The sequence below is a fragment of the Actinomycetospora rhizophila genome (assembly GCF_042657905.1).
Lineage (GTDB): Bacteria > Actinomycetota > Actinomycetes > Mycobacteriales > Pseudonocardiaceae > Actinomycetospora > Actinomycetospora rhizophila.
Map to the genome: position 1 here is coordinate 168,079 of NZ_JBHSKG010000004.1, position 228,096 is coordinate 396,174.

Below are 228,096 nucleotides of genomic sequence, written 5' to 3' on the forward strand. Positions count from 1 at the left end.
GCGGCACCGACCTGCACGAGTTCCTCGACGGCCCGATCTTCACCCCGACACCCCAGGCGCCCCACCCGCTGACCGGCGGCGCCATCCCGATCACCCTCGGGCACGAGTTCTCCGGCGTCGTCGCGGAGGTCGGCCAGGGCGTGACGGGGGTGTCCGAGGGCGACCGCGTCGTCGTCGAGCCCTACGACGTGTGCGGCACGTGCGTCGCGTGCCGGTCCGGGCGCTACAACATCTGCCGGTCGCTGGGCTTCATCGGCCTCGACGGCGACCAGGGCGGGTTCGCCGAGAAGATGGTCGTCGACCAGCGCTGGGTGCACCCCATCGGCGGCCTGACCACCGAGCAGGGGGCGCTCATCGAGCCGCTGGCGGTCGGGTACCACGCGACGAAGCTGTCCGGCATCCAGCAGGGTCAGACGGCCGCGGTGTTCGGGTCGGGGCCGATCGGGCTGGTCACCGCCGCCGCCCTGCGCGCCACCGGTGCCGGGCAGGTGATCGTCATCGAGCCCGCCGAGGCCCGGAAGGCCAAGGCGCCCGGCGCCGGCGCCGACCACGTGCTCGACCCGACCGAGGTCGACGTGCCCGAGGCCATCCGCGAGCTCACCGACGGCGCCGGGGCGGACGTGACGTTCGAGTGCGCCGGCCTCGACCCCGTGCTCGCCCAGGCCGTCGCGTCGACCCGGCCCGGCGGGACCTGCATCAACGTCTCGATCTGGGGCCACCCGGCGACCTTCGACGTGAACTCGCTGGTGTTCTCCGAGATCCGGCTCATCGGCTCGCTCGCCTACGCGGGCCGGCACCCCGAGGTCATCGACCTCGTCCGCGACGGCGTCGTCGACGTCGAGCAGTTCATCACCGGCCGCATCGCCCTCGACGACATCGTCGACCAGGGCTTCCGCGAGCTCATCGACCACAAGGAGACCAACGTGAAGATCCTGGTGCACCCGTGACCGCCGCGGGGACGCGCGTCGCCGTCGTGACCGGCGCGGGGCGGGGGATCGGTGCCGCGATCGCCCGCCGGCTCGCGTCGGACGGCCTCGCGGTGATGGTGTCCGACATCGACGCGGCGACCGCGCAGGCCGTCGCGCAGGAGATCACCGACGCCGGCGGCCAGGCCGCCTCGACCGCCACCGACGTGGCCGACCGCGACGCCGTGGTCGCCCTGGTCGCCGCCACGCGGGAGCGGTTCGGGTCGATCGACGTCATGGTGGCGAACGCGGGCATCGCGCAGGTGAAGACGCTGCTCGAGGTCACGCCCGAGGACCTGCAGCGGATGCTGTCGATCAACGTCGGCGGCGTGATGTGGTGCCTGCAGGCCGCGGCCGAGGCGATGATCGAGCAGGGGCACGGCGGGAAGATCATCAACGCCGCCTCGATCGCCGGGCACCAGGGCTTCGACCACCTCGGGCACTACTCGGCGTCGAAGTTCGCGGTCCGCGCACTGACCCAGGCCGCGGCCAAGGAGCTCGCGAGCCACCAGATCACCGTCAACGCCTACTGCCCGGGCATCGTCGGAACGACCATGTGGGACGAGATCGACGAAGGGCTCGGCGGCTACCTGGGCACCGGCAAGGGCGAGGCGCTGAAGCAGTACTCGCAGCTCATCGCCCTGGGCCGGGTGCAGACGCCGGAGGACGTGGCCTCGTTCGTCTCGTACCTCGCGAGCCGCGACGCCGACTACATGACCGGGCAGGCGGTGATGATCGACGGCGGGATCGTGATGGTCTGACGACCACGTGAGGGATATGGGTCGCCGGGACGACCCATATCCCTCACGTGGGCGCAGCCCGTCGAGTTGACCGCCGGAGTGGCGGGGGTAACATGGTCGACATGCAGGCGAAGCGTCGCGAGGTAGTACTTCGGCGCGCCGGGTGAGCCAGGGCCCCGGCGCGCACTTCCGCTTGCCCCGCTAGGGGCTCGCAGCGGCACTGCCGAGACCTGGCTCGGATCCACTCCACCACCGGATCCCCAGGAGCCCGTCGTGACCACGCTCGAGCCGGCCCCCACCCGCCGCCTGTCCCGCCTGCCCCGCCCGTTCACCATCCTCACCACCGGCGGCATGACCGGGGTCATGGACCTCGCGTCGGCGCTGTGCTCGTTCGGCTACCGCGTCCCGGACTTCGCGGTCGACGTCCACGAGGGCGTCTCGTGCTCGTGCATCCAGTGCACCGTGGCGCTGACCAGCGCCGAGTGCACGGAGTTCGCCGACCGCGTCCGGTCGCTCCCGGGCGTCCTGTCGGTCGAGCCCAGCTGCTGACCCGCATAGTGGAGGCGTGAGCGACGACGCCCGGCGCGACCGGGGGCCCGACGGGCCCGGCGAGTGGTCCAACCCCCTCGAGCAGCTGATCGGCCGGCTCGTCGAGGGATTCGGCGACCTGGGCGGGCCGGGCCCGCAGGGTGACGACCCCGGACGTCCGCAGGGCAACAGCCGCACGCCCGTCCTCGACCGCTTCGGCCGCGACCTCACCGCCGCGGCCCGCGCGGGGCGCCTCGACCCCGTCGTCGGCCGCGACCGGGAGGTCGCCGCCGTCCTCGAGATCCTCGGGCGGCGCACCAAGAACAACCCCGTGCTCGTGGGCGACCCGGGCGTCGGCAAGACCGCGATCGTCGAGGGCATCGCGGCCAAGATCGCCGCCGGGACCGTGCCGGGCGCGGCCGGCCGGCGTGTGGTCTCGCTGGACCTGGCCGGGCTCGTGGCCGGCACCAAGTACCGCGGGGAGTTCGAGGAGCGGCTGCGGCGCCTGGTCGACGAGGTCACGGCCACCGAGCGCGCGGTGATCCTCTTCCTCGACGAGGTGCACACGGTCGTCGGGGCCGGCGCCGGGGTCGAGGGCACGATGGACGCCGCCGACATCCTCAAGCCGGCCCTCGCGCGCGGCGAGCTGCAGGTCGTCGGGGCGACGACGCTGGAGGAGTACCGGCGCCACGTCGAGTCCGACCCCGCGCTGGAACGGCGCTTCGCCCCGATCACCGTCGACGAGCCGTCCGTCGAGCAGACCGTCGCGATCCTCGACGGGCTGAAGGGGCGCTACGAGGAGCACCACGGCGTCCGGATCCCCGAGGACGCCCGGCGCGCGGCCGTCGAGCTCACCGCGCGCCACGTCCGCGACCGCTTCCTGCCCGACAAGGCCATCGACGCCCTCGACACCGCGGCCGCCCGGGTGCGGCTGCGCCGCGGCGAGGACCCGGGGGCGTCCGCGACGGTGTCGGTCAGCGACGTCGCCCAGGTCGTCGCCGACCGCACGGGCCTGCCCGTCGCGCACCTCACCGACTCCGAGCGCACCCGCCTGCTCGGCCTCGCCGACCACCTGCGCCGCCGCGTCGTCGGCCAGGACCACGCGCTGGAGGCCGTCACCGACGCGGTGCTCGCCGGCCGGGCGGGCATGGGCCAGCCGGGCCGGCCGGTGGCGTCGTTCCTGTTCGCCGGCCCGACCGGGGTCGGCAAGACCGAGCTCGCCCGCGCGCTGGCCGAGGCGCTGCACGGGTCCGACGAGCGCCTCGTGCGCCTCGACCTCGGCGAGTTCCGCGAGGCCCACACCGTCAGCCGCCTCACCGGCGCGCCGCCCGGCTACGTCGGGCACGACCGTCCCGGCGAGCTCACCGAGGCGCTGCGGCGCACACCGTCGTGCGTGGTGCTGCTCGACGAGATCGAGAAGGCGCACCCCGACGTGCTGGCCCTGCTGCTCGGGGTCCTCGACGCCGGGCGGCTCACCGACGGGCGCGGGCGCACGGTGTCGTTCGCCGACGCCGTCGTGATCATGACGAGCAACCTCGGGGCCGGCGCCCTGACCGAGGGCCGCGACCCGGACGAGGCCCGTGCCACCGTGCTCGCCGCCCTCGCGCGTGCCCTGCGCCCGGAGTTCCTCGGGCGCGTCGACGAGGTCGTGCTGTTCACCCCGCTCGACCACGAGGCCCGGCGCGCCGTGGTCGAGCTGTTCCTCGACGGCACGCGCGAGCGCCTCGCCGCGCAGGAGGTCGGGCTCACCGTCACCCCGGCGGCTCTCGATGCCCTCGTCGCCCGCGGCCACGACCCGGCCCTGGGCGCGCGCCCGATGCGCCGCGTCGTCACCCGGGAGGTCGACCGGGCGCTGTCGCGGCGGATCGTCGCCGGCGCCCTGCGCCCGGGCGGGCACGCCACCGTCGACGCGCCCGACCCGGACGGCCCGCTGACCGTCGAGGTGGGCCTGCCCACGTGAGCACTTTCCGGGCCCATCGGCCCGGAAAGTGCTCACGAGGGGCGTCACTCCACCGTGACGCTCTTCGCCAGGTTGCGGGGCTTGTCGATGTCGCGGCCCAGCACCGCGGCGCAGTGGTAGGCCAGCAGCTGCAGGGGGACGCCGAGCAGGATCGGGTCGAGCTCGGGCTCGAGGCGCGGGACGCGCAGCACGGCGTCGGCGAGCCCGTCGGGGAGCTCGGCGTTGGTCACCGCGATCACGGGCCCGCCGCGGGCGCGGATCTGCTCGATGGTGCTGATGTTCTTGGCCAGCAGCTCGTCGTCGGGGACCACCACCACGCACGGCATGGCGGCGTCGACCAGCGCGAGCGGCCCGTGCTTGAGCTCCGCCGCCGCGTACGCCTCCGCGTGCACGTAGGAGATCTCCTTGAGCTTCTGGGCGCCCTCGCGGGCCACGGCCGCCCCGCGCACCCGGCCGAGGTAGAACATCGAGCGCGCGTCGGCGTAGCGCCGGGCCACGTCGGCGACGGCGTCACCCGACTGCAGCGCGGTCTCCACGGCGTCGGGCAGACGGCGCAGGCCCTCGACGAGCCGCGTGCCGTGGGCGGCGGAGAGGTCCCGGACGCGGCCGAGCAGCAGCGCGAGCAGCGTGAACGACGTCGCCATCGAGCTGAACGCCTTGGTCGAGGCCACCGACACCTCGGGGCCGGCGTGCAGGAACATCCCGGCGCCGCACTGCCGCGCGATCGCCGAGCCGATGACGTTGACGACGCCGACGACGCGCCCGCCCTTGCGCTGGAGCTCCTCGACCGCGGCGAGCGTGTCGATGGTCTCGCCGGACTGGCTCACGGCGACGTAGAGCGTCTCGGGGTCGACCAGCGGGTTGCGGTAGCGGAACTCGCTCGCCTGCTCGGCGTCGGCGGGGATGCGGGCGAGCTCCTCGACCAGGCCCGCGCCGATCTGCCCGGCGTAGAGCGCCGACCCGCAGCCCAGGAAGGTCACGCGGCGGATGCCGCGCAGCTCGCGCGGGTCGAGGCGCAGCCCGTCGAGGCGCGCGGTGGCGAAGCGGGTGTCGAGGCGCCCGGCCAGCACGCGGCGCAGGGCGGCGGGCTGCTCGTGGATCTCCTTGGACAGGAAGTCCTCGTGGCCGTCGAGCTCGTAGTCGGCGTCGTCGACGTCGACGGTGGTGGGCGGGCCGAGCCGCGAGCCCTCGTAGCCCGCGGCGGTGAGCGTCGCGAGCTCGCCGTCGGCGAGGAAGACGACCTGGCGGGTGTGCCGGACCAGCGCGGCGACGTCGGAGGCCACGAACATCTCGCCGTCGCCGAGGCCCAGCACGATCGGGCTGCCGTTGCGGGCGACGACGAGCTCGTCGGGGTTGCGGGCGTCGAGCACGACCAGGCCGTAGGTGCCCTCGACGACGCGCAGGGTCTCGCGGACGGCCTCCTCGAGCGAGCTCGACCCGCCGTCGAGGGCCCGCGCGACGAGGTGGGGCAGCACCTCGGTGTCGGTGTCGGACTTCAGCGTCACGCCGTCGGCGACGAGCTTGGCGCGCAGCTCGTCGGCGTTCTCGAGGATGCCGTTGTGGACGACGGCGATGCGTCCGGCCGCGTCGGTGTGGGGGTGGGCGTTGCGCTCGCTCGGCTCGCCGTGGGTGGCCCAGCGGGTGTGGGCGATGCCGGTGCGCCCGGGCTGCTCGTCCTCGCCGACGGCGGCGCGCAGGTCGTCGACGCGGCCGGCGGAGCGGGTGATGCGCAGGGCCTTGCGGTGGGCGACGGCCAGGCCGGCCGAGTCGTAGCCGCGGTACTCGAGGCGCGCGAGCCCGTCCACCAGGATCTTCGTCGCCGGTCTCGGGCCGACGTACCCCACGATGCCGCACATGGTCGATTCCCCCTCTATCCGTAGACGATCCGGCGCAGGCGCCGCTCGCTGACCTCGCCGGGAGCCACCGGGCGGTGCGCGAGCTCGTCGGCGATCACCGTCCAGATCTCGGCGTTGCGACGGTCGCGGGCCTGCAGCTCCCGGTGCCGCCGGCGCACGAACTCCTCGGTGGTCTCCGAGTAGTAGGCGACGACGTCGGCCACCACGCGCGCGGCGACCTCCCCGGGAAGACCCGTCGACGCGGCCACGTGCCGCACCAGCTCGGGGTCCATATCGATACAGACTGCCGCGTCGGGGCCGCGAGGGCCAGCTTCCTGCCCGATTGCGGGCAGAGAATGACGCTTCGTGCGGTCTGCGCCACGGCGCGCTGCAGCCTCCGAGGGTGCACCAGCGTCGCCGCGTGGTCACCGGGGGCCGTCGACGGGGCGCCGGGAGCGCGACACGCCCGGGTGCACGCCGGCGGATCGAGGATGTGGCGATCCGGGCATCAGATGCCGGCGACGCCGCACCGCTGGCACACCCCGTGCGCCGGGTGGGCTAGCTGGTGATGTCCTTGCGGCGGAACCACCAGACCGCCGTGGCCCCGAAGGCGATGCACCACACCAGCGCCGAGAGCACGCCGCGGGCGAGGTCGGTGCCGTCGACGTCGAGGGTGAGCAGGTCGGCGAAGGCGAACACCTCGTGGGTCGGCAGGAGGTTGCGCAGGCTGCCCAGCGCGTCGACCGTGTCCAGGATCTGGGACAGGATCGACACGAGCACCGCGCCGCCGACCGCGCCGAGCGGGGCGTCGGTCACCACCGAGAGCAGCGTCGCCACGCCCGCCACCCAGAGCAGGTGGATCGCCAGGTAGACGACGGTGAGCAGGATGCGCACGAGCGCCGTGCCGTAGGGCAGGGACTCGCCGGTGGGGGAGAGGTAGTCGCCGGCCCCGTAGACGACGGTGCCGAGCAGGACGGCCACCACGGGCAGCACGACGAGCGTGCTCAGCGACAGGACGGCGGCGACGATCGCCTTCTGACGCAGCAGGCGCACGCGTGGCACGGGGATCGCGAGCAGGTAGCGCAGCGACGACCACGACGCCTCGCTCGCCACCGTGTCGCCGAAGAACAGGGCCACGACCACCACGAACAGGAAGCTCGCCGAGGAGAACAGCGCGAAGACCGCGAAGTTCGGGCCCGACGCCTGGGCGAGGTCGGTGAGGCTGGTGGCGGCCGCGCCGGGCGTGGGGTCGTCACCGACCGAGAACGCGATCCAGAGGATCACCGGGAGCAGCGCGAACAGCGCCAGCGTCACCTGGGTGCGCCGGCGCCGCCACTGGCGCGCGAGCTCAACCCGGACCGGCAGCGTGCGGGCTTCCTCGACCGTCGTGCTCACGACGAGCCCTCCTCACCGATCAGCGCGAGGAACGCGTCCTCGAGGCGGCGGCGGGGACCGACCCCGCGCACGTCGAACCCGGCCTCCACCAGCGAGCGCACGACCTGGGCCCGGTCGACGTCGCCGAGGTCGACGAGGACGACGTCGGCGTCCGAAGCGTCGGCCTCGACGCCGCGCACCCCGTTGCGGCCGCGCAGCACGGACACGGCCTCGTCGCGGCGCCCGGAGACCGTCACCGCGACCTGCCCGCCCGCGACCAGCTCGGCGACCTCGCCGGTCGCGACGACCCGGCCGCGGTGCATGACAACGACGTGGTCGCAGGTCTGCTCCACCTCGGCGAGCAGGTGGCTCGACACGAGGACGGTCCGGTGCCCGTCGCGGGCGTACGACCGCAGCACCTCGCGCATCGCGTGGATCTGGGGCGGGTCGAGGCCGTTGGTGGGCTCGTCGAGCACGAGCAGGTCGGGGAGCCCGAGCATGGCCTGGGCGATGGCGAGGCGCTGGCGCATGCCCTGGCTGTAGGTGCGCACGGTCCGGTCGACCGCCCCGCCCAGCCCGGCGATCTCCAGGGCGTCCTCGAGGTGCGCGTCCTCGCGGGGGCGTCCGGTGGCGGCCCAGTAGAGCTCGAGGTTGTCGCGCCCGGTGAGGTGCGGCAGGAACCCCGCGCCCTCGACGAACGCGCCGACGCGCCCCAGCACCGGCGCGCCCGCCACGACCCGGCGCCCGAAGAGGCGCAGCTCGCCCGCGGTCGGGGCGATGAGCCCGAGCAGCATGCGCAGCGTCGTCGTCTTGCCGGCGCCGTTGGGCCCGAGCAGGCCGAGGACCTGGCCGCGCTCGACGGTGAACGAGACGTCGTCGACGGCCACGAGCCCACTGGGCCAGGACTTCGACAGGCCCCGGACCACCAGCGGGGTGTCGGCCAGCTCCTCGGCGAGGGCGAGCGCGCCGCCGGGCTCGAGGTCACGGCGCCGCCGCCGCACGGCGAGCACCCGGGCGACCAGCCAGGCGAGGAGCACGCCGAGCAGCAGCACGCCGGCGGCGACCAGCGGGGCGAGCGGCACCGAGGTCCCGCTGCGCACGTCGCCGGGGACGGTGGGCACCGAGAGCGTGCCGTCCCCGGCGAGGGAGATCCGGTGTACGGCGGGCGCCGACGCCGCGGCGAAGGCCTGGTCGGTGGTGGCGACCGCGACCTCGAGGCGGTGGCCCGCCGCCAGCGTCGCGACGACCGCGGGCAGGCTGACGTCCACCTCGGTCGGCGTGGGGCCCGGCGCGGGCAGCCGGAGGGGGGACACGGCGCTGCCCAGCAGGGTGCGTGTCGCCCCGTCCGCGGCGACGTCGTAGACCTTCGCGAAGAGCACCGGTTCGCCGGCGGGGCGTCCCGGCACCGCGGCGACGCCCAGGCGGACCCGCGGGGTGCCCGCGACGACCGTGCGCTCCGTGAGCGGGTCGCTGCTGAAGGTGGCCGACTGCGCCGGCAGGTCCGAGGCCAGCCGCCCCAGCAGCGCGGACGCGCCACCACCCCCGCCGCCCCCGGAGCCGCCGCCGGAGCCGCCACCCCCGGAGCCGCCGCCACCCCCGCCCTCGTCGTCGTCGGAGCCGGCCGAGCCCGACCCGCCCGCCGCACCGGTCAGGGCACCGAGCCCCGGGATGGACGAGATCGCGGCGGGGGCGCCGCCGGCGGGGGCGACGACGTCCTGCGGCTCGCCCCGCAGCGCCAGCGGGGTCCGGGCCGTGCCCGGGGCGCCGTCGAGACCGGGGTAGACGCTCGCGGTGATCGTGCGCTGGGTCGGGGCGCTGCGGGCGGTCACCCCGGACGGCACGACGTAGGTGAACTCGGTGCCGACCGCGGGCGCCGTGCCCGCGAGGTGGTGGTCGAACCAGGCCTGCATCCGGGCGGTCGTGCGGGTGTCCGGGCCGCCGCCGTCGTGGCCGCCGGCGAACCAGCTCACCGCGACCGTGCCGCCGCCCGCGGCGATCCCGCGGGCGTTGGCGTCGGCCTGGTCGAGGCCGAAGAGCGTGTCCCGCTCGCCCTGGACCAGCAGCGTCGGGGCCGTGATCCGCCCGGCGATGCTCGCGGGCGAGGCGCGGGAGAAGAACGCGGCGAGCTCGGCCGGCTCGCGCCCGGTCGTGGCGGCGGCGGTGTAGCCCGCGCAGACCTCGGGCAGGAAGCGCCCGCAGACCTGGGGCGCGTCGGCCTCCTGCCCCGGGCCGGGCCGCGAGCCGCTGGAGAAGAACAGCGCCGCCCACGTCTTCTTGAACACGCCGTCGGGCGCGGCGGCGCTCGCGGCGGGCGTGGCAGCGGGGTCCGGTCCGGCACGGTTCGGGAAGAGCGACTGGCCCAGGTCGTTCCAGGTGATCATCGGGATGGTGGCGTCGACCCGACGGTCGTAGCCCGCGAGCAGCAGCGAGAGCGCCCCGCCGTAGGACGCGCCGGTGACGCCGACGCGCGGGTCGCCCGGACCGTCCTGGCGCACCTCGGGGCGGGCGGCGAGCCAGTCGACGAGCTGCTGCGCGTCGGTGACCTCGTACTCGGGGGAGTTCAGCGCGATCTGCCCGGTGCTCGCCCCGAAGCCGCGGGCCGACCAGGCCAGCGCCACGTAGCCCCGCTCGGCCCAGGTGCGGGCCTCGTCGGCCACGGTCTGCTTGCTGCCGCCGAACCCGTGCGCGACCAGCACCGCGGGCGCCGGGGCCGACGTCGCCGGCAGCCACAGCGTGGCGTCGAGGCTCTGCGGCTGGTCGCGCGCCGGGCCGTCCCGGACGTCGATGCGGAGGTCCTCGCTGCGCACCGCAGCACTGCCCGGGCCCCCGGGCGCGGGAGCGGCGGCGACCGTCGACAGCCCGAGCAGTCCGACGGCGAGCACGACCCCGAGGACCCGGAGCGGGCGGCTGATCACCCGCGCACGTTATCCCTGACGGTCTGTGTCCGTCGTGAGCAACCGGATCGGGTGCGCAGCGCCACTCGGGGCCCCGTCGCGCTGAGTTCACGCGGGTGACACACTCGGTCGCGGAGGGGAGTATCCCCGCGCGTCGGCCTCGTCAGCACGGCCGCCGGTCCGGTCGCCAGACCGGGCTCGGTGCCCGGGGCCGTCGGTCACCTGTCACAGGTGGCGGGAGAGACCTCCGGTGTTCACGTCTGCCCTGACGTCGCCGGAGATGGAGACCTCTCACCATGTACGTGCCGTTCTGGGTGTGGGCCGCGACCATCGTGGGCCTGCTCGCCGTCCTCGCCCTCGATCTCGCGATCGTCGGCCGCCGACCCCACGAGGTCACCGTCCGGGAGGCCGCCCGCTGGGTCGGCGTCTACATCGGGCTCGCCGCGGTCTTCGCGCTCGGCCTGTTCCTGGTGGCCGGGCCGGACCCCGCCACCGCGTTCGTGGCCGGCTACATCACCGAGTACTCGCTCTCGGTCGACAACCTCTTCGTCTTCCTGCTGATCATGAGCGCGTTCGCGGTGCCGAAGGTCCACCAGCACCGGGTGCTGCTCTTCGGCATCCTCATCGCGCTCGTGCTGCGCGGTGGGTTCATCCTCGCCGGGGCCGCGGTCATCGAGCGGTTCAGCTGGGTGTTCTACCTGTTCGGCGCGTTCCTCGTGCTCACGGCCGTGAAGGTCGTGGCCGACGGCGACGAGGACGAGGAGTTCAAGGAGAACGCCGCGCTGCGCCTGGTGCGCCGCGTCCTGCCGGTCACCGACGACTACGTCGGCTCGCGCTCGCTGGTCCGCCGCCGCGACTCCCACGGCCGGCTGCGGTGGTTCGTCACGCCGATGCTCATGGTGATGATCGCGATCGGCATGACCGACCTGCTGTTCGCGCTGGACTCGATCCCCGCCATCTTCGGGCTGACCCGCGACCCCTACATCGTGTTCACCGCGAACATGTTCGCGCTGATGGGCCTGCGCCAGCTCTACTTCCTGCTCGGCGGGCTGCTCCGCAAGCTCGTCTACCTCTCGTACGGGCTCGGCGTGATCCTCGCGTTCATCGGCGTCAAGCTCCTGCTCGAGGCGCTGCACACCAACACCGTCCCGTTCGTCAACGGCGGCGAGCCCCTCGGCGTCCCGACCATCGGGATCGAGCTCTCCCTCGGCGTGATCGTCGGTGTGCTGCTGCTCACCACGGTGGCGAGCCTCGTCAAGGTGCGGTTCTTCCCGGGGACCGACGACGTCCCTGAGCAGGGCGAGGACACCGGCGCCGACCCGGAGACGGCCTCGTCCGGCGCCCCGCGGTCGTCCGGGTCCTGATCTCCGACCCGCCGTCCTCACCGGGGAGCCACCGCCGGTGCGGTTCGGTGGCAGTCTCGACAGGGAGCAGGTGAGGGGAGTCGGGACGTCGGTGGCGGGACTGTCGGGGCGCGCGTGGCGCTGGGCCGTGGTGGCCGTGGTGGCGGCGCTCCTCGTGGGCATCCCCGCGGCGGTGGCGTCCCGGCCCGGTGACGCCCGCGCCGACCCGCAGCAGCTGCGCGAGCTCGTCGCGGCGTCGGCCGACCGCCCGTGGACCGGCTACGCCGAGGCCCGCGCGGCGCTCGGGCTGCCGCGCATCGCGCAGCTCTCCGACGTGACCACGCTGCTCTCGGGCGTCACCCGCCTGCGCGGCTGGTACGCGGCGCCCGACCAGGCGCGCTACGACGTGCTCTCGGCGGTGGGGGAGCGCGACCGCTACGTCACCCCGGACGGGCAGGCGGTGTGGGACTACGGCGCCGAGCTGCTCACCGTCGTCGCCCGCGACCCGCAGGTCCGCCTGCCCCGCCCCGAGGACCTGCTGCCGCCCGAGCTGGCGCGCCGGCTGCTGTCCGGGACGGCGGCGAGCGACCCGGCGACCGAGCTGCCCGCGCGCCGGGTGGCCGGGGTCGACGCGGCCGGGGTCCGGGTCACCGTCGCCGACCCCGGGACCACCGTCGGCGCGCTCGACGTCTGGGCCGACCCCGAGACGGGACTGCCGGTGGCCGTGGAGGTGCGGGCCAAGGGCGTCGCGGAACCCCTGATCACGACCTCGTTCGGCGAGCTCGAGCAGGGCCCGCCCGACCCCGCCGCCCTCACGCCGCGGCAGGGGCCCGGCGCCGGCGTGACGCGCAGCCCGACCTCGGACCTGTTCGGGGTGCTCGGCCGGGGCGACGGGCGCTCGCTGCCCGCGAGCCTCGCGGGGCGCGACCGCGAGCCGGCGGAGCGCGGGTTCCCGGCCCTGGGCCGCTACGGCACGACGCTCGGGCAGCTCATCGCCGTGCCGATGCCCCCCGACCTGGCCGGGACGCTGCTCGCGGGCATCGGCCGCGCCGGGGCGGGGCGCACCCTGTCGGTCGACGGGCAGGCGGCGGCGCTCGAGACCCCGCTGCTGACCCTGGCCGTGGTGCGCAGCGACGACGGCGCGCGGGCGTGGGCGCTCTCGGGGCTCGTGCCGCCCGCCGCGATCGACAGCGGCGCCACCGACCTGCTGGCGGGAGGGCGGTCGTGAGCACCCCTCTGGTCATCGAGACCCGGGGCCTGACCAAGCGCTTCGGCGCCCACGTGGCCGTCGACGACGTCGACCTGCACGTCGCGGCGGGCGCGCGCTACGGCTTCCTGGGTCCCAACGGGTCGGGCAAGACGACGATGGTGCGGATGCTGCTCGGCCTGGTCTACGCGACGCGGGGCGAGATCACGGTGCTGGGCCGGCCGGTGCCGTCGCGGGTGGCCGAGGTGCTGCCGGCGATCGGCGCCATGGTCGAGGGCCCCGCGGCGTACCCGCACCTGTCCGGGCGGGCCAACCTCGCGCTGCTGGACGCGGCCGGTCCCCGGCGCCGCTCGACCGGACGGGGCCGGCGCCGGCGCGTCGAGGAGGTGCTGGAGCGCGTCGGGCTCGGGGCGATCGACCGGCGCCCGGTGAAGGCCTACTCGCTCGGGATGCGCCAGCGCCTCGGGCTGGCCGGGGCGCTGCTCGACCAGCCGCGGCTGCTCGTGCTCGACGAGCCCACCAACGGGCTCGACCCACACGGCATCCGCGAGGTCCGCGACCTGCTCGTCGAGCTGAACGAGGCCGGTACGACCGTGTTCCTCTCCAGCCACCTGCTCGCCGAGATCGAGGCGCTGTGCACGACGGTCGGGGTGGTCGACCGCGGCCGGCTGGTGCTCGAGGACGACCTGGACGCGGTCCGCGGCCCGACCGGGCGCCTCGTCGTCCGGACCCCCGACCCCGAGGCCGCGGCCCGGCTGCTCGGGCGCGCGGTGGCCGAGCGCCACGACCACACCCTCGTCGTCGACGCCGCGCCGGGCGGCCCGCCGGCGCTGGCGCGCCACCTCGTCGAGCACGGCGTGCCGCTCGACGGTCTCGTCGAGCAGCGCCGGAGCCTGGAGGACGTGGTGGTGTCGCTGACGGGCCCGGGTTCCGACACGTCGCGGGGCCGGAACGGGGTGCGCCCGTGATCGGTGTCGAGCTGCAGAAGCTCGTCCGCCGCCCGCGCACGTGGGTGGCGGTCGGCCTGCTGTGCCTGCTGCCGACGATCGTGGCGGTCTTCCTCGCGACGACGCGCATCTCGCCGCCGCCGGGGCAGGGCGCGGCGTTCCTGTCGGCGGTGCTGCAGTCCGGCTCGCTGTACCCGGCGGCGGCGCTGGCGCTCGTGCTGCCGATCTTCCTGCCGGTCGCGGTGGCGGTGATCGCGGGCGACTCGGTGGCCGGCGAGTCGGCCCAGGGCACCCTGCGCTACCTGCTCGTGCGCCCGGTGCGGCGCACGTCGTTGCTGGTCGCGAAGCTGGTCGCGGTCGTGGTGTTCGTCGTGGGGTCGGTGCTCGCGGTGGCGGGCAGCTCCTACGTCGTCGGGGTGTCGCTGTTCGGGGCCGGCGACCCGGTGGCCGTGGTGCGGGCGCTGCCCGAGGTCACCGGCGGCAGTGACGCGGTCGCGGGCACCGGGACGGAGGCGGCACCGGCGGGCGGGCAGGTCGGCGGCTCCGACGCCTCGTCCGGGGGGCAGGCCGGCGCGCAGCGCCCGGGCGCGGACACCGGCGACGCCACCGCCGTCGACCCCGACGCCGCCCGCGAGCGCGCGCAGTCGTCGGTGTCGTCCCTGTCGGGCGAGGCGCTCTCTCCCGCCGACCTCGCGGCCCGGCTGCTGGGCGCCATGGGCTACGTGACGGTGTCGATGCTCGGCGTGGCGGCGATCGCGCTGTTCCTCTCGACGGTCACCACGTCGTCCCTGGGGGCGACGCTCGGCGCGCTCGCGGCGCTGATCACGAGCCAGGTGCTGGTCAGCCTCGACGCGGCCGCCTCGGTCACCCCGTACCTGCCCACCCGCTACTGGCTGGCGTGGGTCGACTTCTTCCGCGACCCGATCTTCCTGCGCGACATCACGGCGGGCCTGTGGTTGCAGGCCGGCTACGTGGTCGTGCTCATGCTCGCGGCGTGGGCCAACTTCACGACCAAGGACGTCACGAGCTAGTCCTTCATAAGGCTAGGCTGATATAAGGTGCGGGCGTCCCTCCACCGCGCCGACCGGGAGCACCTCGCGATGAAGTACACCGTCTCGATCGAGCTCGCCCTGCCGCGGGAGCAGGTGGTGCACCTGCTCGCCGACCCCGCGCACCTGCCGATGTGGCTGCGCGGCCTGGTGGTGCACGAGCCGCTGGACGGGGTGCACGGGCAGGTCGGCACCCGCTCGCGCGTCGTGCTGCGCAGCGGTGGGCAGGAGATGGAGGGCACCGAGACCATCACGCGCCGCGAGCCGGCGGACCTGCACGGGATCCCGCGCGACACCGTCGTCCACTTCGAGAGGGAGATCGTCGCCGAGGGCATGTGGAGCGCCACCCGCGACCGGCTGACCGACGCCGGGCCGGAGAGGACGCTCTGGGCGAGCGAGAACGAGTACCGGTTCGGCAGCGTGCCGATGCGGCTGCTCGCGCCCGTCCTGCGCGGTGTCTTCCGCAAGCAGTCGCGACAGCACATGCAGGACTTCAGGGCGTTCGCCGAGCACGGCACGGACGTCCGCGACGCGACGGGCTGACACGGGCGGGGTCAGCCCACCCCGTCGACCACCCGGATCTCGCGGGTGGCGCCGTCGCCCAGCGCCTCCAGCGCCCGCTGGTAGGCCGGCGAGTGGTAGGCGGCGACGGCGGCGTCCACGTCGGGGAACTCGATGAGGCTGATCCGCGGGACCTCGCCGCCCTCGAGCACGGCGGCCGGGGCGCCACGCGCCAGGAACCGCCCGCCGCCCGCGAGCATCGCGGGGCCCGCGAGCTCGACGTAGGCGGCGAGCTTCCCCTCGTCGCGGACGGCCGTGAACGTGTTGATCCAGTACGCGGGCACGTCGGGCAACCTAGGCGCTCAGGACGCCCGGGGCGCCCCTTCCGAGCGCAGCGCGTCGCACTGGTCGGGGTCGGCGGTCGGCAGGGGACCGGTCCCGAGGCCCTGGAGGACCAGCCCGACGGCGAGCGGGTCGCTCGGCAGCCGGGAGTGGGCGACGCTCGCGTCCGAGCACACGTCCTGCAGCCGGACCGCGTCGGTGCCGGGCAGCTCGGCGGACTCGGGCGGCGTGACGGTCTCGTCGTCGGCGGTCCACAGCGAGAGCCACGGCAGGCCCGGGGGCGCCGTCGCGATGTCGGAGAGCAGCGCGCTGCCGGGGGCGAGCTGCTGGCAGGCGCGCGGGCAGGCCCCGGGGACGAGCGCGCCCCCGGCGGCCGCGAGCTCGGCGCCCTGCAGCGGCGACCCGAGCGTCACGACGCGCCGGACGGCGGGCGCGGTGCGGCCGCGGTCGAGGTACACGCGGGTCGCGACCCCACCGGCCGAGTAGCCGACGACGTCGACGGACGGGGCGCCGTCGTCGAGCAGCCCGCGCACGGTGTCGTCGATGGTCGCGCCCTGGGCCACGAGGTCGCCGGTGCCGCCCGACGGCAGCTCGACGATCACCGCCCGCCGGCCCTCGGCGCGCAGCCGCTCGGTGAGCCCGATGAACGCCGCGCGGTTGCCGCCGTAGCCCGGGACGAGGACGACCGCGCCGGGGACGTCGGGGTCGGCGGGCGGCGGCACGCGGTACTCGCGGGCCACGCCGAGGCCGACGAGCACGGCGACGACGGCCGCGAGCGCGAGCAGGGCGAGCACGAAGGCGCGCCGGCGCGGGGCCAGCCCGCCGAGCGGAGCCCGCTCGGGCCAGGACGCCATGACCCCCAGTGTGCCCCGGGTGCCGCGGTGATCCGCGTGAGACGGTGGTCCCCGTGATCGCCCTCAACCCGGACGAGTCGGCTGCCGCCACCCTCGCGAAGCGTCTCGAGCCCCTCCACTCGATGATCTACTTCGTCCCCGAGGTGGGCGAGGAGCTCAAGGAGATCGGCGTCCGCCCCCGCGACCAGTACTTCGCGCAGCGCGCCGCCCCGATGGGCGCCGTCGGGCCCGGGCTGGTCGCGGCGACGTTCTTCAACTTCAACCCGGCGCTGGTCGCCCGCACGGTGCCCGGGGTGTGGTCGTCGGCGTCGCCCGGCGACATCGTCAACGCCCGCCTGCGCGCCGCCGACCGCGCGCTGCGCCGCTTCCTCGGCGACGCGGTGTCGTCCGCGGCCGTGGACGAGGCGGCGACCCTGGTCCGCCGGGCCTGCGAGGGCGCGACCCCCGAGGACCGCCCGCTCTACGCCGGCCACGCCGACCTGCCCTGGCCCGAGGAGCCGTACCTCGTGCTGTGGCACGCGGTGACGCTGCTGCGAGAGCACCGCGGGGACGCCCACCTGCACGCGCTGACCTCGGCCGGGCTCTCCGGCATCGAGGCGCTGGTCACCCACGTCGCCACCGGCACGGGCTTCACGGTCGCCTTCGCCCAGCAGAGCCGCGGGTGGTCGCCCGAGCAGTGGGCCGACGCCAAGACGAGCCTCGCCGAGCGCGGCCTCATGGACGGCGACTCGCTCACCCCGCAGGGCCAGGCGCTGCGCGAGGAGATCGAGGACCACACCACGCGGATGTCCCTCGGGCCCTGGCGCAGGCTCGGCGCCGACGGGGTCGCCCGCCTCGCCGAGGTGTCGGCGCCGCTGTCCAAGGCGGTCCTGCCGGCCTTCGCGATCGACGGCGTCTTCGCGCCGAGGTCACCCCGCGCCCGGCAGGGCTGACGTCAGGACAGCTGCTGCGGCGCGCCGGGCGCGCCCTCGACCTTCTTCTCGGCGCGGCCGCGACGGGCCAGCCAGATCCCGCCGCCGACGACGAGCGCCACCGGCACGAGCCAGATCAGCGCCCCGACGAGCCACTGCACGAGCGGCCAGACGACGCCCCCGATGACGACGAGCGCACCGATGCCCACCAGAACCCACACGACGATCCTCATGACCTCGATGGTCGGCCTCGCGACGGCCGCCGGGCTCGGGGTGCGACCCTGAACTCCATGCGGGTCACGGTGGTCGGCGCGGGCATCGTCGGGCTGGCGACGGCGTACCGGCTGATCCGGGCGGGGGCGACGGTGCGCTGCCTCGACGTCGGTGAGCCGATGGGCGCGCGGTCGGCGGGCGACACGCGCATCTTCCGTGTCGCGCACGGCGACCCCGGGCTCGTCGCCGAGGCCCGGCGCGCCTCGGAGCTGTGGGACGACTGGTCGATGACCGCGGGCCGCACGCTCGTCGGCGGTGAGCGCGCGAAGGTCAGCGGGCCCCGGGTGCCCGCGTGGTCGGCGGCGATGACGGCGGCGGGGGCGATCCACCGGGTGGTCGACGGTGTCCTGCACGACCCGGCCGGCGGCGTGCTCGACCTCGTCGGCGCCGGGGCGTTCCTCACCGCCGCGGTGCACCCCGAGAGGGCCGGGGTCCGGGCCGTCGACGCGGACGGCGCCGTCCACACCGACGCCGGCACCGAGCACGCCGACGCCGTGGTCGTCGCCGCGGGCGCCGGGACCCCGGCGCTGGTGGCCCCGCTGGGCATCGACGTCCCCGCCGCGCTCGAGCACCACGCCCGCTTCACCTTCACCGGCCCCGCCGACCAGCCCTGCCACCTCGACGCCCGCGGTGACGGCGACCTCGCCAGCACCTACCAGCACCGCACGCGCGCCGGGCACTGGGCGGTCGGCGGGCACCTGCCCGACGCCGACACGGCCTGGGAGCTGGGCGCGGACGAGGTGGCCCGGCGCTCCCGCGCGGCCGTCGTCGACCACGTCCGCCGCCTCCTGCCCCACCTCGACCCGACCCCGGTCGCCGAGCTGCGGTGCACCCCGATGCGCGGCGCCGGGGACGGGGTGCACCGGGCCCGCGCGGGGGCCGTGCACGTCGTCTGGGGCGACAACCTGGCCAAGCTCGCGCCGCGCATCGGGGAGCTCGTCGCGGCCGACGTGGTGGGGGACACCCCGGTCGGCGGCGGTGGGCGGGATCACGCCCCGTAACCTGGAAGGGCTGCCCCCGATCCTTCCGGCTGGAGTTCCTGCGTGTCCGTCACCGCCCCCGAGCGTTCCGAGTCCGCCTCTGACGATCCAGGGGGACGCTCCGACCTGCGCAACGTCGCGATCGTCGCGCACGTCGACCACGGCAAGACGACGCTCGTCGACGCCATGCTGCGCCAGTCGGGCGCCTTCGCCGCGCGCGCCGAACTGGTCGACCGGGTCATGGACTCGGGCGACCTGGAGCGCGAGAAGGGCATCACGATCCTCGCCAAGAACACGGCGATCCACCGCGACGGCACGACGATCAACGTGATCGACACGCCCGGTCACGCCGACTTCGGCGGCGAGGTCGAGCGCGGCCTGTCGATGGTCGACGGCGTGGTGCTGCTCGTGGACGCCAGCGAGGGCCCGCTGCCCCAGACGCGCTTCGTGCTGCGCAAGGCGCTCGCGGCCCACCTGCCGGTGATCCTGGTGGTGAACAAGACCGACCGCGCCGACGCCCGGTGCGCCGAGGTCGTCGACGAGTCCCTCGAGCTGCTGCTCGAGCTGGCCACCGACCTCGACCTGGACGACGACGTCGTCGCCGGCCTGCTCGACCTGCCGGTGATCTACGCCAGCGCCCGCGCCGGCAAGGCCTCGACCGAGCGGCCCGCCGACGGCACCGTGCCGGACTCGCCGGACCTCCAGCCGCTGTTCGACACGCTGATGGCCCAGGTCCCGGCCCCGTCCGACGACCCGAACGGCGTCCTGCAGGCCCACGTCACCAACCTCGACGCGTCGTCGTACCTCGGCCGCATCGCGCTGTGCCGCGTGCGCTCCGGGCGCATCCGGCGCGGCCAGCAGGTCGGCTGGTGCCGCGCCGACGGGTCGGTGACCCGCGTCAAGGTCACCGAGCTGCTGCGCACCGAGGCCCTCGAGCGCGTGTCCACCGAGTACGCCGACGCCGGTGACATCGTCGCGGTGGCCGGCATCGCCGAGGTCACGATCGGCGACACCCTCGCCGACCCCGAGGACCCCCGCCCGCTGCCGCGGATCACGGTCGACGAGCCGGCGATCGCCATGACCATCGGCATCAACACCTCGCCGCTGGCCGGGCGCGACCCCAAGCCGGGCACCAAGCTCACCGCGCGCCTCGTGAAGAACCGGCTGGACGCGGAGCTGGTCGGCAACGTGTCGATGCGCGTGCTGCCCACCGAGCGCCCCGACGCCTGGGAGGTCCAGGGCCGCGGCGAGCTCGCGCTGGCGATCCTCGTCGAGCAGATGCGCCGGGAGGGCTTCGAGCTCACCGTCGGCAAGCCCGAGGTCGTCACCCGGGTCGTCGACGGCAGGGTCCACGAGCCGTTCGAGCGCCTCTCGGTCGACGTGCCCGACGAGCACCTCGGGGCGGTCACCCAGCTCCTCGCCGCCCGCAAGGGCGAGATGCTCGAGATGGCGCACTCGGCGTCCGGCCAGGTCCGCATGGAGTTCCGGGTGCCCTCGCGCGGGCTCATCGGCTTCCGCACCGAGTTCCTCACCGAGACCCGCGGCACCGGCATCGCCAACCAGCTCTTCGACGGCTACGGCCCCTGGGTCGGCGAGCTGCGCGCCCGCATCTCGGGCTCGCTGATCGCCGACCGCGCCGGCGCGGTCACCGGCCACGCCGTCGGCCTGCTCGCCGACCGCGGCGACCTCTTCGTCGGGCCGACCACCCCGGTGTACGCGGGCATGGTCGTCGGTGAGAACTCCCGCTCGGAGGACATGGAGGTCAACATCGTCCGCGAGAAGAAGCTGACCAACATGCGTCAGTCCTCGCAGGACGTCCTCGAGCGCCTCACGCCGCCGCGCATCCTGTCCCTCGAGCAGTCGCTGGAGTTCTGCTCCGAGGACGAGTGCGTCGAGGTCACGCCCGGCGCGGTGCGCATCCGCAAGGTCATCCTGGACGCGCAGGAGCGGCACAAGGCCCGGAACCGCTCGAAGCAGGGGCTGGCCTGAGCGCTCCCTCGAGCTCCGCGCGCGTGGGCTGCGGCACGGCCGCGGGGACGCGGGCGAGCGCCGCGCGGGTGGCGGCGACGATCTCCGGGTCGGTGTAGAGCTTCTCCGCGTCGCCGATCATGCCCATGATCCGCACGACCGCCCGGAACGCGAGCGGGTCGACCAGCGCGGCCCGGCGCAGCTCGGTGAAGCTCACGCGCTCGGCCCGGGGCGGCGGCGGGTCCGGCGCCGGCTCGCCGAGGACGGTGTGGCGCAGGGCCGCGAGCCGGGCCGCGTCGGACACGGCCTGGTCGGCGAACCACGGCCGGACGTGCTCGACGACCGCGCGGTCCATCGCGAGGGCCGCCGCCTCCGGGTCGTCGGGGTGCGCCGCGAGGACCTCGGCGAGGTCGGCGACCGTGCGCAGCGCGACGCCGATCCCGCGCCCGAAGGTCGGGTTCGTGGTGCACACGGCGTCGCCGACGGCGAGGAGCCCGAGGGCGACGGGGCGCCCGTCCACCACGAGACGCCGGAGGGTGTTGTGCAACCCGCCCATCACCGCGACCTCGGAGATCGGCTCGAGGGCGTCGAGCCAGGCGGCGTAGTAGGGGACCGTGCGCAGGGTCGCCTCGAAGACGCCCGGATCGCGGGCGGTGCGGAACCGCCGGTCGGCGGCGAGCGGGGCGAGCGCGATCTGGGCGGTGCGGTTGTCGCCGGCCCAGATGCCGAGGGTGAACTCGTCGAGGCCCATGACGACGCGGGCGGTCTCCGGCCCGGGCAGCGCGGCGCCGTCGCGCATCCGGTACTGGCGGCCGAGGTAGGCGAGCCCGCACGGCGCCGACTCGACGGCGCTGCGGCGGGCGCCGATGCCGTCGAGCCACCGGTCGATCGCGGACCGGCGGCCCGCGGCGTCGACGACGAGGTCGGCCGGCACGTCACCCGCACTGGTCCGCACGCCCCGCACGAGGGGCGGATCGGCGCCCTGCGCCAGGAGCCCCGTCACGGTGACGCCGGGCCGCACCGTGACCCCCGGCTCGACGGCCGCGGCGCGTCCGAGGACCCAGTCGAGGGCGGCGCGCCGGCACATGATCGGGCGGAGCTCGTCGTCGCCCGGGCGGGGGGAGCGGTCCTCCAGGGTGGCCGCCATCTGGGACTCGAGCGGTGCCTCCCGGGCCCCGGCCGCGCGCAGGGACGCGAGCACGTCGGGCAGCAGCCGCTCGAGCAGCAGCCGGGTGCCCGCGAGCAGGACGTGAGGCTGGACGATCTGCGGGGCGGTCGGGCGCAGGGCCCGGGCGGCGGCGGTCTCGAGGTCCGGCGCGGGCGTCAGGTCCTCGCGCTCGAGCACCGTGACGCGGTGCCCGCGGCGCGCCAGCACCAGCGCCGCGCAGAGCCCTCCCGCGCTGCCACCCACCACCGCGACGTCCATGCCGGCCCCACCGTCGCTCGATCCCCCGGCGACCGTAGCGGCTCGGCGGGGTCGGTCACCAGAACGTCGGGCGCTCGATGACCTGCGTCGGCGCCTCCATCTTCTTGACCTCGCGGTGGCGCCGGTAGCGGCGCACGAGCATGACCACCACCAGCGAGCCGAGCAGCACGATGACCACGGTCTGGAAGAACCCGGCGTACCGCTCGACGAGGTGCCAGCGCGACCCGAGCGCGTAGCCGCCGCCGACGAACACGCTGTTCCAGATCAGGCTGCCCAGCGCCGTGAGCCCGATGAACTCCCACCACGGCATGCGGCGCTGCCCGGCGGGGATCGACACGAACGAGCGCACACCGGGGATCATGCGGCCGACGAAGACCGCCGCGCGCCCGTTGCGGTCGAACCACTGCTCGGCCTTGACGACGTCGCGCTCGTGGACGAGCGGCATCTTCGCCAGCGTGCGGCGCAGCCAGGCGTCCGAGGCGAGCATGCCGATGAGGTAGAGCGCGACCGCCCCGACCACCGAGCCGGCGGTGGTCCAGATGATCGCCGACAGCACCGAGAACTCGCCGCGACCGGCCGCGAACCCCGCCAGCGGCAGGATGATCTCGCTGGGGATCGGCGGGAACAGGTTCTCCAGCGCGACGATGAGCCCGGCCCCGGGCGCACCCAGCGTGGACATGAGGTCCGCGGCCCAGCCGGCCAGGCCGGAGTCGGTGGGGGGAGCCGGTGGCGCGGCGGCGCTGATCACGGGGAGGAGCGTCGGCATGAGGAGGGAACGAACGGGACGGCGATCGTTCTCCCACCGGGGGTGTGATTCGTCCGGTTCCCGCTCCGGCCCGTTCATTCCCGGCGGGTGACCCGCGGTGCGGCGGTCGCGACCACCCTCGACGCATGCTGCTGCTGATCTACGTCCGCCACATCCGCCGCTACGCGCACGACATCCCCTGGGTCCACATGGGCGTCGCCCTGTTCGGGAACGCCGCCTTCGTGGTCGGCAGCCTGTTCTTCCTCAGCCCGACGCTGACCCGGGCCGGGACGTGGCTGTTCGTCGTCGCGTCCTGGGGGATGCTCATCGGTGTGATCGGCGAGATCCTGTCCCGCTACGAGGCGAAGCAGCGGGCCAGGATCACGACGGTGGCCTGAGCCTCAGCGCTCCTCCTGCGGGCGGCCCTCCTCGGCCCAGCGGGTGTGGAACGTCCCGGGCCGGTCGGTGCGACGGTAGGTGTGGGCGCCGAAGAAGTCGCGCTGGCCCTGGATCAGGGCCGCCGGCAGGCGCTCCGCGCGCAGCGCGTCGTAGTACGCCAGCGCCGTCGAGAAGCCGGGCGCCGGGATGCCGAGCTGCGCGGCCACGGACACCACGCGGCGCCACGCGTCCTGCGCGCCGGCGAGGGCCTCGCGGAACGACGCGTCGGTGAGCAGCGTGGGCAGCTGGGGGTCGCGGCGGTAGGCGGCGGTGATCTCGTCGAGGAAGCGGGCGCGGATGATGCAGCCGCCGCGCCAGATCGAGGCCACGGCGCCGAGGTCGATCGACCAGTCGTACTCGGCGGCGCCGGCCTGGATCTGGTTGAAGCCCTGGGCGTACGCGACGATCTTCGATGCGTAGAGCGCCTGCTCGATGTCGTCGGCGAAGCCCTCGGCGGCGGCGCCCTCGAGCACCGCGCCGGACGTGCCGGGCAGGTCGCGGGCCGCGTCGCGCAGGTCGCGGTGCCCCGACAGCGAGCGGGAGAACACCGCCTCGCCGATGCCGGTGACCGGGACGCCGAGCTCGAGCGCGCCCTGGACCGTCCAGCGGCCGGTGCCCTTCTGCTCGGCCTCGTCGGCGACGACGTCCACGAACGGCTTGCCGGTGTCGGCGTCGACGTGGGAGAGGACCTCGGAGGAGATCTCCATGAGGTAGGAGTCGAGGCGCCCGGCGTTCCACTGGCGGAAGGTGTCGGCGATGGCGGCCGGGTCGAGCCCGAGGCCCTTGCGCAGCAGGTCGTAGGCCTCGGCGATGAGCTGCATGTCGGCGTACTCGATGCCGTTGTGGACCATCTTCACGAAGTGGCCCGCGCCGTCGGCGCCGATGTGGGTGCAGCAGGGCTCGCCGTCGACCTTCGCCGCGATGTCCTCGAGCAGCGGACCGAGCGCGTCGTAGGCCTCCTTCGGTCCGCCGGGCATGATCGACGGCCCGTTGAGCGCGCCCTCCTCGCCGCCCGAGACGCCCATGCCGACGAAGTTCAGGCCCTTCTCGGACAGCGCCTTCTCGCGGCGGCGCGTGTCGAGGAAGTGGGCGTTGCCGGCGTCGATGATGACGTCGCCCTGCTCGAGCAGCGGGGTGAACTCGTCGATCACGGCGTCGGTCGCCGCCCCGGCCGGCACCATCAGCACGATCCGGCGCGGCCGCTCGAGGGCGTCGACGAACTCCTGCGCCGACTCGGACCCGACGAAGGTGCCCTCGTCGGAGAAGTTCTCCACCAGGTCCCGGGTGCGCTGCGCGGAGCGGTTGTGCACCGCCACCACGTGCCCGTGACGGGCGAGGTTGCGGGCGAGGTTGCGCCCCATCGTGGCCAGGCCGCTGACGCCGATCTCGGCTTTCGCACTCACGCGGTGCAGAGTGCCCACCCGACCACCGGTCACACCAGTACCGACCGGTGATCAGATCGGTGGCCTCTCGGTGGGTGACCGGCCGGTCACGGACCCGAGTGGGTGACACACCCGCGGCGCCCTCCGCGCGTTGATCCGCCGACGACTCTCGGGGGGATCGACGATGGGGACACGACGGAGGTGGCTCGCGAGCGCGCTGATCGGCGGGCTCGTCGCGACCGGCCTGCTGACGGGCTCGGGGAGCGGTGTCGCCGCACCCGCGCGCACCTGCGAGCAGTTCGGGTCGTTCCCGCTCGCCGGCGCGACCTACGTCGTGCAGAACAACCGCTGGGGCGCGAGCACCGAGCAGTGCGTCACCGCCGCGAGCACCGGCGTCGGCTTCACCGTCGACACGGCGCGGCACACCAACACCACCGGGCCCGCGGGCTACCCGTCGCTCTACCGCGGCTGCGTGTACGGCTACTGCACGGTGGACAGCCCGTTCCCGCGGCGGGTCTCCGACCTCGGCACCCTGCGCTCGAGCTGGGTGACGTCGCGGCCGACCGGCGCCGGGACGCAGCAGTACAACACCGCCTACGACGTCTGGTTCGACCCGATCGCCACCCAGGCCGGGCGGAACACCGGCGCCGAGATGATGGTGTGGCTCAACCGGACCTCGTGGGTCCAGCCGATCGGGCGGAAGTACTACGAGATCACGCTGGCCGGCACCCGCTGGGAGGTCTGGTTCGGGCGCATCGACCTCCCGGTGATCTCGTACGTGCGCAAGACGCCGGTGACGTCGGTGTCGAACCTGCCGCTGTCGGACTTCGTCCGCGACGCCGTGCGCGCCGGGGTGGTCAGGCCGACCTGGTTCCTCACCAGCGTCCAGGCGGGCTTCGAGCCCTGGACCGGCGGCACCGGGCTGCGGACCTCGTCGTTCTCGGTCACCCGCAACGGGCGCTAGGTGTTCACGCGACGGTCATCCCGTGGCCGTCGGATGCCCTGCGCGCAGGGGTCCCGGGTCGGTGGGATGGGGGCGTGGACCGGTCCCGCGCGCGCTTCCGCCGCGCCTGCGCCGCGGTCGTCGGCGTCCTGCCCGGGCCGCTGCGCCGCGTCGTCGCCCCGAGCCTGGTCGGCTTCGCGGTCGTCAACGGCTTCACCTTCGCGGTCGACCTGCTGCTGCTCTCGCTGCTGATCGACGGCGCGGGCCTGCCGCTGGGGGCCGGCGTGACGGTGGCCTACGGCACGGCGTTCGCGCTGAGCTTCGTGCTCAACCGGTGGCTGAACTTCGACGCCGAGCGCCCCGTCGGCGTCCAGGTGGGGCGCTACGTCGCGGTGATCGCCGTCAACTACGCCGTGATCGTGCTCGGCGTGACCCACGGGGCCACCGCCCTCGGCGCGCCGTACCAGCTCGCGCGCCTCGGCGCGGGGCTGTGCGAGGCGGTGTTCATGTACGGCGCGATGCGGTGGTGGGTGTTCGGACGGGCCAGCCATCGCCGCACCGCACGGACACCGGGGTCGTGACGCAGCGGGCTTTCCGGTCCCCTCCTGCTGTGCCGCTCGGGCTACGGGCCACCGACGTCCGGCGTCTCTTCGTCACGATTCGTAACGGATCGTCCGGAGGCGTCGCTGCCACCGTGACGGCGACCCGCAGGGGGTCGCGGGGAGACGGGGGGCACGATGGACCGGGGGACGACGACGGGGCGCGGGCGGGTGGTGGCCGTGGCGGCCACGATCGGTGCCGTCCTCGTGCTGCTGGCCTCGACGTTGCTGGTGGCGGGCTCGGCCGCGGCCGCACCGGCCCCGACACCGGTGCGGACCTGCGAGAAGTTCGGCTCGTTCCCGCTCGGCGGGGGCGTGTACGTGGCCGCCAACAACGTCTGGGGCGCCGACACCCTCCAGTGCATCAGCAACTCCGGGGCGCGCGGCGACTCGGGCTTCGTCGTCGATCCCGCCGAGCACGTCAACACCACCGGCCCGGCGGGCTACCCGTCGATTTACCGGGGGTGCGTCTACGGCTACTGCACGGGCGGGAGCCCGTTCCCGCGGCGCGTGGACCAGCTCGGCACCGTGACCTCGTCCTGGAGCACCAGCGGGCCCACCGACCCGGCGAGCACCTACAACACGGCCTACGACCTCTGGTTCGACCCGAACGCGAACCAGCCCGGCCGCAACACCGGGGCCGAGCTGATGGTGTGGCTGAACACGACCGGCGTGCAGCCCATCGGGACGAAGGGCCCCACCGTGACCATCGCCGGCGCCTCCTGGGACGTCTGGCAGGGCACGCTCGACGGCCTGCCGGTGATCTCCTACGTCCGGACCGTCGGGACGACCTCGGTGAGCAACCTGCCCCTGCACTCCTTCGTGGCCGACGCCACCGCGCGGGGCGTCGTGCAGCCGGCCTGGTACCTGACCAGCGTCCAGGCCGGCTTCGAGCCGTGGACCGGGGGCGCGGGGCTGCGGACGATCTCCTACTCGGTCACCCACAAAGGCCGCTGATCTGCCCGGACGCCTACCCTGGACGCGTGCTGTCCCGGATCGACCTGCGCGCCGCCGTCCCCGCCCCCGCCGAGCTGCGGGCGATCGTGCCCCGCGCCGCGGTCGACGTCGACGAGGTCGTCGAGCGGGTGCAGCCGGTGATCAACGCCGTCCGGGAGCGCGGCGCGGAGGCGGCCCTGGAGTTCGCCGAGCGGTTCGACCGCGTGCGCCCGGCGTCGGTGCGGGTGCCGACGGCCGCGCTGCGCGAGGCGCTCGACGGTGTCGACCCGGACGTCCGCGCCGCGCTGGAGACCTCGATCGAGCGGGCCCGCACCGTCCACGCCGACCAGCGCCGCACCGACACCACCACGCAGGTGGTGCCCGGCGGCACGGTCACCGAGCGCTGGGTGCCGGTGTCCCGCGTCGGGCTGTACGCGCCCGGCGGGCTCGCGGTCTACCCCTCCAGCGTCGTCATGAACGTGGTGCCCGCCCAGGAGGCCGGCGTGGAGGGGCTGGTCGTCTGCTCGCCGCCGCAGGCCGAGTTCGGCGGGCGCCCGCACCCGCTGATCCTCGCGGCGGCGGCGCTGCTCGGCGTCGACGAGGTGTGGGCGGTCGGGGGCGCCCAGGCGGTCGCGCTGCTCGCGTACGGGGGAGTGGACACCGACGGCGCCGTCCTCGAGCCCGTCGACATGGTCACCGGCCCCGGCAACGTCTACGTCACCGCGGCCAAGCGGGTGCTGCGCGGGCGCATCGGCATCGACTCCGAGGCCGGCACCACCGAGATCGCGATCCTCGCCGACGACACCGCCGACCCGGTGCACGTCGCGGCCGACCTCATCAGCCAGGCCGAGCACGACCCGGCGGCCGCCTCGGTGCTCGTGACGACCTCGCCGGAGCTCGCCGACGCCGTCGACGCCGAGCTCGCTGGCCAGGTGGCCACCACCAAGCACACCGAACGGATCACCACGGCCCTGTCGGGCCCGCAGTCGGGGACGATCCTCGTGTCGTCGGTGGCCGACGGTCTGGCGGTGGTCGACGCCTACGCCGCCGAGCACCTGGAGATCCAGACCGCGGACGCCCGCGGGGTGGCCGCGCGGGTGCGCAACGCCGGCGCGGTGTTCGTCGGTCCGTACAGCCCGGTCTCGCTCGGCGACTACTGCGCGGGCTCCAACCACGTGCTGCCGACGGCCGGGTGCGCGCGGCACTCCAGCGGGCTGTCGGTGCAGACGTTCCTGCGCGGCATCCACGTCGTCGACTACTGCGCCGACGCGCTCGCCGAGGTGGCCGACCGCGTGGTGGCCCTCGCCGACGCCGAGGACCTGCCCGCCCACGGGCAGGCCGTCACCGCCCGGTTCGACCGCCGGGAGCCCCGGTCGTGAGCGACGTCATCGGCGCCGGGGTCGCCCTCGGCGACCTGCCCCTGCGCGACGACCTGCGCGGCCGCAGCCCCTACGGCGCGCCGCAGCTCGAGGTGCCGGTCGCGCTCAACACCAACGAGAACCCGTTCCCCCCGCCGCCGGCGCTGGTGGCGAGCGTGGCCGCCGCGACGCGCGAGGCGGCCGCGACCCTGCACCGCTACCCCGACCGCGACCACGTCGCCCTGCGCACCGCACTCGCGGCGTACCTGACGCGGGCCACCGGCGTGCCGCTCGCGACCGAGAACCTGTGGGCCGCCAACGGCTCGAACGAGGTGCTCCAGCAGCTGCTGCAGGCGTTCGGCGGGCCCGGGCGCCTCGCGCTGGGCTTCGAGCCGAGCTACTCGATGCACCCGATCCTCGCCGCCGGCACGCGCACCGAGTGGCTGCCCGCCCCGCGCCGCGACGACTTCTCCCTCGACGCCGCCCAGGCCGTCGACGTCGTCACCGAGAAGCAGCCCGACGTGCTGTTCGTGACCACGCCGAACAACCCCACCGGCCAGTCGATCGAGCTCGACGAGCTGCGGACGATCGCCGAGGCGGCCACCGGGCTGGTCGTCGTCGACGAGGCCTACGTCGAGTTCTCCTCGGGCCCGAGCGCGGTCGAGCTGCTCGAGCCCCTCGGCCACAAGCTGGTGGTCAGCCGGACGATGTCCAAGGCGTTCGCGTTCGCCGGCGGGCGGCTCGGCTACCTCGCGGCGGCGCCGGCGGTGATCGAGGCGCTCATGCTCGTCCGCCTCCCGTACCACCTCTCGGCGCTCACCCAGGCCGCGGCGCTCGCCGCGCTCGAGCACGCCGACGACACCCTCGCCCTGGTCGCCACCCTGTCCCGCGAGCGCGACCGGATCGCGGCCGCGCTCGCCGACCTGGGCGCCCACGTCGTGCCGAGCACCGCGAACTTCCTGCTCTACGGCGGCTTCCCGGCGCGGCACGCGGACGCGCACGCCGCGTGGCAGGCCTACCTCGACGCCGGCGTGCTCGTCCGCGACGTCGGCATCCCCGGCATGCTGCGGGTCACCGTCGGCACGCCCGAGGAGAACGACCGGTTCCTCGAGGTGAGCGCTCAGGTGCTGGCGGCGGGCTGACGTGCGGCCTCGCGGGCCGCGCGCAGGCGCTCCAGCACGGGCTCGCGGGGGTGGCCCGGGGCGGGCGCGCCGAGGTGGGTCACCCGCAGCTCGGCCATGAAGTCCTCCCACATCGCGGGCCCGCCGTCCTCGAGCAGCCGGGCCCGGACGGCGAGCTCCTCGGTGGTGTCGCGGTGGCGCAGGCCCCAGGAGCCGAGCGCGACGAACACGGGGATCAGCGCGATCGAGGACTCGGTGAGGCTGTAGGTGGCGCGCCGGCCGCGGCCCGGGTCGTCGCGGGTGAGCATCCCGTCGTCGACGAGGCGGTGCAGCCGGTCGGCGAGGATGTTCGACGCGATGCCCTCCTCGGAGCCGGCCAGCAGCTCGCGGAAGTGGCGCCGGCCGCCGAAGGTGATGTCGCGCAGGACGAGCAGCGTCCAGTGGTCGCCGAGGGCCTCGACCGCCCGGTTGATCGGGCAGCCCGACCGTCCGTCCTGCCTCATCGGCACCTCCGCAGCGTCCCCCGACAGTGGTTGCACTTTACCACTGCATGACGCTAGCTTCGGCGGTACCGGTTGCGAAATGCTATCACTGAGGCCCGGAGGACACCATGGCCCGTCTGCGCGTGCACGCGTTCACCCTCACCCTCGACGGCTTCGGCACGGGCCTGCACCAGCGGGTGGACGCCCCGTTCGGCGACGGCGTCGAGGGCCTGCACGACTGGATGATGCCGAGCTTCTCGCGGAGACGAAGCATCGAGGAGAGCACGCCGATGGGGGAGCTCGACCATCGGGACAGCCGGGGGACCGGGGTCGACGACGCCGCCTTCCGCGCCGGGGAGGAGAACATCGGCGCGACGATCATGGGTCGCAACATGTTCGGACCCGTGCGCGGCGCGTGGCCCGACGAGAGCTGGCGCGGGTGGTGGGGCGAGGACCCGCCGTACCACCACGACGTGTTCGTCCTGACCCACCACGCCCGGCCCTCGCTCGCGATGGACGGCGGCATCCACTTCCTCGAGGCCACCCCGACGGAGGTCCTGGCCCGCGCGACCGAGGCCGCCGGCGGAAGGACGTCCGCCTCGGCGGGGGCGTCGCCACCGTCCGGGCCTTCCTGGCCGAGGGTCTCGTCGACGAGCTGGACCTCGTCGTCGCGCCGATCCTGGCGGGCGCGGGGGAGCGGCTCTTCGAGGGCCTGCACGACCTGCCGGCCGGCTACCGCGTCGACGCCCTGGTCCCGGGCGAGTCCGGCGTGGTCCACGCGCGGGTGGTGCGGCGGTAGGACACGCGTCCGATCCGTACCCTGGAACCCGTGAGCCGCACGGGACGCGTGGAGCGCGTGACCAAGGAGTCGAGCGTGCTCGTCGAGATCGACCTCGACGGCACGGGCCGCACCGAGGTCGCCACCGGGGTGCCGTTCTTCGACCACATGCTCGACGCGCTGGGCAAGCACGGTGCGCTCGACCTCGTGGTCCGGGCCACCGGCGACGTCGAGATCGACGCCCACCACACCGTCGAGGACGTGGCGATCGTGCTGGGCCAGGCGCTCAAGCAGGCCCTCGGCGACAAGTCGGGCATCCGCCGCTTCGGCGACGCCTGGATCCCGATGGACGAGGCGCTGGCGCAGGCCGTGGTCGACGTGTCCGGCCGTCCGTACTGCGTGCACACCGGCGAGCCCGAGTCGATGGCCGGGTTCGTGGTCGGCGGCAACTACCCGACGGTGCTCAACCGGCACGTCTTCGAGTCGATCGCGTTCCACGCCGGCATCGCGCTGCACGTGCGCGTCACCGGCGGGCGCGACCCCCACCACATCACCGAGGCCGAGTACAAGGCGATCGCCCGCGCCCTGCGCGCGGCCACCGAGCCCGACGCGCGCCTCGTGGGCCCGGCGTCGACCAAGGGTGTCCTGGAGTCGTGAGCGGTGACGACCTCCTGATCGTCGGGCTGCTGGCCCTCGGCGGGTTCCTCGTCGGCGGGGTCGTCAGCTTCTGGCCGCGGAACAAGATCGGCGCCACCATCTGCGCGGTCCTCGCCGTGCTCGCAATCGGCGGCGCCGTGCTGCGGCTCCTGCCCGCCTGACGAGGCGGATGTCCGGTCGGGTCCGTGAGCAGCGTCTCGCGGGTGGTCCGCGGGACGGCGCGGATCGGTAATCTCGATCGGGCACAACCGGACCGGGAGGCAGGGTGGACGGCGCCACGGGTGCGGCGGCTCGACTCGCCCTCCTCGACGCGGGCACCGACGTGTCCGTCACCCGCCGCGTCTACGACGAGTGGGCCCCGGACTACGACGGCGAGGACGTCGCGGCGCTGATGGGGCACCGGAGCCCCGTCGAGGTCGCCGAGCGGGTCGCCGGGCTGGTCCCGCCGGACACCGAGGTGCTCGACGCGGGCTGCGGCACGGGTCTCGTCGGCGCCGCGCTCGCGGCGCGGGGCTTCCGGTCGGTCGACGGGCTCGACCTCTCGCCGGGCATGCTCCGCCGCGCCCGGCGTCGCCGGGTCTACCACGATCTCGGGCCGGCCGACCTGCGCCTGGTCACGCCCGGCGCCGCCGCGAAGTTCGGCGTCGTCACCTGCGCCGGCGTGCTCGCGCCCGGCCACCTCGGCCCCGGCGCGCTCGTCGGTCTCGTCCGCGTGCTGCGGCCCGGGGGCCTGCTCGTCGCGACCGTCGCCGAGGAGTCCTGGATCGCGGAGGGCTACGACCGGACGCTCAAGCGCCTGGTCGCCGACGGCTACGCCGACGTCGTCGGGGACGCGGACGGGGCGGACCCGGCGGGCCCCGGGCGGCTCCTCGTGCTCGAGGCGCGCGAGGTCCCGGGTCCGGGACGCTCGGTAATCTGGATCCCGTGAGCTCTCCCGCCCCGTCCGTCCCGCGCCCGGCCACCCGCGCCCCACGGGTCGTCGTCCTCGACTACGGGTCGGGCAACCTCCGCTCGGCCGAGCGCGCCCTCGAGCGCGTGGGCGCCGACGTGGAGGTCACCGCCGACGGCCGCGCGGCCCTCGAGGCCGACGGGCTCGTCGTCCCGGGCGTCGGGGCGTTCGCCGCCTGCGCCGCGGGCCTGCGCTCGGTGCACGGCGAGCGGCTCATCGAGCAGCGCCTCGCCGGCGGGCGCCCGGTGCTCGGCATCTGCGTGGGCATGCAGGTGCTCTTCGAGCGCGGTGTCGAGTTCGGCGAGGAGGCGGCGGGCGCGGGCCAGTGGCCCGGCACGGTGGAGAAGCTGCAGGCCCCGGTGCTGCCCCACATGGGGTGGAACACGGTGGACGCGCCGGCCGACAGCGTCCTGTTCGCCGGCATGGCGCCCGACACCCGCTTCTACTTCGTGCACTCCTTCGCCGCGCGGCGCTGGGAGCAGGAGGCGCCGGAGCACTTCCGCCCGGCGCTGGTCACGTGGGCCCACCACGGCGAGGACTTCGTCGCCGCCGTGGAGAACGGCCCGCTCGCGGCCACCCAGTTCCACCCCGAGAAGTCGGGCGACGCGGGGGCCGAACTCCTCTCGAACTGGCTCGGCGCCCTGCGGTAGAAAATCTCCCCGGGTCGGTGTCGAAGACCGCCCGGTCCGTTCGACGCACGGGTGAGCGGCGGGGTGGACGACCCCGCCGACGACCCGCGAGGAGAGCCCGATGCGCTACATGCTGATCATGGAGGCCCCGGAGTCCATGGCGATGGGCGGCCCCGACGCCCCGCCGGCCGAGGAGGTCTTCGAGGCGATGGGCCGCTACAACACCGACCTCGTCGAGGCGGGCGTCCTGCTCGCCGCCGACGGCCTGACGCCGAGCGCCGACGGCTTCGTCGTCACCCACGACGGGGAGGCCCCGACGGTCACCGACGGTCCCTTCACCGAGGCCAAGGAGCTCATCGCCGGCTTCTGGATCCTCGAGGTCGCCTCCCGCGCGGAGGCCGAGCAGTGGGCGCGCCGCTGCCCGATCGGGCCGGGCGTGCGGCTGCAGGTCCGCCGGATCGCCGAGATGTCCGACCTCGAGGACGTCGCGCCCGCCGAGGTGCTCGACGCCGAGGCCACCCTGCGCCGGCGCCTCGCCGAGAACGAGGCCGAGCGCGAGCAGGTCTGACCCCCGACAACACCCTCACGAGGAGATTCACCGTGCGCTTCATGCTCCTGCTCAAGTACGACGAGGCCGCCCAGGCCGAGACGCCGCCGGACCCCGCGATGTTCGAGGAGATGGCGACGTTCAACACCGCCATGGTCGACGCCGGTGTCCTGCAGGCCGGCGAGGGCCTGCTGCCCAGCGCCAAGGGCGCGCTCGTCGCGTTCGACGGTGAGGAGCCCACCGTCACCGACGGACCGTTCGCCGAGGCCAAGGAGCTCGTCGGCGGGTTCTGGATCCTCAAGACCGACTCGTTGGAGGACGCCGTGTCCTGGGCGCGCCGCGCTCCGTTCCGGGCCGGCGAGCGTATCGAGGTGCGCAAGGTCGCCGAGGCCGAGGACTTCGAGGGCATCGCGCCGCCCGAGGTCCTGGAGGCCGAGGAGGAGCTGCGCGCCCGTCAGGCTCAGCAGCAGGGGTGACCGCCCCGGCGACCCCCGCCCACGGCGATCCCTACGCCGTCCTGGAGACGGTGTGGCGGATGGAGTCGGCCCGGATCGTGGCCGGCGTCGCGCGCCTGGTGCGCGACGTCGGCCGGGCCGAGGAGCTCGCCCACGACGCCCTGGTCGCGGCCATGGAGCAGTGGCCCGCGCAGGGCGTCCCGGACAACCCGGCGGCGTGGCTCTCGTCGACCGCGCGGCGGCGGGCGATCGACCTGATCCGCCGCGAGCAGACGCTCGCGCGCAAGACAGAGACCCTCGAGGCGGGGGAGTCGGGGCTCGCGCCGGGCGCGGACGCCGAGGTGGGCGACGGCGCGGCCGCGGTCGGCGACGACGTCCTCGCGCTGCTGTTCGCCACCTGCCACCCGGCGGTGGCCCGCGAGTCCCGCGTCGCGCTCACGCTGCGGCTGTTCGGCGGCCTGACCACCGACGAGATCGCCTACGCGTTCCTCGTCCCGTCGCCCACGATCGGGCAGCGGATCTCGCGGGCCAAGAAGCGACTCGCGGGGGTGGGCCCGGAGGCGCTCGCCGTGCCGGTCGGCGACGAGCTGACCGCCCGGCTCGGCGCGGTGCTCGAGGTGATCTACCTCGTGTTCAACGAGGGCTACACGGCGACCACCGGCGTCGACTGGACGCGCCCGACGCTGTGCGTGGAGGCCATGCGCCTCGGACGCGTCCTCGCCGCGCTGAGCCCGCGGGAGCCGGAGGTCCACGGACTCGTGGCGCTCATGGAGCTGCAGGCCTCGCGCCTGCGGGCGCGCGTCGGGCCGGACGGCGAGCCGGTGCTGCTCGGCGACCAGGACCGCTCCCGGTGGGACCGCGTGCTGCTGGGCCGCGGGCTCGCGGCGCTGGCGCGCGCCGAGGAGGCGGGCGCGCGCGGGCGCTACACGCTGCAGGCCGCGATCGCCGCCTGCCACGCGCGGGCCCGCTCGACCGACGACACCGACTGGGCCGCGATCGCCGCGCTGTACGCCGAGCTCGCGGGGCTCGCGCCCTCGCCGGTGGTCGAGCTGAACCGGGCGGTCGCGGTGGCGCGGGCCGACGGGCCGGAGGCCGGGCTCGCGGTGCTCGAGCCGCTGCGCGACGACCCGGCCCTCGCCGGCTACCACCTGCTGCCCGCGGTGCGCGCCGACATGCTGACGACGCTCGGGCGCCTGGACGAGGCCGTCGGCGAGCTCGACCGGGCGCTGGAGCTGGTCCGTACGGTCGCCGAGCGCGAGCTGCTGGAGCGGCGCCGGGCGGCTCTGCTCGGGGGCTGATCACCCCCTGGTTACGATCGCCCGCCGTGAGCATCGACCTGCTGCCCGCCGTGGACGTCGTCGACGGGCAGGCCGTCCGCCTCGTCCAGGGCGTCGCCGGCACCGAGACCGGCTACGGCGACCCCCTGGAGGCCGCGCAGGCGTGGGCGGCCGACGGCGCGGAGTGGCTGCACCTCGTGGACCTGGACGCCGCGTTCGGGCGCGGCTCGAACGCGCCGCTGCTGGCGTCCGTGGTCGAGGAGATCGACATCAAGGTGGAGCTCTCCGGCGGCATCCGCGACGACGCCTCGCTGCGGCGCGCGCTGGACACCGGCTGCCAGCGGGTCAACATCGGTACCGCCGCCCTCGAGGACCCGCAGTGGTGCGCGAAGGCGATCGCGGAGTTCGGCGACCGGGTGGCCGTCGGGCTCGACGTCAAGATCACCGAGGGGCGGCACCGCCTGGCCGCCCGCGGCTGGGTGTCCGACGGCGGCGACCTGTGGAGCGTGCTCGCCCGCCTCGACGCCGAGGGCTGCGCGCGCTACGTCGTCACCGACGTCGGGCGCGACGGCACCCTGACCGGCCCGAACACCGAGCTGCTCGAGGCCGTCTGCGCGCGCACCGACCGTCCGGTGGTGGCCTCGGGCGGGGTGTCGTCGCTCGACGACCTGCGCACGCTCGACGCGCTCGCGCCCCGGGGCGTCGAGGGCGCGATCGTCGGCAAGGCCCTCTACGCGGGGAACTTCACGCTGCGCGACGCCCTGGCGATCACGCGTCGCGGCCGCGGTTAGGCTGGTCGGCATGGGTGTCGCCGTCCGCGTGATCCCCTGCCTGGACGTGGACGCCGGCAGGGTGGTCAAGGGCGTCAACTTCGTCGACCTGCGCGACGCCGGCGACCCGGTGGAGATGGCGCGGCTCTACGACGCCGAGGGCGCCGACGAGCTCACCTTCCTCGACGTGAGCGCCTCCTCGGGCGAGCGCGAGACCACGTACGACGTGGTCCGGCGCACCGCCGAGCAGGTGTTCATCCCGCTCACGGTCGGCGGCGGGGTGCGGACCAACGACGACATCGACAAGCTGCTGCGCGCCGGGGCGGACAAGGTCGGCATCAACACCGCCGCGATCGCCCGCCCGGAGTTCCTGGGCGAGGCGAGCCGCCGGTACGGGTCGCAGTGCATCGTCCTGTCGGTCGACGCCCGGCGCGTCCCCGCCGACGGGCAGCCGACGCCGTCGGGCTTCGAGGTCACCACCCACGGCGGGCGGCGCGGGACGGGCATCGACGCGCTCGAGTGGGCCCAGCGCGGCCAGGAGCTCGGCGTCGGGGAGATCCTGCTCAATTCGATGGACGCCGACGGCACCAAGGCCGGCTTCGACCTCGACATGATCACCAGGGTGCGCGCGCTGGTCGACGTGCCGGTGATCGCGAGCGGCGGCGCGGGCGCGGTCGAGCACTTCCCGCCGGCCGTGGCGGCGGGGGCCGACGCGGTGCTCGCGGCGAGCGTGTTCCACTTCGGGATCATGCGGATCGGCGAGGTCAAGGACGCGCTGCGCGGCGACGGGGTGGAGATCCGGTGAGCTGGGATCTCGATCCGTCGATCGCGGCGCGCCTCAAGCGCGGTCCCGACGGCCTGGTGTGCGCCGTCGTGCAGCAGTACGACACCCACGAGGTCCTCATGGTCGCGTGGATGTCCGACGAGGCCCTGGCCCGCACGCTCGCCACCCGCGAGGGCACCTACTGGTCCCGCTCCCGCGACGAGCTGTGGATCAAGGGCGCGACGTCGGGCCACGTGCAGAAGGTCGTCGAGGTCCGCCTGGACTGCGACGGCGACGCCGTCCTCGTCCTCGTCGACCAGTCCGGTGCCGCCTGCCACACGGGCGATCACACCTGCTTCGACGCCGACCGGCTGCTCGCGCCGGAGGCCTGAGAGGCGTCGCGCTCGGCGGCGACGGCGGTGAACACCTCGACGGCCGCGCGCACGGCCGCGGTGTCGCGGTCGGTGCGCCACACCGCGTCGATGCTGCGGCGCAGCTGCGGGTCGGTGGCGACGGCGACCACGCCGGCGGGCAGCGGGGGACGCGCGAGACGGGGGACCAGCGCGGCGACCCCGACGCCCGCCGCCAGCTCCACGTGCATGCCGAACCCGCGGACCTGGCACGTCACCCGCGGCTCCAGCCCGTGGGCGCGCAGGGTGTGCAGCAGCCAGGCGCCCGCGCGGGTGTCGACGCCGTCGGCGACCCAGTCGAGGTCGTCGACGTCGCCCAGCGACACCGGCGCCCGCCCGGCCAGGCGGTGCTCGGCGGGCAGGAGCAGGTCGATGACGTCGTCGCAGAGCCGGGCGCGCGAGGTGCCGGGCGGGATCGGCGCGGGGGAGCCGTCCCAGTTCTCGACGACCGCGATGTCGAGGTCGCCGGCGAGCACCGCGGGCAGCGTCTCCTCGGCCTCCCCGTCGGCCAGCGCCACCCGCAGGTCGGGGTGGGCGAGCCGCAGGCGCGCCAGCGTCGGCGGGGCGAGCGCGTGCACCGAGGTCTGGATGGCGCCGATGCGCAGCTCGCCGACCACCTCGTCGCGCAGGCGGTCGAGGTCGAGCCGGGCGGCGGCGACGCGGGCGAGGATGTCGGCGGCGTGCTCGGCGAGCATCCGCCCGGCCGCCGTGAGCCGCAGCCCGCGCCCCGCCGGCTCGGTCAGCGGGGCGCCGGCCTCCCGCTCGAGCTTCGCGAGCTGCTGGCTGACCGCCGATGGCGTGAGGTGCAGGGCCGCCGCCGCGCCGGCGATCGAGCCGTGCCGCGTCAGGGCGTCGAGGGCCCGGAGGCGGTCGAGCGCGAACACGGAAGCAAACGTAACGGATGGCGGGCAGGAATCATCGCTGGTCGGAAACGATCGCCGGCCTCACGATCGACGGTGTGACGCGCTCCCTCGCCCGCCCGGCCGCTGCGGAAGCGGGCCCCCGCGTCCTCGTCGACCCGCGCCTGGTCGCCGTGGCCGGCAGCCTCTGCATCGCGTTCTCGCCGATCTTCATCGCGCTCGCCGACGTCAGCCCGGGGACGGCGACGTTCTTCCGGTGCGCGCTCGCCCTGCCGATCCTCGCCCCGCTGGCGCTGCTCGAGTGGCGCCGCCGGCGCCGGGTCGCGGTGAGCACCGGCAACCGTCCGGTCGTGCTGCTGGTCGGCGGCGCGCTGCTGGGGCTCGACATGACGCTGTGGGCGGAGTCGGTGCGCGCCGTCGGCGCGGGGGTGTCGACGGTCGTCGTGAACGCGCAGGTCGTGATCCTGCCGGTGCTCGCGTTCCTCGTCCTCGGGGAGCGGGTGCGTCGCACGTTCGTGCTCGCGGTGCCGGTGATGCTCGTCGGGGTCGCGCTGGCCGGCGGGCTGGTCGGCGGCAGCGACGCGGCCTCGGCCCCCGCGCCGGTGCGCGGCACGGTGACGGCGCTGATCGCGGCGGTGGCCTACGCCGGGTACCTGCTCTTCGTGCGCCTCGGCGCCGGCCCGGGGCAGCGGTTCACGCCGGTCGCGATCGCCACCCTCGGCGCCGCGGTCACCTCGTTCGTCGTCGGCACGTTCTGGCAGGGCGTCGACCTCGCCCCCGGCTGGCCCGCGCTGGGCTGGCTGATCACCCTCGCGATCGTCGGGCAGGTGATCGGCTGGGTGCTCATCGCCTCCGCGCTGCCGCGCCTCGCGTCGTCGACCGGTGCCTCGATCCTGCTGCTGCAGCCCGTCGGCGCGGTCCTGCTCGGCGCGCTGGTGCTCGCCGAGCGCCCGGGCCCGCTGCAGCTGCTGGGCTGCGCGGTCGTGCTCGGCGCGGTCGCCGTCGCCGCCCGCACCCGGGCCGCCCCGCCGCCCGAACCGGCCGGCGAGCCCGCGGTGCCGGACGACCCCACGGACGCGTCGCGCACCTGACCGTCCTACGGAGATCACGGGCGTCGTCATGCACCGACCCGGCGCCGTCGGGGTGGACGACGCGCTCCTGACCGCCGGGGTCCGCGCTCCCGTCCGTGATCAACGGGGACTTCCGGCGCGTAGAAGCAGCGAACAGCGCGTTCGCTGCAACCCCGGGCCGGTGACCGGACGCCAGGCGAGCCCCGGACCCGGTTGCCCGACCCTGTCGGGGGAGGGGGCCACAATGAGGCCGTGCCCCCGTCCGACGCCTCCAGCGCCCCGCTCGGCGCGGTCGTGCCCGATCGCGCGGGCTTCCACGCCCTGGCCGCCCACCACCGCGTCATCCCGGTGACGCGCCGGCTGCTGGCCGACGGGGAGACGCCGGTCGGGCTCTACCGCAAGCTCGCGGGGCAGCGGCCGGGCACGTTCCTGCTCGAGTCGGCGGCGCACGGCGAGTCCTGGTCGCGGTGGAGCTTCGTCGGGGCGCGCAGCGCCGCCACGCTCACCGAGTCCGGCGGCCGCCCGGTGTGGACCGGCCAGGTGCCGGTGCACCTGCCCGGCGGTCCCGACGACGAGCAGACGTGGGACGACCCGCTGGCGGTCCTGCGCGAGACGCTGCAGCGCCTGCGCACCGACCCGCTGCCCGGACTGCCGCCGCTCACCGGCGGGCTCGTCGGCTACGTCGGCTACGACGCCGTGCGCCGCCTCGAGCGGGTCGGCGACCACGCGGTCGACGACCTGCGGATCCCCGAGATGGTCATGCTGCTCGCCACCGACGTGGCCGCGCTCGACCACCACGAGGGCACGGTCACGCTCATCGCCAACGCGGTGAACTGGGACGACAGCCCGGAGCGCGCCGACGCCGCGTACGACGACGCGCTCGCGCGGCTCGACCGCATGGCCGCCGAGCTCGCCGCGCCCGCCCCGTCGACGGTGGCGACGGCGGTGCGCCCGGAGGGGGCCGGCACGGTCCGCCGCCGGCGCTCGCCCGAGGAGCACCACGCGGCCATCGAGGTCGCCAAGGAGCGTATCCGCGCGGGCGACGCGTTCCAGGTGGTGGTCTCGCAGCGCTTCGAGGCCGACACGTCGGCCGACGCGCTCGAGATCTACCGGGTGCTGCGGATGACCAACCCCAGCCCGTACATGTACCTGCTGCGGCTCGCCGACGCCGACGGCCGGTCCTTCGAGATCGTCGGCTCGAGCCCCGAGGCGCTGGTGACCGTGCGGGACGGGGTGGCCACCACCCACCCCATCGCCGGCACCCGCTGGCGCGGCGCCGACGCCGAGGAGGACACCCTCCTCGCGAAGGACCTGCTCGCCGACGAGAAGGAGCGCGCCGAGCACCTCATGCTCGTCGACCTCGGCCGCAACGACCTCGGCCGCGTCTGCGTCCCGGGCACGGTCACCGTGCGCCGGTTCTTCGAGATCGAGCGCTACAGCCACGTGATGCACCTGGTCAGCACGGTCAGCGGCCGCCTGGCCCCCGAGCGCACGGCGTTCGACGCGGTGGCCGCCTGCTTCCCCGCCGGCACGCTCTCGGGTGCGCCGAAGCCCATGGCGCTGCGCATCATCGAGGAGCTCGAGCCCACCCGGCGCGGGCTCTACGGCGGCATCGTCGGCTACCTCGACTTCGCCGGCGACGCCGACACCGCGATCGCGATCCGCACCGGGCTGCTGCGCGACGGCGTCGCCTACGTGCAGTCCGGCGGCGGCATCGTCGCCGACTCCGATCCCGAGGCCGAGGACACGGAGTGCGTCAACAAGGCGCGCGCCGTGCTCGCGGCCGTGGCCGCCGCCGACACGCTCGCCGCGCCGGCCACGGTGTCCGGCTCGCGCGCCGGCGAGAACGGATCCGCCGCGCCCCTGCCGGTCGTGTCGTGACGGTCCCGCGTCGTCCGTCCGCGCCGCCCGGGCGCCTGCTCGGGATCGTCGTCGTGCTGCTCGTGGTCGCGGCGCTGGTGCTGTGGGGAGCGTCGCGGCTCACCTGGGTCAGCCAGGTGGTCGACGGCGTCCCGGGCCCGCGCACGAGCACGGCGGACGGGGCCACCGCCGAGCCGATCCTCGTGCCCTGGGCGCTGCTGTGCCTCGCCGCGGTCGGCGGTCTCGTCGCGACGGCCGGCTGGGGGCGCCGGGTCGTCGGCACCCTCGTGGCCGTCGCCGGGCTCTGGGCGCTGCTGCGGGCGGCCAGCGGGCTGCTGGCGCCGGCGTCGGAGGCGCTGCCGATCGGGGTGCGGCCCGGCGACCGCCCGCTGCCCGCCGAGGCCGTCGTGGGCGGACCGCTGCTGGGACTGCTCGGCGCGCTGATCATGGTCGGCGCGGGCTTGCTGACGGTCCGGTGGGCCGCGGTGCTGCCGCGCATGGGCGCGCGGTACGACGCGCCCGGGAGGGTCGCCGAGCGCCGGCGGCCCGCCGACCCGGACACGGCGTTGTGGGAGGCCCTGGACGAGGGCCGTGACCCCACCCGGGACCCTGCGGGAGATCCCGCAGGAGATCCCTCGGGGGAGCCGGCCGCGGACGTCACCGGCGCCCCCACCCGGGAGCCGGACGCGGATCCTCCCGACGGACGTGCCCGACGACCATGGAGCGGACCCTCCGACGGGGTGGGCAGGACCGGAGGAGGGGCGGGTTAACATGGAGCGAACTCGGACGGGGGAAAGGGGCAGACCCGGCGTGAGCGTCCTGGAGCAGATCCTCGAAGGGGTCCGGGCCGACCTCACCGCCCGCGAAGCCGCCGTCCCCTTCGACGTCATCAAGGACAAGGCGGCCTCGGCGCCGCCGGCGCGTGACGCGCTCGCCGCCCTCCAGGGCCCCGGCATCGGGGTCATCGCGGAGGTCAAGCGCGCGAGCCCGTCCAAGGGCCACATGGTCGACATCCCGGACCCCGCGTGGCTCGCGGGCCGCTACGTCGACGGCGGCGCCCGCGTCATCAGCGTCCTCACCGAGCAGCGGTTCTTCGGCGGCTCGCTCGACGACCTCGACAAGGTGCGCGCGGCCGTCGACATCCCCGTGCTGCGCAAGGACTTCGTCGTCGGCACCTACCAGGTGCACGAGGCGCGGGCCCACGGCGCCGACCTGGTGCTGCTCATGTGCTCGGTGCTCGAGCAGAACGCCCTCGACGCGCTCGTCGACCGGGTGGAGTCCCTCGGGATGACCGCCCTGGTCGAGGTGCACAACGAGGAGGAGGCCGACATGGCGCTGCGGGCCGGCGCCAAGCTCGTCGGCATCAACGCGCGCGACCTGCACACCCTCGAGGTCGACCGCTCGGTGTTCAGCCGCATCGCCCCGGGCCTGCCCGGCGAGGTGCTGCGGGTGGCCGAGTCGGGCGTGCGCGGCCCGGGCGACCTCATGACCTACGCGGGCCACGGCGCCGACGCCGTGCTCGTCGGCGAGTCGATGGCCACGGCCGAGGACCCGCGCGCCGCGGTGCGCCAGCTCGTCACGGCCGGGTCGCACCCGGCGTGCCCCAAGCCGTCGCGCTGATCGACGCGAGAAGGCGCTCGCCGGGCCTCGTACGATCGCCGACACCAGCCCACCCGCGCAGGAAGAAGTACGTGAGATGACGTCGGCCAGCCAGGGTCTCGCCGGGACCGCGCACGAACCCGACGACCGGGGCCACTTCGGGCCCTACGGCGGGCGCTACATGCCCGAGGCGCTCATCGCCGCGGTCGACGAGGTCGCCGCCGAGTACGAGAAGGCGCGCCACGACCCGGAGTTCCTGGGCGAGCTCGACCGCCTGCAGCGCGACTACGCCGGCCGGCCCTCCCCGGTCACCGACGCGCGGCGGCTCGCCGAGCACGCGGGCGGCGCGCGCATCCTGCTCAAGCGCGAGGACCTCAACCACACCGGTTCACACAAGATCAACAATGTGCTGGGTCAGGCGCTGCTCACCCAGCGCATGGGCAAGACCCGGGTGATCGCCGAGACCGGCGCCGGGCAGCACGGCGTGGCCACCGCGACGGCCGCGGCGCTGCTGGGCCTCGAGTGCCAGGTCTACATGGGCGAGGTCGACACCGAGCGCCAGGCGCTCAACGTCGCGCGCATGCGCCTGCTGGGCGCCGAGGTCGTGCCGGTGACCACCGGGTCGCGCACGCTCAAGGACGCGCTGAACGAGGCCTACCGCGACTGGGTCTCCAGCGTCGGCCACACCCACTACATCCTCGGCACCGCCGCCGGCCCGCACCCGTTCCCGCGCATGGTGCGCGACTTCCACCGGGTCATCGGCCTGGAGGCCCGCGAGCAGGTCCTCGCCGCCTACGGGCGGCTGCCCGACGCCGTCGTCGCCTGCGTCGGCGGCGGGTCCAACGCCATCGGGATCTTCCACCCGTTCCTCGACGACGAGGGCGTCCGCCTCGTCGGCTACGAGGCGGCGGGCGAGGGCGTCGAGACCGGCCGGCACGCCGCGTCGATCACCGGGGGTACGCCCGGCGCCCTGCACGGCGCGATGTCGTACCTGCTGCAGGACGAGGACGGCCAGACCCTCGAGACGCACTCGATCTCCGCGGGCCTCGACTACCCCGGCGTCGGCCCGGAGCACGCCTTCCTCGCCGACGCGGGCCGGGCGACCTACGAGCCGGTCACCGACGCCGAGGCGATGGAGGCGTTCCGCCTGCTCTGCCGCACCGAGGGGATCATCCCGGCCATCGAGTCGGCCCACGCGATCGCGGGCGCCCTGCGCCTCGGGCGCGAGCTGGGTCCGGACGCCACGATCCTGGTGAACCTCTCGGGCCGCGGCGACAAGGACGTCGACACCGCCGCCCGGTGGTTCGGGGTGGTCGACCCGGAGTCGCTGCCCACGGAGGAGCCGCCGGCCGCGTCCGACGCGCAGACGGGGGAGCGGGAGCTGTGACCACGTCCGTCACGGGGATCGACCGCCTCGGCGAGGTCTTCACCACCGCGAAGGCCGAGGACCGCGCCGCGCTCATCGCCTACCTGCCCGCGGGCTACCCGACGGTCAAGGGCTCGCTGGGGCTGCTCACCCAGACCCTCGACGCGGGCGCCGACCTCGTCGAGGTCGGGCTGCCCTACTCCGACCCCGTGCTCGACGGCCCGGTCATCCAGCACGCCGTGGACGCCGCGCTCAAGGCCGGGGTGCGGGTGCGCGACACCCTGGCGGTGGTCGAGCAGCTCGCCGCCCGCGGCGGGCGCGCCGTGGTGATGACGTACTGGAACCCGGTGCTGCGCTACGGCGTCGACGCCTTCGCCCGCGACCTCGCGTCCGCCGGCGGCCTCGGTGTCATCACCCCGGACCTGGTGCCGGACGAGGGCGCGGGGTGGCTCGCCGCCGCCGGGCGCGAGGGGCTGGCGCCGATCTTCCTGGTCGCCCCGTCGTCCACCGACGAGCGGATCGCGGCCACCACGGCGGCCACGCGCGGGTTCCTCTACGCCGCCTCGACCATGGGCGTCACGGGCGCCCGGGACGCGGTCTCGGACACCGCCACCACGCTGGTCGACCGCGCGCGCGCCCACACCGACCTGCCCGTCGGCGTCGGCCTCGGGGTCCGCAACGGCGCCCAGGCCGGGGAGGTCGCGACCTTCGCCGACGGGGTCATCGTCGGGTCGGCGCTGGTGAGCGCGGCGGAGCAGGGCCGGGCCGCGGTCGCCCGGCTCACCACCGAGCTCGCCGCCGGCGTGCGGGGCCAGCACACCGGACGTTAGGTCGGTCCCGCCCACCTAGCCGAAGGTGAGGACGTAGGTCTCCGCGCCGGGTGCGAGGAAGGTGATCTCGAGGACGCGGTCCTCGACGGCGCCCGGTGCACGGATCAGGTGGTGGAGGCGCGGCTCGGCCAGCGTCCCGTGGCCCGCGGCGTCCACGTCGAGCCCGTGGGCGTCGCCGGGCGCCCGGCCGTCGAGGAGCACGCGGAAGGGGACGGGCGCGCCGCGCGGCGCCATCACGAGGTGCAGGTCGCGCGCGTGGAAGCGCACGATCAGGGTGCCGGTCGCGCCGGTCAGGACGCTCGCCCGCCGGGCCACGACCCACTCCCCGACGAACGCCCACTCGTGGAGCCGGAGGTGCTCCGGCTCGACGTAGGTCCGGCTCCGGTCGAGGGCGGCGCCGCCCGGGGAGGCGAACCTCTCGCCCCGCGCCCACCCGAGGTAGGTCTCCGGTGATCCGAGGTGCGCCCAGTCGGCCGGCGCCTCGATCCCGATCGGGGCGACCGGCACGCGCTCGTCGCCCGCGGGGTGGCGTCCGGCGTCGCGGAGCAGGTGGCGGATCGCGTCCTCGGTCTCGTCGAGGTGGTCCTCGCCGAACCGGTGGTGCCGGACCCGGCCGTCGACGTCGGCGAGGTAGAAGGCGGGCCAGTAGCGGTTGCCGAACGCCTCCCAGAGGGTGCGGCCGGGGTCGAGGGCGACGGGGTGGTCGACGCCCAGGCGCTCCACGGCCCGGCGGACGTTGTCGGCGTCGGCCTCGAACGGGAACTCGGGAGTGTGCACCCCGATCACCACCAGCCCCTGATCGCGGTACTCCCGGGCCCACGCGCGGACGTGCCCGAGCGTGCGGAGCCAGTTGATGCAGGTGTAGGTCCAGAACTCGACGAGCACGACCTCGCCGCGCAGGTCGGCGGCGTCGAGCGGCGGTGAGTTGAGCCAGCCGGCGGCGCGGCCCAGGTCGGGCAGGCGCGACTCGACCGGGAGGTCGACCGGGCGCCTCCCCTCGACGAGGCCCATGGCGTGTCCTCTCGTTCCCGGGGCGGCCGCCGTGAGCACGGCGACCGGAGGGGCGCTCCCGACCGGGCCCGACGGACACCGGGCCGGGCACGCCGCGCGGGCAGGACCCGCGGATCTACGACGACGGGCGGGCGGCGTGGCGCGTCGCTCTCCGCGCGCCCCGCTCCCGGACGCAGGCCGCCCCGACAGCGGGGTGCGCCGCCGAGGTCCTGGTCATCGGTCGTCCCTCGAGAGAAGGGGACATCGTCCCCGGGACGCAGCACGATACGCCCGCGCTGCCCGCCCGGGGAGCCGCCGAGGACGTCGGACTCGTCGGCGGTGCGGCCCGGACCCGCGCCGGGCCACCACACGGGCTCGCGACGGGCGGGCGATACCGTGGCGGTCGTGCTCCCAGTGGTCATGGCAGGGGTCGCCCTCCCCACCTACCTCCCGAGCCCGCCCCGGGGCGTCTGGGAGCTCGGGCCGATCCCGCTGCGGGCGTACGCGCTCTGCATCATCGCCGGGATCGTCGTCGCGATCCTGTGGACCGAGCGGCGTTTCGTCGCCCGCGGGGGCGAGCCCGGCACCGTCACCGACATCGCCGTGTTCGCGGTGCCGTTCGGGCTGATCGGCGGGCGGCTCTACCACGTCGCCACCGACTGGCCGACGTACTTCGGACCGGGCGGCAACCCGGTCGCGGCGCTCTACATCTGGCAGGGCGGGCTCGGCATCTGGGGCGCGATCGCGCTCGGCGGGGTCGGCGCCTGGATCGGCTGCCGGCGGCGCGGCATCCCGCTGACGGCGTTCGCCGACGCGGCCGCCCCCGGCATCGTCGCCGCGCAGGCGATCGGACGGCTGGGCAACTGGTTCAACCAGGAGCTCTACGGCGGCCCGACCACGCTGCCGTGGGGCCTCGAGATCTACCGCCGGGTGGACCCGGCGACCGGCGTCCCCGACAACCTCACCGGCGTCGTCGTCGACCCCACGCCGGTCGCGGTCGTGCACCCCACCTTCCTCTACGAGCTGCTGTGGAACCTCGCGGTGGCCGCGCTCGTGGTGTGGGCCGACCGGCGCTTCCGCCTCTCGCACGGGCGGGCGTTCGCGCTCTACGTCGCGGGCTACACCGCGGGCCGCTTCGTCATCGAGCTCATGCGCACCGACCCCGCGACCCGGGTCTTCGGCGACGTGCGGATCAACGTCGTCGTGTCGGCCGTCGTGTTCGTCGGGGCCGTCGTCTACATGATCGTGTTCCGCGGGCGTCCCCGCGAGGTCTTCGGCCGCGCCGCGCAGGAGGCGGAGGCGGGTTCGGGCGACGAGGCCCCGGGTACGCCCGCGTCCGTGGCCAACGACAGCACCGGGGACAGCACCGAGGACCAGCGCGCCCGCAACGAGACCGAGGCGCGGCGCCAGGAGAGGTCGCCGGCCGCCGAGGCGGGCGGCCAGGGCGGGTCGGCGAGCCCGAGCAGCGTCGACGCGGCGCCCGCCGACCCCGAGCAGGAACGCGAGGAGGACGCGCCGGCGGAGCCCCCGTCGGCCGCGAAGAGCTGAGGCCGCCGCAGGCCCGCTCGAGCGTCTAGGATCGGGACCGCACCGCGAGCGACGCCGCCGCCGTGCGTCCGTCCCGCGTCCGCGACGCGATCGACCACCCTGCTGCGCCGCTGTCGCGGGCGCGCGGGGGACCACCCAGCCACACCGTCCAGGGCCACCGTCGTCCCCGGGTCCGATCACCCGCGCACGACGACGAGGAGGCACCGGGATGCCCGCTGTCGCTCCGGGTCCCCAGGGGCTCTACGACCCCGCCTACGAGCACGACGCCTGTGGGGTCGGCGCGGTCGCGCACGCCCGCGGCGAGCCGAGCCACGGCATCGTGCGCGACGCCCTGACCGTGCTCCACCGCCTCGACCACCGCGGCGCCGCCGGCAGCGAGCCCACCAGCGGCGACGGCGCCGGCATCCTCGTGCAGGTCCCCGACGCGCTGCTGCGCGCGAGCGTCGACTTCGAGCTCCCGGCCCCGCTGCCCTCGCCCGACGGTGGCGCCGCGGTCCTCGCCTACGCCACGGGGCTGGCGTTCCTGCCCGCCGACCCCCGCCTGCGCGACGCGGCGGTCGCGCTGCTCGAGGGTCTCGCCGGCGAGGAGGGGCTCGAGGTCCTCGGGTGGCGGGACGTCCCCGTCGACCCCGAGGGCGCCGACGTCGGCTCGGTCGCCCGGGGTGCGATGCCGCACTTCGCCCAGCTGGTCGTGGCGGTGCCCGACCGCTCGGTGACGGGCATCGCGCTCGACCGCCTCGCCTGGATCCTGCGCAAGCGGGTCGAGCGGCGGTCGCGCGAGGAGGGCTGCGGGGTGTACCTCGCCTCGCTGTCGAGCCGCACGATGACCTACAAGGGCATGCTGACCACCGACCAGCTGCCCCTGTTCTTCCCCGACCTGCGCGACGAGCGGCTGGTCAGCGCCGTGGCGATCGTCCACAGCCGGTTCTCCACCAACACCTTCCCGAGCTGGCCGCTGGCCCACCCCTACCGGCGCATGGCGCACAACGGGGAGATCAACACGATCCGCGGCAACCGCAACCGGATGCGGGCCCGCGAGGCCCTGCTGGGCACCGACCTCTTCCCCGGCGACCTGCAGCGCGCGATGCCGGTGTGCCCCGAGGGCGTGTCGGACTCGGCCGGCTTCGACGAGGTGCTCGAGCTGCTCGAGCTCGGCGGCCGCCCGCTGCCGCACGCGGTGATGATGATGATGCCGGAGGCGTGGGAGAACCACGCCGAGATGCCCGCCGACCAGCGCGACTTCTACCGGTTCCACGCGACGCTGATGGAGCCGTGGGACGGGCCGGCCGCGGTCGTGTTCAGCGACGGCACCCTGCTCGGCGCCACCCTCGACCGCAACGGCCTGCGCCCCGCGCGCTGGTGGCAGCTCGACGACGACCGCGTGGTGCTGGCCAGCGAGTCCGGCGTCCTCGACGTCCCGCCCGACCGGGTGCTGGCCACGGGCCGGCTGCGCCCCGGGCGGATGTTCCTCGTCGACACGCGCGCCGGGTGCCTCGTCGACGACGACGCCTACAAGAGCGAGCTCGCGGCCGCCGAGCCCTACGGCGAGTGGCTGCACGCCGGGCTGGTCCGCCTCGACGAGCTGCCCGCCCGCGAGCACGTCGTGCACACCCACGAGTCGGTCATGCGCCGCCAGCAGACCTTCGGCTACACCGAGGAGGAGCAGCGCATCCTGCTCGCGCCGATGGCCACCACGGGCGCGGAGCCGCTGGGGTCGATGGGCACCGACACCCCCACCGCGGCGCTCTCGCGGCGCGCGCGCCTGCTCTACGACTACTTCGTGCAGCTGTTCGCGCAGGTCACCAACCCGCCGCTGGACGCGATCCGCGAGGAGCTCGTCACCTCGATGGCCCGCGCGATCGGGCCCGAGCAGAACCTGTTCCACCCCGGTCCCGCCTCGTGCCGCCAGGTCGTCCTGCCCGACCCGGTGATCGACAACGACGAGCTGGCCAAGCTCATCCACATCAACGACGACGGCGACATGCCCGGCTTCGCCGCGACGGTGATCTCCGGGCTCTACGACGTCCACGGCGGCGAGGCGGCCCTGCGCGAGGCCCTCGACCGGGTGTGCCGGGAGTCCTCGCAGGCGATCGCGCACGGCAGGCGGATCCTCGTGCTCTCCGACCGCGACTCCGACGAGACGCGGGCGCCGATCCCGTCGTTGCTGCTGGTCTCGGCGGTGCACCACCACCTCGTGGCGACCCGGGAGCGGACGCAGGTCGCGCTGGTCGCCGAGACCGGCGACGCCCGCGAGGTGCACCACGTCGCGCTGCTGCTGGGCTACGGCGCCGCCGCGGTCAACCCGTACCTGGCCTTCGAGTCGATCGAGGACATGATCGACAACGGGTGGTTGCAGGGCGTCGAGTGCCCCGACGCGATCCGGCGCTACGTCGGCGCGCTGGTCAAGGGCACGCGGAAGGTCATGTCGAAGATGGGCATCTCGACGGTGTCCGGCTACACCGCCGCGCAGGCGTTCGAGGCGCTCGGGCTCTCGCAGGAGTTCGTCGACGAGTTCTTCACCGGCACGTCGTCGAAGCTCGGCGGCGGGGGGCTCGACCTGGTGGCCCGCGAGACCGCCGAGCGCCACCGCCGGGCGTACCCGGACAACCCGGGGGAGCGCACGCACCGCAAGCTCTGGGTCGGCGGCGAGTACGCCTACCGCCGCGAGGGCGAGCTGCACCTGTTCAGCCCCGAGACGGTGTTCCTGCTGCAGCACTCCACGCGCACCAAGCAGTGGGACGTCTTTCAGCAGTACACCGCGGAGGCGAACCGGCTGATCGCCTCGGGTGGCGCGCTGCGCGGGATGTTCCGGCTGCGCACCGAGGACCGGGTCCCGGTCCCGCTCGAGGAGGTCGAGCCGGCCACCGCGATCGTGAAGCGCTTCGCCACCGGCGCGATGTCCTACGGCTCGATCTCCGCCGAGGCCCACACCGACCTCGCGATCGCCATGAACAACATCGGCGGCAAGTCCAACACCGGCGAGGGCGGCGAGGACCCGGTGCGGCTCCACGACCCGTCGAAGCGCTCGTCGATCAAGCAGGTCGCCTCCGGGCGCTTCGGCGTGACCAGCGAGTACCTGGTGAACGCCACCGACATCCAGATCAAGATGGCGCAGGGGGCCAAGCCCGGCGAGGGCGGCCAGCTGGCCGGCCAGAAGGTCTACCCGTGGATCGCGGAGGTCCGGCACTCGACCCCGGGCGTCGGGCTGATCTCACCGCCCCCGCACCACGACATCTACTCGATCGAGGACCTCAAACAGCTCATCCACGACCTCAAGAACGCCAACGAGCACGCGCGCATCCACGTCAAGCTCGTCTCGTCGGTGGGCGTGGGCACGGTGGCCGCCGGGGTGGCCAAGGCCCACAGCGACGTCGTGCTGATCTCGGGCTACGAGGGCGGCACCGGTGCCGCGCCGCTGACCTCGCTCAAGCACGCCGGCAGCCCGTGGGAGATCGGGCTGGCCGACACCCAGCAGACGCTGATGATCAACGGGCTGCGCGACCGCATCACCGTCCAGGTCGACGGCCAGATGAAGACCGGCCGCGACGTCATCATCGGCGCCCTGCTCGGCGCCGAGGAGTACGGCTTCTCCACCGCCCCGCTCGTGGTGAACGGCTGCATCATGATGCGCGTCTGCCACCTCGACACCTGTCCGGTCGGCGTCGCGACCCAGAACCCCGAGCTGCGCCGGCGCTACACCGGGCGCCCGGAGTTCGTGGAGAACTTCTTCTGGTTCATCGCCGAGGAGGTGCGCGAGCACCTCGCCGAGCTCGGCTTCCGCTCGCTCGACGAGGCGATCGGGCACGCCGAGCTGATCGACGGCCGCGAGGCGGTGGAGAACTGGAAGGCGCGCGGCGTCGACCTGACGCCGCTGTTCACCGTCCCCGACGTCCCCGAGGGCGCGCCGACCGCCCGCATCCGCACCCGGCCGCAGGACCACGGGCTCGACCGGGCCCTGGACCGCACGCTGCTCCAGCTCGCCGAGGGGGCGATCGCCGGCGGCGACCCGGTGCGCCTCGAGATGCCGGTGCGCAACGTCAACCGCACGGTCGGCACGCTGACCGGCGCGGAGATCACCCGCCGGCACGGCGACGCCGGGCTGCCCGACGACACCCTGCACGTCGAGCTGCACGGGTCGGCCGGCCAGTCGTTCGGCGCCTTCCTGCCCCCCGGCATGACGCTCGACCTGGTCGGCGACGCCAACGACTACCTGGCCAAGGGGCTCTCCGGCGGGCGAGTGATCGCGCGGCCGCACCCCGACGCGCCGTTCGCCGGAGGGCGCGACGAGCAGCACGTCGTCGCCGGCAACGTCATCGCCTACGGCGCGACCGGCGGCGAGGTGTTCCTGCGCGGGCAGGTCGGCGAGCGCTTCTGCGTGCGGAACTCGGGGGCCCTGGCGGTCGTCGAGGGCACCGGCGACCACGCCTGCGAGTACATGACCGGCGGGCGGGTCGTCGTGCTCGGCGCCACCGGCCGCAACCTCGGGGCCGGCATGTCCGGCGGCATCGCCTTCGTGCTCGACCTGCCCGAGGTCCGGGTGAACCCGGAGATGGTGTCGCTGCGCGCGGCCGACCCGGAGGATGCCGACTGGCTGCACGGCGTCGTCTCCCGGCACCGCGAGCTCACCGGCTCGCCGCGGGCGGCCGCGCTGCTCGCCGACTGGGACACCGCGGTCGGGCGGTTCACCAAGGTCGTGCCCGACGACTACCAGCGCGTCCTCGACGCGACCCAGCGCGCCCAGGCCGAGGGCCGCGACCCCAACGAGGTGATCATGGAGGTGGCGGCCGGTGGCTGATCCGCGCGGGTTCCTCAAGTACGAGCGGCAGGACAACCCCAAGCGCCCGGTCGAGCAGCGCCGCACCGACTGGCACGAGCTCTACGCCCCGCTGACCGACCCCGCGGTCCGCGAGGGGACGACCGTCCAGGCCGCCCGGTGCATGGACTGCGGCATCCCGTTCTGCCACTCCGGCGGGGCGGGCTGCCCGCTGGGCAACCTCATCCCGGAGTGGAACGACCACGTCCGCCGCGGCGAGTGGGGGCGCGCCAGCGAGCGGCTGCACGCGACCAACAACTTCCCGGAGTTCACCGGCGCGCTGTGCCCGGCGCCGTGCGAGGCGGCGTGCGTCCTGTCGATCACGAGCCAGCCGGGGCCCGTGGCGATCAAGCGCGTCGAGTGGTCGATCGCCGAGAACGGGTGGGCCGACGGCCTGGTCACCCCGCAGCCACCGAGCAACCGCACCGGGAAGCGCGTCGCCGTGGTCGGCTCCGGGCCCGCCGGGCTGGCCGCCGCCCAGCAGCTCACCCGCGCCGGCCACGACGTCACCGTGTTCGAGCGCGACGACCGGCTCGGCGGCCTGATGCGCTACGGCATCCCGGAGTTCAAGTTCGAGAAGTGGGAGATCGACCGGCGCCTCGAGCAGATGCGCGCCGAGGGGACCCGGTTCGTGGTCAACTGCGAGGTCGGTGGTGCGGGGCTGTCGGTCGAGCGGCTGCGCGGCGACCACGACGCCGTGGTGCTCGCGGTCGGCGCGCTCGCCGGGCGCGACGACCGCACCGTCGAGGGCCGTGACCTCGACGGCGTCCACCTCGCCATGGACTACCTGGTGCCGGCCAACCGCGAGTGCGAGGGCGACGGGCCGTCGCCGATCAACGCCCGCGGCAAGAGCGTGGTGATCATCGGCGGCGGCGACACCGGCGCCGACTGCTACGGAACCGCGACCCGGCAGGGCGCGATCGGCGTGCACCAGCTCGACCAGTACCCGCCGCCGCCCCGGACCCGCCAGGACTCGACGTCGCCCTGGCCGACCTGGCCGTACGTCTTCCGCACGCCGCCCGCGCTCGAGGAGGGCGGCGAGCGCCTGTTCGCCACCGCGGTGCGCCGCTTCGTCGGCGACGACCGGGGCCACGTGCGCGCCGTCGAGCTCTCGTCGGTCGAGGTCCGCCGCGACGCCGACGGGCGCCGCGAGGTCGTGCCGACCAGCGAGGAGGTCCACGAGATGCCCGCGGACCTCGTGCTGTTCTCGATCGGCTTCACCGGGCCCGACGACATGGCGCTGCTGCCGGCGCTGGGCCTGGAGCGCACCCCGAAGGGCGCGATCGGCTGCGGGTCGGACTGGCAGACCGACGCGCCGGGCGTGTTCGTGTGCGGCGACGCCCACCGCGGCGCGTCGCTCATCGTCTGGGCGATCGCCGAGGGCCGCTCGGCCGCCGCCGCCGTCGACCGCTACCTCGACCCGGACGGCACCACGGACCTCCCCGCGCCCCTGCACCCCGGCGCGCTGCCGTTGAGCGTCGCCTAGATGTCAGCGGCGTGGCGTCGCAGACGTTGAGTGTCCGCAATGCCACGCGCTCACCCGGCGCCGGCCGGGGTGATGTGGGTCAGCGTGCAGCGCCAGCGCCCGTCGACGGGGGAGCGGACGAAGACGTCCGTGGTCCACTCGTCGGCGGGGATGTCGGCGCCGCCGTACTGCGCCGTGCTCAGCACGCGCACGCTGATCCACGCGACGTCGCCGTGCACGCGCACCCGGCGCTCGCCGACCCCCTCCATGCGCGTGTGCCCGAGCGTGCCGGAGCGGACGTAGGCGAGGAAGTGGGCGCGGGACGTGATGCCCGTCCACGACACGATCGCCCAGTCGTCGTCCATGAACGCGGCGATGCGGTCGGCGTCGTCGGAGACGATCGCCCTGCCCCAGTCGTCGAGCAGGGCGACGAGCTCCTGCTCGATGGTGTCCGCCGTCATGCCCCGCACGCTATGACGGCGACGACCCGGATGACTTGGACGAATCGGAAGCGGCCGCGGCGACCGGCGTCGTGACCTCGCCGACGAACGCCGCCACGACGTCGTGCACGGCATCGCGGTCGTGCTCGTTGAGGACGTCGTGGAGGTCGCCGGGGAACGTCACGACGCGCGCGTCCGCCAGCCGGCCCGCCACGAGGTGCGCGTGCTCGACGGGCACCAGCGGGTCCGCCTCGCCGTGCACCAGCAGCACCGGGACACCGGGCCGCCCGTCGGCGAGCCCGTCGGCGACCTCGGGCCACGTGTCCGCGACCGCCTGCAGCGTCTCGCGCCGGAAGCCGCCGTGGTGGGTCAGCGGGTCGTGGAGCAGGGCGTCGACGTACTCCGCGTGGGTGCTCAGCAGCTCGCGCGGGTCCTCGACGGGCAGCTCCGGCTCGCCGGACGCGAGCCACTCGTGGATCCACTCCTGGGCGACCGCGGGCGGCGCGGACAGCACGAGGGCGTCGACGAGCTCGGGCGAGCGCAGCGCGAGCAGGAGCGCCGCGAGCGCCCCGCCGGAGTGACCGATCACCGTCAGCGGCACCCCGGGGTGCTGCTCGCGCGCGATGGTCGTGAGCGTCCGCGCGTCGTCGACCAGCAGGTCCCACGACGGGATGAGGGCGCGCTCGCCGTCGCTGCGGCCGTGGCCGACGACGTCGAGCGCGTGCACCGCCTGCCCGTCGGCGGCCAGGCGCCGGGCCAGGGCGTCGTAGAGCCCGAGGTGCTCGCCGTGGCCGTGCAACAGGACGACCGCGCCGCGCTCCGGGGTCGTGGGCAGCCACTGGTCGTGGAAGACGGTGCCGGCGGCGCCGGGGAAGGTGGGCATGAGAGCTCCTCTCGTCGGGTGCCGACCCGACGATGGCGCGCTCTCCTGTCAGACCGCTGCCGGTCCGCTGCCGGTCAGGGCGCCGGCGGCGCCGCGACGACCGCGCGCTGGATCTGCACCGGGGTCCGCGGGGCCCCGCCGCCGGCCTGGTTGGAGCCGTCGTCGCCGGCCTCGGCGATGCGGTCGAGCACGCCGAGGCCGCCGCCCCCGATCCGGCCGATCACCGAGTACTCCGGCGGGAGCCCCGAGTCGCCGTAGACGAGGAAGAACTGGCTGCCGGTGGAGCCGGGCTGCGAGCTCTTGGCCATCGCGATGAGGCCGCGGGCGTAGGTCGAGGCCTGGCCCTCGGCGCCCGGGAAGGGCGGCAGGCCCTGCGGCGGCTCCTCGGCGTACTGGTAGCCGGGGCCGCCCGAGCCCGACCCGGTCGGGTCGCCGCACTGGAGCACCTGCAGGCTGCCCGGGCTGGAGACGAGCCGGGGGCAGGGCGTGTCGTCGTAGAAGCCCTGCGACGCGAGGCTCACCACGGCGTTGACCGCGCAGGGGGCCGACGCGCGGTCCAGCGTCATCGGGATCGCGCCCTGCGTGGTCTCCAGGGTCACGTCGACCGTGCCCGTCGTCGGCGGGTTCCCGTCGGGCGGCGTGTTCGGCTTCGACGCCGGCTCCGACGGGTTGTAGGTGCACGTCCGGGGCGCCGCGGCCTGCGGCGCGGGCTCGTCGGAGCCCGTGACGAGGAAGTAGACGCCGGCGCCCACGGCGAGGACGGCGACGACCGCCACCACCGAGATCAGGGCCAGCCGCCGGCGCCGGCGCCGGGAGCGCTCGGCCCGCCGTTCGATCTGGCGTTCCAGCTTCCGCTTGGCGGCCTTCCGGCGCTGCTCGTTCGTCGGCACGGCGGACATCGTAGGAACCGCGCCGACCGGTCCTCGTGAGGGTCTCGACTAGGGTGGACGAGCGAGCCGGATGTGCGAGGAGGACGAGAACGTGCTGGTCGAGGCCTTCGCGGCCGGGGTGTTCCAGACCAACTGCTACGTGGTCGCTCCCGGCCCCGGGGAGTCCGCCGTGGTGGTCGACCCCGGCCAGGACGCCGAGGAGGGGCTGCGCGAGGTCCTGGCGCGGCACAAGCTGACCCCCGTGGCCGTCCTGCTGACCCACGGCCACCTCGACCACATGTGGTCGGTGACGCCGGTGTGCGACGGCGACGACATCCCCGCCTGGATCCACCCCGAGGACCGGCACATGCTCGCCGACCCGCTCGGCTCGGTCGGGCCGATGGGCCAGCAGCTCGCCGCGATGTACCCGGGCCTGGAGTTCCGCGAGCCCCGCTCGGTCGAGGTCCTCGCCGACGGTGCCGAGCTCGAGCTCGCCGGCCTGCGCCTCACCGTCGACCACACGCCCGGGCACACCCGCGGCTCGGTCGTGTTCCGCTCGGCCACCGAGGAGGGGCAGCCGTTCCTGCTGGCGGGCGACACGCTCTTCCAGGGCGGCATCGGGCGCACCGACCTGCCCGGCGGGTCCACCGAGGAGATGATGGCCTCGCTCCGCGACAAGATCCTGTCGCTGTCCGACGACACCGCCGTGCTGCCCGGCCACGGGCCGATGACGACCGTCGGCCAGGAGCGCAGCTCGAACCCGTTCGTGCAGGGCCTCACCAGCGCCCCCGGGCGTCACCTGTGAGCGCCGCGGTGCCGGCCGGCGGCTTCGCCGCGCCCAAGGGCATCCCCGAGTACGTCGGGCCGGAGTTCACGACCGTCCGCGACACCCTGATCCGCGAGGCCGACCGCGCGGGCTACGCGCACATCGAGCTGCCGGTCTTCGAGGACACCGCGCTCTACGCCCGCGGCGTGGGCGAGTCGACCGACGTCGTCTCCAAGGAGATGTACTCGTTCGACGACCGCGGCGGCCGGTCGGTCACGCTGCGCCCCGAGGGCACGGCGGGCGTCGTCCGCTCGGTCATCGAGCACGGCCTCGACCGCGGCGGCCTGCCGGTGAAGCTGCGCTACGACGGGCCGTTCTTCCGCTACGAGCGCCCGCAGGCCGGCCGGTTCCGCCAGCTGCAGCAGGTCGGCATCGAGGCCATCGGCGTCGACGACCCGGCGCTCGACGCCGAGGTCCTCGCCGTCGCCGACGCGGGCTTCCGCGCGCTCGGGCTGCGCGGCTACCGGCTGGAGCTCACCAGCCTGGGCGACGCGACGACCCGCCCGCAGTACCGTGCCGAGCTGACCCGGTTCCTCGAGAAGCTCGACCTCGACGAGGCCACCCGCGAGCGCGCCCGCATCAACCCGCTGCGGGTGCTCGACGACAAGCGCCCCGAGGTCCGCGCCCAGCTCGAGGGCGCGCCGCTGATGATCGACCACCTCTCCGAGGAGGCGGCCGCGCACCACGCGGCGGTCAAGCGCCACCTCGACGACCTGGGTGTGGCCTACGTCGAGAACCCGTGGATGGTGCGGGGGCTCGACTACTACACGAAGACGACTTTCGAGTTCGTCCACGACGGCCTCGGCTCCCAGTCCGGGATCGGCGGCGGCGGGCGCTACGACGGGCTGATGGCCGAGCTGGGCGGGCAGGCGCTGTCCGGGGTCGGGTTCGGCCTGGGCGTCGACCGGACCCTGCTCGCCTGCCGCGTCGAGGAGGCGGGCCACGACGGCGCCGGGCGGGTCGAGGTCTTCGGCGTGCCCCTGGGCGACGCCGCGAAGGACCGGCTCGTCGGGATCGTCGGGTCGCTGCGGCGCGCCGGGATCCGGGCGGACCTGGCCTACGGCAACCGCGGGCTCAAGGGTGCGATGAAGGCCGCCGACCGGTCGGGGGCGCGCTACGCGCTCGTGCTCGGCGACCGCGACCTCGAGGCCGGCGAGATCCAGCTCAAGGACCTCGCCGACGGTTCGCAGCAGGCCATCGCCCTCGACGACGCGGCCGCTGCCGTCGACCGCGCGCTGCACGACGGCTGATCAGACCGGAACCGCGACGCGCTCGCCGGCGGCGCCGGTGGCGACGAGGCGGCGCGACGCCGGCCGGGTGGTCCATGAGATCAGGGCGACGACGAGCAGCGTCGTCGTCACCACCGGGTGGAACAGCGGGCTGCCGGACACCAGGTGGGACACCGCGGCGCCGCTGAGGTCGAACACGATCCCGGCGTAGGCCCACTCCTTGAGCCGCGGGTGCCCGGGCACCGTGATCGCCACGGCACCGAGGATCTTCCAGACGCCGAGGATCGCCGCGAGGTACGCCGGGTAGCCCAGCGCCACGATGCCCGCCACCACCCGGTCGGCGCCGAGGAGGTCGGCCAGACCGCCGGAGAGCAGGACGAACGCGGTGACGGCGGTCGCGGTCCAGTAGGTCTTCATCACGGGCTCCTGTCGTCGTCGGTGGACGTCGACGGGGAGACCCTCGGGAGCCCGCGGATGTGACCGGACCGCTCAGAACGGCACCCCGGTGGCCAGGAGTCCCTCGCCCTCGGCCCGCCCGGACAGGGTCCGGCAGAACTCGACGGCGTCGAGGGTGATCTCGGGTCCGTCGGCACCGCTGGTGAACGAGCCGCCCGCGGGCCCGGTGAGGTGCAGGCGGACGGGGCGGTCGTGCCGGCGGGCCCACTCGGCGACGACGTGGGCGACGATCCGGCCGTCGTGCTCGGGTGTGAGCACCATCGTGCGGCCGGTGGCGCGGGCGGCGTCGACGCGGTGCATCCAGGTGTCCCGGGTGAGGACGACGTCGAGCAGGTAGCCGAGGCGCCAGGTCTCGCTCGCCCCGTTGACCTCCTCCGTCATCGGCATCGCGCGCAGGAGCCGGACGCGGCCGCGCCACCGGGCCTGCGCGGGCCCCGCGACCTCCAGCCGGCGCACGAGCTCCCGCGTCGTCAGGGCCGCGTTGCGCTCGACCTGGACCGCGGTCAGGCCGTCGATGAACGGACCGTCGCCGGCCCGGCGGCCGCCCGCGACCATCCCGCCGACCATGCGCGGCAGGCTCGTGAAGCCCTCCACCATCCCGAGCACGTGGCCCGCCAGGGCCCGGACGTCCCAGGCGGGGCAGTCGGTGGGGCGCCGCCACTCGTCGGGACGCAGCGCGTCCAGGAAGGCCGCCATCCGGGCGGTCTCGGTCGCGGCGAGCCCCACCGCCTCGGCCCGCGTGAACGCGGGGACGTCCTCGACCCGCACGGTGGCCCGGTCGGTCCGGCCGCCGCTCATCACGCCACCTCCCGCGCCAGGCGCGCGGCGTAGGCGTCGGCGAGCCCGGACAGCGCCGCGGCGCCGTCGCCGGCGTAGGCCGGGCCGTGCATGAGGGCGAGCGTGCGGGGCTCGAGCTCGGCGAGACCGCGGAGCGCCGGGGCCGTGCCGGTGGTGAGGGCCGTGGCACCGAACATCGCGTCGGCCGCGAGGGCGGGGGTGACGATGTCGGCGTCGTGGACGAGTGCCGGACCGTCGCCGGTGCGGGTGAAGAGGTCACCGCACAGCAGGGTGCCCGTGGTCTCGTCGTAGATCACCTGCGCCTCCCAGCCGTGGGGGACGTGCGGGGTGGCGATGGTGCGTACGACGTGGCCGCCGAGCTCCCGGCGCTCGCCGTCGCCGACGGGCTCGGGCGGCCGGTCGGCGAGGTCGGACAGCGAGACCATGCAGCCGAGCTGGTTGAACAGCACGCGGGCGTCGGGCGCGCGGGCGAGCCACTCGTTCATCGCGCCGCACTCGTCGGCCTCGACGTGGCCGAAGCTGATCCAGCGCAGCCGCGCGGGGTCCATGATCCGGCCCACCGCGTCCGCGACCAGCGGGAACATGCCCCGCAGCCCGGTGTGGAAGAGCAGGGGCTCCTCGGCGTCGATGAGGTACTGGTTCATGGTGAAGCCGTCGGGGGTGACGTCGGGCAGGCAGGTCGACAGCCGGTAGACGCCGTCGGCGATCTCGTGCACGGAGGTGTCCATGACGTCAGCGTCGCCCGCTGTGGCCGCGACCACATCGGGAGCGTTCCCCCAGTTAGCGCGCCCGGTCACCCACCTTGCACGCCGTGGCGGCGTGCCAGCTCGGCCAGCGCCCGGCGGTCGTGCAGCCCGGTACGGGCGAACAGGTTCCCGAGGTGGCGTTCCACCGTCCGTGGCGACAGCACGAGCCGCGCGCCGATCTCGGGTGTGGAGAGTCCCAGCGCCACGAGCCCCAGCACGTCCATCTCGCGGCTCGTCACCCCGAGCGCGCGCAGCGGCGCCGGCACCACGGAGCCGCCTCGACCTCGCCGCGGCACCGGGGCGCCGGTCCGGCCGAGCACGATGCGGCAGCGCCGGGCCGGGCGCGCGTGGCCGGCCTCGGCGAAGAAGGCCTCGCTCTCGCGCAGCCACGTCGCCGGATCGCCCCAGCCGTCGCGCACGGCGGCCTGTGCGGTCAGCAGCTGCACGCAGTGCAGCAGCCCGACCCCGCCCTCGAGGGCGCGGCCCTCCGGGCGGGCGGCGGTCAGCAGCGCCGTGGCCTCGGGGCCCGCGCCGGTCCGCCCCAGCGCGACGGCCTCGGCCGCGGTGTGCGCGTAGCGGAACAGGTCCAGCCCGATCCGCGCGGCGACCTCGCCGAACTCGGCCCGGGCCGCGACCCCGAGGTCGTCGTCCTCGATGGTGTGGAGCAGGGCCCACAGCGCGCGTCCCGGGAAGACCGAGCGCGCGGGATCGGCGGCCCGGACGTGGGTCATCATGGTGTCGAGGTGGCCGCGGAGGGCGCCGAGCTCGTCGGCGACGAGGCACCGGGTGGCCAGGACCCGGCCGTGGAGGTCGCCGAGGATCCGCGGGTCGGTCGGGTCGGGGGCGAGCGCCTGCGCGATCGCCGCCTCCATCGCGGCGTCGTCCCCGGCCAGGGCGTGGGCGCCGGCGAGCCACAGGTGGGCGACCGCGGCCGTCGCCAGCCCGTAGCGCCGGCTCGCGTCCGCGCACGCGCGCGACGCCGCCAGGGCGCCGTCGGTGTCGAAGTGGCCCAGCGCCAGGTCGGCCAGGCTGAGGTCCATCACGGCGACCGTCGTCAGGGCCCCGTGGCGGGCGGCGAGCGCGCGAGTGGCCCGGAGCGCATCGGTGTCCCACGTGATCAGGGCGAGCTCCTGCTGCGCGCGCAGGTGCCAGGTGGCCAGCCCGGCGCGCTCGGCCACCTCCGACGCCCGCGCCAGCCACCGCACGGCGGACCCGGCGCGGAACTCGCGCTCGACGCGGCCGAGCACCTCCAGCGCCTCGCACTCGACGGCGGGCTCGGTCGCGGCGTCGATGACCCGGTGCGCGAGCGCGGCGGCGTCGCCGTGCCGTCCCTGCTCGAGCGCGACGTGCGCGGCGACGGCGTCGAGGGCCGGGAGGTCCCGCCCGTCCGCTGCGGCGCGGGCCAGGTCGAGGAGCCGGGCGCCCTCGGCGACCTCGCCGGCCCCGACCGCGGCGCGGGTGAGCACGAGCAGGAGCCCGAGGCGGCGGTCCGGATCGGTCGTGCGCGCGACGAGGTCGTGGCCGAGCTCCAGGGCCTCCCGGGGCTTGCCGGCGGCGACGAGGACGTCGACGAGGACCTCGTCGACGTCGCCGACCACCCGGTCGTCGGCGCCCGCCAGGCGCTGCGCGCGGCGGGCGGTGACCTCGGCGCTGGCGACCGCGCCGGCCGCGAGGGCCCGCCGTGCGGCGGTGACCAGGCGTGCGGCCGCCTCGACCGGGGCGCCCGCGGCCTCGGCGAGCTCGGCGGCCAGCTCGCACAGGGCCCCGGGCAGCCCGGGGTACGCGCGCTCGACGGCCGGCCAGGCCCGCTGCGCCAGCTCGCGGCGCTCCGGGGGCAGCAGGTCGTCGAGGACCGCCTCCCGGGTCAGCGCGTGGCGGAACGCGAAGCCGCCCCCGTCCACCTCGACGAGGTGCTGGGCGACCGCGGCGCGCAGCCCGTCCACCGTGGCGCGCCCGTCGACCTCCGCGATCCCGGGCACGAGCTCCCAGTCGAAGCGCCGCCCGAGGACCGCGGCGGCGGCGAGCACGCGGCGGGCGACGGGGTCGAGGTGCTCCGCGCGGCGGGCCACCGACTCCCGCAGGCTCGCGGGTACGCGCGGGGTGAGCTCCCCGGCGCCGACCCAGTGGTCGTGCTCGAAGCGCAGCTCGTCCGCCGCGACGAGACCGGCGAGCAGCTCCTCGACCAGCAGCGGGACGCCCTCGGCGCGCCGGGCGAGGAACGCCCGCACCCCCGCCGGCGGGTCCGGGGTGGCCAGGCAGGCGGCGAGCATGCGGTCCACGCCGGCCCCGTCGAGGGGATCGACGGCGAGCACGTTCGCCGGGGCCCGGCGGGCGAGCCGGGCGCGCAGCTCGGCCACCGCGCCTTCGGGGCGCATCGTTCCCACCACCAGCACGGGTTCCTCGGCGAGGGCGTCGACGAGATGGTCGAGGACGGCGAGGGTCTCCGTGTCGGCCCAGTGCAGGTCCTCGAGCGCGAGCACCGCCGCGCCGCCGGAGCGCAGCAGGCGCAGCACGGCCTCGCCCATCACCACCGGCGAGTCGTCGACGGCGGCCGGGCCGGCGCCGCGCCACGGGGGGACGAGGCGTGCGAGGTGCCCGGCGAACCCGTCGAGCTCGGGGCCGGTGGGCGGGGGCGCGGACCGGTACGCGGCGAGGAACGCCTCGGTGAGCGGCCGGTGGGGCACCGGGCTCCCGCCGGGCACCGCACGCCCGGCGAGCACCCGCAGCCCCAGGCCGCGCGCGACGTCGGTGGCGTCGCGCAGGAGCCGGCTCTTGCCGACGCCGGGCTCGCCGACCAGCAGCACGACGCCGCCGCGTCCGCGCTCGGCGGCGGCCAGGTGCTCGCGCAGCGCGGCGGTCTCGTCCTCGCGGCCGACGAGCGCCGGGCACAGCAGCGACGGTCCCATGCGATCCCCCGACGGGATCGTAGGACGCTCAGCGCAGGCCGAGCACCCTCGCGGCGTTCCCCTTGAGGATCGCCGGTCGGACGTCGTCGGGGATGTCCAGCTCCGCGAAGTCCCGCAGCCAGCGGTCCGGTGTGATCACCGGGAAGTCCGAGCCGAACAGGACCTTGTCGCGCAGCTGGCGGCCCGCCGCGCGCACGAGCTGGGGCGGGAAGTACTTGGGCGACCAGCCGGACAGGTCGATGTGGACGTTCGCCTTGTGCCCAGCGATCGAGATGGCCGCGTCCTGCCAGGGCACCGAGGGGTGGGCGAAGATCATCGTGAGGTCGGGGAAGTCGGCGGCGACGTCGTCGAGCAGCATCGGGTCGGAGTAGCGCAGCTTCAGGCCCGCGCCTCCCGGCAGCCCGGCGCCGATGCCGGTCTGGCCGGTGTGGAACAGCGCCGGCACGCCCGCCTCGGTGATCGCCTCGTAGAGCGGGTAGAACGCGCGGTCGTTGGGCGCGAAGCCCTGCAGCGTCGGGTGGAACTTGAAGCCGCGGGCGCCCTGCGCGACCAGCCGGCGCACCCGCTCCACCGAGGCCCGCCCGCCGTGCGGGTCGACCGAGCCGAACGGGATGAGCACGTCGGGGAACGCGGCGGCGCGCTCGACGATCTCCTCGCTGGACAGCGGCGGGTGCCCGGTCGCGGCCGGGGCGTCGACGGTGAACACGACCGCCGCCATCGACCGCTCCCGGTAGTGGGCGGCGATCGCCTCGACGGTGGGCGTGCGGTCCTGGTCGCTGCGGAAGTACTGCGTCGAGGCGTCGAGCAGCTCGTCGGTCAGCGCGAAGCACCCGTGGGCGTCCTGCTCGACGTGGGTGTGGACGTCGATGGCGGTCAGGTCGTCGAGGTTCATCCAGACCTCCGGGCCTCGAGGGCGGCGCGGATCACCGCGTCGCGGCGGGCGAGCAGGGCGTCGGGGTCGGTGACGGCGCCGGTGACCTGCGTGACCAGCCGGTCCGCGAGCTCCGGGGTCATGGTGGGCGACCCGAGGTCGGCCCACAGCGCCTCGGTGCCCGGGTGCAGGTGCTCGAGGACGTGGGCGAGCCCGCCGGCACCGCCGGACAGGTGCTGGCCGGCGATCGGCCCGACGCCCGCCCAGCGCAGGCCGGGACCCTCGGTGATCGCGGTGTCGATGTCGGCGACGGTCGCGACCCCGCGCTCGACCAGCGAGTACGCCTCCCGCCAGAGCGCGGCCTGCAGGCGGTTGGCGAGGTGGCCGGGGAGCTCGGCGCGCAGGCGCAGGGGCGTGCGGCCGACGCCGGCGTAGAACGCCATGGCGGCCTCGACCGCGGCCTCCGACGTCGCCTCGCCGGGCACGACCTCGACGAGCGGGACCAGGTGCGGCGGGTTGAACGGGTGCCCGACCAGCACGCGCTCGGGGTGCCCCGGCGCGCCGCGGGCGAGGTCGGTGGGGCGCAGCGCCGAGGAGCTGCTGGCGATCACCACCCCGGGCGGGGCGGCGGCGTCCAGCTCGGCGAGCAGCGCGTGCTTGACCTCCAGGCGCTCGGGCCCGTTCTCCTGCACGAAGTCGGCGCCGGCGACGGCCTCGGCCGGGTCGTCGACGAACGTCACCCCGTCCGGGAGGCGGTCCCGCGCGCCCGCCGCGGGGTCGGAGGCGACGACCTCGTGCCCGTGCGCGAGGAACAGCCGCGCCCAGCTCTCGCCGATCACCCCGGTGCCGATCACCGCGACCCGCGTCACCGGGCGACGTCCGCGATCGCGTCGAGGGCCGACGGGTCGACCAGCGAGTCCCGCGACGCCACCGCGTCCGGGTCGGCGCCGAGCAGGATGCGCTTGGCCGGGACCTCGAGCTTCTTGCCGGTCCGGGTGCGCGGCACCGCCGGGAGCGCGTGGATCCGGTCGGGGAGGTGGCGGGGCGAGAGGGCGGAGCGCAGCTCGCCGCGGATCCGCTGCGTGAGCGCCTCGTCCACCTCGTGCCCCGCGGCGGGGACGACGAACAGCAGCAGCTCGCCGGGCCCGCCGGAGGCGTCCTCGAGGTGCACGACGAGGCTGTCGGCGATCTCGGGCATCTCCTCGACCACGGAGTAGAACTCGGCGGTCCCCAGCCGGACGCCGCCCCGGTTCAGGGTGGCGTCGGAGCGCCCGGTGACGACCACCGAGCCGGACGGGGAGAACCGCACCCAGTCGCCGTGGCGCCAGACACCGGGGTAGTGGTCGAAGTAGGCGGCGCGCAGCCGCGCGCCGTCCTCGTCACCCCAGAAGAACAGGGGCATCGACGGCATCGGCGCGCGGATGACCAGCTCGCCGAGCTCGCCGACGACCTCGTGGCCGTCCTCGTCGAACGCCGCGGTGTCCACCCCGAGCTCGCGCCCGGAGATCTCGCCCTCGACGACCTCCTGCCACGGCCCGCCCTGGACGATGCCGGTGCACACGTCCGTGCCGCCGCTGCCGACGAGCAGCAGGACCTCCGGGCCGAACTCCGCGGCCACCCAGCGGTAGCCCTCGGGGGGCAGCGGGCTGCCGGCCACGCAGATCTGGCGCAGGGACGTGAGGTCCAGGTCCCGTGCCGGGTGCAGGCCCTCGGTCCGGCAGGCCATGAGGAAGCCGGGGGAGGAGCCGAAGTGGGTGGCCCGGGCCCCGGCCGCGAGGCGCCACTGCCAGCCGAGGTCGGGGTGCAGCGGGTTGCCGTCGACGAGGATCAGCGCCGCGCCGTGCAGCAGCCCGGAGACCAGCGCGTTCCACATCATCCAGGCCGTCGTCGAGAACCACAGCATCCGGTCGCCGGGGCGCACGTCCCAGGCCAGGCCGTGGTTCTTGAGGTGCTCGACGGTGAGCCCGCCGTGGCCGTGCACGATCGCCTTGGGCTTGCCGGTGGTGCCCGAGGAGAACAGGACCACGAGCGGGTGGTCGAAGGGCACCGGGTCGTAGGCGGGCGCGGCGGGCGTGCCGACCAGCTCGGACCAGGGCAGCGCGCCGGGCACCTCGCCCGGGCCGTAGGGCACCTCGACCACGTGGCGCAGCGACGGGAGCGCGGCGCGCAGGGCGGCGACCTCGGCGGTGCGGTCGATGGGCTTGTCGCCGTAGACGTAGCCGCCGACCGCGAGCAGGACCGTCGGCTCGATCTGGGCGAAGCGGTCGATGACGCTGCGGGCGCCGAACTCCGGCGCGCACGACGCCCACACCGCGCCGAGGCTGGCGGCGGCGAGGTGGGCGATCACGGTCTCGGGGATGTTCGGGGCGTAGGCCACGACCCGGTCGCCGCGCCCCACGCCGAGCCGCTGCAGGCCGGCCCGGGCGCGGGCCACGGCGTCCCGGAGCTCGCCGCGGGTCCAGTGCTGCTCGTCGCGGGTCTGGGAGTGGGCCAGCAGCGCCGGCTCGTCGTCGCCGGTGCCCTCCGGTCCCTCGACCGCCCGCTCGGCGTAGTTCAGCGTCGCGCCCGGGAACCAGACCGTCCCCGGCATGCCGCGGTGCTCGAGCACCGCGCGGGGGGCGTCGTGGAAGGGCACGGCGAAGAACGCCGCGATCGCCGACCAGAACCCGTCGAGGTCGGTGACCGACCAGCGCTGCAGGGCGTCGTAGTCGTCGAACCGCAGGCCGCGCTCGGCGGCGAGCCACTCGACGAAGGCGGCGGTGACGGTGCCCGCGGGTGGCGCCCCCATCAGCGGACCTTGTTCGCGCGGCCGTCGAGGAACGCGCTCATCCGCTCCTGGGCCTCGGCGCTGCTCGAGGAGATCGCGGCCATGAGGGCCTCCATGAAGAACCCGTCCTCGTCGCGTGCCGCGGCGATGCGCGGCAGCGCCTGCAGGACGGCGTAGGTGCTCACCGGCGGGTTGCCGGCCATGCGGTGGGCCAGCTCCAGGGCCTTCGCGAACCCGCCGCCGGGCTCGGTGAGGTAGGTCGAGATGCCCAGCTGCTGGCCCTCGCCGGCGTCGAGGACCCGGCCGGTGAGCATCATGTCGGTCATCCGCGGCACGCCGATCAGGCGCGGGATCCGCACGGAGCCGCCCCCGCCGACGAACAGCCCGCGGGAGGGCTCGGGGAGGGCGTAGAACGCGCTGGGCTCGGCGACGCGGACGTGGGTCGCGGCGGCGAGCTCCAGGCCGCCGCCGATCACCGCGCCCTTGAGCACGCTGACGACGGGCAGCCGGCCCTGTTCCATGCGGGCGAAGGCCCGGTGCCAGAACCGGGAGTGCTCGACGCCCGCGACGGCGTCGGTGGCGCCCAGCTCGGCGAGGTCGAGGCCGGCGCTGAAGTGGTCGCCCTCGGCGTCGAGGACGACCGCGCGCACGTCGGCGGGCGGCGCCGAGAAGAACGCCTCGAGGCCGAGGACCGTGGCGTCGTCGAGCGCGTTGCGCTTGGCCGGACGCGCGAGGCGCAGCACGGCGACCGGGCCGTCGCGGTGCAGCGTCACCGAGCGCGGCAGCAGCGACGCCACGGCGTCGTCGGGTCGGGCTCCGGCCGGCTCCGTCTCCCGCGACTCGCTCATCGGGCTCCCTCCACGGGCTCCACACGGGGTGGCCGGACCCGGGACCATGGCGCAGCGGATGTCACGCCCACGGGGGTCTCCTTCGTTATCAGGAACCTTGATAATAGGGGTCGACGCGCGGCGGTGGAAGTGGACGAGGGGGCGGCGGTGGAGGGACAGGGGCCGGGACCCGACGGGGCCGGGGAGGTGCCGTCGCTGCTGTACGCGGTCAAGCAGGTGGAGCTGGCGGTCCGCGCGCGCCTCGACGACCTGCTGCGCACCACCGGCATCACGGTCCCGCAGTGGACGGCACTGACCGTGCTGGCGCGGCGCGAGGGCCAGACGGGCGCCGACCTCGCGCGCAACGCCTTCGTCAGCCCGCAGGCGATGGGTGACCTGCTCGCCGCCCTCGAGCGCGGGCGCTGGATCACCCGCACCCCCGACCCGGCCCACGGGCGCCGGGTCCTCATCGGGCTCTCCGACGCGGGGCGGGCGCTGCTGGACGACGTCGCCCCGGGCGCGGCGGAGGTCGAGGAGCGCATGGTCGCCGGCCTCGACCCCGACCAGCGCGGCGCCCTGCGCGCCCTGCTCAACCACTGCCGCACCAACCTGACCTCCACGTGAGCGAACTTCGGGGCTATAGCCCCGAAGTTCGCTCACGGACGCCGGTCGGCCGCGTCCTCGTCCGGGATGACGTCGAGGGCCGCCGCGCCGGAGCGGGCACCGCGGTCGTAGGTCGTGTAGAGCTCGCGGAAGAGCGCGTGGGCGGGCTCGGCGGGCCAGTCCGGGGGCAGGTGGCGCCGGGGCAGGCGGGGGTCGCGGCGGATGGCCTGCAGCCAGTCGGTCTGGAGCACGAGCTGCGCCGAGAGCGGGTCCGGCAGCGGCGGGCGCGTCGCCGGCTCGCCCCAGCGCGCGCGGAACGCGGCGTAGCGGGCGGCCACCGCCCGCAGGTCCCAGGCGTCGCGGACCAGGGCGTCGACGTCGGTGGGGGCCAGCGCCCGGGCGCTGAAGGCGCGCAGACGCCCGTCGAGGCCCAGCCCGTCGGCGAGCGCGACCACGTCCACCTCGCCCGGCGCGACCCACAGCCCGCCCTGCAGCGGCGCGAACCCCGCCCACGTCAGGCGCGCCCGCAGCAGGTGCCGCTCGCGGGCCCACGCGTCGGGCAGCGAGAACGACAGCAGCGTCCACGACCCGTCCCACTGCGTGTTGACGACGTCGGTGCGCCAGATACGCGCCTCGCCGTCACGCAGTACCTCGCGCGTCGTGGGCGTCGGCCCGACGTAGACCTGGCGGCCCCGGCGCACGCGGTGCAGCTGCTCGCGGCGCGCCATGCGGCTGACCGTGGAGCGGGTCGCGTGCTCGGAGACCCCGGCGCGTCCGAGGACGTCGACCAGGCTGCTCGTCGCCACGTGCACCCCGCGCCCGAGCAGGTAGCCGCCCAGGAAGGTCAGCAGGATCGCCTGCGGTCGGGGTGCCTCGGTGTCGACGTCCTCCTCGGGCACGGCGGGAGCGTAGCCCCGTATCGATGTTGGGCACATCGTTGACGCTCGTCGAGCGTCTGCCTACATTTGCCCCGGTCGTCCGTGACCGCGACCACACACGAGATCGAGCAGGAGGTGCGGCGTGGCCGAGGCCGACCCGCGCTCGCGGACCCAGCTCCGCCGGGCGGTGCTGTCCAGCTACCTGGGCAGCGTCATCGAGTACTACGACTTCCTGCTCTACGCGACGGCCTCGGCGGTCGTGTTCGCCAAGGTCTTCTTCTCGACGCTGGACCCGCTGGTCGGCACGGTCGCGAGCTTCGGCACGCTCGCCACGGGCTACCTCGCCCGCCCGCTGGGCGGGGTGCTGTTCGGGCACTTCGGCGACCGCGTCGGGCGCAAGAAGATGCTCGTGGTCACCATGACCCTGATGGGCGTGGTCAGCGTGCTCATCGGCGTGCTGCCCACCTACGCGCAGATCGGCGTCTGGGCGCCCGTCCTGCTCGTCCTGCTGCGGGTGCTCCAGGGCGTCGCGGTGGGCGGCGAGTGGGGCGGCGCGGTGCTCATGTCCGCCGAGCACGCGACCTCGCGGCGCGGCCTGTGGGCCAGCTTCACCAACGCGGGCGCCCCGAGCGGCATGGTGCTCTCCACCGCGGCGCTGGCCGGCGCGGCGGCGGTCGCCGGTGAGGACGGCTTCCTCACCTGGGGCTGGCGCATCCCGTTCCTGCTGTCCGCCGTGCTCCTCGCGGTCGGCCTGTTCGTGCGCGCCCGGGTCGAGGAGACGCCGGTGTTCGCACGGTCGACGGGTCCGTCCACGCCGCCCCTGCTCGAGGTGCTGCGCCGCCACCCGCGCAACCTCGTGCTCTCGATCGGCATCGGCTTCGGCGCCTTCGTGGCCCAGGGCGTGCTGACGACGTTCGTCATCGCCTACGCCGTGCAGGCCGGCTTCGCCCGCCAGACCGTGCTCAACGCGCTGACGGTGTCCTCGGTGGCCGCGATCCTCGGGATCATCGGCTTCGCGGCGCTCTCCGACCGCGTCGGGCGACGCCCCGTGGTGCTCGTCGGCGCCCTGGCCATGACCGTGTGGGCGTTCCTGCTCTTCCCCCTGGTCGACTCCGGGTCCACGGCGCTGCTCGTCCTCGCGGTGGTCGTCGGGCAGGGGATCGTGCACGCCGCGATGTACGGACCGCTCGCCGCCCTGTACACCGAGCTGTTCTCCACCCGCGCCCGCTACACCGGCGCCTCGCTCGGCTACCAGGTCGCCGGCATCGGGGCCGGGCTCGGCCCGGTGGTGTTCGCGAGCGTGCTGCAGGGCACGGGCAGCGCGCTGCTCGTCTCGGTCGTCATCGCCGCCTGCTGCCTGCTCACCGCCGGCTGCATCCTGGCCACCGGGGAGACCAGCCGGCGCGGTCTCGACGACGACACCCCGGTCACGGAACCCGGCCGCGCCCCCGTCGCCTGACACGCCTGTGGGCGATCGCAACCCGACCGTCACCCACGGACTTCACACCTGCTTCACGCTGTGCGTCCGAGGGCGAGCGGAAGGGGACGCGGATGGCGGAGCAGGTCGGTTCCACGCGCGGTGCGGGCCACGACTACCTCGCGGCCCGGCAGCTCAAGGCCGGCTCGGCGAGCTGGGTGCTCCTGGCGGGCCTGGGCGTCGCCTACGTGATCTCCGGCGACTACGCCGGCTGGCACTTCGGGCTGGCGCAGGGCGGCTGGGGCGGCCTCGCCGTCGCCGCCGTGCTCATGGCGGTCATGTACACGTGCATGGTGCTCGGGCTGGCCGAGATGTCCTCGGCGCTCCCGGCCGCGGGCGGCGGCTACACGTTCGCCCGCGTGGCCATGGGCCCGTGGGGCGGCTTCGCCACCGGCGCGGCGATCCTCCTCGAGTACGCGGTCGCCCCGGCGGCCATCGCGACGTTCATCGGCGGCTACGTCGAGTCGCTGGGCCTGTTCGGGATCACCGACGGCTGGTGGGTCTACCTCGTGTGCTAAGTCGTGTTCGTCGGCATCCACCTGCTCGGCGTCGGCGAGGCCCTCAAGGCGACGTTCGTCATCGCCGCGGTCGCCATGGTCGGGCTGATCCTCTTCGCGGTCGGCGGCATCATGGCGTTCGACGCCGCAAACCTCACCGACATCCCGCCGACCGACGCGGCCGGCGCGTCGCCGTTCCTGCCCTTCGGCCTCGTCGGGGTGTGGGCGAGCTTCCCGTTCGCGATCTGGTTCTTCCTCGCCGTCGAAGGCGTCCCGCTGGCCGCCGAGGAGGCGCGCGACCCGGTGCGCGCGGTGCCGCGCGGCATCATCGTCGCGATGGCCGTGCTGGTCGTCTCCGCCACGGCCGTCCTGCTGCTCGCGCCCGGCGCCCAGGGCTCCCAGGCGCTGTCGGAGAGCGAGAACCCGCTGGTCAGCGCCCTCGAGGTGGGGCTCGGCGGCCCGTCGTGGCTCTCGACGACCGTCAACTACATCGGCCTGCTCGGGCTCATCGCGAGCTTCTTCTCGATCATCTACGCCTACTCCCGGCAGACCTTCGCGCTCTCCCGCGCGGGCTACCTGCCCCGCGCGCTGTCGAAGACCAACAGCCGCAAGGCCCCGACCCTCGCGCTGGTCGTGCCCGCGGTGATCGGCTTCGTGCTCGCGGCCACCGGCAACGGCGACATCCTGATCAACCTCGCCGTCTTCGGCGCGACGCTGTCCTACGTGCTCATGATGGTCGCCCACCAGGTGCTGCGGGCCCGGCACCCGGAGCTGGAGCGGCCCTACCGCACCCCGGGCGGGCGGATCACCACCGGCGTCGCGCTCGTGCTCGCGCTCGCCGCGGTGGTGGCGACGTTCCTCGTCGACGTCGTCGCGGCCCTGTGCGCGCTGGGGGCGTTCGCGGTACTCATGGCGTGGTTCGGGTTCTACTCGCGGCACCACCTGGTCGCGGCGGCGCCCGACGAGGAGTTCGCGGCGCTGGCCAAGGCCGAGGAGGAGCTGGAATGAGCTGGACGACGACGCTCGGCGGCCACTCGTACCGGTTCGCCGACCTGCGCGACCTGCTCGCCAAGGCGACCCCGCTTCGCTCCGGCGACGTGCTCGCCGGCGTGGCCGCGGCGTCGGCGGCCGAACGGGTGGCCGCCCAGACCGTGCTCGCCGACCTGCCGCTGGCGCACTTCCTCGACGAGGCCGTCGTGCCCTACGAGGACGACGACGTCACCCGGCTGATCATGGACTCGCACGACGCCGGAGCCTTCGCCCCGGTGCGCTCGCTGACCGTCGGCGGGTTCCGCGACTGGCTGCTGTCGTGGGAGGCCGACACCGCCACCCTCGGCGCGCTCGCGCCGGGTCTGACCCCGGAGATGGTCGCGGCGGCCAGCAAGCTCATGCGGGTCGGCGACCTCGTCGCGGTCGCCCGCAAGACCCGCGTCGTCACCGGGCTGCGCACGACGATCGGGCTGGAGGGGCGGCTCGCGACCCGCCTGCAGCCCAACCACCCCACCGACGACGCCGTCGGCATCACCGCCTCGCTCGTCGACGGGCTGCTGCACGGCGCGGGCGACGCGGTCGTCGGGATCAATCCGGCCACCGACCGCCCGTCGACGGTGCTGGCGCTGCTCGAGCTCATCGACGACGCGCGCCGTCGCCTCGACGCCCCGATCCAGTCCTGCGTGCTCACCCACGTCACGACGACGCTCGAGCTGCTCGAGCAGGGGGCGCCGGTCGACCTGGTGTTCCAGTCGGTGGCCGGGACGCAGGCGGCGAACCGGGGCTTCGGCGTGACCCTGGACCAGCTGCGGGAGGCCCACGCGGCGGTCTCCGAGCTGCACCGGGGCACGGTGGGGTCGAACGTGACGTACTTCGAGACCGGGCAGGGCTCGGCGCTCTCGGCCGACGCCCACCACGACGTCGACGAGCAGACCCTCGAGGCCCGCGCGTACGCGGTGTGCCGGGCGTTCGACCCGCTGCTGGTCAACACCGTCGTCGGCTTCATCGGCCCCGAGTACCTCTACGACGGCAAGCAGATCCTGCGCGCCGGGCTCGAGGACCACCTCTGCGGCAAGCTGCTCGGCGTCCCGATGGGCGTCGACGTCTGCTACACCAACCACGCCGAGGCCGACGCCGACGACACCGACACCCTGCTGCTCACCCTCGGTGCGGCCGGCTGCGCGTTCGTCATCACCGTGCCCGGTGGCGACGACATCATGCTCAACTACCAGTCGCTGTCGTTCCAGGACGTGCTGCAGGTGCGCCAGACGCTCGGCCTGCGACCCGCGCCCGAGTTCGAGGCGTGGCTGGGGTCGGTCGGGCTGCTCGACGACGCCGGGCGCGTCCCGCAGCTCGTGCCGGAGCCGATCCGGGCGCTGATGTCGTGAGCAGCGACCCCTGGGAGACCCTGCGCGCCGCCACCCGCGCCCGGGTGGGGCTCGGACGGGCGGGCGACGGCCTGTCGACCGCCGAGAACCTCCGCCTCGCCGCCGCCCACGCCGCGGCGCGGGACGCCGTGCACACGGCCCTCGACACGGACGCGGTGACCGCGGCACTGGGGGAGCGGGCCGGGCCGGTCGTGCGCTCGCAGGTCGCCGACCGCGCGGAGTACCTCCAGCGTCCCGACCTCGGGCGACGGCTCGCCCCCGACCACGGGCTGTCGTCCGGCGAGTTCGACCTCGCCGTGGTGGTGGCCGACGGGCTCTCCGCGACGGCGGTGCACGAGCACGCCGCGGGCGTCGTCGACGCGCTGCTGCCGCGGCTGGAGGGATGGTCGGTGGCGCCGGTCGTGGTCGCCGAGCAGGCCCGGGTGGCGCTGGGCGACGAGATCGCCGCGGCGCTCGGGGCCTCGATGGTGCTCGTGCTCATCGGCGAGCGGCCCGGCATGTCCGCGCCCGACTCGCTCGGTGCCTACCTGACCTTCGGTCCCCGGCCGGGGCGCGTCGACTCCGAGCGCAACTGCGTCTCCAACATCCGCCCGCCCGACGGGCTGACCTACGAGGCGGCCGCCGAGGTGCTCGCGGCCCTGCTCACGGAGTCCTTCCGCCGGCAGCTCTCGGGCGTCGAGCTCAAGGACACCGGCGCGGCCCTGCCGCCCGCGGCGGGCTGACCGCTCGTTCTCCCGGCCGCTCGGCGACGTCCTAACGGCTGATCTTGAGCCACCATTCGGATGAACTGTTCCGTCACCCCTCTGTGTGCTTTTCGTTACCCGATCGTGGTCACCGCAGGTGCCACGTCATCCCAAGGGGCGGAAGGACACCACACGCATGGGTCAGCACAGGGCGAAGCTCGGACGGCGGGGGATGGCGGCACTGGCCGCTGCGGGAGCACTGATCGTGGGTGGCGGCGCCGCGGCGATGATCGGGACGAGCAGCGCGGACCCGCTGCTGCCGGTGCCGGCGCCCGTCGTCGGGACGACCTACGTGCTCCCGGACCTGGCGCCGTTCTCCAGAGTCACGCCCACCGGGAGCGCCACCCCCGGGACCTCGGAGGTTTCCGACGCCTTCACCCCGCCCGCCCCCACCGGTGGCGGAGAGGCGTCGCTGCGCCTGCAGACCCCCGGTGAGACGGACAAGGCCGCCATCGCCAAGGCGGAGGACTCCCCGCTGGCGGAGTGGATCCCGGTGGCCGCGTACTCCGCGTACCAGAACGAGGCGGGCAACCCCATCCAGTTCCCGAGCTATCAGCTCCAGGTCGACTACGACCCCGCGGACCCCGCGGTGGGCTTCTCGACGCTGACCTACGAGCCGATCTACAACCCGGCCACCGACAGCACCACGGCGAACGAATGGCACCGCTACCAGGCGGGCGCCGGACAGTGGTGCTCGACGCGCGCGATCCCGGGCGTGATCGCCGAGACCGAGCGGAGCTGCAACGCCACGAGGACGCTCGCGCAGTTCGTCGCCGCGCAGCCCGACATCCGGGTCACCGCGCTGGTGATCAACCAGGGCACCAGCAACCCGGGCCTCGACGCGGGAGTGGACCTCGTGACCACACCCAGCACGATCTACGACTTCGAGCTCACCGAGCCCGTCGTGATCCCCGACCCGGACCCGTGCGAGGAGCCGACCACCCCGGCACACCCCGGTGGCGGTGAGTGGGGCAACGAGCACGAGAACGAGGGCCACGAGAACAACGGTGGCCACGAGAACGAGGGTCACGAGAACAACGGCGGCCACGAGGACGAGGGCCACGAGAAGCCGGCCGACGAGGGCCATGAGCAGCCCGACCACGGCGGCGAGGAGCAGCCCGACAACGGCGGCCACGAGCCGCCGCAGTGCTCGTAGACCTCGAGGTGTCGTCGCGGTCGCACCCGTGACGAGCGGACGACGCCCTCGCTGCCCTCCGACGCAGCGAGGGCGTCGTTCGTTGCGTGGGGGTGCCTGCGCGGAGATCAGGAGAGCGACATCCACCTCGCGCACGCGTCGCGGGTGCACTCCGCTCTCGTGATCTCCGTTCGAGCCGGCGTCGGGCCCGGCACGGAGATCAGCAGGTCGAAAGGCACCCGCGCCGGCCCCTCCGAGGTGCCTTTCGGCCCGGTGATCTCGGTCGGGGCGGGGCGCTACTCGCCCGAGCGGCTCTTGCGCCCCGCGGGGAGGCGGTCGACGAGGCGCCCGAGGCGTTCGGTGGTGCCCTGCAGCGGGGCGAGGGCGTCGGCGAGGATCTTGATCTGCTCGTCGAGGTCGTCGATGCGCCCGGCAAGGGTGCGCAGGTCGGGGCTGACCTTCTGCAGCTCTCCGGCCGCGGTGGTCAGCGACGTGTCGAGCGTGCTCAGGCGCGCGGGCACCTCGGGGAAGGTCGAGTCGGCGTGCCGGGCCAGGGTCTCGACGTGCTCGACCGCCCCGCTGATCGTCCGCACCTCGTCCACGGCGCCCGCGATCTGCGCCAGCGCCGGGGCGGCGCCGGCGAGGGCGTGCAGGTCGTCGACGGCGCCGGTCAGGGCGTGCAGGTCGTCGGCGGCCTCGGCCAGCGCGGCGATCGTCGGGACGGCCTCGGCGAGCCGCGCGATCGTCGGGACGGCGTCGGCGAGGGCGGCGACGGTGGGCACGGCGTCGGCCAGGCGACCCACCGAGGGCACACCGTGTGCGATCTGGGCGACGGACCCGGTCGCGCCGGCGAGGGTGCGCAGGTCGCTCGTCGCGCCGGCGAGCGTGCCCAGGTCGTCGACGGCGCTCGCGATCCGCTGCAGCGTGGGGGCCGCGCCCGCGAGCTCCTCGAGGTGCGGCACCGCCGCCCCGAGCTGCTCCAGCGCCGGGGCGGCGCCGGCCAGCTGCTCGAGCATCGGCGCCGCGGCACCGAGCTGCCGGAGTGCGGGCACCGCGGAGGCGAGGGCGGCGATGTCACCGCGGGCCTCGCCGATCTGCTGGAGGGCGGGCACGGCCTCGCTGAGCGCGTGGATGTCCGGCGCCGCGCCCGCGATCGTCTGCAGCGCCGGCACGGCGCCGGCCAGGGCGGCGATGTCACCGCGGGCCTCGCCGATCTGCTGGAGGGCGGGGACGGCCTGCGCGAGGGCGGCGATGTCACCGCGGGCCTCGCCGATCTGCTGGAGGGCGGGCACGGCCTCGGTGAGCGCGTGGATGTCGGGCGCGGCCCCGGCGATCGCCTCGAGCGCGGGCACCGCACCGGCCAGGGCGTGCAGGTCGTCGACGGCGTCGCCGAGGCGCGCCAGGGACGGCGCGGCCTCGGCCAGCCGGTCGAGGGCGGGCGCGGCGCCGGCGATCCGCTCGAGCGTCGGCACCGCGCGGGCCAGGGCGTGCAGGTCGTCGACGGCGCCGGCGAGGCGGTCGAGGGCGTCGGTCGCGTAGGACAGGCGCGTGAGGTCGGGGGCGAGATCGTCGAGGGTGTGCTGGAGCCCCGAGGCGACGGGCAGCAGCTGCTCGAGCATCGACACGAGACGCGGCACGGCGCGCAGGGCGTCGGCGACGAGCGGGCTGAGGTCGGCGGTGCTGCGGGCGCCCTGGGTGGCGATGTCGGCGATGCCCCGCACGATCGCCGGGCCGTGCAGCGTCAGCTCGACCGCCGTGCGGGTCGAGGCGACGACGAGCGCGCGGGCGGTGTCGAGGACCCCGCTCGGCGGGCTCTCGACGGAGCGCGGGAGGGCGGGTCGGCTCATGCGGGCTCACCCCGGGACTCGGTGCTGGCGGTGCCGCTGCGGACGGCGCGGACGACGACGGCGGCGAGGAAGGTGGTCAGCGGGACCGAGGCGACCAGCCCGATGCTGCCGACCAGGGTCCGCACGACCTCCTGCGCCACGTCCTCCGCGGTGAGCAGGTCGCCGAGACCCCGCCCCGCCAGCGCGAACAGCAGCAGCAGGGGCAGCGCCGCCCCGGCGTAGGCGAGGACGAGCGTGTTCACCGCCGAGGCGACGTGATCACGACCGACACGCATGGCGGCACCATAGAGGTCGGCGAGCCGCGCGGCCGGGTCAGCGCGGTGCAGCTCCCAGACGGCGCTGGTCTGGGTGACGGTGACGTCGTCGAGCACACCCAGCGCGCCGATGATCACCCCGGCGAGCAGCAGCCCGCGCAGGTCCAGCCCGGGCCCGAGCACCCCGGCGAGCTCCGAGGCCTCCTCGCCCAGCCCGGTCAGCCGCGAGGTGGCGGCGAAGAGCACCGCGAGCACACCGATCAGCCCGAGGCTCGCCAGCGTCCCGAGGGCCGCGGTGGCCGTGCGCGCCGAGACCCCGTGGGTCAGCGGGAGGACGACGCCGACGATGAGCCCCGCGGCGGTGAGCGCCACCGGCACGGGCGCCGACCCGGTCGCCAGCGCGGGCAGGACGAACAGCGCGAGCACGCCCAGGGTCACGCCGAGGGCGACGAGTGCGGCGAGGCCCTGCCAGCGGCCCAGCAGCAGCACCGCCAGCGCGAACGCCCCGCCGAGCACCAGCAGCGGCGGGCCGCGCTGGAAGTCGACGATCGTGTAGGTCAGGGGGTCGGCGGGGTCGCCGCCCGCCCAGCCCAGCACCACGGGGTCGCCGACGGCGAAGCGCGGCGAGCCGGGGGTGGCCGGCGCGAGGCTGACGATCGTGCTCCCGGCGGCGGGGCCCTCGCCCAGGCGCAGCGTCACGGCCACGCAGCCCTCGCCGGGGCCGGGGGAGGGCAGGTTGGGGTCGGTGCAGTCGGACTCGGCGGCGGCGCGGATCACCTCGGCGTCGACGGGGGTCTGCGACCCCAGTCCCGGCGCGCCCTGCCCCGTCGCGGCGCGTACGCCGACCTGCGCGTACTCGCCCGGCGACGGCGCCAGCACCACGAGCCCGACCAGCACCGCGAGCGCGCACGGCGCCAGGAGCGCCGCGAGCACCCAGCGGATCCGTCGCCCGGACGGACCGTCGAGGTCCCCGCCGCCGTGCCCGTGGCCGTGGCCGTGCCCGCTCGCCGCCGGCTCGGCGCGCCGCCGCCGTCCCGGGTTCGCCCCGCGGGACGAGGCACGGGGTGTGTCAGCCTGGCTGCCACGCTGGCGCTCGACGTCAGAAATTCCCCCTGCTCGCCGCCCGCGGCGTCGGTCGCCGTTCTCGGCGGTCTCCCGCGGCACCCGGATCGGCCCGGTGGGGGCGTCGTCGTCGCTCTGCGTCGCCGTCGCCGCGCCCGTCTCGGGACGCGCGCGGCGCGCCGGCGGCCGGGGGGACGTCACGGGGCCATCATCGCCGGGGCCGTGACGAACCGGACGCCGGGGGAGACTCGACCCGTGCGCGCGGTGCTGATCGAGGACTTCGGGGCCGACCCGACGGTGGTGGAGCGACCCGATCCGGTGCTGGAGCCCGACGGCGTCGTCGTGGCCGTCGAGGCGACCGGGCTGTGCGCGAGCGACCGGTTCGCCTGGCGCGGCCACGACGCGGGGGTCGTGACGCCGTTCGTGCCCGGCCACGAGCTCGTCGGGCGGGTCGTGGCGGTCGGCGACGCGGTGCGGCGGGCCCGCGTGGGCGACCGCGTCATCACCCCGTTCGTGCAGGGCTGCGGGCGCTGCGCAGCCTGCGCGGCGGGGCAGGCCCAGGTCTGCCCCGACCAGGAGCAGCCCGGCTTCACCCACGACGGGTCGTTCGCCGAGCGTGTCGCGCTGCGCCACGCCGACACCAACCTCGTCGCGGTGCCCGAGGACCTCGACGCGGGCGGCGCGGCCTTGCTCGGCTGCCGGGTGGCCACCGCCTTCCGCGCGGTCGTCGACCGCGGGGGCGTGCGGCCCGGCGACCGGCTCCTGGTCCTCGGGGCCGGCGGGGTGGGGCTCGCGGCCGTGCTCGTGGCGCGGGCGTCGGGGGCCGAGGCGCTCGTCGTCGACCCGGCCCCGGCGGCGCGGGCGCGGGCCCTCGCGCTGGGGGCGACGGCGGCGCTCGACCCGGCCGTCGGGCCCGAGGAGCTGCGCGCGGCCCTCGGGGACGGCGGCGCGCGGGTCGCGGTGGAGGCGGCCGGGCGGGCGGACTCGCTCGCGCTCGGGGTCCGCGCGCTGCGCACCCAGGGGACGTTGGTGCAGGTCGGGCTGCTGTCGACCGAGCCGGCGGTGCCGGTGCCCGACGTCATCGCCCGCGAGCTCGCCCTGCTCGGGAGCCACGGGATGGCGGCGGCCGACTACCCGCGCCTGCTCGCCCTCGTCGCCGACGGCCGGCTCGACCCCGCGCAGCTCGTGACCCGCCGGATCGGGCTCGACGAAGCGCCGGCGGCGCTGGCGGCGCCACCCGTGCCCGGTGAGGTGGTCGTCATCGTGCCGTGAGCGGGTGGCTTTCCTGACGTTGAGCGCGAGCGTGGCCGCCACGCTGACCCACCTCAGGCACCGGGGGCGGCGAGGCGCCCGCCGAGGCGGAGCACCGATTCCGGCGCCTTCTTCGCCAGGCGCAGGAACGTCTCGCCGGCCCGGGCGCGGGCGAGCGAGCCGTGCCCGAACTTGCGGCTCAGGCCGCCGTGGTCGCCGGGCAGGTGGTGGTGCAGCGGGGTGGCGGTGGCCTCGGGATCGCCGAGCGAGCGGCCGATCACCAGGCGCTGGATCTCGCTGGTGCCCTCGAAGATCGTGTAGAGCTTCGCGTCGCGGTACCACTTCTCGACCGGGAGGTCGTCGACGTAGCCCCAGCCGCCGCAGGTCTGCACGGCCTGCTCGGCGGCGCGCACGGCGACCTCGGACGCCTTGAGCTTGGACATCGAGCCCTCGCCGAGCCGGAACGGGACGCCGTTCGCCGCCATCCACGACGCCCGCCAGCACAGCAGCCGCGCGGCGTCGATGTCGGCGGCGAGGTCGGCGAGGGGGAACGCGATGCCCTGGTTGTCGAGGATCGGTCCGCCGAACGCCTCGCGCTCGCGGGCGTACGCGCAGGCGTACTCGAAGCTGGCCCGTGCCACGCCGAGCGCCATCGCCGCGACCATCGGGCGGGTCTGCTCGAACGTCCCCAGCGCCGCCGGCTTCCCCTCGCCGCGCCGGGCCTTGTCCAGCTTGTGCTCGAGCTTGTCCTCGCCACCGAGGAGGTTGTCGGCGGGGATGCGGCACTCCCGGAACGACAGCTCGGCGGTGTGCGAGGCGCGGTGGCCGAGCTTGCGCAGGCGCCGGACCTGCTCCATGCCCGGCGTGTCCTTCGGGACCACGAACATGGCCTGGCCCTTGGTGCCGAGCTCCGGGTCGACGACGGCGTTCACGATCGTCACGTCGGCGATGCCGCCGTTGCCGATCCAGATCTTGTCGCCGTCGAGCACCCAGTCGCCACCGTCCTTGCGGGCGCGTGTCTGCAGGTTGGCGACGTCGCTGCCGCCCTGCGGCTCGGAGACCGCGAGCGCCGCGAGCTTGATGTCCCCGGGCTCGCCGAACATCTCCGGCGCCCAGCGAGCGACCTGCTCGGGCGTGCCCGCCTGGTTGAGCGCCGAGAGCGCGAGCGCGGGCAGCACCACGGTCAGCCCGATCCCGGCGCAGCCCCAGAACATCTCCTCGAGGAAGAGCGGCAGCGAGAGCCCGGTCGGGTCGGCGATGAGGTCGGCGTAGAAGAGCGCGTTGTAGAAGCCCTCCTGCGCGGCCCGGTCGACGATCTCCCACGGGCACTCCTCGGCCGCGTCGTAGCGCGCCGCGGCCGGCCGGACGACGTCCTGGGCGAAGGCGTGGGTGCGCCGCACCAGCTCGTGGTGGGCGGGCGTCAGCTCGAGGGTGAAGGCGCTCATCGATACTCCGATCTGGTGTTCACCCGTGGTACCGCGTACCGACGGTACCGAAACCAGGGACACGATCAGGAGCGGGGCAGGCCGATCGGGTTGGGGAACGGGATCGCGGCGGCCGCGGCGTCCGTCAGCGGTCCGAGGAGCTCGGCGAGCCGGTCGGTGGCGGTGCCCCCCAGCGCGCGCCAGGGCCCGGCGGCGGCGCGGTCGGTGTCGCGCTCGACGGCGTCGCGGGCGGCGCGACCGGCGTCGGTGAGCGCGCCGTCGGTGGCGAGCCAGCCGCGGGCGAGCAGCCCGTCGCCCGCCGACGCCCAGACCTCCTCGCCGAGCCGGCGCGACTCCCGCAGCGACGCCGACTCGCCGGCCGCGGTCTTGAGCCGGTGGGCGGACACCGGCCCGATGCCGTGCGTGACGAGCGCGGCGACGTGCCCGTCGCCCCGGTGCTCGCGCAGGGTCGTCGCGGCCTGCCAGAGGGCGAGGTGCGGCTCCGGCGGGCGCGGGAGGGCCTGGTTGGCGGCCGCGAGCACCCGCCCGGCCGTGTCGGCGGCGTCCGCGGCGGCGCCGGCGAGGGCCGCGGCCTCGGCCACGTGTTCGCCGTCGGGACCGCCGGGCACGTCGTCCAGCAGGCGGCGCAGGGCCCGGTCGACGCCGTCGAGGCGGGACGCGAGGCAGGTCGCGGGGTCGGCGAGGGCCCAGGCGTCGGGCAGGGCGCGGGTGATGCGGTCACGGTGGAAGCCGTGGAAGCACGCCCACGCGGCGTCGGGGCCCACGGCGCCCAGCGGGGCCGCGCGCTGGGCCACGTAGCCCATCCAGAAGCCGCGCAGGCCCGCGGCGTCGGCGGCGTCGCGGGCCTCGGGCGCGAAGTAGGTGACGGCGTGCAGGGGCTCGAGCAAGGTCCACAGGCGGCGGGCGTCGTCCACGGCGAGGATGGTGGCCCGGGCAGCGGTTGCCCCGACATCGAACACGTGTTCGAATGGTCGGGTGCGGTGGGAAGCGCAGAAGGTCGCCGGGGGGCCCGAGGAGCTGCCGGGCATGCCCGCGCTCAAGGGGCTGGTCCGCAGCGTCCGGACGCCCGAGTTCGCCGGGATCACGTTCCACGAGGTCCGGGCGCGCTCGGTGCTCAACCGGGTGCCCGGGCAGTCGCCGATGCCGTTCTCCTGGACGGTCAACCCCTACCGGGGGTGCAGCCACGCCTGCACCTACTGCCTCGCGCCCGACACCCCGGTGCTCATGGTCGACGGCACGAGCGTGCGGCTGGCCGACGTGCGCGTGGGCGACCTGGTGGTGGGCACCGCGATGCGCGGCGGCGCCCGCAGCCTGGTCCCGACGCCCGTGCACGACGCCTGGACCACGACGAAGCCGGCGTGGCGGGTGCGTCTGCTCGACGGCACCACGCTGGTGGCCAGCGCCGACCACCGGTTCCTCACCCCGCGCGGCTGGGTGCACGTGCGCCCCGAGGGCTGCGAGGGCACCGAGCGGCCCCACCTGCGGGTCGGTGACCACCTGGTCGGCGCCGAGACGCTGGCCGACGAGGCGTTCCGGCGCCCGGGCTCGCCGCCGGTGGCGCCCGCCCCGCCCGGCGACGTCCCGGGCGGGCGGGTCGTCACGGCGGTCGAGGAGCTCCCCGGCGAGCACGCGCTGGCCGACCTCACCACCGGCACCGGCGACTTCGTGGCCGACGGCGTCATCAGCCACAACTGCTTCGCGCGCAACACCCACACCTACCTCGACCTGGACGCGGGCGACGATTTCGACCGCCAGGTGGTCGTCAAGCTCAACGCTCCCGAGGTGCTGGCCCGCGAGGTGCGCTCGCCGCGCTGGAGCCGCGAGCACGTCGCCATGGGCACCAACACCGACCCCTACCAGCGCGCCGAGGGCCGCTACGCGCTCATGCCCGGGATCATCAGGGCGCTGGGCGGATCGGGGACGCCGTTCTCGATCCTCACCAAGGGCACGCTGCTCGCCCGCGACCTCCCCGAGCTGACGGCCGCCGCGCGCGACGTCCCGGTCGGGGTCGGGGTGTCGCTGGCGCTGCTCGACCCCGAGCTGCACCGCCGGGTCGAGCCCGGCACGCCCACACCGCGGGCGCGGCTCGACCTCGTGCGCCGCATCCGCGACGCCGGTCTGCCGTGCGGGGTGTTCGTGGCCCCGGTGCTGCCCGGGCTCACCGACACCGACGAGGCGCTCGACGCCCTGCTCGGCGAGATCGCCGACGCCGGGGCCAGCGGGGCGAGCGTGCTCGCGCTGCACCTGCGGCCCGGGACGCGCGAGTGGTTCCACGCCTGGCTGGCGCGGGAGCGCCCCGGGCTGATCGAGCGCTACGCGGCCCTCTACCGCCGCGGCGCCTACGTCGACGCCGCCTACCGGCGCGACCTGGCCGCCCGCGTCGGCCCGATGCTCGAGCGCCACGGGCTCGCCGGCGGCGGGCATGCCATGGGCGGGCGGCAGGGCGGCGGTGAAGGCTACGGCGAACGCCAGGACGGCCTCGAGGGCAAGGGCGGCTGGCCCGACGGGGCGATGCCGCCGCCCGCCGTGCCCGAGGCGGTGGTCACCGCACCGCCCGAACAGCTCTCCCTGCTGTGAGGTGGGGCCCCTAGCCTGCGGACATGGATCTGGACGAGGCGCGGCAGGTGCTGCGCGACCAGCACCGCGCGGTGCTGGCCACCCGGCGCGGCGACGGCGACCCGCAGCTCTCCCCGGTGGTGGTGGGCGTCGACGCCGACGGCGCGGCGACCGTGAGCACCCGCGAGACCGCGCTGAAGACGAAGAACTTGCGCCGCGAGGCCCGCGCGTGGCTCTGCGTCCTGCCCGACGGCTTCTTCGGCCGCTGGGTGCAGGTCGAGGGCGAGGTGGAGATCGTCGAGCTGCCGGACGCCCTCGCCGGGCTCCGCGACCTCTACCGGCAGGTCTCCGGCGAGCACCCCGACTGGGACGACTTCGACGAGGCGATGCGCCGCGAGCGGCGGGTCCTGCTGCGCGTGCACCTCGACCGGGCGGGTCCGGACCGTAGCGGCTGAGGGGCAGACCCGGGGGAGTAGGGCCGGTGCGGGTATCCCTCTGCCCTCGACGTCGACGGGATGCTCGACCGGGTGCAGCACCCGAGCGTCGTGGTGGAGCAGCCGTGACCTGCCCGCGCGGGCACCCGGGATGCGGGCGTCGATAGCCTCGTGGGGACGTCCACCGCCCCACACCCGATCCAGGAGCACCACCCCAGATGATGCGCACGCACTCCGCCGGCACGCTGCGCGCCGAGCACGTCGGCGCCACCGTCACCCTCGCCGGATGGGTGGCCCGCCGGCGCGATCACGGCGGCGTGGTGTTCATCGACCTCCGCGACGCGTCGGGCGTCGTGCAGGTGGTGTTCCGGCTCGGCGACGTGGCCGAGGAGTCCCACCGGCTGCGCTCGGAGTTCTGCGTGCAGATCACCGGCGTCGTCGAGCAGCGCCCCGCGGGCAGCGAGAACGCCGAGCTCGCGACCGGGGCCGTCGAGGTCAGCGCCACGGCGCTCACGGTGCTCTCCGAGTCGGCGCCGCTGCCCTTCCAGCTCGACGAGCACGGGGACGTCGGCGAGGACGCCCGCTTCCGGTACCGCTACCTGGACCTGCGCCGTGAGGGCCCGGCGTCGGCGATCCGGCTCCGCAGCCGGGCCAACAAGATCGCCCGCGACGTGCTCACCGACCGCGACTTCGTCGAGATCGAGACGCCGACGCTGACCCGGTCCACCCCCGAGGGCGCCCGCGACTTCCTCGTGCCGGCCCGGCTGAAGCCCGGCAGCTGGTACGCGCTGCCGCAGTCGCCGCAGCTGTTCAAGCAGCTGCTCATGGTGTCCGGGCTGGAGCGCTACTTCCAGATCGCGCGCTGCTACCGCGACGAGGACTTCCGCGCCGACCGCCAGCCCGAGTTCACCCAGCTCGACATCGAGGCGAGCTTCGTCGACCAGGACGACGTCATCGCGCTCGGCGAGGCTGTCGTCGCCGCGCTGTGGTCCGAGCTCGGCGGCTACGAGATCCCCACGCCGATCCCGCGGATCCCGTATCTCGAGGCCATGGCGCGGTACGGCTCGGACAAGCCGGACCTGCGCTTCGACCTCGAGCTCACCGAGCTCACCGAGTACTTCGCCGACACGCCGTTCCGCGTGTTCCAGGCGCCCTACGTCGGCGCCGTCGTCATGCCGGGCGGCGCGTCCCAGCCGCGGCGCACGCTCGACGGCTGGCAGGACTGGGCCAAGCAGCGCGGCGCCAAGGGCCTCGCGTACGTCCTGGTCGGCGAGGACGGCACGCTGACCGGGCCCGTCGCCAAGAACATCAGCGACGCCGAGCGCGAGGGCCTCGCCAAGGCGGCCGGCGCCAACCCGGGCGACTGCATCTTCTTCGGCGCGGGCACGCCCGCGGAGGGTCGTGCCCTGCTGGGGGCCACGCGGGGCGAGATCGCCCGCCGCCTCGACCTCATCCCCGAGGGCTCCTGGTCGTTCGTCTGGGTCGTGGACGCGCCGCTGTTCGAGGCGGCCGGCAGCACCGACGACGTGGCCGTGGGCTCGGGGCAGTGGACGGCGGTGCACCACGCGTTCACCTCCCCGACGCCGGACTGGATCGACACGTTCGAGCAGGACCCCGAGCACGCGCTGGCCTACGCCTACGACCTCGTCTGCAACGGCAACGAGATCGGCGGGGGGTCCATCCGTATCCACCGCAAGGACGTCCAGCAGCGGGTGTTCGCCCTCATGGGGCTGACGCCCGAGCAGCAGGAGGAGAAGTTCGGCTTCCTGCTCGACGCCTTCGCCTACGGGCCCCCGCCCCACGGCGGCATCGCGTTCGGCTGGGACCGGATCTGCGCGCTGCTCGCCGGGGTCGACTCGATCCGCGAGGTCATCGCCTTCCCCAAGACCGGCGGCGGCTACGACCCGCTGACCGCGGCGCCCGCGCCCATCACGGCGCTCCAGCGCAAGGAGGCGGGGGTCGACGCGGGCGCGCCGACGAAGCCCGACACCCAGCCCGCGGCACCGGTGAAGCCGCAGGAGCGACCGGTGCAGTGAGGTGAACCGCCTGCGGGTGCTCTGTCCCGACGCGGCGGACGGCCTTGCCGACCGTGTCCTCGCGGTCCTGCACGCCGAGCCCGGGGCGGTGCACGTGGTGCGGCTGCGCGGCGCCGCGGTGGACCCGCCCGGCGACGTCGTGGAGGCCGACGTCGCCCGCGAGGCCGTCGACGAGGTGCTCGAGACCCTGCGCGACCTCGGCTGCGCGGAGCGCGGCGGCATGGTGCTCGAGACCCTCGACACCGTCGTCTCGGCGGCCGCGGACAAGGCCGAGGAGGCCACGCCGGGCGAGGGCATCGACGCCGTGGTGTGGGACGAGCTGATCGCCCGGACCGGCCAGCAGGCGCGCCTGTCGGTGACGTTCGTGGTCATGCTGACCATCGCGTGCCTGCTGGGCGCGATCGGAATCGTCACCAACTCGCCGGTCACGGTCGTCGGCGCCATGGTCCTCGGGCCCGAGTTCGGCCCGCTGGCCGCGCTCGCGGTCGCGGTGGTGCGCCGCGACGGGCCCCTGGCCCGCACGGCGGCACTCGCGCTCGCCGCGGGGTTCGCCATCGCGCTGGTCGTCACCGCGCTCGCCGCGGCCCTCGGCGACGCGGTCGGGCTCATCCCCGACGACACCCTGACGAACCTCTCCGGGGTGGAGTTCGTCTACCAGGTCGGTCCGTTCTCGCTGGTCATCGCCCTGCTCGCCGGGATCGCCGGGATGGTCGCGCTCATCGCGGGCGAGGGATCAGGGGTGCTGGTCGGCGTGTTCATCTCGGTCACCACCGTGCCCGCGGCCGGCTTCGCGGCGGTGGCCGCCGTCCTCGCCGAGTGGCCGCGAGCCGCGAGCTCGCTCGTGCAGCTGCTCGTCAACGTGGCCGGCATCGTGCTCGCCGGAGTGATCGTCCTGCTGCTCGTCCGGACGTCCCGACGACGGCGAGGGGTGCCCGAATCCCTCCCGGGACGGGGTGCGGGCGGGTAGAGTTCACCAGCTGATGGCTTCCCTCACGACGGACGACGCGGACACCTCCGACGGCCGGGCGGGTGGTGGCCGGGGCTCGGCCGACCGCACGGCGGAGGTGGTCGGCCTGGCCGAGGAGCTGCTCACCCGGCGCCACGGCGCCACGGTGCGGCTCGCCGACGCGCTCGACCTCGGCGGCAGCGAGCGCTCCCTCGTGGTGCGCGTGCGCGTCACCGAGAACCCGTTCTCGCTGCCGCGCACCCTGGTCGTCAAGCACTACCTCGACGAGCCGGGCGGGCGCAGCGCGGTCCGGTTCAGCTACGAGGCGGCGTCCTGCCAGCTGCTGACGGCGATGCCCTCGGAGGAGCGCGCGAGCCCGATGCTGGTGGCGCAGGACCCGACGCACCGGCTGCTCGTGCTCGAGGACCTCGGGCGCTGCGCGACGCTGGCCGACCGTCTCGACGAGCGGGACGCGAAGGCCGCGGAGCGCGGGCTGCTCGGATGGGCCCGGGCGCTGGGGCGGATGCAAGCGTCCACGGCGGGCCGCGAGGACGACTTCGGGGCCCTGCTGCGCCGCTTCGGCGAGCGCACGTGGCGCGACCCGCTGGCCGACGACGCCCGCGCCGCGCTGGCCGAGGTGCCCGACCAGCTCGCGCAGCTGCTGCGCGTCGAAGCCGCGCCGGCCGCGGTCGACGAGGCCCGCGGCGCCGCGCGCCTGCTGGGCGGCTCGGGCTACCGCGCGTTCAGCCCCGCCGAGATCCGGCCCGACAACTGCCTGGTCACCGGCAGCGGGTCGCGCTTCCTCGACTTCGAGTGGGCCTGCTTCCGCGACGTGGCGCTCACCGGCGCGTCGCTGCGCCTGCCCCTGCCCAGCGGCGGGCCGGCGCACGCCCAGCCGCCGGGGATGGCCGAGGCCATGGTCGCCGCGTGGCAGGCCGAGCTGACGCCGGTCTGGGCCGACCTCGCCGACCCCGAGGTCCTGCGCGAGCGCCTGCTGCAGGCCGAGGTGCTGTGGGTGTGGCTCGCGACGCGGGCGCTGCTGCCCGGCGTCGTGGGCGCGGAGGAGTCGGAGCGCCGGCCCCACGTGGTGGTCGCCGACCCGGGGCACGACGCCCCCGCCGTGCTCAGCGCCCTGTGGCGCCGTCTCGGGGTCGACGCCGAGCGCGCGGGGCGGGTCGCGACCGCCGAGCTCGCGGCGTCGACGGTGGGCGCGCTCGGGCGCCACGGCGGCGACGTCGCGCTGCCGCCGTACCCCGCCTTCGTCTGAGGGGCCGGGCTCAGCAGAGCCGGGCGCGGTGGACGAACGCGTCCGCCGCGTCGCCCGACCACGCGGCGGCGCCCGTGGCCGCGAGGGCCTCGGCGCGGCGCCGGCCCGCGAGCAGGAGCAGCAGCGCGTCGGCGTCGATCTCGACGACGTCCGGCTCGGCGTCGCCGGGCCCGGTGCAGCGCCCGCCGACGACGTGGACGGTGCGCTCGAGCGCGGCGGTGCCCTCCGGGCGGCGGACCACGAGGCGCACGGTGGCGTCACGGGCCCCGAGGGCGGCAACGAGCAGGCGCGGTGCCATGTCGATGACGAGGCGGCAGGCCTCGACGGTCGCCGTCGCGTGGTCGGCGAGGTCGACCGGCGTCGCGAGGGCCGTGGTCAGGTCGTGGGCGTGCAGGCACAGGTCGAGGCAGTCGGCGCTGCGCTCCCGGTCGCCGGGCGGGCGGCCCTCGAGGCGCAGCGCGGTGCGCCGCCGGGCGCCGGCCAGGGAGGACGCCAGCCGCTCGGGGCCGGCGAAGTGCGTGCCGCCGTGGTCGCCCGCGAGGTGGGCGACGAGGTCACCGACCGTCGGTTCCGGTCCGGGGGCGGGGCGGGTCCAGTCGTCCGCGTCCAGCCGGGCGACGGCGTCCTCGGCCACGTCCCAGAGCTCGAGCACCGCCTGCGTCGCGTCGTCCATCGCTACCGCCGCCCGTCGGTCGCATACCGTGACGACAGTATGTGACTGGCACCACAGGCGGCAACGACCGGGCGGGGCACGCCACGTTGGGCGTCGCCGCTGCGGGGTACCGGACCGGCATGAGCACCGCTGACAAGGCAGCCGAACTCCGCCGACTGCACGAGGCCCCCGAGCTGCTCGTGGTCGTCAACGTGTGGGACGCGATCACGGCGACCACGGTCGCGAACACCCCCGGCACGAAGGCCCTCGCCACTGCCAGCCACGGGATCGCCGCCTCGCGCGGCTACCCCGACGGCGAGGTGATCCCGCGCGAGGAGATGATCAGCGAGGTCGGGCTCATCGCCCGGCAGACCGAGCTGCCGGTGACCGCCGACCTCGAGGCCGGCTACGGCGACCCGGGCGGCACGATCTCGCGGGCGATCGACGTCGGGATCGTCGGCGCGAACCTCGAGGACCAGCTCAAGCCGCTGTCCGAGTCGGTGAAGGCCGTCGAGGCGGCCGTGGCCGCGGCGGAGAGGGCGGGCGTGCCGTTCGCGCTCAACGCCCGCACCGACGCCTGGGTGCGCGGCGGCGACCGCGACCCGAAGGTCATCCTCGACGACGCGATCGAGCGCGGCCGCGCCTACCTCGAGGCCGGCGCCACCAGCTTCTTCGTCCCCGGCAAGCTGGACGAGGAGACGATCCGGACCCTGGTCGCCGAGCTGGGCGAGCGCAAGGTCAACGTCATCGGCGTGCCCGGGATGCCGGGCACGCAGCGCCTGGGCGAGCTGGGCGTCGCCCGCTGCTCGTTCGGGCCGTGGAGCCAGAACGTGGCCCTGACCGCGCTGGCGCAGCTCGCCGAGGCCGCCTACGCCGGCGGCGGCCTGCCCGAGGGCACCCGCAAGCTCAACTGACGGGGTCCACGTGAGCGAACTTCGGGGCTATAGCCCCGAAGTTCGCTCACGTACGGGAGGACAGGAAGGTGCCGATCCGCTCGAGGGCCTCCTCGAGCAGGGGGAGCGCGGTCGCGTAGGAGCAGCGGACGTGCCCCTCGCCCGAGGGCCCGAACACGTCGCCCGGGACGACGGCCACCTTCTGCTCCTCGAGCAGCTGCTCGGCGAAGTCCTGCGACGACAGCCCGCTGCTGCGGATCGACGGGAACGCGTAGAACGCCCCGCCCGGCTCCGGGCACGTCAGCCCGAGCTCGTCGAGCCCCTTGACGAACAGGCGCCGGCGCCGGTCGTAGTCGGCGACCATCTCGGTGACGTCGGGCTCGGCGCTGCGCAGGGCCTCGATCGCGGCGACCTGGCTGACGTGCGGGGCGCAGAGCATCGTGTACTGGTGGATGCGGTGCATCAGCGCCGCCAGCGGCTCCGGCGCGCACACGTAGCCGACCCGCCAGCCGGTCATCGCGTACGACTTCGAGAAGCCGTTGAGCAGCACCGTCCGGTCCCACGCGCCCGGCACCGCGGCGGTGCTCGTGTGCGTGCCGGTGTAGGTGAGCCGGTCGTAGATCTCGTCGCTGACCAGCCAGAAGTCCTCGCGCTCGGCCAGGGCCACCAGCGCGGTGAGGTCCTCGGCCGACTGCGCGGCGCCGGTCGGGTTGGACGGCGACCCGAACAGCACCGCCTTGGTCCGCGGCGTCACCGCGGCCGCGATCCGCGCGGCGTCGAGCCGGTAGCCCTCCGCCGGGTCCATCGCGACGGGCACCGCCACACCGCCCGCGAACGCCACGCACGGCTGGTAGGCGACGTAGGACGGCTCGGGGACGATCACCTCGTCGCCCGGGTTGATCAGCGCGCGCAGCGCGAGGTCGAGCCCCTCGGACACCCCCGAGGTCACCAGGCACTCGTCGGCCGGGCGGTAGGTGATGCCGTGGCGGGCCGCGAGGTCGGCGCAGATCAGCTCGCGCAGCTCGAGCAGCCCCGAGTTGCCCGTGTACGTCGTCGCCCCGCGCGTCAGCGCGTGGATCGCGCTCTCGCGCACGCCCCACGGCGTCGGGAAGTCGGGCTCGCCGACGCCCAGGGTGATGACGCCCTTCATGGTCTGGGCGAGGTCGAAGAACTTGCGGATGCCCGAGGGCGGGCAGGCCTCGACGACCCGGGACAGGGGCTTCTGCGGCGGGGTCACCGGTCCAGCTCCGCTTCGCTGCGTGTCCTGCCCATCAGGGCATCACCGACAGCCGCTGGTCGGGCTCGGGCTCGGTGAGCAGCTCGCCGTCGTCCTTGTAGCGCCGCAGCAGGAAGTGGGTGCTGGTCGCGGTGACGCGCTCGACGCCCGAGAGCTTCTGCGCGACGAAGTCCGCGACCTCCTTCATCGAGGAGCCCTCGACCTCGACCCGCAGGTCCTGCGCGCCCGAGACCAGGTGCACGGCCTTGATCTCGCGGAACCGCGCGATCCGCTCGGCGATGTCGTCGAACCCGCGGCCGCGCTCCGGGGCGACGGTGACGTCGACGAACGCCGTGACGCGGTCCTCGCCGAGCCGGTCGCGGTCGATCACCGTCTTGTAGCGCCGGATGACGCCCTCGGCCTCCCACGCCGCGATCGCCGCGCGCACCTCGTCCTCCGCGATCCCGGTGAGCGCCGCGATCCGTTCCGGGGTCGCACGGGCGTCGGACTCGAGCACGCTGAGGATCTCGCGCATGGGGGAACCCTAGTCGCCGCGGGACGGAGTCGTCGGGAGGAGCAGACGTGACCAAGGAAATCTTCGTGGCGTTCGGGGTGGACGTGGACGCCGTGGCCGGCTGGCTCGGCTCCTACGGCGGACAGGACTCGCCCGACGACATCTCGCGGGGCCTGTTCGCCGGCGAGGTCGGCGTGCCCCGCCTGCTCGAGCTCTTCCGCCGCCACGAGCTGACCCAGACGTTCTTCTGGCCCGGGCACTCCGTGGAGACCTTCCCCGCCGAGTTCGACGCCTGCGTCGCCGCGGGCCACGAGACCGGCGTGCACGGCTACAGCCACGAGAACCCGCTGGCGATGAGCCGCGAGCAGGAGGAGACGATCCTCGACTACTGCGTCGACCTCATCGAGCGCCGCAGCGGGCGCCGCCCCACCGGGTACGTCGCGCCGTGGTGGGAGTTCAGCCGCGTCACCAACGAGATCCTGCTCGACCGCGGCATCCGCTACGACCACTCGCTGATGCACCGCGACGTGACGCCGTACTACGTGCGGGTCGGGGACTCGTGGACGCCGATCGACTACGACCAGCCGGCGCAGGCCTGGATGAAGCCGCTCGAGCGCGGCACCGAGACCGACCTCGTGGAGATCCCGGCGAACTGGTTCCTCGACGACCTGCCGCCGATGATGTTCATCAAGGGCAGCCCGAACAGCCACGGCTTCGTCAACCCCCGCGACATCGAGCAGATGTGGCGCGACCAGTTCGACTGGACCCACCGGGAGTGCGACTACGCGGCCTTCACCATGACGATCCACCCCGACGTCTCCGGGCGGCCCCAGGTGCTGCTCGCCCTGGAGCGGCTCATCGAGCACATCAACGGCCACGACGGGGTGCGCTGGGCGACCTTCGACGAGTTCGCGCAGGACTTCGTCGCCCGGAACCCGCGGGGGGCCTGAGCGTGTGCGGGGCCTGCGGCTCCGGCCGCGTCCGCGCGCCGTGGGAGGACACCCTCGGCCCGCCCGACCCCGGCGCGGCCCGCCGCCGCGCCGCCGCCCTGACGCGCTGGCTCGCGCCGCGGCGCTGGCGGGTCGCGGCGTGGGCCGGCGGCTACACGGTCGCCGGCCCGATCGAGGCGCTGCCGCCCGCCGGGTGCGTGGACGAGGTCGTGGTCCGGGCGGGCGCGTCCCTCGAGGTCGTCGACGGCGACACCCTGGCCGACGCGATCGTCCGCGTCTCCGTGGCCGCGCTGCTCGACCGGGCGCCGCTCGTGCTGACCGGTCCCGAGCCGGGGCCGGCACGGCGGCTGCTGGTCCACGGCGACGTGCCCGTCGACGTCGTCCCGGTCGGCGGTCCCTGCTGGAGCGTGACCCGTCAGGGGTCCTCAGTACCGTTCGGGGCATGAGCGAGGAGGGCCTGTTCGAGGTCGCGGCGCCGGAGCCCGTCGCGGAGGGCCCCGATCCCGGCCAGGAGGAGTTGCGGCGGCCCGTGACGCGTGGCGTCGTCGAGGACCGGCCCGCACCCACCAGCGGTGTGGCGGCCCCGTTGGCCGTGCGGATGCGCCCGGCAAGCCTCGACGAGGTCGTCGGGCAGCAGCACCTGCTCGCCCCCGGCGCCCCGCTGCGCCGCCTCGTCGAGGGCGCCGCGCCCGCGTCGGTGCTGCTGCACGGCCCGCCCGGCACCGGCAAGACGACGCTCGCGCGCCTCATCTCGCAGGCCACGGGCCGCGCCTTCGAGGCGCTGAGCGCCCTGAACGCGGGGGTGAAGGAGGTGCGCGGGGTCATCGAGGTCGCGCGCCGCCGCCTCGCCGCGTCCGAGCCCCGGCGCACCGTGCTGTTCATCGACGAGATCCACCGCTTCTCGCGCACCCAGCAGGACGCGCTGCTCGCCGCCGTCGAGGACCGCGTGGTGCTGCTCGTCGGCGCGACCACCGAGAACCCGTCGTTCTCCGTGGTGGCGCCGCTGCTGTCGCGGTCGCTGGTGCTCGGCCTGCACGCCCTCGACGACGACGCCGTCGGCACCCTGCTCGACCGCGCCGTGGCCGACCCCCGCGGGCTGGGCGCCGCGGTGACCCTGCACCCCGACGCGCGCGCCCACCTCGTGCGCCTCGCCGCGGGCGACGGCCGGCGCTCGCTGACCGCCCTCGAGGCGGCGGCCGACGCCGTCGGCGGGCAGGGCGAGATCACGCTCGCCGACGTCGAGCGGGTCGTCGACGAGGTCGCCGTGCGCTACGACCGCGCCGGCGACCAGCACTACGACGTCATCTCGGCGTTCATCAAGTCGATCCGCGGCTCCGACCCCGACGCCGCCCTGCACTACCTCGCCCGCATGATCGTGGCGGGGGAGGACCCCCGGTTCATCGCGCGCCGGCTGGTGGTGCACGCCAGCGAGGACGTCGGGCTCGCCGACCCCACCGCCCTGCCCGCCGCCGTCGCCGCCGCTCAGGCGGTGCAGCTCATCGGCCTGCCCGAGGCGCGGATCAACCTGGCGCAGGTGACGATCCACCTGGCGACGGCGCCCAAGTCCAACGCGGTGATCACGGCGATCGACGAGGCGATGAGCGACGTGCGCACCGGCGCCGGCGGTCCGGTCCCGCCGCACCTGCGCGACGGGCACTACGCGGGCGCCCAGAAGATGGGCAACGCCGTCGGCTACGTCTATCCCCACGACGACCGCGCGGGCGTCGTCACCCAGCAGTACCCGCCCGACGAGCTCGTGGGGCGCGACTACTACCGGCCGGGCGGGCGCGGCGACGAGCGGGAGCGCTCGGAGCGCCTCGCGCGGCTGCGGGAGGTCGTCCGCGGGCCGACCCGGGGGTGAGGTGCCGGGGGTGAGGTGCCGCGGGCACGCCCCCCGGCCGCCCGCGGCACCTCGATCGTGGCCACCGGCCCCCGACGGTCCGGTGGCCACGTCCGCATCTTCGTGGGCGACGTCACGGAGGTTTCCGCGGACGCGTCCGGCGATGTCCGCACGCCGTCCGGCCGGTGTCCGGAACCGTCCGGACAGCGGCCGGACGGCGGCTGGGCATCGTGGCCGTCGTGCCGGACGATCACGCGTGGGGTCCGGGGGGACCACAGGGGTACCTGAGGGGGACGTCATCGACGGCGAGGGTGTGGCACCGCAGGCGGGGGAGCACGGGGGACGCGACTCCCCGGAGCGCTTCTGCACCGACTTCCGCGAGACCCTGCGCGCCCACGACGTGTCCTTCCGGCGCGCCGAGGAGCTGTCGGGGTGGGGCAAGTCGACCATCGCCGCGGCCACCCGCGGGCCCGGGCTGCCCAACGCCGACCTCGTCACCGACGTGCTCGGCGCCATCGGGCTGGGTCCGGACGACGTCGCGGCCTGGCGGTCGCGCCACGACCGGCTGCGCGAGCCCGAGGCGTCCCGCCCGGCCCCGGCACCGGCGCCCGCCGCGGGTCCGGCCCCCGCTCCCGCACCGCCCCGGCGCCGCTCGACCCGGCGCCGCGTCGAGATCGCGGTGCTCGCCGTCCTCGTCGCCCTCGTGGCGGGGCTCGCGACGGCGCTCGTCCTGGTCCTCGCGGCCGCGCCGGACCCGCCGGCCGTACGTACGGTCGTCGTCCAGAACCGCGTGGCGATCGGCGACGGGGCGCTCGTCGAGGACCGCTCGCCGTCGTACCTGTCGGCCCGGCCGGTCGCGCGGTGCGCGAACATCCCCGGCTGCAAGATCCCCGGCACCGACGTGGCCAGCGGCTTCACGTTCCTCGCGGTCTGCCAGCTGACGGGCGAGGTCATCACCAACGCCGACATCACCTCGACGAACATCGGGCAGAACCCGAACGCCGCGGTGTCCGAGGTGTGGCTCGGCGTCCGCGCCCCCGACGGGCGGATCGGCTACATCTCCGAGGTCTACCTCGCGCCGGCCTACCGGGGCGGGCTGGGCCTGCCGGCCTGCTGATCAACAACGGGCGCCCGGGGCCGGAGGAGGCCCGGGCGGCGCACGGTAACCTGCCGCCACCTGCGCCAGGTGTCGTCCGCGCCCCGCCCACGGGCGGTGTCGCCGGACGTCGGTCCGGGGACCTGTACCGCAATCCAGCACCGAGGAGGACCCGTGTCGGTCGGCCAGATCGCGGCGATCGTCGCCGCGGTGGCGTTCGTGATCCTGGTGGTGCTGCTCGCCATCCCGTTGATCAAGCTCGGACGCACGCTCGACGAGGCGACGATCGCGATCCGCAAGGCCCACGAGGGCACCGAGCCGCTGCTCTCCGACGCCGGGGTCACGCTCACCACCGTCAACACCCAGCTCGAGCGGGTCGACGGGGTCACCTCCAGCGCCCAGGCCGTCGCGGCCAACACCAAGGCGCTGAGCACGCTGTTCACCGCGACGCTCGGCGGGCCGCTCGTCAAGGTCGCCGCCCTGTCCTACGGGCTGCGCAAGGCCCAGCAGGCCCGCCGGCTGAAGAACGCGCCGCCGGCGAAGAACAAGAAGTCGAAGCGGAGTGTCCGCGCATGAAGCGTCTGTTCTGGGTCGGCGTCGGCGTCGCGGTCGGCGTCACCGCCACCCGCAAGGTCAACGAGCTGACCCAGAAGGCCACCCCGGCCGGGGTCGGCACCAGCCTCGGCGAGGGGCTGCGCGAGCTCGGGGCGGGCCTCGGGGCGTTCGGCGCGGAGGTGCGCGCCGGAATGAACGAGCGCTCCGAGGAGCTGTACGCGATGGTGGAGGACACGACCGAGATCCCCGTGCGGCCCGAGCCGCCGACGTCGGCGCGCCACGCGCGAGCGCCGCGGCGGGGAGACTCGCGCGCCCGCTAGGGCGCCGAGTCCGGCCCCGCGCTCCGGCGTCCCCACCCGCACCCCTCCCGAGCAGGACGAAAGTGCAGACCCACGAGATCCGCCGCCGTTTCCTCGCCCACTTCGAGAACGCCGGCCACACCCCCGTCCCCAGCGCCTCGCTGATCCTCGACGACCCGACGCTGCTGTTCGTCAACGCCGGGATGGTGCAGTTCAAGCCGTACTTCCTCGGCGACGCGCCCGCCCCCTGGCACACGGCCACGTCGATCCAGAAGTGCGTGCGCACCGGCGACATCGAGAACGTCGGCCACACGACCCGCCACAACACGTTCTTCCAGATGGCGGGCAACTTCTCGTTCGGGGACTACTTCAAGGAAGGCGCGATCCGCCACGCCTGGGCGCTGGTGACGGGCGGCGTCGACGAGGGCGGGTTCGGCTTCGACCCCGAGCGCATCTGGGTCACCGTCTACGAGAACGACGACGAGGCCGAGCGCATCTGGCGCGACGAGATCGGGCTGCCGCCCGAGCGCATCCAGCGCCGTGACGGCCGCGACAACTACTGGGACATGGGCGTCCCCGGCCCCGGCGGACCCTGCTCGGAGATCTACTTCGACCGCGGGCCGGAGTTCGGGGCCGAGGGCGGCCCGGTCGCCGACGAGGACCGGTACCTCGAGATCTGGAACCTCGTCTTCATGCAGGACGTCCGGGGGGACGAGAGCCCGAAGTACGGGGCCGCCCCGATCGGCGAGCTGCCCCAGAAGAACATCGACACCGGGCTGGGCATCGAGCGCGTCGCGTTCCTGCTGCAGGGCGTCGAGAACGTCTACGAGACCGACCTGCTGCGCCCGACGATCGACCGTGTCCAGGAGCTCTCGGGGCGCTCCTACGACGGCGGCACGCCCGAGGACGGCGTGCGGTTCCGCGTCATCGCCGACCACATGCGCACCGGGACGATGATCATCGGCGACGGCGTGACTCCCGGCAACGAGGGCCGCGGCTACGTCCTGCGGCGCCTGCTGCGCCGCGTCGTGCGCAACGCGCGGCTGCTCGGGATCACCGAGCCGGTGCTCGCCGACCTCACCGCGGTGGTGCGCGACGCCATGGGGCCGTCGTACCCCGAGATCGTGTCCGACTTCGACCGCATCGTCTCGGTGATGCGCGCCGAGGAGGACGCCTTCCGCGCCACCCTCACCACCGGCTCGCGGCTCTTCGACGACGCCGTCGCGGGCACCCGCGCCGCGGGGCGCTCCGTGCTCTCCGGCGAGGACGCCTTCACCCTGCACGACACCTACGGCTTCCCGATCGACCTCACCCTCGAGATGGCGACGGAGGCCGGCCTCGACGTCGACGAGGGCGCCTTCCGCTCGCTGATGGACCAGCAGCGCGCCCGGGCCAAGGCCGACGCCGCCAGCCGCAAGCAGGGCAGCGCCGACCACTCGGTCTACCGGCGCCTGCTCGAGGAGCACCCGCCCGGGGAGTTCCTCGGCTACACCGACCTGCAGGCCGCCGCGCGCATCGTGGGGCTGCTGGTCGACGGGCAGCCGGTGCCCGCGGCGAGCGAGGGCGACGCCGTCGAGATCGTCCTGGACAACACCCCGTTCTACGGCGAGTCGGGCGGCCAGCAGGCCGACACCGGCACGATCCGGACCGGGGACGGGACCGTCCACGTCGACGACGTGCAGATCCCGGTGCCCGGCCTGCGCATCCACCGCGGCGTCGTGACCGGGGGGACGGTCGCGGTCGACACGGCGGCCGAGGCCGAGGTCGACGTGGCCCGGCGCACCGCCATCGCCCGCGCCCACACCGGCACCCACCTCGTCCACGCCGGGGTGCGCAACGCGCTGGGCCCCGCCGCCGCCCAGGCCGGCTCGCTCAACGCCCCGGGACGCCTGCGCTTCGACTTCACCTCGCCCTCGGGCGGCATCCCGCCGGCGCTGCTGCTCGAGGTCGAGGACGAGGTCAACACGATCCTGCAGGAGGACCGCGACGTCGACTGGTACGTGACGTCGATGGACAAGGCCCGCGAGCTCGGCGCGATGATGCTGTTCGGCGAGAAGTACGGCGACCACGTCCGCGTCGTCGACATGGGGGAGTACTCCCGCGAGCTCTGCGGTGGCACCCACGTGGCCCGCACCGGCGAGCTCGGCATGGTCAAGGTCATCACCGAGGGGTCGATCGGCTCCGGGGTGCGCCGCGTGGAGGCCCTCGTCGGCCTGGACGCGTTCCGCTACCTCAACCGCGAGCACGTGCTGGTCAACCAGCTCGCCGAGCAGCTCAAGACGCCCAGCGAGGAGCTGCCCGAGCGCGTCTCCGGCATCGTCGAGCGCCTGCGCGCCGCCGAGAAGGAGCTCGAGACGATCCGCGCCCGCGAGGTGCTCTCCTCGGCCGGGTCGCTCGTGGACGGCGCGCAGGACGTCGGCGGGATCGCGGTGGTCGCCGCCCGCACGCCCGTGGGCGTCGGCGGGGGAGACCTGCGCTCGCTCGCCGGCGACGTGCGGGGGCGCCTGCAGGACCGTCCCGGCGTCGTGGCGCTCTTCGCCCCCGACGGCGACAAGGTGTCGTTCGTCGTCGCCACCACCGCGGGCGCCCGCGAGCGGGGCCTCGCGGCCGGCGACCTCGTCAAGGCCTTCGCCCCCGCGGTGAACGGCCGCGGCGGCGGCAAGCCCGACCTCGCCCAGGGCGGCGGGAGCGGTGTCGCCGGCATCGACGACGCCATCGAGGCCCTGCGCGCGGAGGTGGCCCGCGCTGGGCACTGAACCTTCTGTCGCCCGGGGCCGGCGCCTCGGCGTCGACGTCGGCAGCGTGCGGGTGGGCGTGGCGCTCTCGGATCCGGCCGGGGTGCTCGCCACCCCGCTCGTTACCCTCGCTCACGATGAGGCCGGCACCGACCTGGGCCGGCTGGTGGCGCTCGTCGACGAGCACGAGGTGGTCGAGGTGGTCGTGGGGCTCCCCCGGACGCTCGCCGGTCGCGACGGCCCGGCCGCGCAGACCGCGCGCGACTACGCCGCGGCGCTTACCGCGCGGCTCGCCCCCCGCGACGTGCCCGTCGTGCTCGCCGACGAGCGCCTGACCACCGTCACCGCCACCCGCACGCTCTCCGACCGCGGCGTCAAGGGACGCAAGCAGCGCCGTGTGATCGACCAGGCGGCGGCCGTGGAGATCCTGCAGAGCCACCTCGACACGCGCCGGGCGTCGTCCCGCGGCACGGAGGACTCGTGACCGGACGTCACCCGGGCCCCGGTCGGCCCGACGGTCGGCAGCACGGCGGACGCCGGGTGATCCGGATGTCGGCGACGACCGGGCGGGCGCGCACGGCCGTGCCGCGGGACCGCTACGTGGCGCACCCCGAGGCCGAGACCGACAAGCACGACGCCACCTCGTGGCGGGTACCGGCGGTGGTCACGTCGTCGCTCCCGCAGTCGTCGTCCTCCTCGTCCCCGTCGTCCTCGTCGTCGGATGAGTCCCCGGACGCGGACGCGGGGTGGCTGCTGGGCGACGAGGAGCCGCGCCGCGGCGGCGACGCCGTCACCGAGGCGCTGCCCCAGGGCCGGCGCCCGCGCCGGCGCCGCTGGCTGTGGCCCGGCGTGGCCGCGGTGCTCGTGCTCGCGCTGGTCGGCGGCGCGTTCTTCGCCCGCGACCTGTGGCCGGTCCTGTTCCCGCCCGACTACGAGGGCCCCGGCGCGGGCCGGGTCGTCGTCGAGGTCGCCGACGGCTCCTCGACGCGCGCGATCGGCGAGGAGCTCGTCGCGGCCGACGTGGTCGCCTCGGCGCGCGCGTTCGGCGACGCGGCCGAGGAGAACCCGAACGGGCGCGGCATCCAGCCCGGGTTCTACGAGCTGCGCCGTCAGATGTCGTCGGCGGGCGCGGTGGCGGCCCTGCTCGACCCGGCGAGCCGCGTCGGGCGCCTCGACATCCGCAGCGGCACCCAGCTCGACGACACCGCCGGGGTGGGCACCGAGGTCGTGCCGGGCGTGCTGTCGCAGATCTCGCGCGCCACCTGCACCGTCGACGGCGCCGGGGCCGAGCGCTGCGCGACCGTCGACGAGCTGCGTGCGGCGATGGCGCAGACCGACCCCGCCGACCTCGGCGTCCCGACGTGGGCGCAGGACGGCGCCCGGCGCGCCGAGCCCGCCCGGCGCCTCGAGGGGCTGCTCGCGCCCGGGCCCTACGACATCGCCCCCGGCACCTCCGCGCGCGACGCCCTCGAGGCGGTCGTGCGGGCCTCGGCGCCGCGGCTGGAGGCGGGCGGGCTCGTCGAGGAGGCGCAGGCCGCCGGGATGTCGCCCTACGACGCGCTGATCGTGGGCTCGCTGGCCGAGCGCGAGGGCGTCGTGGCGGACTTCGGCAAGGTCACGCGGGTGATCGTCAACCGGCTCGCGGTGCCCATGCGCCTGCAGTTCGACTCGACGGTGAACTACCCCCTCGACCGCCAGACCCTGCTGACCAGCCCGTACGACCGGGCGCGCCCCGGCCCGTACAACACCTACCTCAACCTCGGTCTGACCCCGACGCCCATCGGCGCGGTGAGCCCCGACGCGCTGCGGGCCGCGCTCGACCCGGAGCCGGGGCCGTGGGTGTACTTCGTGAAGTGCCAGACCGACGGCATCTCGTGCTTCGCGGTGACGCCCGAGGAGCACGACGCCAACCGCCGGCTGGCCCAGGAGCGCGGGGTCTACTAGGCGTGCGTGCCGCTGTCCTGGGCTCGCCCGTCGCGCACTCGCGCTCGCCGGTGCTGCACCGCGCCGCCTACGCCGCGCTCGGGCTCGACGACTGGACCTACGAGACCGTGGAGTGCACCGCCGAGGAGCTGCCGCCCTTCGTGCGCGGGCTCGACGGGTCCTGGGCCGGGCTGTCGGTGACGATGCCCGGCAAGCGGGCGGCGCTGGAGGTGGCGTCCTCGGTGTCGCTGCGCGCCCGGCGCGTGGGCGCGGCGAACACCCTGGTCGCGGGCGAGGGCGGGTGGTCCGCGGACTGCACCGACGTCGACGGCGTCGCCGGGGCCCTGCGGGCGGCGGGGGTGCGGGACGTCCCGCCGACCGTGTTCGACGCGGACGCCGTGGTGCTGGGCAGCGGCGCGACCGCCTGCGCGGCCCTGGGCGGGCTCTACGACATCGGGTGCGAGGGGGTGACCCTCGTCCTGCGGGACCCCGAGCGCGCCGCCGGCACGCTGGCCGTCGCCCGGGAGTTCGGGTTCGCTCGGCGGGCGGTGACGTGGGCGGACCTGTCGGCGCGGGACCTCGCCGACACCAAGGCGCTGGTGAACACGACACCGGCGGGATCCGTGGACCGTGACCTCGCCGAGCGTCTGGTGGCGCCGCTGCCGTCGTGGGCGGTGGTGCTCGACGCCGTCTACCACCCGTGGCCCACGCCCCTGGCCGGTGCCGCCGCGGCCCGCGGGCTCGCCGTGGCCACGGGCCTCGACATGCTCCTGCACCAGGCGTTCGGGCAGGTCGAACAGTTCACGGGGCTGGCCGCGCCGCGGGCGGCGATGCACGGTGCCCTCGCGGCCACCACCGACACCCCGCTCCTGCCCCTGCTGCCCCGGCGCTGACGTCGCCGGGTTCGAGCGATGCGGCGTTGCTGGCGTCTCACGCCAGGCTCGCCACATCCTCGCCGGCGCGACACGCCGGGCGGTCTCCGAGGCACGGGGGTGTCTCAGCGTGGCGGCCACGCCGGCGTTCAACGTCAGGAAAGCCCCCCGCTCGATCCGCGGGCGTGGCGCCCTTGACCCGATCGCCGTCCCCATCGGCCGGATGCGTCCACAGGCTCCGGGGCCGCTGCGTGACGGATCGGGCCTCGCCGGGACAGGCTCGACGACGTGGTCAGGGACGTGGTGCTCGCCGGGACGGCCGGCGGGGGAGCGGGTGCCCTGGGCGGGTGTGCCGTCCGGGCGTGGCTGGCGCGGATGCGCCGCGGGGCCCTCGTGCCGGCCCCGGCGTGCGCCGGGGTGCTCGCGGTGCTCTGGGCCCTCGCCGCGGGGCTCGTCGCGGCGGGCGTGGTACCCGTGGTGTGGCTGCCCGCCCACCTGGTGCTGGGCGCGCTCGTGGTCGCCGGGAGCGCGGTCGACCTCGCCGCCGGCCGCCTGCCCGACGCCCTCACGGGGCCGGCGGCGGTGGTCATGCTCCTGGCCCTCGTCCCGCTCGACCCGTTCGTACTCGCGGCGGGCATCGTCGGCGGGGTGGCTCTCGGCGGTGTCTGCGCGGCCGTGCACCTCGCCGCGCCCACCGCCCTCGGCGCCGGCGACGTCAAGCTCGCTCCGTCGCTCGGCGCGCCGCTGGCCGCCGCGTCCTGGTCGGCGCCGGTGCTCGCGGTCGTCCTGGCCTCGCTGGGCGTGCTCGCGCTGGCCTCGATCCGGGGTGTACGGCGCGTCCCGTTCGGGCCTCCGCTGCTGGTGGCGGCATGGCTCGTCCTCACGGCGTCCCTGACGGACGGGTGATCGCGGGTGACGTGGAACGATGGACGCGTGTTGCGGTGGCTGACGGCGGGAGAGTCGCACGGGGCGGCGCTCACGGCCGTGCTCGAGGGCATGGTCGCGGGCGTGTCGGTGAGCTCGAAGGAGGTGTCGGCCGAGCTGGCGCGGCGGCGCCTCGGCTACGGGCGCGGCGCGCGGATGGCCTTCGAGGCCGACGAGATCGAGCTGTCCGGGGGGCTGCGCCACGGCGTGACGCTCGGCAGCCCGGTCGCGATCCGGATCGCGAACTCCGAGTGGCCGAAGTGGGAGACGGTCATGTCGGCCGACCCGGTCGACCCCGCCCTCATCGAGGGCCGGGCGCGCAACGCGCCGCTCACCCGCCCCCGCCCGGGTCACGCCGACCTCGCCGGCATGACGAAGTACGCGTTCGACGAGGCCCGTCCGGTGCTCGAGCGGGCGAGCGCGCGCGAGACCGCCGCCAAGGTGGCGCTGGGTGCGATCGCCAAGGCCTTCCTCGCGCAGGCCCTGGGCGTCGAGGTGCTCTCGCACGTCGTCAGCCTCGGCACCGCCGACGCCACGCCCGGCGCGATCCCGATGCCCGGCGACGGCGAGCGCATCGACGCGAGCCCGGTGCGCGCGGTCGACGACGCCTCGACGCAGGCGATGGTGGCCGAGGTCGACGCCGCCAAGGAGGACGGCGACACCCTCGGCGGCGTGGTCGAGGTCGTCGCCCACGGCCTGCCGGTGGGGCTCGGGTCCTACGTGCAGGCCGACCGGCGCCTCGACGCCCGCCTCGCCGGCGCGCTCATGGGCATCCAGGCGATGAAGGGCGTCGAGATCGGCGACGGGTTCACGACGGCACGGCGCCGGGGGTCCGCGGCGCACGACGAGATGCACGTCGCCGAGCCCGGCATCAGCCGCGCCTCCAACCGTGCCGGCGGCATCGAGGGCGGCATGACCAACGGTGAGCCCCTGCGGGCCCGGGTGGCCATGAAGCCGATCTCCACGGTGCCGCGCGCCCTCGCGACCGTCGACACCGCCACCGGCGAGGCCGCCGTCGCCCACCACCAGCGTTCCGACGTGTGCGCGGTGCCCGCGGCGGGGGTGGTCGCCGAGGCGCTGGTCGCGCTCGTGCTCGCCGACGCGGCGCTGGAGAAGTTCGGCGGCGACTCGCTGCGCGAGACCGCCCGCAACCTCGAGGCCTATCGCGGCGCGATCGACCCACACCTGCTGCGGAGCGAGCCGTGAGCCCCGTCGCGGTCCTCATCGGTCCGCCGGGGGCGGGCAAGTCGACGGTCGGCGAGCTGCTCGCCGAGCGGCTCGGGGTGCCCTTCACCGACAGCGACTCGATCATCGAGGCCGACCAGGGCCGGGCGATCAGCGACATCTTCCTGTCCGACGGCGAGGCCGCCTTCCGCGTCATGGAGCGCGAGGCGGTGGCACGCGCCCTCGCCGAGCACGACGGCGTGCTGGCCCTCGGCGGCGGCGCGCCGATGACCGAGGGCGTGCGCGCCGACCTCGAGGGCCACCCGGTGGTCTTCCTCGCGGTCGGGCTCGCCGCCGGCGTCCGGCGGGTCGGCCTCTCGACGGCCCGCCCGCTGCTCGCCGGGGTCAACCCGCGCGCGACGTTCTCGGCGCTGCTCCAGGAGCGGCTGCCGGTGTACCGCGCGGCCGCCCGTCACGAGATCGCCACCGACCACCTCGAGCCGGCGGCCGTCGTCGACGCGGTGCTCGCCGCGCTGTCCCCGGAGGCCGACCGTGCCGGCCGGTAGCCCCATCACCGAGCAGCGGCTGCACGTCGCGAGCGCCTCGCCCTACGACGTCGTCGTCGGCCGCGGGGTCACCGGTGCCGTCGCGGAGACGCTCGCCGGCACCGCCACGGTCGTCATCTGCCACCAGCCCGCCGTCGCGGGCGTCGCCACGGCGATCCGCGAGCAGCTCGACGCCGCCGGCACCCGTACCCACCTGCTCGTGCTCCCGGAGAGCGAGGACGGCAAGGACCTCGCCACCGCCGGCGCGTGCTGGGAGGAGCTCGGGCGCCTCGGCGTCACCCGCTCCGACGCCCTCGTGGCGGTCGGCGGGGGAGCGGCCACCGACCTCGTCGGCTTCGTCGCGGCGGCCTGGATGCGCGGGGTGCGGGTGGTGCACGTGCCGACCACGCTGCTCGCGATGGTCGACGCCGCGGTCGGCGGCAAGACCGGGATCAACACCGGCGCCGGCAAGAACCTCGTCGGCGCCTTCCACGAGCCCGCCGCGGTCGTCGCCGACCTCGACACCCTCGCCACCGTGGGCCGCCCCGAGCTCGCCGCCGGCATGGCCGAGGTGATCAAGACCGGCTTCATCGCCGACCCCGCGATCCTCGAGCTCGTCGAGGCCGACCCCGACGGCGCCCTCGACCCGGCCGGCGAGGCCCTCGGCGAGCTGGTCGTGCGGTCGGTGCGGGTCAAGGCCGACGTCGTGGCCGCGGACCTCCGCGAGTCCCACCTGCGCGAGATCCTCAACTACGGCCACACCCTGGGCCACGCCGTCGAGCGCCGCGAGGACTACCGCTGGCGCCACGGCGAGGCGGTGTCGGTGGGCCTGGTGTTCGCCGCCGAGCTGGCGCGGCGCGCCGGGCGTCTCGACGACCCGACGGCCGACCGGCACGCGGCGACCCTGCGGTCGGTCGGGCTCCCCACGACCTATCCCGCCGACGCGTTCGACGACCTCGTCGCCACCATGCGCCTGGACAAGAAGTCCCGGGGCGCCCTACTGCGCTTCGTCGTGCTCGACGGCCTCGCGACCCCGGGCCGCCTCGAGGGCCCGGACCCCGCGGATCTCGCCGCGGCCTACGCCGAGCTCGCCAGCTGATCCCCGCCCCGCACGCGAGGTGCAACGGCACGCTCCTGATCATGCTGGGCGGGCGCGCGCCCCTCGGTCTCGAAGATCAGGAGAGCAGCAGGCACCTCGGCACCCCGCGCGAGGTGCTTCTCGCTCTCTTGATCTCTCCGGGCGCCCGGGGCGCCGACGCTGGGGCCTCCGCTCCGCGCGCCTCGACCCCGCACCCCTGACCCCGCACCCCCGCCCCCGATGACACGAACGCGCCGTTCGCTGCTTCTGACGCAGCGAACAGCGCGTTCGTTCGTCACGCCGACGCGCAGACGGCTGGCGCGCGCACCCCGGAGGCCGAGCCCGGACGGCGTCAGCCCTTCGGGCGCCGCAGCCCGAACTTGCGGCGCGGGCCGCGCTCGGGATCGTCGGCCCCGGGCTCGGCCGGCGCGGCCGGCCCGACCGCAGCCGGCCCGACGGCTTCCGGATCGACCGCCGGCTGCGAGCCCGTCGGGTCGAGCGGCCCGCCCGGGCGCGGGAAGGCCGGGAGCACCGCGACGACCGGCGGCTCGAGCGACTCGGGCACGTCGCCCGCCGGCTCCGGGGCCGTGTTCCCACCGAACGGCGAGGACACCGGGGCCGCCGGCCGGACCGTGGAGGCACGGCGCTGCCCGGCCAGCCGGGGCGCCTCGGGCATCCGCTCGCGCTCGGCGATCTCGGGGCCTTCCGGTGCCCCCGCGGGGACACGCTCGGGAGAACGACGCCGCGGCGTGCGCACCCCCGCGACCGCCGGCTCCGCGGCCGGGACCACGCGCGCCGGCACCACGCCGACCCGGGCGGCCGCGCGCGCGGCGGACGGGGCGCGCTCGTCGGCCACCTCGCGCTCCACCGCCTCGTCGTCGGCGTCGAGCATCGGGTCGTCGGCGCCCTCGCCGTGACGGCGCAGCGACAGCCAGCCGAGGCGGTTGCCGACGAACACCGAGGCGAGGACGAGCAGGGCGGTGAACGAGGCGCGGCCGACGAGCGCGGCCTGGAGGTCGGCGACCCCGGTGCCGTCGACGAGCAGGGCCAGCAGGATCCAGCTCAGCAGCCCGGCGGCCGGTGCGCCGGCCAGGGCCGCGAGGAACCAGGTCCACTCCGGCGGCCGCCGGTCGAGCACGATCTCGGTGCCCACCCAACCGATCACCACGGCGACCACGACCAGCAGGAGCACGACGCTCCACAGCCGCATCAGGTCGGGCGACCACGACCGCAGGGCCACGAACAACGCCTGGGCGACGCCGTAGACCACGGTGAGGACGAGTGCACGCAGGACCCAGGGACGCACCCCGACACCGTACGACCCCCCGTCTCCTACGCTGACGGGTGTGGAGCCCACCCGTCCGGACCGCGCGCCCGGCGGGCACGCGCGGCGCCGCGACGCGCTGCGTGACCTGCTGCGCGAGGCCGGGCTGGACGCGCTCCTCGTCACCGACCTGGTCAACGTCCGGTACCTCACCGGCTTCACGGGGTCCAACGCCGCGCTGCTCGTCGACGCCGGCGACGACGCGGACCGGGGCGAGGACCGCACCGTGCTCGCCACCGACGCCCGCTACACCACCCAGGCCGCCGCGCAGACGCCCGATCTCCCGGTGCTCGTCGAGCGGGCGTGCGCCCCGGCGCTGCTGGCCGGGCGCGACGGCAGGGTCGGCGACGGCAGGGTCGGCTTCGACAGCGCCCACGTCACCGTCGACGGCCACGCCGACCTCCTCACCGCGCTGCCGGGCGGCGAGCTGACGCGGGCGCCGGGCCTCGTCGAGACCCTGCGGGCGGTGAAGGACGAGGGCGAGATCGACGCGCTGCGCCAGGCGTGCGCCGTCGCCGACATCGCGCTGGCCGGGCTCGTGAGCTCGGGCGGGCTGCGCGAAGGACGCACCGAGCGCGAGGTCGCCCGCGAGCTCGAGGAGCGGATGCGGGAGGCGGGCGCCGAGGCGCCGTCGTTCGACACCATCGTCGCCGCCGGCGCGCACGCGGCGATCCCGCACCACAGCCCCACCGACGCGCCGCTGGCGGACGGCGACCTGCTGACCATGGACTTCGGCGCGCTCGTCGACGGCTACCACTCGGACATGACGCGCACCCTGGTCGTCGGCACGCCGGCCGACTGGCAGCGCGACCTGCACGCCCTCGTCGCCGAGGCCGCCGCGGCGGGCCGGGCGGCGCTCGCGCCGGGTACAGCCACGCGCGACGTCGACGCCGCGGCCCGCGACGTCATCACCGCCGCGGGTCTCGGCGAGCACTTCGTGCACGGCCTCGGCCACGGGGTCGGGCTCGTCATCCACGAGGCTCCGGCGGTGTCCGCGACGGCGACCGCTACCCTGGTGGCGGGCATGACGGTCACCGTCGAGCCGGGGGTCTACCTGGCCGGGCGGGGCGGGGTCCGGATCGAGGACACGCTCGTCGTCACCGACGGCGGGGCCGTGCCCCTCACGCAGAGCCCCCGGGACCTCGTTCCCGAGTCCCGAGACGAGACGTAGGAGAGAGCGCTCCCGTGGCGACGACGAACGACCTGAAGAACGGCCTCGTGCTGCGGATCGACGGCAACCTCTGGACCGTCACCGAGTTCCAGCACGTCAAGCCCGGCAAGGGCGGCGCCTTCGTCCGCACGACGCTGAAGAACGTCATGACCGGCAAGGTCGTCGACAAGACCTTCAACGCGGGCACCAAGGTCGAGACCGCGAACGTCGACCGCCGCGACATGACCTACCTCTACCGCGACGGCGACGACTTCATCTTCATGGACGCCGCCGACTACGAGCAGGTGCCGGTGTCGGCGACCACGGTGGGCGACCAGTCGCGGTTCCTCCTGGAGAACCAGGAGGTCCAGGTCTCCTTCAACGACGGCGCGCCGCTCTACATCGAGCTGCCGGCCTCGGTCGAGCTGGAGATCACCCACACCGACCCGGGCGTCCAGGGCGACCGCTCCACCGGCGGCACCAAGCCGGCGACGGTGTCGACGGGTGCGGAGATCCAGGTCCCCCTGTTCCTCGAGACCGGCACCAAGGTCAAGGTCGACACCCGGGACGGGCGCTACCTGGGCCGCGTGAGCGGCTGAGGTGACACGCAGCGGAGCTGAGCCCCGCAAGGGTTCCCGTTCCAAGGCCCGCAAGCGGGCCCTCGACATCCTCTTCGAGTCCGAGGCCCGCGCCGAGGACGCGCAGGAGGTGCTCGCCCGGCGGATCGCCGGCGCGGACGCCCCGCCGGTGTCGGACTTCGCGGCCTCGCTCGTGGAGGGCGTCGTCGCCCACCGCGAGGAGATCGACGAGGTCATCTCGTCCTACGCGCGCGGCTGGACGATGGCGCGGATGCCGGCGGTCGACCGGATGATCCTGCGCATCGGCGTCTTCGAGATCCGGTGGTCCGACGACGTGCCGGACCCGGTGGCGATCGACGAGGCGATCGACCTGGCGCGCGAGCTGTCGACCGACGACTCGCCGCGCTTCGTCAACGGGGTGCTGGCCGGGGTGTCCTCGGGGCGTCCGGGCACGGTCGCGGCGCCGAGCCCCGACCGCGTGGACCTGCCGGCCGGGGTCGAGCTCGCGCCCGACGAGAGCGCGCCCGTGTCGGACGAGCCGACCGGCGGCTGAGGCGGCCCCGCGAACGGGGAGTTCGGACGCGAAGAAGCAGCGAACCGCCCGTTCGCTGCTCCCGTGACCGCGAGCTGACGAGCCCGGGCTACTCGTCCATCGCCCGGGCGACGCGCGCCTCGGGCGGGAGGACCCCCCAGTCGACGAGCTGGTCGGACAGCTCGCCCGGGCTCATGTCGTAGATGATCGCGAGCGAGCGCAGGTCCTCGTTGCGGATGGAGAGGACCTTGCCGTTGTAGTCGCCGCGCTGGCTCTGGATGGCGGCGGCGTAGCGGGCCAGCGGACCCGCCTTCTCGGCGGGCAGCTGCTGCAGCCGCTCGAGGTTGATGACGATCTTGGCGGCGGGCTCCGAGCCGGAGGGCACGCGGCCCTCGGGGAGGAGCTCGGCCACGGGGACGCCGTAGAAGTCGGCGAGCTCGGCGAGCTTCTGCACGGTCACGGCGCGGTCGCCGCGCTCGTACGACCCGACGACGACGGCCTTCCACCGCCCGCCCGACTTCTGCTCGACCCCGTGCAGTGACAGACCCTGCTGCTGGCGGATGCCCCGGAGCTTGGACCCCAGCGCCTTCGCGTAGTCACCCATCTGGCGGACACCCGTCCTCTCGCGTCGCCCGGCTCGCCCCGCCCGTGCACTCAGCGAAGTCGATACGGAGAGTGATGATGCGCCCAGTGCCGTCACATGGTCAAGCCGGGATCCGTACGGATCGTCGCCGGTGTGGCTCGTGGCACTCCGTCCGAGCACGGACCACGGCGCGTAGTGCCGTGCACGGACCAGCGCGATGACGACCGTCACCCGGGCGCCGCCGGGTCGGCGTGTCGTCGCTGATAGTGTCGGAGCGAGTCCTGACCGACATCCTTTAAGAGCCGTCCGGCGAGGCGGAGAAGGAGGGTCCACCCCGTGCCGTCGAGGCGCCGGGGCGAACCCGGGTCGGGTGGCGCGAGTGCCGAGGGTGAGCGCGAGCTCCTCTCTCCGGCCGATCTCGCGCGCACCGTGGCCCGCGTCGCCCACGAGATCATCGAACGCACCACCCCGGACGGCGGGTCCGCCCGGGTGGTCCTCCTCGGGCTCCCGACCCGGGGCACCTACCTGGCGCGACGGCTCGCCGAGCGCATCACCGAGATCACCGGGGCGGTCGTGCCCACCGGGACGCTCGACCCCACGCTCTACCGCGACGACCTCCGGATGCGTCCCACGCGCGCGCTGGCGGAGACCGAGCTGCCGCCCGGCGGCATCGACGACGCGGTCGTGGTGCTCGTCGACGACGTCCTGTTCTCCGGACGCACCGTGCGGGCCGCCCTCGACGCCCTGCGCGACCACGGCCGGCCGCGGGCGGTCCAGCTCGCGGTGCTCATCGACCGCGGGCACCGCGAGCTGCCGATCCGCGCGGACTACGTCGGCAAGAACGTGCCGACCAACCGTTCGGAGGACGTCGCCGTGCGCATGACCGAGGTCGACGGCGAGGACGGGGTGAGCCTGCGATGACCGGGGCCACCGACACCGGCATCGGCCTGCGCCACCTGCTCTCCACCGAGGGGCTGCGCCGCGAGCAGGCCGAGGCCCTGCTCGACACCGCCGCGGGCATGGAGCAGGCGCTGACCGGCCGCGCGGTGCGCAAGCTGCCCACCCTGCGCGGGCGCACCGTGGTGACCCTGTTCTACGAGAACTCCACCCGCACGCGGGTGTCGTTCGAGGTCGCGGGCAAGTGGATGAGCGCCGACACGATCAACGTCAGCGCGTCGGCCAGCTCGGTGAGCAAGGGCGAGTCCCTGCGCGACACCGCGGCGACCCTGGGCGCGGCCGGCGCCGACTGCCTGATCGTGCGCCACCCCGCGTCCGGCGCCCCGCACCGCATCGCCGCCTGGCTCGACCGCGTCGGGCACTCCCACCTGGGCCGCGAGGGGCACGTCGCGGTGGTCAACGCCGGCGACGGCACCCACGAGCACCCCACCCAGGCCCTGCTCGACGCGGCGACCCTGCGGGCGCGGCTGGGGCGGGTCGAGGACGCGCACGTCGCGATCGTCGGCGACATCCTGCACAGCCGCGTCGCCCGCTCCAACGCGCACCTGCTCGCCACGCTCGGGGCGCGCGTCACGCTGGTGGCGCCGCCGACGCTGCTGCCGGTCGGGGTCGGCGACTGGCCGGTGACGGTCTCCCACGACCTCGACGCCGTCCTCGCGCAGGGCCCCGACGCCGTGATGATGCTGCGCGTGCAGGCCGAGCGCATGCACGGCGGCTTCTTCCCCTCCGCGCGCGAGTACGCGATCCGCTTCGGGCTCTCCCAGCAGCGCGCCGACCGCCTGCCCGACCACGCGGTCGTCCTGCACCCGGGCCCCGCGGTGCGCGGCATGGAGATCGCCAGCTCGGTCGCCGACTCGAGCCGCGCCGCCATCGCCGAGCAGGTCACCGCCGGGGTCCACGTGCGGATGGCCGTGCTCTACCACCTGCTCGCCGGGGAGGACGTGGCATGACCACCACCAGGATCACCAACGTCCGCCCCTACGGCGAGGACCCGACCGACCTCTACGTCCGCGACGGGATGCTCGTCGGGGCGACCGAACCCGACGAGACCGTCGACGCCGACGGCCTCGTCGCGCTCCCGGGCCTCGTCGACCTCCACACCCACCTGCGCGAGCCGGGCGGCGAGGAGGCCGAGACCGTCGACACCGGGTCGGCCGCGGCCGCGCTGGGCGGCTACACCGCGGTGTTCGCGATGCCCAACACCGACCCGGTCGCCGACTCCCCGGTGGTCGTCGAACACGTGTGGCGGCGCGGGCGCGAGGTCGGGCTGGTCGACGTGCACCCGGTCGGCGCGGTCACCGTCGGGCTCGAGGGCGCCAAGCTCGCCGAGATGGGCATGATGGCCGCCTCGCCCGCCGGGGTGCGGATGTTCTCCGACGACGGCCGCTGCGTGAACGACCCCCTGATCATGCGCCGGGCGCTCGAGTACGCCCGCGCCCTGGACGCCGTCGTCGCGCAGCACGCCGAGGACCACCGCCTCACCGTCGGCGCCCAGGCCCATGAGGGCCCGGTCGCCGCGCGGCTGGGGCTGGCGGGCTGGGACCCCACCGCCGAGGAGTCGATCATCGCGCGCGACGTGATGCTCGCCGCGGCGGCGGGGGCGCGCCTGCACGTCTGCCACCTCTCGACGGCACGCTCGACGGAGATCCTCCGGTGGGCCCGCGAGACGCTCGACGTGCGGGTGTCCGCCGAGGTCACGCCGCACCACCTGCTGCTCACCGACACGGCCGCCGAGGACTACGACCCCGTGCACAAGGTCAACCCGCCGCTGCGCCCGGCGGCGGACACGCAGGCGCTGCGCCGGGCGCTCGCGGACGGGACCCTCGACTGCGTCGCCACCGACCACGCGCCGCACGCCGTGGAGGCCAAGGACTGCGAGTGGTCGGCCGCGCGGCCCGGCATGCTGGGTCTGCAGACGGCGCTGCCGGTGGTCGTGACGACGATGCTCGCCACGGGCCTGCTCGACTGGCGCGGCGTGGCGCGGGTGTGCAGCGAGGCCCCCGCTCGGATCGCCGGGCTGACCGACCAGGGACGCCCGCTGACGCCGGGCGAGCCCGCGACGCTGACGCTCGTCGACCCGGAGGCGGCGTGGACCGTGCGGGGCGCGGCGCTGGCGAGCCGGGCGGAGAACACCCCGTACGAGGGGATGGAGATGCCGGTCTCCGTGGTGCACACCATGCTGCGGGGCCGGTGGACGGTGCGGGACGGGAAGGTAAGTGTCCATGACTGACGACGCGGTCCTCGTGCTCGAGGACGGCAGCGTGCACCGCGGCGAGGCGTTCGGCGCCCGCGGCCGCACGCTGGGGGAGGCGGTCTTCGCCACCGGCATGACCGGCTACCAGGAGACGCTGACCGACCCCAGCTACCACCGCCAGATCGTGGTGGCCACGGCGCCGCACATCGGCAACACCGGGTGGAACGACGAGGACGACGAGTCGCGGCGCATCCAGGTCGCGGGCTACGTCGTGCGCGACCCCGCGCGCCGGCCGTCGAACTGGCGCTCGCAGCGCGACCTGGTCGACGAGCTCGCCCGGCAGGGCGTCGTCGGCCTCGCCGGCGTCGACACCCGCGCGATCACGCGCCGCCTGCGCGAGGCGGGCTCCATGCGCGCCGGCATCTTCTCGGGCGACGCGGTCACCGACGCGACGTCGATGCGGGCCACGGTGCTCGACAGCCCGGCGATGGCGGGCGCGGACCTCGCCGGCGCGGTGACCACCGGCGAGCCGTACACGGTGCCCGCGGTCGGCCCGACCCGGTTCCGCGTGGCCGCGCTCGACCTGGGGATCAAGGCCAACACGCCCCGGATGCTCGCCGAGCGGGGCATCGAGACCCGGGTCCTGCCCTCCACCGCGCACATCGACGAGCTGCTGGAGGGCGACCCGGACGGCGTGTTCCTCTCCAACGGTCCGGGCGACCCGGCGACGGCGTCGCACGCGGTGGCCCTGACCGGCGAGGTGCTGCGCCGCGAGGTGCCGCTGTTCGGCATCTGCTTCGGCAACCAGATCCTGTCCCGGGCCCTCGGGCTGGAGACCTACAAGATGCGCTACGGGCACCGGGGGATCAACATCCCGGTCGTCGACCACACCACCGGCACGGTGGCGATCACGAGCCAGAACCACGGGTTCGCGGTCGCGGGGGAGCCGGGCGCGCGCGTCGCCTCGCCCGTCGGCACGGTCCACCTGAGCCACTCCTGCCCGAACGACGGCACCGTCGAGGGCGTGACCTGCGAGGACGTGCCCGCGTTCAGCGTGCAGTACCACCCGGAGGCGGCGGCCGGTCCGCACGATGCCGCGAGCCTCTTCGACCGTTTCGCGGACCTGATGGGAAGTCGCTGATGCCGCGCCGCGAGGACATCCGCCACGTCCTGGTCATCGGCTCCGGGCCGATCGTCATCGGGCAGGCCGCCGAGTTCGACTACTCCGGCACCCAGGCGTGCCGCGTGCTGCGCGAGGAGGGCCTGCGCGTCTCGCTGGTCAACTCCAACCCGGCGACGATCATGACCGACCCGGAGATCGCCGACGCCACCTACGTCGAGCCGATCACCGTCGAGCACGTCACCAAGGTCATCGAGGCCGAGCGCCCGGATGCGCTGCTCGCCACCCTGGGCGGCCAGACGGCGCTCAACACCGCGATCGCCCTGCACGACGCGGGGGTGCTCGAGCGGTACGGCGTCGAGCTGATCGGCGCGGACATCGACGCGATCCAGCGCGGCGAGGACCGGCTGAAGTTCAAGGACATCGTCCGGTCGATCGGCGGCGACGTCCCGCGCAGCGAGGTCTGCCACTCGATGGACGAGGTGCGCGCGACCGTCGCCGAGGTCGGGCTGCCCGTCGTCATCCGCCCCAGCTTCACCATGGGCGGGCTCGGGTCGGGCCTGGCCTACACCCACGACGAGCTCGAGCGCCTCGCCGGCACCGGGCTGTCCGCGAGCCCGGTGCACGAGGTCCTCATCGAGGAGTCGGTGCTCGGGTGGAAGGAGTTCGAGCTCGAGCTCATGCGCGACGGCAAGGACAACGTCGTCGTCGTGTGCTCGATCGAGAACGTCGACCCGATGGGCGTGCACACCGGCGACTCGGTGACCGTCGCGCCGGCGATGACGCTGACCGACCGCGAGTACCAGGTCATGCGCGACACGGGCATCGCCGTGCTGCGCGAGGTCGGCGTCGAGACCGGCGGCTGCAACATCCAGTTCGCCGTCCACCCGACCACCGGGCGCCTCGTGGTCATCGAGATGAACCCGCGCGTCTCGCGCTCGTCGGCGCTGGCCTCGAAGGCCACCGGCTTCCCGATCGCGAAGATCGCCGCGCGGCTCGCCGTCGGCTACACCCTCGACGAGATCACCAACGACATCACCGGCGAGACCCCGGCGAGCTTCGAGCCGACGCTGGACTACGTCGTGGTCAAGGTGCCGCGGTTCGCGTTCGAGAAGTTCCCCGGCGCCGACCCCACGCTGACCACGACGATGAAGTCGGTCGGCGAGGCGATGGCGCTGGGCCGCAGCTTCCCGGAGGCGCTGAACAAGGCGCTGCGCTCGGCCGAGACGAAGGCGCTCGGCTTCTGGACCCAGCCGGACCCGGACCAGACCGCGGAGGAGGCGCTGCACCAGGCCTCGCTGCCGCGCGACGGGCGTCTCTACGCCGTCGAACGCGCGCTGCGCCTCGGGGCGAGCGTCGAGCAGGTCAGCGAGGCCTCGGGCATCGACGGGTGGTTCGTGGAGCAGATCGAGGGCCTGGTCGCGCTGCGCGGCGAGCTCGTCGACGCGCCGGTGCTCGACCAGGCGCTGCTGCGCCGGGCCAAGCGCGCCGGGCTCTCCGACGCCCAGATCGCGGCCGTGCGCCCGGAGCTCGCCGGCGAGGCGGGCGTGCGGGCGCTGCGCCACCGCCTCCACGTCCGCCCGGTGTACAAGACCGTCGACACCTGCGCGGCCGAGTTCGCGGCCCGCACGCCGTACCACTACTCGGCCTACGAGTCCGACCCCGCGGCCGAGACCGAGGTCGAGCCCCAGACCGAGCGCCCCAAGGTGATCATCCTGGGCTCCGGGCCGAACCGGATCGGGCAGGGCATCGAGTTCGACTACTCCTGCGTGCACGCCGCGTTCAGCCTGCGCGCCGCGGGGTTCGAGACCGTGATGCTCAACTGCAACCCCGAGACGGTCTCCACCGACTACGACACCTCCGACCGCCTGTACTTCGAGCCGCTGACCGAGGAGGACGTGCTCGAGGTCGTGCACGCCGAGCAGGTCTCGGGAGCCGGGGGCCCGGGCCTGGTGGGCGTGGTGGTGCAGCTCGGCGGGCAGACGCCGCTGAAGCTCGCGGCCGCGCTCGAGGCGGCCGGGGTGCCGGTGGTCGGGACGCCGCCCGCGGCGATCGACCTCGCCGAGTCCCGCGGCGCCTTCGGCCGGGTGCTCGACGACGCCGGCCTGCCCGCGCCGCCCTACGGCATGGCCACCAGCTTCGACGGCGCGCGCGACATCGCCGCCTCGGTGGGCTACCCGGTGCTTGTGCGCCCGTCGTACGTGCTCGGCGGGCGGGGCATGGAGATCGTCTACGACGACGCCACGCTCGCGGACTACATCGCCCGCGCCACCGAGGTCACCCCCGACCACCCCGTGCTCGTCGACCGCTTCCTCGACGACGCCATCGAGATCGACGTCGACGCGCTGTGCGACGCCGAGGGCGACGTCTACGTCGGCGGGGTCATGGAGCACATCGAGGAGGCCGGGGTGCACTCCGGCGACTCGTCGTGCGCGCTGCCGCCGATCACGCTCGGGGTCGCCGAGCTCGAGACCGTGCGGGAGTCGACGGTCGCGCTGGCCCGCCGCCTCGGCGTGCGGGGCCTGCTCAACGTGCAGTACGCGCTCAAGGACGACGTGCTGTTCGTGCTCGAGGCCAACCCGCGGGCCTCGCGCACCGTCCCGTTCGTCTCCAAGGCCACCGGGGTGCCGCTGGCCGGGGCGGCGTCGCGGGTGATGCTGGGCTCGACGATCGCGGACCTGCGCGCCGAGGGCGTCCTGCCCGCGACGGGCGACGGGGCCGAGCTGCCCCGCGAGCACCCCGTCGCGGTCAAGGAGGCGGTGCTGCCGTTCCACCGCTTCCGCCGCCCCGACGGCCGCGGCGTCGACTCGCTGCTGGGCCCGGAGATGAAGTCGACGGGCGAGGTCATGGGCATCGACCACGCCTTCTCGACGGCGTTCGCCAAGGCGCAGGCCGCCGCGGCGGGACCCCTGCCGGTCACCGGCAAGGTGTTCGTGTCGGTCGCCAACCGCGACAAGCGCTCGCTGATCTTCCCGGTGAAGCGCCTGGCCGACCTCGGCTTCGCCATCCTCGCGACCGCGGGCACGGCCAGCGTGCTCGAGCGCAACGGCATCCCGTGCGAGGTCGTGCGCAAGCACTTCGAGGGCCCGGACAACATCGTCGACAGGATCGCCGCCGGCGAGGTCTCCCTCGTCGTCAACACCCCGGTCGGGCACGCGGGCCCGCGCGTCGACGGCTACGAGATCCGCGCGGCGTGCCTCGACGTGGGTGTGCCGTGCGTGACCACCGTGCAGGGGGCGGCCGCCGCGGTGCAGGCCGTCGAGGCGGCCATCCGCGGGGAGGTCGCCGTGACCCCGCTGCAGGTGTTCCACGAGCGCCTGGCCAAGGCCCGGGCCCAGCTCGGGGCCGGCGAGTGAGCCGCGAGCCCTTCCGCGCGCGGCTGCGGGAGGCGGTGGCGAAGCACGGGCCGCTGTGCGTGGGGATCGACCCGCACCCGGGCCTGCTGCAGGCCTGGGGCCTCGACGCGGACGTGGCCGGGCTGGAGTGGTTCACGCGGCAGGTCGTCGAGGCGACGGCCGGCCACGTGGCCCTGCTCAAGCCGCAGGTGGCGCTGTTCGAGGTGTTCGGGTCCGCGGGGCTCGGGGTCCTCGAGCGCGCGCTCGCCGACGCGCGGGAGGCCGGGGTGCTGACCCTCGCGGACGCGAAGCGCGGCGACATCGGCTCCACGATGACGGCCTACGCGCACGCCTGGCTCGCCGACGACGCCCCGCTGGCCGCCGACGCGGTGACCCTCTCGCCCTACCTCGGCGTGGGGGCGCTCGCGCCGGCCCTCGACCTCGCCGTCGCCACCGGGCGCGGGGTGTTCGTGCTCGCCCGCACCTCCAACCCGGAGGCCGCCGGGGTGCAGTCGGCGCAGGCCTGGGTGGCCGGGTCCGGCGGCGCCCCCCGCGGCATGCGGGAGGTCGCCCAGTCGGTGATCGACGCCCTGGCCGACCACAACGCCGCGCACCACGGCGGCCCGGGGGAGGGCACGGCCGGCGCGGTGGTCGGGCTGACCCGGGGCACGACGGGCCGCGACCACGGCCTCGACCTCGCCGCGCTCGGGGGCCCGGTGCTCGTGCCGGGCCTCGGTGCGCAGGGCGGCACGCCCGCGGACGTGGCCGCGGTGTTCGGCGCGCCCGGTCCCACGAGTGCGTTGGGCGCTGACGGGGGACCGGTCGTACCGGTGAGCGCGCGCGAGGTCCTGGGTGCCGGCCCCTCCCACCGAGCGCTGAGAGCAGCGGTCGATGCGCTGAACGGGACGCTGACGGGGTAGACGTGACCGGGGGGCGCCGATGATCCGCGGACACGCTCCGGTGGGCGACCACCGAGTGGCCGCGGGCCTGGGTGCTTCCGGGCGTGCACGGGGCCCCGACCTGCGGACATCTCCGCCCCACGGACTGTCGGTGTCGGGCTCGCGCGGTACGTTCGCACCACTGGTCGAAGCCCCATCCCCACCACGGGCCGGTCTCCCTGGGCCGACCCGTCGTCACGACCCCCGGAGGAGAACGTGGCATTACCCGAGCTGACCGAGGAGCAGCGGGCCGCGGCGCTCGAGAAGGCCGCCGCCGCTCGCCGTGCCCGGGCCGAGCTCAAGGAGCGCCTGAAGCGGGGAGGCACCAGCCTCTCCGAGGTGCTCGAGCAGGCCGACTCGGACGAGGTGCTCGGCAAGATGAAGGTCTCGGCGCTGCTCGAGGCCATGCCGGGTGTGGGCAAGGTGCGCGCCCAGCAGATCATGGAGCGCCTCGAGATCGCCCCGAGCCGCCGCCTGCGCGGCCTGGGCGAGCGCCAGCGCAAGGCTCTGCTCGACGAGTTCTCCGGCGAGTGAGCCTGTGAGTCCTTCCCCCGCCCGCGGGCCCGGCCGGCTGATGGTGCTGGCCGGGCCCTCGGGAGTCGGGAAGAGCACGGTGGTCGCCGAGCTGCGACGCATCCGCGCACCCCTGTGGTTCAGCGTCTCCGCGACCACCCGGGCCGCCCGGCCCGGGGAGGTCGACGGGCGCGACTACCACTTCGTCTCGGCCGCCGAGTTCAACCGGATGATCGCCGAGGGCGAGCTGCTCGAGTGGGCGGAGATCCACGGCGGGATGCACCGGTCGGGCACCCCGCGGGCCCCGGTGGACGAGCACCTCGCCGCCGGGGAGGCCGTGCTGCTCGAGCTCGACCTCGCGGGCGCCCGGGCGGTCCGCGAGAAGCGGCCGGACGCCCTGTTCGTCTTCCTCGAGCCCCCGTCGTGGGAGGTCCTGGTCGACCGGCTGATCGGCCGCGGCACCGAGGCCACCGAGGTCGTCGACCGCCGGCTGGCCACCGCGCGCGAGGAACTGGCCGCGAGCAGCGAGTTCGACACCACGGTCGTCAACCACGACATCGGGGAGACCGCGCGCCAGTTGGTAGAGTTGAGCGTCGGTCCCCCCGGCGAGCACGGCGGCCGGGCGGCCGTTTCCCCTTCGCCGGACCGTTCCGCGTCCGGCGCGACCTCTGCAGGAGCGAGCGAGTGAGCATTCCCACCGGGCGGACCGGCAGCATTCTCGAGGGGCCCGAGGGCATCACCAACCCCCCGATCGACGAGCTGCTGGAGACGGTGAGCTCCAAGTACGCGCTGGTCATCTACGCGGCCAAGCGCGCCCGTCAGATCAACGACTACTACGCCCAGCTGGGCGAGGGGCTCCTCGAGTACGTCGGCCCGCTCGTCGAGCCGGGCCCGCGCGAGAAGCCGCTGTCGGTGGCCATGCGCGAGATCCACTCCGGCCTGCTCGAGCACACCGAGGGCGAGTGACGACGGAGTCCACCCCCCGGGAGATCGTCCTCGGGGTCTCGGGCGGCATCGCCGCCTACAAGGCCTGCGAGGTGCTGCGGCGCCTGCGCGAGGCCGGCCACCACGTGCAGGTGGTGGCCACCCGGTCGGCGCTGGAGTTCATCGGCGCCGCCACGTTCGAGGCGCTGTCCGGGCGGCCGGTGCTCACCGGGGTCTTCGAGAACGTCCACGACGTCGAGCACGTCGCCCTCGGGCGGCGTGCCGAGCTCGTGCTCCTCGTGCCCGCGACGGCCGACCTGCTGGCGCGGATGACCCAGGGCCGCGCCGACGACCTGCTCACCTCCACGCTGCTCACCGCGCGCTGCCCGGTGCTCGCCGTGCCCGCGATGCACACCGAGATGTGGGAGCACCCCGCGACGGTCGACAACGTCGCGACGCTGCGCCGGCGCGGCACGGTCGTGCTCGAGCCCGCCTCGGGCCGCCTCACGGGCGCCGACACCGGCCCGGGGCGCCTGCCCGAGCCCCCCGAGATCGCCGAGTTCGCCCGCCTGCTCCTCGAGTGGAGCGCGAGCGAGGGCGAGCCGTTCCCGCTGCCCCGCGACCTCGAGGGCCGCCGCGTGGTCGTCTCGGCCGGCGGGACGGCCGAGCCGCTCGACCCGGTGCGCACGCTGGGCAACCGCTCGTCGGGGCGCCAGGGCTACGCGCTCGCCCGCGTCGCGGCCCAGCGCGGCGCGGACGTGACGCTCGTCGCGGGGACGATCGCCGACCTCGACCCGCCCGCCGCGGTCGACCTGCGGCGCGTGCAGACCACCCGCGAGATGCGCGACGCCGTGCTCGACGCGTCGAAGGCCGCGGACGTGGTCGTCATGGCCGCCGCGGTGTCGGACTTCCGGCCGACGGCGCTGTCCGCCGGCAAGATCAAGAAGGGCGAGGAGCCGCCCTCGATCCCGCTCGAGTTCAACCCCGACATCCTGCGCGAGCTCGTCACCGAGGACGTGCCGCGGCGCCTGGTCGTGGGCTTCGCCGCGGAGACCGGCGACGAGCACGGCACCGTCCTCGAGTACGGGCGCGCCAAGCTCGAGCGCAAGGGGTGTGACCTTCTCGTCGTCAACGCCGTGGGAGCGGGCAAGGCGTTCGAGACCGAGGACAACGAGGGGTGGCTCCTCGGCGCCGACGGGTCGTCCGCACGCCTGCCGATGGGCTCGAAAGCCGCGCTCGCAGCGCGCGTGTGGGACGCCGTCGCCGAGCGGTTGCGCTGAAACGTTGCGCTGATCGGCGCATTCCCACGATTCGGCGATGAACACAACCGCTCTGTGACACGCTTGGCATTCAGGCAGGTCAGCCCGCTCGCGGGAGCACGGGGAGCCGTTAGTGTGGTCGGGTCCCATTGTCGAGGCAGGGAGTGATTGTGCCCGCTAGGCGTTTGTTCACCAGTGAATCCGTCACCGAGGGCCACCCAGACAAGATCTGTGACGCAGTCAGCGACGGCATCCTGGACGCCCTGCTGGCGCAGGACCCGAAGTCGCGCGTCGCGGTCGAGACGATGGTCACGACGGGCCAGGTGCACGTCGCCGGCGAGGTGACCACCAACGCCCAGGTCAACTACGTGGACGTCGTCCGCAAGACCATCCTGGACATCGGCTACGACTCGTCGGCCAAGGGCTTCGACGGCGAGAGCTGCGGCGTGTCGATCTCGATCGGCGCGCAGTCCAAGGACATCGCGCAGGGCGTCGACGAGGGCTACGAGTCCCGCGTCGAGGGCTCCGAGGACGAGATCGCCAAGCAGGGTGCCGGCGACCAGGGCCTGATGTTCGGCTACGCCGACGCCGACACCCCCGAGCTGATGCCGCTGCCCATCGGGCTGGCGCACCGGCTCGCTCGCAAGCTCACCGCGGTCCGCCGCGACGGGACGCTGCCCTACCTGCGTCCCGACGGGAAGACCCAGGTCACCATCGCCTACGACGACGACAAGCCCGTCGGCGTGGAGACCGTGGTCCTGTCGACGCAGCACGCCGCCGACATCGACCTGGACAACCTGCTCGCGCCGGACATCCGGTCGAAGGTCATCAACCCGGTGCTCGAGGGGATCGACCTCGACTCGTCGAACACCCGCGTCCTGGTCAACCCGACCGGCCGCTTCGTCACCGGCGGCCCCATGGGCGACGCCGGCCTGACCGGCCGGAAGATCATCGTCGACACCTACGGCGGCTACGCCCGCCACGGCGGCGGCGCCTTCTCCGGCAAGGACCCGTCGAAGGTCGACCGCTCCGCGGCGTACGCGATGCGCTGGGTGGCCAAGAACGTCGTGGCCGCCGGTCTGGCCAAGCGCGTCGAGGTCCAGATCGCCTACGCGATCGGCAAGGCCGAGCCCGTGGGCGTCTTCGTCGAGACCTTCGGCACCGCCCAGGTCGACCCGTCGAAGATCGAGAAGGCCATCCACGAGGTCTTCGACCTGCGCCCCGGCGCGATCGTGCGCGACCTGCAGCTGCTGCGCCCGATCTACCAGCCGACCGCGGCGTACGGCCACTTCGGCCGCGACGACCTCGATCTCCCGTGGGAGCGCACCGACCGCGCCGACGCGCTGAAGTCGATCGCCACCTAGCGGTGCGAGCGATGCGGCGTTGCTGGCGTCCGACGCCAGGATCGCCACACGCTCGCTGAGCGACACGCCGGCCCGGCCACCCCGTCCCCTCGGGGTGGCCGGGCCGTTCGCGTTCGCCCGGGGGAGTGTCAGCGTGGCGGCCACGCCGGCGTTCAACGTCAGGAAAGCCCCCAGCTCGCCGGGGCGGACCAGGTCGTGGAGATCACCAGGCGCCAGGCACCGCGACGACGCCGGCCGAGGTGCCTGTCCGCCTGCTGATCTTCGTGTGCCGGGCGCGCCGGAGATCACGAGCACGTCATCGACGCGACGGTGCCGTCCGCGGTGCACCACGCGCCCGTGATCTCGCGGGCCCGGGCGGGCGGCACGCGCCCTGACCCCTCGCCGCCACGTGATCAACGGGGACTTCGCGCGCGTAGAAGCAGCGAGATACCCGTTCGCTCGGTACGTCCCCGCCCTCAGCACACGACGGTCGTCGGCGACGGCGCGGGTCGGGGATCGCGCTGATCGCCCACCGGGGCGTCGCGGGGCTCTGGTAGACCGGGGCGCGTGAGCGAGACGGACGAAGCGCTGTTCGCGGCGCCCGCACCCGTCGAGAAGGCTCCCGAGAAGAAGGCTCCCGAGAAGCCCGCGAGGAAGCCACACCGCAACGAGCGCCTGCCCGCCGAGGAGCGCCCCGTCGCCCGGGTGGCCGTCGACGTCAACCTCGCGCACCTCGACCGCGCCTTCGACTACCAGGTCCCCGAGCAGCTCTCCGCCGACGCCGTGCCCGGCGCGCGGGTGCGGGTCCGCTTCGCCGGGCGCCTGGTGGACGGCTTCGTGCTCGCCCGCGAGGACACCAGCGAGCACACCGGCCGCCTGGGCTGGCTCGAGAAGGTCGTCTCGCCGGAACCGGTGCTGCGCGACGAGCTCGCCGGCCTCTGCCGCGCCGTCGCCGACCGCTATGCCGGCACGCTCGCCGACGTCCTGCGCCTCGCGGTCCCGCCGCGCCACGCCCGCGTCGAGGCCGAGGCACCCCCGGAGCGCCCGGAGCCCCGCGCGCCGGAAAGCCACGGCTGGGGCGCCTACCCGCGCGGCCCGGCGCTGCTCGAGGCGCTCGAGCAGGGACGGCCGGCCCACGCCGTGTGGCAGGCGCTGCCCGGCGAGGACTGGCCCGCACGGCTCGCCGAGGCCGCCGCCACGGCCGCCGCCGGCGGGCGCAGCGCCGTGCTCGTCGTGCCCGACCGCCGCGACCTCGACCGCGTCCAGGCCGCCTGCGAGACTGTCGCGGGCGAGCAGGCCGTCGTCGCGCTCGCCGCCGACCTGGGTCCCGCCGAGCGCTACCGGCGCTGGCTCGCGGTCGCCCGCGGGCAGGTGCGGATCGTGGTCGGCACGCGGGCCACCGCCTTCGCCCCGGTCACCGACCCCGGGCTGATCGTGGTGTGGGACGACGGCGACGACTCGCACGCCGAGCCGCGCGCGCCCTACCCGCACGCCCGCGACGTCGCCATGACCCGCGCGCACCGCGGCGGTGCCGCGCTGCTCGTCGCCGGGTTCGCCCGCACGGCCGAGGCCGCCCTGCTCGTGGCCAGCGGCTGGGCGCACGACGTGGTCGCCGACCGGGCCATCGTCCGCGCCCGCGGCCCGCGCGTCACCGCGATCGGCGAGGACGACCGCCAGCTCCTGCGCGACCCGTCCGCGCGCGCGGCCCGGGTGCCGTCGGTGGCCTGGGAGGCCGCCCGCGCCGCGCTCTCCGCGGGCGCACCGGTCCTCGTGCAGGTGCCCCGCAAGGGCTACCTGCCCGCCGTGGCGTGCGCGCAGTGCCGCGAGCCCGCCCGCTGCCGCCGCTGCGCGGGCCCGCTCGCGCTGCCGCACCACGGTGACGCGGCCCCCACCTGCCGCTGGTGCGGGCACCCGGACGCCGCCTACCGCTGCGGCGCCTGCGGCTCGACGCGGCTGCGCGCCCTGGCCGTCGGGTCCGCGCGGACGGCCGAGGAGCTGGGCCGGGCGTTCCCGCAGACGGTGGTGCGCAGCTCCGGCGGCGGCGCCACGGTGCTCGACCACGTGCCCGGCGACCCGGCGCTGGTCGTCGCCACGCCGGGTGCCGAGCCGGTCGCCGAGGGGGGCTACGGCGCGGCGCTGCTGCTCGACGGGGCGGTGCTGCTCGCCCGTCCCGAGCTGCGGGCGGGGGAGGAGACGCTGCGCCGCTGGTTCGGGGCCGCCGCCCTGGTCCGGCCGGCCCGGGACGGCGGCCGCGTCGTGGTCGTCGCCGACTCCTCGACCCCCGCGGTGCAGGCGCTCGTGCGCTGGGACCCGGCCGGGTCGGCGGCCACGGAGCTCGCCGCGCGCGACGAGCTGGCCCTGCCGCCGGCGATGCGGATGGCCGCGGTCGACGGGCCGCCGCCCGCCGTCGCCGACCTCCTCGCCGCCCTGCCCGCCACCGTCGAGGTGCTCGGCCCCGTCGAGCTGCCCCCGGGCACCCGGCTCCCCGGCGCCGAGGAGCGCACCGAGGGCGCCGAGCGCTGCCTCGTGCGCGTCCCGCGGACCGAGGGCCGGGCGCTGGCGAAGGAGCTGCACGCCGCCCAGGCCGTACGTTCGGCCCGCAAGGAGCGCGAGACGGTCCGGGTGCTCCTCGACCCCCTGGACCCGCTGTGACCACCTGTGCCACTATTCAACTCTGAGGTTGAATAGATGGGAGGGTGTCATGACCGACGAGACCGCCGCCGACCGCCACCGGCGCATCGCGGCCGCGTTCACCGAGCGGGTGCGCGGCACCGCCGACTGGGACGCCCCGGCGCCCGTGGCGGGCTGGACCGCGCGGGACGTGGTCGGGCACCTGACGACGTGGTTCCCCGGCTTCCTGGCCGGGGCGGGCGTCACGCTGCCCGCGGGACCGGGGGCGGCGGACGACCCGGTCGGCGCCTGGAGGCGCCAGCGTGACGCGGTGCAGGCGCTGCTCGACGACCCGGCCGAGGCCGACCGGACGATCGAGAACCCGCACCTCGGCGCCATGACCCTCGCCGGCGCGACGAACATGATCTACACGACCGACGTCTTCATGCACACCTGGGACCTCGCCCGCGCCACCGGTCAGGACGACCGGCTCGACCCCGGCGAGTGCGCGGTCCTCGTCGACGGGATGGAGCCGATGGAGGAGCTGATCCGGAGCTCGGGGCAGTACGGGCCGCGCGTCCCGGTGCCCGACGACGCCGATGCCCAGACCCGCCTGCTCGGCTTCATCGGCCGCGACCCCGCGTGGAAGCCCTGACGCGAGGACTACCCTGGACGGTCGACCCCCTGAGAGAGGACCGATGACCGTCCAGCCGTTACGCCTGTTCGGCGACCCCGTCCTGCGGACGAAGGCCGACCCCGTCGTCGACTTCGACAAGGAGCTGCGCACCCTCGTCGCCGACCTGCACGAGACCATGCGCGACGAGGGCGGGGCGGGCCTCGCGGCGCCGCAGATCGGCGTGGGGCTGCGGGTGTTCACGTTCCGCGCCGACGGCGTCGAGGGCCACATGGTCAACCCGACGTGGAACGCCGCCGACGACACCGAGCAGGTCGGGCCGGAGGGCTGCCTGTCCATCCCCGGCCTGCGCTTCGACTGCCGCCGCTTCGAGCACGTCGTCGCCACCGGCTGGGACATGTACGGCGAGCCGCAGACCGTCGAGGGCACGGCGCTGATCGCGCGGGCGATCCAGCACGAGACAGACCACCTCGACGGCGTGCTCTTCCTCGACAAGCTCGACCCGCAGACCCGCCGCGAGGCGATGAAGGCCATCCGCGAGGCGCCGTGGTTCGACGCCGGGGCGCCGCCGACGGTGAAGACGAGCCCGCACCCGCTCTTCGGGCGAGCCCTGTAGCCCGTGCGCGTCGTCTTCGCGGGCACGCCCGAGCCCGCCCTGCCCTCCCTCCGGCGCCTGCTCGACAGCACGCGCCACGAGGTCGTCGCCGTCGTCACCCGGCCCGACGCGCCGGCCGGGCGCTCGCGCCGCCCGCAGCGCAGCCCCGTCGGCGCGCTGGCCGACGAGGCCGGCGTCCCGGTCCTCACCCCGGTGAAGGCCTCCGAGCCGGGCTTCCTCGAGGAGCTGGCGGACCTGGCCCCCGACTGCTGTCCGGTCGTGGCCTACGGCAACCTGCTGCGGCGCGAGGCCCTCGACATCCCGCGGCACGGCTGGGTCAACCTGCACTTCTCGCTGCTCCCGGCGTGGCGGGGTGCCGCGCCCGTGCAGGCGGCGATCCGTGCCGGCGACGAGATCACCGGCGCCAGCACCTTCGCCCTGGAGGAGGGCATGGACACCGGCCCGGTCTACGGCACGGTCACCGAGGAGATCGGGCGCCACGACACCGCCGGCGTCCTGCTCGAGCGGCTCGCGATCTCGGGCGCCGCCCTGCTGGTGAGCACCCTCGACGGCATCGAGGACGGCGAGCTCGCCCCCGTGCCCCAGCCCGCCGACGGCGTCTCCCACGCCCCGAAGATCACCGTCGACGACGCCCGGGTGCCGTGGTCGCACCCCGCACCGGCCGTCGACCGGCTGGTCCGGGCGGTGACGCCCGCCCCGGGCGCCTGGACGACGTTCCGCGAGGCCCGCCTCAAGCTCGGTCCCGTGCGCACCACCGGCGAGGGCGGCCTGGAGCCGGGCTCGCTCCGGGTCGAGCGCACCCGGGTGCTCGTGGGCACCGACGGCGCGGCCGTCGCCCTGGGCGACGTCCAGCCCCAGGGGAAGAAGGCCATGCCCGCGGTCGACTGGGCCCGCGGCGTGCGCCCGGAGCCGGGGGAGCGGTTCGCGTGACCGGGGCGAGCGAAGCGACGGGGGGCGTATGACCGACAGCTCCGTCCCGCCCGGCGGGCACCGTTCCGGTCGCGGCCCGCGCCGCAAGCCCGACGACCGCCGGCGCGGCAGCGGCCCGCCGCGCGGCCGCCAGGGCCCCGGCCGCCCGCCGTCGGGGGACCCGGCGCGCGAGGCCGCCCTGGACACCCTGCGCGCGGTCCGCGAGGACGCCGCGTACGCCAACCTCGTCCTGCCCGCGCTGCTGCGCGAGCGGCGGATCACCGGGCGGGACGCGGCGCTGGCCACCGATCTCACCTACGGCACCTGCCGCGCCCAGGGCCTGCTCGACGCGATCCTCGCCGCCTGCTGCGACCGCCCGCTCGACGAGCTGGACGGGCCCGTCCTCGACGCCCTGCGTCTCGGTGCCCAGCAGCTGCTGCGCACCCGGATCCCCCCGCACGCCGCGGTGAGCGCGGTGGTCGAGCTCGTGCGCTCCCGCGCCGGCTCGCGGCCCACGGGATTCGTCAACGCCGTGCTGCGCCGGGTCGCCGAGCGCGACGAGGCCGCCTGGGTCGAGCGGCTCGCCCCGCCCGACGACCTCGGGCGCCTCGCCCTGGCCCACGCCCACCCGCGGTGGATCGCCGAGGTCTTCGCCCGGGCGCTGGGGAGCGACGACGAGCTCGGCGCGGCGCTCGCCGCCGACGACGCCCGCCCCGCGGTCCACCTCGCGGCCCGCCCCGGGGAGATCTCCGCCGAGGAGCTCGCCGCGATCACCGGCGGCGACGAGTCCCCGTACTCGCCGTACGGCGTCCTGCTCACCGAGGGCGGCGACCCCGGCGAGCTCGCCCCCGTCCGCGAGGGCCTCGCCGTCGTCCAGGACGAGGGCAGCCAGCTCGTCGCCCTCGTGGCCTCCCGCGCGCCGGTGGAGGGGTCCGACACGCGCTGGCTCGACCTGTGCGCGGGCCCGGGCGGCAAGGCCGTGATGCTCGGGGCGCTCGCCGCGATCGAGGGCGCGACCCTCGACGCCGTCGACCGCGCGCCGCACCGGGCGCGGCTGGTCGAGCAGGCCACCGAGGGCCTGCCGGTGCGCGTGCACACCGGTGACGCCCGCGAGCTCACGCTGCCCGAGGAGGCGTACGACCGCGTCCTCGTCGACGCCCCGTGCACCGGCCTCGGTGCGCTGCGCCGCCGCCCCGAGGCCCGCTGGCGCCGGCAGCCCGAGGACGTCGCCGAGCTCACCGAGCTCCAGCGCAGCCTGCTGCGCGCCGCCCTCGAGCGCACACGGCCCGGCGGCGTGGTCACCTACGCGACGTGCTCACCGCACCCCGAGGAGACCACCGCCGTCGTCACCGCCGTCGCGGCCGAGACCGGCGCCGAGCTGCTCGACACCCCGGCGCTGCTCCCCGAGGTGCCGGACACCGCCGTGCCCGGCGACGGCCCCGGCGTCCAGCTGTGGCCGCACCGCCACGGCACCGACGCGATGTACGCCGCCGTGCTCCGCAGGGTGTGACCGCTCGGACGGACGAGACCACTACCATGCGTCACGTGCCGCGTCCCCCCATGATCGCTCCGAGCATCCTGTCCGCGGACTTCGCGCGCCTGAAGGAAGAAGCGGACGCGGTCCCCGGGGCGGACTGGCTGCACGTCGACGTCATGGACGGGCACTTCGTCCCCAACCTGACGCTGGGCCTGCCGGTGGTCGAGGCGCTGGAGCGGGCCACCGCCATCCCGCTCGACTGCCACCTCATGATCAACGATCCGGACCGCTGGGCGCCGGGCTACGCCGAGGCCGGGTCGCGCAACGTCACCGTGCACGCCGAGGCGGCGCACGACCCCCGCGGGGTCGCCCGCGACATCCGTGCCGCCGGGGCGCTGGCCGGCCTCTCGGTGAAGCCGCGCACCGCGCTCGAGGACTGGGTCGAGGTGCTGCGCGACTACGACACGCTGCTCGTGATGAGCGTCGAGCCGGGCTTCGGCGGGCAGAAGTTCATGCCCGAGGTGCTCGACAAGGTCCGCACCGCGCGGCGGCTGGTCGACACCGGCCACCTCAACGTCATCGTCGAGATCGACGGCGGGATCAGCCGCGACACCATCGAGCAGGCGGCGGAGGCGGGTGTCGACTGCTTCGTGGCGGGCTCGGCGGTGTACGGCGCCGACGACCCCGAGCGGGCGGTGGAGGCGCTGCGCGAGCAGGCCGTGCGGGCCTCGGCGCACCTCGAGCAGGGGTGAGAGCGGCATCACGACGGTGGTGCTGCCGCGGGGGCGCGTCGTGAGGATGATGGGCCGGGCAGGGCAGCTCGATCCAGGAGACCTGAGGGAGACCGCAGTGTTCACGGGGATCGTCGAGGAGGTCGGCGAGATCGTCGACGTCGTCTCCCAGGACGACGCGGCTCGCCTGCGCGTGCGCGGCCCGCTGGTCACCTCCGACGCCCGGCCCGGCGACTCCATCTCTGTCAACGGTGTCTGCCTGACGGTCGTCGACCCCGCCACCGGCGAGTTCGGCGTCGACGTCATGGGGGAGACGCTGCGGCGCTCCTCGCTGGCCGGCGCGACGGCGGGCACGCGGGTCAACCTCGAACGGGCCGTGGCGGCCGGCGACCGCCTGGGCGGGCACATCGTCCAGGGGCACGTCGACGGCACCGCCACCGTGGTCGAGCGCACCGAGCACGACCAGTGGACGACGCTGCGCTTCCGGGTGGAGGGCGACCTGACCCGCTACGTGGTGGAGAAGGGCTCGATCGCCGTCGACGGGGTCAGCCTGACGGTCACCGAGGTCGACGACGAGTCCTTCGCCGTCGGTCTCATCCCGACCACACTGCGCGAGACGACCCTGGGGGAGCGGGCCGTGGGATCCACGGTCAACCTCGAGGTCGACGTGGTCGCCAAGTACGTCGAGCGCCTCGTGGGAGCCCACACCGCGGGCACGTCACAGGGGAAGTAGGAGCAGGTGGAGGGCTTCGAGCACATCGAGCGGGCGATCGCGGACATCGCCGCGGGCAAGGCCGTCGTCGTCGTCGACGACGAGGACCGCGAGAACGAGGGTGACCTCGTCTTCGCCGCGGAGTGCGCGACGCCGGAGCTCGTGTCGTTCATGGTGCGCTACACGTCGGGGTACATCTGCGTGCCGCTGACGGGGGAGGCGTGCGACCGGCTCGACCTGCCGCCCGCGCACTCGATCAACCAGGACCGCCACGGCACCGCCTACACGGTGTCGGTCGACGCCCGCGAGGGCATCGGCACCGGCATCTCGGGCACCGACCGGGCGCACACCATCCGCGTGCTCGCGCACCCCGAGTCGGGCCCCACCGACCTCTCGCGGCCCGGGCACGTCGTGCCGCTGCGCGCCCGCGAGGGTGGCGTGCTGCGCCGCCCCGGGCACACCGAGGCCGCGGTCGACCTGGCCCGGCTCGCCGGGCTCGCCCCGGCCGGCGCCATCTGCGAGATCGTGTCGCAGAAGGACGACGGCGACATGGCCCGCTTCGACGAGCTCCAGGTCTTCGCCGACGAGCACGAGCTCTCGCTCATCACGATCAAGGACCTCATCGCGTACCGGCGGCGCTCGGAGAAGCAGGTCGTGCAGGTCGCGCACGCCAACATCCCGACCGACCACGGCACGTTCGTGGCCTACGGCTACGACTCGGTGCTCGACGGCATCGAGCACATCGCGCTCGTGCACGGCGAGCTCGGCGACGGCGAGGACGTGCTCGTGCGCGTCCACTCCGAGTGCCTCACCGGCGACGTCCTGCGCTCCCGGCGCTGCGACTGCGGCCCCCAGCTCGACGCGGCCATGGCGGCCGTCGTCGCCGAGGGCCGCGGCGTCGTGCTCTACGTGCGCGGCCACGAGGGCCGCGGGATCGGCCTGATCCACAAGCTGCAGGCCTACCAGCTGCAGGACGCCGGGGCGGACACCGTCGACGCCAACCTCGCGCTCGGCATGCCCGCCGACGCCCGCGACTACGGCACCGGCGCGCAGATCCTCGCCGACCTCGGCATCAAGTCGATGCGCCTGCTGACCAACAACCCCGAGAAGCGCGCCGGGCTCGAGGGCTACGGCCTGGAGATCCTCGGGCGCGTGGCGCTCCCGGCCCGCGCGACGCCGGAGAACCTGCGCTACCTGCGCACCAAGCGTGACCGCATGGGCCACGACCTCGAGGGGCTCGACAGCGAGCAGGACACCGTCGTCGCGCAGACGACCGACGGCTCCGACGCGGCCGTGGGCGGGACCCGGGCGTGAGCGGCGAGGGGCGCCCGGAGGCCGAGGTCCCGGACGCGGCGGGCCTCACGCTGGGCATCGCCGTGACGCGCTGGAACGCCACCATCACCGACGTGCTGCTCGAGCGCGCCCGCGACGCGGCGGCGAAGGCCGGGGTGGCGGAGCCGACGGTCGTGCGGGTCGCCGGCGCCATGGAGCTGCCGGTCGTGTGCCAGGGCCTCGCCGAGCACCACGACGCGGTGGTCGGGCTCGGCGTCGTCATCCGCGGCGAGACCCCGCACTTCGACTACGTCTGCGACGCCGTGACCGCCGGGCTGCTGCGCGTGGGCCTCGACGCCCGCACCCCGGTGGGCAACGGCGTGCTGACCGTCAACGAGGAGGCGCAGGCCTGGGCGCGCGCCGGGACACCGACCTCGAGCGAGGACAAGGGCTTCGAGGCCACGGTGGCGGCCCTGGACGCGGCGCTGACCCTGCGGGGGCTGCAGGGAGACATCGGAGGGAGCACGCCGATAGGGGAGCGGAGCTCGACCCGGAGGATGCGGTGACGGGGCCGGTCGTCCCGCCCGAGGCGCTCGACCTCGGCGAGGTGGAGCTCGAGGTCCGCCCGGTGCGCATCCGCTGGGTCGCCTGGGTGCTGGCGATCTTCCTGTTCGCGTTCTTCGGCTTCGGCGCGCTGCTGGTGTTCGTGGAGGCGTCGGGGTTCAACTTCCGGCCCGCCGACCAGATCGCGATGGTCGTGCTGGGCGCGATCCTCGCCGGCTGCGCGCTGCTGTTCACGCGTCCCCGCCTGCGGGCCGGGCCCGGCGGCGTCGAGGTGCGCGCCACGATCCTCACCCGCCGCGTGGCGTGGTCCGAGGTCCTCGGGGTGAGCTTCCCCGACGGGGCCCAGTTCGCCCGCCTCGAGCTGCCCGACGACGAGTACCTGACGATCTCGGCGCTGCAGGCCGTCGACCGCGGCCACGCCGCGCGCGGGGTGACCGCGCTGCGCCGCCTGCACGCGCAGTACCACCACGCCGGCTGATGGGTGCCTACGACGCCCTGTTCCGGCACGTCGCGACCCGGGTGCCGGCCGAGCTGACCCACCGCGTCGGGGTCACGGCCCTGCGCGCGGCGGCGCCGGTGCTGCCCGGGTCCGCGGTCGCCGCCCGGCCGGTCGAGGCGATGGGGCTGCGCTTCGCCAATCCGCTCGGCGTGGCCGCCGGGTACGACAAGGACGCCGAGGGCGTGCTCGGGCTCGCGCGCCTGGGGTTCGGCGCGGTCGAGGTCGGCACGGTCACCGCGCGCCCGCAGCCCGGCAACCCGCGCCCGCGGCTGTTCCGGCTGCCCGCCGACCGGGCACTGGTCAACCGGATGGGCTTCAACAACGCCGGCGCCGACGTCGTCGCCGCGCGGCTGGCGGCGCTGCGCGCCCGGGGCGCGGGGACCGTCGTCGGGGTCAACATCGGGCGCTCGAAGACCGCCACCGACGCCGTCGCGGACTACCGGTACTCGGCGCGGATCCTGGGCCCGCACGCCGACTACGTCGTCGTCAACGTCAGCTCGCCGAACACCCCGGGCCTGCGCGACCTGCAGGGCGTCGACGCGCTCGAGCCGCTGCTCGCCGCGGTGCGCGACGAGGTCGGCGCCACCCCGCTGCTCGTGAAGATCACCGCCGACCTCGACGACGACGGCGTCGACGCCGTCGCCGACCTCGCGGTCGCGCAGGGCCTGGACGGCATCGTCGCCACCAACACGACCGTCGCGCGCACGGGCCTCGCCTCGCCGGCGGACGTCGTCGTCGCGGCCGGGTCCGGCGGGCTGTCGGGCGCCCCGCTGGTGGGCCCGGCCCGCGCGGTGCTGGCCCGGCTGCGCGAGCGGGTGGGCGGGCGGCTGACGCTCGTGTCGGTGGGCGGGATCGACACCGCGGCCGAGGCGCGCGCCCGCCTCGAGGCCGGCGCGACGCTGGTCCAGGCGTACACGGGGTTCGTCTACGGCGGCCCCGGCTGGCCGCGGCGGGTGCTGCGCGAGCTCGCCGACATGTGAGTGATTTTCCCGGCCGTAGCCGGGAATTCCGCTCACATGACTGCCCCCGCCCGCCGTCCCCAGGTCGTGCTCTTCGACCTCTTCGAGACGTGCCTGCAGCTCGAGGGCCTGCGGCCCCGGTTCGAGGCGCTCGGGCGCCCCGGCCACGAGCTCGAGCTGTTCTTCGCCCGGCTGCTGCACCACGGCATGGCGATGACGCTGGCGGGCGAGGCGCCGCCGTTCGCCGTCGTGGCCGCCGACATGCTCCGTCGCACGAGCGGGCGCGACCTCACTGACGAGCAGGTGGCGTCGGTGCTCGACGGCTTCCGTGAGCTGCCCGTGCACCCCGACCTGGCGCCGGCGCTGCGCCGCCTGGGCGAGGCGGGCGTGCCCGCCTACGGGTTCACCCACGGCTCGGCGGAGGTCGCGGGCGCGGCCCTGGAGGCCGGCGGGGTGCGGGACCTGTTCGTCGACGTGATGTCGTGCGCCGAGCTCAAGCTGTTCAAGCCGCCGCCCGCGGTCTACCACTGGGCCTGCGACCGCATCGCCACCGCGCCCGCGCGCACCGCGCTGGTCGCCGTCCACTCGTGGGACGTGCACGGCGCGGTGTCGGCGGGCCTGGTCGGGGCGTACTGCGAGCGCCTCGAGGGCCGCATCCCGGACGCCGTCGCCGTCCCGCACGTCACCGGCCCGGCGCTCGACGACGTCGTCGAGGGCCTCCTCGCCCTCCCCGCCGAGCCCTCGCCCTGACCCTTGTGAGCGATGTTCGGGGCGATAGCCCCGAACATCGCTCACATGGGGGCGCGGGCAGACTGGGGGCACCACTCACGATCACGGAGGTGTCGGTGCCCACCACCACCGGTCCCAGCCGCCGCACGGTCCTCTGCGGGCTCGCGGTCGCCCTCGCCACCCCCGGTGCGCTCGCGGCCTGCTCGTCGGGCGGGACGCCGAGCGGTGCGGCGCCCGCGCCGGCGCCCGCTCCGGGGACCACCGCGCCGAGCGCGACCGCGGCCGGCGGCGGCACGCCGGTCGCGCAGATCCCGGTGGGCGGCGGCACGATCGCCACGGTCGGCGACCGCTCGGTCCTGCTCGTGCAGCCCACCGCCGGGCAGTTCAAGGGCTTCGACGCGACGTGCCCGCACCAGGGCACCACTGTCGACCCGCCCGAGAACGGCGTGATCACCTGCCCCAACCACTTCAGCCAGTTCGACGCGGCCACCGGCGCGGTCCGCAAGGGCCCGGCGGACACGGGCCTCACCGAGGTGCCGGTCACCGTCGTCGACGGCACGGTGCAGGTGTCCTGACCGGCGCGCTCGCCCTGCACGCCCTGTGGTCCCCGGGGCGCGGCGTCTGCCTCTGGGCCGAGGACCCCGACCTCCCGGTCCGCAGCACCAGCCGCGCCCGGCGGGGCGCCCGCCCGCACCCGTTCGCGGTGCCCGCCGAGCGCCTCGCCGCCGTCTGGGACACCACGGCGGCCACCGCGGGCGTCGCGGTCCTCGCCCTGCCCTCGGACCCGGACGCCCCGCGGGACTCCGACGACCTCGACCGCGAGGAGACCGGCCCCGACGCCGGCGCCCCCGTGCTCGCCGACTGGACGGTCCCGGTGCTCGAGCTCCCGCCCGGCGCCGGGCCGCCCGCGCCGCCGGAGGGGACGCGGGCCAGCCCGTCGGTCGCCGCCCTGCGCGCGGTCGACACCCTCGCCGCCGACCTCGTCACCCGCGGCCGGGTGCTGCCCGCGCCCGACGAGGAGGACGGCGCGCTCGTGTGGCGCCCCGTGCTCCAGGGCCCCGACCTCGTCGCCGCCGACACCCTGGCGGCCGCGCTGCCGCCCGTGTGCCGCTGCGAGCGCGTGCCGGGGGAGGAGACGCCGAGCGCCCCGGCGGTGGTCGAGGCCGCCCTGGCCGCCGCCGTCGACGCGCACGCCCGCGCCCGGATCACCGGCAGCGCGGAGCTGGCCGGGGCCCCGGACTGGGCCCACGCGCTGGGCGACGAGCCGGTGCTCGGCGACCCCGCCCCGCCCCGCGCGCTCGCCGCCGGGCTGCGCCGCTGGGCCGTCGTCGGCGCGCCGCACGCCGGGCCGGCGCGGGCGTCGTTCCGTCTCGACGAGGTGATCGTCGACCAGCTCGGGCACGCGCTCGAGGACCCCGAGCCCGTGTTCCGGCTGACCTTCGCGCTGCAGTCGGCGCAGGACCCCAGCCTCACCGTCGACGCCGACACCGTGTGGCGCGACCCCACCGCCCTGCGCCGCTGGCTCGACGACCCCGCCGAGGTCCTGCTCGGCGAGCTCGGCCGCGCCGCCCGCGTCTATCCCGAGCTCGGGGACGCGCTGCGCGTCCCGCGCCCCGGCGGCATGGACCTCGACCTCGCCGGTGCGCACCACTTCCTCGCCCACGTCGCCGCCGACCTCGACCGCGCCGGGTTCGGGGTCCTGCTGCCCGCGGGCTGGCGGGCGGGGCCGGCGCGGCTGGGGCTCGCCGGGGCCGGGGGCCACGCCGAGCGCCCCGACGGCGTCGTCGACACCGGCGCGAAGATCGGCAAGGACGACCTCGTCGACTTCTCCTGGCGCCTCGCGGTCGACGGCGAGGACCTCACCGACGCCGAGATGGACGCCCTCGTGCGGGCCAAGGCGCCGCTGGTGCGCCTGCGCGGGCGCTGGGTCGCCCTCGACCCCGACCGCCTGCGCGACGGCCTCGCGTTCCTCGCCGAGCGCCGCGACCGCCCCACCGTCGGCGACGTGCTCCACCTCGCGATCACGCACCCCGACGACGTCCCCGCCCCGCTGCCCGTCGAGTCGCTGCGTCTCGACGGCGAGCTCGGTGACCTCCTCGCCGGCGGCGGCACCCTCGAGCCCCTCGACACCCCGTCCGGCGTGCGCGCCACCCTGCGGCCCTACCAGCGCCGCGGGCTGTCGTGGCTCGCCTTCCTCGCCGGGCTGCGCCTCGGCGGGGTGCTCGCCGACGACATGGGGCTCGGCAAGACGCTGCAGGTCCTGGCCCTGGAGGCCCACGAGCGCGCCGGGCAGGACCCCGCCCCGGGCCCCACCCTGCTCGTCTGCCCCACCTCCGTGGTCTCGACGTGGAGCCACGAGGCCGCGCGGTTCGTCCCGGAGCTGCGGGTCGCGGTGCACCACGGCGCGGCCCGCCGCGACCCGGCCGCGGCGGCCGCCGACGCCGACCTCGTCGTCACCTCCTACGGCACCCTCGTGCGCGACACCGACGCGCTGTCCGACATCGCCTGGCACCGGGTGGTGCTCGACGAGGCGCAGATGGTGAAGAACAACCGCTCGCGCGGTGCGAAGGCCGTCCGGCGCCTCGACGCCGGGCACCGCCTCGCGCTGACCGGCACGCCCGTCGAGAACCGCCTCGCCGAGCTCTGGTCGATCATGGACGCGGTCAACCCCGGCATGCTCGGCAGCGCGACCGCCTTCCGCGAGCGCTACGCCGTGCCCGTCGAGCGCCACGGCCGCACCGACGTCGCCGAGGACCTGCGCCGGCGCACCCGCCCGTTCCTGCTCCGGCGCCTCAAGACCGACCCCGCCGTCGTCGACGACCTCCCCGAGAAGATCGAGACCGTGGAGCGCTGCGGGCTCACCGGCGAGCAGGCGTCGCTCTACCGCGTCGTCGTCGACGAGATGCTCGAGCGCCTCGACGACGTCGAGCCGGGCATCGAGCGCCGCGGCCGGGTGCTCGCCGCGATGACCAAGCTCAAGCAGATCTGCGACCACCCGGCCCTGCTGCTGCACGACGGCTCACCGGTCGGGCGGCGCTCGGGCAAGATCGCCCGGCTCGAGGAGATCCTCGCCGAGGTGCTCGCCGCGGGGGACAAGGCGCTGCTGTTCACGCAGTTCGCGGCGTTCGGCGACATGCTCGCCCCGCACCTCGCGGCCCGCTTCGACACCGAGGTCGCCTGGCTGCACGGCGGGGTCTCCCGGAAGGCCCGCGACACCATGGTCGAGCGGTTCCAGAGCGGCACCGGACCGTCCCTGTTCCTGCTCTCCCTGCGCGCCGGCGGCACCGGTCTCACGCTGACGGCCGCCCAGCACGTCGTGCACCTGGACCGTTGGTGGAACCCCGCCGTCGAGGACCAGGCCACCGACCGCGCCTTCCGCATCGGCCAGCGCCGCACGGTGGGGGTCCGCAAGCTCGTCTGCGCGGGCACGCTGGAGGAGCGCATCGACGACCTCCTCGCGACCAAGCGTGCGCTCGCCGACCTGGCGGTGCGCGACGGGGAGGACTGGCTCACCGACCTGTCCACCGACGAGCTCGCCGAGGTGCTCAGGCTGGACGCCGAGCCCGAGGACGAGGATCCGGGGGAGGACGACGATGGTGCGTGAGACGCGCTCCGGGCCGCGGTTCTCAGAACGCTTCCCCGAGAAGTTCAGCGAGTTCGGGAAGCGCAAGCCCGTCGAGGACGGCATCGTCGCGCGCAGCCGGCGCGGCGGGATCGGCGAGTCGTGGTGGTCGGGGCGCTTCCTCGCCGTGCTCGAGGAGCTCGGCGTCGGCGGGCGCCTGTCGCGGGGCAGGACCTACGCGCGGGCGGGGCAGGTGGTCGACCTCGTCATCGCGCCCGGCGCGATCACCGCCACCGTCCAGGGCAGCCGCGACGAGCCCTACCGCGCGCGCATCGGGCTGCGCCGCTTCGCCGACGAGGCGTGGGACGCCGTGCTCGACGCGCTCGCCGCCGACTCCTGGTACGCGGCCGCCCTGCTCGCCGGGGAGGTCCCCGACGACCTCGAGGACGTCCTCGCCCGCGTCGGACTCTCGCTCTTCCCCCAGGGGTCGGCGGAGCTGCCGATGGACTGCTCGTGCCCCGACTGGTCGGTGCCGTGCAAGCACCTCGCGGCGGTGGCCTACCTCGCGGCCGAGGAGTTCGACGTCGACCCGTTCGCCCTGCTGCGCTGGCGCGGGCGCGACCGGGCGACCCTGCTCGCCGCCCTGCGCGACCGCCGCGACGCCGGCGCCGGCGCCCCCACGGCGCTCGGCGAGCTGCTCGACCGCTTCCACCGCCCCGGCGTGCCGGTGCCCGGCCCGCCGGAGCGCCCGGCGTCGGCGCCCGCCCCGCCGTCGGACGCCCTGCTCGACGAGCTGCCGCCGCTGACCCTCGACGACGGCACCGACGCCCGCGAGGTGCTGCGTCCGCTGTACCGGCGCCTCGGCGAGCCGACCGACGGGGCGGTGGGGTAGGACTGGACGGGTGGAGCCCGATCAGACCGCCCAGGCCGATCACCTGACCATCCTGATGATGGTCGCGCACCCCGACGACATCGACTTCGGCAACGGCGGATCGGTCGCCACCTGGACGGGCGCGGGGCACCGCGTCGTCTACTGCCTGATCACCGACGGCGACGCGGGCGGCTTCGACGAGGAGGTCAGCCGCACCGACATGGCCACGATCCGCCGCGACGAGCAGCGCGCCGCCGGCGCGATCCTCGGGGTGGACGAGTTCCACTTCCTCGGCTGGCCCGACGGCCGGCTGTACGTCACCCACGAGCTGCGCCGCGACCTCGCGCGCGTCATCCGCCAGGTCCGCCCCGACCGCGTGGTGACGCAGTCCCCGACGCGCAACCTGCGCTCGATGTACGGCAGCCACCCCGACCACACCGCGGCGGGGGAGGCCGTGATGTGCGCGGTCTACCCGGACGCCCGCAACCCGTTCGCCCACCCCGAGCTCCTCGACGAGGAGGGTCTGGCGGCCCACACAGTGTCCGAGGTGTGGATCAGCCACATGGGCGAGGGCGCCGACCACTACGTCGACACCACCGACGCCTTCGAGCGCAAGGTCGACGCCCTGCGGGCGCACAAGAGCCAGACCGCGCACATGGAGGACCTGTCGGGTCGCATGTGGGCGTGGGGCCGGTCGCAGGCGAAGGCGGCGGAGTTCGGCAAGGACCGTCTGGCCGAGGGCTACCTCGTCCTCGACACCCGGTAGGCCGCGTCCGACCGGGTGCTGCACCCGACGAGGTGAGCTACCCGACGTCGCGAACGGTTTACCGACGGTGCGCGATCGGTCAGCCTGGAAGGTGCCGCGAGGGGCCGACGTCGTTCCCACACGAGCACGTCGGCACCGCTCCCCGGCCTAGAGGAGAACCCCATGAGCGACCTCCAGTGGCTCGGCAACCGCGTCCAGATGCAGGACATCGACGACACGGACCTCACCTACCTCCAGTGGCGTCGTCCGTGGCACGGCTCCCTGCGCGGCTACCTCGTCGTCAGCTCGCAGGAGCGAGCGCTCGTCGAGACCGCCGTCGAGGAGGCGGCCGACGGCCGCCGTGAGCACCCGCGTCTCGACGCCGCCGGCCAGCCCACCGACCTCGAGGCGTTCTTCACCGACGTGCTCGGCCGCCAGCCCGGCGAGCCGGCCCCGGCGGACGCCACCCCGTCCGCCTAGCGGTCCATCCCGCCGGACATCCCACGCCACGGCCCGCGAGCTCCCGGCTCGCGGGCCGTCGTCGTGTCGTAACCCGCTGAGGGGGCTCGGCCTCCGACTCTCCGTGCCCGTCCCGACACGGGGCGTACGAACCTGTACTCCAGTATTGATTCGGATCTCAGGCTGTCCTAGGTTCCGGGGTGCGAATCCGTACCCGAGTACGGGTTCGGGACCGGGGAGAGGACGGCTGTGAGCGCGCTGGACTACCGCAAAGGACTCCACGACCTCGGCGACGGCTGCCACGCGTGGCTGCAGCCCGACGGGAGCTGGGGCTGGAGCAACGCCGGCCTCGTCACGGGCTCGGGCACCTCGCTGCTCGTCGACACGCTGTTCGACCTCCCGCTGACCCGCGAGATGCTCGAGGGGCTGCGGCCGATCACCGACACGCATCCGCTGGGCACGCTGGTCAACACCCACTCCGACCCCGACCACATCAACGGCAACGAGCTCGTGGCCTCGCGGGACGTCGAGATCCTGGCGTCGGCCGCGGCCGCCGAGCTGATCACGCAGGAGACCGTCGATGCGGTGGCGCTGGTCAAGCGCCTCGACGGCACGCTCGGCGACTTCGCCCGCCACATCTTCGGCCCGTTCGCGCTCGACGGGATCACCGCGACCGGCCCCGACCGCACCTTCACCGGCGAGGAGAGCGTCGACGTCGGCGGGCGGGAGGTCCGGCTGATCCAGGTCGGCCCCGCCCACACGCCCGGCGACGCGATCGTCCACGTGCCCGACGCCCGGCTGCTGTACGCCGGCGACATCCTGTTCGTCGGTGGCACCCCGATCGCGTGGGCCGGCCCGATCGACCGCTGGATCGCCGCCCTCGACCTCATCCTCGACCTCGACGTGAGGGTGATCGTCCCCGGCCACGGGCCGGTCAGCGGCAAGCCCGAGGTCTCGCTGATGCGCGAGTACCTCGTGACGGTGCAGACCCAAGCCCGGCAGCGGTACGAGGACGGGCTCGACGTCGACGCGGCGATCGCGTCGATCGAGCTCGGCAGGTTCGCGGGCCTGCCGGAGCACGGGCGCCTCGCGCAGAACGTGCTGAACGTCTACCAGCAGCTCGACCCGACGATCCCGCGCCCGGACCGGCTGACCGTGCTCACCAAGATCGCCGCCCTCGAGGGCTTCGCGCCCGACACCTTCACGCGGGCCACCGCGACCTCCTGACCCGAAGGAATCGACCATGACCGTCCGCACCACCCACGTGGGGAGCCTGCCCCGGCCCGACGCGCTGACCCGCCTGATGTACCTCCACCAGGAGGGCAAGGGCGACGCCGGCGAGCTCGAGGCCGCGATCACCGACGCCGTGCACGACGTGGTCGCCATGCAGCACGGCGCCGGCATCGACGTCGTGTCCGACGGCGAGATGGGCAAGCCCGGCTTCGTCAACTACGTCGGCGAGCGCCTCGAGGGCTTCGGCGGCCAGGCCGGCGCCTGGAGCATCGACGACCTCGAGGCGGCGCCGGAGCTGGCGATCGCGCAGTACGGCGGGGAGGCCGGCGCGCACATCATGCCGGCGAACTGCGAGGGCCCGGTGCGCTACGTCGGGGCGGCGGCGGTGCAGCGGGACGTCGACACCCTGAAGCTCGCGCTGGACAAGGTCGGGCACGCGGGCTCCGGGGACGCGTTCATGCCGTCCGCCTCGCCGGGCTGCATCGCCACCTGCAGCCCGAACCTGCACTACCCCGACTACGACACCTACCTCGACGCGCTCGCCGACGCGATGGCGCACGAGTACCGGGCGATCGTCGACGCCGGGCTGGTCCTGCAGCTGGACTGCCCGGACATCCCGATGGCGGGCCACACGCAGTTCTGGTGCCGCGACGAGGTCCAGCGCCGCGGGCTGGTCGGGTTCGCCGAGCGCCACGTGGCCGCGATCGACCGCGCGCTCGAGGGCATCGACCCCGCGCGGGTGCGGCTGCACCTGTGCTGGGGCAACTACGAGGGCCCGCACCACTTCGACGCGCCGCTCGCCGAGCTCCTGCCCCCGGTCCTCGCCGGCACGCCCGCGATGATCTCGTTCGAGGCGGCCAACCCGCGCCACGAGCACGAGTGGGCGGACGTCGCGACGCTCGCGATCCCCGACGACAAGGTGCTGCTGCCCGGCGTCGTCGACACCCTCAACAACATCGTCGAGCACCCCCGCCTCATCGCCCAGCGCCTCGAGCGCTACGCGGGCGTGGTCGGGACCGACCGCGTGATCGCGAGCACCGACTGCGGGTTCGGGACGTTCGTCGGCTTCGGCCGTGTGGGCGCGCAGGTCGCGGAGATGAAGCTGCGCGCGATGGCGGAGGGTGCGGCGCTGGTGCGCGTCTGAGGGCGCTCACGGGCCGTGGTGGCGCCGCCCGGCAACCGGGGCGTCGCCACGGCGACACGCCGTGACACGCCAGGGACACGCCGCACGACACGCCGATTCCACCCATCCGGGTGCACGCCGAACAGCCGGACGGACGCGCCTACGCTGGGGGCCATCATGGCCGACCCGCAGACGTACCGACCCGCGCCGGGGAGCATCCCGGAGGCGCCCGGCGTGTACCGGTTCTCCGACGAGACCGGCCGCGTCATCTACGTGGGCAAGGCCAAGAGCCTGCGCAGCAGGCTCAACTCCTACTTCGCCGACGTGGCCGGTCTGCACCCCCGCACGCGGCGCATGGTCACCACCGCGGCCGCCGTGCAGTGGACCGTGGTGCACACCGAGGTCGAGGCCCTCCAGCTCGAGTACAACTGGATCAAGGAGTTCGACCCGCGGTTCAACGTCCGCTACCGCGACGACAAGACCTACCCGGTCCTCGCCGTGACGCTGAACGAGGAGTACCCGCAGCTGCGGGTCTACCGGGGCCCGCGCCGCAAGGGCGTGCGCTACTTCGGCCCCTACGCCCACGCCTGGGCGATCCGCGAGACGGTCAAGCTGCTGACGCGGGTGTTCCCGGCGCGCCAGTGCTCGGGCGGGGTGTTCAAGCGGCACGGACAGATCGGGCGCCCGTGCATGCTCGGCTACATCGACAAGTGCGCGGCGCCCTGCGTCGGCCGGGTCAGCGCTGAAGAGCACCGCGAGATCGTCCTCGACTTCTGCGACTTCCTGGGCGGTCACACCGACCAGCTCATCGGCCGCATCGAGAAGCAGATGCAGGTCGCCGCGGCCGACATGGACTTCGAGAAGGCCGCGCGGCTGCGCGACGACGCCGGCGCGCTCAAGCGGGTCGTGGAGAAGCAGGCGGTCGTGCTCGGCGACGGCACCGACGCCGACGTCGTCGCGTTCGCCACCGACGAGCTCGAGGCCGCCGTCCAGGTGTTCCACGTCCGCGGCGGGCGCGTGCGCGGCCAGCGCGGCTGGGTGGTCGAGACCGAGACCGAGGCCGACAGCGACGTCGGCGACCTGGTCGGCCAGTTCCTCTCGCAGTTCTACGGCGAGCAGGCCGCGCTGGCGGGCTCGGCCGACGACGCCGCCCAGCCCGTGCCGCGCGAGGTGCTCGTCCCCGCGCTGCCCCCCGACGCCGCCGCGATCTCCCAGTGGCTCTCCGACCTGCGCGGCTCGCGGGTCTCGCTGCGCGTCGCCCAGCGCGGCGACAAGCGCACCCTCGCCGAGACCGTCGAGCGCAACGCCACCGAGGAGCTCACGCGGCACAAGCTGCGTCGCGCCGGCGACCTCACCGCCCGCAGCGCCGCCCTCGAGGAGCTCCAGGAGCAGCTGGGTCTCGACACCGCCCCGCTGCGCATCGAGTGCACCGACGTCTCGCACGTCCAGGGCTCCGACGTCGTCGCGAGCCTCGTGGTGTTCGAGGACGGGCTCGCCAAGAAGGCCGACTACCGGCGCTACTCGATCCGTGGCGGGGCCGAGGGCGGCGACGTCGCGGCGATCGCCGAGGTGGTGCGCCGGCGCTTCGCCCGCTACCTCCGGGAGACCGCCGAGGACGCTCCCGACCACACCGACACGGCGTGCGCGGGGGAGACCAGCGACGGTGCCCCGGCGTCGGGCGAGGTCGCGCCCGACGACGGGCCGCTCCCGGGCATCGACCCGACCACCGGCCGCCCCCGCAAGTTCGCCTACCCGCCGAACCTGCTGGTGGTCGACGGTGGCGCGCCCCAGGTGGCCGCGGCGGCCGAGGTCCTCGGCGAGCTGGGCGTCACCGACGTCGCCGTGGTCGGGCTGGCCAAGCGCCTGGAAGAGGTCTGGCTGCCCGGCGAGGAGGACCCGGCGATCCTGCCGCGCCAGAGCGAGGCGCTCTACCTGCTCCAGCGCATCCGCGACGAGGCGCACCGGTTCGCGATCACCTACCACCGCCAGAAGCGGTCGACGCGGATGACGGCGTCGGCGCTGGACGGGGTGCCCGGGCTGGGCGAGGCCCGGCGCACCGCCCTGCTCAAGCACTTCGGCTCGGTCAAGAAGCTGCGTGCCGCCTCGGTCGAGCAGATCACCGAGGTGCCCGGCGTGGGCCGGCGGACCGCGGAGGCCGTACTCGCGGCCCTGGACGACGGGGGGACGACATGACCGGACGCGCGGAGCAGCACCCCGCGCACCCGGGCGGGATCGAGGTCGCGATCGTCTCGGGCCTCTCGGGGGCCGGGCGCAGCACGGCCGCCAAGGTGCTCGAGGACCTCGGCTGGTTCGTCGTGGACAACCTGCCGCCCGAGCTCATCGAGACGATGGTCGACCTCGGCGCCCGCTCGTCGGGCCAGGTCACACGCATCGCGGTGGTCATGGACGTCCGCAGCCGCGCGTTCACCGCCGACCTCGGGGCCGTCATCAAGGAGCTGGACGCGCGGGGCCACCGCCCGCGGGTGCTGTTCCTGGACGCCTCGGACGCGGTGCTCATCCGGCGCTTCGAGGCCAACCGCCGCTCGCACCCGCTGCAGGGCGACGGACGGATCTCCGACGGGATCCGCGCCGAGCGCGAGCTGCTGGCCCCGCTGCACGACCAGGCCGACCTGGTGGTCGACACCTCGAACCGCTCGGTGCACCAGCTGCGTGCGGCCATCGAGGCGGCGTTCGGCGACGCCGCGGTCGACGTCGGGCACAGCGTCACCGTCGTCTCGTTCGGCTACAAGCACGGGCTCCCCCCGGACGCCGACCTCGTGGTCGACATGCGCTTCCTGCCCAACCCGCACTGGATCCCCGAGCTGCGCGAGCACGACGGGCGCGAGGCCGTGGTGCGCGACTACGTGCTCTCCCAGGAGGGCGCCGAGGAGTTCCTCGCCCGCTACCTCGAGCTGCTGCGCCTCGTCGGGGCCGGCTACCGGCGCGAGGGCAAGCGCTACCTGACCGTCGCGGTGGGCTGCACCGGCGGCAAGCACCGCAGCGTGGCGGTCGCCGAGGAGCTCGCCCGCCGGATGTCCGGCGAGGACGGCGTGAGCGTGACGGTGTCGCACCGCGACGTGGGGCGCGAGTGAGCCGCCCCCTGCGGGCGGTGGCCCTCGGCGGCGGTCACGGGCTGCACGCGACGCTGTCGGCGCTGCGCCGCCTGACCGACGACATCACCGCGGTGGTCGTGGTCGCCGACGACGGCGGCTCGTCGGGGCGCATCCGCCGCGAGCTGGACATCCTGCCGCTGGGCGACCTGCGGATGGCCCTGGGCGCGCTGGCCGGGCAGGTCGACCCGGGCCCGGAGAACACGCTGTGGCAGCGGGTGTTCGAGCACCGCTACGGCGGCCACGGGGCGCTCGCCGGCCACGCCGTCGGCAACCTCGTGCTCGCCGGGCTGCTCGAGGTCCTCGACGACCCGGTGGCCGCGCTCGACCAGGCCTGCCGCCTGCTCGGGGTGCGCGGCCGGGTGCTGCCGATGAGCACGCAGCCCGTCGACATCGAGGCCGACGTCACCGGCATCCGCGGGCCGTCGGGCGGCGATCAGGACCGCGACGTCGCCCACCGCATCCGCGGCCAGGTCGCCGTGGCGACCACGCCCGGGCGCGTGCAGCAGGTGCGTCTCGACCCCCGCCGGCCCAAGGCGTGCCCGGAGGCCTGCGAGGCGCTGCGGGCCGCGGACGTCATCACCCTCGGGCCGGGGTCGTGGTTCTCCAGCGTGCTGCCGCACCTGCTGGTGCCCGAGCTGTTCACCGCGCTGGTCGAGAGCGAGGCCCGCCGGGTGCTGGTGCTCAACCTCGCCCCGCAGCCGGGGGAGACGGCGGGTTTCTCGCCCGAGCAGCACCTCGAGGTGCTCGCCGCCCACGCGCCGCGCCTGCGCCTCGACGTCGTCGTCGCCGACACCGACGCGGTGCCCGAGCCCGACCTGCTGCGGCGCGGGGCCGAGGCGTTCGGCGCCGACACCCTGCTCACCACCGTCGGCACGTCCGACGGCAGCCCGAAGCACGACCCCGACGCCCTCGCATCGGCCCTCGCCGAGGCCGCCCACCACCGGGTGGACCAGGCGCCGGCCGACACCACCGCCGGTCCGACGACGAACGGCGCCCACGACCCTGCCCGCCCGCACCAGGAGGAGGACCGAAGGTGGCCATGACCGCTGCGGTCAAGGACGAACTCAGCCGGCTCGCGGTGACGAAGACCTGTTGCCGACGCGCCGAGGTGGCGGCCCTCCTGCGCTTCGGCGGGGGCCTGCACATCGTCGGCGGCCGGGTCGTCGTCGAGGCGGAGCTCGACACCGGCGCCGGCGCCCGCCGCCTGCGCGGGGAGATCCACGACCTGTACGGGCACAACCCCGAGGTGCACGTGCTGTCCCAGGGCGGGCTGCGCAAGGGCACCCGCTACGTGGTGCGGGTGGCCGCCGACGGCGACTCCCTGGCCCGCCAGACCGGCCTGCTCGACCCGCGCGGGCGCCCGGTGCGCGGCCTGCCGCCGCAGGTCGTCTCGGGCGGCGTGTGCGACGCCGAGGCCGCGTGGCGCGGGGCGTTCCTCGCCCACGGCTCGCTCACCGAGCCGGGCCGCAGCTCGGCGCTCGAGATCACCTGCCCGGGCATGGAGGCGGCGATGGCGCTGGTCGGCGCCGCCCGCCGGCTCGGCGTGGTCGCGAAGGCGCGCGAGGTCCGCGGCGCCGACCGGGTGGTGGTGCGCGACGGCGACGCGATCGGCGCGCTGCTGACCCGCCTGGGTGCCCACACCTCGGTGCTCGCGTGGGAGGAGCGCCGCATGCGCCGCGAGGTGCGCGCCACGGCCAACCGCCTGGCGAACTTCGACGACGCCAACCTGCGCCGCTCGGTCAAGGCGGCCGTCACCGCGTCCGCGCGCGTGAACCGGGCGCTCGAGCTGCTCGGCGACGAGGTGCCCGACCACCTGATCCAGGCCGGGCGGCTGCGCGTGGAGCACGAGCAGGCGTCGCTGGAGGAGCTGGGCCAGCTCGCCGACCCGCCCATGACCAAGGACGCGGTGGCCGGCCGCATACGGCGTCTCCTGGCGATGGCCGACAAGAAGGCCAAGGACCTCCGCGTGCCCGACACCTCCTCGGTGGTCACCGAGGAGATGGCCGAGATGGCCGACACGTGAGCCGGTGTCCGTGACCTCGTTCGCGGGACCCGGACGAGGCGGTCGGATTCGTTAGGGTGCGCCCCACAGGGGTGACCCTCCTGGCGACACGACCGCGGCACGAGAGGCAGGGCGAGGTTCAGTGACGGTCCGCATCGGGATCAACGGGTTCGGTCGTATCGGACGGAATGTGTTCCGCGCGCTGGAGAAGCAGCGTGCGGCGGGCACCGCCGACATCGAGGTGCTCGCGGTCAACGACATCACCGACAACAAGACGCTCGGGCACCTGCTCAAGTACGACTCGGTGCACGGCCGCTTCGACGGCACCATCGAGGTCTCCGACGACGCGCTGGTGGTCAACGGCCGCAGCATCAAGGCCCTGGCCGAGAAGGACCCGGCGGCGCTGCCGTGGGGCGACCTCGGCGTCGACGTGGTCATCGAGTCCTCGGGGATCTTCACCGACGCCGACTCGGCGGGGAAGCACCTCAAGGCGGGCGCCAAGAAGGTCGTCATCTCCGCCCCGGCCAAGGGCGAGGACCTGACGGTCGTCATGGGCATCAACGACTCGTCCTACGACGGCAGCCAGAGCATCCTGTCCAACGCCTCGTGCACCACGAACTGCGTCGCGCCGATGATCAAGGTGCTGCACGACGCGTTCGGGCTCGAGACCGGCTTCATGTCGACGATCCACGCCTACACCGGCGACCAGCGGATCCACGACGCCCCCCACAAGGACCTGCGCCGCGCCCGCGCCGCCGCGGACAACATCATCCCGACCACCACCGGCGCCGCCCAGGCCACCGCGCTGGCGCTGCCGGAGCTCGAGGGCCGCCTCAACGGCCTCGCCTACCGGGTGCCGGTGATCGACGGCTCGGTCACCGACCTCACCGCGACGCTGAACACCGACGTCACCGTCGAGCAGGTCAACGACGCGTTCAAGAAGGCCGCGGACGGCGAGCTCAAGAACGTGCTGGTCTACACCGAGGACCCGATCGTCTCCACCGACATCGTCGGCGAGCCGGCGTCCTGCACCTTCGACGCGGGCATGACCAAGGTGCTCGGCAACCGGACCGTCAAGATCGTCGGCTGGTACGACAACGAGTGGGGCTACTCCAACCGCGTCGTCGACCTGACCACGCTCGTGGGCTCCAAGCTCTGATGAAGACCCTCGACGACCTCATCGCCGAAGGAGTGCAGGACCGCTTCGTCCTGCTGCGGGCGGACTTCAACGTCCCCCTCGACGGCTTCACGATCACCGACGACGGGCGCATCCAGGCCGCGCTGCCCACGATCACCAAGCTCGTCGGCGCCGGGGCCAAGCTGGTCATCGCCGCGCATCTCGGGCGCCCGAAGGGCGGCGAGCCGGGCGGTCGGGACCGGATGATGTCGCTGACGCCGGTCGCCGGGCGGCTGGGCCAGCTGCTCGACCAGCGGGTCATGCTGGCCGACGACGTCGTCGGCCCCTCGGCGCGGGACCACGCGGAGCGGCTCGAGGCGGGCGGCATCGAGATGCTGGCCAACGTGCGCTGCGACCCGCGCGAGACCGGCAGCGCGCAGGAGCGTGCGCAGCTGGCGTGCGAGCTCGCCGCGCTCGTCCCCGGGGGCGCCTTCGTCTCCGACGGCTTCGGCGTGGTCCACCGCGAGCAGGCGTCGGTGGTCGACGTCGCCCGCGAGCTCCCCGCCTACGCCGGCGACCTCGTCGCCCGCGAGACCGAGGTGCTGCGCCGGCTGGTCGGCGACCCGGCCCGGCCCTACGTCGTGATCCTCGGCGGCTCGAAGGTCTCCGACAAGCTCGGGGTGCTCTCGAACCTGCTGCCGAAGGTCGACAAGCTGCTGGTCGGCGGGGCGATGTGCTTCACGTTCCTCGCCGCGCAGGGCCGCGACGTGGGTGGCTCGAAGCTCGAGTCCGACCAGCTCGACACCTGCCGGGAGCTGCTCGAGAAGTACGCGGACACCCTCGTGCTGCCCACCGACGTGGTGGTGGCCTCGGAGTTCTCCGCGGACGCGCAGACGCGCACGGTGCCGGTCTCCGAGATGCCCGAGAGCTGGCTGGGCCTCGACGTCGGCCCGGAGACCGTGCGGCTCTTCGGCTCGCACCTGACCGACGCGGCCACCGTGTTCTGGAACGGGCCGATGGGCGTGTTCGAGATGGCCCCGTTCGCGGCGGGCACCACCGGGGTCGCCGAGGCGGTCGCGGACTCGCCGGCGTTCAGCGTCATCGGCGGCGGCGACTCGGCGTCCGCGATCCGCGCGGCCGGCCTCGACGAGGGCCGCTTCGGCCACATCTCGACCGGCGGCGGGGCCTCGCTCGAGTTCCTCGAGGGCCACGTCCTGCCCGGCATCGCCGTGCTCGAGGAGGGGTGATGGCGCGCAGGCCGCTCATCGCGGGCAACTGGAAGATGAACCTCAACCACCTCGAGGCCATCGGCGTCACCCAGAAGCTCGCGTTCGCGCTGCCCGGCAAGTACTTCGACGTCGTCGACGTCGCGGTGCTCCCGCCGTTCACCGACCTGCGCAGCGTGCAGACGCTCGTGGACGCGGACTCGATGCCGATCACTTACGGCGGCCAGGACCTCTCGCCCGAGGACTCCGGGGCGTTCACCGGGGACGTGTCGGGGGCGATGCTCGCGAAGCTCGGCTGCACCTGGGTGGTCGTCGGGCACTCCGAGCGCCGCACGATCCACGGCGAGGACGACGAGCTGGTCAACCGCAAGGTCCGCGCGGCCCTGCGCCACGGCCTGACCCCGATCCTGTGCCTGGGGGAGGGCGAGGAGGTCCGCGACGCCGGCGAGCACGTCGGGCACTGCACCGGGCAGCTCGACGCCGCGCTCAAGGGGCTCTCGGCCGACGACGTCGCGAAGGTCGTCGTGGCCTACGAGCCGGTGTGGGCGATCGGCACCGGCAAGTCCGCCGGCGTGGCCGACGCCCAGGAGGTGTGCCACGCGCTGCGCGAGCGGGTCCGCGAGGTGCACGGCGGGCCGGTCGCCGACGGGCTGCGGATCCTCTACGGCGGCTCGGTGAAGTCGAACAACGTCGCCGACCTCGTGAAGTCCGACGACGTCGACGGCGCGCTGGTCGGCGGCGCCAGCCTCGACCCCGAGGGCTTCGCGGAGCTCTGCGCCCTCGCCGCGGGCGGCCCGCTGCCGTAGGAACCGGGCACGATGCCCCGTTCGGCCGCCGGGTCGTCGCGGAACCGTCACAGGGGCGGGGTATCGTGCACCACAAGCGCCGATCCCGCACGTCGGGACGGCCAGAGCCCCGCTCACACCGGGCGGGGCCGGCACCCGGAGGTCACGGACACCGACATGCGACTGTTCCTCGACATCCTGCTCATCGCGTCCAGCGTGCTGCTGGTGCTGCTGGTGCTGCTGCACCGCGGGCGGGGCGGCGGGCTGTCGTCGCTGTTCGGCGGCGGTGTCCAGTCGAGCCTCGCCGGGTCGAGCGTCGTCGAGAAGAACCTCGACCGGCTCACCCTGTTCGTCGGTGCCATCTGGCTGATCTCGATCGTCGGCACCGGGCTGCTCGTCAAGATCGAAGGCTGACGGGCGGCCCGGGCCTGGAGCGCCGGGGCCGCCCCTGGACGCGGAGGTACTCCGGCGATGGCGACTGGCAACGCGATCCGAGGCACCCGGGTGGGTTCGGGCCCCATGGGGGAGTCCGAGCGCGGGGAGAGCGCGGCGCGCACCGTGGTCTCCTTCTGGTGCTCCAACGGGCACGAGACGCGCCCGTCCTTCGCGGTCGACGCGGAGATCCCCACCTCGTGGGACTGCCCGCGCTGCGGGCTGCCGGCCAACACCGACGAGAAGAACCCGCCGCCGGCGAAGCGCACCGAGCCGTACAAGACCCACCTGGCGTACGTGAAGGAGCGTCGCTCCGACGCCGACGGCGAGGCGCTGCTCGACGAGGCGCTGGCGAAGCTGCGGGCCCGGCGCGGCGAGAGCTGACATGATGCGGGGTCATGGCGGCCCCAGCTGACACCACAGACACCCGCTTCTCCCTCCCGCAGTCGGCGCTGCCGACGGCGTGGTTCAACGTGGCGCCCCACCTCGCGTCGCCGTTGGACCCGCCGCTGCACCCCGGGACGCGTGAGCCCGTCGGTCCCGACGACCTCGCCCCGCTCTTCGCGCAGGAGCTCATCGGCCAGGAGATGTCGGCCGACCCGTGGATCGACATCCCGGGCGAGGTCCTCGACGTCCTGCGCCTCTGGCGGCCCACGCCGCTGGTGCGGGCCCGCCGCCTGGAGGCGGCGCTGGGCACCACCGCGCGCATCTACTTCAAGGACGAGTCGGTGTCGCCCGCCGGCTCGCACAAGCCCAACTCCGCGGTGCCCCAGGCGTTCTACAACGCCAAGGAGGGCATCACGCGGCTGACGACCGAGACCGGCGCCGGCCAGTGGGGCACGGCGCTGAGCTTCGCGGCCGCCCAGTACGACCTCGAGTGCGCGGTCTACATGGTGCGCAAGAGCTTCGAGCAGAAGCCCTACCGCAAGGTGATCATGGAGACGTGGGGCGGCACCGTCGTCCCGTCGCCGATCGACGACCCGGGTCACCCCGGCTCGCTCGGCGCCGCGATCTCCGACGCGGTCCGGGACGCGGTCGGGCGCGACGACACGCACTACGCGCTCGGCTCGGTGCTCAACCACGTGCTGCTGCACCAGACCGTCATCGGGCTCGAGGCGCAGCAGCAGCTGGCGAGCGCGGGGGAGACCCGCCCGGACGTCGTCATCGCGCCGTGCGGCGGCGGCTCGAACCTGGGCGGCGTCGCGCTGCCGTTCCTGCCCGACCCGTCGGTGCGCCTGCTCGCGGCCGAGCCGGCGTCGTGCCCGACGCTGACCCAGGGCCGCTACGAGTACGACTTCGGCGACACCGCCGGGTTCACGCCGCTGATGAACATGTACACGCTGGGGCACGACTTCGTGCCGCCGGGCATCCACGCGGGCGGGCTGCGCTACCACGGCGACTCGCCGATCATCTCGAAGCTGGTCCACGAGGGCCGCATGGAGGCGGTCGCCCACCGCCAGCGCGCGGTGTTCGAGGCGAACGTGCTCTTCGCCCGCGTCGAGGGCAAGCTGCCGGCGCCGGAGGCCGGGCACGGGATCGCCTCGGTGATCCAGGAGGCCCACGACGCGACGGCGAAGAACGAGGAGCGCGTCATCCTCTTCAACTACTGCGGCCACGGCCTGCTCGACCTCGCCGCCTACCAGGAGTACCTCGCGGGCGACCTCGTCGACGAGCCCTGATCGTCAGCCGGTGCCGGGGAGCGGCGCCTGCCCGTCGTCGTAGACGAGCTGCTCCCCGGCCCGCCGCACCCCGTCGGTGGGGCGGTGCTCCGGCGTCCGGCCGTCGTGCATCAGGTGGCGGACGGGCACGTCGCGCACGAGCAGGACGTGGTCGGCGACCAGACGGCGGTGGCAGCGCCACCACACCGACTCCGAGCACAGGATCGCCGTCGGCGCCCCGGCGCCCAGCAGCTCGTCGACGGCGCCGGTGAACGCCGGCGTGCGCATGTGGGCCGCGTAGCCCGCGAACGACCGGTCGCGCAGGGCGGTGTCCGGGGAGTCCGCGGGCCGGCTGCGGCGCCCGCCCAGGCGCTCGTCCCAGCGGTAGGCGACGCCGACCTCGGCCAGCGCCGGGCCCAGCGCCTCGCGCGCCACCGACGGGTCGCGGCGGCTGCCGGGATACCGGCGCACGTCGACCACCGCCGCGATCCCGGCGTCGGCGACGAGGCGGGCGACCGCGGGGCCCTCGAGCGTGCCGTGCCCGACGGTCCAGAGCGTCTCCACCCCGCCATCCTCGCGCTTCCGGGCAGCGGGAGCTCCCTCGCGACCCGGCCGCGGTCGTGGTGAGGTGACCCGCATGGCGACCGTGCGCGAGGCGTCCCTGGCCGTGCTGCGCAGCCACGGCATCACGACGATCTTCGGCAACCCGGGCTCGACCGAGCTGCCGATGTTCCGCGACTTCCCCGACGACTTCCGCTACGTCCTGGGCCTGCAGGAGTCCGTGGCGGTCGGCGCGGCCGACGGGTACGCGCAGGGCACCGGGCGGGCGGCGCTGGTGAACCTGCACTCCGCCGCCGGGGTCGGGCACGGGCTGGGCAACGTGTTCACCGCCTTCCGCAACCGCACGCCGCTGGTGCTCGTCGCCGGGCAGCAGGCCCGCTCGCTGCTGATCGGCGAGCCGTTCCTGTTCGCCGAGCGCCCGGCGGAGTTCCCCGAGCCGTACGTGAAGTTCAGCCGGGAGCCCGCCCGCGCGGCCGACGTGCCCGCGACGCTGGCCCGGGCGATCCACGTCGCCACCACCCCGCCGTGCGGCCCGGTCCTGCTCTCGGTGCCGGTCGACGACTGGGACCAGCCGGCCCCGCCGGTGCCCGCCCACGCCGTGGCCGGCACGGTCGCGGGCGACCCCGAGGTCCTCGCCGACGTCGCCGCCCGCCTGGCCGCCGCGCGGGCGCCCGCGCTGGTCGTCGGCGGCGAGGTGGACCGCGACGGCGCGTTCGACGACGTCGTCGCGCTCGCCGAGCGCCACGCCGCCCGGGTGTACGTCGCCCCGATGTCCCCGCGCTGCGGCTTCCCCGAACGCCACCGGCTCTTCGGCGGCTTCCTGCCCGCCGCGCACGACGGCATCCGCGCCGCGCTCGACGCCCACGACGTCGTCCTGGTGCTGGGCTCGCCGGTGTTCCCGTTCCACACCGAGGGGGCCGTCGCCGGCGACACCGCCGTCCCCGAGGGCACCGACCTCGTGCAGCTCACCGAGGATCCCGCGCACGCCGCCTGGACCCCCGTCGGCACCTCGGTGGTGACGGGAGTGCGGCACGGCGTGCGCGCCCTGCTCGCCGGGCCGCCGCCGCCCGAGCGCCCGCTGCCCGCCCCCGCCGCGTCGGTGGGGCGGGTCGCGGGCGACGGCGACGTCATCACCGAGGAGCTGCTGCTCCAGACGCTCGCCGACCTGCGCCCCGCGGACTCCGTCGTGGTGGAGGAGGCGCCCGCGACCCGCGGCCCGATGCACGCGCACCTGCCGTTCGACCGCGCCGGGAGCTTCTACACCTGCGCGAGCGGGGGCCTCGGCCACGGGCTGCCGGCGGCCGTGGGGATGGCGCTGGCGCGCAGCGAGCGCGTGATCGCGCTGGTGGGCGACGGCTCGGCGATGTACGGCATCCAGGCGCTGTGGTCGGCCGCGCAGCTGGGCGTCCCGCTGACCGTCGTCGTCGTGCACAACGCCCGCTACCGCGCCCTCGACCAGTTCGCCGAGCACTTCGGCATCACCAAGCCCGTGGGCACCGCGCTGCCGGGCCTCGACTTCGTCTCGCTCGCCGCCGGCCAGGGCGTCGCGGGCGTGCGCGTCGAGCACCCGGACCAGCTCGAGCCCGCCCTGGCCGACGCGCTGCACTCGCCCGCCCCGGTGGTGGTGGACGTGATCGTGGGCTAGTCCCTAGTCCCGCACGACCACCACGGTGCAGTCCGCGTGGATCACGGCGCTGAGGCCGACCGACCCGATGAAACGGCTGGCGATCCCGCCGCGCCCGCGGTGGCCCACGACGAGCACCGAGGCCCCGCGCGCGTGGTGCAGCAGGACCGTCGACGCCGGCCCCATCGCGACCTCGGTGCGGACGGCCGGGACGGCGAGCCCCCGCGACGTGCGACGCGCCGACACCTCCTCGACCGCAGCGGTCACCTCGTGCTGCGCGGCGTCGTGGAGGACGCGGGCGTCGGGCACGAGACCCTCGGCGGTCGTCCAGACGTCCGGACCGGCGTAGGCCGTGATCGCGTGCACCCCGACGCCCCGGCGCGCGGCCTCGTCCATCGCGTAGTCCAGCGCGGCCCGGGACCCGTCGCTGCCGTCGACGCCGACGGCGACGTCGCCCTCGGACCCGGGCTCAGACATCGGTCGGCATGTTCCGCAGCTCGACCGGGCTGGACTTCACGACCGCCGTGACCGTGGCGGCGTGGTCCTGCCAGATCTCGAGGACGCGGTCGAGGTCGGCGACGTCGCGGACCTGCACGCGCATGAGCAGGCAGTCCTCGCCGGTGATCTTGTGGCACTCGACGACCTCGGGCTGCCGGGCCGCGAGCTGCTCGGAGATCTTGCCCTGGCCCAGCGCGGGCCGCACCCGCACCCACGCGGCGATCGGGTAGCCGAGCGCGCCGGGGTCGATGTCGAGGCGGTAGCCCTTGATGACGCCCGTGCGCTCGAGGCGCTGGACCCGCTCGGTGACGGCCGGGGCCGACATCCCGACCCGCCGGCCCAGGGCCGACATGCTCTGGCGGGGGTCGTTCTCGAGCTCCGCGAGGATGCGCCGGTTGGTCTCGTCGAGCAGCTTGTCGTTCTCCAGGCGGGCGGTGCCCCGCGCTTCCGATACTGCAGTCATCTGGCCACTATCCCCGTGAGTTCGCCATGGAGTAAAGAGCGTTCGCCTTCGAGAATTGTCCCCAACGGCACGAGGGATGAGGGGATGGTCGAGATGGTCACGTTCTTCGGGGTGCTCCTGGTCGTCGGTTTCCTGGCGGTCGCGCGCTACGGCGTCGACAGCCGCAGCGGCTCCGACCCGACGGGCCGCGACCCGGCCTGGCCCGCGACGCAGCGGGCGCACACGGTGCGCGGGGACGCGGCGCTGCTCGGCGAGCTGGCCCGCCGGGTCGCCGCGCACCGGGCGCTGTGGTCGGCCTACGACCGCAGCCTGCGCCCGTGGGAGCGGGACGCCGCGCAGAAGGAGCTCACACGACGGTCGTGAGCGTGGAGGTGTCGACGCCCAGCGAGTCCCACGCCTCGGCGAGCCGGGCGACGGCGTCGTCGAGGGCGTCGGGGGAGAGCGTGTAGGGCAGGCGGAGGTACTGCTCGTAGGCCCCGCCCGTGGCGAACCGGGGCCCGGCGGCGAGGTGCACACCGAAGCGCCCCGCCGCCTCGACCAGGGCGCTCGAGCGTGGCACGCCGAGGTCGACCCAGAGGCTGAAGCCGCCCGAGGGCCGGGGCACCCGCCACTCCGGCAGGGCCCGGGCGAGCGCCCCGCGCAGGTGGTCCCGCCGGTGGGCGAGCACCTGCCGGCTGGCGTCCACGAGCTCGTCGAGGCGCTCCAGGAGGCCGACGGCCACGAGCTGCTCGAGGACCGGTGTCGAGATGTCGTCCGAGGCCCGGGCGGCCGCGATCCGGCGCAGGAGCGTCCGCGGCGCCCGCAGCCAGCCGATGCGCAGCCCGCCCCACACGGTCTTCGACAGCCCGCCGGTGGTGATGACCGGGGTGCCGCCCGCGCCGGCCCAGGCGCCCAGCGGCGGCGGGACCGGGGTGTCGAGCCACATGTCGCGCAGGCAGTCGTCGACGACCAGCGTGACGCCGTGCCGGCCCGCGGCGGCCACGACCGCGGCCCGGGTCTCCGGGCTCATCACCGCGCCCGTGGGGTTCTGGTGGTCGACGACGAGGTAGCCGAGCGTCGGGGTGGCCGCGCGCATCGCCGCGGACAGCGCCTCGAGGTCCCAGCCGGGACGGCCGGTGGCGGCGTCCTCGACCATCGCGACGGGGACCGCGCGCGCCGAGGCGTGGCGGCACAGGTCGATCGCGCCGGGGTAGGTGGGCTGCTCGATGAGCACCCGGTCGCCGGGGCGCACCAGCGTGCGGGCCACGAGGGAGTGGGCGTGCTGCGCGCCCGCGGTGATCATGACCTCGTCGGCCGACGTCCGCAGGCCCTGCGCGGTGAGGCGGGCGGCCACGGCCTCGCGCAGCGCGGGCAGCCCCAGCACGTCGTACCCGGTGGAGGCGAGGTGCATCGGCAGCTCGGCGAGCGCGCGGGCGGCGGCGCTGCCCATCGCCTCCATCGGCGCCCACGGGGCCGCGTGCGCGAGGTCGATGACCGCGCGGTCGCCGGCCTGGGAGGGCGGCGTGCCCATGGGGGCGAACGGGGCGAAGCCGGTGGCCCCGACGTGCAGCGACCCGTCGAGGGGGGCTGGTCCGGCCCCGCCCACCCCGCCCGGCGGGGTGGGCGCCGCGGCGGGCGACGCGGTCCACGTGCCCGAGCCCCGGCGCCGGACGAGGAAGCCGTTCTCGCGCAGCTCCTGGTAGGCCGCCGCGACCGTCCCGCGCCCGACGCCGAGGGCCACGGCGAGCTCCCGCTCGCTCGGCACGCGCGTGCCCACCGCGAGACGCCCGTCGGCGAGCAGCGTGCTGATCCGGCCGGCGAGCGCCGCCTGCGCGCTGACCCCGGGACCGGCGCCCTCCCGCCAGCCGCCGAGCAGGCGGGCGAGGCTCCCGGCACCCAGGTGGTCGTCCATGCCACACAGTCTGCCACTTCTGCCACTGTGGGTGCCACTTCGTGCTGAGTGGCCCTGGCACGGCCTGCCACCAGAGGCCACCCTGGAGGACGTCCAGCCACTTCTCCCCGAGGAGCTCCCGATGGTCCTGACCGTCACCGTGCTCGGCGTCGTCGTCGTCGCCGGGCTCCTGCTCGTCGCGCGCTACGGCGCCGACTCCCGCGTCTCCGGCGACCCGACCGGCCGCGACCCGATCTGGCCGTCCCGGCCGGTCCGCGAGCACACCCCCGCCTCGGACCTGCGGCTCGTGCGCGCCTGGCTCGCCCGGCTCGACGCCCACCGGCGCTGCTGGGAGCTCTTCGAGCGCACCCTGCACCCGTGGGAGGCGCCGGCCACGGTGCGGACGCGGAGTTCGAGCGCCTAGAGGCAGCGAACGCCACCTTCGCTGCCACAGCAGGGCGCCTACAGCTGCGCCGCGGCCGCCTCGTCGAGGAGCCAGAGCGTCCGCTCGGTCCCGCGCAGACCCGCCAGGGGCACGTCCACCTCGGACGCGCCGGCGTGGGCCCGGGCGAGCGCCTCGGCCTTCCCGCCGCCGGCGGCCACCAGCCAGATCTCCCGGGCGTACCGGGCGGCCGGCAGGGTGAGGCTCACGCGCGTGGGCGGGGGCTTGGGGCAGTCGCGCACGGCGACGACCCCGGCCCCGCCGGCGTGCACCGCGGGGGAGTCGGGGAACACCGACAGCACGTGCCCCTCGGGACCGCAGCCCGCGAGCAGCACGTCGAACGCGGGTACGGGCCCGGCGCCCCCGAGCCGGGTGGCCGCCGACGACAGGGTCTTCGCGTAGGCGTCGGCGGCGAGGTCCGGGTCGCCGCCGCCCGCGTCCTCGGGCGCGTCGGAGGCCGCCATCGGGTGCACCCGGCCCGGGTCGAGCGGCAGCGCGTCGAGCAGCGCCTCGCGGGCCTGGGCGTCGTTGCGCTCGGCGTCGCCGGCCGGGACGAAGCGCTCGTCGCCCCAGAACACCTCGACCGCGCCCCAGTCGACGTCGTCCCGGCGGGCGGACGCCGCGACCTCGCGCAGCATCGCGATGCCGATGCCGCCGCCGGTGAGCACCACCGACGCCGACCCCCGCGCCGCCTGGGCCGCCGCGAGCGCGCCGAGCAGGCGCTCGGCGGCGTCGCGCGCCGTCGTGTCCTCGTCGGGGTGGACGACCAGCTCGGGCGTGCTCATGCGGTCACCTTCCTCGACGACGTCCGCGAGCGTCCCGTCGGCATCGCCTCGAGGGCCTCGGCGAAGATGTCGTCGGGGTCGAGGCGGCGCAGCTCCTCGGCGAGGCACTCCCGGGTCGTGCGCCGGGAGAGGGCCACGCGGCGGTCGGGCTGCCCGGGCTGGGAGAGCATCGCGCTCTTCGCGTCGAGGCGGCGCAGCTCCACGGGCCCGCTCGCGCGGTCCAGGCGCACCGCGGCGATCTGGCCGCCCTGCCCGCCGGGCACGTCCTCGCTCCGGCGCGACACCGGGCAGTGCAGCCGCGACGAGAGCCAGCCCGCCAGCAGGTCGGTGGACGCGGAGTCCGGCGCGCCGGACACGGTGGCCGCCGTGATGCGCTCGTGCGGGGGCTGGTCGAGCGCGGCGGTGAGCAGCGCGCGCCAGCTCGTGATGCGGCTCCACGCGAGGTCGGTGTCGCCGGGGTGGTAGCGCTGGCGCAGCTTGCCCAGCGCCTTCGAGGGCGACTTCGCCGAGGACACGTCGGTGATCCGGCGGCCGGCGACGCTGCCCACCGGGTCCTCCGCGGGCACCGCGGGCGCCTCGCCGGGCCACCACGCCACGATCGGCGCGTCGGGCAGCAGGAGCGGCACGACGATGGCCCCGCCCTGGTCGGCCAGCGGCCCGTACATGCGCAGCACGATGACCTCGCTGGCGCCCGCGTCCCCGCCGATGCGGATCTGGGCGTCGAGGCGCGACGCCGCCCGGCGCACGCCGCGGGCCAGCACGAGCACGCGGCAGGGGTGCTCGCGGCTGGCGTCGTTGGCGGCCTGGATGGCGGCCTCGGCCTCCGGGCCGTCCTCGGTGATGATCAGCAGCGTCAGCACGCGCCCGAGCGCCACCGCGCCCGCGCTCTCGCGCAGGTCGACCATCGTGCGGTTGACCGCCGACGTGTCGGTCGACGGCAGGTCGACGATCATGCGTTCCTCTCCGTGGTCACGGACGCCGCCACTGGCGGCCGGTGCGCTCGAGCACCGCGTCGGCCGACGGTGGGCCCCAGGTGCCGGCCGCGTAGGTGTCGGGGGAGCCCTCGCGGTGCCACTTCTCGATCACCGGGTCGAGGATCCGCCAGGACAGCTCGACCTCGGTGTTGGTCGGGAACAGCGACGGCTCGCCGAGCAGGACGTCGAGCAGCAGGCGCTCGTAGGCCTCCGGCGAGGCCTCGGTGAACGCCGTGCCGTAGCCGAAGTCCATCGTGACATCGCGGACCTCCATGCCCGAGCCCGGCACCTTCGAGCCGAACCGCAGGGTGACGCCCTCGTCCGGCTGCACGCGCACGACCAGCGCGTTCTGGCCGAGCTCCTCGGTCATGGTCTGGTCGAACGGCAGGTGCGGGGCCCGCTTGAACACCACGGCGATCTCGGTGACCCGCCGGCCCAGGCGCTTGCCGGTGCGCAGGTAGAACGGCACGCCGGCCCAGCGGCGGGTGTTCACCTCGCAGGTGATCGCCGCGTAGGTCTCGGTGACCGAGTCGGGCGGGAAGCCCTCCTCCTGCTGCAGGCCCTTGACCTCCGAGCTGCCCTGCCACCCCGCCGCGTACTGCCCGCGGGCGGTCGTCTCGCCGATCGGTTCGGCCAGCGTCGTGGCCGACAGGACCTTGATCTTCTCCTCGCGCAGGTCGTGCGGCGAGAAGGAGACCGGCTCCTCCATCGCGGTCAGCGCGAGCAGCTGCAGCAGGTGGTTCTGGATGACGTCGCGGGCCGCGCCGATGCCGTCGTAGTAGCCGGCGCGCCCGCCCACCCCGATGTCCTCGGCCATCGTGATCTGCACGTGGTCGACGTGGTGGGCGTTCCAGATCGGCTCGAACAGCTCGTTGGCGAACCGCAGCGCCAGCAGGTTCTGGACGGTCTCCTTGCCGAGGTAGTGGTCGATCCGGAAGACCGAGTCCTCGGGGAAGACGTCGTTGACGATCCCGTTGAGCTCCTGCGCCGAGCGCAGGTCGTGGCCGAACGGCTTCTCGATGACCACGCGGCGCCACACGTCGCCGTCGTCGTCGGCGAGCCCCGAGCGCGAGAGCTGCTTGCACACCGTCGGGAACGCCGACGGCGGGATCGACAGGTAGAAGGCGTGGTTGCCGTTGGTGCCGCGCTCCCTGTCGAGCTCGGCCACGCACGCCGCGAGGTTGTCGAACGCCTCGTCGTCGTCGAAGGTGCCCTGCACGAAGCGCAGGCCCTCGGACAGGCGGTCCCACACCTCCTGGCGGAACGGGGTGCGGGAGTGCTCGCGCACCGCGTCGTGCACGACCTCGGCGAAGTCCTGGTCGGCCCAGTCGCGCCGAGCGAACCCGACGAGCGCGAAGCCCGGCGGGAGCAGCCCGCGGTTGGCGAGGTCGTAGATCGCCGGCATGAGCTTCTTGCGCGCCAGGTCACCGGTCACGCCGAACAGCACGAGGCCCGAGGGCCCGGCGATGCGCGGCAGCCGCTTGTCGCGGGCGTCGCGCAGGGGGTTGGTCCAGGTGTCGTGGGCGCCCATGTGGCGCGTCACCGACTCACCTCCCGTACGGCGTTCGCCAGCGCCACCAGCCCGGCCGCCCGGTCGGCGAGGTGCAGCCGCAGCACGGGCCGCGGGGTGCCGCCGTTCTTGGCCGCCGCGAGCACCCCGGCGTCGCCGCGGGCCTGCGCGTGCTCGAGCGTGCCGAACGAGAACGGCTGCCCGGGGATCGCGAGGTCGTCGGCGACCGAGCCCGTGATCTGCAGGAACACGCCGTTCTGGTGGCCGCCCTTGTGGTACTGGCCGGTGGAGTGCAGGAACCGCGGGCCCCAGCCGAACGTCGTCTGCAGCCCCGTGGCCTTCGCGAGCTCGGGTCGCAGCGTCGCGAACGACGCGTCGTCGAGCCGGTCGAGGTAGGCCTGCACGGAGATGTAGCCGGCGTCGGGCGCCGCGTCGACCAGCGCCTGGATCGCGTCGATGACGGTCGCGGGCTGACCGAGCCAGCTCGCGTCGCCGGCCGCGCGGATCTCGATGACCCCGTCGGTGACGACGGGGGAGTCGTCGGCGGAACCGGAACCGGACCCGCTCCCGGCCTCCGCGAGCAGGTCGCGCGTGGCCTGCTTCGCCGACTCGACGTCGGGCTGGTCGAACGGGTTGATGCCGATGAGGCGCCCGGCCAGCGCGACCGCGTGCTCCCAGAGCAGGAACTGCCCGCCCAGCGTGCCGGTGACCGACACCTGCGCGCCCGTGTCCGCCGGGCCGAGCGCGACGGGCGTGGCGTCGCGGCCGTGGTCGGAGAAGCCGGGGGCGTCCGGCCCCTCGACGACGACGGGCAGCAGGCCGGTGCCCTGCTTGCCGGTGGACTCGGCGATGAGCTGCTCGGCCCAGTTGCCGAAGCCGACGAGCCCGGACCCGGTGTCGGCGAGGACGACCTTCTCCGCCCCGGCGTTGTGGGCCGCGGCCATGGCGGCCGCGAGGACGACCGCCGGGTTGTCGGCGCTGTCGCGGGCGAGCTCCGGGGCGACCGCGGCGGCCTCGTCGAGCAGCGCGCCGATGTCGACGCCCGTGAGCGCCGAGGGCACCAGCCCGAACGCGGTGAGCGCCGAGTAGCGCCCGCCGACGCCGGGGTCGGCCTCGATCAGGCTGCGGTAGCCCTGGTCGCGCGCCAGGTCGGCGAGCTTCGTGCCCGGGTCGGTGACGACGACCATCCGGGACGCGGCGTCGATCCCGTTGGCCTCGAAGACCTCGGTGAACACCCGGCGCTGGCTGTCGGTCTCCACCGTGCCGCCGGACTTCGACGACACCACGAGCACCGTGCGGGACAGGTCGCCGGCGAGCGCGTCGGAGACCTGCATCGGGTCGGTCGTGTCGAGCACGACCAGCGGGAACTCGCCGCCGACCGACCCGCCCGAGCGGGTCGCGCAGATGACCTCGGGCGCCAGCGACGAGCCGCCCATGCCGGCGAGCACGACGCGGTCGACGCCGTCGTCGTGCAATGCCCGGCGCAGCGCGGCGAGCTCGTCGACCAGCGGACGCGAGGTCTCGTGCAGGTTCACCCAGCTCAGGCGCTTGCTCGCCTCGGGCTCCGCGTCGGGACCCCACAGGGTGGCGTCACCGGCCGAGAGCTTGGAGGCCGCGCCGTCGCCGACCAGCTTCTCGATCAGCGCGTTCGCCGCGTCGGCGAGGTCGCCGTCGACGATGCGCACCTCCGCGCCGGAACCCCCCGCGGCGCTCACTGCTGCTCCGGGCTGCGGCGGCTCAGCTGGTCGGACACGGTCTCGGTGAGCTCGGCCCACGAGTCCTCGAACTTCTTGACGCCCTCGTTCTCGAGGGTCAGGAAGACGTCGTCGATGTCGATGCCGACGTGGGCGAGGCCCGCGAACACCTCGCGGGCGGCCTCCTCGGTGCCGCTCACGGCGTCGCCGTGCAGCTCGCCGTGGTCGGCGAAGGCCTTGAGCGTGGCCTCGGGCATCGTGTTCACGGTGTTCGGCGCGACCAGCTCGGTGACGTACAGGGTGTCCGGGTAGGCCTTGTTCTTCACGCCGGTCGACGCCCAGAGCGGGCGCTGCGGCTTGGCGCCCGCGCCCTTGAGGGACGCCCAGCGCTCGGTGCCGAACACCTCGAGGAACGCGGCGTAGGCCAGGCGCGCGTTGGCGATGGCCGCGGTGCCGCGCAGGTTGAGCGCCGCGTCGGTGCCGATGGCGTCGAGGCGCTTGTCGACCTCGGAGTCGACGCGCGAGACGAAGAACGACGCGACCGAGGCCATCCCGGTGAGGTCGTGGCCGTTCGCCCGGGCCTGCTCCATGCCGGCGAGGTAGGCGTCCATGACCTCGCGGTAGCGCTCCACCGAGAAGATCAGGGTCACGTTGACGCTGATGCCCTCGGCGAGCGTGCGGGTGATCGCCGGGATGCCCTCACGGGTCGCCGGGATCTTGATCATCAGGTTGGGCCGGTCGACCGTCTTCCAGAGGTCGGCGGCCTCGGCCACGGTGGCGTCGGTGTCGTGGGCCTTGCCCGGGTCGACCTCGAGCGACACGCGCCCGTCGACGCCGCCGGTGCGCTGCCACACGCCGCGGAACACGTCGCACGCGCGGCGCACGTCCTCGGTGGTGAGCTCGCGGATCGCGTCCTCGACCGGGGCGCCGCGGGCGGCGAGCCCGTCGAGGTCCTCGGCGTAGTGGTCGGCGTCCGCGAAGGCGCTCGCGAAGATCGTCGGGTTGCTGGTGACGCCGACGACCTCGAAGTCCTCGATGAGGGAGGAGAGGTTGCCGGACTCGATGCGCTGGCGGGACAGGTCGTCCAGCCAGACGGAGACACCGGCCGCGGAGAGGTCGGCGAGGGGGGTGTTGCTGGCCATCAGGGGGTCCTCCTCGGGGCGCGCGATCAGGCCGATCAGGCGGAGTGCTCGGCCGCGCGGGCGAGCGTGCGGCGCCCGGCCTCGACCACGTGCTGGGTCGTGAAGCCGAACTGCTGGAAGAGCGTCTTGTAGTCGGCGCTGGCGCCGAAGTGCTCGATCGAGACGCACTCGCCGTCGTCGCCGACGAACTTGTGCCAGGACTGCGCGACGGCCGCCTCGACCGACACGCGCGCCTTGACGTCGGGCGGGATGACGTGGCGGGTGTAGCTGCGGTCCTGCGCCTCGAACCACTCGACGCAGGGCATGCTCACCACGCGGGTGGGAACGCCCTCGGACTCGAAGACCTTCCGGGCCTCGACCGCGAGCTGCACCTCCGAGCCGGTGGCGATGAGCACGAGCTGCGGCCGGCCGTCGGAGGCGTCCTGCAGGGTGTAGCCGCCCCGCGCGACGCCGTCGGTGTCGGTGCCCTCGAGGATCGGCAGGTTCTGGCGCGTCAGCGCGAGGCCGGCCGGGCCGGTCGGGTTGTCGAGGATCGCGCGGACCGCCGCCGAGGTCTCGTTGGCGTCGGCCGGGCGCACGATCGACAGGCCCGGCACCGCCCGCAGCGAGGCGAGCTGCTCGATCGGCTGGTGCGTGGGCCCGTCCTCGCCGAGCCCGATCGAGTCGTGGGTCCAGATGTAGGTGGTCGGCAGCTTCATCAGCGCCGCCAGACGCACCGGTGGGCGCATGTAGTCCGAGAAGATCAGGAACGTGCCGCCGTAGACCCGGGTGCCGCCGTGCAGCGCGATCCCGTTGAGGATCGAGCCCATGGCGTGCTCGCGGACCCCGAAGTGCAGGGTGCGGCCGTAGGGGCTCATCTGGCCCCAGTTGTTGGTCGTGACCGACGACGGGCCGAACGAGTCGGCGCCCTTGATCGTGGTGTTGTTGCTCTCGGCGAGGTCGGCCGACCCGCCCCAGAGCTCCGGGAGCTCCGGCCCGATCTCGCCGAGGATCTTCTGCAGGGCCTTACGGGTGGCGACGGGGTCGCCGCCGACCTCCCAGGAGGGCAGCTTGTCGTGCCAGCCGGCGGGCAGCTCGCGGCGCGCCATCCGCTCGAGCAGGGCGCGGCGCTCGGGGTTGGCCTGCGCCCAGTCGTCGAACTGCTTGTCCCAGGCCTCGTGCTCGGCCTTCGCCCGCTCGGCGATCGAGCGGGTGTGCGCGAGCACCTCGTCGTCGATCTGGAAGTGCTTGTCCGGGTCGAAGCCGAGGATCTCCTTGACCGCGCGGACCTCGTCCTCGCCGAGCGCGGCACCGTGCGCGGCACCGGTGTTCATCTTGTCCGGCGCGGGATAGCCGATGATCGTGCGCAGGGCGATGAAGCTCGGGCGCCCGGTCTCGGCCTTCGCGTTCGCCAGCGCCTCGCGGATACCGACGACGTTCTCGCCGCCGCGCACCACCTGGGTGTGCCAGCCGTAGGCCTCGTAGCGCTTCACCACGTCCTCGGAGAGGGCGACGCTGGTGTCGTCCTCGATCGAGATGTGGTTGTCGTCGTAGATCACCGTGAGGTTGCCGAGCTGCTGGCGCCCGGCGATCGACGACGCCTCGGCCGTCACGCCCTCCTCGATGTCGCCGTCGGAGGCGATGACGTAGATCTGCGAGTCGAACGGGCTCTCGCCGACCGGCGGGTCGGGGTCGAACAGGCCGCGCTCGCGGCGCGCCGCCATCGCCATGCCCACCGCGGAGGCGAGCCCCTGGCCCAGGGGGCCGGTGGTGATCTCGACGCCGGGGGTGTGGCTGTACTCGGGGTGGCCCGGGGTGGCCGAGTCCCAGGTGCGCAGCTCCTCGAGGTCCCGCATCTCGAGGCCGTAGCCCGCGAGGAAGAGCTGGATGTACAGCGTGAGGCTCGAGTGTCCGGCGGAGAGCACGAAGCGGTCGCGGCCCTGCCAGGCCGGGTCGGCCGGGTCGTGGCGCATCGTGTGCTGGAAGAGCGTGTAGGCCAGCGGCGCCAGGGACATGGCGGTGCCGGGGTGACCGTTGCCCACCTTCTGCACGGCGTCGGCGGCGAGCACGCGGATGGTGTCGACGGCCTTCTCGTCGAGCGCCGACCAGTCGTCGGGGCGGTGAGGAGTCAGCAGCGACTGGATCTCGTCCGGGTCCTCGCTCGCGGGCTGCGTGTTGCTCACATCGGTGGCGGTCACGAGGTGCCTTCCTGCGCGTCTTCGGGCGCCGCGGGCCTCGGCTCCGCCGCGCGTCCGTCCAGTGGGGGCGATGCTCCCACGGGATCGATTCAAGTCCCTACGGACCTGCATCGATCCTCTGTCATCACAACGCCCCGGAGATACCCTCACGTCCCCTGACGGACACCGGCGGCCTATCATCGCCGGGTCGTTCGGCGGTCGGTCCCGCGCCCGCCCCGGGGACGTCACCGGACCGTGACGTGGCGGACACCGCACACGCCGGGAGACGCCCCCCGCGAGCGGACGGCGCCGCGGGGGTGCAGACTTCCCCGACGACAGCGTGTAGGAGACGCGGTCGTGCCCGAAGAACGTCCGACCACCACACAGCGAGGTGCCACCGAGTGAGCACGGCGGTCGGCCCGGTCCCCGCGACGCGGCGGGGCGGCCTGCTCACCACCGTGCGGGCCTATCTCGCGCTGACCAAGGCCCGGATCATCGAGCAGCTGCTCGTGGTCACGGTGCCGGCGATGATGCTCGCCGAACGGTCGGTGCCGTCCCTCTGGCTCGTGCTCTCCGTCCTGGTCGGCGGCGCCGGCGCGGCGGCCAGCGCCCACGCGCTGAACTGCGTCGTCGACGCCGACATCGACGCGAAGATGGCGCGCACCCGCAAGCGCCCGCTGGCCCGCGAGGCGGTGCCCCGCTCGCACGCCCTGGTGTTCGGGCTCGTGCTGGGTGCGCTGTCGGCCGTGTGGCTCGGGCTCACGGCGAACTGGGTGGCCGCGGGCCTCTCGGTGGCCGCGATCGCGTTCTACATCCTCGTCTACACGCTGCTGCTCAAGCGCCGCACCGCGCAGAACATCGTCTGGGGCGGCGCCGCGGGCTGCATGCCCGTGGTGATCGGCTGGGCGGCCGTGACGGGCTCGGTGGGCTGGCCCGCCTGGGTCCTCTTCGCGATCATCTTCTTCTGGACCCCGCCGCACTTCTGGGCGCTGGCGATGCGCTACCGCGACGACTACGCCGCCGCCGGCATCCCGATGCTCCCGGTCGTCGCCTCGCCCCGTCGCGTGAGCCGCCAGATCGTCGCCTACTCGTGGGCGATGGTGGCCTGGTCGGCGCTGCTGATCCCTGCGACGTCCTGGATCTACCTGGGCACCGCGGCCCTCGGCGGCGTCTGGTTCCTCGTCGCCGCGCACCGCCTCGACGGCGCGGTCAAGCGCGACGAGGTCGTGCAGTCGATGCGCCTGTTCCACCTCTCGAACACCTACCTCACGGGCCTGTTCGTGGCGGTGGCCGTCGACTCGGCCGTCGGCTGGCCGGTCTTCGGCTGGCCGTTCTAGGTCCAGACCCTCGGCGCTGCCGGCCGGCGGGGGTACCGCCCGCGGAGGTCCGGGAGGTCGCGCCACCGCAGCCGGTCGACCCGCGCCAGGAACGTGGCGACGTCCGCCACCACCTCCGCGACGGGCTGCTCGCCCTCCCGGCCGAGCGACACCACCTGCCAGCCGTGCGCCAGGAGCTCCTCCGCGCACAGGCGGGCCTGCGCGGGGTGCCGGTCGACGAGCACGCCGCTGGACGTCGCGGGCCAGCCGAGGTCCAGCGCGCCGACGGTCTCCCCGGTCGCGGACCGCGCCACCACCGCGTCGACCGTCGGTGACGGCAACCGCGCCAGCAGGACGCCGAGTCGCACCCGGGTGCGGCGCGGGCTGTCGGCGCGCGGGTCCATCAGCGACGCCACCGCCCGCACGCGGGCGATGCCCCGTTCGCCGGTGTGCCGGTCGGCGAGCGCGACGACGTCGGCGGCGGTGACCCCGGTACGGCGGGCGAGGGCGTCGGCGACGACCACGGCCTCGACGGTCGGGAGCCGGCGGGCGACCTCCAGCACCGTGCGCGCCGGCGAGGTGAGCCGCAGCGTGCCGTCGGCGCCGTCGCGCCACGTGACCACCTCGTCCTCCGCGAGTTCGGCGCGCCGCACGTCGACCGAGCCCCGCGACCGTGCCCCGGCCCCGGACACGAGCACCTCGGTCGCGCCCGCCGGCACATCAGTGTCGGCGAGGGTCGCGTCGACGTCGGCGACCGCCGTCCCGGCGCCCCACAGCACCGCTGCCGCCAGACCCGTGACCGCGCCGTCGGGGTGGCGGAGGAGCGCGGCACGCGCCAGCGTCACCTGGTCCACCGGCGCACTCGCGGCCTGGTAGACGTCGTGACCCAGGGAGACGAACCCCGTGCCCCGCAAGGCTCCCTTGCTGATCTCACCGCGGGCCACGGCCTCGGACCCGCGGAACGGTCGATCGAGTTCCATACGGGTTTCGACGCCGCCGCCGTCCCGGCGGTTCCACGACGCCGTCCCAGCGCCCGGGCTCGCCAGTTCGATCTCTCAGGGGTGCCACCAGTGCTGTGCACTGACGGCTCTCCGGAGAGATCGAACTGGAGAGCTGGCGGCAGGCGACGGTGGCGCCCCGCCCGGAGTCCGGGTCGCCGAAGGCCCGGTGGACGCGCCCGACCACGCCGCGCGCGAGCTGCCCGCAAGCGCCTCCGAGGCCCTCAGGGCCGCAGCAGGAGCTTCCCGGTCGTGCGGCGGGACTCGAGGTCGCGGTGGGCCGTCGCGGCGTCGTCGAGGGCATAGCGGCCGCCGATGCGGACGGCGAGGTCGCCGGCCGCCACCGCCGAGAACACCGCCGCGGCGCGGGTGGCGAGCTGCTCGGGGGTGCGCACGTGCCAGTGCAGCGACGGGCGGGTGAGGTACACCGAGCCGGCGCTGTTGAGGCGCTGCGGGTCGACGGGCGGCACGGGCCCGCTCGCCGCGCCGTAGAGGGCGAGCACGCCGCGGATGCGCAGGCTGGCGAGGGAGGCGTCGAAGGTGGAGGCGCCGACGCCGTCGTAGACCACCGCGACGCCCTCGCCGCCGGTGAGGGCGCGGACGCGGTCGGGGAGGTCGTCGGAGTACCGCAGGGTCTCGTCCGCGCCGGCCTCGCGGGCCAGGGCGTCCTTCTCCGGCGACGAGGTGGTGGCGATGACCCGGGCGCCCAGCGAGCGCGCCATCTGGCAGAGCAGCAGGCCCATCCCGCCTGCGGCCGCGTGGACGAGGACGTCGTCGCCGGGCGCCACCGGGTAGGTGTCGTGGAGCAGGTAGTGCGCGGTCATGCCCTGCAGGGCCACGGCGGTCGCGGTCTCGAGGTCGACGCCCTCGGGGACGACGACGAGGTCGGTCGCCGGGACCACCGCGAGGGTCGCGTACGTGCCGAGGGTGTTCGTCCAGGCGACGCGGTCGCCCGGCGCGACGGTGGTGACGGCCGGCCCGACGGCGCGCACGGTGCCGCCGCCCTCGACGCCGGGCACGAAGGGCAGCTCGTGGGGGTAGATGCCGGCGCGGAAGTACGTGTCGATGTAGTTGACGCCGACCGTGGCGATCTCGACGAGCACCTGGCCCTCGCCGGGCTCGGGGTCGGGCAGCTCGGCGGGCTCCAGGACCTCGGGGCCACCGAGGCGCGAGACCCGGACCGCGCGCATCAGCCCCTCCCGGCGAGCGCGGGCGCCGGGGCGTCGACGGGGGCGGGCGCCGGGTCGATCGCGGCGGTCGCCGACCACAGCCAGGCGGTCGCGGCGACGGTGACCACCGCGCCGAGGACGTGCAGGGCCACGAGCAGCTCCGGGACGCCGAGGGCGTACTGGATGCCGCCGAGCGCGCCCTGCGCCAGCGTGAGCACGACGAGCACCCGCAGGCGCACGATCACCGCGCGGGGGACGGGCACCGCGTGCGCCATGAAGCCCACGCCGACGAGCAGGCCGAGGAACGCGAAGAGCAGGTGCGCATGGGCGGTCGCGAGCGTGGGCAGGGGGACCGCCGCCAGGCGCGGGGTCGCGGCGTCGCCCCCGTGCGGGCCCGCCGCCGTGACGAGCGTGCCCGCGACGAGCAGGGCCACGAGCACCACCGAGGTGACCGCGAGCAGGCCGCGCAGCGCGTGGGGGACGGCCGGGGTCCAGGGCGTGCCGGGCGGGGCGGCCAGGGCGGCGGGGGAGGACTCGCGCACGAGCAGCACCGCGAGCCAGATCAGCGGGATCGTCACGAGGAAGTGCGGCGCGACGGTGTACCAGGCCAGCCCCGTGAGCACGGTGATGCCGCCGATGACGGCCTGGGCGACGACGCCGAGGGGCATCGTCGCGGCGAGCAGCACCAGGCGCCGGCGGCGGGGCCGGACGTTGAGGGCGGCGAGCAGGCACGCGCCCGTGATCAGCACGAGGGCGATCCCGAGCAGGCGGTTGCCGAACTCGACCCACTGGTGCAGCACCGCGATCTCGGGGTGCGGCACCGGGACGAGGCTGCCCGGGAAGCACTCGGGCCAGGTCGGGCACCCGAGCCCGGACCCGGTCACGCGGACGACGGCACCCGTGACCGCGATGCCGGCCTGGCCGACGACGGCGGCCATCGCGAGGCCGTGCATCAGCCGGGGCGGTGTGGCGGGGAGACGCTCCAGCACACCGCTGATCCTACGTCCCGTCGTAGGAAGTCAGCAGGGACTCAGCTCCAGCGCACCGTGCGGGTGGCGATGCCGCCCGCCACGACCGCCCAGAGGAGCAGGACGACGACGTGTGCGAGCAAGGGCGTCCCGCCGGCGAGCGCGGTGCGCAGGCCCTCCGCGAGAGCCCCGGAGGGCAGCAGCTGCACGACCGCGGCGAGCGGCCCGGGCAGCGCCGAGGCCGGCACGAGCACCCCGCCCGCGAAGAGCAGCACGAACCAGACGACGTTGGCGAGGGCGAGCGTGATCTCCGCGCGCACGCTGCCCCCGAGCAGCACGCCGACGGCCCCGAAGGCCGCGGTGCCGAGCACGACGAGCAGGAGCACCCAGCCCGGCGAGCCCTCGCCCGGCCGCCAGCCCAGCACCACCGCGACGACGGCGAGCACCACGACCTGCACGAGCACCACGGCGGCCATCCCGCCGAGCCGCCCGCACACGATGAGCCAGCGGGGGACCGCGGTGGCCGCGAGGCGCCGCAGCACCCCGTAGCGGCGGTCGAAGCCCAGGGAGATCGCCTGGCTGGTGAAGGCGGTCGACATGATCGCGAGCGCGAGCACCGTGCCGAGCGCGGACGTGGCGCGGGGCTCGGGCAGCGGCACCACGCGCAGGAGCGTGAGCCCGACGAGCAGCGCCAGCGGGATGATCAGCGTGAGCAGCACCTGCTCGCCCTGGCGCAGCGCCAGCCTGGTCTCGAGGCCGATCTGGGTCGCGAGCATGCGCCCCAGCGGGCCGCGCCCGGGCGACGGCCGGAACGTGCCGGCCTCGAACCGCGGGGCCGTCACGAGCGCAGCTCCCGTCCCGTGAGCTCGAGGAACACGTCCTCGAGGCTGCGGCGCGCGACGCGCAGGTCGTCGGCGAGCACCCCCTGGCGGGCGCACCACGACGTCACGGCCGAGAGCACCTGCGGGTCGATGGAGCCCTCGACGAGGTAGCTGCCCGGCGTCGGCTCCGAGACCGCGCAGCCCTCGGGCAGGGCGTCGGCGAGCAGGCGCAGGTCCATGCCGGCCGCGGCGCGGAAGCGCAGCTCGCGGTCGGCGCCCGCGGCGGTCAGTTTGTCCGGGCTCCCCTCGGCGACGGCGCGGCCGTGGTCGATGATCACGATGTGGTCGGCGAGGGTCTCGGCCTCCTGCATGAGGTGCGTGGTGAGCAGCACCGCGACGCCGTCGGCGCGCAGGGCGCGCACGAGGTCCCAGACGAGCCGGCGGCCCTGCGGGTCGAGGCTGGCGGTGGGCTCGTCGAGGAACACCAGCTCCGGGCGCCCGACGACGGCGCACGCCAGCGCCAGGCGCTGCTGCTGGCCCACCGACAGGCGCTTGTAGGGCTTGCGGGCGCAGGCGGCGAGGCCGAGCGTCTCGACGAGCCAGTCCGGGTCGAGCGGGTGCGCCGAGCAGGCCGCCACGAGGCCGACCATCTCGCGCACCCGGACGCCGGGGTAGGCGCCGCCGCCCTGCGGCATGACGCCCATGCGGGCGCGCAGGGCGTCGGGCGCGCCGGCGGGGTCGGTGCCCAGCACCCGGACCGAGCCCGCGTCGCGGCCGCGCAGGCCCTCGCACACCTCGACGGTGGTGGTCTTGCCCGCGCCGTTGGGCCCGAGCAGGGCGAGCACCTGGCCCGGCGCGAGGTCCAGGTCGAGCCCGTCGACGGCGGCGCGACCCTGGTAGCGCACGACGAGGTCGCGCACCTCCAGCGCGCCTGCGGTGACCGACACGGCCGCCAGCCTAGGTGGACGGCGTGCGCGTCACGCGCCCGCGCACGGCGAACAGCGGGACCAGCGCGAGCAGCGCCGCGGCGGTGATGGCCATGGGCAGCTGGTAGGTGCGGAACGAGAAGTCCGCGCCCGTCGGCGGCACCAGCAGGGCCACGACCGCGCAGATCGCGACGGCGAAGCCCCGGATCCGCGGGTTGCGCACCGACGCGGCCAGCGGGACGACGGCCCACAGCAGGTACCAGGGGTGCAGCACGGGCCCGGCGAGGAACACCGCGCCGAAGCCGTAGCCCATGCCCGCGACGGCGTGCAGGCGCCCGTTCAGCACCATGAACACCAGCAGCAGGCACACCAGCGCGGCGACGCCCAGCCCGGCGGCGCGCGTGAGGTCGAGGACGGCGTCGGTGTGGTCGCCGAGCCCGAGGATCCCGCCGAGCCAGCCGCCGAGCACCCCGAGGTCGGTGGTGACCGAGAGCCAGCTGCGCAGCAGGTTCGGCACCGCGAGCGCCTGGATCCACCCGAAGCCCAGGCCGCTGCCGACCGAGACGGCGGCGACCATCCCGAGCCCCAGCGCCGAGCACCCCGCGCCGTAGCGCACGAGGCGCCCGATCCCCCCGCCCCGCTCGTGGGCCACGTGCGCGGCGAGGAACCCCAGCGCCACCACCGCGGGGATCTTCCCGGAGGCGCCGAGCCCGATGAGCAGCGCGCCGAGCACCCACGAGCGCCGCATGCCGATCTCCATGCCGGCGAGGACGACACCCAGCATGATCGCGTCGTTGTGGATGCCGCTGACCAGGTGGAACAGCACCAGCGGGCTGATCGCGAGCCACAGCGCGGCGATCGGCTCGACGCCGGCCCGGCGGGCGAGGTGCGGCACCGCCCAGATCACCAGGCCCAGCGAGGCGAGCGCGAGCACGCGGTGCAGGTAGACGCCGAGCACGATGTCGTCGCCCGCGATGGCGGTGATGAGGCGCCCGAAGGACAGGAAGCCGGGCCCGTACGGCGACGGCGTGGTCCGCCAGATCGTGGGGATGCTCGCGACCAGCGGGTCGGAGAGCCCCAGCGCCTGCGCGGCGCCGTAGATGTAGGGGTCGAAGCCCCGAGAGACGACCTCGGCCTGGGAGAGGTAGCCGTAGACGTCGGTGGAGAACAGCGGGGGCGCGACGGCCAGCGGCGCCATCCACATGACGAGGATGCGCGTCAGCTGGCGCACCGACAGGCGCACGCGGCCGGGCCAGGCGAGCCGCCCGAGCCACAGCCAGGCCAGCACGAGCATGCCCATGCCGATGTAGGCGAGCGTCAGCGACACCGTCGGCATCCGGCCCCACAGGCCGAGCACCCGCGTGCCGAGCAGCGGGTTGTACGCCGGGGCCGGCGTCGCGCCGCACCCCAGGGCGCCGATCGCCATGAGCAGCGAGCCGGTGGTGCCGAAGCGGCGCACGGTCCGCAGGCGGCGGCGCTCGTCGGGCGTCGGCGGGGGCGGCTGCGCCCCGGGGGGCGTCACCGCGGGCGACACGGCAGCGGGCACCGGCGCAGGGGCCTCCGTCGTGCCGGTCACGGGCGGGGACGATACCGAGGCCGCTCGCGGGTCCCGGCCGCCGTACCCCGGCGGCGGGTGAGGGTAGGTGACCCTGGGTGAGTGCGATCACCCCGTCCGGTCCGGGGGCCCGCTTTGCCCGGCGGGGACAAATAAGCAAGACTGGTGTTGTCAAAAAGAAGGCTGACCTAACCGATCACGGTCAGGAGGTGAGGACCATGAGCGTCGACGGGCACGACGGCCGGACGCGGGACCTCATCGTCCGCAGGCTCCTCGAGCACGGCCCCACCACGGCGAAGGACCTCGCCGGCGTGCTGGGGCTGTCGGGGGCGGCGGTGCGCCGGCACCTCGACGCCCTGATCGCCGAGGCCACGGTGACGACCCGGGACGCTCCCCGCGCCGGGCGCGGACGTGGCCGGCCCGCCCGCCAGCACCTGCTCACCGAGCAGGGCCGCCGACGGGTCGGGGGCGACGAGGAGGACGTGGCGCAGCTCGCCGTCTCGGTGCTGCGCGAGCTGTCCGACGTGCTGGGGGACGACGCGGTCCGCGCGTTCGCCCGCCGGCGCGTGGAGGGCCTGCTCGCGGAGCACCGGGAGGCGATCGGCGCCCACGCCGACCACACCGGCCGGGTGCACGCCCTGGCCGGTGCGCTCTCCCACGAGGGCTACGCCACCTCGTCCCGCGCCACCACGGCGGGCGAGGCCCTCTGTCAGCACCACTGTCCGGTGGCCGGCGTGGCCGCCGAGTTCCCGCAGCTGTGCGAGGCGGAGACCGAGGTCTTCGCCGAGCTCCTGGGCACGCACGTCCAGCGGCTGAGCACCATCGCGCGCGGCGATGCCGCGTGCACGACCCACGTGCCCCGACAGCAGGGCTCCACCACCCCTCACGACGTCAAGGGAAGGCAGGTCGTATGACCACCTCCGCGGAGCGGACCACCGCCCCGACCGAGCTCACCCAGGAGGAGACCCTCGCGGCGCTCGGGCAGTACCAGTTCGGGTGGCACGACAGCGACGTCGCCGGGGCGAGCGCGCAGCGAGGCCTCAACGAGGCGGTCGTGCGTGACATCTCGGACAAGAAGAGCGAGCCCGACTGGATGCTGCAGGCGCGGCTCAAGGCGCTGAGCACGTTCGAGAAGAAGCCGATGCCGCAGTGGGGCTCCGACCTCTCGGGGATCGACTTCGACAACATCAAGTACTTCGTCCGGTCGACGGAGAAGCAGGCCGCCAGCTGGGAGGACCTGCCCGACGACATCAAGGCGACCTACGACAAGCTCGGCATCCCCGAGGCGGAGAAGGCGCGCCTCGTCGCCGGCGTCGCGGCGCAGTACGAGTCCGAGGTCGTGTACCACCAGATCCGCGAGGACCTGGAGGCGCAGGGCGTCATCTTCATGGACACCGACACCGGGCTGCGCGAGCACCCGGAGCTGTTCGAGGAGTACTTCGGCTCGGTGATCCCGGCCGGCGACAACAAGTTCTCCGCGCTCAACTCGGCGGTCTGGTCCGGCGGCTCGTTCATCTACGTGCCCAAGGGCGTCCACGTGGACATCCCGCTGCAGGCCTACTTCCGGATCAACACCGAGAACATGGGCCAGTTCGAGCGGACGCTGATCATCGTCGACGAGGACGCCTACGTCCACTACGTCGAGGGCTGCACCGCGCCGATCTACTCGTCGGACTCGCTGCACTCCGCGGTCGTCGAGATCGTCGTGAAGAAGGGCGGCCGCTGCCGCTACACGACCATCCAGAACTGGTCGAACAACGTCTACAACCTGGTCACCAAGCGCGCCAAGGCCGAAGAGGGCGCGACCATGGAGTGGGTCGACGGCAACATCGGCTCCAAGGTGACCATGAAGTACCCGGCCGTCTGGCTCACCGGGCCGCACGCCAAGGGCGAGGTGCTCTCGGTGGCCTTCTCCGGCGAGGGCCAGCACCAGGACGCGGGCGCCAAGATGGTGCACCTCGCGCCCCACACGTCGTCGACGATCATCTCGAAGTCGGTGGCGCGCGGCGGCGGGCGCACCAGCTACCGCGGCCTCGTGCGCGTCAACAAGGGCGCGCACCACTCGCGGTCGACGGTGAAGTGCGACGCGCTGCTGGTCGACACGATCAGCCGCTCGGACACCTACCCGTACGTCGACGTCCGCGAGGACGACGTGACGATGGGCCACGAGGCGACCGTCTCGAAGGTCAGCGAGGACCAGCTCTTCTATCTGATGTCCCGCGGCCTCACCGAGGACGAGGCCATGGCGATGATCGTGCGCGGGTTCGTCGAGCCCATCGCGCGCGAGCTGCCCATGGAGTACGCGCTCGAGCTCAACCGCCTGATCGAGCTGCAGATGGAGGGCGCTGTCGGATGACCGACACACCTGTCGCTTCCACCGGGGGCGGTTCGACGACCGCCCCCGGCGCCCCGGTCCTGGACGTGGACCCGGGGATCAAGACCGCTTCCTCGCCGAAGATCGCGCCGTGGGAGGAGCGGCACACCTCCTACGACGTCGAGTCGTTCGAGGTCCCGCGCGGGCGTGAGGAGCAGTGGCGCTTCACGCCGCTGCGCCGCCTGCGCGGGCTGCACGACGGCTCGGCGACCGCCGACGGCTCGATCGGCGTGTCGGTGCGCGCCGGCTTCGGCGACAGCGCCACCGACCTCGCGGGGACGGGCACGCGGCACGAGACGGTCGGGCGCGACGACGCGCGGCGCGGCGACGGCGGCATCCCCGCCGACCGCGTGGCCGCGCAGGCCTGGTCGTCGGTCGAGCAGGTGCACGTGGTGACGGTGAACGAGGCGCGCTCGGACGACGAGCCGCTCACGATCACCGTCACCGGCCCCGGCGCGGGGTCGACCGCGTACGCGCACCTGCAGCTGCGTCTCGAGCCCCACGCCGAGGCGGTCGTCGTCCTCGACCACCGCGGGTCGGGCACGGTCGCGGCGAACACCGAGTTCGTCGTCGCCGACGGCGCCAAGCTCGAGGTCGTCGAGGTGCACGACTGGGCCGACGACGCCGTGTACGTGGGCGCCCAGCACCTGTCGGTCGGGCGCGACGCGACGATCCGGCACACCTCGGTGACCCTCGGCGGCGACCTCGTGCGGCTCTCCCCGGTCATCAACTACCGGGCGCCCGGCGGCGACGTCGAGCTCGACGGGCTGTACTTCGCCGACGGCGGCCAGCACTTCGAGCAGCGCCTGCTCGTCGACCACTCGATCCCGAACTGCCGGTCGCGCGTGATGTACAAGGGCGCGCTGCAGGGGGCCGAGGGGGGCACCGCGGCGCACACCGTGTGGATCGGCGACGTCCTCATCCGCAAGGCGGCCGAGGGCACCGACACCTACGAGCTCAACCGCAACCTGCTGCTCACCGACAACGCCCGCGCCGACTCGGTGCCGAACCTCGAGATCGAGACGGGCGAGATCGTCGGCGCCGGCCACGCCAGCGCGACGGGAAGGTTCGACGACGAGCAGCTGTTCTACCTGATGGCGCGGGGGATCCCCGAGGCCCAGGCACGCCGGCTGGTCGTCCGCGGCTTCTTCGGCGAGGTCATCCAGAAGGTCCGCGTGCCCGCGCTGCGCGACCGTCTCGAGGCGGCCATCGAGGCCGAGCTCGAGGTCGTCGGCGTCTGAGCCGGAGCCCGTCCCCTCCGATGGTCGAGCTCCGCTTCGCTCCGTCTCCCGCCACCACCACGTACGGCTGAAAGAGGCTTGATGTCCACCCTCGAGATCCGCGACCTCCACGTCGAGGTCGAGACCGAGTCCGGCCCCAAGGAGATCCTCCGCGGCGTCGACCTCACCGTGAGCTCGAACGAGACCCACGCGATCATGGGTCCGAACGGCTCCGGCAAGTCGACGCTCGCCTACTCGATCGCGGGCCACCCGAAGTACACGGTCACGAAGGGCCAGGTCCTCCTCGATGGCGAGGACGTCCTGGAGATGGCCGTCGACGAGCGGGCGCGCGCCGGGCTGTTCCTGGCCATGCAGTACCCGGTCGAGGTGCCCGGTGTCTCGATGTCGAACTTCCTGCGCTCGGCGGCCACCGCCACGCGCGGCGAGGCGCCGAAGGTGCGGCACTGGGTCAAGGAGGTCAAGGGCGCGATGTCCGACCTCGACATCGACCCGGCGTTCGCCGAGCGCAGCGTCAACGAGGGCTTCTCCGGCGGCGAGAAGAAGCGCCACGAGGTGCTGCAGATGGCGCTGCTGAAGCCGAAGATCGCCGTGCTCGACGAGACCGACTCGGGCCTCGACGTCGACGCCCTGCGCGTCGTGAGCAAGGGCGTCAACGACTACAAGGCCGCCTCCGACGTCGGCGTCCTGCTGATCACGCACTACACGCGGATCCTGCGCTACATCGCGCCGGACAAGGTCCACGTGTTCGTGAACGGCCGCGTCGCCGAGTCCGGTGGCCCGGAGCTCGCCGAGGAGCTCGAGGCCAACGGCTACGAGCGGTTCACGGGGGCCAAGGAGGAGCAGCCGGCATGACCGCACTCGCACCCACCGCTGGTCCCGGGGGTGCGACCCTGGATGTCGCGAAGATCCGTGCGGACTTCCCCATCCTGAGCCGCACCGTCCGCGACGGGAAGCCGCTCGTCTACCTGGACTCGGGCGCCACCTCGCAGCGTCCGCGCCAGGTGCTCGACGCCGAGCGCGCATTCCTCGAGACGTCCAACGCCGCCGTGCACCGCGGCGCGCACGCGCTGGCCGAGGAGGCCACGGACGCCTACGAGTCCGCCCGCGAGCGGATCGCGGCGTTCGTGGGCGCGGACATCGGCGAGATCGTCTTCACCAAGAACGCGACCGAGGGCATCAACCTCGTCGCGTACGGCATGAGCAACGCCTCGGTCGGTGACGGCGTCGAGGCGGCCGCCGAGCGCTTCCGGATCGGGCCGGGCGACGAGATCGTCACGACCGAGATGGAGCACCACGCCAACCTCGTGCCGTGGCAGGAGCTGTGCCGGCGCACCGGGGCGACGCTGCGGTGGTTCTCGGTGACGCGCGACGGGCGGCTCGACCTCGACTCCGACGAGGCGCGCTCGGTCATCAACGAGCGCACCAAGGTCGTCGCGTTCACCCACCAGTCCAACGTGCTGGGCACCGTCCCGCCGGTGGCGGAGCTGGTGCGCCGCGCCCGCGAGGTCGGCGCCTACACGGTGCTCGACGCCTGCCAGTCGGTGCCGCACGCGCCGGTGGACCTGCACGCCCTCGGTGTCGACTTCGCGTCGTTCTCGGGGCACAAGATGCTGGGCCCGTCGGGGATCGGCGTGCTCTACGGGCGCCGCGAGCTGCTCGAGGCGCTCCCGCCGTTCCTCACCGGCGGCTCGATGATCGAGCTGGTGCGCATGGAGGGCTCCACCTACGCGCCGCCGCCGGCGCGGTTCGAGGCCGGCGTGCCGATGACGTCGCAGGCGATCGGCCTCGGCGCGGCCGTGGACTACCTGTCCGCGATCGGCATGGACGCCGTCAAGGCCCACGAGAACGAGCTGACCGGCGCGGCGCTGGTGAAGCTGCAGGACCTGCCGGGCGTGACGATCATCGGCCCGCGCAGCACCGAGGCGCGCGGCGGGGCGGTCGCCTTCGAGATCGAGGGCATCCACCCCCACGACGCCTCGCAGGTGCTCGACGACTCCGGCATCGCCGTGCGCGTCGGCCACCACTGCGCGTGGCCGCTGCACCGGGCGTTCGGCGTGCAGTCGTCGATCCGCGCGAGCTTCCACGTGTACAACACGCTCGAGGAGGTCGACGCGCTGGTGGCCGGGGTGCGCCGGGCGCAGGAGTTCTTCGGGGTACTCGAGTCTTCTGAACCCCTCCGGGGAGGCTCGGCATGAAGCTCGACTCGATGTACCAGGAGATCATCCTGGACCACTACCGCAACCCGCACGGTCGCGGGCTGCGCGATCCGTTCGAGGCCGAGGTCCACCACGTCAACCCGACGTGCGGCGACGAGGTCACCGTCCGCGTGCACCTCTCGGGCGGCGAGGGGCGCGACGCGAAGGTCGAGGACCTCTCGTACGACGCGCTCGGCTGCTCCATCAGCCAGGCGGCGACGTCGGTGGCCTACGACCTGCTCGTCGGGCACACCGTCGGCGAGGCCTTCGAGACCCTCGACGCGTACCAGGAGATGGTGCAGGGTCGCGGCAAAGTGGAGCCCGACGAGGACGTGCTCGACGACGCCGTGGCCTTCGCCGGCGTGGCCGCCTACCCGGCGCGCGTGAAGTGCGCGCTGCTCGGCTGGCTGGCGTTCAAGGACGCGGTGGCGCAGGCTCAAGCTGGAGGTACGACATGACCGAAGAGACCGTCGAGCGCGGCGCGGCCGGGATGCCCGAGGCCCCGGCCCCGAGCGCCGACCTGCCCTCCTACGACGACCTCGAGGAGGCCATGCGCGACGTCGTCGACCCCGAGCTCGGGATCAACGTCGTCGACCTGGGCCTGCTGTACGGCATCGACGTCCACGGCGGCTCCGAGGACGGGGCCGGCCCGGTCGTCACCCTCGACATGACGCTGACGTCGGCGGCCTGCCCGCTGACCGACGTCATCGAGGACCAGGCCCGCGCCGCCCTGACCCAGGGCCCCGGCGGGGGACTGGCCAAGGACGTGCGGATCAACTGGGTCTGGATGCCGCCGTGGGGCCCGGACAAGATCACCGACGACGGCCGCGAGCAGCTCCGCGCGCTCGGCTTCACCGTCTAGCACCACATCGCGAGACCGGAGGGCGCCTCCGCTGCCGTCGACGCAGCGGGGGCGCCCTTCGCTCGTCCGGGCGCGCCGTCGCGCCGTGATCAACGGGGACTTCGAGCGCGTAGAAGCAGCGAACAGGGCGTTCGCTGCTAACCCCGGCGCTCGCGCACCACGTGCGGGCGCAGGTGCCGGTAGCCGCGGACGGCGACACCGGGCACGGAGCGGATCTCGAGGTCGAGGTCGGCGGTGCGCAGGGCCTCGGTGAGCTCCTCGTCGACGAGCACCGTGCCCGGGCGCGCCTCGGACGTCAGGCGGCTGGCGATGTTCACGACCGGCCCGTACACGTCGCCGTAGCGGGGGAGGACCTCGCCGAGCGCGAGCCCCACGCGCAGGGCCAGGCGCCCCTCGTCGTCGGGGACCTCGTCGTGCAGGCGGAAGGCGATGTCGATCGCGTCCTCGACGCGCTCGCACACGAAGAGGATCTCGTCGCCGAGGGTCTTGACGATCCGCCCGCGCCGGCGCGCGACGACCTCGGCGGACACCGTCTCGAAGCGCTCGAGCAGCGCGCGCAGCTCGACCTCGTCGATCTTCCGGGACAGGCTGGTGAACCCGACGATGTCGGCGAACCCCACGACCACGCGGTGCTGCGCCGGCCCGTCCTCCCCGGCGCGCGCGAGCGTCGCGAGCATCCGCCCGGCGGTCATCGTGAGGTGGCGGCGCCAGACGTAGGACTGGAGCTTCTCGAGGGTCGGCACGAGCGCCTCGACGGCGTCGACGATCGCGTCCGGGTCGTGGGCGAGACCCGCGTCGGCGATGGTGCGGCGCACCAGCGTCGCCTGCCACTCCGCGAGGCGGCCGAGACCCTGGCCGAGCGCGCGGGCCACGGCCAGCTCCTCGGCCTCGTCGAACGTGTCCTCCTCGAGCAGGCGCCCGGAGAGCTCGAGGGCGTCGACGTCGGCCTCGGCGAAGGCCCGCACGTCGTCGGGCGTCGCCGGGAAGCCGAGCGAGCTCCACAGCCGCGACGTGTGCTCCGGGGTGAACCCGGTCCGCTCCTGGACCTCGCCGCGCGTCATGGTCCGGGGGCCGCGCAGGAGCAGGTCCTCGATCCGCTCCTGCGCCCGCGCCCACCGTTCGGCGTCGGTGGACGCGGGGTCCGGACCCGCCGTCACGTGGTGTGGACGATGAGGACGTCGCTGCCGGCGCGCCGGGAGATGCCCTGCGGGACCGAGCCGAGCAGGCGGCCCGCGAGGCTGTTGAGGCCCCGGTTGCCGACGACGACCAGGTCGGCCTTGCGGTCGGTGACGACCTCGACGACCCGCTCGATGGGGTCGCCCTGCACGGCCACGGTGTCGATCTCGACCGGGCCCTTGGCGCTGGCGCGCTCGCGGGCGTCGCGCAGCGTCTCCTCGGCCGGCGTCGAGCCGACCACGTGGAAGGCGGCGTCGTCGCCGAGCGCCTGCTCCGCCTCGCCCGTCGACTTCGCCGGCTTGTAGGCGCAGATGATGAGCAGCAGGGCCTTGCTGTCGGCCGCGATCGTCGCCGCGCGGTCGACGGCGCGGAACGACGACTCGGAGCCGTCGGTGCCGACGGCCACGGTCTGGTAAGCACCCATCGCGGAGCCTCCTCCTCGGTGGCGGGTCACGAACCCGTCACGATGACGGTTCACGAGCGTACCGCTACTGCTCCGTTCGGACGCTCCGGGCCCCGAGCAGCGTTCCCCTGATCAGGTGGCCGCGCAGCCGGGGGGTCAGTCGACCGAACAACGACGTCATGGCCGCCACCGATGCGCCGACATCCTCACGGGCGTCGAGATAGGCGCGCCGGTGGGTGGGCGGGAGCGAGAAGAAACGGTCGAAGAACGCGGGCACCTCGCCCGGCGGCATCGCGAGCAGCGTCTCGAGCCCGCGGCGGCGCAGCGCGTGCACGGTGACCGCGGCGGGGGAGCGCACGACCCGGCGGGCCGCGCGGGCCACGCCCATCGGCTCCGTGCCGCCGCGCAGGGCGTCGGCGAGGACGGTGGCGACGCGCGGGGCCAGGCGCAGCGAGGTCGCGAGGCTGAACCCCGACGCGGGGTGCACGAGCGGGTCGGCCGCGCCGACCGCGATCACCCCCGACGGCGAGCGGTGCCGCGGCGAGTCGACGGGGAAGCGGACCTTCTCGACCTCGGCGGGGTCGTCGGGGATCTCCGCGTCGGTCAGCCCCGCGCCGCGCAGGCGGGCCCGCAGCCGGGCGCGCAGCTCGGGCATCGGCAGCCCGGGGCGGCGGGCGAGGGAGGTCTCCTCGAGCAGCACGCGGTCGGCGTCGAGGGGCACCGCGTAGAGGAACGTCGGCCAGCCGGGGCGGCCGTGGGTGGGGCGCCAGTCCATGAACAGCAGCCGGTCGCCGCTGACCCGGGCCGCCACCTCCTTGGACACGACCACCCCGAACGCCGTCTGCTCGGCGCGCGGGCGCGCGCTGTCGAGCTCGCGGGCGGTGCCGCGGCGGGCCAGCGCCTGGCGGGCGCCGGTGGCGTCCACGACCACCCGGGCGGTGACGGTGCTGCCGTCCTCGAGGACCACGGCCGGGTGGCGCCCGACGCCGGCCGGGGTCGCGCCCACGGCCCGGGCCCGGCGCACGGCCACCGCGGGATCGGTGAGGTGCGCCTGGAGCGCGCCGGTGTCGAGCACGGCGTACTCGTCGTCGAGCACGTGGGTGCGCTGCGCGATCGCCACGCCGTGCCCGCGCGCGGCGACGATCTCGCCGGGCAGGTCGGCGGGCAGCTCGTGGACCCAGGCGCCGTAGGTGTGGGTCCACGCCCGGTGCGGGCGGGGGTCGACGAGCAGGGTGCGCAGGTCGCGCGCGGCGCAGGCGCGCGCGAGCGACCGGCCGGCGGGTCCCGCGCCGGCCACGACGACGTCGGCGACCGGGGCGGCGGGGCTCACCGTTCGCGGTCCGTCCGGCCCGTGTCGCGCTCCGCCTCGGCCTGTGCCATCTCCTCCAGCGCCGCGCGGTCGGCCTTCGCGCGGGCGTTCCACCGCCGCATCTCCGGCGGGTACCCGGTGACCGTGACGTCGTGGCACGCGACCTTCACCGAGCGCGCCAGCTTCTCCGCCGCGCGCGGCGTGCCGACCCGGCGGCGCGTCCACTCGCCGTCGAACGCCACGGCGACGACCGTGGTGTCGGTGGCCGTGGTCTCGGGCTCGACGTAGAACGCGACGCCCTCGCGGCTCTTCGCGAACGCCCGGAGGTGCTCGAGGTCGGCGGGCCCGCCCTCGCGGTCGAGCACCTGGCGCTGGCCGCCGGCGCCGACGCCGCTGCCCCCGCCCGAGCCGCCGCCACGGCGCCACCTGCTGAACAGACCCATGGGGATCACCTCCCGATCACCGCCATTGTGCCGGTGTCCGGTTGAGATGGCCGTGGGGTTCGTTCACGTGCTCCCGGTCGCGAGCATCCCGCCGTCGACGCGCACGGTCTCGCCGGTGATCCAGGACGCGGCGTCGGAGACGAGGAAGCCGACGAGCGCGGCGACGTCCTCCGGGGTCCCCAGCCGCTTCATCGGGTAGCGGGCGGCGACCTCGTCCTCGCCCTGGACGTAGAGCGCCTCGGCGAACTTCGTCTTGACCACGGCAGGCGCCACGGCGTTGACGCGGATCCCGGGGCCCAGCTGCCAGGCGAGCTCCTCGGTGAGGCGGATCAGCGCGGCCTTCGACGCCCCGTAGGCGCCGATGACGCCACTGCTGCGCAGTCCGCCCACCGACGCCATGTTGACGATCGCGCCGCCGTGCTCGCCCATCCAGGCGCGGTGGGCCTCCTGGACGAAGCCCAGCGCGGCGACGACGTTCACCTCGAAGATCTTCGACACGGCGGCGAGGTCGGCGTGCACCAGGGGCCCGTACTGCGGGTTGATGCCGGTGTTGTTGACCAGCACGTCCAGCGAGCCGAACCGCTCGACGGTGGCGTCGACGGCCTGCGTGCGGGATCCGGCGTCGCCGGAGTTGCCCGGGAGGGCCAGGACGCGGTCCGGCGCCGCGAGCGCCGCGGCCGCCTCGTCCAGCTCGGCCTGCTTGCGCGCGGTGATGGTGACCGCGGCGCCGCGCGCGAGCAGGTGGCGCGCGACGCCGAAGCCGATGCCGCGGCTCGCGCCCGTGACGAGCGCCGCACGGCCGGTGAGGTCGCGGGGGACGGGGGGCGTGGCGTCGGTCATGCGCGCACCCTAGATCGGGGAACGGCCGCGGGGGCCGCCTACACTGGGAGCAGTCCGCGAGGCCCGTGCGCCCGCACCGACCCCTCCCGCGAGGACTGTCCCCAGTGATCACCGCGTCCGATCTCGAGCTGCGCGCCGGCTCCCGCGTCCTGCTCGCGGGGGCGACGCTGCGCGTCCAGCCCGGCGACCGGATCGGCCTGGTCGGGCGCAACGGGGCGGGCAAGACGACCACGCTGCGCTGCCTCGCGGGCGTCGGTGAGCCCTACGGCGGCGCCGTCCGCGCCACCGGCCCCGTGGGCTACCTGCCCCAGGACCCGCGCGAGGGCGACCTCACCGTGCTGGCGCGCGACCGGGTGCTCTCGGCGCGCGGGCTCGACGAGCTGCTGCGCGAGATGGAGAAGACCCAGACCGCGATGGCCGAGCTCGCCGACGACGCCGCGCGCGACCGGGCGATCGCGAAGTACGGGCGCCTCGAGGAGCGCTTCGCCGACCTCGGCGGCTACGCCGCGGAGAGCGAGGCGGGGCGGATCTGCTCGAACCTCGGCCTGCCCGGGCGCGTGCTCGCGCAGCCGCTGCGCACGCTCTCGGGCGGTCAGCGCCGGCGCGTGGAGCTCGCGCGCATCCTGTTCGCGGCCAGCGGCGACGCCGGCGGCAACGCGGGCACGACGCTGCTGCTCGACGAGCCCACCAACCACCTCGACGCCGACTCCATCGGCTGGCTGCGCTCGTTCCTGCTGAGCCACGAGGGCGGGGTCGTGGTGATCAGCCACGACACCGAGCTGATCGACGCCGTGGTGAACAAGGTGTGGTTCCTCGACGCCACCCGCGGCGAACTCGACGTCTACAACATGGGGTGGAAGCGCTACCAGCAGGCCCGCGCCGACGACGAGGCCCGCCGGCGCCGCGAGCGCGCCAACGCCGAGAAGAAGGCGGGCGCCCTGCAGGCCCAGGCCGCGAAGATGGGCGCGAAGGCCACCAAGGCCGTGGCGGCCAAGCAGATGGCGCGCCGCGCGCAGGCGATGCTCGACGGCCTCGACGAGCAGCGCGTCGACGACAAGGTGGCCCACATCCGCTTCCCGGCCCCCGCACCGTGCGGGCGGGTGCCGATGACCGCGGAGGGCCTGTCGAAGACCTACGGCTCGCTGGAGGTGTTCACCGGCGTCGACCTCGCGGTGGACCGCGGCTCGCGCGTGGTCATCCTCGGCCTCAACGGCGCGGGCAAGACCACGCTGCTGCGCATCCTCGCCGGGGCCGAGACGCCCGACACCGGCGAGGTGCAGGCCGGCCACGGGCTGCGCACCGGCTACTTCGCGCAGGAGCACGACACGCTCGACATGGAGCGCACCGTCTGGGAGAACGCGCGCAGCGCCGCCCCGGACACCCCCGAGCAGCAGCTGCGCACGCTGCTGGGCGCGTTCATGTTCACCGGCGAGCAGCTCGAGCAGCCCGCCGGCACGCTGTCGGGCGGCGAGCGCACCCGCCTCGCGCTCGCGGGCCTGGTGTCGAGCGCGGCCAACGTCCTGCTGCTCGACGAGCCCACCAACAACCTCGACCCGGCCAGCCGCGAGAAGGTGCTCGACGCGCTGCGGCGCTTCGAGGGCGCGGTCGTGCTCGTCACCCACGACCCGGGCGCGGTCGAGGCCCTCGAGCCCGAGCGGGTCATCCTGCTGCCCGACGGCACCGAGGACCATTTCTCCGCCGATCACCTGGAACTCGTCGAGCTCGCCTAGTGAACGGCCATTCAGTGGCGAGTTAGTGCAGCTCCCGAAGGATCAGACAAACGGACGTGGATCACGCCGATCGGCCGAACCGCTTACCGATCACGGGAAATGTGCGATGGCGCACACTCCCCTCAACGATCATCATGGGTCGACCGGACCTGCGGTGGGACGAGGGGTGGACACGAGATGGCCGACCTGAAGAAGGGTGCGCGGATCACCGGCACCCAGCGCGACAAGCTCGCCAACGACCTGAAGAAGAAGTACGAGAAGGGCGCGAGCATCCGTTCGCTCGCCGAGTCCACCGGACGCTCGTACGGATTCGTGCACCGCGTGCTCTCGGAATCGGGCGTCACGCTGCGCGGGCGCGGGGGCGCCACGCGGACGAAGAAGAAGTAGCCGCCCTTGACCTCGACCATCGTCGAGGTCGCACGCTCGGACGGCACACGGTCCTGACGAGCGACGGGAGCGGGCGATGGACGCCTGGTCGTTGATGCAATCCGCGGCCAAGGCCGACACGGTGCCGCGGTCGGTGCCGAGGGGGACGCTGCCGCGCATCTGGCGCTTCGCCGCGCGCCACCACCGGACGCTGGCGGTGTTCCTGCTGCTGGCCACCGCGTCGGCGGTGATCGGCGTCGCGGTGCCCGTGCTGGCCGGCCGCGTCGTCACGGCGATCACCGAGAGGTCCGCGCCGTCGGTGGTGATCACGATCGCCCTGGTGATCGCGGGCCTCGCCGTGCTCGACGCGGGGCTGACCCTCGGCGAGCGCTGGCTCTCGGCGCGCATCGGCGAGGGGCTGATCTACGACCTGCGCCGTGCGGTGTTCTCGCACGTCCAGCGCATGCCGCTGGCGTTCTTCACCCGCACCCGCACCGGGTCGCTGGTCAGCAGGCTGAACAACGACGTCATCGGGGCCCAGCGCGCCTTCACCTCGACGCTCTCGGGCCTCGTCACCAACGTCATCCAGCTCGTGCTCGCGATCGTCGTCATGGTCGCGCTGGCGTGGCAGGTGACGCTGCTGGCGCTCGTGCTGCTGCCGATCTTCCTGCTGCCCGCGCGCCGGATGGGCCGGAGGATCGCGGCGCTGCAACGCGAGTCGGCGGACCTCAACGCCGCGATGACCGGGCAGATGACCGAGCGCTTCTCGGCCGGCGGCGCCACGCTGGTCAAGCTGTTCGGGCGCCCCGACGCCGAGGCCGCCGAGTTCGGGGAGCGCGCCGACCGCGTGCGGGGCGTCGGCGTGCGCACCGCGATGGTCAGCCGCGTCTTCCTGACCTGCCTCACGCTCGTCGCCGCCCTGGCCCAGGCGCTGGTGTACGGCCTGGGCGGCTGGCTCGCGGTCACCGGGCGCCTCGACGCCGGCACGGTCGTCAGCCTCGCCCTGCTGCTGACGCGCCTGTACTCGCCGCTGACCTCGCTGGCCAACGCGCGCGTCGACGTCATGAGCGCGCTGGTCAGCTTCGAGCGGGTCTTCGAGGTGCTCGACCTCCGGCCGGCGCTGACCGAGCCCGAGCACCCGACGCCGGTGCCCGCCGGCCCGCTCGGGGTCCACGCCCGGGCGGTGCGCTTCACCTACCCCTCGGCGTCGGCGGTCTCGCTGGCCTCGCTCGAAGAGGTCAGCCGCCTCGACGACCGGGCCGGCAACGAGGTCCTGCACGGCGTCGACCTCGAGGTCGCCCCCGGGCGGATGCTCGCCCTGGTGGGGCCGTCGGGGGCGGGGAAGTCGACGATCGCCTCGCTGATCCCGCGGCTCTACGACGTCGACTCCGGGGAGATCGCCGTCGGCGGGGTCGACGTCCGCGAGCTGGCCTTCGCCGACCTGCGCGGCGCCGTGGGCGTCGTCACCCAGGACGGGCACCTGTTCCACGACACCGTGCGGGCCAACCTGCTCTACGCGGCGCCCGACGCCTCGGAGGCCGACCTGCGCGCGGCGATGGTCCGGGCGCGGCTGGGCGACCTGCTCGACGAGCTGCCCGCCGGGCTGGACACGGTGGTGGGGGAGCGCGGGCACCGGCTCTCCGGCGGCGAGCGCCAGCGCCTGACGATCGCCCGGCTGCTCCTGGCGTCGCCGCGGGTGGTCATCCTCGACGAGGCCACCGCGCACCTGGACTCCGAGTCCGAGCACGCGGTGCAGGAGGCGCTCACCGAGGCGCTGGTGGGCCGCACGTCGGTGGTGATCGCGCACCGGCTCTCGACGGTCCGGGCGGCGGACACCATCGCCGTCGTCGAGCACGGGCGCGTCGTCGAGCAGGGCACGCACACCTCGCTGCTGGAGCGCGGCGGGCGGTACGCGGACCTCTACCACACGCAGTTCGCCCCGTCGTCGACCGCGGCCTGAGCGATCACTCACTGTGATCTTCGCATCCGGGACAGTTGTCCCGCGACCCCCTGCGGGCCGTCGGACCCGCGTGTAGCGTCGCTGTGCGTCCGCAGCAGCGAGCCCGGTGATCACCGCCGGGTCGGGTCCACGAGGAGGCTCCGTTGCCGGCTCCGACGCCCTCGGTCCGCCCGCGGATCGCCCTCGACCCCGCCGCGCCGCTCACCGAGCGCGCGGTCGCGGAGGCCTACGTCGCCTCGGTGTGCTTCAAGCACGGCCCGCCGCGGCTGGTCGGCACCGAGCTCGAATGGCTCGTGCGCCACGACGACGACCCCGCCCGACCCCTCGACCCCGCCGTGCTGGTCCGCGCGCTCGGACCCCACGCCCCCACCACCGTCGCGCCGGTGCACCCGCGCAACGGCTCCGGTCCGGCGCCGCTCCCCGCGGGCGGCACCATCACCGTCGAGCCCGGTGGCCAGGTGGAGATCGCCAGCCCGCCCCTGCCCGGCGTCGGCTCCCTCGTCCGCGCCGTCCGCACCGACGTGGCCGGGCTCCACACGCTGCTCGCCGCCGAGGGCCTGACCACGGTCCCGCGGGCGAGCGACCCGCTGCGTCCCCCGCGGCGCGTGCTGCAGATCCCGCGCTACGCGGCGATGGAGGCGACGTTCGACCGCATCGGGCCGCACGGCCGCACGATGATGTGCTCGACGACCGCGGTGCAGGTCTGCGTCGACGCGGGGGAGGGCGACGACGTGGCCCGCCGGTGGGCCGCGCTGCACGAGCTCGGCCCGGTGCTGCTCGCCGCGTTCGCCAACTCGCCCGCGGTCCACGGCCGCCGCACCGGCTGGAAGTCGTCGCGATGGGCGGCGTGGATGGCGCTCGACCCGGAGCGCACGAGCCCGCCGGTCACGCTCGAGGGCGACCCGGCCGCGGCGTACGCGCGACGCGCGCTCGACACCCGGCTGCTGTGCGTGCGCCGCGAGGGTGCCGACGGCGTGTCGTGGGAGGCGCCGGACGTCACGTTCGCCGAGTGGATCGACGGGGCGCTCGACCCGGCGCCGACGCGCGCGGACCTCGACTACCACCTCACGACGCTGTTCCCGCCCGTGCGCCCGCAGGGCCACCTCGAGGTGCGCTACCTCGACCAGCAGGCCGGCGACGAGTGGGTGGTGCCGCTGGTCGTCGTGGCCGCGCTGATGCAGGACCCGGACACGGTGGCGCGCGCCCGCGCCGCCGCCGAGCCCGCCGCCGACCGGTGGACCGCCGCCGCCCGTCACGGCCTCGCCGACCGCGTGCTGCGCCGCGCGGCCGGCGACGTCTTCGCCCAGGCCCACCGCACGCTCGCCGGCCCCGCCTTCGCCGACCTGCCCGCCGACGTGCACGAGCTCGTCGACCGCGTCATCTCCGAGCGGGTGCTGCGCGGGCGGTGCCCCGCCGACGACCCCCTCGACGACGTCGAGGCCGGCCTCGCCCCGGCCCGCACCGACCCCGACGACCCACCCGACGACGACGGCACCGTCGCCGGGACCCCGACCCTCCTCGGAGGTGAGCGCCCATGACCGCCACGACCCCCACCCCGCAGGACCGTGCCGCGCTGCGCACGCGCCTCGCGGCCGAGCTCGCCGCCGCCCGCGCGCGGACGCGGTCGCTGACCCACGACGTCTTCGCCGGCGACGACCCCGACTTCACCCGCCAGCACTCGCCGCTGATGTCGCCGTTCCACTGGGACGTCGCGCACATCGCGAACATGGAGGACTACTGGCTGGTGCGTCGCGGGGCGCCCGGCTCCGACCTGGTCACGGGCGTTCGCGAGGACGTCGACCACCTCTACGACGCGTTCACCAACCCGCGCGCCGGGCGGCCGGCGCTGCCGCTGCTCGATCCCGCCGAGGCGCGGGTGTACGGCGACCGGGTGCGCGAGAAGGCCCTCGAGCACCTCGAGGCCGGGTCGTTCGACGAGCGCCGGACGCTGGCCGACGGGTTCGTCTTCTCGATGATCGTGCAGCACGAGCAGCAGCACGTGGAGACGATGCTCGCGACGCACCAGCTGCGCGCCGGCGCGCCCGTGCTGCACGCCGACCCGCCGCCGCCGGCCGTGTTGCCTCACCTGGCGGGCACTGAGGTGCTCCACCCCGGTGGTGAGTTCCTCTACGGCACCTCCACCGAGCCCTCGGCGCTCGACAACGAGAAGCCCGCACACCCCGTGCGGGTCGAGGCGTTCCGGCTCGACGCCGCGCCGGTGACCAACGCCGAGTACGCGCGCTTCGTCGACGCCGGCGGCTACCGCGACCGGTCGCTCTGGTCCGCGGCCGGCTGGGAGCACATCACCGCCGAGGGCTGGGTCGCGCCCATGGCGTGGGAGGAGGTCGACGGCCGCTGGTACCGCACGTCGTTCGGGGTGCGCCAGGCGATCGACGAGATCGGCGACCAGCCGGTGCTGCACGTCAGCTTCCACGAGGCGGCGGCCTACGCCGCGTGGGCGGGCAAGCGCCTGCCCACCGAGGTCGAGTGGGAGTTCGCCGCCCGCTTCGACCACGCGACGGGCGCCACCCGGCGCTTCCCGTGGGGCGACGAGGACCCGACGCCCGAGCGCGCGAACCTCGACCAGCGCCACCTGCAGCCCGCGCCGGTCGGCGCCTACCCGGCCGGCGCGTCGCCGCTGGGCGTGCACCAGCTGATCGGCGACGTGTGGGAGTGGTGCGACTCGGGGTTCGAGGGCTACCCGGGCTTCGAGCCGTTCCCGTACAAGGAGTACTCCGAGGTCTTCTTCGGCGGCGACTTCCGGATGCTGCGCGGGTCGTCGTTCGGCGTCGGCACCCCGAACGCCCGCGCGACCTTCCGCAACTGGGACCTCCCGATCCGGCGCCAGATCTTCTCCGGCTTCCGCTGCGCGCGGGACGCCTGAGAGGTGTGCCGCCACCTGGCCCACGTGGGCCCGACGCCGGTCACCCTCGCGTCGCTGGTCACCGAGCCCGAGCACTCCCTGCTCGTGCAGAGCTACGCGCCCGCCGACATGCGCGGCGGCGGCACCGTCAACGCCGACGGTTTCGGGGTGGGGTGGCTCGGGCCTGCGGACTGGCACCTGTACCGCCGCGACGACCCCATGTGGACCGACGCGTCGTTCCTCGACCTCGCGCGCGGGGTCGGGACGACGGCGCTCGTGGCGGCCGTGCGCTCGGCGACGGTGGGCATGCCGGTGTCGACGGCCGCGTGCGCGCCGTTCCGGGCGGACGGGCGGCTGTTCAGCCACAACGGCGTCGTGCGCGGCTGGCCGCACAGCATGGCCGACCTCGCCGCGACGCTGCCGGCGCTCGACCTCCTGACCCTGGACGCCGCCACCGACTCGGCGCTGCTCTGGGCCCTCGTGCGCGCCCGGCTCGCCGCCGGCAAGGACGTCGCCGACGCGGTCGCCGGCGTCGTCGCCGAGACGCTCGCGGCCGCGCCCGGCTCGCGCCTGAACCTGCTGGTCGGCGACGGCGAGCAGATCGTCGCCACCGCCGTCGACCACGCCCTGTCCTACCGGACGTACCCCGACGGTGCCGTCACCGTCGCGTCCGAACCCCTGGACCTCCACCACGGGTGGGTCCCGGTGCCCGACGGCTCGCTGCTCGTCGCCCGGCCCGGCGGCGTGCACGACCCGCCGGCGGTCACCGTGTCGGCGCTCTAGACCGCGCCGGCCCTGTCGTTCCCGATGCCGTGAACGCCCGCGCGCGCCCGACCGGCGTGCGCCCCGACCCCAGGACGTGACCCCGCACCGATGAGCCTTCCTGCGCTCGACGTACACCTCACCGCCGACGACGCCGACGCCGCCCTGCGCGCCGACGCGCGGCGCGGCCTCACCGCCACTCCGAAGGTGCTCACCCCCCAGTGGCTGTACGACGCCCGCGGCAGCGAGCTGTTCGAGCAGATCACCGCGCTGCCCGAGTACTACCCCTTCACCGCGGAGCGCGAGGCCCTCACCGAGCACGCGGACACCATCGCCCGGGCGGCGGCCGCGGACACGCTCGTCGAGCTCGGCTCCGGGTCGTCGTCGAAGACGCCGGTGCTGCTCGACGCCCTCCAGCGCGCCGGGACCCTGCGCCGGTACGTGCCGGTGGACGTGTCGCCGGCGGCGCTCGAGGAGGCGGTGCCGGGGCTGATCGAGGCCTACCCGGGGCTCGACGTGCACGGCGTGGTCGCCGACTTCACCAGCGACCTGCGCAGCGTCCCCCGCGACGGGCGCCGCCTCGTGGCGCTGCTCGGGGGGACCCTCGGCAACTTCGAGCCCGCGGGCCGGCAGACCTTCCTCGCCGCCCTCGCCGACGCGCTCGACCCGGGGGAGGCGTTCCTCGTCGGCACCGATCTCGCCAAGGACGAGGCGACGCTCGTGGCGGCCTACGACGACCCCGCGGGCGTCACGGCGGCGTTCGACCTCAACGTGCTCGCGGTGCTCAACCGGGTGCTGGGCGCCGACTTCGACCCGGACGGCTTCGAGCACCTCGCCGTGTGGGTCCCGCAGGCCAGCCGGATCGAGATGCGGCTGCGGGCACGGCGCGCGATGCACGTCCGGGTGCCCGAGCTCGACCTGGAGATCGATTTCGCCGACGGCGAGGAGATGCGCACCGAGATCTCGACGAAGTTCACGCGCGAGCGGGTGCGCGAGGAGCTGTCCGCCGCGGGGTTCTCCCACGACGGGTGGTTCACCGACCCGCAGGGCCGGTTCGCGCTGTCCCTCGCCGTGCGTCGCTGAGGTGCACCAGGGGGGACGACACCCCCGACGAGAGGCCGGTGGCCAGCGAGGACGCCACGGAGGACACCGTCGGTGAGGGTGCCCGCTCCGCCGTCGGGGCGGTGGCCCCGCGCGGGGCCATCGCCGAGAGCGGCGCCCCGCCGGGCATCGGGACGTCGGCGCGAGCAGCCTCCTCCTCGTCGCCGTCCTCCTCGGCCCCGGCGCTGCTCTCCGGCGCCGCCTCCTCGACCACCCAGCTGCCGTCGACCGGGCGGCGGGCGAGGGTCGGCCCGGCGGTGAGCGCCTCCACCGACACCGTGCGCAGACGCAGGCGGGCCCGGGCGACGTGGCGCGGGGCCCCCGCCACGACGACGGCCACCACCAGCCGCTCTCCGTGCGGATCGGGCACGGCGTGGAGCAGGTGGTGGTGGCCGTCGTCGGTGCTCACGGTGAGCTCGGCGAGGGAGGGGGTCAGGACCGCGGCGGCCCTGACCATGTCGGCGTGGGCCGCCCCGAGCAGCTCGAGATCGGCGAACCCGGGATGGGTGTCCGGGTCGTCGACGTAGCCGTCGAGGATCAGCCCGCTGCCGACGTCCACGAGGGTGGCGGCGACGATGCGGCGGTCGTCGAGCAGCGGGCGGAGCACCGCCGACAGCCCGTCCGACCGCACGCACGTCAGGTGGCGGTGTCGCCCCACCCTCCCGGCTCCCCTCGCGGAATCCCTGCGCCGATCGGCGTCAGCGCCGGCCGACCTGCTGGTAGTAGCCCTGGTCCTGCTGCGGCACCGCGGCGGCGCTCGACGGGTCGTCGAGGTAGAACCGCTGGCCGATGATCTTCAGGTCGCGGCGCGCCATGGCGAGGTTCGCCTGCTGGCGGTTGAGCACCAGGTAGAAGAACATCTTGTCGTCCGGGTTGCCGTAGATCGGCCGGATCAGGTGGTACTGCGTGTCGAGGGTGATCAGGATGTCCTCGATCGTCTCGCGCAGGCCCAGCTTCTGCATGACGTCGAACTTCGCGCGCACGACCTCGCTGTTGCCGGGGGCGGCGACGTCGAGGTCGAACTCGGCGCTGCCGCCGCGTGACCCGAGGGTCATGCCGCTGTCGTAGTCGACGATCGCCACGGCGAACGCGCCCTTGATGTTGGCGGCGGCGTTCAGTGCGTACTCGACATCACTCATGGGTTCCTCCGTGTCGGGGTCGCTCCGGGGGAGCGGGTGGTGGTGGATTCGGGGCCGCCGGCGAGGGCCGCCGGGGGCGTGCGCCCCAGGCGGAGCAGGCCGGCGAGGACGCGCCGCAGGGTCTCGGGGTCGGAGCGCCAGCGTTGGCCGAGCACACCGGCCGAGTCCTTCGGTGCCCCCGGCTCGTCGCCCGTCCCGTCGGCCGGCGGGGCCGGGACCGCGGGCAGGGCCGACGCGGCCGGTGGCCGGCGGGGCCGGGGGAGCTCCGGAGCGATCTCCGGGACCTCCCGTGTCGGCGACGGTGCCGACGGGGCGTCCTGCGGGGTGTCCTGCGGTGTGTCCTGCCGCGTGCTCGACAGGGCGGGCCGCGGAGCCCACGGCGTGGCCGTGGACCGGGCGGGCGCCGGGGCGGGCGTCCGCGCGGTGGCCGGCGGGCTCGACGGGGCGGGCAGCGCGGCCGGGGCCAGGGCTGCCGTGGGCCCCGCGGGGCGCGCCGGCACGCTCGTCGGCGTCGCTGCCGGCGGGCGGTTCGTGGGTGGCACGCGGGACGGCCAGCTCGTCGACCGGGCCGCGAGGGGTGGCGCCGCCGACGGCGCGCGGGGCGCGGACGTCGACGACGGACCCGCGGGCAGCTCGGCCGGCCCGGCCGGGGCCGGGGGTCGAGACGCCGCGGGGGCATGCGGGGTGGTGAGCGCGGCGAGACGCCGTCGGGCGAGGGCGAGGTTGCCGCCGTCGCGGTGCACCCGGAGATAGACCCAGCCGGTGACCGGCGCGCCCACGGCGCGCAGCAGGTGGTGGGCCGCGTCGGTGGTGACGATGACGTCGTCGAGGGCGAGCTCCCGGTCGCCGGCGACGGCCGCGGCCCGGCGGCCCCACGCGAGCACGGCGGCGGCGGTGCCCTCGTCGGTGCCGACCTCGGCGACGACGCGGCGGTCGTGGCCCTCGGGGTCGGTGTCGGTGAGCAGCGCGTGGGCGAAGCCCGGGAGATCGCGCAGCGACGCGAGGGATGGGGCGGGAGACGGGGTGGCCGGCGTGGTCACCTGGGCGGCGGGGCTCGGGGGAGCTCCCGGGACGGGCCCCGTGGGGGTCGCCGTACGTGTCGCCGCCGTGATCACGGAATCCTCTCGTTCGCAACTCAGCCGGGTCACAGCGTAGACCCCGGTGTTACTCAGAGCAACCGGCCGAACGGATGACGTGACCTGACCAGGGGATGCAGCCATCATCCGGGGACGGAGTGATTACTCTACGCCAAACGGTCGAATTCCTCAGTGATCGGATGGTCGACCGACGCACGAGGGTGACGCGATCACCGGACGGCGGAACGAGCGGCCCCTCAGGCGGAGGCGCGCGGGACCAGCCGCGCCCACAGCCCGCTGCGACGGTCGGCGGTCGGGGTGGTCGGCTCGCCGGCCGCGGACGCGCACGACTCGCACCGGGACTCCGGGGGCGCGGAGAGCGAGGACGCCCAGACCGTCGCCTGGCACAGCGCCTCGAAGCGGCCGTCGCCACCCTGGGCGGCCAGGAACGCGGCGTCGGAGACGGCGTGGTCGGCGCCGTCGACGGCGCAGGTGAGCCACATCAGCCGGTTGCGCTTCACGCGACACCCGCCACGCCGTCGGCACCCAGCAGGTCGTCGAACGCGCCGCCCTTGATGTCGGCGAGGAAGTCGCTCATCTCGGCGAACGAGAACACGAGGGCGGGGCCCTCGGGGAACCGTGAGTTGCGCACCGCGACACCCCGGGACTGCACCGAGGCGAGCTCGACACAGTTGCCCTGCTTCCCGGACCGGGCGCTCTTGCGCCATGTCACGTCGGGCAGAGCGTCGTGTGCATTCGGCACCTGGCCCATGCGACCGCCTCGATCGTCTGCACGTGCATCCGTCGGGTCGACAGTAGCAACCGCCGTGGGCGTCTGCACGTGCATGTGACGTGGGCGGGTCGTCCGGTCACCCACGGTCCGGGTGACGGGGCCCGGGCTCAGCGCTCGGCAGCGAGCTTCGTGAGGTACTGGCGGGTCTCGTCCGGCGTCAGCGCGTCGACGGCCACACGGTCCATCACGCGGCTGTACTGCTCGACCTCGGCGCGCTTGTCCAGGTACGTCGCGTGGGTCAGGTGCTCCTGGTAGACGAGGTCGGGCAGCTCGGGCTCGGAGAAGCGCAGGATCGAGAACGTGCTCTCCGCGGCGTAGCCGGACAGCGTGAACGGCAGGACCTGGATGACGACGTTCGGGAGCGCGGAGACCTCGAGCAGCCGCTCGATCTGCCCGACGAGCACGGCGTGGCCGCCGATGGGCCGGTGCAGCACCGACTCGTCGAGGATCGCCCACATCGTCGGCGAGTCGCGGCGCCCGAGCATCTGCTGGCGCCGCATGCGCACGGTCAGGCGGCGCTCGTCGTCGTCGGTGGCGCGGTCCGGGTGGCCGGACGTGATGATCGCGCGGGCGTAGTCCTCGGTCTGCAGGAGACCGGGGACGAACATCAGCTCGTAGGTCTGGATGCGCGAGGCGCTGGTCTCCAGGCCCACGTAGTCCTCGAACCAGTCGGGGAGGACATCGCCGTAGGGCTGCCACCAGCCGGGCTCGTTGGAGCGCCGCGTCATGTCGAGCAGCAGCTCGCGCTCCTGCTCCTCGGTGATCCCGTACATCGTCAGCAGGTCGGCGACGTCGCGCTCCTTGAAGCCGACCTTGCCGGCCTCGAGGCGGCTCATCTTGGAGTCGGACCCGCGGATCGACCACGCGGCGTCGGAGCGTGCCACGCCGGCGCGCTCGCGCAGGCGTCGCAGCTGGGCGCCCAGGATGATCCGCCGCGCGGTGGGCCCGGTGCCCTCCGGCTCGGTGTGCTCCTGCTCGGCCACGTCTGGTGCGCTCCCCGCTGTCCTCGGGCCCCGCTGTTCACGCCGCTGCGGGCCTCGTCCGCGGCCCCCGCCGGCACCCGGCCGTGCCGCCGAGCCCGAGACGTTACACGGCTCCCCGTCCGGATGTCGGCAGTCCGATCTCCGCTGATCGACCCGCGCCGGGCCGGACCGTCGTACTCTCCTAGGGTGAGCGACCGTCCGTGACGTACGTCCCGATGGGATCCCCATGACCGCTGCGCAGTCCTCGTCCCGCTCGGGGTCCGCTCCCGCCTACATCGACACGTCGAAGGCGAGCATCGCGCGGGTCTACGACACCGCCCTCGGCGGCAAGGACAACTACCCGGCGGACCGCGAGGTCGTCGAGAAGCTGCGCACGGTCGCCCCCGAGATCGGGCAGTTCACGGTCGACCACCGGGCGTTCCTCGTGCGCGCCGTGCGGTTCCTCGCCGGCACGGCCGGCATCGACCAGTTCCTCGACCTCGGCTCGGGCCTGCCCACCGCGGAGAACACCCACCAGGCCGCCCAGCGCCTGCGCCCCGAGGCCCGCGTGGTCTACGTCGACAACGACCCGTCGGTGGTCGCGCACGGTCGCGCGCTGCTGGAGGAGAACGACCGCACGTTCTTCTCCCCGGGCGACCTCACGGTGCCGAGCGAGGTGCTCGCGGACCCGGTGGTCACCCGCAACCTCGACTTCGAGCGCCCGATCGCGCTGCTGCAGCTCGGCACGCTGCACCACTACGACGAGAGCAAGCTGACCTGCGTCGAGATCATGCAGCAGTACATCGACGCGCTGCCGTCCGGTTCCTACGTCGCGCTGAGCCACTTCCTCGACCCCGAGGACGAGAACAGCGTCGTGGCCCGCCGGATGGAGGACGTCTTCCTCCACAGCCCGCTGGGCACCGGCGTCTACCGCACCCGGGAGCAGATCCTGGCGATGATGCCGGGCCTCGACCTGGTCGACCCGGGCCTCGAGCTGTGCGTCAAGTGGTGGCCGGACGGTCCGCAGCTCGCCCCGCTGCTGCCCGCCCAGCACTGCATCGCCGGTGTCGTCGGCCGCAAGCCCTGAGCAGCCCTGAGCAGCTCCGACCGGGCGCGCTGGGACGCGCGGTTCACCGGTCTCGGGTCCGGTGAGCCCGGTCCACCGTCCGCGCTGGTCGGGCGCGAGCACCTCGTGCCGGCCACCGGCCGCGCGCTGGACCTCGCGTGCGGGCGCGGGACCGTCGCGGTGTGGCTGGCTCGCCGCGGCCTCGACGTCGACGCGGTCGACGTCTCGCCGGTGGGTCTCGCGGCGGGCCGGGAGCAGGCCCCCGAGGTGCACTGGATCGAGGCGGACCTCGACGACGGCCTGCCCGTCGCCGGCCCGTACGACGTCGTCGTCTGCCAGCGCTTCCGCGACCCCGGGCTCTACCCGGCCCTGGCCGACGTGCTCGCCCCGGGCGGGCTGCTGGTGATCAGCGTGCTGTCCGGGGCGGGCGACGAGGGCGGCCCGTTCCGGGCCCCGCCGGGGGAACTGCTCGCGGCGTTCGGCGCGCTCGACGTGCTCCACCACGAGCAGGGGCACGGCGAGGAGAGCCTGGTCGCCGTCCGCTGACGTCCGGCGCCACCCACCGTGGCGACGCGTGTGGTCTGTGTAAGGCATGGTGCCGACGTGGCCGGAGGTCGATACTCGGACGGTCGGTCCTCAGGGCCGACCGGGTGACGACGACGAGGAGGCGCCAGGCGTGGGGCAGCTGTTCATCGACGGAGCGTGGACGACAACGGTCGACGGGGGCAGGCGGGAGATCCGGTCTCCCGCGGACGGGCACCTGGTCGCGGAGGTCGACGAGGCGGGCGCGAAGGACACCGAGCTCGCCATCGCGGCGGCGCGGCGGGCGTTCGACGACCACCGCTGGTCGTCGGTGCCCGCCCCGGAGCGCGGGGCCCTGCTGCTGCGTGTCGCGGACCTCCTCCAGCGCGACAAGGCCCGTCTCGCGCAGGCCGAGACCGACGACACCGGCAAGCGGCTCGCCGAGTCCGAGATCGACATGGACGACATCACCAACTGCTTCCGGTGGTTCGGGCACCTGGCCGCCACCGACGACGGGCGGCTGGTCGACACGGGCATCGCCACCGCGCGCAGCAAGGTCGTGCACGACCCCGTCGGGGTGTGCGGGCTGATCACGCCCTGGAACTACCCGCTGCTGCAGACCGCGTGGAAGGTCGCGCCGGCGCTGGGGGCGGGCTGCTCGTTCGTCCTCAAGCCCAGCGAGCTCACCCCGCACACGGCGATCATCCTCATGGAGCTGCTCGCCGAGGCCGGCGTGCCCGACGGGGTGGCGAACCTCGTGCTGGGGGCGGGGGCCACCGCGGGGGCGCCCCTGTCGACCGACCCGCGCGTGGACATGGTCAGCTTCACCGGCGGGCTGGTGACCGGCCGCAAGATCATGGAGTCGGCGTCGGCCACGGTGAAGAAGGTGGCCCTGGAGCTGGGCGGCAAGAACCCGTTCGTGCTGTTCGCGGACGCCGACCACGAGACCGCGGTGGACAACGCGCTCACCGCGATCTTCCTGCACTCCGGTCAGGTGTGCTCCGCGGGCGCGCGGCTCGTCGTGGAGGAGTCCGCCCACGACCGCATCGTCGACGACCTCGTCGAGCGGGCCCGGCGGATCCGCCTCGGCGGGCCCGACGACCCGGAGACCGAGACCGGGCCGCTGATCTCCGCGGCGCACCGCGAGAAGGTCGAGGCCTACGTCGCCGCAGGCGTCGCCGAGGGCGCGGTGCTGCGCTGCGGCGGCGAGCGCCCGTCGGACCCGAAGCTGGCCGACGGGTACTACTACCCGCCGACCATCCTCGACCGCTGCACCCAGGACATGTCCGTGGTGCACGACGAGTCGTTCGGCCCGGTGCTCACCGTCGAGACGTTCACCGACCTCGACGACGCGGTCCGCATCGCCAACGACACGGAATACGGCCTGGCCGGCGCGGTCTTCTCGTCCGACCACGGCACGTGCGAGGAGGTCGCCGCGCGGCTGCGCCACGGCACGATCTGGATCAACGACTTCGGCCCGTACGTCCCCGCGGCCGAGTGGGGCGGCTTCGGCCACTCCGGGGTCGGGCGCGAGCTCGGCCGCGCCGGGTTCGCCGAGTACCAGGAGCCCAAGCACATCTGGACGAACACCCGGCCGGGTCCGACCGGGTGGTTCCCCTCATCGACCAGCCGTTCCACACCAGGGAGTGGTTCATGAGCGCGAGTGACGCGAAGGCGCACAAGCAGGCCAGTGCCGCGGACGCCGAGGACATCGACGAGTTCGGCTACAAGCCGAGCCTCGTGCGGTCCCTCGGCAGCTTCCACACGTTCGCGGCGGGCATCAGCTACATCTCGATCCTCACCGGCACGTTCCAGCTCTTCTACTTCGGGCTCGGGTCCGGCGGACCGGCGTACTGGTGGTCGTGGCCCCTGGTCTTCTTCGGGCAGCTGATGGTCGCGCTCTGCTTCTGCGAGCTGGCCGCCCGCTACCCGGTGGCCGGGTCGATCTACAACTGGAGCAAGCGTCTCTCGAACCACGGCGTCTCGTGGCTCGCCGGCTGGACGATGCTGACCGCGTCCATCGTCTCCCTCGCGGCCGTCGCCCTGGCACTGCAGGCGACGCTGCCCGAGATCTGGTCCGGGTTCCAGTTCATCCCGGAGACCGTGACGAACGCGGAGGCGCTGAACGGTGTCATCCTCGCCACGGCCCTGATCGTGTTCACCACGCTGATCAACGCCTTCGGCACCAAGCTCATGGCGCAGATCAACTCGACCGGGGTGTTCCTGGAGCTGATCGCCGCCGTCGTCCTGATCATCCTGCTGGCCGTCAACATCGTGCGCGGGCCGCAGGTCGTGCTCGACACCGGCGGGATCGACGCGAGCGGGCGGCCCCTCGGGTACGCCGGCGCGTTCCTCGTGGCGATGTTCGCGTCGCTGTACGTGATGTACGGGTTCGACACGGCGAGCTCACTGGCCGAGGAGTCGCACGACCCGCGGCGCAACGCCCCGAAGGCGATCCTGCGCGCGCTGTTCTTCTCGTTCGTCCTCGGCGGTCTCATCCTGCTGTTCGCGATCATGTCGGCGCCCGACCTGTCCGACCCGGCGCTGAGCTCGCTGGGCGGCCTGCAGACGCTGATCCTCCAGGTGCTCGGGGGCTGGGCCGGGACCCTCATCCTCATCGCCGTCGTCATCGCGGTCGTCGTCTGCGACCTCGCCGTGCACGCCGCGGCGATCCGGCTGGCGTTCGCCATGAGCCGCGACAACAACCTGCCCGCGGGCTCGAAGCTGTGCACGATCAGCCCGCGGTTCGGCACGCCGGTGGTCTCGTCGGTGACGATCGGGATCATCGCGATCGTGCTGCTGCTGGTGACCTTCAGCCCGCAGATCTACACGGTGGTCACGTCCATCGCGATCATCATGATCTACACGGCGTACCTGCTCGTCACCGTGCCGATGCTCATGCATCGCTTCCGCGGCACCTGGCAGCCCCGGCCCGACGGCTTCTCGCTGGGCCGGTGGGGCCTGCCCGTCAACATCCTCGCGATCATCTGGGGCGCGGTGATGACGGTGAACCTGGCCTGGCCGCGCAACGAGGTCTACAACGCCAGCGAGCCGTTCCACTGGTACCTGCAGTGGGGCGGTGTGCTGCTGCCCGGGGTGATCCTCGGCGCCGGGTTCGCGTACTACTGGACCGTCCAGCGTCACAAGACGGGCGTCGTCGCCGAGCACGCCCGCGTGGAGACCCCCGCCGACAAGCCCGTCCAGGAGGCGTGATGGCCGAGAGAGAGTTCGACTACGTCGTCGTCGGCGGGGGGACGGCGGGGTGTGCCGTCGCCGCCCGCCTCTCCGAGGACCCGGACGTGTCGGTCTGCCTCATCGAGGCCGGACCCTCGGACGTCGGCGACGACCAGATCCTCGACCTGAGCCGCTGGATGGAGCTGCTCGAGTCCGGCTACGACTGGGACTACCCGATCGAGCCGCAGGCGTCCGGCAACTCCTACATGCGCCACGCCCGCGCGAAGGTGCTCGGGGGCTGCTCCTCGCACAACTCGGCGATCGCCTTCTGGGCGCCGAAGGAGAACCTCGACGACTGGGCCGCCGGCGGCGCGACGGGCTGGAGCGCCGAGGAGTGCTACCCCTTCTACCGCAAGCTCGAGACCGCGCTGGACACCACGGAGGAGGCCGAGGCCCCGGGCCGCGGGACCGACGGGCCCGTCACCATCCGCACCGTCGGGGACCAGGACCCGTGCGGTGAGGCGCTGCTCGCCGCGTGCGAGCAGGTCGGGCTCCCGACCACGCCGTTCAACACCGGCCGCACGGTGCTGCGGGGCGCGAACTGGTTCCAGGTCAACGCGAAGCCCGACGGGTCGCGGTCGTCGGCGTCGGTGGCCTACATCCACCCGAACCTCGACCGGCCCAACCTCACGCTGATGACCGGCTACCGGGCCGAGAAGCTGAACCTCGACACCTCCGGACCGCGTCCGCGGGCCACCGGCGCGCGCCTGCGCACCCCGGACACCCGGCACGCGATCGACGTGACCGCCCGGCGCGAGGTCGTCCTCTCGGCGGGGGCGATCGACGGCCCGAAGCTGCTGATGCTCTCGGGCATCGGGCCGGCCGCGCACCTGCGCGAGGTTGGCGTCGAGGTCGTCGTCGACGCCCCGGGTGTGGGCGAGAACCTGCAGGACCACCCCGAGGGGCTCGTGCAGTGGGAGGCCCTGCAGCCCATGCCGACGGCCTCGACGCAGTGGTGGCAGATCGGGATCTTCGCGGGGTCCGAGGGCCGGACCACGCCCGACCTGATGTTCCACTACGGCTCGGTGCCGTTCGACATGAACATCGTGCGGTACGGCTATCCGACCGCCGACAACACGTTCTGCCTCACGCCGAACGTGACCGGGGCCCAGTCGAAGGGCACGGTCCGGCTGTCGACCCGCGACTACCACGACAAGCCGAAGGTCGACCCGCAGTACTTCACCCACGAGCACGACCGCGAGGTGATGATCCGGGGCATCCGCGTCGCCCGGGAGATCGCGGCGGCGCCGGCGCTCAAGGAGTGGGTGGGCAAGGAGCTCGCCCCGGGGGAGCAGGACTCGACCGACGAGGAGCTCTTCGAGTACATCCGCAAGACCCACAACACCGTCTACCACCCGTCGTGCACGGTGAAGATGGGCGCGGACTCCGACGACATGGCTCCGGTCGACGCGCAACTGCGGGTGAAGGGCGTCGACGGCCTGCGCGTCGCCGACGGGTCGATCATGCCGGACCTGATCACCGTCAATCCCTGCATCACCACGATGATGATCGGCGAGCGCTGCGCCGACTTCATCAGGAACCCGCGCTGAGCCCGGTCGACCCCGCCCTGCCCTGATGGACGGGGCGGGGTCCGACTGATCGTCGCTACGGTTGCCCCCCGTGGCACCCGGGGGAGATGTCGTCGATGCCCGGCGCTATCCCCTCGACGACCCGGGCGCCCCGGCGTGGCGGGACGTCGTCGCCCGGGCGCGGGCCGAGCTGCGGGCCACCGGGTGCACGGTCCTGCGCGACGTCGTCGCCCCCGAGCACCGCGACCGGCTGCGGGACGAGGGCGACGCCGTCGCCGGCGCCGCGCACGCCGCGGTGGCCGAGGTCAACGTCTACAACACCGACCCCGACCCGACGCTGCCCGCCGACCACCCGGCGCGGGTCGTGCTGCACCGGCGCAACGCGTTCGTGGCGCGCGACCACATCCCGGCCGACCACCTCGTCGCCCGGCTCTACGCGCACCCGGCCGTGCACCGGCTGATCGCGGCGTGCTTCGAGGTGCCCGCCGTGCACCCGCTCGCCGACCCCTACGCCGGGCTGACCCTCAACGTCGTGGCGCCGGGCGACGACCACCCGTGGCACTTCGACACCAACGAGTTCGCCGTCAGCCTGCTGACCCGCGCACCGGAGAGCGGCGGGGTGTTCGAGTACTGCCCAGGCCTGCGCGCGGCCGGCGACGAGAACCGCGCCGGGGTGCGGGCGGTGCTCGACGGCGACCGCGGCCCGGTCCGGCGGCTCACGCTGCGCCCCGGTGACCTGCAGCTCTTCCGCGGCCGGTTCTCGCTGCACCGCGTCACGCCGGTCGGCGGCGCGACCCCGCGCCACGCCGCGATCCTCGCGTACAGCGAGCGCGCCGGTGTGCTCAACTCCCCGACGCGCAGCCGCCAGCTCTTCGGTCGCGTCGCGCCCGAGCACCTCGCGGCGGCGACCGTCCGCGGTGACACCCTGCAGGACTGACCCCCACCACCGGAGGACCAGCCATGACCGGGACGTTCGACGCCGAGGACGACCTGCCCCGGGTCCCGGTGCCGACCCTCGCCGACAGCGCCGAGCAGTTCCTCGCGTGGAGCGAGCCGCTGCTCGACGACGACCAGCGGGCGGCCACCCGCGAGGCCGTCGACCAGCTGCTGCGCCCCGACGGGCCCGGCCCGGTGCTGCAGGCCGCGCTCGAGGCCTACGACGCGCAGCCCTCCACCCACAGCTGGCTCGACGACTTCTGGGAGTCGCGCTACCTGGGGCGCCGCGACCGCATCGCGCTCAACGCCAACTTCTTCTTCCTGTTCGCCGACGACCCCGACGCCACCGACCAGGCGTCGCGAGCGGCGGGGCTCGTGCTCGGCGCGCTCGACCACAAGCACCGGGTCGACACCGAGACGCTGCCGACCGCGACCCGCAAGGGCGCGCCGATGACCATGGAGCAGCACAAGTTCCTGTTCTCCGCCACGCGCATCCCCGGCGACGAGCAGGACACGGCGCGGACGCCCTACACCGACGCCTGGCCCGGGCCCTCCCGCGCGCGCCACGTCGTCGTGCTCGTGCGCGGCCACGCGTTCCGGATGGACGTGCTCGGCCCCGACGGCACCGCGCACACCGCCGACGAGATCGCCGAGGGCCTGCGGGCGATCCGGGCACGGGTGGGGGAGAGCCGCGGCCCGGGCGTCGGGCACCTGACGACGAAGGCCCGCGCGGCGTGGGCCGCGAGCCGCCGGGCGCTGCTGGCGGAGGGCAACGAGGCGGCCCTGGACGACCTCGAGACCGCCCTGTTCTGCGTGGCGCTGGAGGACGATCTCCCCGGTGACGATCGCGCCGTCGGGAAGCAGCTGCTGGGCGGCGACGCGGCGAACCGCTGGTTCGACAAGGCCGTCACGTTCGTCGTGCTCCCGGACGGCACCGCCGGCATCAACACCGAGCACTGCCGCCTCGACGGCACGACCGTGCTCGCGCTGGTCGACGGGATGCTCGGGGCCTCGACCGCCGAGCACGCGGCGGCGCTCGGCGCCCGGTCCCAGGGCGTCCCGGCCGCCGCGCCGCTGCCGTTCGTGGTGAGCGACGAGCGCGCCGCCGACATCCGCGCCGCGGGGGAGGACTTCGCGCGGTTCACCGCGTCGGTCGCGACCCGGCTCGTGGTGTTCGACGACCTCGGCAGCGACCGGATCAAGAAGCTCGGCGTCTCGCCCGACGCCTTCGTGCAGATGGCCTACCAGCTGGCGCACGTGCGCGCGAAGGGCTTCGTCGGCGCGACCTACGAGTCGATCGCGACGCTGCAGTTCCACCACGGGCGCACCGAGGCCATGCGCGTGGTGACCCCGGAGATCCTCGCGTTCACGGCCGCGATGGAGGATCCCGGTGCCGACGACGCGCAGCGCCGGGAGGCGTTCGACGCCGCCGCGGCGGCCCACGTCCGGCGGGCCCAGGAGTGCCAGGCCGGCTACGCGCCCGAGCAGCACCTGTGGGAGCTGTCGCTGATCCAGCAGCGGCGCGGCGACGAGCTCGGGGCCACCGAGCCGTTGGCGGTCGTCGACTCGCCGGGCTGGCGCGTCATGCGCGACGACTTCATGTCCACCAGCTCGGCGCCCTCGGAGCACGTGCGGGTCTTCGGCTTCGGCTCGACGAGCACCCAGTGCATCGGCGTCGCCTACGTCCTGCTGCCCGGGCGACTGGTCGTGCACCTCAGCACGCCCGCGACGGTCGGCGAGCAGATGGAGCGCTTCGCCACCGAGCTGCGCCGGACCGTGGACGAGATCGCCGCGCTGCTCGACTGACGGGGGCGACCCGCGTCACCGTGCGCGGCGCATGCGAGCCGGTCGGCGCCGGGCATCCCCGTCGCCATGACGGACACACGCGGGACCGTGATCCTCGACGTCGACGGCACCCTCGTCGACACCAACTACCACCACGCGCTGGGCTGGTACCGGGCCTTCCGTCGGTTCGGCGTGACGATCCCGGTGTGGACCATCCACCGTCACATCGGGATGGGCGGCGACCAGCTCGTCGCGGCGGTCGCGGGCGACGAGGTCGAGAGCGAGCACGGTGACGAGATCCGTGCGGCCTGGACCGAGGAGGCCGACGCCATGCTCGACGAGATCTCGGCGCTACCCGGGGCCCACGACCTGCTCGAGGCGATCGTCGGCGCCGGCTTCACCCTCGTCATGGCGAGCTCGGGCAAGCCGCACCACGTCGAGCGCTACGCCGAGCTGATCGACGCCGGTGACCTCGCCGCGGAGTGGGTCAGCTCGGGCGACGTCGAGCGCACCAAGCCGGCCCCCGACCTGCTCGGGGTCGCCATGGAGCGCGTCGGGGCTCAGGAAGCGGTCGTCGTCGGCGACTCCGTCTGGGACTGCCGGGCCGCCGAGCGCCTCGGGTTGCCGTCCGTGGCCGTGCGGACGGGCGGCTTCTCGAACGAGGAGCTCCGGGAGGCCGGTGCCTCCGACGTCCTCGAGTCCGTGGAGGAGCTCACCGCCGACATCGACCGCCTGCGCCCGCGCGCGCCCCAGCGGGCCTGACGCAGCCCGCGCGACATCGTCCGCCTCGCCGGGGCGCGATCACCACGTCCGGCGGGCGGTCGGGCGGGCCGGCCCGCGGACACTCCAACGCCGGCGGCGCCCGCCCGCAGGCGTCGACCGCGCGGGTCACGACGAGCGTGCGCCGGCGGGACACCCGAAGCTCTCCCCTGCGGGACGATGCGTGTCGAGCACGCGGTGGCGGGGTGGGCGGATCCGTGCCGAGCGGCTCCGGACCTCGGGCCGCGACCACGGAACCAGGGCCGTCGGCCGAGGCAACGCCCATGAGGCTCCCCGCGACTGGCGTTCCCTCGTCCGGCGGGCCCTTGTCCGGCGGTCCAGCTGTCAGCGGTCCCGCGACCGGCCATCCCGCGATCGGCGATGCCGCGACCGGGGTTCCGCGCGCGCCCACGGATGCGTCCGCGACCGCCGCTTCGTCGGCGACCAGCGCGTCCTCGGTGACCGGCGCACCGGTCGGGACCGGGGCTCCGGTTGGGACAAGCGGTCCATTCGCGAACAGCGACCCATCCGCGGTCACCGAGCCGTCCGCGACCGCCGCGGGGAGCAGCACCTCGGCACCGTCGGGGCCCTCCTCGCACCCAGGACCAGGGCTCGCCGGCCCCGACGTCCCAGGACCGGCCGCGGTACGCCGCTCGCTCGGCTCGGCCGACGGCCACGCCACCTCGAGCAGGTCGGGCTCCACGTCCCACGGCACGCCGTCGGCGTCCGGGGCCAGCGCGGCCCACAGGTCGGTGGCGAGCGGCACCAGGTCGACACCCCGCCCCACGACGCAGGCGTCGACGAGCGCCCGCTCGACGCCGGCGAGGAGCGTGGCCGGACGGCCCTCCGCTCGCAACGCCTCGACCACCTCGCTGATGACGTAGAGCTGGTCGGCGTCGAGCACCCCGTCGCGCATCGCGGCGGCGGCGAGCGGGAGCGTCGAGGCCAGCACGTCGGCCAGCGCCTCGCGCACCCCGACTCCCCGACGCTCCTGCTCCATGCCCCGGACGCTACGACCGACCTCCGACAGTCCCGGTCCCTCCGGGAGCGGCCTCAGATCACGATGCGGTCACGACGCCTTCTCCTCATCCGCGCTCCACTCGCCGCGGTTGGCCGCCCCGGTGAGCCGCAGCCGCTCGGCGAACGCGTCCTGGGCCGCGGCCACGTTCTCCTCCGCGCCGGCCCACCGCGCCATCGGGCTGCTCTGCAGCGCGCGGGCGTAGGAGAAGCTCACGGTCCACGGCTGCGGGCCCCGGCGCGCGATCGCGTCGAGGTTCGCGTTGGCCTGCGCGTCCTCCTGACCGCCCGAGAGGAAGACGACGCCGGGCACGGCGGCCGGGATCGTGCGGCGCAGCACCTCGAGCGTGCGGTCGGCGACCTCGTCGGGGCCGGCCTGGTCGGCGCCCGCGTAGCCGGACACGACCATGTTCGTCTTCACCAGCACGCCCTCGAGCGCGACCCGCTGGCGGCGCAGCGCCTCGATCGTGGCGGCGAGGACCTGCTCGGTGACCTCGGCCGACCGCTCGATCCCGTGGTCGCCGTCCATGATCGACTCGGGCTCGACGATCGGTACCAGGCCCGCCTCCTGCGCGAGCGCGGCGTACCGGGCCTGGCCGGCGGCGTTGAGCTCGACCGCGGTCGCGCTGGGCAGGGTGTCGGACACCGAGATCACCGAGCGCCACTTCGCGAACCGCAGCCCCAGCTCGGCGTACTCGGCGAACCGCTCCCGCAGCCCGTCGAGGCCCTCGGTGACCTTCTCGCCGGGGAAACCGGCCAGGTCCTTCGCGCCCCCGTCGACCTTGATGCCGGGCACGATCCCGCGCCGGCGCAGGAGGTCGACCATCCCCGTGCCGTCGAGCGCGGTCTGCCGGACGGTCTCGTCGTAGAGGATCACGCCACCGAGGCGCTGCTCGACGTCCTCGGTGGTGAACAGCAGGTCGCGGAACCGGCGCCGCGTCTCCTCGGTGGACTCGACGCCCACCGCCTCCAGCCGCTTGGTGATCGTCCCGGTGCTCTCGTCGGCGGCGAGGATGCCCTTCCCGTCGGCGAGGATCTCGCGCGCGGTCTCCTGCAGCGTCATCGGTACTCCTTCCCTCTGCGCGCAGGGTTGACCGGCGCGCCCGGCGGCATGCGCGAGTTAGGGTGACCTCACCTGGCGGTGACGGAAGGGGAGCGAGTGACGGCGGCGTCGACACGTCCGGCGGTCCGGTTGCGGCGCGCGGTGGTCCGGGCGGTCGCCCGGCCGACCCCGCGGGTGGTGCGGGTGACGGTGGCGGGCCCCGAGCTCGCGGACCTGCCCATGGTCGCCCCCGACGGCTACATGAAGCTCTTCTTCCCGCGCGCCGACGAGGTCGAGCCGCAGCTGCCCCCGCTGGTCGAGGAGGGTGACGACGGGCCCGACATCGCCGGCTGGTTCCGCCGCTACCTCGCGATGCCCGACGACCTCCGCCCACCCATGCGCACGTTCACCCTCCGCCGGCGGCGCGAGGACCCGGTCGAGATCGACGTCGACTTCGTCCTGCACGACGAGGGCCCGGCGCGCGACTGGGCGCTGCGCGCCGCCCCCGGCGAGCACCTCGCGTTCACCGGCCCCTACGGCCTCTACGCCCCGCGCGACGACCACGACGGCATCGTGCTGGCGGGGGACGAGACCGCGGTCCCGGCGATCGGCGCCATCGTCGAGGCCCTGCCGCCCGGCCGGCGCGCGACCGTCCTCGCGGGCGTCCGGGACGTCACCGAGCAGCAGACCTGGGCGACCGCCGGCGACGTCACCACGCACTGGACGACACCCGACGCGCTCGCCGAGCACCTCCGCGGGCTCGCCTTCCCCGCCGCGCAGCCCTACGTGTGGCTGGCCGGCGAGGCGTCCCTGGTGAAGGCGATGCGCCGCCACGTCGTCCGCGAGCGCGGCGTCGACAAGCGCGACGTCTGCTTCACCGGCTACTGGCGCCGCGGGCGCACCGAGGAGCAGGAGGTGCGCGCCGCGCTGGCCGGCACCGCCGAGCCCGCCGACGACTGAGGCCCCCGGAAACGAACGAACGCGCCGTTCGCTGCGCTAGAAGCAGCGAACGGCGCGTTCGTTCCGAAACAGGCGGAGAGACCCAGGTCAGCCCAGCATCTTGCGCAGGACGTAGGGCAGGATCCCGCCGTTGAGGTAGTACTGCGCCTCACCCGGGGTGTCGATGCGCAGGCGCGCGTCGAACTCGATCGCGTCCCCGGACTCGGGCTGCGCCGTCACGTGCACCGTGTCGGGGACCTCGCCGTCGTTGAGCGCCGTGACCCCGGTGATCGAGAACGTCTCGGTGCCGGTCAGACCCAGCGAGTCGGCGTTCTCGCCGTCGGGGAACTGCAGGGGCAGCACGCCCATCCCTACGAGGTTCGAGCGGTGGATGCGCTCGTAGGACTCGGCGATGACCGCGCGGACGCCGAGCAGCGTCGTGCCCTTGGCCGCCCAGTCGCGCGACGAGCCCGAGCCGTACTCCTTGCCCGCGAGCACCACCAGCGGCGTGCCCTGCGCGGCGTAGTTCTGCGCCGCGTCGTACACCGCGACCTGCTGGCCGCCCTGGGTGTAGTCGGCGGTGTTGCCGCCCTGGTCGAGCGAGCCGCCGTCCCCGGTGGGCAGCAGGTTGCGCAGCCGGATGTTGGCGAACGTGCCGCGGATCATCACCTCGTGGTTGCCGCGGCGCGAGCCGTAGGAGTTGAAGTCCTTGCGCTCGACCCCGTTCTCCTTGAGGTACCGGCCGGCCGGCGAGTCCTCCTTGATGGACCCGGCGGGGGAGATGTGGTCGGTGGTCACCGAGTCGCCGAGCTTGAGCAGCACCCGGGCGCCCTCGATGTCACCGACCTCCGAGGGCTCCCGCGACATGCCCTCGAAGTACGGGGGCTTGCGCACGTACGTGGAGTCCTCGTCCCAGGTGAAGGTCTCGCCCTCGGGGGTGGGCAGCGAGGTCCAGCGCTCGTCGCCGGCGAAGACGTCGGCGTAGCCCTCGGTGAACTGCTCGGGCGAGAGCGCCGAGGAGATCGTCTCCTGGATCTCCTGCGGCGAGGGCCAGATGTCGGCGAGGGTCACCGGGTTGCCGTCGGTGTCGTGCCCGAGCGGCTCGGTGGCGAGGTCGAGGTCCATCGTCCCGGCCAGCGCGTACGCCACCACCAGCGGCGGGCTCGCCAGGTAGTTCATCTTGACGTCGGGGTTGATGCGGCCCTCGAAGTTGCGGTTGCCCGAGAGCACCGCGGTGACCGCGAGGTCCTCGTCGTTGACCGCCTTCGAGATCTCCTCGGGCAGCGGGCCCGAGTTGCCGATGCACGTGGTGCAGCCGTAGCCGACGAGGTTGAAGCCCAGCTTCTCCAGGTAGGGCAGCAGACCCGAGCGCTCGTAGTAGTCCATGACGACCTTGGACCCGGGCGCGAGCGACGTCTTCACCCAGGGCCGGCGCTCGAGGCCCTTCTCCACGGCGTTCCGCGCGAGCAGCGCCGCGCCGATCATCACCGACGGGTTCGACGTGTTGGTGCACGACGTGATCGCCGCGATCGTCACCGCGCCGTGGTCGAGCTCGAGCTCGACGCCGTCGGAGAGCGTGACCGGCGTCGGGTGCGAGGGGCGCCCCGACGGGTCCGCCGGCTGCTTGTGCACCGACGGCTTGTCGGCCTCCTCGTCGCGGGTCTCGGCCGGCGGGTCGGACGCGGGGAAGGACTCGGAGTACCACTCCTCGGACCCGGCCTTCGGCTCGGCGCCGTTGTTCACGTAGTCCGGCAGCGACTGGCGGAACGACTCCTTCGCCGCGTCGAGGCGGATCCGGTCCTGCGGGCGCTTCGGGCCGGCGATCGACGGGACGACCGTCGAGAGGTCCAGCGACAGGGTCTCGGAGTAGTCCGGCTCGTGCGCCGGGTCGTGCCAGAGGCCCTGCTCCTTGGCGTAGGCCTCGACGAGCGCGACCTGCTCGTCGTCGCGGCCGGTGAAGCGCAGGTAGGTCAGCGTCTCGTCGTCGATCGGGAACATCGCGGCGGTCGAGCCGAACTCCGGGCTCATGTTGCCGATCGTCGCGCGGTTGGCCAGCGGCACCGCGCCGACACCCTCGCCGTAGAACTCGACGAACTTCCCGACGACGCCGTGCTCGCGCAGCATCTCGGTGATCGTCAGCACCAGGTCGGTGGCCGTGGCGCCCGCGGGCAGCTCGCCGGAGAGCTGGAAGCCGACGACCTTCGGGATCAGCATCGACACCGGCTGGCCGAGCATGGCCGCCTCGGCCTCGATGCCGCCGACGCCCCAGCCGAGCACGCCCAGGCCGTTGACCATCGTGGTGTGCGAGTCGGTGCCCACCAGCGTGTCGGGGTACGCCTGGCCGTTCCGGGTCATCACGACGCGCGCGAGGTGCTCGATGTTGACCTGGTGCACGATGCCGGTGCCGGGCGGGACGACCTTGAACTCGTCGAACGCGGTCTGGCCCCAGCGCAGGAACTTGTAGCGCTCCTCGTTGCGCTGGTACTCCAGCTCGACGTTGCGCTCGAAGGCGTCCGGGGTGCCGAACAGGTCGGCGACGACGGAGTGGTCGATCACGAGCTCGGCCGGCGCCAGCGGGTTCACGTTCTGCGCGTCGCCGCCCAGCTCGGTGACCGCCTCGCGCATCGTCGCGAGGTCGACGATGCAGGGGACGCCCGTGAAGTCCTGCATCACCACGCGGCCGGGGACGTACTGGATCTCGGAGTCCGGCTCGGCGGTCGGGTCCCACTCGGCGAGCGCCCGGATCGACGCCTCGGTGGTGACGAGGCCGTCCTCGGTCCGCAGGAGGTTCTCGAGCAGCACCTTCAGGCTGAACGGCAGGCGCTGCGAGCCCTCGACCGCGGACAGTCGGAAGATCTCATACGACTGCCCGCCGACCTCGAGGGTGCCCTTCGCACCGAAAGAGTCGGCGGACTGGTCTGACGAGCTCACGGACACGTTCCTCCTCGTTCCTCGCGGGCGCGGCGGGTGGGGATCGGCCGCGACACCGGGGTCGCTTCGGTCCCGGCGGCGTCGACGGGGCAGGCGGGGCCTGTCCGGGTGGTGGCCCGATCGGCGCGGCGCGAGCCGGCCGGCACGGGTGACGACGCTCGACCCGGGGGTCGGGCGGGAGTCTTGCGCACCCTCACGACTGCTGCACTCCCGCCCTCACCAGCCTACGACCGGGCACCCCTCCGTGTTGGTCCCGACGCAGCCGGTGAGCCCCCCGGATGCCCCACGAGCGGGCGATTCACGCCACACCCCTGCGTGTCGGAGCCCGGAGGCGGCCCCGGGGGCCGCCAAGCTCCTCACCCGGCCCGGGTCCGGGACCGGGCCACCTCGGGGGAGTGGAGGACGGCGTGCGTGGTGCGGTCACGGGCGCGACCGTGGTCGCCGCCGTGCTCGCGACGGCGCTGACGCTCGTCCCGCCGGCCCTCGCCGCGCCGCCGAGCCCGACGCCGCCACCCGCCGGCGGGTCCCCGGCGCCCCAGGACCCGGCCGACGAGGCCGGCTCCCTCGTCGCCCGCATCGCCACCGCCCGCGCGGCCCTCGACCGCCTCACCGCCGACCTGGGCAGGCGCCAGGAGCTCGCCAACCGCGCGCTGGCCGACGACACCACCGCCCGCCGGGCTGCCGACGACGCCCGCCGGGCCGCCGAGGAGAGCCGCCGCGGCGCCGACGCCGCCGCCGCGGCCGCCGAGCGGGCCCGCGCCGAGGTCGACGCCTGGATCACCGCCTGGTTCCAGCAGGCCGACGTCCTCGGGCCGCTCTCGGTGCTCTCGGGCTCGTCGGGCCCCGACGACGTCGCCGCGCGGGCCCACCTGCGCGACGTGGTCACCGCCGACCAGCGCGCCGCCCTCGACGGCGCCGAGCGCGCCCGGATCGAGGCGGCCAACGCCGACTCCCGCGCCCGCGCCGCGCGCATCGCCGCCGACGAGGCCGCCGCGCGCGCCGCCGCGGCCCGGGTCGCCGCGGACGCCGAGCTGACCCGGGTGCGCACCGACACCGACGCCGCGCAGGCGCAGCTGCGCGAGCTCACCGCCCAGCGCGACGCCGCCGAGGCCCGCCTGCGCTCGCTCGAGGACGCCGACCCGGCGCTGGCCGCGCAGCGCGACCGCGCCGAGGCCTTCGACGCCGCCGCGACCGCCCGCGAGACCGCCCGCGACGCCCGGGTGCGCCGCGCCGCGACGGCGGGACTCGAGGCCCGGGCGGCCCGGGCCGGTACCGACGACGACCCGCTCGCCGACGCCGGCATCAGCACCGACGGCCTGTCCGACGAGGTGCGCACGGTGCTCGAGCGCGCGCTCTCGCAGCTCGGCGTCGTCTACGCCTGGGGCGGCGGGGACGCCGAGGGCCCGACCAAGGGCATCCGCGACGGCGGCGTGGCCGACGCGCACGGCGACTACGACAAGACCGGCTTCGACTGCTCCGGGCTGATGATCTACGCCTTCGCGGCGGCCGGGAAGGACCTGCCGCACTACAGCGGCTACCAGGCCGACGCCGGGCAGCGGGTCGCGCTGGAGGACCGCCGGCCCGGGGACCTGCTCTTCTGGGCCGACGACGACGGCGCGGGCCCCGTGCACCACGTCGCCCTCTATCTGGGCGGCGACCAGATGGTCGAGGCCCCCGAGTCGGGCAAGACCGTGCGGATCGCGTCCGTGCGGTTCGACGACGAGATCGTCCCGACCGTCACCCGGCTGGTGTGAGCACGTCGTGACACCACACGGCACCCTCACCGGCCGACGAGTTGCCTGGTGGACCGGCGGGTAGCGTGCCGCCCCGGACGCACCCGCCCGGCGGGTGCGGAGCGAGCGCCGACCAGAGAGGGACAGCGGTGACCGAGCCCACGGAGACGGGGCCGACCGGCCGACAGGGCCCGTCGGGATCGCCGACGCCGCCGGCGTCAACGGGCTCCGGCTCGGGCGCGCCCTCGACGCCGGCCCACGACGCCGAGCAGCTCGAGCGCACCGTGCTCGAGGTCAAGCGCGTCATCGTCGGCCAGGACCGCCTGGTCGAGCGGATGCTCGTCGGCCTGCTCGCCAAGGGGCACCTGCTGCTCGAGGGCGTGCCCGGTGTGGCCAAGACCCTCGCGGTGGAGACGTTCGCGCGCGTGGTGGGCGGGTCGTTCGCCCGCATCCAGTTCACGCCCGACCTCGTGCCCGCCGACATCCTCGGCACCCGGATCTACCGCCAGGGCCGCGAGGAGTTCGACGTCGAGCTGGGCCCGGTGGTCTCCAACTTCGTGCTCGCCGACGAGATCAACCGCGCGCCCGCGAAGGTCCAGTCGGCGATGCTCGAGGTGATGGCCGAGCGCCACGTCTCCATCGGCGGGCAGACCCACGCGATGCCCGACCCGTTCCTCGTGCTGGCCACGCAGAACCCCATCGAGAACGAGGGCGTCTACCCGCTGCCCGAGGCGCAGCGCGACCGCTTCCTGTTCAAGATCCTCGTCGAGTACCCGACGGCCGACGAGGAGCGCGAGATCGTCTACCGGATGGGCGTGAGCCCGCCCTCGCCGCACCGGGTGCTCGACCCCGGCGAGCTGCGCCGCCTGCAGGACGTCGCGTCCCAGGTGTTCGTCCACCACGCGCTCGTCGACTACGTGGTGCGCCTGGTCGTCGCGACGCGCTCGCCCGCCGAGCACGGGATGGGCGACGTCGGCGGCTGGGTGGCCTACGGCGCCTCGCCGCGCGCGTCGCTGGGCATCATCGCCGGGGCGCGGGCGCTCGCGCTCGTCCGCGGGCGCGACTACGTGCTGCCCCAGGACGTCGTCGACATCGCGCCCGACGTGCTGCGCCACCGCCTCGTCCTGTCCTACGACGCGCTCGCCGACGGCGTGCCGGTCGACCACGTCGTCACCCGCGTCCTGCAGACCGTCCCGCTGCCGCAGGTGTCGGCCCGCCCGGTCGGGATGGGCCCGGCGCCCGTGCCGGCGGCGGGTCGGTGACCCCACCGGGGGACCAGCCCCAGGGCTCATCCGACGGGACGCCCTCGGCACAGGTCCCCGAGCCCGGGCCGTTGCCGCCGGCCGCGACCCCGGCCGAGAGCCCGGCCGGCGGTCCCCGCCCGGCGTGGGCGCCGCCGCCGACCGCCCCGGTGCCCTCGGGTCCCGACGAGGTGGCGGGGGAGCGCACCCAGGCGCGGCTCTCGGCGTCGCTGCGCACCCTGGAGCTCACCGTCCGGCGCCGCCTCGACGGGCTGCTGCAGGGCAACCACCTGGGCCTCGTCCCCGGTCCGGGCACCGAGGCCGGCGAGCCGCGGGTCTACCAGCCCGGCGACGACGTGCGCCGCATGGACTGGTCGGTCACCGCGCGCACCACCGAGCCCCACATCCGCGAGACGATCGCCGACCGCGAGCTGGAGACGCAGCTGGTCGTCGACCTCTCGCCGAGCCTCGACTTCGGCACCGCGGCCTGCGAGAAGCGCGACCTCGCCGTCGCCGCGTGCGCCGCCGTCGCCCACCTGACCCGCGGCGGCGGCAACCGCATCGGCGCCGTCGTCGCCACCGGCGCCGAGACGCTGCGCCTGCCCGCCCGCGGCGGCGAGGCGGCCACCCGCGACCTGCTGCGCCGGATCGCGTCCACCCGGCCCGCGCCGGAGGGCACGCGGGGCGACCTGCCCGGCGCGCTCGAGGCCCTGCGTCGCCCGCCGCGGCGGCGCGGGCTCGTGGTCGTGGTGTCGGACTTCCTCGGCGACGTCGACTGGGAGCGCGCCATGCGGGCGCTGCGGGCGCGCCACGACCTGCTCGCCGTCGAGGTCGTCGACCCCCGCGACGAGGAGCTCCCCGACGTCGGCACCGTCGTGCTCGCCGACCCCGAGACCGGGCGCCACCGCGAGGTCACCACCACCCCCACGCTGCGCCGCCGCTTCGCCGCCGAGGCCGCCGCCCACCGCGGGCGCGTCGCCGCCGCCCTGCGCGGCTGCGGCGCCGGGCACCTCGTGCTGCGCACCGACCGCGACTGGATCGCCGACGTCGTGCGCTTCGCCGTGGCCCGCAAGCGCGGCTGGTCGGGCGGGGCGACGACGGGACGCGTCCCCGAGCAGGCCGGGAGACGCTGATGTTCGCGCACCCCTGGTGGTTCCTGTTCCTGCTGGTCGTGGCCGCGCTGGCCGTCGGCTACTGGTGGATCAACCGGCGCCGGCAGCGCTACACGATGCGCTTCACCAACCTGGCGCTGCTCGAGCGCGTGGCCCCCAAGGGCCCCGGCCGGTGGCGCCACGTCCCGATGGCGCTGGTGCTGGTCGCCCTCGTGCTCATGACGATCGCGCTGGCCGGCCCGCAGGGCACCGCGCAGGTGCCCCGCAACCGCGCGACGGTGATGCTGACGATCGACGTGTCGCTCTCGATGCGCGCCACCGACGTCGAGCCCTCGCGGCTGCAGGTCGCCGAGAGCGCCGCCTCGACGTTCGCCGACCAGCTCCCGGCCGGCATCAACCTGGGCCTGTCGTCGTTCGCGGCGACCCCGAGCACGCTCGTCACGCCCACCACCGACCGCCAGGCGGTGAAGAACGCGATCGGCAGCCTGCAGCTCGCCGAGTCGACGGGCACCGGCGACGCGATCCGCGCGAGCCTCGCCGCCATCCGGGCTTTCGGCAGCCAGATCCGCGGCCCCGAGGGCCCGCCGCCGGCACGGATCATCCTGCTCTCGGACGGCAAGCAGACGACGCCGACCACCGACCCCGCCGACGACCGGGGCGCCTTCCCGGCCGCCGCCGAGGCGCGGGCGGCGGGCGTGCCGATCTCGGCGATCTCGTTCGGCACCGAGTACGGCGAGATCGAGATCGACGGCCGGCCGGTGTCGGTGGCGGTGGCCGACGACCAGATGCGCGAGATCGCCCAGCTCTCCGGCGGCGACTTCCGCCGCGCGTCCACCGAGCTGGACCTGCGCGAGACCTACGCCAACCTCGCCGAGCAGGTGGGCTACGAGGAGCGCACGGTCGACCTCTCCGGGCGCTGGTTCCTCGCGGCCACCATCCTCGTCGTGCTCGGCGCCGCCACCGCGATCGTCACGGGGCAGCGTCTCCCGTAGCTAGATGTGGTCCACCGTCAGCCGGTCGACGAAGGCCCGGATGTCGGCGATCGCCGCGCGGTGCTCGGCGGGCAGTGCCTGCCGGAAGATCATCTCCGCGCCGTGGGTGATCCCGAGGTTCGTCCGCCCCTCGACCGGGACCCCGGCGGCGAGGAGCTTGCGGTAGTAGGCGAGCCCTTCGTCGCGCAGCGGGTCGAGCTCGTTGACGGTGATGACGTGCGGCGGCAGGCCGGCCAGGTCGTCGGCGGTCGCGAAGTACGGCCAGGCCAGCGGGTCCTCGGCGTGCCGGTCGTGCGGGTCGTACTGGGCCACCAGCAGGTCCATCAGCGCGCAGTTGATGAAGTAGCCGTCGTTCTCGATCATCGACGGGAGCTCGCGCAGCTTGCGGGCGCGGTCCCACGCGTAGCCGCCGCTGACGTAGGGCACCGAGGCGTACACGCCGTCGATGGCGTCGAGGTCGCCCGAGCGCTTGGCGCGCAGCGTGGTGGCGAGCACGAGGTTCGCGCCCCCGGACTCGCCCTGCAGCACGAGGCGGGTCAGGCCCAGCTCGCCGCGCTGGTCGTCGAGCCAGCGCACCGTGGTGGCGCAGTCGTCGAGGCCCGCGGGGAAGGGGTGCGGGCCCAGCTCGGTCCACGCGTTGCGGAAGCCGACGCGCGCGGCGACGACGCCGGTGAGGGCGAGCTCGCGGCACCAGCGGTCGTGCACGCGGGTCTCGGCGTCGAGGATGGTCATGCCGCCGCCGTGGATGTAGACGACGCACGGCAGGGGGCCCGTGACGCCCGCCGGGCGGTAGAGGCGCAGCGGGACGAGGTGCCCGTCGGGCGAGGCCACCGACGTGTCGGTGGTCTCGACGGCGTCGTCCGGGGCGTCGCCGGGCAGGTCGAGGGGGATGTTCGCGTAGAGGGCGCTGAAGCCGGCGTGCAGCCCGCCGACCGCCTCGGCCACGGCCTCGCGGCCGGCCTCCCGCGTGATCGGGGGCTCGGCGGCCGGGCCGTCCAGGCCGAACGCCGCGAGCGCGGCGACGAGGTCGGGCTTGGCCCGCGGGTCGGTGCGCAGGTCGAGCGAGGGGTCGCCGAGCCGGCCCGGGAGGGTCGGCGGGGTGTCGGTCGCTGTCATCGGTCCTCCGGTGTCGAGATCGACGGCAAGATCGACCCTATGGCGCGGGCCACAGCCCGGCCAGGCGCCGTTCGGCCGCGTCGTCCCGTGGGCCGGACACCCCCGGAGCCGGTAGCCTTCCGCCGCCGCAGCCCCGAAGAGAGGAGTCGCGTGAGCCGCGTCGCGCTGGTCACGGGAGGCAACCGCGGGATCGGGCTCGCCACGGCGCGCGAGCTCGCCGACCGCGGATTCACGGTGGTGGTGACGCACCGCTCGGGCGAGCCGCCGGAGGGGCTGCACGGGGTGCAGGCGGACGTCACCGACTCCGCCGCCGTCGACGCCGCGTTCTCGCAGGTGGAGTCCGAGCACGGGCCGGTCGAGGTGGTCGTCGCCAACGCCGGCATCACCCGCGACGGCCTGCTCATGCGCATGCCCGAGGACGCGTTCACCGAGGTCCTCGACGCCAACCTCACCGGCGCCTGGCGGGTCACCCAGCGCGCGATCCGCGGCATGGTCAAGGCCCGCTTCGGCCGGCTGATCTACATCTCGAGCGTCGTCGGGCTGACCGGCGCGCCGGGGCAGGCGAACTACGCGGCCTCCAAGGCGGGCCTCGTGGGGCTGGCCCGCTCGACGGCGCGCGAGCTCGGCGGGCGCGGCATCACCGCGAACGTCGTCGCGCCCGGGTACGTCGACACCGACATGACCGCGGAGCTGACCGACAAGCGCCGCGAGGAGATCCTGAACTCCATCCCGCTGGGGCGCACCGCCGCGCCCGAGGACATCGCCAAGGCCGTCGCCTGGCTCGCCTCCGACGACGCCGGCTACGTCACCGGCGCGGTGCTGCCGGTCGACGGCGGCATCGGCATGGGCCACTAGAAGGGGAGACAGTGAGCAACCTGCTCGAGGGCAAGCGGATCCTGGTCACCGGGATCATCACCGACGCCTCGATCGCCTTCCACGCGGCGAAGGCGGCGCAGGAGGCGGGCGCCACCGTCGTCCTCACCGGCTTCGGGCGCCTGTCGCTGGTCAAGCGCGTCGCGCAGCGGCTGCCGCAGGAGGCGCCGGTCATCGAGCTCGACGTGCAGAACCAGGAGCACCTCGACGGCCTCGCCGACGCGGTGCGCGAGCACGTCGACGGCCTCGACGGCGTCCTGCACTCCATCGGCTTCGCCCCCATGGACGCCCTGGGCGGCAACTTCCTGAACACCGAGTGGTCCGACGTCGCCACCGCGGTCGAGGTGTCGGCCTACTCGTTCAAGTCGCTCGCGATGGCCTGCAGGCCGCTGCTCGGGCCCGGCTCGTCGCTGGTCGGCATGGACTTCGACAACACCGTCGCCTGGCCCGGCTACGACTGGATGGGCGTCGCCAAGGCCGCGCTCGAGGCCACCACGCGCTACCTCGCCCGCGACCTGGGCCCCGAGGGCATCCGCGCCAACCTCGTCGCCGCCGGCCCGGTGCGCACCATGGCCGCGAAGTCGATCCCGGGCTTCGACACCTTCGAGGAGGCCTGGGTGCAGCGCTCGCCGCTGGGCTGGGACCTCGGCGACCCGACGCCGGTCGCGAAGACCATCTGCGCCCTGCTCTCCGACTGGCTGCCCGCCACCACCGGCGAGGTCGTCCACGCCGACGGCGGCTACCACGCGATGGGCGCCTAGCGGTCCGGGTCTCACCGTGTAGCCCTCGTCGTGCGGGGGGATGCTGGACGACGTGAGCGGTGAACCCCCCTTCGACGCGGTGCTGGTCCTCTCCTTCGGCGGCCCCGAGGGTCCCGACGAGGTCCGTCCGTTCCTGGAGAACGTCACGCGGGGCCGCGGGGTGCCGCCGGAGCGTCTCGACGCCGTCGAGGAGCACTACCAGCACTTCGGGGGCGTCAGCCCGATCAACGAGCTGAACCGGCGCCTCGTCGCCGACCTGTCGCGCGCGCTGCGGGAGGCCGGGCGCGAGCTGCCCGTGTACTTCGGCAACCGCAACTGGCACCCGCTCGCCGAGGACACCGTCGAGGGCATGGCCCGCGACGGCGTGCGGCGCGCGCTGGTGTTCGCGACGAGCGCCTACGGCGGGTACTCGGCGTGCCGGCAGTACCACGAGGACATCGCGCGGGCCCGCGCGGCGGCCGTCGAGCGCACCGGGTCGGCGCCGGACCTCGTCAAGCTGCGCCACTTCTACGACCACCCGCTGTTCGTCGCCTCGGTCGCCGACGGGGTGCGGGCGGCGCGGGAGAAGCTGGACCGGGGGCACGAGGCGCGGCTGGTGTTCACCGCGCACTCCATCCCCGAGTCGGCCGACCGCACCGCCGGCCCGCCGGAGGAGGGCGGCCACCGCTACTCGCGGCAGATGGGTGAGGCCGCGCGCCTGGTCGCCGACGCCGTCGACGCGCCCGAGCACGACCTCGTGTGGCAGTCGCGCTCCGGTCCGCCGCAGATCCCGTGGCTCGAGCCCGACATCGTCGACCACCTCGACGACCTGCACGACCGCGGCGTCGGCGCCGTCGTCGTCAGCCCGGTCGGGTTCGTGTCCGACCACCTCGAGGTCGTGTGGGACCTCGACAACGAGGCCGCCGAGCACGCCGAGAAGCTCGGGATGGGGTTCGCCCGCGCCGCGAGCGCCGGCGCCGATCCCCGCTTCGTCCAGATGATCGTGGAGCTGATCGCCGAGCAGGTCGACGGCGTGGCGCCCCGCGAGCTGGGGACCGCGCCGCGGGCCGGGGTGGGCTGCAACGGGGCGCTCTGCCATCCGGGGTGCTGCGAGCCCGCGAAGCGACCCACCCAGGGGCCCTCCCGCTAGTCGCCGCTCCCGCCCGAGGCGGCCATCGCCGAGCGCAGGCGGGCGGCGTGGGCCAGCTGGTCGTCGACGACGAGGACGAGCGCGCGGGCGGCCGCCGGGTCGAGCTCGTCGGGGAGCTCGGCGGCCAGGGCCGTGCGGCTCGTGCGCCGGACCCACCACGCCGTGCCGTGGGCGTCGACCAGGGTCACGCGCGGCACGCGGTCGGCGACGTGGTGGCGCCACCGCAGCGTCGTGCCCCGCCCGTCATCGAGGGTCCAGTCGACGAGGCCGCGCGGGCCCTCGTCGGCGGACACGGTGACGGCGTCCTCCGGCGTGGTCACCGCGTAGGCGGCCGGTGCGAACGGGCGCTCGCGCCGCGCCGCCACGCGGACCGCCGGCTCGCCCCGCGGCGACACGGTGGCGGGCAGGGCGCGCTTCCCGTCCGGGTCCCGCGCCGCCGCCACCCGCGCGTCGGGACCGCCCTCGAGCGCCATCCGCCCCGTGGTCGCGTAGCGGTCGGCCCACGCGAGCTCGACCCGGCGCCCGCCGCCGTAGGCCTCGACGTCGTCGGTGGGGGCCTCGCCGACCGCGCCGAGGGCCCAGGGGACGCCGAGGCCGGTCGTCATCACCGCGATGATCAGCCCGAACACCGCGAGCACCGTCAGGCCGACGAGCTGGTCGGGCAGGATCCCCTCGGCGTCACGCCACCGGTCGCCCATCGCGAGGTGGATCATCGGGACCGAGGACGCCGCGACGACGCCGGCCGCGAGCAGCACCCAGAACGGGGCGCGCCGGGCCGTGGCGAGCCGCGAGCGGCGTGCCCACACAGCGCGACGATGCGTCGACGTCCCCGTCGTCGGGGGAGGAGCGGCCACGGTCCCACCCTGCCCGATCGTCACCGTCCGTGATAATGCTCATCACTCCGACGGAGCAGCGGGCGGGCGCAGAAACCTCGCGAATCGCTCGGACTTCCTACCGTTTGCCGATGATCGTGAGCGTCGCTAGTGTCCGCCATCACGTGGCCGGTGATGCATGCATGATCGGTGCGGCGCCCCCGGCTGCGACCCCCGATTCGGCACGCGGCACGCGGAGGAGCGCCCATGGCTGCGAGTGGCGAGATCAAGGTCAACATCCTGGACTGCGGCATGATGACCGCGGACCTGACGTGGTTGCTCCTCAAGCCGGGGCGCTCGATCCGCCCCCGGCAGATGCGGGACCAGCCCACCGAGTGGGCCGACGTCCCGACGCACACGGTGCTCGTCGAGACCCCCGACGGCACCCTGCTCTGGGACACCAGCTGCCCCCGCGACTGGGAGGACCGCTGGGGCCCCACGGGCCTGCAGGACTTCTTCCCCTACGACAAGGTCAGCGAGGAGGAGTACCTCGACTCGCGCCTGCAGCAGCTCGGCATCGGCGTCGACCAGATCGACTACGTCGTGCTGTCGCACCTGCACTTCGACCACTGCGGCAACGCCGACATGTTCAAGGACTCGTCGGCCAAGCTCATCTGCAGTGACAAGGAGAAGGACTGGGCGTTCGGGTTCGACGGCCTGTTCAACGGCGCCCACCTCAAGACCGACTACGAGGAGCTGAACTGGGAGACGGTGTCGGGCGACACCGAGTTCCTCCCCGGCGTCACGCTGCTCCAGACCCCGGGGCACACGCCGGGCACGATGTCGATGCAGGTCGACCTGCCCGACACCGGCACGATGATCTTCACTTCGGACGCCGTCTACATGGGCGAGAGCTACGGCCCGCCCACCACGCCCGCCGCCATCGTCAACGACATGGGGCAGTTCTACTCGTCGGTGGAGAAGATCCGCGGCGTCGCCGAGAAGACCAACGCGACGGTCGTCTTCGGTCACGACGCCGAGCAGATCCACCAGCTCAAGACCGTGGGCAACGGCGGCGGCCACTACACCTGATCACTGGCAACCCGATCGGAGACTCACCGGTATGACCGTCCCCCCGGTTCCCACCGAAGAGTCGGTGTTCACGTGGGGTGCCCCGCCGCTGAAGTTCGGCGCGGGTGCCTGCGACGAGATCGGCTTCGACCTCGCCCAGTACGGGGCGAAGCGGATCCTGCTGATCACCGACCCCGGCATGCAGCAGACGGGCCTGCCCGACCGCATCGCCGACCAGATCCGTCGCTACGACATGACCGTCGAGATCTTCGACGGCGTCCACGTCGAGCCCACCGACGACTCGATGAACAAGGCCGTCGGCTACGCCTCCGAGCAGGGCCCGTGGGACGGGTTCGTGGCGGTCGGCGGCGGGTCGGCGATCGACACCGCGAAGGCCGTCAACCTGCTGACGACCTTCCCCGGCGACCTGATGGACTACGTCAACAAGCCCGTCGGGAAGGCCCAGGTCCCGCCGGGCCAGCTCAAGCCGCTGATCGCCGTGCCCACCACGGCGGGCACCGGCTCGGAGTCCACCGCCATGTGCGTGCTGGACATCCTGTCGCTGCGGGTGAAGACGGGCATCAGCCATTGGCGGCTGCGGCCGACCCTCGCCGTCGTCGACCCGCTGCTGACGATGACGCTCCCCCCGGAGGTCACCGCCGCGTCGGGCATGGACATCGTCTGCCACGCGCTCGAGTCGTACACCGCGCGCTGGTACACGACGTTCGACCGCAAGAAGCCCGAGGAGCGGGTGACCTACTGCGGGTCCAACCCGGTCTCGGACCTCTGGTGCGAGAAGTCGATGTCGCTGCTGGCGAGGTCGTTCCGCACGGCCGTCCACCGCGGCACCGACGACGTCGACGCCCGCATGGACATGATGATGGCGGCGACCTTCGCCGGCATGGGGTTCGGCAACTCGGGCGTGCACATCCCGCACGCCAACGCCTACCCGATCGCCGGCCAGGTCCGGGACTTCCACCCCGCCGGCTACCCGTCGGACGAGGCGATGGTCCCGCACGGCATGTCCGTGTCGCTGACGGCGCCGGAGGCCTTCCGGTTCAGCTTCGACTCCGCGCCCGACCGGCACATGGCGGCCGCGCGGATGCTCGGGCCGAACGCCGAGACGCAGAACGACGCGTCGGAGCAGCTGCCGCACGTCGTCACCGAGCTCATGCGCGACATCGACATCCCCAACGGCATCGGGGCGGTCGGCTTCGGCGAGGGCGACATCCCCGACCTCGTCGACGGGACGATGAAGCAGCAGCGCCTGCTGGCGACCTGCCCCCGGACGCCCACCGAGGACGACATCGCGGACATCTTCCGCAAGTCGATCGAGAACTGGTAGCCGCGTGCCGATCTACGACTACCGCTGCGACTGCGGCCTGCGGTTCGAGCGGTTGATCGGCCGGGACGCCCCCGCGCCGGCGTGCCCGGAGTGCGGTGGCGAGACGCGCAAGGTGCCGTCCCGCCCCGCGCTCACCGGGACCGCCGACCCGGGGCCGTCCAAGGAGTACATGCCCCAGACCTGGAAGGGCACCCACCGCGGGAACCGGGAGTACGTCACCGGCCTGCAGCGGCAGTGGGACCGGCGCCAGAAGCTCGAGGCGAAGCACCCCGAGCTCCGCGGGGACACCCGCCCCGTGGCGGCCCACGAAGGTCGCTACGAGCAGGCGCCCCTGCGGGCGGGGGAGCCGTACCTCGGGCACTCCTCTCCCGATCCCGCACCGAAGAAGGACACCGGCGGGTCCTCGGGGCACGGTCACGGCCATGGTCACGGCCATGGTCACGGCCATGGTCACGGGCACGGCCACTAGGTCCTGACCGCCGCCCGGCCTCCGGGTCAGGCGGCGGTCAGCGCCCGCACGGTCTCGGCGACGGCCGCGACACGAGCCGCGCGCACGGCGGTGGCGAGCGGGCGCAGGGCGTCGGTGCGCGCCAGCGTCGCCGACGACGACACCGCGCCGCCGGGGTCGTCGCCCGACGCCGCGATGACGATGGCCTCGACCTCGTCGGCGTGCTGGAGCACCCGCAGCGGGCGCCCGGGTGTGCCGGCGGGCCAGCTCGCGTCGGGCCGGCGGCGCAGGGCGGCGGCGATCTCCTCGCGGACCCCCGCGCGCGGCTTGGCGACGTCCATCGCGGCGAGGGTGTCGGCGGCGTCGCGCACCGAGCTGCGCAGGTCGTGCTCGGCGTCGGACAGGCTCGGGTGCGCGGCGGGCGGGACCTCGTCGACGAGGTGCACGGTCCAGCGCAGGACGCCGTCGGCGACGGGTGCCGGCACGACGGCCAGCCCCGCCCCGGCGAGCACCGCGCACTCGCCGGCCTCCATCGCCGCGATCCGCAGCGCCTCGGGTCCCGGCAGCCCGCGCACGTCGCCGGGCGCGGGCATGACCAGCCGCGCATCGGGCCCGAGCGGCGACACCCGCCGGCGGGCGAGGACGAGCAGCGTGGCCACCCCGGCGCCGGCGTGGTCCGGGGTCGGCAGGTCGGTCACCGCGGCGGTCGCGGCGTCGGCGGCGACCACGTCGTGCGCCTCCGACCAGGGCCCCAGCGCGTCGAGGACGTCGTCCGCGGCGGCCGAGCCGGCGAGCCACGCCGCGGTCCACACGGCCAGGGAGGCACTCGCACAAGGCACCCGATCCACGGTACCGGGACCCCGCGCCGCGGCCGCTCTCCATCCCGATCTCCCGAGGGTGCACCCAGCGTCGTCGCGCCCACTGCTCTGGCGGCTCTCTGGAGAGATCGTTCCGGCGAGCAGCGGCGAGAGGCACGTTCGGCAGGTGCGCGGGCGTGTCTACCCCGGACGATCACCGCCCGCGGATAGCGTTCGTCCGTGGCGAGAACGCAGGGCCGGGGGATGCACGGCTCCACCGGCGACCCCGGATTCCGTTCGACCGGCGGGGCGGTGCGCGCGCCCGGCCGGGGCGGCGGCGGTCCGTCGTCGGGCGCGGGGCGCACCGGCGGGCTGCCGGGGCTCACGTCGCACAAGCCGGCCCGCGAGGTCGTCACCGTCGTCGCCGAGCCGGGGCTCGTGGTCGAGGACGCCGCCGAGACCTTCTGCGGCGCCGTGATCCGCGCCGACATCCGCGAGGTCGTGCTCGAGGACGCCGCGGGCCGCCGCCGGCTCTTCCCGAACAAGCCCGCCGCCTTCCTGCACGAGGGGCGCCCGGCCACGCTGGTCCCGCCGCAGCGGGCGGCCGCGCCCGAGAAGGCTCCGCAGCGCTCGGCGTCGGGGTCGCGCCGCGTGGAGAACGTCCGCGCGAGGACCGCGCTGCCGCACCGCATCTGGGTCGAGGGGCTGCACGACGCCGAGGTCGTCGAGCGGGTCTGGGGCCACGACCTGCGCGTGGAGGGCGTGGTGGTCGAGCCCCTGCACGGCGCGGACGTGCTCGTCGAGGCCGCGCGGGAGTTCGGGCCGGGGCCGGGCCGGCGCCTCGGGGTGCTCGTCGACCACCTCGTCACCGGGTCCAAGGAGTCGCGGATCGCCGAGGGGCTGCGCCGCGAGCTCGGGCCGGCGGCCGCGCACGTGCTGGTGCTCGGCCACCCCTACATCGACATCTGGGAGGCCGTGAAGCCCGGCACCGTCGGCATCCGGGCCTGGCCCACCATCCCCCGCGGGATCGAGTGGAAGCGCGGCGTGTGCGAGGCGCTGGGCTGGGGCGACGAGCGGGCCGGGGCGCGCCGGGTGCTGTCGGCGGTGTCGAGCTGGAACGACCTCGAGACGCCCCTGATCACGGCGATGGAGCAGCTGATCGACTTCGTCACCGTCGATCCCTGAACTCACGCTCGCGGCAAGTGGCGTCTGGCACACTCGCCGGTGTGATCCCGCTGCTGTGGGCGATCGCGGGGGTGGTGCTCGTCGCGGTCGAACTCGTGACCGGCACCTTCGTGCTGCTCATGCTCGGGCTCGCCGCGCTGGTCACCGCCGGGGCGTCCGCGCTCGGCGCCCCGCTCGGGGTCGACGTCGCCGTCTTCGGGCTCTCCGCGCTGGTGCTGATCCTGCTCGCGCGCCCCGCGCTGCAGCGCCGCTTCCGCACCGACCGCGCCGAGGGTGTCAACGCCGGCCCGCAGGCGCTGCTCGGGGCCGACGCCGAGATCGTCGACCCGATCCCCGCCGGCGACGCCGGCACCGTGCGCATCGGCGGCGCGCTCTGGACCGCGCGCGCCCTGCACGACGGCCCGGACGGTACGGCCTTCGCCACCGGCGACCCGGTGGTCGTCGTC

General features: G+C 74.8%; 214 protein-coding genes and 2 pseudogenes (2 of these 216 cut by a window edge). 149 read left to right on the forward strand and 67 right to left on the reverse strand.

Going from position 1 to position 228,096, the window contains the following annotated elements; genetic code table 11:
- The 4 genes from ACFPK1_RS10190 to ACFPK1_RS10205 form a co-directional block, all read left to right on the forward strand.
- Positions 1-947, forward strand: the 3' portion of a protein-coding gene (locus ACFPK1_RS10190; protein ID WP_378020803.1) for a 2,3-butanediol dehydrogenase. Its footprint begins 109 nt before the window's first position; 947 of the gene's 1,056 nt are visible here — the last part of the coding sequence; its start codon lies beyond the left edge, outside the window; the stop codon is at positions 945-947.
- Complete coding sequence (locus ACFPK1_RS10195) at positions 944-1,726, forward strand: acetoin reductase (RefSeq protein ID WP_378020804.1); 783 nt, start codon at positions 944-946, stop codon at positions 1,724-1,726. The genes ACFPK1_RS10190 and ACFPK1_RS10195 overlap by 4 nt, the downstream gene beginning before the upstream one ends.
- A 252-nt stretch (positions 1,727-1,978) precedes the next feature.
- Complete coding sequence (locus ACFPK1_RS10200; protein ID WP_378020805.1) at positions 1,979-2,254, forward strand: hypothetical protein; 276 nt, start codon at positions 1,979-1,981, stop codon at positions 2,252-2,254.
- 16 nt (positions 2,255-2,270) lie between these two features.
- Entirely contained in the window at positions 2,271-4,193 is a 1,923-nt protein-coding gene (locus ACFPK1_RS10205) for an ATP-dependent Clp protease ATP-binding subunit (protein ID WP_378020806.1), read from the forward strand.
- A gap of 44 nt (positions 4,194-4,237) precedes the next feature.
- On the opposite strand, the gene glmS is transcribed toward ACFPK1_RS10205, so the two are convergent.
- The 4 genes from glmS to ACFPK1_RS10225 all read right to left on the reverse strand — a co-directional run bounded on the left by glmS (position 4,238) and on the right by ACFPK1_RS10225 (position 10,317).
- A complete protein-coding gene (glmS, locus tag ACFPK1_RS10210) occupies positions 4,238-6,049 on the reverse strand; it encodes a glutamine--fructose-6-phosphate transaminase (isomerizing) (RefSeq protein ID WP_378020807.1) in 1,812 nt (603 codons plus the stop codon).
- Positions 6,050-6,063: 14 nt separating this feature from the next.
- Positions 6,064-6,321 (reverse strand): hypothetical protein, encoded by a 258-nt coding sequence (locus tag ACFPK1_RS10215; protein ID WP_378020808.1) that lies wholly within the window; start codon positions 6,319-6,321, stop codon positions 6,064-6,066.
- A gap of 265 nt (positions 6,322-6,586) precedes the next feature.
- Complete coding sequence (locus tag ACFPK1_RS10220; protein WP_378020809.1) at positions 6,587-7,423, reverse strand: ABC transporter permease; 837 nt, start codon at positions 7,421-7,423, stop codon at positions 6,587-6,589.
- A complete protein-coding gene (locus ACFPK1_RS10225) occupies positions 7,420-10,317 on the reverse strand; it encodes an alpha/beta fold hydrolase (protein ID WP_378020810.1) in 2,898 nt (965 codons plus the stop codon). Before ACFPK1_RS10225 ends, ACFPK1_RS10220 begins: the two co-directional genes overlap by 4 nt.
- 275 nt (positions 10,318-10,592) lie before the next feature.
- Here ACFPK1_RS10225 and ACFPK1_RS10230 point away from each other — a divergent pair, with 275 nt between their 5' ends.
- The 5 genes from ACFPK1_RS10230 to ACFPK1_RS10250 all read left to right on the forward strand — a co-directional run bounded on the left by ACFPK1_RS10230 (position 10,593) and on the right by ACFPK1_RS10250 (position 15,385).
- Entirely contained in the window at positions 10,593-11,660 is a 1,068-nt protein-coding gene (locus ACFPK1_RS10230) for a TerC family protein (protein ID WP_378020811.1), read from the forward strand.
- A gap of 91 nt (positions 11,661-11,751) precedes the next feature.
- Positions 11,752-12,867, forward strand: coding sequence for a hypothetical protein (locus ACFPK1_RS10235; protein ID WP_378020812.1), 1,116 nt, complete (start codon positions 11,752-11,754; stop codon positions 12,865-12,867).
- Complete coding sequence (locus ACFPK1_RS10240) at positions 12,864-13,814, forward strand: ABC transporter ATP-binding protein (RefSeq protein ID WP_378020813.1); 951 nt, start codon at positions 12,864-12,866, stop codon at positions 13,812-13,814. Before ACFPK1_RS10235 ends, ACFPK1_RS10240 begins: the two co-directional genes overlap by 4 nt.
- Complete coding sequence (locus tag ACFPK1_RS10245) at positions 13,811-14,824, forward strand: ABC transporter permease (RefSeq protein ID WP_378020814.1); 1,014 nt, start codon at positions 13,811-13,813, stop codon at positions 14,822-14,824. Before ACFPK1_RS10240 ends, ACFPK1_RS10245 begins: the two co-directional genes overlap by 4 nt.
- A 27-nt stretch (positions 14,825-14,851) precedes the next feature.
- Positions 14,852-15,385: an SRPBCC family protein gene (locus ACFPK1_RS10250; RefSeq protein ID WP_378020815.1), complete on the forward strand. Its 534-nt coding sequence runs from the start codon at positions 14,852-14,854 to the stop codon at positions 15,383-15,385.
- Positions 15,386-15,396: 11 nt separating this feature from the next.
- Here the strand turns inward: ACFPK1_RS10250 and ACFPK1_RS10255 are convergent, their stop codons facing one another.
- Both ACFPK1_RS10255 and ACFPK1_RS10260 read right to left on the reverse strand, forming a co-directional pair.
- Complete coding sequence (locus tag ACFPK1_RS10255; protein ID WP_378020816.1) at positions 15,397-15,687, reverse strand: DUF1330 domain-containing protein; 291 nt, start codon at positions 15,685-15,687, stop codon at positions 15,397-15,399.
- Positions 15,688-15,705: 18 nt separating this feature from the next.
- Complete coding sequence (locus tag ACFPK1_RS10260; protein WP_378020817.1) at positions 15,706-16,539, reverse strand: esterase/lipase family protein; 834 nt, start codon at positions 16,537-16,539, stop codon at positions 15,706-15,708.
- A gap of 56 nt (positions 16,540-16,595) precedes the next feature.
- Between ACFPK1_RS10260 and ACFPK1_RS10265 the strand changes: the two genes are divergently transcribed.
- Positions 16,596-17,471: an SCO6745 family protein gene (locus ACFPK1_RS10265; protein ID WP_417281742.1), complete on the forward strand. Its 876-nt coding sequence runs from the start codon at positions 16,596-16,598 to the stop codon at positions 17,469-17,471.
- 2 nt (positions 17,472-17,473) lie between these two features.
- Here ACFPK1_RS10265 and ACFPK1_RS10270 read toward each other — a convergent pair whose 3' ends face one another.
- Entirely contained in the window at positions 17,474-17,683 is a 210-nt protein-coding gene (locus ACFPK1_RS10270; protein ID WP_378020819.1) for a hypothetical protein, read from the reverse strand.
- 57 nt (positions 17,684-17,740) lie between these two features.
- On the opposite strand from ACFPK1_RS10270, the gene ACFPK1_RS10275 reads away from it, so the two are divergent.
- Both ACFPK1_RS10275 and typA read left to right on the forward strand, forming a co-directional pair.
- Entirely contained in the window at positions 17,741-18,724 is a 984-nt protein-coding gene (locus ACFPK1_RS10275; protein WP_378020820.1) for an FAD-dependent oxidoreductase, read from the forward strand.
- Between the two features lie 42 nt (positions 18,725-18,766).
- A complete protein-coding gene (typA, locus tag ACFPK1_RS10280) occupies positions 18,767-20,692 on the forward strand; it encodes a translational GTPase TypA (protein WP_378020821.1) in 1,926 nt (641 codons plus the stop codon).
- Here the strand turns inward: typA and ACFPK1_RS10285 are convergent.
- A complete protein-coding gene (locus ACFPK1_RS10285; protein ID WP_378020822.1) occupies positions 20,631-22,097 on the reverse strand; it encodes an NAD(P)/FAD-dependent oxidoreductase in 1,467 nt (488 codons plus the stop codon). The genes typA and ACFPK1_RS10285 overlap by 62 nt on opposite strands.
- Positions 22,098-22,152: 55 nt before the next feature.
- Positions 22,153-22,845 carry a DedA family protein gene (locus ACFPK1_RS10290; RefSeq protein ID WP_378020823.1) on the reverse strand — a complete coding sequence of 231 codons (693 nt, stop codon included), beginning with the start codon at positions 22,843-22,845 and terminating at the stop codon, positions 22,153-22,155.
- Between the two features lie 143 nt (positions 22,846-22,988).
- On the opposite strand from ACFPK1_RS10290, the gene ACFPK1_RS10295 reads away from it, so the two are divergent.
- Complete coding sequence (locus tag ACFPK1_RS10295) at positions 22,989-23,240, forward strand: YrhK family protein (protein ID WP_378020824.1); 252 nt, start codon at positions 22,989-22,991, stop codon at positions 23,238-23,240.
- A gap of 3 nt (positions 23,241-23,243) precedes the next feature.
- On the opposite strand, the gene gndA is transcribed toward ACFPK1_RS10295, so the two are convergent.
- Complete coding sequence (gene gndA, locus ACFPK1_RS10300; protein ID WP_378020825.1) at positions 23,244-24,683, reverse strand: NADP-dependent phosphogluconate dehydrogenase; 1,440 nt, start codon at positions 24,681-24,683, stop codon at positions 23,244-23,246.
- Between the two features lie 163 nt (positions 24,684-24,846).
- Here gndA and ACFPK1_RS10305 point away from each other — a divergent pair, with 163 nt between their 5' ends.
- The 5 genes from ACFPK1_RS10305 (at position 24,847) to ACFPK1_RS10325 (ending at position 29,640) form a co-directional block, all read left to right on the forward strand.
- Positions 24,847-25,626, forward strand: a complete 780-nt coding sequence (locus ACFPK1_RS10305; protein WP_378020826.1) for a GH12 family glycosyl hydrolase domain-containing protein — start codon at positions 24,847-24,849, stop codon at positions 25,624-25,626.
- Between the two features lie 74 nt (positions 25,627-25,700).
- Positions 25,701-26,186, forward strand: a complete 486-nt coding sequence (locus tag ACFPK1_RS10310; RefSeq protein WP_378020827.1) for a GtrA family protein — start codon at positions 25,701-25,703, stop codon at positions 26,184-26,186.
- Positions 26,187-26,342: 156 nt separating this feature from the next.
- Positions 26,343-27,161, forward strand: coding sequence for a GH12 family glycosyl hydrolase domain-containing protein (locus ACFPK1_RS10315; RefSeq protein ID WP_378020828.1), 819 nt, complete (start codon positions 26,343-26,345; stop codon positions 27,159-27,161).
- A gap of 26 nt (positions 27,162-27,187) precedes the next feature.
- The gene (gene hisD / locus ACFPK1_RS10320; RefSeq protein WP_378020829.1) at positions 27,188-28,519 is read left to right on the forward strand and encodes a histidinol dehydrogenase; all 1,332 of its coding nucleotides are present in this window, start codon (positions 27,188-27,190) and stop codon (positions 28,517-28,519) included.
- Positions 28,516-29,640, forward strand: coding sequence for a histidinol-phosphate transaminase (locus ACFPK1_RS10325; RefSeq protein WP_378020830.1), 1,125 nt, complete (start codon positions 28,516-28,518; stop codon positions 29,638-29,640). The genes hisD and ACFPK1_RS10325 overlap by 4 nt, the downstream gene beginning before the upstream one ends.
- Here ACFPK1_RS10325 and ACFPK1_RS10330 read toward each other — a convergent pair.
- Positions 29,619-30,122: a winged helix-turn-helix transcriptional regulator gene (locus ACFPK1_RS10330; RefSeq protein ID WP_378020831.1), complete on the reverse strand. Its 504-nt coding sequence runs from the start codon at positions 30,120-30,122 to the stop codon at positions 29,619-29,621. The two genes, ACFPK1_RS10325 and ACFPK1_RS10330, sit on opposite strands and share 22 nt — an antisense overlap.
- Before the next feature lie 79 nt (positions 30,123-30,201).
- Here ACFPK1_RS10330 and ACFPK1_RS10335 point away from each other — a divergent pair, with 79 nt between their 5' ends.
- From ACFPK1_RS10335 to hisI, 11 genes are all read left to right on the forward strand, one after another.
- The gene (locus ACFPK1_RS10335; RefSeq protein WP_378020832.1) at positions 30,202-30,900 is read left to right on the forward strand and encodes a dihydrofolate reductase family protein; all 699 of its coding nucleotides are present in this window, start codon (positions 30,202-30,204) and stop codon (positions 30,898-30,900) included.
- A gap of 30 nt (positions 30,901-30,930) precedes the next feature.
- Entirely contained in the window at positions 30,931-31,536 is a 606-nt protein-coding gene (gene hisB / locus ACFPK1_RS10340; RefSeq protein ID WP_378020833.1) for an imidazoleglycerol-phosphate dehydratase HisB, read from the forward strand.
- The gene (locus ACFPK1_RS10345) at positions 31,533-31,697 is read left to right on the forward strand and encodes a hypothetical protein (protein ID WP_378020834.1); all 165 of its coding nucleotides are present in this window, start codon (positions 31,533-31,535) and stop codon (positions 31,695-31,697) included. The genes hisB and ACFPK1_RS10345 overlap by 4 nt, the downstream gene beginning before the upstream one ends.
- 104 nt (positions 31,698-31,801) lie before the next feature.
- Positions 31,802-32,464, forward strand: a complete 663-nt coding sequence (locus tag ACFPK1_RS10350; RefSeq protein ID WP_378020835.1) for a class I SAM-dependent DNA methyltransferase — start codon at positions 31,802-31,804, stop codon at positions 32,462-32,464.
- Positions 32,461-33,135 (forward strand): imidazole glycerol phosphate synthase subunit HisH, encoded by a 675-nt coding sequence (gene hisH, locus ACFPK1_RS10355; RefSeq protein ID WP_378020836.1) that lies wholly within the window; start codon positions 32,461-32,463, stop codon positions 33,133-33,135. Before ACFPK1_RS10350 ends, hisH begins: the two co-directional genes overlap by 4 nt.
- A gap of 100 nt (positions 33,136-33,235) precedes the next feature.
- A complete protein-coding gene (locus ACFPK1_RS10360; RefSeq protein ID WP_378020837.1) occupies positions 33,236-33,682 on the forward strand; it encodes a YciI family protein in 447 nt (148 codons plus the stop codon).
- 41 nt (positions 33,683-33,723) lie between these two features.
- Positions 33,724-34,137, forward strand: a complete 414-nt coding sequence (locus tag ACFPK1_RS10365; RefSeq protein WP_378021008.1) for a YciI family protein — start codon at positions 33,724-33,726, stop codon at positions 34,135-34,137.
- A gap of 59 nt (positions 34,138-34,196) precedes the next feature.
- Entirely contained in the window at positions 34,197-35,414 is a 1,218-nt protein-coding gene (locus ACFPK1_RS10370; protein ID WP_378021009.1) for an RNA polymerase sigma factor, read from the forward strand.
- Between the two features lie 26 nt (positions 35,415-35,440).
- A complete protein-coding gene (priA, locus tag ACFPK1_RS10375) occupies positions 35,441-36,184 on the forward strand; it encodes a bifunctional 1-(5-phosphoribosyl)-5-((5-phosphoribosylamino)methylideneamino)imidazole-4-carboxamide isomerase/phosphoribosylanthranilate isomerase PriA (protein WP_378020838.1) in 744 nt (247 codons plus the stop codon).
- 10 nt (positions 36,185-36,194) lie between these two features.
- Entirely contained in the window at positions 36,195-36,968 is a 774-nt protein-coding gene (gene hisF / locus ACFPK1_RS10380; protein ID WP_378020839.1) for an imidazole glycerol phosphate synthase subunit HisF, read from the forward strand.
- Positions 36,965-37,318: a phosphoribosyl-AMP cyclohydrolase gene (hisI, locus tag ACFPK1_RS10385; protein ID WP_378020840.1), complete on the forward strand. Its 354-nt coding sequence runs from the start codon at positions 36,965-36,967 to the stop codon at positions 37,316-37,318. The genes hisF and hisI overlap by 4 nt, the downstream gene beginning before the upstream one ends.
- On the opposite strand, the gene ACFPK1_RS10390 is transcribed toward hisI, so the two are convergent.
- The gene (locus ACFPK1_RS10390; protein WP_378020841.1) at positions 37,273-38,220 is read right to left on the reverse strand and encodes a LysR family transcriptional regulator; all 948 of its coding nucleotides are present in this window, start codon (positions 38,218-38,220) and stop codon (positions 37,273-37,275) included. The genes hisI and ACFPK1_RS10390 overlap by 46 nt on opposite strands.
- Before the next feature lie 74 nt (positions 38,221-38,294).
- Here ACFPK1_RS10390 and ACFPK1_RS10395 point away from each other — a divergent pair, with 74 nt between their 5' ends.
- The 6 genes from ACFPK1_RS10395 to trpA all read left to right on the forward strand — a co-directional run bounded on the left by ACFPK1_RS10395 (position 38,295) and on the right by trpA (position 44,921).
- Complete coding sequence (locus ACFPK1_RS10395) at positions 38,295-39,287, forward strand: DMT family transporter (RefSeq protein ID WP_378020842.1); 993 nt, start codon at positions 38,295-38,297, stop codon at positions 39,285-39,287.
- Positions 39,288-39,518: 231 nt separating this feature from the next.
- Entirely contained in the window at positions 39,519-41,147 is a 1,629-nt protein-coding gene (locus ACFPK1_RS10400; RefSeq protein WP_378020843.1) for an anthranilate synthase component I, read from the forward strand.
- Complete coding sequence (locus ACFPK1_RS10405) at positions 41,144-41,896, forward strand: Trp biosynthesis-associated membrane protein (RefSeq protein WP_378020844.1); 753 nt, start codon at positions 41,144-41,146, stop codon at positions 41,894-41,896. The genes ACFPK1_RS10400 and ACFPK1_RS10405 overlap by 4 nt, the downstream gene beginning before the upstream one ends.
- Before the next feature lie 40 nt (positions 41,897-41,936).
- On the forward strand, positions 41,937-42,746 hold the full coding sequence (trpC, locus tag ACFPK1_RS10410; protein ID WP_378020845.1) for an indole-3-glycerol phosphate synthase TrpC: 810 nt from the start codon (positions 41,937-41,939) through the stop codon (positions 42,744-42,746).
- 76 nt (positions 42,747-42,822) lie between these two features.
- The gene (trpB, locus tag ACFPK1_RS10415; protein ID WP_378020846.1) at positions 42,823-44,112 is read left to right on the forward strand and encodes a tryptophan synthase subunit beta; all 1,290 of its coding nucleotides are present in this window, start codon (positions 42,823-42,825) and stop codon (positions 44,110-44,112) included.
- 17 nt (positions 44,113-44,129) lie between these two features.
- Positions 44,130-44,921 carry a tryptophan synthase subunit alpha gene (gene trpA, locus ACFPK1_RS10420; RefSeq protein WP_378021010.1) on the forward strand — a complete coding sequence of 264 codons (792 nt, stop codon included), beginning with the start codon at positions 44,130-44,132 and terminating at the stop codon, positions 44,919-44,921.
- A 15-nt stretch (positions 44,922-44,936) separates the two neighbouring features.
- On the opposite strand, the gene ACFPK1_RS10425 is transcribed toward trpA, so the two are convergent.
- The gene (locus ACFPK1_RS10425) at positions 44,937-45,932 is read right to left on the reverse strand and encodes a redoxin family protein (RefSeq protein ID WP_378020847.1); all 996 of its coding nucleotides are present in this window, start codon (positions 45,930-45,932) and stop codon (positions 44,937-44,939) included.
- Between the two features lie 399 nt (positions 45,933-46,331).
- Here ACFPK1_RS10425 and lgt point away from each other — a divergent pair, with 399 nt between their 5' ends.
- The 3 genes from lgt to ACFPK1_RS10440 all read left to right on the forward strand — a co-directional run bounded on the left by lgt (position 46,332) and on the right by ACFPK1_RS10440 (position 53,758).
- Entirely contained in the window at positions 46,332-47,459 is a 1,128-nt protein-coding gene (gene lgt, locus ACFPK1_RS10430; protein ID WP_378021011.1) for a prolipoprotein diacylglyceryl transferase, read from the forward strand.
- Positions 47,460-47,667: 208 nt separating this feature from the next.
- Positions 47,668-52,254 carry a glutamate synthase large subunit gene (gene gltB, locus ACFPK1_RS10435; RefSeq protein ID WP_378020848.1) on the forward strand — a complete coding sequence of 1,529 codons (4,587 nt, stop codon included), beginning with the start codon at positions 47,668-47,670 and terminating at the stop codon, positions 52,252-52,254.
- Positions 52,247-53,758 carry a glutamate synthase subunit beta gene (locus tag ACFPK1_RS10440; protein ID WP_378020849.1) on the forward strand — a complete coding sequence of 504 codons (1,512 nt, stop codon included), beginning with the start codon at positions 52,247-52,249 and terminating at the stop codon, positions 53,756-53,758. Before gltB ends, ACFPK1_RS10440 begins: the two co-directional genes overlap by 8 nt.
- A 50-nt stretch (positions 53,759-53,808) precedes the next feature.
- Here ACFPK1_RS10440 and ACFPK1_RS10445 read toward each other — a convergent pair whose 3' ends face one another.
- From ACFPK1_RS10445 to ACFPK1_RS10455, 3 genes are all read right to left on the reverse strand, one after another.
- The gene (locus tag ACFPK1_RS10445; RefSeq protein WP_378020850.1) at positions 53,809-54,198 is read right to left on the reverse strand and encodes a nuclear transport factor 2 family protein; all 390 of its coding nucleotides are present in this window, start codon (positions 54,196-54,198) and stop codon (positions 53,809-53,811) included.
- A 10-nt stretch (positions 54,199-54,208) separates the two neighbouring features.
- Entirely contained in the window at positions 54,209-55,060 is an 852-nt protein-coding gene (locus tag ACFPK1_RS10450) for an alpha/beta fold hydrolase (protein ID WP_378020851.1), read from the reverse strand.
- A gap of 74 nt (positions 55,061-55,134) precedes the next feature.
- Positions 55,135-55,950, reverse strand: a complete 816-nt coding sequence (locus ACFPK1_RS10455; RefSeq protein ID WP_378020852.1) for a peptidylprolyl isomerase — start codon at positions 55,948-55,950, stop codon at positions 55,135-55,137.
- A gap of 91 nt (positions 55,951-56,041) precedes the next feature.
- Between ACFPK1_RS10455 and ACFPK1_RS10460 the strand changes: the two genes are divergently transcribed.
- Entirely contained in the window at positions 56,042-56,734 is a 693-nt protein-coding gene (locus ACFPK1_RS10460) for an MBL fold metallo-hydrolase (protein ID WP_378021012.1), read from the forward strand.
- Positions 56,731-58,005, forward strand: coding sequence for a histidine--tRNA ligase (hisS, locus tag ACFPK1_RS10465; protein WP_378020853.1), 1,275 nt, complete (start codon positions 56,731-56,733; stop codon positions 58,003-58,005). The genes ACFPK1_RS10460 and hisS overlap by 4 nt, the downstream gene beginning before the upstream one ends.
- On the opposite strand, the gene ACFPK1_RS10470 is transcribed toward hisS, so the two are convergent.
- The 8 genes from ACFPK1_RS10470 to ACFPK1_RS10505 all read right to left on the reverse strand — a co-directional run bounded on the left by ACFPK1_RS10470 (position 58,006) and on the right by ACFPK1_RS10505 (position 67,376).
- Positions 58,006-58,401 carry a DoxX family protein gene (locus ACFPK1_RS10470; protein ID WP_378020854.1) on the reverse strand — a complete coding sequence of 132 codons (396 nt, stop codon included), beginning with the start codon at positions 58,399-58,401 and terminating at the stop codon, positions 58,006-58,008.
- 72 nt (positions 58,402-58,473) lie between these two features.
- Positions 58,474-59,238 carry a maleylpyruvate isomerase family mycothiol-dependent enzyme gene (locus ACFPK1_RS10475; protein WP_378020855.1) on the reverse strand — a complete coding sequence of 255 codons (765 nt, stop codon included), beginning with the start codon at positions 59,236-59,238 and terminating at the stop codon, positions 58,474-58,476.
- Complete coding sequence (locus tag ACFPK1_RS10480; protein WP_378020856.1) at positions 59,238-59,966, reverse strand: oxygen-binding di-iron domain-containing protein; 729 nt, start codon at positions 59,964-59,966, stop codon at positions 59,238-59,240. The genes ACFPK1_RS10475 and ACFPK1_RS10480 overlap by 1 nt, the downstream gene beginning before the upstream one ends.
- Before the next feature lie 65 nt (positions 59,967-60,031).
- Positions 60,032-62,890, reverse strand: coding sequence for an ATP-binding protein (locus ACFPK1_RS10485; RefSeq protein ID WP_378020857.1), 2,859 nt, complete (start codon positions 62,888-62,890; stop codon positions 60,032-60,034).
- 28 nt (positions 62,891-62,918) lie between these two features.
- Positions 62,919-63,782, reverse strand: a complete 864-nt coding sequence (locus ACFPK1_RS10490; RefSeq protein ID WP_378020858.1) for an amidohydrolase family protein — start codon at positions 63,780-63,782, stop codon at positions 62,919-62,921.
- The gene (locus tag ACFPK1_RS10495) at positions 63,779-64,630 is read right to left on the reverse strand and encodes a 3-hydroxyacyl-CoA dehydrogenase NAD-binding domain-containing protein (RefSeq protein WP_378020859.1); all 852 of its coding nucleotides are present in this window, start codon (positions 64,628-64,630) and stop codon (positions 63,779-63,781) included. The genes ACFPK1_RS10490 and ACFPK1_RS10495 overlap by 4 nt, the downstream gene beginning before the upstream one ends.
- Positions 64,627-66,549, reverse strand: coding sequence for an acetoacetate--CoA ligase (locus ACFPK1_RS10500; protein WP_378020860.1), 1,923 nt, complete (start codon positions 66,547-66,549; stop codon positions 64,627-64,629). The genes ACFPK1_RS10495 and ACFPK1_RS10500 overlap by 4 nt, the downstream gene beginning before the upstream one ends.
- Positions 66,549-67,376: a crotonase/enoyl-CoA hydratase family protein gene (locus ACFPK1_RS10505; protein WP_378020861.1), complete on the reverse strand. Its 828-nt coding sequence runs from the start codon at positions 67,374-67,376 to the stop codon at positions 66,549-66,551. The genes ACFPK1_RS10500 and ACFPK1_RS10505 overlap by 1 nt, the downstream gene beginning before the upstream one ends.
- Before the next feature lie 147 nt (positions 67,377-67,523).
- Here ACFPK1_RS10505 and ACFPK1_RS10510 point away from each other — a divergent pair, with 147 nt between their 5' ends.
- Positions 67,524-67,979 (forward strand): MarR family winged helix-turn-helix transcriptional regulator, encoded by a 456-nt coding sequence (locus tag ACFPK1_RS10510; protein ID WP_378020862.1) that lies wholly within the window; start codon positions 67,524-67,526, stop codon positions 67,977-67,979.
- A 32-nt stretch (positions 67,980-68,011) separates the two neighbouring features.
- Here ACFPK1_RS10510 and ACFPK1_RS10515 read toward each other — a convergent pair whose 3' ends face one another.
- The gene (locus ACFPK1_RS10515) at positions 68,012-68,857 is read right to left on the reverse strand and encodes a PaaX family transcriptional regulator (RefSeq protein WP_378020863.1); all 846 of its coding nucleotides are present in this window, start codon (positions 68,855-68,857) and stop codon (positions 68,012-68,014) included.
- A gap of 121 nt (positions 68,858-68,978) precedes the next feature.
- Here ACFPK1_RS10515 and ACFPK1_RS10520 point away from each other — a divergent pair, with 121 nt between their 5' ends.
- From ACFPK1_RS10520 to ACFPK1_RS10540, 5 genes and pseudogenes are all read left to right on the forward strand, one after another.
- On the forward strand, positions 68,979-70,295 hold the full coding sequence (locus ACFPK1_RS10520; protein ID WP_378020864.1) for an MFS transporter: 1,317 nt from the start codon (positions 68,979-68,981) through the stop codon (positions 70,293-70,295).
- Positions 70,296-70,387: 92 nt separating this feature from the next.
- A pseudogene (gene eat, locus ACFPK1_RS10525) lies at positions 70,388-71,818 on the forward strand (ethanolamine permease).
- Entirely contained in the window at positions 71,815-73,188 is a 1,374-nt protein-coding gene (locus tag ACFPK1_RS10530; protein ID WP_378020865.1) for an ethanolamine ammonia-lyase subunit EutB, read from the forward strand. The pseudogene eat and the gene ACFPK1_RS10530 overlap by 4 nt, the downstream one beginning before the upstream one ends.
- Entirely contained in the window at positions 73,185-73,910 is a 726-nt protein-coding gene (eutC, locus tag ACFPK1_RS10535) for an ethanolamine ammonia-lyase subunit EutC (protein ID WP_378020866.1), read from the forward strand. Before ACFPK1_RS10530 ends, eutC begins: the two co-directional genes overlap by 4 nt.
- A 157-nt stretch (positions 73,911-74,067) precedes the next feature.
- Positions 74,068-75,087, forward strand: coding sequence for a hypothetical protein (locus ACFPK1_RS10540; RefSeq protein ID WP_378020867.1), 1,020 nt, complete (start codon positions 74,068-74,070; stop codon positions 75,085-75,087).
- 275 nt (positions 75,088-75,362) lie between these two features.
- Here the strand turns inward: ACFPK1_RS10540 and ACFPK1_RS10545 are convergent, their stop codons facing one another.
- Positions 75,363-76,913, reverse strand: coding sequence for a hypothetical protein (locus ACFPK1_RS10545; protein ID WP_378020868.1), 1,551 nt, complete (start codon positions 76,911-76,913; stop codon positions 75,363-75,365).
- Positions 76,910-78,430 (reverse strand): YibE/F family protein, encoded by a 1,521-nt coding sequence (locus tag ACFPK1_RS10550; protein WP_378020869.1) that lies wholly within the window; start codon positions 78,428-78,430, stop codon positions 76,910-76,912. The genes ACFPK1_RS10545 and ACFPK1_RS10550 overlap by 4 nt, the downstream gene beginning before the upstream one ends.
- Before the next feature lie 54 nt (positions 78,431-78,484).
- On the opposite strand from ACFPK1_RS10550, the gene ACFPK1_RS10555 reads away from it, so the two are divergent.
- Complete coding sequence (locus ACFPK1_RS10555) at positions 78,485-79,501, forward strand: alcohol dehydrogenase catalytic domain-containing protein (protein WP_378020870.1); 1,017 nt, start codon at positions 78,485-78,487, stop codon at positions 79,499-79,501.
- A gap of 53 nt (positions 79,502-79,554) precedes the next feature.
- Here ACFPK1_RS10555 and ACFPK1_RS10560 read toward each other — a convergent pair whose 3' ends face one another.
- Entirely contained in the window at positions 79,555-80,925 is a 1,371-nt protein-coding gene (locus ACFPK1_RS10560; RefSeq protein WP_378020871.1) for an acyl-CoA dehydrogenase family protein, read from the reverse strand.
- Between the two features lie 65 nt (positions 80,926-80,990).
- Complete coding sequence (locus ACFPK1_RS10565) at positions 80,991-81,839, reverse strand: SCO6745 family protein (protein ID WP_378020872.1); 849 nt, start codon at positions 81,837-81,839, stop codon at positions 80,991-80,993.
- 61 nt (positions 81,840-81,900) lie between these two features.
- Between ACFPK1_RS10565 and ACFPK1_RS10570 the strand changes: the two genes are divergently transcribed.
- The 5 genes from ACFPK1_RS10570 to ACFPK1_RS10590 all read left to right on the forward strand — a co-directional run bounded on the left by ACFPK1_RS10570 (position 81,901) and on the right by ACFPK1_RS10590 (position 88,164).
- Complete coding sequence (locus ACFPK1_RS10570) at positions 81,901-83,502, forward strand: Rv2578c family radical SAM protein (protein ID WP_378020873.1); 1,602 nt, start codon at positions 81,901-81,903, stop codon at positions 83,500-83,502.
- Positions 83,503-83,525: 23 nt separating this feature from the next.
- Positions 83,526-83,936 (forward strand): TIGR03618 family F420-dependent PPOX class oxidoreductase, encoded by a 411-nt coding sequence (locus ACFPK1_RS10575; protein WP_378020874.1) that lies wholly within the window; start codon positions 83,526-83,528, stop codon positions 83,934-83,936.
- A gap of 197 nt (positions 83,937-84,133) precedes the next feature.
- Entirely contained in the window at positions 84,134-85,951 is a 1,818-nt protein-coding gene (gene aspS / locus ACFPK1_RS10580) for an aspartate--tRNA ligase (protein WP_378020875.1), read from the forward strand.
- 1 nt (position 85,952) lies between these two features.
- Positions 85,953-86,918, forward strand: a complete 966-nt coding sequence (locus ACFPK1_RS10585) for a DUF389 domain-containing protein (protein ID WP_378020876.1) — start codon at positions 85,953-85,955, stop codon at positions 86,916-86,918.
- Between the two features lie 13 nt (positions 86,919-86,931).
- Positions 86,932-88,164: a hypothetical protein gene (locus ACFPK1_RS10590; RefSeq protein WP_378020877.1), complete on the forward strand. Its 1,233-nt coding sequence runs from the start codon at positions 86,932-86,934 to the stop codon at positions 88,162-88,164.
- A 10-nt stretch (positions 88,165-88,174) separates the two neighbouring features.
- Here ACFPK1_RS10590 and ACFPK1_RS10595 read toward each other — a convergent pair whose 3' ends face one another.
- Positions 88,175-88,837: a hypothetical protein gene (locus ACFPK1_RS10595; RefSeq protein WP_378020878.1), complete on the reverse strand. Its 663-nt coding sequence runs from the start codon at positions 88,835-88,837 to the stop codon at positions 88,175-88,177.
- A 119-nt stretch (positions 88,838-88,956) separates the two neighbouring features.
- On the opposite strand from ACFPK1_RS10595, the gene ACFPK1_RS10600 reads away from it, so the two are divergent.
- Entirely contained in the window at positions 88,957-89,730 is a 774-nt protein-coding gene (locus tag ACFPK1_RS10600; RefSeq protein ID WP_378020879.1) for an isocitrate lyase/PEP mutase family protein, read from the forward strand.
- A gap of 46 nt (positions 89,731-89,776) precedes the next feature.
- Here the strand turns inward: ACFPK1_RS10600 and ACFPK1_RS10605 are convergent, their stop codons facing one another.
- Positions 89,777-90,946 carry an aminotransferase class I/II-fold pyridoxal phosphate-dependent enzyme gene (locus tag ACFPK1_RS10605; protein ID WP_378020880.1) on the reverse strand — a complete coding sequence of 390 codons (1,170 nt, stop codon included), beginning with the start codon at positions 90,944-90,946 and terminating at the stop codon, positions 89,777-89,779.
- Between the two features lie 34 nt (positions 90,947-90,980).
- Complete coding sequence (locus ACFPK1_RS10610; protein WP_378020881.1) at positions 90,981-91,460, reverse strand: Lrp/AsnC family transcriptional regulator; 480 nt, start codon at positions 91,458-91,460, stop codon at positions 90,981-90,983.
- Positions 91,461-91,507: 47 nt separating this feature from the next.
- On the opposite strand from ACFPK1_RS10610, the gene ACFPK1_RS10615 reads away from it, so the two are divergent.
- From ACFPK1_RS10615 to aroB, 14 genes are all read left to right on the forward strand, one after another.
- Positions 91,508-92,389 (forward strand): polysaccharide deacetylase family protein, encoded by an 882-nt coding sequence (locus ACFPK1_RS10615; RefSeq protein ID WP_378020882.1) that lies wholly within the window; start codon positions 91,508-91,510, stop codon positions 92,387-92,389.
- 2 nt (positions 92,390-92,391) lie between these two features.
- The gene (locus ACFPK1_RS10620) at positions 92,392-92,835 is read left to right on the forward strand and encodes a hypothetical protein (protein WP_378020883.1); all 444 of its coding nucleotides are present in this window, start codon (positions 92,392-92,394) and stop codon (positions 92,833-92,835) included.
- Entirely contained in the window at positions 92,832-94,250 is a 1,419-nt protein-coding gene (locus ACFPK1_RS10625; protein ID WP_378020884.1) for a replication-associated recombination protein A, read from the forward strand. Before ACFPK1_RS10620 ends, ACFPK1_RS10625 begins: the two co-directional genes overlap by 4 nt.
- 292 nt (positions 94,251-94,542) lie before the next feature.
- Positions 94,543-95,346, forward strand: a complete 804-nt coding sequence (locus tag ACFPK1_RS10630) for a hypothetical protein (protein WP_378020885.1) — start codon at positions 94,543-94,545, stop codon at positions 95,344-95,346.
- Positions 95,347-95,499: 153 nt separating this feature from the next.
- Entirely contained in the window at positions 95,500-95,901 is a 402-nt protein-coding gene (locus ACFPK1_RS10635; protein ID WP_378020886.1) for a DUF948 domain-containing protein, read from the forward strand.
- Positions 95,898-96,200: a hypothetical protein gene (locus ACFPK1_RS10640; protein ID WP_378020887.1), complete on the forward strand. Its 303-nt coding sequence runs from the start codon at positions 95,898-95,900 to the stop codon at positions 96,198-96,200. Before ACFPK1_RS10635 ends, ACFPK1_RS10640 begins: the two co-directional genes overlap by 4 nt.
- 62 nt (positions 96,201-96,262) lie before the next feature.
- Entirely contained in the window at positions 96,263-98,935 is a 2,673-nt protein-coding gene (alaS, locus tag ACFPK1_RS10645) for an alanine--tRNA ligase (RefSeq protein ID WP_378020888.1), read from the forward strand.
- Entirely contained in the window at positions 98,925-99,398 is a 474-nt protein-coding gene (gene ruvX / locus ACFPK1_RS10650) for a Holliday junction resolvase RuvX (RefSeq protein ID WP_378021013.1), read from the forward strand. Before alaS ends, ruvX begins: the two co-directional genes overlap by 11 nt.
- A 65-nt stretch (positions 99,399-99,463) precedes the next feature.
- Positions 99,464-100,858, forward strand: a complete 1,395-nt coding sequence (locus ACFPK1_RS10655; RefSeq protein WP_378020889.1) for an endolytic transglycosylase MltG — start codon at positions 99,464-99,466, stop codon at positions 100,856-100,858.
- A gap of 2 nt (positions 100,859-100,860) precedes the next feature.
- The gene (locus ACFPK1_RS10660; protein WP_378020890.1) at positions 100,861-101,730 is read left to right on the forward strand and encodes a shikimate dehydrogenase; all 870 of its coding nucleotides are present in this window, start codon (positions 100,861-100,863) and stop codon (positions 101,728-101,730) included.
- A 267-nt stretch (positions 101,731-101,997) separates the two neighbouring features.
- A complete protein-coding gene (locus tag ACFPK1_RS10665; protein WP_378020891.1) occupies positions 101,998-102,615 on the forward strand; it encodes a prepilin peptidase in 618 nt (205 codons plus the stop codon).
- 27 nt (positions 102,616-102,642) lie between these two features.
- A complete protein-coding gene (aroC, locus tag ACFPK1_RS10670; RefSeq protein ID WP_378020892.1) occupies positions 102,643-103,839 on the forward strand; it encodes a chorismate synthase in 1,197 nt (398 codons plus the stop codon).
- Positions 103,836-104,363, forward strand: a complete 528-nt coding sequence (locus ACFPK1_RS10675; RefSeq protein ID WP_378020893.1) for a shikimate kinase — start codon at positions 103,836-103,838, stop codon at positions 104,361-104,363. The genes aroC and ACFPK1_RS10675 overlap by 4 nt, the downstream gene beginning before the upstream one ends.
- Positions 104,364-104,367: 4 nt before the next feature.
- Positions 104,368-105,441, forward strand: coding sequence for a 3-dehydroquinate synthase (aroB, locus tag ACFPK1_RS10680; protein WP_378021014.1), 1,074 nt, complete (start codon positions 104,368-104,370; stop codon positions 105,439-105,441).
- Positions 105,442-105,772: 331 nt separating this feature from the next.
- On the opposite strand, the gene ACFPK1_RS10685 is transcribed toward aroB, so the two are convergent.
- Positions 105,773-106,726, reverse strand: coding sequence for a hypothetical protein (locus ACFPK1_RS10685; protein ID WP_378020894.1), 954 nt, complete (start codon positions 106,724-106,726; stop codon positions 105,773-105,775).
- 40 nt (positions 106,727-106,766) lie between these two features.
- On the opposite strand from ACFPK1_RS10685, the gene ACFPK1_RS10690 reads away from it, so the two are divergent.
- The 3 genes and pseudogenes from ACFPK1_RS10690 to nusB all read left to right on the forward strand — a co-directional run.
- Positions 106,767-107,915, forward strand: coding sequence for a M24 family metallopeptidase (locus tag ACFPK1_RS10690; protein WP_378020895.1), 1,149 nt, complete (start codon positions 106,767-106,769; stop codon positions 107,913-107,915).
- A gap of 14 nt (positions 107,916-107,929) precedes the next feature.
- Complete coding sequence (gene efp / locus ACFPK1_RS10695) at positions 107,930-108,493, forward strand: elongation factor P (RefSeq protein ID WP_378020896.1); 564 nt, start codon at positions 107,930-107,932, stop codon at positions 108,491-108,493.
- 1 nt (position 108,494) lies between these two features.
- Positions 108,495-108,944: pseudogene (nusB, locus tag ACFPK1_RS10700) on the forward strand (transcription antitermination factor NusB); the annotation flags it as partial.
- Between the two features lie 169 nt (positions 108,945-109,113).
- Here nusB and bldD read toward each other — a convergent pair.
- A complete protein-coding gene (bldD, locus tag ACFPK1_RS10705) occupies positions 109,114-109,608 on the reverse strand; it encodes a transcriptional regulator BldD (protein ID WP_133830245.1) in 495 nt (164 codons plus the stop codon).
- 315 nt (positions 109,609-109,923) lie between these two features.
- Here bldD and pyrR point away from each other — a divergent pair, with 315 nt between their 5' ends.
- From pyrR to ACFPK1_RS10905, 40 genes are all read left to right on the forward strand, one after another.
- Positions 109,924-110,508 carry a bifunctional pyr operon transcriptional regulator/uracil phosphoribosyltransferase PyrR gene (gene pyrR / locus ACFPK1_RS10710; protein ID WP_378020897.1) on the forward strand — a complete coding sequence of 195 codons (585 nt, stop codon included), beginning with the start codon at positions 109,924-109,926 and terminating at the stop codon, positions 110,506-110,508.
- Between the two features lie 26 nt (positions 110,509-110,534).
- The gene (locus tag ACFPK1_RS10715; RefSeq protein ID WP_378021015.1) at positions 110,535-111,494 is read left to right on the forward strand and encodes an aspartate carbamoyltransferase catalytic subunit; all 960 of its coding nucleotides are present in this window, start codon (positions 110,535-110,537) and stop codon (positions 111,492-111,494) included.
- Positions 111,491-112,774: a dihydroorotase gene (locus ACFPK1_RS10720; protein WP_378020898.1), complete on the forward strand. Its 1,284-nt coding sequence runs from the start codon at positions 111,491-111,493 to the stop codon at positions 112,772-112,774. The genes ACFPK1_RS10715 and ACFPK1_RS10720 overlap by 4 nt, the downstream gene beginning before the upstream one ends.
- The gene (carA, locus tag ACFPK1_RS10725) at positions 112,767-113,879 is read left to right on the forward strand and encodes a glutamine-hydrolyzing carbamoyl-phosphate synthase small subunit (RefSeq protein WP_378020899.1); all 1,113 of its coding nucleotides are present in this window, start codon (positions 112,767-112,769) and stop codon (positions 113,877-113,879) included. Before ACFPK1_RS10720 ends, carA begins: the two co-directional genes overlap by 8 nt.
- Positions 113,879-117,214, forward strand: a complete 3,336-nt coding sequence (carB, locus tag ACFPK1_RS10730; RefSeq protein ID WP_378020900.1) for a carbamoyl-phosphate synthase large subunit — start codon at positions 113,879-113,881, stop codon at positions 117,212-117,214. The genes carA and carB overlap by 1 nt, the downstream gene beginning before the upstream one ends.
- Positions 117,211-118,113 (forward strand): orotidine-5'-phosphate decarboxylase, encoded by a 903-nt coding sequence (gene pyrF, locus ACFPK1_RS10735; RefSeq protein WP_378020901.1) that lies wholly within the window; start codon positions 117,211-117,213, stop codon positions 118,111-118,113. The genes carB and pyrF overlap by 4 nt, the downstream gene beginning before the upstream one ends.
- Positions 118,114-118,347: 234 nt before the next feature.
- Positions 118,348-118,665: an integration host factor, actinobacterial type gene (gene mihF, locus ACFPK1_RS10740; RefSeq protein WP_133830239.1), complete on the forward strand. Its 318-nt coding sequence runs from the start codon at positions 118,348-118,350 to the stop codon at positions 118,663-118,665.
- A gap of 40 nt (positions 118,666-118,705) precedes the next feature.
- The gene (gene gmk / locus ACFPK1_RS10745) at positions 118,706-119,332 is read left to right on the forward strand and encodes a guanylate kinase (protein WP_378021016.1); all 627 of its coding nucleotides are present in this window, start codon (positions 118,706-118,708) and stop codon (positions 119,330-119,332) included.
- Complete coding sequence (rpoZ, locus tag ACFPK1_RS10750) at positions 119,329-119,610, forward strand: DNA-directed RNA polymerase subunit omega (RefSeq protein WP_208114446.1); 282 nt, start codon at positions 119,329-119,331, stop codon at positions 119,608-119,610. Before gmk ends, rpoZ begins: the two co-directional genes overlap by 4 nt.
- Entirely contained in the window at positions 119,607-120,848 is a 1,242-nt protein-coding gene (gene coaBC, locus ACFPK1_RS10755) for a bifunctional phosphopantothenoylcysteine decarboxylase/phosphopantothenate--cysteine ligase CoaBC (RefSeq protein WP_378020902.1), read from the forward strand. Before rpoZ ends, coaBC begins: the two co-directional genes overlap by 4 nt.
- 164 nt (positions 120,849-121,012) lie before the next feature.
- A complete protein-coding gene (gene metK, locus ACFPK1_RS10760) occupies positions 121,013-122,191 on the forward strand; it encodes a methionine adenosyltransferase (RefSeq protein ID WP_378020903.1) in 1,179 nt (392 codons plus the stop codon).
- A 546-nt stretch (positions 122,192-122,737) separates the two neighbouring features.
- Positions 122,738-124,822 carry a primosomal protein N' gene (locus ACFPK1_RS10765; protein ID WP_378020904.1) on the forward strand — a complete coding sequence of 695 codons (2,085 nt, stop codon included), beginning with the start codon at positions 122,738-122,740 and terminating at the stop codon, positions 124,820-124,822.
- A gap of 49 nt (positions 124,823-124,871) precedes the next feature.
- Positions 124,872-125,435: a TIGR03086 family metal-binding protein gene (locus tag ACFPK1_RS10770; RefSeq protein WP_378020905.1), complete on the forward strand. Its 564-nt coding sequence runs from the start codon at positions 124,872-124,874 to the stop codon at positions 125,433-125,435.
- Positions 125,436-125,478: 43 nt separating this feature from the next.
- Positions 125,479-126,030, forward strand: a complete 552-nt coding sequence (def, locus tag ACFPK1_RS10775; RefSeq protein ID WP_378020906.1) for a peptide deformylase — start codon at positions 125,479-125,481, stop codon at positions 126,028-126,030.
- A gap of 3 nt (positions 126,031-126,033) precedes the next feature.
- A complete protein-coding gene (fmt, locus tag ACFPK1_RS10780; RefSeq protein ID WP_378020907.1) occupies positions 126,034-126,960 on the forward strand; it encodes a methionyl-tRNA formyltransferase in 927 nt (308 codons plus the stop codon).
- Between the two features lie 28 nt (positions 126,961-126,988).
- Positions 126,989-128,449 (forward strand): RsmB/NOP family class I SAM-dependent RNA methyltransferase, encoded by a 1,461-nt coding sequence (locus ACFPK1_RS10785; RefSeq protein ID WP_378020908.1) that lies wholly within the window; start codon positions 126,989-126,991, stop codon positions 128,447-128,449.
- A 50-nt stretch (positions 128,450-128,499) separates the two neighbouring features.
- A complete protein-coding gene (gene rpe, locus ACFPK1_RS10790) occupies positions 128,500-129,168 on the forward strand; it encodes a ribulose-phosphate 3-epimerase (protein WP_378021017.1) in 669 nt (222 codons plus the stop codon).
- Positions 129,169-129,265: 97 nt separating this feature from the next.
- Positions 129,266-129,880 carry a riboflavin synthase gene (locus tag ACFPK1_RS10795; RefSeq protein WP_378020909.1) on the forward strand — a complete coding sequence of 205 codons (615 nt, stop codon included), beginning with the start codon at positions 129,266-129,268 and terminating at the stop codon, positions 129,878-129,880.
- A 6-nt stretch (positions 129,881-129,886) separates the two neighbouring features.
- The gene (locus ACFPK1_RS10800) at positions 129,887-131,173 is read left to right on the forward strand and encodes a bifunctional 3,4-dihydroxy-2-butanone-4-phosphate synthase/GTP cyclohydrolase II (RefSeq protein WP_378020910.1); all 1,287 of its coding nucleotides are present in this window, start codon (positions 129,887-129,889) and stop codon (positions 131,171-131,173) included.
- Positions 131,170-131,697, forward strand: coding sequence for a 6,7-dimethyl-8-ribityllumazine synthase (gene ribH / locus ACFPK1_RS10805; protein ID WP_378020911.1), 528 nt, complete (start codon positions 131,170-131,172; stop codon positions 131,695-131,697). The genes ACFPK1_RS10800 and ribH overlap by 4 nt, the downstream gene beginning before the upstream one ends.
- Positions 131,694-132,173 (forward strand): PH domain-containing protein, encoded by a 480-nt coding sequence (locus tag ACFPK1_RS10810; RefSeq protein WP_378020912.1) that lies wholly within the window; start codon positions 131,694-131,696, stop codon positions 132,171-132,173. Before ribH ends, ACFPK1_RS10810 begins: the two co-directional genes overlap by 4 nt.
- Positions 132,173-133,174, forward strand: coding sequence for a quinone-dependent dihydroorotate dehydrogenase (locus ACFPK1_RS10815; RefSeq protein ID WP_378020913.1), 1,002 nt, complete (start codon positions 132,173-132,175; stop codon positions 133,172-133,174). Before ACFPK1_RS10810 ends, ACFPK1_RS10815 begins: the two co-directional genes overlap by 1 nt.
- Before the next feature lie 36 nt (positions 133,175-133,210).
- The gene (locus tag ACFPK1_RS10820) at positions 133,211-133,903 is read left to right on the forward strand and encodes an HAD family hydrolase (protein WP_378020914.1); all 693 of its coding nucleotides are present in this window, start codon (positions 133,211-133,213) and stop codon (positions 133,901-133,903) included.
- Between the two features lie 95 nt (positions 133,904-133,998).
- Entirely contained in the window at positions 133,999-134,457 is a 459-nt protein-coding gene (locus tag ACFPK1_RS10825; RefSeq protein WP_378020915.1) for a Rieske (2Fe-2S) protein, read from the forward strand.
- A gap of 128 nt (positions 134,458-134,585) precedes the next feature.
- On the forward strand, positions 134,586-137,486 hold the full coding sequence (locus ACFPK1_RS10830) for a DEAD/DEAH box helicase (RefSeq protein WP_378020916.1): 2,901 nt from the start codon (positions 134,586-134,588) through the stop codon (positions 137,484-137,486).
- Positions 137,476-138,336: an SWIM zinc finger family protein gene (locus ACFPK1_RS10835; protein WP_378020917.1), complete on the forward strand. Its 861-nt coding sequence runs from the start codon at positions 137,476-137,478 to the stop codon at positions 138,334-138,336. Before ACFPK1_RS10830 ends, ACFPK1_RS10835 begins: the two co-directional genes overlap by 11 nt.
- A gap of 10 nt (positions 138,337-138,346) precedes the next feature.
- Complete coding sequence (locus ACFPK1_RS10840) at positions 138,347-139,081, forward strand: PIG-L deacetylase family protein (RefSeq protein ID WP_378020918.1); 735 nt, start codon at positions 138,347-138,349, stop codon at positions 139,079-139,081.
- A 162-nt stretch (positions 139,082-139,243) separates the two neighbouring features.
- Positions 139,244-139,540: a hypothetical protein gene (locus ACFPK1_RS10845; protein ID WP_378020919.1), complete on the forward strand. Its 297-nt coding sequence runs from the start codon at positions 139,244-139,246 to the stop codon at positions 139,538-139,540.
- A 228-nt stretch (positions 139,541-139,768) separates the two neighbouring features.
- Entirely contained in the window at positions 139,769-140,746 is a 978-nt protein-coding gene (locus ACFPK1_RS10850) for an MBL fold metallo-hydrolase (RefSeq protein ID WP_378020920.1), read from the forward strand.
- 16 nt (positions 140,747-140,762) lie between these two features.
- Complete coding sequence (locus ACFPK1_RS10855; RefSeq protein ID WP_378020921.1) at positions 140,763-141,896, forward strand: cobalamin-independent methionine synthase II family protein; 1,134 nt, start codon at positions 140,763-140,765, stop codon at positions 141,894-141,896.
- Between the two features lie 156 nt (positions 141,897-142,052).
- Positions 142,053-144,068, forward strand: coding sequence for an excinuclease ABC subunit UvrC (uvrC, locus tag ACFPK1_RS10860; RefSeq protein WP_378020922.1), 2,016 nt, complete (start codon positions 142,053-142,055; stop codon positions 144,066-144,068).
- Positions 144,065-144,967: an RNase adapter RapZ gene (rapZ, locus tag ACFPK1_RS10865; protein ID WP_378020923.1), complete on the forward strand. Its 903-nt coding sequence runs from the start codon at positions 144,065-144,067 to the stop codon at positions 144,965-144,967. The genes uvrC and rapZ overlap by 4 nt, the downstream gene beginning before the upstream one ends.
- A gap of 8 nt (positions 144,968-144,975) precedes the next feature.
- Entirely contained in the window at positions 144,976-146,031 is a 1,056-nt protein-coding gene (locus tag ACFPK1_RS10870; protein ID WP_378021018.1) for a gluconeogenesis factor YvcK family protein, read from the forward strand.
- The gene (gene whiA / locus ACFPK1_RS10875; RefSeq protein ID WP_378020924.1) at positions 146,022-147,011 is read left to right on the forward strand and encodes a DNA-binding protein WhiA; all 990 of its coding nucleotides are present in this window, start codon (positions 146,022-146,024) and stop codon (positions 147,009-147,011) included. Before ACFPK1_RS10870 ends, whiA begins: the two co-directional genes overlap by 10 nt.
- A gap of 121 nt (positions 147,012-147,132) precedes the next feature.
- Positions 147,133-148,149 carry a type I glyceraldehyde-3-phosphate dehydrogenase gene (gap, locus tag ACFPK1_RS10880; protein WP_378020925.1) on the forward strand — a complete coding sequence of 339 codons (1,017 nt, stop codon included), beginning with the start codon at positions 147,133-147,135 and terminating at the stop codon, positions 148,147-148,149.
- Positions 148,149-149,354, forward strand: coding sequence for a phosphoglycerate kinase (locus tag ACFPK1_RS10885; protein WP_378020926.1), 1,206 nt, complete (start codon positions 148,149-148,151; stop codon positions 149,352-149,354). Before gap ends, ACFPK1_RS10885 begins: the two co-directional genes overlap by 1 nt.
- On the forward strand, positions 149,354-150,139 hold the full coding sequence (gene tpiA / locus ACFPK1_RS10890) for a triose-phosphate isomerase (protein WP_378020927.1): 786 nt from the start codon (positions 149,354-149,356) through the stop codon (positions 150,137-150,139). The genes ACFPK1_RS10885 and tpiA overlap by 1 nt, the downstream gene beginning before the upstream one ends.
- Before the next feature lie 156 nt (positions 150,140-150,295).
- Positions 150,296-150,532, forward strand: coding sequence for a preprotein translocase subunit SecG (gene secG / locus ACFPK1_RS10895; RefSeq protein WP_116707491.1), 237 nt, complete (start codon positions 150,296-150,298; stop codon positions 150,530-150,532).
- A gap of 57 nt (positions 150,533-150,589) precedes the next feature.
- A complete protein-coding gene (locus tag ACFPK1_RS10900; protein ID WP_274279628.1) occupies positions 150,590-150,934 on the forward strand; it encodes an RNA polymerase-binding protein RbpA in 345 nt (114 codons plus the stop codon).
- Positions 150,935-150,948: 14 nt separating this feature from the next.
- A complete protein-coding gene (locus tag ACFPK1_RS10905; RefSeq protein WP_378020928.1) occupies positions 150,949-152,229 on the forward strand; it encodes a TrpB-like pyridoxal phosphate-dependent enzyme in 1,281 nt (426 codons plus the stop codon).
- 3 nt (positions 152,230-152,232) lie between these two features.
- Here the strand turns inward: ACFPK1_RS10905 and ACFPK1_RS10910 are convergent, their stop codons facing one another.
- Positions 152,233-152,772, reverse strand: a complete 540-nt coding sequence (locus tag ACFPK1_RS10910) for a DUF488 domain-containing protein (RefSeq protein ID WP_378020929.1) — start codon at positions 152,770-152,772, stop codon at positions 152,233-152,235.
- 73 nt (positions 152,773-152,845) lie between these two features.
- Here ACFPK1_RS10910 and mdlC point away from each other — a divergent pair, with 73 nt between their 5' ends.
- The gene (gene mdlC / locus ACFPK1_RS10915) at positions 152,846-154,414 is read left to right on the forward strand and encodes a benzoylformate decarboxylase (protein WP_378020930.1); all 1,569 of its coding nucleotides are present in this window, start codon (positions 152,846-152,848) and stop codon (positions 154,412-154,414) included.
- Positions 154,415-154,417: 3 nt separating this feature from the next.
- Here the strand turns inward: mdlC and ACFPK1_RS10920 are convergent, their stop codons facing one another.
- A complete protein-coding gene (locus ACFPK1_RS10920) occupies positions 154,418-154,870 on the reverse strand; it encodes a universal stress protein (protein WP_378020931.1) in 453 nt (150 codons plus the stop codon).
- Positions 154,863-155,354, reverse strand: coding sequence for an Lrp/AsnC family transcriptional regulator (locus ACFPK1_RS10925; RefSeq protein ID WP_378020932.1), 492 nt, complete (start codon positions 155,352-155,354; stop codon positions 154,863-154,865). Before ACFPK1_RS10925 ends, ACFPK1_RS10920 begins: the two co-directional genes overlap by 8 nt.
- Positions 155,355-155,438: 84 nt before the next feature.
- Here ACFPK1_RS10925 and ACFPK1_RS10930 point away from each other — a divergent pair, with 84 nt between their 5' ends.
- The gene (locus tag ACFPK1_RS10930; RefSeq protein ID WP_378020933.1) at positions 155,439-155,717 is read left to right on the forward strand and encodes a hypothetical protein; all 279 of its coding nucleotides are present in this window, start codon (positions 155,439-155,441) and stop codon (positions 155,715-155,717) included.
- On the opposite strand, the gene yczR is transcribed toward ACFPK1_RS10930, so the two are convergent.
- Positions 155,701-157,245, reverse strand: a complete 1,545-nt coding sequence (yczR, locus tag ACFPK1_RS10935) for a MocR-like transcription factor YczR (protein WP_378020934.1) — start codon at positions 157,243-157,245, stop codon at positions 155,701-155,703. The two genes, ACFPK1_RS10930 and yczR, sit on opposite strands and share 17 nt — an antisense overlap.
- A gap of 121 nt (positions 157,246-157,366) precedes the next feature.
- Between yczR and ACFPK1_RS10940 the strand changes: the two genes are divergently transcribed.
- A complete protein-coding gene (locus ACFPK1_RS10940) occupies positions 157,367-157,648 on the forward strand; it encodes a hypothetical protein (RefSeq protein WP_378020935.1) in 282 nt (93 codons plus the stop codon).
- 38 nt (positions 157,649-157,686) lie between these two features.
- Here the strand turns inward: ACFPK1_RS10940 and pgl are convergent, their stop codons facing one another.
- The 6 genes from pgl to tkt are packed head-to-tail and all read right to left on the reverse strand — an operon-like array spanning position 157,687 to position 165,894.
- On the reverse strand, positions 157,687-158,451 hold the full coding sequence (gene pgl, locus ACFPK1_RS10945) for a 6-phosphogluconolactonase (RefSeq protein WP_378020936.1): 765 nt from the start codon (positions 158,449-158,451) through the stop codon (positions 157,687-157,689).
- The gene (locus ACFPK1_RS10950; RefSeq protein ID WP_378020937.1) at positions 158,448-159,404 is read right to left on the reverse strand and encodes a glucose-6-phosphate dehydrogenase assembly protein OpcA; all 957 of its coding nucleotides are present in this window, start codon (positions 159,402-159,404) and stop codon (positions 158,448-158,450) included. Before ACFPK1_RS10950 ends, pgl begins: the two co-directional genes overlap by 4 nt.
- Positions 159,405-159,420: 16 nt before the next feature.
- Positions 159,421-160,956 carry a glucose-6-phosphate dehydrogenase gene (gene zwf, locus ACFPK1_RS10955; RefSeq protein WP_378021019.1) on the reverse strand — a complete coding sequence of 512 codons (1,536 nt, stop codon included), beginning with the start codon at positions 160,954-160,956 and terminating at the stop codon, positions 159,421-159,423.
- Positions 160,957-160,964: 8 nt separating this feature from the next.
- Positions 160,965-162,650: a glucose-6-phosphate isomerase gene (locus ACFPK1_RS10960; RefSeq protein ID WP_378020938.1), complete on the reverse strand. Its 1,686-nt coding sequence runs from the start codon at positions 162,648-162,650 to the stop codon at positions 160,965-160,967.
- Positions 162,647-163,771 carry a transaldolase gene (gene tal / locus ACFPK1_RS10965; RefSeq protein ID WP_378020939.1) on the reverse strand — a complete coding sequence of 375 codons (1,125 nt, stop codon included), beginning with the start codon at positions 163,769-163,771 and terminating at the stop codon, positions 162,647-162,649. Before tal ends, ACFPK1_RS10960 begins: the two co-directional genes overlap by 4 nt.
- A 35-nt stretch (positions 163,772-163,806) precedes the next feature.
- The gene (tkt, locus tag ACFPK1_RS10970; RefSeq protein ID WP_378021020.1) at positions 163,807-165,894 is read right to left on the reverse strand and encodes a transketolase; all 2,088 of its coding nucleotides are present in this window, start codon (positions 165,892-165,894) and stop codon (positions 163,807-163,809) included.
- A gap of 434 nt (positions 165,895-166,328) precedes the next feature.
- On the opposite strand from tkt, the gene ACFPK1_RS10975 reads away from it, so the two are divergent.
- Complete coding sequence (locus ACFPK1_RS10975) at positions 166,329-167,264, forward strand: heme o synthase (RefSeq protein ID WP_378020940.1); 936 nt, start codon at positions 166,329-166,331, stop codon at positions 167,262-167,264.
- Here the strand turns inward: ACFPK1_RS10975 and ACFPK1_RS10980 are convergent.
- The 6 genes from ACFPK1_RS10980 to mptB all read right to left on the reverse strand — a co-directional run bounded on the left by ACFPK1_RS10980 (position 167,261) and on the right by mptB (position 173,701).
- Positions 167,261-168,187 (reverse strand): hypothetical protein, encoded by a 927-nt coding sequence (locus ACFPK1_RS10980; protein ID WP_378020941.1) that lies wholly within the window; start codon positions 168,185-168,187, stop codon positions 167,261-167,263. The two genes, ACFPK1_RS10975 and ACFPK1_RS10980, sit on opposite strands and share 4 nt — an antisense overlap.
- Positions 168,188-168,465: 278 nt before the next feature.
- Positions 168,466-169,431, reverse strand: a complete 966-nt coding sequence (locus ACFPK1_RS10985) for a quinone oxidoreductase family protein (RefSeq protein ID WP_378020942.1) — start codon at positions 169,429-169,431, stop codon at positions 168,466-168,468.
- Positions 169,431-170,399 (reverse strand): COX15/CtaA family protein, encoded by a 969-nt coding sequence (locus ACFPK1_RS10990; protein WP_378020943.1) that lies wholly within the window; start codon positions 170,397-170,399, stop codon positions 169,431-169,433. The genes ACFPK1_RS10985 and ACFPK1_RS10990 overlap by 1 nt, the downstream gene beginning before the upstream one ends.
- Positions 170,400-170,440: 41 nt before the next feature.
- Positions 170,441-171,154, reverse strand: coding sequence for an ABC transporter permease (locus ACFPK1_RS10995; RefSeq protein ID WP_378021021.1), 714 nt, complete (start codon positions 171,152-171,154; stop codon positions 170,441-170,443).
- Between the two features lie 62 nt (positions 171,155-171,216).
- Positions 171,217-172,146, reverse strand: a complete 930-nt coding sequence (locus ACFPK1_RS11000) for an ABC transporter ATP-binding protein (RefSeq protein ID WP_378020944.1) — start codon at positions 172,144-172,146, stop codon at positions 171,217-171,219.
- A gap of 10 nt (positions 172,147-172,156) precedes the next feature.
- The gene (gene mptB, locus ACFPK1_RS11005; protein WP_378020945.1) at positions 172,157-173,701 is read right to left on the reverse strand and encodes a polyprenol phosphomannose-dependent alpha 1,6 mannosyltransferase MptB; all 1,545 of its coding nucleotides are present in this window, start codon (positions 173,699-173,701) and stop codon (positions 172,157-172,159) included.
- A gap of 131 nt (positions 173,702-173,832) precedes the next feature.
- On the opposite strand from mptB, the gene ACFPK1_RS11010 reads away from it, so the two are divergent.
- The 7 genes from ACFPK1_RS11010 (at position 173,833) to ACFPK1_RS11040 (ending at position 180,352) form a co-directional block, all read left to right on the forward strand.
- On the forward strand, positions 173,833-174,594 hold the full coding sequence (locus ACFPK1_RS11010; protein ID WP_378021022.1) for a helix-turn-helix transcriptional regulator: 762 nt from the start codon (positions 173,833-173,835) through the stop codon (positions 174,592-174,594).
- Positions 174,591-176,036 carry a Fe-S cluster assembly protein SufB gene (gene sufB / locus ACFPK1_RS11015; protein ID WP_378020946.1) on the forward strand — a complete coding sequence of 482 codons (1,446 nt, stop codon included), beginning with the start codon at positions 174,591-174,593 and terminating at the stop codon, positions 176,034-176,036. Before ACFPK1_RS11010 ends, sufB begins: the two co-directional genes overlap by 4 nt.
- Positions 176,033-177,295 carry a Fe-S cluster assembly protein SufD gene (sufD, locus tag ACFPK1_RS11020; RefSeq protein WP_378020947.1) on the forward strand — a complete coding sequence of 421 codons (1,263 nt, stop codon included), beginning with the start codon at positions 176,033-176,035 and terminating at the stop codon, positions 177,293-177,295. The genes sufB and sufD overlap by 4 nt, the downstream gene beginning before the upstream one ends.
- 81 nt (positions 177,296-177,376) lie before the next feature.
- Positions 177,377-178,147, forward strand: coding sequence for a Fe-S cluster assembly ATPase SufC (gene sufC, locus ACFPK1_RS11025; protein ID WP_378020948.1), 771 nt, complete (start codon positions 177,377-177,379; stop codon positions 178,145-178,147).
- Positions 178,144-179,490: a cysteine desulfurase gene (locus ACFPK1_RS11030; RefSeq protein WP_378020949.1), complete on the forward strand. Its 1,347-nt coding sequence runs from the start codon at positions 178,144-178,146 to the stop codon at positions 179,488-179,490. Before sufC ends, ACFPK1_RS11030 begins: the two co-directional genes overlap by 4 nt.
- Positions 179,487-179,948, forward strand: coding sequence for a Fe-S cluster assembly sulfur transfer protein SufU (gene sufU, locus ACFPK1_RS11035; protein ID WP_378020950.1), 462 nt, complete (start codon positions 179,487-179,489; stop codon positions 179,946-179,948). Before ACFPK1_RS11030 ends, sufU begins: the two co-directional genes overlap by 4 nt.
- Entirely contained in the window at positions 179,945-180,352 is a 408-nt protein-coding gene (locus ACFPK1_RS11040) for a metal-sulfur cluster assembly factor (RefSeq protein WP_378020951.1), read from the forward strand. Before sufU ends, ACFPK1_RS11040 begins: the two co-directional genes overlap by 4 nt.
- Positions 180,353-180,489: 137 nt before the next feature.
- Here ACFPK1_RS11040 and ACFPK1_RS11045 read toward each other — a convergent pair whose 3' ends face one another.
- From ACFPK1_RS11045 to ACFPK1_RS11065, 5 genes are all read right to left on the reverse strand, one after another.
- Entirely contained in the window at positions 180,490-181,509 is a 1,020-nt protein-coding gene (locus ACFPK1_RS11045) for an adenylate/guanylate cyclase domain-containing protein (RefSeq protein WP_378020952.1), read from the reverse strand.
- The gene (locus tag ACFPK1_RS11050) at positions 181,506-181,952 is read right to left on the reverse strand and encodes a universal stress protein (RefSeq protein ID WP_378020953.1); all 447 of its coding nucleotides are present in this window, start codon (positions 181,950-181,952) and stop codon (positions 181,506-181,508) included. The genes ACFPK1_RS11045 and ACFPK1_RS11050 overlap by 4 nt, the downstream gene beginning before the upstream one ends.
- 64 nt (positions 181,953-182,016) lie before the next feature.
- Positions 182,017-183,261 (reverse strand): lycopene cyclase family protein, encoded by a 1,245-nt coding sequence (locus ACFPK1_RS11055; RefSeq protein WP_378020954.1) that lies wholly within the window; start codon positions 183,259-183,261, stop codon positions 182,017-182,019.
- Positions 183,258-183,683, reverse strand: coding sequence for a hypothetical protein (locus ACFPK1_RS11060; RefSeq protein ID WP_378020955.1), 426 nt, complete (start codon positions 183,681-183,683; stop codon positions 183,258-183,260). The genes ACFPK1_RS11055 and ACFPK1_RS11060 overlap by 4 nt, the downstream gene beginning before the upstream one ends.
- Positions 183,684-183,746: 63 nt before the next feature.
- Positions 183,747-184,523 carry an SDR family oxidoreductase gene (locus tag ACFPK1_RS11065; protein WP_378020956.1) on the reverse strand — a complete coding sequence of 259 codons (777 nt, stop codon included), beginning with the start codon at positions 184,521-184,523 and terminating at the stop codon, positions 183,747-183,749.
- A 104-nt stretch (positions 184,524-184,627) separates the two neighbouring features.
- Between ACFPK1_RS11065 and ACFPK1_RS11070 the strand changes: the two genes are divergently transcribed.
- The 7 genes from ACFPK1_RS11070 (at position 184,628) to egtD (ending at position 193,287) form a co-directional block, all read left to right on the forward strand.
- A complete protein-coding gene (locus tag ACFPK1_RS11070) occupies positions 184,628-186,253 on the forward strand; it encodes an ABC-F family ATP-binding cassette domain-containing protein (RefSeq protein WP_378020957.1) in 1,626 nt (541 codons plus the stop codon).
- 177 nt (positions 186,254-186,430) lie between these two features.
- Entirely contained in the window at positions 186,431-186,640 is a 210-nt protein-coding gene (locus ACFPK1_RS11075) for a helix-turn-helix domain-containing protein (RefSeq protein WP_133828818.1), read from the forward strand.
- Between the two features lie 76 nt (positions 186,641-186,716).
- Positions 186,717-188,579 carry an ABC transporter ATP-binding protein gene (locus ACFPK1_RS11080; RefSeq protein WP_378020958.1) on the forward strand — a complete coding sequence of 621 codons (1,863 nt, stop codon included), beginning with the start codon at positions 186,717-186,719 and terminating at the stop codon, positions 188,577-188,579.
- 143 nt (positions 188,580-188,722) lie between these two features.
- Complete coding sequence (egtA, locus tag ACFPK1_RS11085; RefSeq protein ID WP_378020959.1) at positions 188,723-190,117, forward strand: ergothioneine biosynthesis glutamate--cysteine ligase EgtA; 1,395 nt, start codon at positions 188,723-188,725, stop codon at positions 190,115-190,117.
- Positions 190,114-191,463 (forward strand): ergothioneine biosynthesis protein EgtB, encoded by a 1,350-nt coding sequence (gene egtB, locus ACFPK1_RS11090; RefSeq protein ID WP_378020960.1) that lies wholly within the window; start codon positions 190,114-190,116, stop codon positions 191,461-191,463. The genes egtA and egtB overlap by 4 nt, the downstream gene beginning before the upstream one ends.
- A gap of 3 nt (positions 191,464-191,466) precedes the next feature.
- Positions 191,467-192,225, forward strand: coding sequence for an ergothioneine biosynthesis protein EgtC (egtC, locus tag ACFPK1_RS11095; protein ID WP_378020961.1), 759 nt, complete (start codon positions 191,467-191,469; stop codon positions 192,223-192,225).
- Between the two features lie 90 nt (positions 192,226-192,315).
- The gene (gene egtD, locus ACFPK1_RS11100; protein ID WP_378020962.1) at positions 192,316-193,287 is read left to right on the forward strand and encodes an L-histidine N(alpha)-methyltransferase; all 972 of its coding nucleotides are present in this window, start codon (positions 192,316-192,318) and stop codon (positions 193,285-193,287) included.
- Here the strand turns inward: egtD and ACFPK1_RS11105 are convergent.
- The 6 genes from ACFPK1_RS11105 to ACFPK1_RS11130 all read right to left on the reverse strand — a co-directional run bounded on the left by ACFPK1_RS11105 (position 193,238) and on the right by ACFPK1_RS11130 (position 197,296).
- On the reverse strand, positions 193,238-193,963 hold the full coding sequence (locus ACFPK1_RS11105) for a hypothetical protein (protein WP_378020963.1): 726 nt from the start codon (positions 193,961-193,963) through the stop codon (positions 193,238-193,240). The genes egtD and ACFPK1_RS11105 overlap by 50 nt on opposite strands.
- A gap of 40 nt (positions 193,964-194,003) precedes the next feature.
- Positions 194,004-194,444, reverse strand: coding sequence for a hypothetical protein (locus ACFPK1_RS11110; protein WP_378020964.1), 441 nt, complete (start codon positions 194,442-194,444; stop codon positions 194,004-194,006).
- The gene (locus ACFPK1_RS11115; protein WP_378020965.1) at positions 194,441-195,484 is read right to left on the reverse strand and encodes a hypothetical protein; all 1,044 of its coding nucleotides are present in this window, start codon (positions 195,482-195,484) and stop codon (positions 194,441-194,443) included. The genes ACFPK1_RS11110 and ACFPK1_RS11115 overlap by 4 nt, the downstream gene beginning before the upstream one ends.
- A gap of 293 nt (positions 195,485-195,777) precedes the next feature.
- On the reverse strand, positions 195,778-196,041 hold the full coding sequence (locus tag ACFPK1_RS11120; RefSeq protein ID WP_378020966.1) for a hypothetical protein: 264 nt from the start codon (positions 196,039-196,041) through the stop codon (positions 195,778-195,780).
- On the reverse strand, positions 196,038-196,292 hold the full coding sequence (locus ACFPK1_RS11125; RefSeq protein ID WP_378020967.1) for a DUF397 domain-containing protein: 255 nt from the start codon (positions 196,290-196,292) through the stop codon (positions 196,038-196,040). Before ACFPK1_RS11125 ends, ACFPK1_RS11120 begins: the two co-directional genes overlap by 4 nt.
- A gap of 128 nt (positions 196,293-196,420) precedes the next feature.
- Positions 196,421-197,296: a helix-turn-helix domain-containing protein gene (locus ACFPK1_RS11130; RefSeq protein ID WP_378020968.1), complete on the reverse strand. Its 876-nt coding sequence runs from the start codon at positions 197,294-197,296 to the stop codon at positions 196,421-196,423.
- A gap of 226 nt (positions 197,297-197,522) precedes the next feature.
- Here ACFPK1_RS11130 and ACFPK1_RS11135 point away from each other — a divergent pair, with 226 nt between their 5' ends.
- From ACFPK1_RS11135 to ACFPK1_RS11170, 8 genes are all read left to right on the forward strand, one after another.
- On the forward strand, positions 197,523-198,362 hold the full coding sequence (locus tag ACFPK1_RS11135; RefSeq protein WP_378020969.1) for an SAM-dependent methyltransferase: 840 nt from the start codon (positions 197,523-197,525) through the stop codon (positions 198,360-198,362).
- A gap of 105 nt (positions 198,363-198,467) precedes the next feature.
- The gene (locus ACFPK1_RS11140) at positions 198,468-198,887 is read left to right on the forward strand and encodes a class I SAM-dependent methyltransferase (RefSeq protein ID WP_378020970.1); all 420 of its coding nucleotides are present in this window, start codon (positions 198,468-198,470) and stop codon (positions 198,885-198,887) included.
- A gap of 130 nt (positions 198,888-199,017) precedes the next feature.
- On the forward strand, positions 199,018-200,520 hold the full coding sequence (locus ACFPK1_RS11145; RefSeq protein ID WP_378020971.1) for an aldehyde dehydrogenase family protein: 1,503 nt from the start codon (positions 199,018-199,020) through the stop codon (positions 200,518-200,520).
- Positions 200,517-202,076 (forward strand): APC family permease, encoded by a 1,560-nt coding sequence (locus tag ACFPK1_RS11150; RefSeq protein ID WP_378020972.1) that lies wholly within the window; start codon positions 200,517-200,519, stop codon positions 202,074-202,076. Before ACFPK1_RS11145 ends, ACFPK1_RS11150 begins: the two co-directional genes overlap by 4 nt.
- Positions 202,076-203,647: a GMC family oxidoreductase gene (locus ACFPK1_RS11155; protein ID WP_378020973.1), complete on the forward strand. Its 1,572-nt coding sequence runs from the start codon at positions 202,076-202,078 to the stop codon at positions 203,645-203,647. The genes ACFPK1_RS11150 and ACFPK1_RS11155 overlap by 1 nt, the downstream gene beginning before the upstream one ends.
- Positions 203,648-203,717: 70 nt before the next feature.
- Entirely contained in the window at positions 203,718-204,563 is an 846-nt protein-coding gene (locus ACFPK1_RS11160; RefSeq protein WP_378020974.1) for a HalD/BesD family halogenase, read from the forward strand.
- Between the two features lie 23 nt (positions 204,564-204,586).
- On the forward strand, positions 204,587-206,368 hold the full coding sequence (locus ACFPK1_RS11165) for a choline/carnitine O-acyltransferase (RefSeq protein ID WP_378020975.1): 1,782 nt from the start codon (positions 204,587-204,589) through the stop codon (positions 206,366-206,368).
- Between the two features lie 66 nt (positions 206,369-206,434).
- Complete coding sequence (locus ACFPK1_RS11170; protein WP_378020976.1) at positions 206,435-207,109, forward strand: HAD family hydrolase; 675 nt, start codon at positions 206,435-206,437, stop codon at positions 207,107-207,109.
- On the opposite strand, the gene ACFPK1_RS11175 is transcribed toward ACFPK1_RS11170, so the two are convergent.
- Together ACFPK1_RS11175 and ACFPK1_RS11180 are read right to left on the reverse strand one after the other, a co-directional pair.
- Positions 207,060-208,106 carry a hypothetical protein gene (locus ACFPK1_RS11175; RefSeq protein WP_378020977.1) on the reverse strand — a complete coding sequence of 349 codons (1,047 nt, stop codon included), beginning with the start codon at positions 208,104-208,106 and terminating at the stop codon, positions 207,060-207,062. The two genes, ACFPK1_RS11170 and ACFPK1_RS11175, sit on opposite strands and share 50 nt — an antisense overlap.
- Before the next feature lie 69 nt (positions 208,107-208,175).
- Positions 208,176-209,186, reverse strand: coding sequence for a class I fructose-bisphosphate aldolase (locus ACFPK1_RS11180; RefSeq protein ID WP_378020978.1), 1,011 nt, complete (start codon positions 209,184-209,186; stop codon positions 208,176-208,178).
- A 96-nt stretch (positions 209,187-209,282) separates the two neighbouring features.
- Here ACFPK1_RS11180 and ACFPK1_RS11185 point away from each other — a divergent pair, with 96 nt between their 5' ends.
- On the forward strand, positions 209,283-210,125 hold the full coding sequence (locus tag ACFPK1_RS11185; protein ID WP_378020979.1) for a siderophore-interacting protein: 843 nt from the start codon (positions 209,283-209,285) through the stop codon (positions 210,123-210,125).
- An 87-nt stretch (positions 210,126-210,212) separates the two neighbouring features.
- On the opposite strand, the gene ACFPK1_RS11190 is transcribed toward ACFPK1_RS11185, so the two are convergent.
- The gene (locus tag ACFPK1_RS11190) at positions 210,213-213,035 is read right to left on the reverse strand and encodes an aconitate hydratase (protein WP_378020980.1); all 2,823 of its coding nucleotides are present in this window, start codon (positions 213,033-213,035) and stop codon (positions 210,213-210,215) included.
- Between the two features lie 407 nt (positions 213,036-213,442).
- On the opposite strand from ACFPK1_RS11190, the gene ACFPK1_RS11195 reads away from it, so the two are divergent.
- The 4 genes from ACFPK1_RS11195 to ACFPK1_RS11210 all read left to right on the forward strand — a co-directional run bounded on the left by ACFPK1_RS11195 (position 213,443) and on the right by ACFPK1_RS11210 (position 218,113).
- Complete coding sequence (locus ACFPK1_RS11195) at positions 213,443-214,789, forward strand: NlpC/P60 family protein (RefSeq protein ID WP_378020981.1); 1,347 nt, start codon at positions 213,443-213,445, stop codon at positions 214,787-214,789.
- Positions 214,790-214,917: 128 nt separating this feature from the next.
- Positions 214,918-216,030, forward strand: coding sequence for an AAA family ATPase (locus ACFPK1_RS11200; RefSeq protein WP_378020982.1), 1,113 nt, complete (start codon positions 214,918-214,920; stop codon positions 216,028-216,030).
- Positions 216,031-216,101: 71 nt separating this feature from the next.
- Positions 216,102-217,142, forward strand: coding sequence for a DUF58 domain-containing protein (locus tag ACFPK1_RS11205; RefSeq protein ID WP_378021023.1), 1,041 nt, complete (start codon positions 216,102-216,104; stop codon positions 217,140-217,142).
- A complete protein-coding gene (locus tag ACFPK1_RS11210) occupies positions 217,142-218,113 on the forward strand; it encodes a VWA domain-containing protein (RefSeq protein ID WP_378020983.1) in 972 nt (323 codons plus the stop codon). The genes ACFPK1_RS11205 and ACFPK1_RS11210 overlap by 1 nt, the downstream gene beginning before the upstream one ends.
- On the opposite strand, the gene ACFPK1_RS11215 is transcribed toward ACFPK1_RS11210, so the two are convergent.
- Positions 218,114-219,229, reverse strand: coding sequence for an alpha/beta hydrolase fold domain-containing protein (locus ACFPK1_RS11215; RefSeq protein ID WP_378020984.1), 1,116 nt, complete (start codon positions 219,227-219,229; stop codon positions 218,114-218,116).
- A gap of 150 nt (positions 219,230-219,379) precedes the next feature.
- On the opposite strand from ACFPK1_RS11215, the gene ACFPK1_RS11220 reads away from it, so the two are divergent.
- The 3 genes from ACFPK1_RS11220 to ACFPK1_RS11230 are packed head-to-tail and all read left to right on the forward strand — an operon-like array spanning position 219,380 to position 221,992.
- Positions 219,380-220,084 carry a beta-ketoacyl-ACP reductase gene (locus ACFPK1_RS11220; RefSeq protein ID WP_378020985.1) on the forward strand — a complete coding sequence of 235 codons (705 nt, stop codon included), beginning with the start codon at positions 219,380-219,382 and terminating at the stop codon, positions 220,082-220,084.
- 11 nt (positions 220,085-220,095) lie between these two features.
- Positions 220,096-220,863, forward strand: coding sequence for an enoyl-ACP reductase FabI (fabI, locus tag ACFPK1_RS11225; protein ID WP_378020986.1), 768 nt, complete (start codon positions 220,096-220,098; stop codon positions 220,861-220,863).
- Between the two features lie 52 nt (positions 220,864-220,915).
- Positions 220,916-221,992: a ferrochelatase gene (locus tag ACFPK1_RS11230; protein ID WP_378020987.1), complete on the forward strand. Its 1,077-nt coding sequence runs from the start codon at positions 220,916-220,918 to the stop codon at positions 221,990-221,992.
- Here ACFPK1_RS11230 and ACFPK1_RS11235 read toward each other — a convergent pair.
- A complete protein-coding gene (locus ACFPK1_RS11235; RefSeq protein ID WP_378020988.1) occupies positions 221,989-222,798 on the reverse strand; it encodes an ABC-2 family transporter permease in 810 nt (269 codons plus the stop codon). The genes ACFPK1_RS11230 and ACFPK1_RS11235 overlap by 4 nt on opposite strands.
- Before the next feature lie 273 nt (positions 222,799-223,071).
- On the opposite strand from ACFPK1_RS11235, the gene ACFPK1_RS11240 reads away from it, so the two are divergent.
- Genes ACFPK1_RS11240 through ACFPK1_RS11250 form a run of 3 tightly spaced genes read left to right on the forward strand, consistent with a single transcriptional unit; the run spans position 223,072 to position 225,689 of the window.
- The gene (locus ACFPK1_RS11240) at positions 223,072-223,896 is read left to right on the forward strand and encodes an N-acyl homoserine lactonase family protein (RefSeq protein ID WP_378020989.1); all 825 of its coding nucleotides are present in this window, start codon (positions 223,072-223,074) and stop codon (positions 223,894-223,896) included.
- A 31-nt stretch (positions 223,897-223,927) separates the two neighbouring features.
- Positions 223,928-225,220: a hydroxyacid-oxoacid transhydrogenase gene (locus ACFPK1_RS11245; RefSeq protein WP_378020990.1), complete on the forward strand. Its 1,293-nt coding sequence runs from the start codon at positions 223,928-223,930 to the stop codon at positions 225,218-225,220.
- A 4-nt stretch (positions 225,221-225,224) separates the two neighbouring features.
- Positions 225,225-225,689, forward strand: coding sequence for an FmdB family zinc ribbon protein (locus tag ACFPK1_RS11250; RefSeq protein ID WP_378020991.1), 465 nt, complete (start codon positions 225,225-225,227; stop codon positions 225,687-225,689).
- 26 nt (positions 225,690-225,715) lie between these two features.
- Here the strand turns inward: ACFPK1_RS11250 and ACFPK1_RS11255 are convergent, their stop codons facing one another.
- Positions 225,716-226,507, reverse strand: coding sequence for a hypothetical protein (locus ACFPK1_RS11255; RefSeq protein ID WP_378020992.1), 792 nt, complete (start codon positions 226,505-226,507; stop codon positions 225,716-225,718).
- Positions 226,508-226,705: 198 nt separating this feature from the next.
- Between ACFPK1_RS11255 and ACFPK1_RS11260 the strand changes: the two genes are divergently transcribed.
- Entirely contained in the window at positions 226,706-227,650 is a 945-nt protein-coding gene (locus ACFPK1_RS11260) for a DUF3097 domain-containing protein (protein WP_378020993.1), read from the forward strand.
- Between the two features lie 41 nt (positions 227,651-227,691).
- Positions 227,692-228,096, forward strand: partial view of an NfeD family protein gene (locus ACFPK1_RS11265; RefSeq protein WP_378020994.1) — the 5' portion only. Its footprint extends 87 nt past the window's final position; 405 of the gene's 492 nt are visible here — the first part of the coding sequence; its start codon is at positions 227,692-227,694; its stop codon lies beyond the right edge, outside the window.

Excerpts from the sequence above, each read along its gene's own strand:
- glmS (WP_378020807.1), bottom strand. The coding sequence starts at position 6,049 with ATGTGCGGCATCGTGGGGTACGTCGGCCCGAGACCGGCGACGAAGATC.
- ACFPK1_RS10215 (WP_378020808.1), bottom strand. The coding sequence starts at position 6,321 with ATGGACCCCGAGCTGGTGCGGCACGTGGCCGCGTCGACGGGTCTTCCC.
- ACFPK1_RS10230 (WP_378020811.1), top strand. The coding sequence starts at position 10,593 with ATGTACGTGCCGTTCTGGGTGTGGGCCGCGACCATCGTGGGCCTGCTC.
- ACFPK1_RS10260 (WP_378020817.1), bottom strand. The coding sequence starts at position 16,539 with ATGGCGTCCTGGCCCGAGCGGGCTCCGCTCGGCGGGCTGGCCCCGCGC.
- ACFPK1_RS10270 (WP_378020819.1), bottom strand. The coding sequence starts at position 17,683 with ATGAGGATCGTCGTGTGGGTTCTGGTGGGCATCGGTGCGCTCGTCGTC.
- ACFPK1_RS10275 (WP_378020820.1), top strand. The coding sequence starts at position 17,741 with ATGCGGGTCACGGTGGTCGGCGCGGGCATCGTCGGGCTGGCGACGGCG.
- ACFPK1_RS10285 (WP_378020822.1), bottom strand. The coding sequence starts at position 22,097 with ATGGACGTCGCGGTGGTGGGTGGCAGCGCGGGAGGGCTCTGCGCGGCG.
- ACFPK1_RS10295 (WP_378020824.1), top strand. The coding sequence starts at position 22,989 with ATGCTGCTGCTGATCTACGTCCGCCACATCCGCCGCTACGCGCACGAC.
- ACFPK1_RS10305 (WP_378020826.1), top strand. The coding sequence starts at position 24,847 with ATGGGGACACGACGGAGGTGGCTCGCGAGCGCGCTGATCGGCGGGCTC.
- ACFPK1_RS10315 (WP_378020828.1), top strand. The coding sequence starts at position 26,343 with ATGGACCGGGGGACGACGACGGGGCGCGGGCGGGTGGTGGCCGTGGCG.
- ACFPK1_RS10330 (WP_378020831.1), bottom strand. The coding sequence starts at position 30,122 with ATGAGGCAGGACGGACGGTCGGGCTGCCCGATCAACCGGGCGGTCGAG.
- ACFPK1_RS10335 (WP_378020832.1), top strand. The coding sequence starts at position 30,202 with ATGCTATCACTGAGGCCCGGAGGACACCATGGCCCGTCTGCGCGTGCA.
- ACFPK1_RS10360 (WP_378020837.1), top strand. The coding sequence starts at position 33,236 with ATGCGCTACATGCTGATCATGGAGGCCCCGGAGTCCATGGCGATGGGC.
- ACFPK1_RS10365 (WP_378021008.1), top strand. The coding sequence starts at position 33,724 with ATGCTCCTGCTCAAGTACGACGAGGCCGCCCAGGCCGAGACGCCGCCG.
- ACFPK1_RS10370 (WP_378021009.1), top strand. The coding sequence starts at position 34,197 with ATGGAGTCGGCCCGGATCGTGGCCGGCGTCGCGCGCCTGGTGCGCGAC.
- hisF (WP_378020839.1), top strand. The coding sequence starts at position 36,195 with ATGGGTGTCGCCGTCCGCGTGATCCCCTGCCTGGACGTGGACGCCGGC.
- trpB (WP_378020846.1), top strand. The coding sequence starts at position 42,823 with ATGACGTCGGCCAGCCAGGGTCTCGCCGGGACCGCGCACGAACCCGAC.
- ACFPK1_RS10425 (WP_378020847.1), bottom strand. The coding sequence starts at position 45,932 with ATGGGCCTCGTCGAGGGGAGGCGCCCGGTCGACCTCCCGGTCGAGTCG.
- lgt (WP_378021011.1), top strand. The coding sequence starts at position 46,332 with ATGGCAGGGGTCGCCCTCCCCACCTACCTCCCGAGCCCGCCCCGGGGC.
- gltB (WP_378020848.1), top strand. The coding sequence starts at position 47,668 with ATGCCCGCTGTCGCTCCGGGTCCCCAGGGGCTCTACGACCCCGCCTAC.
- ACFPK1_RS10445 (WP_378020850.1), bottom strand. The coding sequence starts at position 54,198 with ATGACGGCGGACACCATCGAGCAGGAGCTCGTCGCCCTGCTCGACGAC.
- ACFPK1_RS10450 (WP_378020851.1), bottom strand. The coding sequence starts at position 55,060 with ATGCCCACCTTCCCCGGCGCCGCCGGCACCGTCTTCCACGACCAGTGG.
- ACFPK1_RS10470 (WP_378020854.1), bottom strand. The coding sequence starts at position 58,401 with ATGAAGACCTACTGGACCGCGACCGCCGTCACCGCGTTCGTCCTGCTC.
- ACFPK1_RS10475 (WP_378020855.1), bottom strand. The coding sequence starts at position 59,238 with ATGAGCGGCGGCCGGACCGACCGGGCCACCGTGCGGGTCGAGGACGTC.
- ACFPK1_RS10480 (WP_378020856.1), bottom strand. The coding sequence starts at position 59,966 with ATGGACACCTCCGTGCACGAGATCGCCGACGGCGTCTACCGGCTGTCG.
- ACFPK1_RS10485 (WP_378020857.1), bottom strand. The coding sequence starts at position 62,890 with ATGGGACCGTCGCTGCTGTGCCCGGCGCTCGTCGGCCGCGAGGACGAG.
- ACFPK1_RS10490 (WP_378020858.1), bottom strand. The coding sequence starts at position 63,782 with ATGAACCTCGACGACCTGACCGCCATCGACGTCCACACCCACGTCGAG.
- ACFPK1_RS10500 (WP_378020860.1), bottom strand. The coding sequence starts at position 66,549 with ATGGGGGCGCCACCCGCGGGCACCGTCACCGCCGCCTTCGTCGAGTGG.
- ACFPK1_RS10505 (WP_378020861.1), bottom strand. The coding sequence starts at position 67,376 with ATGAGCGAGTCGCGGGAGACGGAGCCGGCCGGAGCCCGACCCGACGAC.
- ACFPK1_RS10530 (WP_378020865.1), top strand. The coding sequence starts at position 71,815 with ATGAGCTGGACGACGACGCTCGGCGGCCACTCGTACCGGTTCGCCGAC.
- ACFPK1_RS10540 (WP_378020867.1), top strand. The coding sequence starts at position 74,068 with ATGGGTCAGCACAGGGCGAAGCTCGGACGGCGGGGGATGGCGGCACTG.
- ACFPK1_RS10545 (WP_378020868.1), bottom strand. The coding sequence starts at position 76,913 with ATGAGCCGACCCGCCCTCCCGCGCTCCGTCGAGAGCCCGCCGAGCGGG.
- ACFPK1_RS10560 (WP_378020871.1), bottom strand. The coding sequence starts at position 80,925 with ATGAGCGCCTTCACCCTCGAGCTGACGCCCGCCCACCACGAGCTGGTG.
- ACFPK1_RS10575 (WP_378020874.1), top strand. The coding sequence starts at position 83,526 with ATGGATCTGGACGAGGCGCGGCAGGTGCTGCGCGACCAGCACCGCGCG.
- aspS (WP_378020875.1), top strand. The coding sequence starts at position 84,134 with ATGATGCGCACGCACTCCGCCGGCACGCTGCGCGCCGAGCACGTCGGC.
- ACFPK1_RS10590 (WP_378020877.1), top strand. The coding sequence starts at position 86,932 with ATGGCTTCCCTCACGACGGACGACGCGGACACCTCCGACGGCCGGGCG.
- ACFPK1_RS10595 (WP_378020878.1), bottom strand. The coding sequence starts at position 88,837 with ATGGACGACGCGACGCAGGCGGTGCTCGAGCTCTGGGACGTGGCCGAG.
- ACFPK1_RS10600 (WP_378020879.1), top strand. The coding sequence starts at position 88,957 with ATGAGCACCGCTGACAAGGCAGCCGAACTCCGCCGACTGCACGAGGCC.
- ACFPK1_RS10610 (WP_378020881.1), bottom strand. The coding sequence starts at position 91,460 with ATGCGCGAGATCCTCAGCGTGCTCGAGTCCGACGCCCGTGCGACCCCG.
- ACFPK1_RS10625 (WP_378020884.1), top strand. The coding sequence starts at position 92,832 with ATGAGCGAGGAGGGCCTGTTCGAGGTCGCGGCGCCGGAGCCCGTCGCG.
- ACFPK1_RS10640 (WP_378020887.1), top strand. The coding sequence starts at position 95,898 with ATGAAGCGTCTGTTCTGGGTCGGCGTCGGCGTCGCGGTCGGCGTCACC.
- ACFPK1_RS10655 (WP_378020889.1), top strand. The coding sequence starts at position 99,464 with ATGTCGGCGACGACCGGGCGGGCGCGCACGGCCGTGCCGCGGGACCGC.
- bldD (WP_133830245.1), bottom strand. The coding sequence starts at position 109,608 with ATGGGTGACTACGCGAAGGCGCTGGGGTCCAAGCTCCGGGGCATCCGC.
- ACFPK1_RS10720 (WP_378020898.1), top strand. The coding sequence starts at position 111,491 with ATGACCACCACCAGGATCACCAACGTCCGCCCCTACGGCGAGGACCCG.
- carA (WP_378020899.1), top strand. The coding sequence starts at position 112,767 with ATGACTGACGACGCGGTCCTCGTGCTCGAGGACGGCAGCGTGCACCGC.
- carB (WP_378020900.1), top strand. The coding sequence starts at position 113,879 with ATGCCGCGCCGCGAGGACATCCGCCACGTCCTGGTCATCGGCTCCGGG.
- gmk (WP_378021016.1), top strand. The coding sequence starts at position 118,706 with ATGGTGCTGGCCGGGCCCTCGGGAGTCGGGAAGAGCACGGTGGTCGCC.
- ACFPK1_RS10770 (WP_378020905.1), top strand. The coding sequence starts at position 124,872 with ATGACCGACGAGACCGCCGCCGACCGCCACCGGCGCATCGCGGCCGCG.
- def (WP_378020906.1), top strand. The coding sequence starts at position 125,479 with ATGACCGTCCAGCCGTTACGCCTGTTCGGCGACCCCGTCCTGCGGACG.
- ACFPK1_RS10785 (WP_378020908.1), top strand. The coding sequence starts at position 126,989 with ATGACCGACAGCTCCGTCCCGCCCGGCGGGCACCGTTCCGGTCGCGGC.
- rpe (WP_378021017.1), top strand. The coding sequence starts at position 128,500 with ATGATCGCTCCGAGCATCCTGTCCGCGGACTTCGCGCGCCTGAAGGAA.
- ACFPK1_RS10815 (WP_378020913.1), top strand. The coding sequence starts at position 132,173 with ATGGGTGCCTACGACGCCCTGTTCCGGCACGTCGCGACCCGGGTGCCG.
- ACFPK1_RS10820 (WP_378020914.1), top strand. The coding sequence starts at position 133,211 with ATGACTGCCCCCGCCCGCCGTCCCCAGGTCGTGCTCTTCGACCTCTTC.
- ACFPK1_RS10835 (WP_378020917.1), top strand. The coding sequence starts at position 137,476 with ATGGTGCGTGAGACGCGCTCCGGGCCGCGGTTCTCAGAACGCTTCCCC.
- ACFPK1_RS10845 (WP_378020919.1), top strand. The coding sequence starts at position 139,244 with ATGAGCGACCTCCAGTGGCTCGGCAACCGCGTCCAGATGCAGGACATC.
- ACFPK1_RS10855 (WP_378020921.1), top strand. The coding sequence starts at position 140,763 with ATGACCGTCCGCACCACCCACGTGGGGAGCCTGCCCCGGCCCGACGCG.
- uvrC (WP_378020922.1), top strand. The coding sequence starts at position 142,053 with ATGGCCGACCCGCAGACGTACCGACCCGCGCCGGGGAGCATCCCGGAG.
- rapZ (WP_378020923.1), top strand. The coding sequence starts at position 144,065 with ATGACCGGACGCGCGGAGCAGCACCCCGCGCACCCGGGCGGGATCGAG.
- ACFPK1_RS10885 (WP_378020926.1), top strand. The coding sequence starts at position 148,149 with ATGAAGACCCTCGACGACCTCATCGCCGAAGGAGTGCAGGACCGCTTC.
- tpiA (WP_378020927.1), top strand. The coding sequence starts at position 149,354 with ATGGCGCGCAGGCCGCTCATCGCGGGCAACTGGAAGATGAACCTCAAC.
- secG (WP_116707491.1), top strand. The coding sequence starts at position 150,296 with ATGCGACTGTTCCTCGACATCCTGCTCATCGCGTCCAGCGTGCTGCTG.
- ACFPK1_RS10900 (WP_274279628.1), top strand. The coding sequence starts at position 150,590 with ATGGCGACTGGCAACGCGATCCGAGGCACCCGGGTGGGTTCGGGCCCC.
- ACFPK1_RS10905 (WP_378020928.1), top strand. The coding sequence starts at position 150,949 with ATGGCGGCCCCAGCTGACACCACAGACACCCGCTTCTCCCTCCCGCAG.
- mdlC (WP_378020930.1), top strand. The coding sequence starts at position 152,846 with ATGGCGACCGTGCGCGAGGCGTCCCTGGCCGTGCTGCGCAGCCACGGC.
- ACFPK1_RS10920 (WP_378020931.1), bottom strand. The coding sequence starts at position 154,870 with ATGTCTGAGCCCGGGTCCGAGGGCGACGTCGCCGTCGGCGTCGACGGC.
- ACFPK1_RS10925 (WP_378020932.1), bottom strand. The coding sequence starts at position 155,354 with ATGACTGCAGTATCGGAAGCGCGGGGCACCGCCCGCCTGGAGAACGAC.
- ACFPK1_RS10930 (WP_378020933.1), top strand. The coding sequence starts at position 155,439 with ATGGTCGAGATGGTCACGTTCTTCGGGGTGCTCCTGGTCGTCGGTTTC.
- yczR (WP_378020934.1), bottom strand. The coding sequence starts at position 157,245 with ATGGACGACCACCTGGGTGCCGGGAGCCTCGCCCGCCTGCTCGGCGGC.
- ACFPK1_RS10940 (WP_378020935.1), top strand. The coding sequence starts at position 157,367 with ATGGTCCTGACCGTCACCGTGCTCGGCGTCGTCGTCGTCGCCGGGCTC.
- pgl (WP_378020936.1), bottom strand. The coding sequence starts at position 158,451 with ATGAGCACGCCCGAGCTGGTCGTCCACCCCGACGAGGACACGACGGCG.
- ACFPK1_RS10950 (WP_378020937.1), bottom strand. The coding sequence starts at position 159,404 with ATGATCGTCGACCTGCCGTCGACCGACACGTCGGCGGTCAACCGCACG.
- zwf (WP_378021019.1), bottom strand. The coding sequence starts at position 160,956 with ATGGGCGCCCACGACACCTGGACCAACCCCCTGCGCGACGCCCGCGAC.
- tal (WP_378020939.1), bottom strand. The coding sequence starts at position 163,771 with ATGGCCAGCAACACCCCCCTCGCCGACCTCTCCGCGGCCGGTGTCTCC.
- ACFPK1_RS10985 (WP_378020942.1), bottom strand. The coding sequence starts at position 169,431 with ATGCGCGCGGTCCGGGTCTCGCGCCTCGGTGGCCCCGAGGTCCTGGAG.
- ACFPK1_RS10995 (WP_378021021.1), bottom strand. The coding sequence starts at position 171,154 with ATGCTCGCGACCCAGATCGGCCTCGAGACCAGGCTGGCGCTGCGCCAG.
- sufB (WP_378020946.1), top strand. The coding sequence starts at position 174,591 with ATGACCACCTCCGCGGAGCGGACCACCGCCCCGACCGAGCTCACCCAG.
- sufD (WP_378020947.1), top strand. The coding sequence starts at position 176,033 with ATGACCGACACACCTGTCGCTTCCACCGGGGGCGGTTCGACGACCGCC.
- sufC (WP_378020948.1), top strand. The coding sequence starts at position 177,377 with ATGTCCACCCTCGAGATCCGCGACCTCCACGTCGAGGTCGAGACCGAG.
- ACFPK1_RS11030 (WP_378020949.1), top strand. The coding sequence starts at position 178,144 with ATGACCGCACTCGCACCCACCGCTGGTCCCGGGGGTGCGACCCTGGAT.
- sufU (WP_378020950.1), top strand. The coding sequence starts at position 179,487 with ATGAAGCTCGACTCGATGTACCAGGAGATCATCCTGGACCACTACCGC.
- ACFPK1_RS11040 (WP_378020951.1), top strand. The coding sequence starts at position 179,945 with ATGACCGAAGAGACCGTCGAGCGCGGCGCGGCCGGGATGCCCGAGGCC.
- ACFPK1_RS11050 (WP_378020953.1), bottom strand. The coding sequence starts at position 181,952 with ATGGGTGCTTACCAGACCGTGGCCGTCGGCACCGACGGCTCCGAGTCG.
- ACFPK1_RS11060 (WP_378020955.1), bottom strand. The coding sequence starts at position 183,683 with ATGGGTCTGTTCAGCAGGTGGCGCCGTGGCGGCGGCTCGGGCGGGGGC.
- ACFPK1_RS11065 (WP_378020956.1), bottom strand. The coding sequence starts at position 184,523 with ATGACCGACGCCACGCCCCCCGTCCCCCGCGACCTCACCGGCCGTGCG.
- ACFPK1_RS11075 (WP_133828818.1), top strand. The coding sequence starts at position 186,431 with ATGGCCGACCTGAAGAAGGGTGCGCGGATCACCGGCACCCAGCGCGAC.
- ACFPK1_RS11080 (WP_378020958.1), top strand. The coding sequence starts at position 186,717 with ATGGACGCCTGGTCGTTGATGCAATCCGCGGCCAAGGCCGACACGGTG.
- egtB (WP_378020960.1), top strand. The coding sequence starts at position 190,114 with ATGACCGCCACGACCCCCACCCCGCAGGACCGTGCCGCGCTGCGCACG.
- egtD (WP_378020962.1), top strand. The coding sequence starts at position 192,316 with ATGAGCCTTCCTGCGCTCGACGTACACCTCACCGCCGACGACGCCGAC.
- ACFPK1_RS11110 (WP_378020964.1), bottom strand. The coding sequence starts at position 194,444 with ATGAGTGATGTCGAGTACGCACTGAACGCCGCCGCCAACATCAAGGGC.
- ACFPK1_RS11125 (WP_378020967.1), bottom strand. The coding sequence starts at position 196,292 with ATGGGCCAGGTGCCGAATGCACACGACGCTCTGCCCGACGTGACATGG.
- ACFPK1_RS11135 (WP_378020969.1), top strand. The coding sequence starts at position 197,523 with ATGACCGCTGCGCAGTCCTCGTCCCGCTCGGGGTCCGCTCCCGCCTAC.
- ACFPK1_RS11150 (WP_378020972.1), top strand. The coding sequence starts at position 200,517 with ATGAGCGCGAGTGACGCGAAGGCGCACAAGCAGGCCAGTGCCGCGGAC.
- ACFPK1_RS11155 (WP_378020973.1), top strand. The coding sequence starts at position 202,076 with ATGGCCGAGAGAGAGTTCGACTACGTCGTCGTCGGCGGGGGGACGGCG.
- ACFPK1_RS11165 (WP_378020975.1), top strand. The coding sequence starts at position 204,587 with ATGACCGGGACGTTCGACGCCGAGGACGACCTGCCCCGGGTCCCGGTG.
- ACFPK1_RS11170 (WP_378020976.1), top strand. The coding sequence starts at position 206,435 with ATGACGGACACACGCGGGACCGTGATCCTCGACGTCGACGGCACCCTC.
- ACFPK1_RS11175 (WP_378020977.1), bottom strand. The coding sequence starts at position 208,106 with ATGGAGCAGGAGCGTCGGGGAGTCGGGGTGCGCGAGGCGCTGGCCGAC.
- ACFPK1_RS11180 (WP_378020978.1), bottom strand. The coding sequence starts at position 209,186 with ATGACGCTGCAGGAGACCGCGCGCGAGATCCTCGCCGACGGGAAGGGC.
- ACFPK1_RS11210 (WP_378020983.1), top strand. The coding sequence starts at position 217,142 with ATGTTCGCGCACCCCTGGTGGTTCCTGTTCCTGCTGGTCGTGGCCGCG.
- ACFPK1_RS11215 (WP_378020984.1), bottom strand. The coding sequence starts at position 219,229 with ATGACAGCGACCGACACCCCGCCGACCCTCCCGGGCCGGCTCGGCGAC.
- ACFPK1_RS11240 (WP_378020989.1), top strand. The coding sequence starts at position 223,072 with ATGGCTGCGAGTGGCGAGATCAAGGTCAACATCCTGGACTGCGGCATG.
- ACFPK1_RS11245 (WP_378020990.1), top strand. The coding sequence starts at position 223,928 with ATGACCGTCCCCCCGGTTCCCACCGAAGAGTCGGTGTTCACGTGGGGT.